The organism is Methylobacter tundripaludum SV96, assembly GCF_000190755.2.
In the GTDB taxonomy this organism is placed as follows: Bacteria; Pseudomonadota; Gammaproteobacteria; order Methylococcales; family Methylomonadaceae; genus Methylobacter_A; species Methylobacter_A tundripaludum.
In genome coordinates this window covers 575,665-806,350 of record NZ_JH109152.1, presented here as the reverse complement: position 1 = coordinate 806,350, position 230,686 = coordinate 575,665, and the positions used below count along the sequence as shown (strand labels likewise).

Here is a 230,686-nt window from a genome sequence, read left to right as displayed (position 1 = left end):
CCATCGTTTACAAAGGCATGTTGCTGGCAGATCAGGTCGGTGCGTTTTATGCCGACTTAAGCGATGAACGCATGGTCAGCGCTTTAGCGTTAGTGCATCAACGTTTTTCCACCAACACTTTCCCGACCTGGGATCTGGCACATCCTTTCCGCCTGATCGCCCATAACGGCGAAATCAACACCTTGCGCGGCAATGTTAACGGCATGGCGGCGCGTCGCCATTCCATAGCGTCCAGCGTATTGGGCGACGACATGCACAAATTGTGGCCGCTAATCAACGAAGAACAATCGGATTCGGCCTGTTTCGACAATGCACTGGAACTATTGGTTGCAGGCGGCTATTCACTGGCCCACGCCATGATGTTACTGATTCCCGAAGCATGGGCCGGCAATGTCTTAATGGATGAAAAACTGCGCGCGTTTTATGAATACAACGCAGCCCTGATGGAACCTTGGGATGGCCCCGCAGCCATTGCTTTCACCGATGGCCGTCAAATCGGCGCAACCCTGGATCGCAACGGCTTACGTCCTGCGCGTTACTTGGTCACCGATGACGATTTCGTCATCATGGCGTCGGAAATGGGCGTACTGGAAATTCCCCAGCACAAGATCATCAAAAAATGGCGCTTGCAACCGGGCAAAATGCTGCTGATCGACACCGAACAAGGCCGCATTATTGATGATGCGGAATTGAAAGCCAATTTGTCGGCGTGCCACCCTTATTCCGAATGGCTGAGCAAAACTCAAATCCTGCTGTCCGAACTGCCTGCCGAAATTTCCGCAATGGCACCGGATGCGCACACCCTTCTGGATAGACAGCAAGCATTCGGTTATACCCGAGAAGATATTGAATTCATCCTGAAACCGATTGCGCAAACCGGACAGGAACCGATCAGCTCAATGGGCATCGATACAGCGTTGGCAGTGTTATCGCAACGTTCGCGTATGCTGTACGATTACTTCAAGCAAGGCTTTGCCCAAGTCACCAATCCGGCTATCGACCCTATTCGCGAAGAACTGGTCATGTCGCTGGTTTCCCTGATCGGTCCGCGCCCCAATTTATTGGGCCTGGACGAAGGCGGAACCCACATGCGCCTGGAAGTGGAACAGCCCATTTTGACCAATCAGGATTTGGAAAAAATTCGTCGCATCGAAACGCGCACCGGTGGTGTATTCAAGACCAAAACTCTGACGCTTTGCTATCCATCCGATTTGGGAGCATGCGGCATGGAAGCGGCGCTCGATAAACTGTGCCTTGCAGCAAAACAGGCTGTTGAAGAAGGCAACAATATCCTGGCGCTATCCGACCGCGACCTGGATATTGCGCATATTGCGATACCCGCCTTGCTGGCGACTTCCGCAGTGCATCACTACCTGACCCGCGAAGGCCTGCGTACCAAAGTAGGCCTAGTTGTCGAAACCGGCGAAGCGCGCGAAGTCCATCATTTTGCGCTGTTGGCCGCCTACGGTGCGGAAGCGGTTAACCCTTACCTGGCTTTCGACACGCTTTCCGGGTTATGCCAAGACATCGCTGACCTCAGCGAATATGAAGCGCACAAACGTTATATCAAAGCGATCTCCAAAGGCCTGCTTAAAGTCATGTCCAAAATGGGCATTTCGACTTATCAGTCTTATTGCGGCGCGCAAATTTTTAATGCCATCGGTTTGGCTGAACCGTTCCTGGATCGCTATTTCACCGGCACAACCAGCACTGTAGAAGGCGTCGGTTTAGCGGAAATCAGCGAAGAAACCAGTCGTCGTCACCGAATTGCTTTCGGCAATGCGCCGTTATACCGCGACGCTCTGGATATCGGCGGGGAATATGCGTATCGTCTGCGCGGCGAAGCGCATACCTGGACGCCCGCCACCATCAGCACCTTGCAACACGCGACGCGCAGCAACAGCTATGAAAAATACGCTGAATTTTGCCGCTTGATCGATGAGCAAAACGAAGCCTTGCTGACCTTGCGCGGCTTGATGTCGTTCAAGGAAGATGCGACGCCTGTGCCGTTGGACGAAGTGGAGTCCGCAGCAGACATCGTCAAGCGTTTTGCCACGGGAGCGATGTCGTTCGGCTCGATTTCCTACGAAGCGCATACCAATCTGGCTATTGCGATGAACCGCATCGGCGGCAAATCCAACACCGGCGAAGGCGGAGAACTTCCGGAACGCTTCAAGACCTTGCCCAACGGCGATTCGATGCGTTCGGCGATTAAACAAGTCGCTTCAGGCCGTTTTGGCGTGACCACCGAATATCTGGTCAATGCCGACGACATTCAGATAAAAGTCAGCCAGGGCGCGAAACCCGGCGAAGGCGGACAGCTGCCCGGACATAAAGTCGATGCGGTTATTGCCCGAGTGCGTCATTCAACTCGAGGCGTTGGCTTAATATCGCCGCCGCCGCACCATGACATTTATTCGATTGAAGATTTGGCGCAGTTGATCCATGACTTGAAAAACGTCAATCCCGAAGCGCGGATCAGCGTCAAGCTGGTGTCGGAACACGGTGTCGGTACTGTTGCAGCGGGCGTTTCCAAAGCCCACGCCGATCATGTGACCATTTCCGGCTATGACGGCGGCACCGGCGCAAGCCCGATGACTTCGATCAAACACGCCGGTTTGCCGTGGGAAATCGGCCTTGCAGAAACTCATCAAACATTGGTATTGAACAAACTGCGCGGTCGTATTGCCGTGCAAGTCGATGGCGGTCTGCGTACCGGTCGCGACGTGATCATCGGCGCATTATTAGGCGCGGATGAATTCGGCTTTGCCACTGCGCCATTGATCGTTTCGGGTTGTTTGATGATGCGCAAGTGCCATCTGAATACCTGCCCGGTCGGCGTAGCAACGCAAGACCCTGAACTGCGCAAACGTTTTACCGGGCAGCCTGAACATGTGGTCAATTATTTCTTCATGGTCGCGGAAGATGTGCGCCAGTGGATGGCGAAACTGGGCTTCCGAAGCTTCAACGAAATGATCGGACGCTCGGACAAACTGGACATGCAGCGCTCACTGAACCATTGGAAAACCGAAGGCTTGGATTTCAGCCGGGTTTTCTATAAACCCGAAATTGACAGTACGACCGCTGTTTATAACACCGAACGCCAAGATCACGGCTTGGATCAGGCATTGGATCATACCTTGATTGCAGCCGCTCAACCTGCACTGCAAAACGGACAACCGGTGATCATTAATACGCCGATCCGCAATATTAACCGTACTTTCGGTGCGATGCTGTCCGGCGAAGTCGCCAAGCGTTATGGTCATAAAGGTTTGCCTGAAGACACCATCGCTATTAATGTCAAAGGTACCGCCGGTCAAAGTTTCGGCGCGTTTTTAGCGCAAGGCATCAGCATCGAGCTTGAAGGCGAAGGCAATGATTATGTAGGCAAAGGCATGAGCGGCGGCCGTATCGCCATTTACCAGCCTAAAGACTGCCCTATTACGCCTGCGGAAAATATTATCGTCGGCAACACCGTGCTGTACGGCGCTGTCAGCGGCGAATGTTATTTCAGCGGCGTTGCGGGCGAACGTTTTGCGGTGCGCAATTCGGGCGCTGTCGCGGTTGTCGAAGGCGTGGGCGACCATGGCTGCGAATACATGACCGGCGGCGTTGTGATCGTACTCGGACAAACCGGTCGCAATTTTGCGGCGGGTATGTCCGGCGGTGTGGCTTATGTGCTCGATGAAGACCGCAGCTTTGAAAAGCGTTGCAATTTGGCGATGGTGGAACTCGAACCGATCCCCGAGGAAGACGACACGTTGGAAGCCATTGCACACCAAGGCGGCGACATGGAAACACACGGACGCGTCCACATCATGTCCGATATGACCCGTTATGATGCGCAACGCTTAAAGCATTTCATTGAAAATCATAAGCGTTATACCAACAGCGCCAGAGCGCAGCATATTTTAGATAACTGGCAGGATTATTTGCCGCGTTTTGTTAAAGTCATGCCGGTCGATTACCGCGAAGCGCTCAAACAAATTCAGGCTGAACAAGCTACCGCGTCCTGCTAACGCCCCTCGCCTACGTCCTGTAGGCGAAGCATCTGCGACCGCATAATCGTTGCGACACTATTTAAGTAGAAGGTATTAAAAATGGGTAAACCAACCGGGTTTATGGAACTACCACGCACTGAGCGGCATTACGCATCGCCGAGTGATCGTATCCAGCATTATCGCGAATTCACGCTAGCCCCCAGCGAAGCCGAAGTGGCTGAGCAGGGTTCGAGATGCATGGATTGCGGCATCCCTTTTTGCCATAACGGCTGTCCTGTCAATAACATTATCCCCGACTGGAATGACGGGGTTTATCGAGGCGATTGGCAACAGGCACTGGAGATTTTACACAGCACCAACAATTTCCCCGAATTTACCGGACGCATCTGCCCTGCGCCCTGCGAAGCGGCTTGCACACTCAATCTGCAAGATCAGCCCGTGACCATTAAGTCGATAGAATGCGCAATTATCGATAAAGGCTGGGCAATGGGCTGGGTAAAACCGCAAATCCCAACGCAACGCACCGGCAAGCGCGTGGCCGTAATAGGCTCAGGACCTTCAGGACTGGCCTGTGCTCAACAGCTGGCTCGTGCAGGACATGAAGTCACCGTCTATGAAAAAAATGACCGTATCGGCGGCTTATTGCGCTACGGTATTCCCGATTTCAAGATGGAAAAGCATTTAATCGACCGACGCATTGCGCAAATGCAGGCGGAAGGCGTCAGATTCAGGCCCAACAGCCATATCGGTACAGACATTTCCGCGCAAAAAATACTCGCCGAGTACGATGCCGTAGTTTTAGCGGTAGGCTCCGAAAAACCGCGTGACCTGGAAGTCGAAGGACGCAATGAATATCAAGGCGTTTATTATGCGATGGACTTTTTGCGCCAGCAAAACAAGCGCAACGCAGGCGATACCATCGCCGAAGATGTCGCCATTACCGCGACAGACAAGCATGTTATCGTGATCGGCGGCGGCGATACCGGCTCCGATTGCATCGGCACATCGATCCGTCAGGGCGCAGCCTCCGTGGTGCAGCTCGAAATCTTGCCGCAACCGCCTGAAAAAGAAAATAAATTGCTGACTTGGCCGCTGTGGCCCAACAAGCTGCGCACCACTTCTTCGCATGATGAAGGCATCAAAAAGCGTTACTTTAGCGTCAACACCCAAAGCGTTACCGGCAAGGACGGCAAAATAACCCATCTGAACGCAGTCGAAGTGGAGTGGAAGCAAGAAGGCGGACAGTGGAAAATGAGCGAGAAACAGGGCAGCGCTTTCACGCTGGAAGCGGACATCGTGTTTTTAGCGATGGGTTTCGTTCACCCGGTACACGAAGGCTTGTTAAAAGAGCTGGGCGTTGAGCTGGAGCGCAACAACATCAAAGCCACTGACAAACAGTATCAAACGTCGGTCGATAAAGTGTTTGCCGCAGGCGACGGACGGCGCGGACAATCGCTGGTGGTGTGGGCGATACGTGAAGGCAGGCAAGCTGCCAGAGCGGTTGACGAATACCTGATGGGATCATCGGACCTGCCGCGTTAATAATCTAGCTATATAAAAAAAGCGCTTTAGCGACAATCGCCGCTAAAGCGCTTTTGATTTTGTTTTCGAACACCGTTTACATTGATAAACGGTGATCAACTTCCCTTGTTTCACATCAAACTGCTTTTCGTTTAAAATTTCCCATTTATGAAAACCGCTACGGCATAGGGTATTGCCTTTATGCAGTTGCGATGGTTTGGGGCGTTTAAATTGAACTACCTCACCCATGTTTTCCCTCCAGACCTAAATAAAATCCGTAGCATTTAATCACCCCAATGCGCATTGGTTTAAAGCATAAAGCCAAGGCAAAAACTTCGTGTCTATGAAGATAAGCAACTGCCAAGCCGCATCACTTTTTGACGATTGTATTCCACGCCGTAAGCCAGGTCTGTGATTGATAGGAGTCGGCTTTCCTGTCAAGAAACCCGGTCAATGCCAATCGCAAAGTGTTATCAATAACACCAAAGAAATGGGCATAACCTAGCTGCGGGGTCGTATTGCGGATCTCGCCTGCTTTAATACCGGCTTCAATGATCCTGATGATTTTTATGATCGCCGCAGTTTCATGCAGCGGCTTTGCTTCCGGAAAAAACTCCTTGACGTTCAAAATCAACAGAAACCGCATTACATCGGGTGCGTCATCTGTTAACTTGAATAACAAGTCGACTATGGCTCGTAATTGCTCGGATGGCTTTTCATTCTTGCGCCTTATGTCATCAATGGAGATGCTTAAGCTGTCGAGAATATTTGCGTGCAACTGCACTGCAATCATCTGTTTGGTTTTGAAGTGCTGATAGATTGTACCGGCATTTTTTAGCCCGACCGCTTCTTTAATGTCGATTAACGATGTATTGAAATAACCTTTTTCGACAAACAGCTTTAAGGCCGCCAGCAATATCTCATCCTGCACTTCAGATTTTATCTGAATATTTTCTATTTCCTGATCCATGTTCTTCTTTCACAGCTGATTCAATGCGCTGTATTATTGGTATGTGAGTGAAAATTAAAAGGGTCTACACGTTGTAGACTCACAAGTATAAAAATTTATTTTGCGGTCAACACCGCCAGTGCCGCGCTTAAGTAATGGACCATCGACCATAAGGTCAATATGGCCGCAATGTACAACAAACCGTAACCGCAATAATTTATCGGTAGGCCCAGTAAATCTTCGCGATATAACAACATGCCGATCGCCAGCATTTGCGCCGTGGTTTTCCATTTACCCAATTGAGACACTTTAACCTGCGCCCGCTGGCCGATCTCCGCCATCCATTCTCGCAGTGAGGCAATGGTTATTTCCCTGCCGATAATGACGGCCGCGGGAATAGCCAAATACGGACTGCCCTGCTGCTGCACGATCAACACCAAAACCATGGCCACCATCAGTTTATCCGCCACGGGATCTAAAAAAGCCCCGAAAGGCGTTTCCAAACTCATTTTCCTGGCAAGGTAGCCGTCCAGCCAGTCGGTAATCCCCGCCGCTAAAAAAATCAGCATGCAGGCAACATTGGAATAGGCCCAAGGCAGGTAAAAAACCACGGTTAATAACGGAATTAACGCGATCCTTAACAGCGTGAGATTTGTCGGTAAATTAAATTCAATTATCATCTTGATGATGAAATAGTTCGTAAATCCGTTGTGCCAAATGACGGCTTATGCCATCCACACTGCAAAGTGCATCCACACCAGCCTGTGAAATACCTTGCAGCCCCCCAAATTGTTTCAATAAAATCTGTCGCCGTTTAGGCCCCAATCCCGGAATAGCTTCCATTGCCGATTGTTTTTTAGCCTTGCCCCGGCGTTGCCTGTGTCCTGTTATCGCAAACCGGTGCGCTTCATCGCGAATATGCTGAATCAACAGCAAACCGCTGGCTCCGGGCTTTATATCTATCGGCTGCTCCTGATCCACCAGTATCAGCTTTTCCATGCCGGGCTTTCTATCCGGCCCCTTGGAAACGCCGACTATCATAACATTGTTTATGTCTAATTCCGCCAATGCCTTTTGCGCTTCATGCACCTGGCCTTTACCGCCGTCGATCAGCAATATATCCGGCGCGGTATGTTCGCCCTGTTTCAGTCGCTTGAAACGCCTGAACACCGCCTGGTGTATGGCCGCATAATCATCGCCGCCGGTTATGCCTTCGATATTAAAGCGACGATAAGCCGATTTTACCGGCCCTTCCCGGTCAAATACAACACAGGACGCAACGGTCTGATCGCCCTGGGTATGGCTAATATCAAAGCATTCCAGGCGTTTCGGCAGCTCCGTGCAACCCAACTCTTCCTGCAAACTGAGGAACCGGGCATAAATCCCCTGTTTATCCGATAACTTGCTCAGCAGCGAATTTTCGGCGTTGGTGCAGGCCATTTGCAGCCATTTTAAACGCTCGCCCCTGACATTGTGAGAAATAGCCACCGCATGTTTTGCCTGGACCGCCAACACTTCCATCAACAACTCGGCTTCTTCCGGCTGATGGCTGACAATCAATTCATGAGGCACTTGTTTATCCAGATAATATTGCGGAATAAACGCCTGAACGATAGCCGCAGGATCATGTTCATCGGTGATCTTGGGGAAGAACACCTTGTTACCCAGATGCTGCCCGTTGCGGATGAAAAACACCTGCACACAGGCGACACCGGCCTTGGTCGCACAGGCAATAATATCGACATCGCCCCGTTCGCCGTGAACAAAATGTTTTTCCAACACCGAGCGCAATTTTAAGATTTGGTCCCTGAAACCGGCGGCCCGCTCATATTCAAGCTTGGCCGCCGCCTGCTCCATCTTGACTATCAACTGATCGATCAGCAGACCGCCCTTGCCTTCCAAAAACAGCACCGTGCTGTCGACATCCTGTGCATAGGCGGCTTTATCGATTAAACCGACGCACGGCGCAGTGCAGCGTTCTATCTGATGCTGCAAACAGGGCCTGGAACGGTTGTTGTAGATGGAATCATCGCACTGCCGGATCGGGAAAATCCGTTGCAGTAACTTAAGGCTTTCCTTGATTGCGCCGATGCCCGGATAAGGGCCGAAATATTTGCCCTTACGCTTTTTTGCGCCGCGATGCAGGGTGATCTGGGGAAAATCATGCTCGCTGGACAGGAAGATATACGGATAGGATCTATCATCCCTTAAGCAGATATTGTAGCGGGGCTTATGGCGTTTGATCTGCTGACATTCCAGCAATAAGGCCTCGCCCTCGGTATGCGTGACCGTGACTTCAATGTTGGCAATCCTGGCGACCATCGCCTGTTGCTTGGTCGAAGCAGTTTGCTTTTTAAAATAACTGGAAACGCGGTTTTTAAGATTCTTGGCCTTACCGATATAAATAATCTCGCCCTGATCATTAAACATCTTGTAAATGCCGGGGCGCGTGGTCAGGTTTTTTAAAAACGCTTTAACGTCAAAACTGTTTTCTGGTAACTCGGAGCTCACTCTTTATCCTGATAGCATACGGCGTAATTCAATAAATCCGTTGTGCAAATATTTTAACAGCAACAAGGAGCGCTATCTGCATAATATACTTTATCGGACGACCCTTAACGACGCGACGTCCAGCACCAGATTTTCGGCGTAGAATAAATGCAGGACTGCATTAACAACATCCGTGTGGATTATGCAGGAGCAATTGCCGAGGCACGAAGTTTAGATTTGTCTTCGTGTTCTCGGCAACTGCTCCTGCGTTGCTCTACCTCCTGCATCCATGCAGTCGTTCGTGCCTTCACGGTGCATTTATACAAGCTAATTAACGCATTGCATCAAGCTATATCCGCCAGATTTCCCTTGGTTTCCAGCCAGACTTTCCTATCTTGCGAGCGTTTTTTAGCCAGCAATAAATCCAGCTGACCGTTGGTGTCATCGTCTTCGAGCACCGTTAACTGTACCAATCTGCGAGTATCCGGATTCATCGTGGTTTCCCGAAGCTGGCTGGGATTCATTTCGCCCAGACCTTTAAAGCGCTGCACATTGATTTGGCCTTTAAGTTTTTCGGCGGTAATACGATCAAGCACACCCTGACGTTCGGCCTCATCCAGCGCGTAAAACACCCGTTTGCCGACATCGATACGATATAAAGGCGGCATCGCGACAAAAACATGACCGGCCACCACCAGTGCATTGAAATGTTGATAAAACAAGGCGCAGATCAGAGTGGCAATATGGTTACCGTCAGAATCGGCATCGGCCAGGATGCACACCTTGCCGTAACGCAAGTTCTGCAAATCGCTGGAACCCGGCTCTATGCCCAGAGCAACGGCAATATCATGAACTTCCTGCGAAGCCATCACCTGATTGGACTCAACTTCCCAAGTATTCAAAATCTTGCCGCGCAACGGCATAATCGCCTGAAAATCCCGCTCCCGCGCCTGTTTGGCCGAACCGCCGGCCGAATCCCCTTCGACCAGGAACAATTCAGTCCGGGCTATATCCTGCGCCGAACAGTCGGCCAGTTTGCCCGGTAATGCGGGGCCCGAGGTGATTTTTTTGCGGATGATTTTTTTATTGGAACGCAATCGCTTTTGCGCGCTGGAAATAATAATTTCGGCGATTTTCTCGCCTTCGGCAGGATTCTGGTTTAACCACAAACTAAAGCTGTCTTTAGCCACGCCGGACACAAAAGCCACGCATTCGCGGGAACTGAGCCGCTCCTTGGTTTGCCCTGAAAACTGCGGATCTTCCAATTTTACCGACAATACGAAATGGCAGTTTTCCCAGACATCTTCCGGGGCGACTTTAACGCCGCGCGGCAGGATATTCCTGATGTCGCAAAACTCGCGCATCGCTTCGGTCAGGCCTGCCCGCAAGCCATTGACATGGGTTCCGCCTTGCGCCGTCGGCACCAGATTCACGTAGCTTTCGGCCAGCACTTCCGCCGGATTTTCAATCGCCCAGACGATGCCCCATTCAACGGCTTCATGATTGGCGGCCATGTTGCCCATAAACGGCTGTTCAGGACAATAGTCAATATCGCCGATGCGATCGAGCAAATATTCCTTGAGGCCGTCCTGATAACACCAAAAATATTCTTCGTCGGTTTGATCGACTTTCAGGGATATTTTCAAGCCCGGACATAAAACCGCCTTAGCGCGCAACACGTGCTTCAGCTTTAAAACCGATATTTTATTGGAATCGAAATATTTTTCATTCGGCCAGAATCGGATAGACGTGCCGGTATTATTCTTGCCGACCGTGCCGGTCTCCACCAGTTCAGTTTGTTTTTCGCCATCGGCATAGTCCATTCGGTAAATCTTGCCATTCCTTTTGACTTCCACTTCCAGCTTTGCCGACAAGGCGTTAACGACCGAGACGCCGACGCCATGCAAACCGCCGGAAAACTGGTAATTCTTATTGGAAAATTTTCCGCCCGCATGCAGCTGGGTCAAAATCACCTCAACACCGGGAATGCCTTGCTCGGGATGTATATCGACCGGCATGCCCCGGCCATTATCGCTGACCAGCACCGAGCCGTCCTTATACAAGACCACGTCAATTGCCGTGGCATGGCCCGCCATCGCCTCATCGACGCTGTTATCAACGACTTCCTGTACCAGATGGTTGGGCCTTGTGGTGTCCGTGTACATGCCGGGACGCTTTCGTACCGGCTCCAATCCGCTTAAAACTTCAATTGCCGCCGCGTTATATTCGTTACTCATACTTCCTAATCACTCACAATTCAATTTCATATATAATGCAGAACGAAAGGCAAAAGGCGAAAGGCACAAATTTTTCGCCTTTTGCCTTTTGCCCTTCGCCTTAATAATACATCGTACCATTAAATTTTTTTTTACCTCATGCCGAAAAAGAAAACCGCGACTTTATTCGAAGACTCTCTCGCCGAACTTGAGCAGCTGGTTAGCCAGCTTGAACAAGGCGATATTTCGCTCGAAGAATCATTAAAGTCATTTGAGCGCGGGGTCAACCTGACTCGCACCTGTCAAAAAGCCCTGCAAGAGGCCGAACAGAAAGTTCAAATCCTAATTGAAAAAAACGGCACTCAAACCCTGGAGCCATTTACCGATGAGTAATGCGTTAAAAGACTATCTTGATTTTTGTCAAAACCGCGTAGAAAGAGCTTTAGACGCTCGCCTTCCCAGCGAAAGCATATTGCCGCAAAAGCTGCATCGGGCGATGCGCTACAGCACATTGGACGGCGGCAAGCGCATGCGTCCGATGCTGACCTATTGCACCGGGAAAACGCTGGGCATAGCCCCCGAAGCATTGGACGGCCCGGCTTGCGCTGTCGAGTTCATCCACGTTTATTCATTGATACATGACGATCTACCGGCGATGGACGATGACGATCTTCGCCGCGGCAAAGCCACCTGCCATGTCGCTTTCGATGAAGCGACCGCTATTTTAACCGGCGACGCGCTGCAGGCTTTGGCTTTTGAAATACTGGCCAATGATCCCAGCATTACAGCAACCGCTGAAGGCCGCCTGAAAATGATTATCGCTTTAACCAAAGCCAGCGGTTCCCAAGGCATGGTGGGCGGTCAGGCTATCGACCTGGAATCGGTAGGCACAAAATTGACCTTGCCTGAACTTGAAAACATGCATATCCATAAAACCGGCGCGTTGATTCGTGCCAGCGTCAATATGGCGACGCTGGCGAAAGCGGATATAGACCCGGATGTGGCCAAAAAACTGGATAATTACGCCAAGTGCATCGGCTTATCGTTCCAGGTTAAGGATGACATTCTCGACGAAGAAAGCGATACCGCAACATTGGGAAAAACTCAAGGCAAAGACCAGGATAACGACAAACCCACCTACCCTGCCCTGTTAGGACTGGCCGGAGCCAAACAAAAAGCGCAGGAACTGCATGAGCAAGCGCTGGACAACCTGAATATTTTCGGCAGCGAAGCCGATTTATTGCGCGATTTATCGCTTTATATTATTCAACGGGATCATTAAGTTTTTACCCTGTATCGTTCCCGTATTCCAACGCGGGAACGATACCATCCCTTCAAAAAAATCTACCCTGCTGACAAGAAACCAGGGAAAGTTATTGCCGGTTTATTGTCATACTGCCCAAAAAACAATGTACAGCAATCCCTAACACAATGTCATATAAAGCTATTTTTAATTCGGCACTCTTTATGCTAGATACCTGATGAATTTAATTTAGTCTTTTTAGAGGTACGGTCATGACAACGCAAAACACAGCTACAGCAGATTCATCCTGGACAATATTTATTGAAATATTAAGCGACGAATTCACCTCGAAAACAGGATTCGGGGTATATGCCCATATCACGCCAACCGATGTCAATCAGGCTTACCAACAATATCAGCTACGCAATGCGCCAATGCGACTATTCGTTCGCGAATATGTCAGGCACTATGTCTAAAGCTATTTATGCTCAACAAATTTCATCCAGCGCAAACGGTTGGCATTGGTAACCACGGTCACTGAAGACATGGCCATAGCCGCACCGGCAATCATCGGGTTTAACAAAATGCCGAATAGAGGATACAACAGACCCGCCGCAACCGGAATGCTGATCGTGTTATAGAAAAACGCACCGAGCAGATTTTGTTTGATATTGATGACCGTCGCTTTGGATAATTCAATGGCTTCAGGCACTTTGAGCAAGGAACCTTGCAAAATAACCACATCGGCGCTTTCAATAGCGACATCGGTTCCTGTACCGATCGCAAAACCGACATCAGCCTGAGCCAATGCAGGTGCGTCGTTGATACCGTCGCCGACCATGCCGACGATTTCACCCGCTTGCTGCAACTCTTTAACTACCGTCGCTTTATCCTGTGGCAACACCTGCGCCCGCACTTCTGAAATACCTGCCTGTTCGGCAATGGCATGAGCGGTTATTTGATTGTCCCCGGTCACCATGATGATGCGCACGCCCTGATTTTTCAACAATTGCACGGCATGTGCCGAATCCTTTTTAATCGGATCGGAAACGGCAATAATGCCGGTTATTTTGTTATCTACGGCAAGCAGCATCGGCGTTTGGCCCAAAGCCGACAGTTGTTCCAGCCGGTCGTTAAAGCGTGTAAAGCTAACGCCTTGCTCATCCATCAGCGCCTTGTTGCCGAACAACACGCGCCGCTCGTTAATTGTCGCCATTACCCCGTGACCCGCGACGGCGGCAAACTGTTTAACTTTTTCCAATTTGATTTGTTTATCTTCCGCTGCCGACAAAATAGCCGCCGCCAACGGGTGTTCCGAGCCTGATTCGATACTCGCCGCCCAGTGCAGCACCTGCTCTTCGCTAATGTCGCCAATGGCTTCAACAGTAGAAACTGTCGGTTTGCCTTCGGTTACCGTGCCGGTTTTATCGAGTATTAAGCAAGTCAGTTTTCCCGCCGTTTGCAAGGCTTCGCCCTTCCGAATCAAAATCCCCGATTGGGCGGCGCGGCCCACCGCGACCATCACCGAAATAGGCGTCGCCAAGCCCAAAGCACAAGGGCAAGCGATCACCAGAACGGTCATTGAAGTAACAAAGGCGTAACCCAATGAAGGTTCAGGCCCGAAAGCGTACCAAATCAAAAAAGTCAGCACGGAAATCACGACCACAGCCGGTACGAAAACGCTGGAAATTTTATCCGCCAGACGGGCGATTTCGGGCTTGCTGCTTTGCGCTTGCCGTACGCTTTTAATAATCTGCGCCAGCGCTGTATCGCGGCCGATCCGGGTTGCAGTAAACAAAAAACTGCCGGTCTGGTTCATGGTTCCGGCAACCACTTCCGCACCTGCGGTTTTTTCTACCGGCAGAGACTCGCCGGTCAGCATCGACTCGTCAACCGTGGAATGCCCTTCCAGCAACACGCCGTCAACGGCGATTTTCTCGCCGGGCCTGACTCTTAACGTTTCGCCCAAACCGACTTGCTCGATAGCAACATCCATTTCTTCGCCGTTTCTGATCACGCGCGCGGTACGCGGCTGCAAACCGATCAGTTGCCGAATGGCGCTGGAGGTCTTGCCTCTGGCCAGAGTCTCCAAACCGGAGCCCAGATTTATGAAGGCCAGAATCATTACGGCAGCTTCAAAATAGGCATGTTTCGCCAGGGACGGCAAGGTATCGTAATAATCGATAACAATGCAGGAATACAGCCACGCCGAACCTGTACCCAAGGCAATCAGGGTGTCCATGTTCGCCTGCCCCAGCGTTAATGACTTGTACGCACCACTGTAAAAATGCCAGCCTGAATAGATCAGCACGCTTACGGTGATCAGGGCGATTTCCGGCCACACCCATAGACCTGTCGATGAACCGATTTCCGGCAACCAGCCAAAATGTTCGGCTACCATCAGCGATAGTCCGAAAGCTCCTGCCACCGCCGCTTTTTTCATCAGCTGACGGTAGCGTTGCAACTCTTGTGCTTCCTGTTCGGCAGGATCCTCAAACCCCTCCATCACCGCAGCATCATAACCGGCCGCTTTAACGGCCTGCTTTAATAATTCAGGATCGGCCTGGCCTTTAACCACGGCGGAATGATCGGCAAAGTTGACGCTAACTGAAGTTACTCCCTCTACCGCCGCCAAGGCGCCCTCAACGGCGCTGACGCAGCCAGCGCAACGCATGCCTAAAACGGATAGCCGCAATTCGTCGGAAGTCTTTGTATTCATAAAATCACCTTTCCCATTACGATGTTTCTACGGTAAAACCCGCATCGACAATAGCGTTAGCAATAACATCCAAGCTGGTTTTTTCAGCATCGAATTCAACGTTGACCTCGTTGTTTTTGCTTGATGCATTAACAGACAACACACCATCGATAGCTTCCAATTTACTCGTCACATTGGCTTCACAACCGCCGCATTTCATGCCGGTAACGGTTAACGATACAGATTCAGTCATTTCAGTCTCCTTAATGTGGGTAGAGAAGCTGTATTGCAACGTCTCTACAGTAATAGCTTTATATCATACTCGACTGATAGCCGGTAATCATGGTATAAATCCGGGCATATATGAGGTTGCGCGACAAATTTTTGTACCCTTTGGGTAAGCCCGATCTACAAGTATTTAAATTTAACACCTTAAGTAATTCAAATGGCAGACATTATAATTGGGCGGCAACAGATTTTTGACCAAAAGCTGAATATTTACGCCTATGAACTCCTTTTCAGAGGCAATGATTTTGACCTGAATCATAGCGACGGCGCTACCCAAGCAACCAACCAGGTCATTACCGATACCATTTTGGAACTTGGACTCAACGCCATAGTAGGCCCTCACAAAGCCTTCATTAACTTTACGACGCAAAACATTCTGGATAAAACACCTTTACACCTTCCTAAAGATAGGATCGTTATCGAAGTGCTCGAAAATGTTGAAATTGACTCAAGAGTCGTCGCCAACTTAAAAGAACTGTCAACGCTAGGCTACATCATTGCCCTGGATGATTTTGTCTTTTCCGAGGAATGGACGCCGCTGGTGGAATTTGCCGACATTATCAAGCTGGACATTCTGGAAATGGGCGAGTCTAAAACTCGGGCACTCATTAATCAACTCAAGCCCTACAATGTACAACTGCTCGCAGAAAAAGTAGAAACATATTCTGAGTATCAATATCTTGTCGAATTAGGCTGTGATTATTTCCAGGGTTTCTTTTTTAACAAACCCAATATCGTTTCCGGCAAACGCGTCAGCGTCAATCAAACAGCCGCCATTCAACTGTTAAACACCGTTAACAACCCGGATGTTGAATTTGAAGACCTGACCAAGATAATATCCCTGGATGTCGGACTCAGCTATAAACTGCTGCATTATATAAATTCCGCATTTTTCTCCTTACCCAATAAAGTTTCGTCCATTAATCATGCCATTTCCTATCTGGGGCTAAAGGAAATAAAACGCTGGATAAACATATTGACGCTGGCGTCCTTATCCAACAAGCCGGAAGCGGTCATGCAAAACGCATTGATCCGCGGCAAAATGTGTGAGGAACTGGCTGCCCTGAGCGACAATAAATCAGACAATTTTTTCCTGATCGGCATCTTATCCAACCTGGACAGCTTACTGGATATGCCCTTGGATGAAGCGCTCAGCCAATTGCCTTTGGCCGACGATATTGTTGCCGCCATATTGCATAAAAAAGGATTGGGCGGCGAAGCGCTTAAGTGTGTCATCAGTTATGAACATTGGGATATTTCATCAATAGCCTTTAAGGATATCGATCAATCCATTATTGGCGACGCTTATATTCGCAGTATAAACTGGGCAAAAGACGTTATGGGCAATATAAACTAATGCCGCTAAATACAATTACCAACCAAACTATCGCGCTTGCCGGCATCGCCCAGGCAGCAGCACTGGTTCAGCAACTGGCAACAACCGGCAGCGCCGATTCGTCCGCCCTTGAGGCCAGCATTGCCAGTCTTTTTGTTAATGATGAACAGGGCGTGGAAAACGTATACGGCGGATTATCAGGCCTTAAGCTGGGACTTGAACAGCTTAACGATCAAATGACCGGCCTCAAAATAGCCAATCCCGAACAGGCTCGCTATGCCGCCTCGCTGGTTTTCCTGGAGAACCAACTATCCAGGCAACCGGCCATGCTTAAAACCATTTTTACCGGAATTGAGCGCGCCCAGACACAATCGGAACATTTCGGCCAACTACATGAGAATGTACTGGCGAATCTCGGCGATATTTATCACACCACCATCAGCACCCTGCAACCGAGAATCATGGTCAATGGTGATCAGGAATATTTATCCAGACCAGACATCGTCAATAAAATACGCGCCTGTCTGCTGGCCGGGATACGTTCGGCTATTCTTTGGAAACAATGCGGCGGCACCCGCTGGAAGTTCCTTTTTTACCGTAAAAAAATCCAGGCTGAATTGCAAAAACTGCTGCAACAGCGTTAGCCCCGGCATGACTACCCTTATCGAAGCCGAGCACCTGACCCGTTATTACGGCAAACATTGCGCTGTTAACGATGTCAGTTTTACCTTAGCCAAAGGCGAAGTACTCGGTTTTTTAGGCGCCAACGGCGCAGGCAAAACCACCACCATGCAGATGCTGTGCGGCAATCTCGCACCCAGCGCCGGACAAATCAAAATCAACGGTTTCGATCTGCTGGATCAGCCCAAAGCCGCCAAACTGAACCTGGGTTACTTGCCCGATACACCGCCGCTCTACAAAGAATTAACCGTTCAGGAATTCCTGCTTTATTGCGCTCGGCTGCACGGCATCGACAAAAACGCCATCACTCATGCCATTGAACGAGCCAAAGAGCGATGTGGCTTAACCGATGTCGCCGACCGCCTGATCGCCAATCTGTCCAAAGGCTTTCAACAGCGGGTCGGCATTGCCCAGGCAATCTTGCACAATCCCGAAGTAATCGTGCTTGATGAGCCGACGGTCGGCCTTGATCCCATTCAAATCAGGGAAATACGCGCATTAATCAGGGAGTTGGGGCAGGATCACGGCGTCATTTTGTCCACCCACATACTCACCGAAGTGCAGGAATCCTGCACACACGTACAAATCATTGATCAAGGGCAGCTGATCCTGAATGAAACTATCGCCGGACTCAACCGGCAAATGGATACCGGCACCCTGCAAGTCAGCACCCGGCTAACGCCCGACATTAACAGCTTATTGACCATCCCCGGCATCAGTTCTATCGAAAGCATTACTGAAAACAGGATCATCATTCACCACAGCGTAACCGCCAACCCGGCCGAACAAATTGCCGCGCTTGTCATTGCCGCCGGATGGGGACTACAGGAATTGACCCCGGTAAAAAGGTCGATGGAAGATATTTTTATCAGCTTAACCAAAGAACATCGCGAGTTATGAGTATGTATTCAGAGCCATCAAATATAATGGAACGCAGATGACGCAGATGATTATGATAAACACAGATAAATCCTATTCAATCATAATCATCTGCGTTCCATTTCTCTAACTGGGTAATTGCCATGATTTTAACGATTGCTTCCCGCGAATTCAGATCCCTGTTTTTATCGCCGATGGCCTGGACGATATTAGCCATCCTGCAATTCATCCTGGCGTTCTTGTTTTTAACCCAGGTTGAAGCCTTCACCACGCTCCAGCCCAAACTGGCTTCCATTGAAGGCGCGCCCGGCTTGACCGACATTATCGTGCCGCCATTATTCGGCAACGCCGGCATTATTCTTTTGTTGGTCACGCCGTTATTAACCATGCGCCTGATCTGCGAAGAACGCCGCAATAAAACCTTGTCTTTGCTGCTTTCCGCACCTGTTTCCAATATCGACATTATCCTCGGCAAGTACCTAGGCATACTCGGGCTGATGCTGCTGATCATTGCGCTGATCACCCTGATGCCGCTATCTTTGCTGTTCGGAGCCGAGCTGGATTTGGGCAAACTGTTTGCCAATATCTTAGGCTTACTGCTGCTGGTCAACGCGTTTGCCGCGATCGGCCTGTTTATGTCCTGCATCGCCGGACACCCCACCGTTGCCGCGATGGGTACTTTCGGTATGTTGCTGCTGCTGTGGATTTTGGACTGGTCGGTCGGCATGAACGACCAACGTAGCGAACTGTTTGAATACTTGTCGATCCTCAGGCACTTCCAGAATATCCAAAGCGGCCTGATCAGCACAGTCGATGTCAGCTATTTTTTGCTGTTTACCGCCACCTTCATCGCGCTGAGCATCCGCAGCCTCGATAATGACCGGTTGCAGAAATGAAAATATCGCCGCATAAACACCAGCAAATCCGCTTAAAAAACGGGCTCATCACCCTGGTTTTGTTGTGCCTGCTCGGCACTTTAGCCTGGTTAAGCACCCGCTACAGCGCAGAAACCGACATAACCGGAAACAGCAGCAACAGCCTGTCCCAAGCCTCGCAAAAACTGCTGGGATCGCTGCCCGACAAGATACAACTCACCGCCTATATAAAAAAAGACCCGTCGCTAAGAAGCCAGATAGCCCAATTGATAGCCCGCTATAAACGCCATAAAGCCGATCTGGCGCTGACCTTTATAGATCCCGACTCCCAGCCGGAAAAAACCCGCGAACTGAATATAGATGCGGCAGGCGTTATTATTGTCGAATATCAGGGCCGTAGCGAAAAACTGAACTTTATCGACGAATCATCGCTGACCAATGCCCTGCTGCAACTGGCGAATGCCGATGAGCGCTGGGTCACCTTCCTGACCGGCCACGGCGAACGCGCTCCTGACGGCATCGCCAATTTCGATTTAGGCCAATTCGGCAAGGAACTGGATCGACGTAAAATCAAAGCTCAAACCATCAACCTTGCAACCCTGCCCGCCATTCCCGATAACTCCGCGTTGTTGGTGATTACCGCTCCCGCCGTGCCGTTGTTGGTAGGCGAAATTGAACTGATCAAACGTTATATCCGGCAAGGCGGTAATCTGCTGTTGCTGACCGATCCAGGTAACCGGCACCTAGACGCATTGCAACAGTCGCTGGGCTTACGCCAGCTGCCGGGAACCATCGTAGATAACAGTTCCAAACTATACGGCATTAACGACCCCAGTTTCGTGCTCGCCAGCGATTATCCGCCTCATCCGATCACTCAGGGCTTTCAGACCATAACCGTTTATCCCGTTACCGCCGCGCTGGAAATCAGCGAAGAAACGGATTTCAAAACCGTCGCCTTACTCAAAAGCGCAATGCAGTCATGGACGGAAACCGGCCCGATAGCAGGAAAAATTGTTTTTGATGCAGATGGCGACGAAAAACAAGGTCCGCTCACCTTCGCTTATGCCCTGACCCGAGATCTTGATAAAAACCCTTCGACAGGCTCAGGACAGGCTCAAGGCGGGACCTTCGAGCAGCGCATCGTCGTTGTCGGTGACGGCGATTTTCTATCCAACTCCTATATCGGCAATGTCGGCAATCTGGACATGGGCTTAAGAATGATCAACTGGCTGATTCACGATGACCGGTTTATCGACATCCCCGCCAAAATAGCAACCGATAAAAGCCTGCAACTAAGCCAGATCAGCGTCGCCGTTATCGGCTTTGGTTTTTTGGTGGTCATACCGCTGCTGTTGATGGGTACGGGCTTTTACATCTGGCGCAAACGCAAGCAACGTTAAGATTTCACTGCGTTATTGCCATTAAGTGTGTGAGCTGGAGGCCTATCGCCAAATCGACTTCATAGGCATGGGCTTTCCCAGTACGGCCTGATCAAGCCGTTTTACCGACATCAACAGCGTCTCCTATCCTGTCATCGGTTTTTGACGCTTTCTTAGCGGCATACATTTGCTCATCGGCTTTCCGGATCAAGGTATCGGGCTCCCCGTATTTATCCGGCCCGGTTTGCACGATGCCGACGCTCAGCGTTACATTTTTAAAGCACTGGCTAATTTCAGCGCTGAGGCGATTGACGTATCTCTCCCGAGCCTGCTCTTCTTGGCAGTTGGGCAGTATTAAACAAAATTCGTCGCCGCCGTAACGAAAACAGCAATCTTCTTCACGGGAAATTTTCTTGATCGCAGCACCCACCGCACGCAAGATATGGTCGCCATGCGGATGGCCGTGGTTGTCATTGATGGTCTTGAATTCGTTAATGTCCATATAAACAATAGACACCGGCTCATGGCGCCGTTGAGCGATCCGCAGTGTTCGGGTCAGGGTTTCGTTCAAGTAGCGCACGCTTAGCAAGCCTGTCAGCGAATCGACGCGGGTTAACTCTTCGAGCTGTTGAGTACGCTCCCTGACCTTTTCTTCCAGTGCGCAGGCATAACGCTCGGACTTTTCCTTGGAAATTTCGATTTCCGAAACCAGACTGCGGATATAGGTTTCAAACACCAGCGTTATGTCGAACAACAGCAATTTGTCGAGCGCTGTAAGCATGCCCTGACGTTCCGACTTATCGGTGAGCGTTTCGAAAATAATTTCAAGCAGCAGGCTTTTGAGCGTGTTGATGGCAGAAAGATACAACTTCGGCTCGACGCCCATAGTGGACGAGATTGATTTTAGTGCGGAAAACCGGATGTTTGAGATGTTACATTAGGCTTTAGGGTATGCTCAGCGTACCCTACCGTGCTGTTGATCTGAGTCACATTATTCTCTAACTATCTTCCTCCCCGATTTTATGGTGTATTTCTTGAACTGCTGAAATTTCCTTTTCCGTCAGGTCTTCCACATTGATTAGTCGATTATCGGCATGCTTCGTGACTGCTATCAGTTCATTGAGTTTGACCTGCAATATGGAAAGCTCCTTATTTTGGCCGCGCTGTATTAGAAATACCATTAGAAAAGTAATGACGCCAATATAGATCGTTAATCCACGTTCCCAGCCCTGAGAAAATCCATAGACTAATCCCACTACAAACCAGACAAAAATAGACAGCAGGGCTGCGACAAACCCGCTTGCGCTACCTGTCCATTTTGCGAAACGGTGTGTAAAAATTTCAAGTCGGTCAGATATCATTTCCTTTTGGTCAGAATCATCTGAGAGCAGTTCGGCGACAAACCCACTTGCGCTATCCGCCCATTTTGAGAAACGACTTATTAAAATTTCAAGTTGTTCTGATTTCATCATTATTGTTATTTCCTTTTGGTCAAAAACTAGCTGAGTTTAATGGAAAATTAAAGGGCCGCATGGGGCAATAGATATTGGTTTAACTTTGCCTGGAATCCCCACAGCAAGACATCATTCAAGTCATCAAAAGGGCGCTTACCCGCTAAGAGTTGTGCCCTCTTGAAGTTCGTCACTTCGGGCTGTCATCGCCCCCCCTTTACCGTCAGGCTAGATTAACATAGCAAGCAAGAGGAAAAAGGGGGAAATGCGCAGCACAAAGCCAGCGCCACAGCCCCTCGACTTGTCTGAATCCCTTGAACAGCCGGGTAGGCTTAACCGTTCTCTCTGCCCCTTCGACTACGCTCAGGATAAAGACCTTGTCGAAGCCTGTCATGAGCTTGTCGAATGGGGGGGGACGGTTAAGCTGATCATGGTTCGACAAGCTAACCACGAACGGCTTAACCTTGCCTTAAACGCGGAAAGCCTTCGTTGCCACCGGGCAACATAGCGCGCCGAAAATGAGACACAAGCGGAACACCGAAATGTAACAAAAATGTAGGGTACGCTACGCGTACCGCATAGTGAACAAGATTGATTTTAGCCCAGCAAACCGGATACTTGAGGTCATGATATGATACGTTAGACTTTAAGGTATGCGTAGCGTACCCTACCGGGCTTAATCTGGATATTTTCCCGATTGAGACATATATTGGTCATTCGAAGCATTGAGGGGGAGTGATTTTGAGTTTGAAAACTTTTGCACCATCCAAATTATTGGCACCGTACGTTACGGCCATTTGGGATTACGAAGACTTAACAGGTAGCGATAATTTAATGCTTTCGATTTTGCCTGATACCGCAACATATTTATGTTTTTTGTATGCCGATTTACTTCAAACCACACATAAGGGGGGTGTATATACCACTCGCAGTGGGCTCGCCGGCTTCCAAAGTTTTCGTAGTGACCTGGGAGGTTTAGGGAAGGTATCAGGCGTTTCTGCTCGTATTACGCCTTGGGGATTAAATGTATTTCGTAGCGGTATAGTGAAGGATTGCGCTGAAAAGCGAGTGGATTGTAGAGATATTTTTCCTCGTTACTCAATAGAAAAAATCGAAGATAAATTATCTAATATGAGAACAGCAAAAGAGCGTGTTCAGTGCGTAGAGGATTTTTTACTTGCGATATTGAACCGGGACAATGAAGATCTGTTGATTCAAAAAGCTTGCAGGGATTTAAGTGCCTCTAACGGAAATTACCCTATTCGGATGCTCGCTCACAATCTCGGTTTGACAGAGCGTACCTTCGAGCGGCGTTTCCTAAATCATGTTGGTGCTACGCCTAAAAAATATGCCCGTGTAGTACGTTTGCGAAATGCTATTTTTCAACGCAAAACACTGTCAACTTGGGCGGATGTAGCGTGTGCAGTGGGTTACTATGATCAAAGCCACATGATTCACGACTTTCAAGAACTTTATGGAATTTCGCCGGAATCTCTTTACCCTCAAATTGATGTTTCCCAAACAATACAATTTTCTGGGTTATTAAATCTAAATCAAACAGCGTAAAACAATAGGACGTCTATCATTCGAATAAGAATGCTTCCTTATTTCACTTTACATCGTGTCGCTACCAATCTTATTTCTGGTTAGTCCGAAATCATCTGCAACAATCTCTGAAGCACACCCAATGTAAATTGTCGTTTTTTTCCAATACGGCGGAAGACCACATTGTTAAAGTTCACCTAACAGTTCATTTGGAAACCTGTTAATGATTAAAGTCATTCGTTAAATATTAAATTAAATCAATTCAATTTTGTTAATAAAGCCTCTATAAGAGCTTAAATTTTATGAGTTAGGAGATACTGATGTTTACTAAACAAGCTATTACAAAAAAATTAAATGTACCCTCAGAGAAGGTATGGGAAGCGATCAGCAAAATAGGAAGGCTCGATGTATGGTTTCCGTTCATTGAGACTTGTAAGGTGGAGGGTGATGGACCAGGAGCATTGCGATATATGACCATAGCAGATGGCGGTGGTGATATAAAAGACACCATTGAAGAAATTGATCCAAAAAAAATGAAATTAATATATCTTCGACCAATATCTCCATTTCCTGTGACTTATTACAAAGGAACAGTCGAAGTTTTCACGTCTTATGATGGGTTGGGTATTGTAGTCTGGACAATTGATTTCGAGTCAAAGTCAGAAGATAGTGCTTCAGTAGCAGAAATAATACAAAGCGCTATAAGTGCAGGTATTGATGGTATGGAAAAAGATTTAATGAAATAAGTTAGCTCATGTAAGGCCATATATGAGCTGAACTATTACAGCGAACAAAGTGAAGCGCATCAATCGCGAACGATGCGCCTTCAACATCCTCTAGCGCAAGATATTCGGATTCATTCCCAAAATCGCCGCCGTACCCTTGACGCCGGAAATCTGCCAGCCGGTTGCTTCGAGGGTGCGCGTTATGTGTTCGCGCTCCACAGCTTCCAAGAGGTCCGTAACTTGCCGGTAGCGGCTTCGGAATGGGCGCGAGCGGGCTGCAACGGAGCGATGTCCAACAGCGAGCCTTGAGACAGAATCACCGCCCGCCCGCTCGATAACGTTCTGCAATTCGCGGACGTTGCCGGGCTACACATATTGTGCTGGGTTCCCAAGCTCCGGCTTGGGAACCCAGTACGCGAAGCTCTAGCTTCCAGAACCGAATTTCCAAGCTGGAACTTGGGAACTAGCACAAAACCTGACATATTCCTTTTCTTGAATTCGGCACTTATGCCATGAAATTCCGAGAGACCAATCCCGCATTGCCAATATGGGCGACTGGGCAAAGCATAATGCCGGAATTGAGGTGTCAAACTTTACCAAATTAACCTAAAATTGCACCGTTAATAATGCTGGAGGTTTTATGGCTACTATTTTTGTAATCGATGTATCTGTTTGTGAGGGTGTTTGGACTGCTGAGTGCGATGAACTGGGTTTAGTGACCGAGGCCGCCAGCTATGACGAGCTGACTAAACGCGCCGGAGCAATCGCCCCTGAACTTGCCGAACTTAATCATGTAGACCTGGATTCAGACAGCATTAGATTGCGTTTTTCTCATGAGCAGTCGTTCAATCGATTAGCGGGATGATGACATCCACGCTTTACCCTGAGTTAGTTATCATTCTGCGCGCCCGGCTGTGTTTTTATTCGCCAGGGGAAAGGCAGTACAGATCTTTCCTTCCCTCGCGCTGTGCTCATCGTTATACATAAGTATTTTAAAGCACGTCATCCCGGCAGGGATTGCCGGGATCCAGAAGCCATGGATGGCAATACCGAAGCTGACAGCAAGTATCACATAAGGGATTGCTCAGTTAAATCAAGCGTTCACATCCCTGTGCACTGGATTCCGGCAATCCCTGCCGGAATGACGACTCAGACTCAACTGCGGTTTTTAGGATCATCGGTATCATTCGACACGACTTCAGCCTGTCCTGGAAATCCCCAACTTCAACATTCTGGATCGCAAGGTATTAGGATTCATACCCAGTATCGCCGCCGCGCCCTTAACGCCGGAAATCTGCCAGTTGGTAGCTTCGAGGGTGCGCGTTATGTGTTCGCGCTCCACGGCTTCCAGGGTCCGCAACTTGCCGGTAGCGGCTTCGGGATGCGCACGAGCGGGCTGCAACGGCGCGATGTCCAGCAGCGAGCCTTGGGACAGAATCACCGCCCGCTCGATGACGTTCTGCAATTCGCGGACGTTGCCGGGCCACAGATATTGACGCAAGTAGTCCAGTCCGGCAGGATCAATATCGTCAAAGCGTTTGCCGAATTTTTTGGCGTATTTGTCCAGAAAGAACCGCGCCAGCAACGGAATATCGGCCACCCGCTGCCGTAATGCCGGCACCTCGATCGGAAACACATTCAGCCGGTAATACAGGTCGGAACGGAAGCGCCCCAAACTGACCTCCTCGGCCAGATTGCGGTTGGTTGCCGCAATCACCCGCACATCGACCCGAATGGTTTCGCTGCCTCCTACCCGTTCGAATTCCTGTTCCTGCAACACCCGGAGCAACTTGGCCTGCGCCGACAGGGACAGTTCGCCGAGTTCGTCCAGAAACAGGCTGCCGCCGTCGGCCAGCTCGAAGCGGCCTTTGCGCTGCTGGGTCGCGCCGGTGAATGCGCCTTTTTCATGGCCGAACAATTCGCTCTCGATCAACTCGGCGGGCAGCGCCGCGCAATTGACCTTGACCAGGATCGCCGCGCTGCGGTCGCTGAACTCGTGAATGGCGCGGGCCAACAATTCCTTGCCGGTACCTGTTTCTCCGAGCAGCAGCACCGGCGTATCGGTGCGCGCCACCATCCGCACTTGTTCCATGACAGTTCGCATCAGCTTGGAGCCGCTGACAAAATCGCCGGGATTGAATCAATGGGGTCAGTGTCGTTGATTTTAATTAGCTGATCCCTAGTCAATTTAATCTGACCCCATTGATTTAAAAAAAACGCGAACGCGGTATTTGGCAGCGGCGCTATTGGGAACATCAAATCAGGAATGAGTGCGATGTTAGCGCAGCAACCGGCCGCGTCACCGCCGGTCCGATAGGCAACAGTAGCGCCGAGGACATTGTAAATCGAATTATCTTGTTTGAGACCAATCGCCCTCAACGTAATTTATGCATCGTCGCTCCTGCGGCGAAGTAATCATCTAGGGCCGTTTCCGCTTATCGAATCCATCAATCAAACCAGCGTCAGCTGGTCGACTTTGCATGCGCCGAAGCCAGGGTTTTGCGCAGTTCGGTTTCGCATTGCTCAAGTTGCGCGACCGCTTCGCTGCGCATCTTCTTACCCTGGTCGGCGATCTGCAGGCTTTCCTGTATCGTCGCAATCAGCGCTTCATTGGCTTTTTTGACTGTTTCGATGTCGAACACGCCGCGCTCCAGCTGTTTGCGGGTTTCGGCATTGGCCTGTTTCAAGTTTTCGGCGTTCGCGGCCAGCAGTTCATTGGTCAGATCGGTCGCAGCCTTGACCATTTCCGCGGCCTGCGAGGAGCGGTAAATGGTCACCGCCGTCGCCAGTTGCTGACGCCACAGCGGCACGGTGTTGACGATCGTCGAATTGATCTTGTTGACCAGACCTTTATCGTTCTCCTGCACCAGGCGGATGCCGGGCAGGCTTTGCATCGACACCTGCCGGGTCAGGCGCAGGTCATGCACGCGCCGCTCCAGGTCATCGCGGGCGGCGCGCAAATCACGCAGGTTTTGCGCGGCGATCACTTCAGTGTTGGTTTCGACCTGCCTGGCCTGTTCTGGAATAACCACTTCATCGAGTTCGCGCAGTTTCTCTTCGCCAGCGGCGATATAATCCTCAAGCGTATGAAAGTAGTCCAGGTTGGCTTGGTAAAGACGGTCCAGCGAGGTGATGTCGGTCAGCAGATTGGTCTTGTGCCGTTCCAGCTTGTCGGTGATGGTATCGATCTGCTTGCGCACTTCTTCATATTGCTGCAAAAACTTGACGACCGGTTTGGCCTTGCCCAGTAAACGGTCGAACAAGCCCTGTTTCTTGTTCGGGTCCAGATCGTCGACCTCGAAACCGCGTATCGTCGAGACCATTTCGTTCAGATCATCGCCGGCCGGGCCGATCTCCTTGTTCTTGACGCCGTCCAGCATACGGTCGGAAATCGTGGTCAACTGTTCCTGCGCCTTGCTGCCGAAAAAAATGATCGATTGGGTATTGCTGATATCGATTTCGTTCAGCAATTGCTGAACGAGCTGTTTCCTCTCCGCAGGCGCCTCGGCAAGCGGGACCATTTCGGCTTGGACACCTGGGACGATCTCCTTGGATTCGGAACTATCGGCCGTGCCGGCCGTTGTTTGAGCTTGCTGTTCACTCATGTTTAAATCCTCTGTAGCGTAATGACATCAAAGAATGCCTTCCCGTTTGAGCTGGTTGGTTAAAACTTCAATTTTCACATCCAGATCGAAAACATCTTCTTCCAGTAATTTTTGATGCTGTTCCTGAAATACCGATTCGATCGTTTCCAGCACATTGCGGAAATTCTGTTCCAACTCCCCGGATTGGGTTTGCTGGTGGGTTTTAGCGTAACCTTCGGTCACCTGCCGGGCGCCGTCCAGATAGACATTAAGAAACTTGCGCGCCCGCCGGAAATCGCGCGGGTCGGCCTCGATTTCAGCCAGAATGTTGTCGGCAACTTCGCAAATGCGCTCGATGCGCCGGTTTAACTCGGCATTTCGAATCCGGCCGTTAGCCTGCTCGATACGGCGGATGATGCGCGACGAATCCTCAAGGGCTTGCTGGATTTCATCTCCCGAATAGCCATGTGCAGCGGTTATTTTCTTTTCATCGCGAGGGTCGAAGCCGTAACTCAAATACATGCCCAGAAACGCCCCGCCGGCAAACATCAGCGCCACGGGCAACGAATGCCCCGCGCCCAGCCAGGCGATCATGCCGGTCGTCAGCGCCGTGATCACGGCGGCGGCCGTTTTTAACGGTTGTTTGGGTGGGCGGACAATCCGGCTTTTAGCGTAAACATATTCGGCTTGCAGTCCCTTGCGCAGGCACCAGGCGGCCAGCATGTACGACGCAAAACCGGCGGCGTTAACCAAAACAGTCAGAAAATGGCCTTTACCCAATGCGATAAACGTCGCAGGAATCAGCGCCATCGGCAGGAAATAAAGCAACAGCCCTCGCGGAGAATAAGGGTGCAAAGCATCCGAGACGGATTGTTTAAGTTTCTCGAACTGATTCATTATTCCGCCTGCGAACGGCCGGAGGATGAAAAGGCTTCGGCAGGATAGGCTGAACTTGATGGTTCCGTCTGCACCATCGATTGACAGGTTGCAAGACCGATCGTTGCAACCAATACGATAAAACCGAGCAAGCTGCGTAATAGTGCGGGCATCGTCTTTTAACTCCCATCAGCATTAATTGAGTCTTCATTATCCACCACGGCCTGACATCTGTAAAACAATGTTAAGAGCCTCCAAATTAAAATGCATGGCAGTTTATTGCGGAGAACTTATCAATGGATTTTCGCCGGTTTGAACTGGCTTATACGGTGACTCTTTGCCTATCCGAAACAATAATGCGTAGCTGATGTTTTATTTCAGGAAAAGTTGGGCTTACTTTTATGTTCGCGTGTGCGCAGGTGTTTTTTAATTCGCTTAACCGTTCAAATAACGTTAAATCGTTAGTTCTGTCACTGCATAACGAGAGCAAGTCGTCCAACAGATGTCCGTAAGCGCGCATTTCAAAGCGTTGTATCGCCGCTATGTGTTCGTCAGGTAACGATAAAAAGCTAGAAGCAGCGCCAAAATCGCCTAACAGGACAGCAGCGTCAGGATTGACCAGGATATTGTGTGCATATAAATCACCGTGACATAGCCCCTTATCATGTAAATGAACGAGGGTGTCGGCTACGCTAACCGCTATACTGGTAATATCGGCCAAGGTCAATTGAAAGCCGCCCGCAAAGGTATCGCGAGTGCATGTTGCCAAAGATGGCGGCAGGCCCAAGTTATAGAACGTACTGGGGATCAGGCCCAATACCAATCCTGACTGATCGTTTTCAGATATATGTGCCGTCATCCGGACTAAATTGGGGTGGTTACCGGCAGTCAAGCAGGCCCGCAATTCATCAAGGGGGTAACCATCGCTGGTGACATGGCCTTTAAACAATTTCACCGCTATCTGTTCTTCCGAGCCTTGCAGGCTAGCCGGTTGATTGATCCATTCTGCGCGATAAATAACGCCGGAAGCCCCTTGCCCGAGTTGTTCATGCAGCTGAATATCGGACAGGCTCACTTTATGCGTGCCTGCATTCTCCATGTCGGAATAGCCGCTAAACGGGTTACCCGCAAAGGCTAACCAAGCCAGCTTAGGCATTTGGAGCAGCCAATCCGGCAAACAAGGCAGCTGGTTGGCTGAAATGCGCATTAATTGTAAGTTAGCGCAGTTCGCTAAAGTGGAAGGCAGTTCAGTTAGCCGATTACCCGCCAGCATTAATTTTTGCAGGCGCGGCAGCTCACCCATAGAGTCGGGCAATTTTTCTATTTGGTTGTCGGTTAGAATCAGCCAACGAGTGTTTCGTGGAAAAACAGATTCGGGAACGCTTGAAATACGGTTGGATTTAAAACTGATAGTGTCTAAATTAGCGCAGTCGGCGATAACGTTGGGTACTTGTCTAAATTGATTATTGGTTAAAAACAATATTTTTAGTTGGTGCAAACGGCCGAAGTCTTCCGGCAAACAATCGAGCTGATTGTTAGATAAATCCAAGATTTCCAATGTGTCGGCTAAGTCAAATATTTCATCCGGAAATTCAGTCAAATTTTCGGTTATTCGCAAGCGTTTAGCCTGGCTGAGTTCACCTGATTTTAATTGCGCTAAGGTATGCAAAGTAAGTTATTCCGTTTAATCGTTTTAATGAGGGCTTATGATACACAAACTGATGCAAACCTTTTAAAAATGGAAGCCTACGTGACTAAAAACAACCATTGAGCATTCAAAAATCCCGTTCGCCCTGAGCCTTGTCGAAGGGCGGACGGTTAATCATGGTTCGACAAGGTTCTCCTGAGCGTAGCCGAAGCCTGTCATGAGCTTTGTCGAATGGGGCTCAAATATCTTCCTCCCCGATTTTATGATGTATTTCTTGAACAGCTGAAATTTCCTTTTCCGTTAAGTCTTCGACATTGATTAGCCGATTATCGGCATGCTTCGTAACTGCTATCAATTCGTTGAGCTTTACCTGCAATATGGAAAGCTCCTTATTCTGGCCGCGCTGTATTAGAAATACCATTAGAAACGTAATGACACCAATATAGATCGATAATCCACGTTCCCAGTCTTGAGAAAACCCAAAGATTAATCCCGCTACAAACAAGACAAGAATTGAGAGCAGGGCTACGACAAATCCACTTGCGCTACCTGTCCATTTTGCGAAACGGTGTGTAAAAATCTCAAGTCGGTCAGATATCATTTCCTTTTTGTCGGAATCACCTGAGAACAGTGCGGCGACAAACCCACTTGCGCTATCCGCCCATTTTGAGAAACGACTTATTAAAATTTCAAGTTGGTCTGATTTCATCATGTTCTTATTTCCTTTTGGTCAAAACTATCTGAGTTTAATGGAAAATTAAAGGGCCGCACGGGGCAATAGATATTGATTTATCGTTGCCTGAAATCCCCACAGCAAGACATCATTCAAGTCATCAAAAGGGCGCCTTCCCGCTAAGAGTTGTGCCCTCTTGAAGTTCATCACTTCGGGCGATCATCGGGTTCGCCCCCTTTATCGTCCGGCTAGATTAACATAGCAAGCAAGCAAGAGGAAAAAGGGGGAAATGCGCAGCACAAAGCCAGCGTCACAGCCCCTCGAATTGCCTGAATCTCTTGTGAACAGCCGGGAGGCTTAACCGTTCGCCTTGAGCCCTTCGGCTACGCTCAGAATAGTCTTATCGGAATCAATGGGGTCAGGGAATCAATGGGGTCAGTGTCGTTGATTTTAATTAGCTGATCCCCAATCAATTTAATCTGACCCCATTGATTCGTCCCGCTTGGGCATTGGGCAAGCAATCTTGCTCTTGAATATATTACCTGCGGCGAGCGGTGAATTGTTGGGCTTCATTACATTCAGCCTAACCTACGGCCGCATCACTATGTGCGCTCTCGTACAGACACCGCCGTCTGATCGGCCTAACCTCTTCAACTTGATTGACATAACATTGTGTTTTGTAGCTTTTGATAATTCCTAAACGAGGATGAATTATATGACAGATCAAACAGCAAAAAAGACGCTTTTTGAATACGTGAAGGATCAAGAGACATGGTTTTATTGGTATCACAATCCAAAAAGGATCAATTCACTAAATAAAGATAAAGAAAATTGGAAAGATGTACCTTTTCTTACGGTAAAAAAGGACGGTGTAATCCACAAGCATTTGAATGATTTTTTTGAGGCAACATTGGATGAAGTACGCTTAAAGAAGGCAAATGCCTTTTCAAGATACGCATTATGGATATCAGGCAATCATACGCTTGCATACTTTAGAGAGGCTGCATCCAAAAGAGAAGTTGCGGCAGATATTGATTATGACATGCAACGGGATCACGCAGTCCATACGCTTTATAACTACATACTGGGATGGTATATTTTTGATACATCTGAAAAATTTCAAGACAAATTTAAGCAGTATTTAATTAATCAGCAGAAAACTATTTATGGTAATGAGTATGTAACTACGCATGACTTTTTTACATTAACGGAAAAGGAGCATGAATTCTACGAGAATGAAGCTCCTGATGAATTCGGCAAAATAGGCGAAAAAGATGAATCTATTGCTCTGGCGAATGAATTTGGAGATGTTTGGTCTATTACGAGTTTGCTTCATGATGTAGGTTATATTTTCGAGGGTACTATTTCTTCAGCCAGCCCTGAAGTGGAAAACGTTCGAGTCATTAGGGGGGCAAAAGTAGTCCACGATTATTTTAATCATTATTTTTGGGAACATTTTAGGGTTGATTATAGGGCCGCGCAGAATATTGCTAATCTCCTCGATGTTTCGGTTCCTGATTTTAAAAACTCACAGTCCTTAGCCTCCCTTGGCGACCGTCTTTGCGACATTGGAGGTTGTGAGAATATTAGAAAAAAACTCATGGAACGCGACGGGTTCAAAGCGCTTAATAACGAGGCAATAAAGAATCAGTATGGTTTAAATCGCGAGGCTTTCTCTATCTGGAACATGTACTATGAAACCTATAAAAAAAATTCCACAACCACAATGCAAACCATACTGAAGATTGTGAAGGAGGAATACTACGATGCAATGAGCAAAGGCTCCAACCAGGGCTTTAAAAACCTTAATCATGGTGTCTGCAGTGGACTAATTGTGTTACAAGCTTTGACGTTTTATCACGAATTTGTGTGGGGATTTGATCTACTCAACTGGGAAAAGTTTGAATACAAACAAAATAAAGAAAAGAATCATATCAATTGCGTATCGAAACAAATCTATGATGACACCCAACGCCAAATTATCGAGCAATACGTTCCAATAGAGATGAGTATAAGAGACGGCCTCAGCCCGGAACGCTGGTTTAATAAAGTGCTCTGGGCAACAGCATCAATCGCAATTCATGATGTAATTCAACAAAAATATTATGAAAAAAGTTGCAAGAAATACAGCAAAAATGGATATCCGAAAATCAGTCTTGACGACGATCCACTCGCTTTTTTGGGGGTTTTGGTGGATGTATTACAGGAATGGGACAGATATACGATATCGGGAGAATTGGCCTTTTCAGAGAAGACGGAACTATTGCAAAGCACTGATGTTGATATTGATATTGTTGATTCTAAATCGGATAAGATCAATTTTTATTATCCGCTGAAAAAGGGTGACGATGAGAAAGATTTCTCGAAGGATATTAAAGAAGTTCTGAATCGTTGTTTAGCTGAATGGGATAGCCTTATTGGAATTGGTGTGATACTTCTTTGCCCTTACTGCGGCGAACCCTTCTTGGACAAAAGTAGGCACAAATTATTGGAAACTAGCGCCCAATACGAGGGCAAAGCAAAGTGTGAATGTGAATACAAAATCAAAATCGAGAGCGGCAAGGTTACAGTTACAAGGTAATTGCAATAAAAAGTCTACAGCCTGAGTGCAATACTCATATCTATTAATATCTTGGGAACGACCAGAAGGATCGACTCAGACGATTTACATGGATAGTTTTTTGGACTGGCTACACACGGCTGCCGCGACCCAAAACGGCCATTAGCGGTGTCACTCGACATGCCTTCACCCCGCCCTGGAAATCCCCAACTTCAAAATCCTGGAGCGCAAGGTATTGGGATTCATACCCAGTATCGCCGCCGCGCCCTTAACGCCGGAAATCTGCCAGCCAGTTGCTTCGAGGGTGCGCGTTATGTATTCGCGCTCCACGGACTCCAAGGTTCGCAACTTGCCGGTAGCGGCTTCGGGATGGACGCGAACCGGCTGCAACGGCGCGATGTCCAACAGCGAGCCTTGGGACAGAATCACCGCCCGTTCGATGACGTTCTGCAATTCGCGGACGTTGCCGGGCCACGGATATTGGCGCAAATAGTCCAGCCCGGCCGGATCAATGTCGTCAAAGCGCTTGCCGAACTTTTTGGCATATTTAGTCAGGAAAAACCGCGCCAGCAATGGAATATCGGCCACCCGCTGCCGTAACGCAGGCACCTCAACAGGAAACACGTTCAGCCGGTAATACAAGTCGGAACGGAACCGCCCCAAACTGACCTCCTCGGCCAAATTGCGGTTGGTTGCCGCAATCACCCGCACATCGACCCGGATGGTTTCGCTGCCCCCTACCCGCTCGAATTCCTGTTCCTGCAACACCCGGAGCAGCTTGGCCTGTGCCGACAAGGACAGTTCGCCGAGCTCGTCCAGAAACAGACTGCCGCCGTCGGCCAGCTCGAAGCGGCCTTTGCGCTGCTGGGTCGCCCCGGTGAACGCGCCTTTTTCATGGCCGAACAGTTCGCTCTCGATCAGCTCGGCGGGCAGCGCCGCGCAATTGACCTTGACCATAATCGCCGCGCTGCGGTCGCTGAACTCGTGGATGGCGCGGGCCAGCAATTCCTTGCCGGTGCCGGTTTCGCCGAGCAGCAAGACCGGCGTATCGGTGCGGGCCACCATCCGCACCTGTTCCATGACGGTCCGCATCAGCTTGGAGCCGCTGACGAAATCGCCGGGATTGTGATCGTCGTTGAGCACTTCCTGCAGGTAGCCTTTTTCCTGTTGCAGCCGATCCAGTTTCTGTTCGGCGAGGCGGCGGTCGTTCACATCCCGCAGGATGATGGTATAAAGTTTTTGATCGTGGGCTTCCAGCGGCGAAAAGGTGGCTTCTATCGGGAATTCCTCGCCGTCGGCGCGCCGTGCGCTGAGGCCTTCCGGCGCCCAGGCCTGGGTTTTGGCGGCGGGGTTGTCGAAATCGATGAACTGCTTGAACAGTTTGCTGCAATGCGGCGCGATAAAACGCTCGACCGGCTGGCCGATCGCGAAATCGGCCACGCAACGGAAGATCCGGGCCGCCGCCGCGTTAAACAGCGTGATGCGGTGTTGCTGGTCGACGGTGACGATGGCGTCCATCGCCGAACCGAGGATAGAGGAAATCCGTTGCTCGCTTTCGGTCAGCGCCTGCATCGTCAGTCTTTGCTCGGTGCGGTCGCGCTGGGTTTCGACGATCGCCACCACTTCGCCTTGCTCATTGCTGATGGTGCCTGCATCGATGACCAGATACAGCCTGCGCCCGTCCGGCATCAGGCACCAGTTTTCGGTATGGCAAATGTCGCTGAGAGAAGTGAAGTCGCTGGCATGCTCGTAAAGGCTGGACACTTCACCCAAGGTGCTGTCCAGCAGCAAGTCCGCCAGACACGGGCGTTTTTCGGTATAAAAGCCGCGCCAATGCTGATCGGTGCCGACCATCTCCCCGGCTTTCAGGCCGGTCAATTGCTCGCAGGCCTTGTTCCAGATCACCACCTGATGCCTGGCATTCAACACGAACGTCGACACCGGCATGTGCTGCAATAAATGCTCGGCGGATAGGTTTTGGGTCAGCGGGTTTACTTTCATATCGGATTCACAGGTGTACTAAGGCTTTCATTTTAGAGCGGGTTACAGCATGAAGTACAGCGCAGTGCACCGGAAACGCCGGTTTTTGCTTGCGCTCAAACAGACTTATGGGCGACAAGACTGGAAAGCCGCACTGAACGGGTTTACTATTCAGTTCGAAGACAGGATGCCGGGTCGTTAATTTAAATCCCGTTTACACAAAATACAGGACACCCGCCAATGAACAACAGGATTATGTGCCGTAACGCCAGACAATACACAGCCTGTGGAAAGCAATGGTAACCCATAAAAAACACAGGCTGAGACTTCCGGCATTTTCCACCGAAGGAAAAGTTGTTTTTATTATTTCCCTGTTCGTACTGATTTCAGTATTGCTGGGTGGGATGATTTTTGGGTATGGCAATATTTTCGACGGCGTGCGCTCCTATGTTAGGGGCGAAGGTTTGTGGGCCAAGGCGCAAAAGGATGCCGTATTCTATCTGGGCAGTTATTCGTACAGTCATTCAGAAACCGACTACATCGCTTATCAGGAAGCTCTAAAGGTCACCAGCGGCGATAAAAATGCCCGGTTGGCATTATTGGCATTCCCACCGAACTACGAGGAAGCGAGAAACGGCTTTTTGCAGGGACAAAACCACCCTGACGATATCGATTCAATGATCGGGTTCTTTTTAACATTCCAGCGCATTTCCTATATGCGCGATGCAATCTCTACATGGCAATCTGCCGATCAAACCATCGACGAATTGAAGCAACTAAGTGAGCAAATTCGCATCGAAATCAACGCATCAAAGCAAAACACCGAAAAAATAGCCGAATTGAGAAATCGCTTGCAGCATCTCAATGATGAACTTCATCAACTGGAAAATCGCTTTTCACTAATCCTGAGTGAAGGGGCAAGATGGGTTAAACAAACGGTATGGCTAATTACGGTGCTGGTACTGGTTATCTTTATCGGTATCGGGCTATGGGTCAGCCGTCAGATAATCAAAGGGATCACCCAAGCGGAACAGCAACTGATTACTAGCGAATCACGGTTTCGCCGGCTCAAGGAGTCGAATACGATCGGCATTATTTCCTGGCGGATGGATGGTATGATCGAGGAGGCGAACGATCTCTTTTTAACCATGATCGGCTATGACCGGTCGGATATTTCGACCGGCGTCATCAACTGGCGGGATATTACGCCGGTTGAATTTCAGCACCGGGATCAACAAGTCATCAATGAGCTTTTAACACATGGCCGGTGCGAGCCTTTCGAGAAAGCCTTGATCCATAAACAGGGGCACTGGGTGCCGATCTATATTGGCGCGGCGATGCTCGGCGGCAATCAGGAACAAGGCATTGCCTATGTGATGGACCTGAGCGAACGCAAAAAAGCGGAGCAACAGTTAAAGTTGGCGGCAACGGTTTTTGCCGGCAGCAGCGATGGGATTTTGATTACGGATTCATCGGCGCGTATCGTTTCGGTCAATCAAGCATTTTGCGCGATGACCGGATATGATGAGAGCGAATTATTAGGCCAGCCTCCGTCAATCTTGCAATCAGGTTATACCACCGGCGAAGAATATAACCGAATGTGGGAGTCGCTCAATGCAAGCGGCCAATGGCAGGGCGATATTATTGATCGGATGAAAAACGGCACCTTAATACCGATGAGAGCCAGCATTAACCAGGTAAAAAACACCGACAACCAACTCACGCATTATGTCGCCATCATGTCGGATATTTCCGAACGCAAGGCGGAAGAAGAGCATCTGCGTCATATCGCTTACCATGACCCTTTGACCGGCTTGGCTAATCGGGTGCTGTTTAATGACCGGCTTGAACAGGCCATTAAAGTGGCCATGCGCAACAATACCCAATTTGCTATCTTATTTCTGGATTTAGACAAATTCAAACCGGTTAACGATCTTTTCGGGCATAAGATCGGAGATCGGCTATTGCAGAAAGTTGCTGATAGACTCACTCGTAGCGTCCGCGAAACCGACACTGTCACCCGATTGGGCGGAGATGAATTCGTCATATTGCTGGAGAATGTTACCAGCCGGAAGATGGTAGAGAAACTACTTAGCCAGATTACCGATGCAATAGATAAGGCTTACCGTATTGACGATTACGATATCGAAATTGGCGTAAGCGCCGGAATAAGCATGTATCCCGACCATGGAACCGACGCTAAAACGCTGTTGCATTATTCCGATATCGCAATGTACGAAACAAAGGAATCAAAAAGGGGCCATGCTCTATGAGCCCCCCTACCCATTATGAAAAGTCGGCATTACATAGCAATTTAGTAATCACTTCAAAATCGAATTGATTGACCCGTTCCTTCAGCACTTCGGCAAAAGGTGCGTCAATCGCTCTAATTTGTTCAATCACCGCTAGACTTTGCTCTATATCCAAACTCATGGCCGCTTGCTGCAATTCGGACAATAGCGACTCGGGTAGCTGTTTCAAGCACTGCTCATTAAGCGATTGCTCAGTCGCCCTTTTCTCATTAACCAGCTCGTCGTAAATAAACTGCACACCTAAATGTTTTGCCATGCAGTCGAAAATCTCGGCATCACGATAGGGCTTGCCGACAATATCATCGATACCTGAATTTAAAAACTCTTGCCGTTGTTCTGCAAAAATCGATGCGGTGACGGCAACAATTTTCACTTTATCGCCACCGGGCAAAGCGCGAATTTTTTGCGTGGCGACGATGCCATCCATAATGGGCATGCGTCTGTCCATCCAAATAAAATGCGGCTGCCAATGCATAAATTGTTCTACGCCTTGCTGACCATTTACCGCTTCACGCACCTGAAAACCGACGAATTCCATCAACCTTTTCAGCAACAGCCGATTTTCCAGTTGATCCTCAACAATCAAGACACGATACTCAGGCTGTCCCGCCGCTAATCCCAGCACCTGCTTACCATCGAGAACGGTTTTGTTGATAATCTCTGACTGGTCGACCTTGGCAGCAGGTAACGTTAAGATAAACGATGATCCTTTATTCAATTCACTGGTAACGGTAACTTGCCCGCCCATTAATTCAGCATATTGTTTGGTAATCCGCAGCCCTAAACCGCTGCCTTGTTGATCGGATTCCCTGCCGACTTGTACAAACGTATCGAAAATAAACGGCAAATCCTGCTTGGCAATGCCGATACCGGTATCTTTTATCTCGCAGATTAAGAGGCATTGCTGAGTATCGGGCAAATTTTCAGCCGTTAAGAGCACAATAACGCGACCTTTTTGCGTGTATTTAATGGCATTGCCAACCAAGTTAAGCAAAATCTGCCGGAATTTTGCTTCATCGCTATTAACAAATCGCGGAAAACTGGACGATTGATCCAGGAACAATTCTAATCCTTTGGCTTCGGCGCGTTGGTGCATCATGTCAATGGTGTCGCGAATAAGCGCGCCTAAATCGAAATTACCGTTTTCAACGATTACACGCCCCGCTTCAATTTTCGCCATATCCAACACATCATTAATCAACTCCAGTAAATGTTTACCGCTGTTGTTGATAATGTTCAGGGTTTCACGTTGTTCAGGGCTAAGATCGCTGTCTTTTTGCATTAACTGCGAAAATCCCAACACGGCATTCATCGGGGTGCGTAATTCATGACTCATGTTAGCCAAGAAGATACTTTTGGCGCGATTCGCCGCTTCCGCTTCATTTTTTGCCGCTAATAATTTTTGCTCTGTTTGCTTACGAATAATAATTTCTTGCTGCAATAAGTTATTGACGTTTTGTAAACGGGTATATCCGAGAATTTCATTCTTTAATACCAGCGCGGCGTAATTAAAGAACAGCGGCAATTGGGCATACAAATCGCGCATGGCGATATGCAGGCTTTCCATTTTGAACACGCCGATCACCGTCGAACCGACTTTGAGCGGATAAATCCATGTGTACGCATGAGTGAAAGCAGGTGTCAGCATCTGGGTATCACTAAAATCATGCTCATATTCGCTGGCATCGCCTGTGGCGAAAGCGCTGATAACGCACTCATCATCCAGTTGTTGCAGGTGTTTTTTCACGCCATACACATCGGCATAGAAAATATCCGCATCGATTTTGTAATACAGGATCAGGTTAGCCCCACCGATGACATCGACAATCGAACGCAGCATATTATCGATGACATTTTCCAATCCTGAGGCTTCACTCATTTTACTCATCAACTGCATGACCAGTTGTTGATTGGATTTATCCAAGGCGAGTTTGGTGGCGCGCTGTTTGAGTTTGTTCCACTCGGCAACGGGGATGGTCATTAGTTCATTGGGCATGCAAGCTATCCAATTTATGCCTGATGGCGGTGTGTACAACGCTTTCGAGATGATCCAAGGTCACATCTCGCCATTGCACCGGCAAATCCAGCATGGCGCCGATGTGCGCGGCTTCCCGGCTGAAATCACCGGATTGCGGTGTGCGCAGGCACAACAGATAGCGGTGCTGGTCATGGAAAATATCGCGAATAACGGCGATATTCGAACCGAATGTCTTGGCAATAACGGCATCCCAATTGCGCACCCAATCATCCAATAAAAAGAACGCACCTTGAGTCAGTTCCCGATTAAATTCTTCCGCGCCTAGCAGCATTTCAATACAGTTTTGTCCCGATGTTCGCAGAGTACGGCCATCATTCAGCATCTTATCCATTCCCGGATGGCAGGCCCCGTAAAAGACGATGGTTTGTTCATCCGCATGCCTGGCTAAACCTGCCTGTAAAGCGCAGGCCAAGCGTTTAAAGTCAATGTGCAACGAAGCGGGCAAAAAATCCGTGGCCAATGGCCAGTTATTTTTTGCAATTAAATAGCCCACTTCTTTTTGCAAAATGCCGCAGCCGACCAGGTTTAGTGTTGATGGTGACATTTACAATTCAGCCGCAGATCGACAGATAAGGCGAAAGGCACAGGGCTAAAGGCGAAAAAATCCGAGCGTCAACACGCCCGCACTTAGCCTTTCGTCTTTCGCCTTTTGCCTCACTCTTGATAATGTCCATCTGCATAATCCGTGGCTGAACAATTAAAATTGCCCGAATTCATAAACGGCATCCAACATCGCCCGAATATTGCGTTCAGGGATTTTATACGGCATTAAAATCGTGCCGAAAAGAAATTTATTCCCCGCCATACCCGCCGCCAACATGCGTTTTACTTCTTGCCTGATTTGCTCTTCCGACCAATCAATGAGTTTAATATCATTGATAACGCCACAGGTCAGGCCGCGGCCGTTGATGATTTGCTTGCCTGTCGCAATATCATCCAGGGGACTTAAATAATAAGTTTCTATGCCGATTTGCGAAATAACAGATTCAATGACCTGATTAAACCGCGCTCCGCCACAGTAATAGACGATGCCTTGTGTGCCTGCGCTTAAATCTTGTTTCATCCACGGCATGCCGGTTTTGATGATATATGGCAGCGGCACGAAATCGGTAGAACCGAACGGATTGGCATAGACGATTACATCGACGCCTAATTCCCTCAAGGCGGCGATATGGCGCTGACAAAATAACGAACATTTGGCTAATAACTCATCACGCACGTCCGGCGGTCCCATGAATAATAATTCAAACCATTTATCCATGCCCATTAACAAGGCGGGCAATGCCATACTAGCTGTCACATAGCCGCAAATCGGATAACGCCCGCCGACTTCCCGCTTCAGGATTTGCAGGCATTTCAATTCTTCGGCAAAAACGGGGTGATGGATAATATCGTCCGGAATTTCCAGGTTGTGAATATCGTCATAAGACTGGATAACAAAATGCTCAACATTAGGCGGGCCGTCAGGCGAAAACAATATCTTTCGGCAACCCAATAATTCCGCTTCTTTGCCGACATAAAACAGGCTCCACACATTATCGTAGCCGTATTTCTCGCGCATTTTCAGCTGCCCTTCGGCAACATACTCGCCCAGTTGATAATAATCATGCAGAGAAGCCAAGCCCAACTCTTTAACGCCTTGATCCAATAAATTGCAAAACACGGGAATCCGGTCCGCCTTTTCGCCCTTTATTGCCGCGACCAATCTATCCATTCCAGTAATCATTTGTGCATCTCCATGATCAAATCCTTAATGACTTTGCCTGCTGAAATACCGTCACTTGCCCACGCATCAGCTTGTACGACTTTGTAAAGCTCCCTATCCCATGTATAAGGTGCGCCGCCGACAATGATTTTAATGCGGTCTTCCAACCGGCGTTGTTTAAGCAATTCCCGCACGGCAAGACAACTGTATTCACTACGGGCGGTATGCACCATCATCGAGGAAATGGCGATAATGCCGGCATCCTGTTCCAGCGCGGTATCGACAAAGCGCTCGGCACTGACATTGACGCCTAAATCAATCACATCAATCATCAACGAACGCAAGCAACCGCTGACGATGCGTTTGCCCAACGTATGCATATCGCCGTGTGATGTGCCGATGACTACGCGGCCAATAGTTTCCGGGCTTGTTTGAAACTGCGCGACCATTTCATCGGTGACTTGGGAAGCGATTTGCGAAGCCATGAAATGTTGGGCAAGATTGGCATCGAAATCTTCACTGATGGCTTTAATCATCTGCTCCATCGAAGGAATTACCACCTTAAAAACAATGTCCTCAGGGGTAACGCCCTGGGCGATTGCTTCGTGAATGACTTCGAATGCTTTATCGCGATCCGTGTCAAAAACGGCTTCGCTGTAAGCTGCGATAACTTTTTCCAGTATCATAAAATTCTCAGTTAAGCTAACGGCATCGGCTGTAAATAAAGATTATCGACAAAGACTTCTTCATAAGTGCTGACTTGCGACAAATTAACCATTTCAACATAGCGCTTCAATTCATTTAATTGTTCATCGCGATTCGGGCTGGAAAGCAATTGTTCACAACCCATTAACGCGGCATTACCGCACAATTCGACTCTTTCAGGCGCACAACCCGGTAATAAACCTATGGCTTGAGCATGTTGAATATTTAAGAACTGCCCAAAAGAGCCCGCAATACATAGCCGTGTTAAATCTGCCGATGACGCCCCTGCGATGCTAAGCAGTTTACTAATACCGGCACCTGTAGCCGCTTTGGCACGTTGAAAAATATCAATATCCTGTTTTTTAACAGTAACACGATAATGCAAATTGACTAACTCGATTTCCAATTCGGAAACCGCTTTGGCAAAACGACCGTTTTTTTTCAACTGTCCCGATTCCAGCAAACAGGCCATCACATCGCACAAACCCGAACCGCATAATCCTTTAATCTCGCTTGTATCGATCAATGTGCCGATCAATGCACCGTGAAACTCTCCTGTCGCGGCATCATAGTTAACATGGCTAATCGCCCCCTGTTCGGCGGCAACACCGCAGCTAATGCCGCAGCCTTCAAACGCAGGGCCGCCGGGGACGGAAGTGATCCATAATCTGTTCTGATGCCACAAGGCTATTTCGGTATTGGTGCCGAAATCAATAAACAACGCACTGCCCGGACTGTGCATTAAACCTACGGCCAGTATGCCAACCAATAGATCGGAGCCGACAAAACCGGCTACCGGCTGAACAGACGCAATAGGGATTTGCGTTTGCCGCAATGTTGAAAAGTTTAAAGTACAATCGACGGCTTGCGTCCAATACGCGGGTTGCAATAATTGTTCAGCATGCTTGTTGGCTAGCAATGCCAACATAGCGGTATTGCCGACCAGCAAAATTTCCGTAACAGCCAACTTTTTAGTGTCTATCCACTCCGTCACCACCCGCTCTACCGTGTCCTGTATCAACTCGCTCATCGCCGGACCAGCGCTTTTATCCGTCGTAGCGGCGGTCAATCGATTCAGTATATCCGTGCCGTAGTAGGTTTGCGGATTAAATCCGCAATACCCCGCGATACGCCGCTGATGCACGCTATCCCAAAGACTGATGCGTACTTGCGTTGAACCCAAATCAACGGCCACAGCATAGCGGGCATTCGCCGTTACTAACGGCGAATGAATGCTTAAAGTATCCAGCGCTTCGATAGTCAGCGGATTAATGAGGCTAACACTTGCGTGATCAATCAACGTCATCTGACAGGCGAGACGAATGCCTTGGGCGATTTGCCCGGCGCTAAGATGTTTCTGTTCATACTGCGTCAACCCACTGGCCGCGCCTTGGTCGATACGCACCTGACACAGACCGCATGTACCTTTACCCTGACACGCTGAACGCACCCGCGTATGCTCGTACGTTGCCAACAAGTTGAATAAGTTGCAAGGCGATGTGAAGGTAATATCGGCGAGGTGCCGATGGTTTAAGTTAACCGAAAGTATGAACATTGTTGTTTGCTATTCATATTGAGTGTATTTATTTCGAATAGCAATAAAGTCATCCAAATGATCAAAAAACAGCGTAACCATATCCGGATCAAAATGCTTGCCTTTTTCTTGTTGAAAAATCTCTAAAATTTTGTCCAGACTCTTCGCAGGCTTATAACATCGTATGGCCCCCAGTGCATCAAACACATCGGCAACAGCGGTAATACGTCCTGCCACACTGATTTCTTCGCCTTTAAGACCGGAGGGATAGCCGGTACCGTCCCATTTTTCATGATGTTCCAAAGTAATAGTCGCCGCCAATTTAAATAACGGGCGTTGTGACACACTGAGCATCTGAAAACCCAAATGACTGTGAGTTTTCATAATCTTCCATTCTTCAGCGGTTAATTCTCCTGGTTTATTCAAAATACTATCTGGAATAGCCACTTTGCCGATGTCGTGCATGGAAGCGGCTTGTTTTATCAGCTCCAGATCTTCATAACCATATAATTTTGCCAATAAATACGAATATTCTGCGACACGTTTTACATGCAATCCCGTTTCATGAGAACGGGTTTCACAAATCTGCCCCATGGTAAAAATAAGTTCTTGCTGAGTATCAATGATTTCCTGATTCAAAACCTCAATTTCATGGATGCTAAAAGCTATTCTTGCTTCCATATCATCTTCATAGGCTTTTAATTGCAAATGGGTAGCAACACGAGCCTTTACTTCTTCAAATTGAAAAGGCTTATTAATATAATCAAGAGCGCCCACATTAAAAGCTTGGATTTTATCGGTAACATCATTTAATGCACTGATAAATAACACAGGAATATTTTTTGTTTCAGGGTTATCTTTTAACGCCGTACAGACTTCATAACCACTCATTTCAGGCATTTTAATATCCAGCAGAATCAAGTCCGGCTTTTTTGTAGCAACCGCTTGTAATGCCATAGCGCCATTGTTAGCAGGCCGTACTTTATAGCCCTCTTCCTTTAACAGGGTCGATAATAGCTGCAAGTTAGCCAATGTATCATCGACAATTAAAATATCCGCTGTATATTCCAAAGGTAATCCTTTAAGCATGATTTTGATAAACCTAAAATTTTTTACTAAAAATAACATGTACTGAAGAAACAATAAGACTCAACTTGATGGGTCAATATTTTTCCGAACACAAAAAACCTTCGTTTTCGTGAACAGTTGGCTCACTCGCGTCAGATTATAAACAGAATAGTACGTTAAAGTACCTATTCGTCAATAACTGCCGGTAATAAATCAATGATCTGAAGTGATTACGATAACGGGATGACTAAACCGGCATTAAATCTGTAAAATAGAGGTTTTTTATTGTCCAGCTCCTTAAATCATAATGCGTACTACTCAATTCCCGCTCAATACCGTTAAAGAAACTCCGGCCGATGCTGAAATAGCCAGCCATCAATTGATGATCCGCGCCGGGCTGATCCGCAAACTGGCCGCAGGTCTTTACACGTGGTTGCCCTTGGGGCTGCGGGTCATGCGCAAGGTCGAAAAAATCACCCGCGAAGAAATGGAAAAAACCGGGGCGCTGGAAGTGTTGATGCCCGGTCTGCAACCGGCCGAACTGTGGCAGGAAACCGGACGCTGGGAACAATACGGCCCGGAACTGGCGCGGTTAAAAGACCGTCATGACCGCGATTTTTGCCTTGGCCCCACGCACGAAGAAATCATTACCGATCTGGCGCGCAACGAGATCAAAAGCTACAAGCAACTGCCTATCACTTATTACCAGATTCAATCCAAGTTCCGCGATGAAATCCGTCCCCGTTTCGGTGTGATGCGTTCGCGCGAATTCATCATGAAAGACGCTTATTCGTTTCATTTGGATCATGAATCGTTGCAGGTCACCTACGAGGCGATGCATCAGGCTTATACCAATATTTTTAATCATTTGGGATTAAATTTTCGCGCGGTAATCGCCGACTCGGGTTCTATAGGCGGCGCGGTATCGCATGAATTCCATGTGTTGGCCGATTCCGGCGAAGATGCGATTGCGTTCTCAACCGACAGCGAATATGCCGCCAATGTCGAAAAAGCCGAATCGGTGATGCCGATCGGTACTCGCGGTTCGGCTACCGAAGCGTTAACGCTGATCGATACGCCCAACCAGCACAGCATCGAAGAAGTCTGCGGTTTTTTAAACATCCCCGCCACGCAATGCCTCAAGACTTTGATCGTTAAAGGCGAAGAAGACACGCTGGTTGCGCTGCTGTTAAGAGGCGACCATAACCTTAATGATATTAAAGCGATAAAAATCGACGGCATCGCCTCCCCGCTTGAATTCGCCAGCGATGAGCAGGTGGGCAACGCCTGCAACTGCAAACCCGGCTCTATCGGCCCGATAGGCTTGAACATCAAGATCATTGCCGACCGAAGCGTGACTTTAATGTCTAACTTCGTGTGCGGCGCGAACCAGGACGACAAGCATTATAAAGGCGTCAACTGGGAACGCGATTTACCTGTTCCTGATCACATTGCCGATCTGCGCATGGTGGTTGAAGGCGACCCCAGCCCGGACGGCAAAGGTCAAATCACGCTGGCTCGCGGCATTGAAGTCGGCCATATCTTCCAGCTGGGCACCAAGTACAGCGAAGCGATGAAAGCCGGCGTCATCAACGAAGGCGGCAAAAACCAGATCATGACCATGGGTTGTTACGGTATCGGCATCTCCCGCGTCGTCGCCGCCGCGATCGAACAGAACCATGACGATAAAGGCATCATCTGGCCGACTAATCTTGCGCCTTTCCAGGTCGCGCTGTGCCCGATGAACATGCACAAATCGGAGCGTCTGAAAGAGGCCTCGGAGAAGTTGTATCAGGACTTGCTGGCGGCCGGAATCGATGTGTTATTCGATGACAGGAAAGTCCGCGCCGGGTTTATGTTTTCCGACATGGAATTGATCGGCATCCCGCATTGTATCGTTGTTGGCGACCGCGGTCTGGATTCCGGCACGGTTGAATACAAGGCCAGAACGGCTGAAGCAAACGAGGAAATCCCGTTTGCGGATATTATTGATTTTTTGAAGGCGAAGTTGGGTTAAAAGGCACTGGTATTTTCAGCCATGGATGGCAACGCCCAACTCTCAAACATTTATAGCTATTTGAAACCAGTTTTTTGATGTATTTTTCACAGCCCTGTGCTCTGGATCCCGTCATCCCTGCCGGGATGACGGCGTTATGGCTTACGTAGATACTTATGCGTAAATACTCATCGACTATCTACACTCAGTAGAATCTCTATTCCCGCCCAATCAAATTCAACGTTCTTTCCGGCAGATTATCCGTAGTCGCCCCTTCCAAATGCAAGCGCGCATCTTCATGCACGGTGGTCATAAACAGGATTAACTGCATCTCGTGCTGCATTTTCTGTTCAAAATCTTCAGCTTCCCACATCTTATTCAACAAATATTTCGCATGATGATGAATGGTGAAGGCGACCGCCTCGGGCAGATGGGTATAACTGGCCTGAATTGAAGATTTAAGTTGATCCAACGCCGCCAGATACTGTTTATAGTCTTTAACATCCTGCTTGCACTTGGTTTTAAACATCGACAGTTCGGCGTCATGTTTAGTCTTCAACAAACTGATGTCATGCTCCAGTTGTACGCTTTTCTTTTTTAATTCGGCTTCCAGGGCTTTCTCGGCCAGGACGCGAGCGTGTTTGAGCTTGGTCTGGTCGCCCTGATTAGCCAGCTGCCATTTCAGGTTTTCATCTTTAACCGAATGAAACAGCTTAATAATTTTATTTAAAATAGTCATGCACTAAACAAGGGTGGAGATTTTTTGCTGCAATGTTAACAACGCCTCAACATCCTGTCGGCTTCGATAGCGGGCATGGTCTTGTTGCAGTTGCTGGTAAGTGGTTCCCGGCAGTTTTGCCTTGATCGACAGCAGGTCTTTATCGATGGCTTTGGACAATGACCGAATGTGCTTGCGATTATTAAGCTTCAACAGGCGTTTTCTGCTGAGCTCATTAAAATACTTTATTTGCCTGGCTTTAAAATGAAACAAGCGCTTGACCTGATCCTGCCTGGCCTGAACAAACCACAACCGCCGCTGTACCCGTTGTTTAGATGAAAAATAATCCAAAGCAGAGCGGATAATTATTTTAAAAATGCCCAATAATCCGGCGATTATCAGCACAGCAAACGCGCTTAACAGCATTGCCGTTCCCAACAGGGTCAACGCACCGGGCAAACCGGGTACGGCTAACCGCAATAACAGCTCCACCAATAAAAATACCGGTAATGAAGCCAAAATCAACAACAGGGAAATTCTAATAATCAAAATAAAAACCGTGAAGTCCAAGAAGCCGCCCTGGCAGGCGCGCCGGGTATTGTACTCAACTTTCTGCCAAAGGTTTAATCGGGCGCCTACAATTGACTGGCAACGGAGGACAATTGTTCATCATAAAGTGCGGCGATTAGATTAGCCTGATAAACCATGCCCACTAGGCGATTTTCGCTGTTCACTATCGGAATCTGCCGGTAGCCTTGGGTCGACATCAAGGAGATAAGATCGGCGATATGGGCGCTTTCAGGCAATACGGTAACCGAAGTGGTCATCATGTGGCCGACTGATTCCGGTTTATCGGTTGATACATCCGGCGTACGACGTATAAACGCCCGAAACCTGTCCTGGAAACTTTCATAGGCACTCAGATTAATAAATTTAAAAAAATCATTCCAGGTAATGATGCCAATCACCCGTCTGGCCCTGTCAATAACCGGCATGGCTTTGAGTTTTTGCTTATGCATGATTTTCCAGGCTTCTTCAACTTCCGTCCCGTATTCAACAACCGGCACATCCCTGACCATAATATCCGCGCAGATGATATTGCCTTTAAAGCGTTTAAAGCTCCGCGCCTCTGCATCGGTAAGCAATTTACGCAGATCTCCTGCCGAAACATCCATAAACATATCCATGTTTTCCAGCGCCAGCTTCAAATCCTGATCCGAAATACCGGTTTGCTGAGCAGGTTTAACTACGATGTTTTTATTACCGGAAACGGTTGGATAGTCATGTCGTAACAACCAGCGGTTAATGAATATCGCCATAACCAACATAATCAACACATTTATACCCACCGGCATCAGCACAAAACCATATCCCAGAGAACTAATAGGGTCGCCGGACAGAATGGGTGCCATCGCGGTCGCAGCGCCGGGAGGATGCAGGCAACGCAGCAACAGCATGGCAAAAATACTGCCTCCAACCGCACATGCCGATGCCAAAGCAATATCGGTAAACCACTGGGCACAAGCAACACCGATAATAGCGGATACCAATTGTCCGCCAAAAAATGACCAGGGCTGCGCTAATGGGCTGTTAGGGATAATAAATAAAATAACCGCAGAAGCGCCCATGGAAGCAACGATAATCGGATAAGCCGTGCCGATACTTAATTGCTGCGTAACCAACGCCATAATTAAAATGCTGCTGAAACTGGAAATAACAGATAGGAGCTTGCCCTTAAGGCTTAAGTTTACCGGATCAACGGTGATAAAACGGACAAGCTGACTGATATTTATCATTAAATTAAACTTCCCTCTTACGTTAATGAGGCGGCCAAACCTCGAAGCTGGGTCAAGTATAAAGTAATCAAACCGATATTTCAGAACCCTGAGGCTGGACGGGGTATTTAAAAATTATCGGCTTTACCAGACATTTATAAATTAATACTAAAACAGCGTCCCAATTATTCCGCTATGTTTTTAATGTTAAAATAAACAAATAATACCGTTTTACTTAACCTGAAATTCCTACCTATCAAAATAATACAAAATAATACAAAATAATGAATAGATTAAGAGATAAAATCCGCGACATCCCTGACTTTCCCAAACCCGGCATTATCTTCAAGGATATTACGCCGTTGGTAAAAGATCCCGCCACGTTGAGACTTGCGGTCCATCAATTACTGCAACCTTTTTTAGGCAGAAATATTACCGTGGTTGCCGGTATGGAGGCGCGCGGCTTTATCTTCGGCTCTTTGGTCGCCTGGGAATTAGGGCTTCCATTTGTACCATTAAGAAAACCGGGGAAACTGCCTTATGACGTACAAAGTGTATCGTATGACCTTGAATATGGCTCAGCCACACTGGAAGCCCATATTGACGCCTTTGATGCGAACGATCATGTTTTATTGATTGATGATCTGCTGGCTACCGGCGGAACGGCAAAAGCAAGTTGTGAATTAGTTGAACAACTGGGCGCAAAGGTAGAGGCGTGCGCATTTGTGGTGGAGCTGGACTTTCTGGAAGGAAGGGAAAAGCTGGGGAATTACGAAGTCCATTCTTTATTGCATTATTAAATAAGGCAAAGGGCGAAGGGCAAAAGACGAAAAAACCAGATTCACGACTGCTTTTTGCCTTTAGCCTTGCGCCCTTCGCCTTCCTTACCTCAGTCTTTTTGATTTTTTAAATGCATCGACTTTAGTACCGGCATCTTCAAACGATTTGGCGGTGTTATCAAATGATTGAGCGACACTGCTAAATGAATGCGAGACTTGTCTGATCTCTTTAGTGTTTGCATCCAGACTCAGGGCAAGACCTGCCTTGTTGCTTACATTGACATCACCAGACGAACCTTGTCCTGAAGCCGCGCCTTTATCGCCGTCAAGCGCTTCGTCGTCAAGACCGTCAACATCAGACGCCTCTGCCTTTCCATCCGTAGCCAGATTATTACGCCATTGCAAAAAAGATTCACGCGTAAATACATAAGGATCCAACGCGGCTTCATCAATAAATTTCAATGCGCCTTCCGCGCTGGCTCGCGCATTCAGCATGGACACCAGCTGTACAGGCATGCCTACATAACTGGCGGGATTTGCTGCCGTATCAAATACCGCTCCCGGGATGCCGCGCGCAGTTGACGGACCAAGAAGAGGCAACACCAGATAAGAACCCTGGGGTACACCCCATACCGCGAGGGTCTGGTCAAAATCTTCCTCATTTTGTTCCAGCCCTACATGCTTGGCTACATCAAACAGACCCCCTAAACCTACAGTTGAATTAATGGCAAGCCGTCCGGTATCTTCAGCGCTTTGTGAAAATTTAGCCTGTAAAACATCGTTGATAACTACATTGACGTTTTTCAGGTTATTAAAGAAGTTAAAAACACCCGTTTGCATGAACTGGGGGGTTATCCATTTATAGGCATTTGAAATAGGTTCAGCGACATAATTATCAACGTGATCGTTAAAACCAAACATTTTCCTGTTAAAGTTCTCATAAGGATCGGTCTTGTTGGCTACGGTTGGCTGCTCGACAACGCCCGTTGTTGCACAGCCGCTCAGAGCGATGGCGGCTCCGATCAATATACCTGAGAATGTTTGTTGCATTTTAACGCTACGCTTGCCGTTGTGTGGTCTGTTCATTGGCATAAAACCTATTGTTTTGAATAGTTGTCAATTTTTTCATTGATCTTGGTCATTAAAGCATCAAAGCCTTCGCGCTGGAGAATAGTGGTGTATTCCGACCTTTTCAAGGCCAAATCGCTTACACCATTGGCAATGATATTAATAATACGCCAGCTGTTGCCCTTCTCTTTTAGCATGTAATCGAACTTAACGGGCTTGTCATCAGGAACAACAAAATGAGAATGTACAACAACACCGCCTCTTGTTGTTTCTTCTTCTGAATCAAATACAAATGATTCCCCCGAGTAATCTTTAAAGTTGTGCGCATAAGAAGCAATACTCAACCGACTGAACACATCAACCAGCTTTTGTTGTTGCTCTTCGGATAACTTCTCCCACTCTTTACCGACAACAATGCGGGCGATTTTTGTCAGCTCGTGGCTGTTGGAAACAGGATCCTTGAGTTTTTCATATCTTCCTGCATAGCCTAATTTCTTGCCATCCTTCATGACGGCAATAAGGTCGGCTTGAAATTTCTCAACTACCTGTCTTGCTGTTGCCCCGCCTTCCTCCACTGCAAAAGCGTTAGCCGTTGCAAATAATAAGAACATGAAAACGACAGCCGACTTCACATTTTTCAAAACCATAATTAAAAAACCTCGTAAAACCAATTTAAATCAGGCAAAAGACCCAGGGCGAAGGGCGAAAAAAACCTCTCCTCCTTAGTCTTTAGCCTTTCGTCTTTCGCCCAAATAAATTTTAATCAACAATCTCTACTCTTACCGGAATCCCGGCAATGGTAGATGACAGTTTTTCTTTTGCATACTCAGGCGTAGCCTCAGGCACCATTTCACCCTCGGTTTTTGGACCTCTAATTGATGTCCACAACGCCTTCAACGGGTGACTTAACATATCTTCAACCGCCGTTGCTTCATAACCGCAATGCGCCATGCAGCTTGCACATTTAGGATTATTAACAGTACCGTATTTTTCCCAAGGCGTGGTATCCAGAAGCTCCTGAAAGCTTGAAACATATCCCTCATCAGCCAGCAAGTAACACGGTTTTTGCCAGCCGAATACGTTACGGGTCGGATTGCCCCATGGCGTACAATCGTAGTTTTGGTTACCCGCCAGAAAATCAAGATATAGCGACGAATGATTTAATTTCCAGTTGCGTTTTTTACCGATTTTAAAAATGCCACGGAACAAATCCTTAACATCACTGCCTTTAATAAACACATCCTGCTGAGGCGCATGTTCGTAACTGAAGCCGGGAGCAATGGTTACGCCTTCAACGCCAAGTTCCATGGCATAATCCAGAAAATCAGCTACTTCCTGGGCGTTTTCGCCTTGAAACAGGGTACAGTTTACCGTAACCCTAAAGCCTTTTTCCAATGCCAATTTTATGGCCTCAACAGCCCGTTCAAAAACACCTTCCTGGCAAACGGACGTATCATGCCTTTCCTGCATGCCATCTAAATGAATTGAAAATGTCAGATAAGGGGATGGCTTATAATCGTCAATTCTCTTTTTCAACAAGAGTGCATTGGTACACAGATAAACAAATTTCTTCCGCGCAATGATACCTTCAACAATTTGCGGCATTTCTTTATGGATAAGCGGCTCTCCCCCTGGAATTGACACCATGGGCGCATCGCATTCATCTACAGCCTGCATACATTCTTCAAATGAAAGACGCTTGTCGAGAATATCATCGGAGTAATCGATTTTACCACAGCCTGCACAGGCCAAATTGCAACGAAACAAAGGCTCAAGCATTAGCACCAAAGGATACTTCTTAACCCCTTTCAACTTTTGCTTAATCAAATAACTACCTACAGTCAACTGCTGACGTAAAGGAACTCCCACAAGCAAACCCTCCAAAAAAAAACTTTAATAAACTTAGACGCCCATACAAAATGACCGCCATGGAAACCACATATACTACGGAACGACAAAACCCTGTATCAATAAAACAACAAACAAATAATATTCACTAACATACAATCGTCTACCACTTTATCAACGACCGGAATCAATTAATATCGACAAGCCTGTTATATAATACAAGCGCTTATCTATTGTTGACTAGAATACTATCTTTTAACTGACGACTCCAGTTTTATAGTGTGCCTGCGTAAATAGCCTATACGGATCGCAACTTCACGCCTCCTCCGGAAATACGACACAAACGCCACTAACTTATTATTTTAACAAGTAATAATGCACTTTTAAAAGCCACCGAATTCGCATATTTGCAACAAAACAACATTGCTTTGCAAAATACCAACAAACAGTCTATTATTGCCACTTACCAACTTAAATTAACCCTGCCGGTCGACATCAAAAATATCATGAGTGAAACTCAAATATCCCTGGATAACCCAAAATCACTCAGCAAATTATCTGACGATCAATTTCAGGCTTTATTACTTGAAGGCGTCTCCAGAACATTTGCGCTGACCATTCCTCAGTTGCCGGAAAAGTTATACGGCGCAGTAGCCAACGCCTATCTGTTATGCCGTATTGTCGACACCATAGAAGATGAAGTGTCCCTATCTCCCGAACAAAAAAAATATTTTTGCTCAGAGTTTATACATATCGTAAAAACCGGAACCAATTCAGAGCCGTTTGCCGTAGAACTTGCGCCGCTGCTTTCCGAACAAACCATTCCTGCTGAGCACACGTTAATTCATGTATTGCCCAGGGTTATTCAAATCACTCATAAGTTTGACCCCGACCAAATCGAGGCACTGGCTTCCTGCGTGGAAACCATGGCTGAAGGCATGCCGATCTTTCAAGCCCAAGACCTGCATGGCGGCCTCGCAACGCTCGCCGACATGGACAGATACTGCTATTACGTTGCCGGCTGCGTCGGAGAAATGCTGGCCAAGCTTTTTTGCCATTACTCACCGGAAATCGCACAACACAAAGACGAACTGCTTAGCCTGTCAGTGTCTTTTGGTCAGGGACTGCAAATGACCAATATATTAAAAGATATTTGGGATGACGCCGAACGCGGCGTGTGCTGGCTGCCGCAGGATATTTTTACCGAGACAGGGTTCGATCTTAAAAACCTGACCCCGGAAACCCATTCAGAAAACTTCAGCCTAGGCCTGGAACACTTGATCAGCATCGCTCACGGCCATTTGCATAACGCCCTGAAATACACGCTGCTACTCCCTACTCATGAAACCGGCATCCGCAACTTCTGTCTTTGGGCATTAGGCATGGCCGTTTTGACCTTAAAAAAGATCAAGCAAAACCTGGATTTCAACCATTCCGATCAAGTCAAAATCACTCGCAACAGCGTTAAAGCGACTATTCTGGCGACCCGATTGACTGGACGCAGCAACACCCTGCTGACCTTACTTTTTAACTTAACAAGTCGCGAACTCAAAACGCCCGACTGGTCATACTCAACACAATCCTCAGAAGCCAAAGTAAAACTTTAAGGACGGAACTTATGTTTAACGAAGCCAATTCAGAGATAAATATCAGCACTGTTTCGAGCTCATCGAATACCGTTAATAGCTATACCGACAACCTCAATCGAGCCATTAGCAAAGCGCAGGATAAATTATTAAGCCTGCAGGACAAAGACGGCTATTGGGTATTCGAACTGGAAGCGGACTGTACGATTCCATCGGAGTACATCATGATGATGCACTACCTGGGTGAGATTGATGAGTCGCTACAGGCCAAAATCGCCAACTATTTAAGACCCCGTCAATCCGAAGACGGTAGTTACCCGCTGTATACCGGCGGCCCCGGCGACATCAGTTGCAGTGTTAAAGTCTATTACGCGCTAAAAATGGTGGGAGATTCTATCGACGCACCCCACATGGTTCGATTAAGAAATTACATCCTCAGCCAAGGCGGCGCCGCAAAAGCCAATGTGTTTACGCGCATTGCATTGGCAACCTTTGAGCAATTGCCTTGGCGCGGCGTACCGTATATTCCTGTCGAAATCATGCTGTTCCCCAGCTGGTTTCCGTTCCACCTGGACAAAGTATCCTACTGGTCCAGAACCGTTATGGTGCCGCTGTTTATTCTTTGCACCCTGAAAGCAACCGCAAAAAATCCAAACAACATCAACGTACTGGAACTTTTCATCACCCACCCGGATGAAGAAAAACACTATTTCCCTGAAAGAACCCTGTTAAATAAAATCTTTCTGGGCCTGGATAAACTGGGCAGATTGACACGTCCGTTAATTCCGAAAAAAGCACATGAATTGGCGATTGAAAAAGCCAAAAACTGGTTTATTGAACGCCTGAACGGCGAAGACGGCCTGGGCGGAATTTTCCCTGCCATGGTCGGCTCTTACGAAGCCATGCTGCTGCTGGGCATGCCGAAAGATCATCATCATGTCGTCACCGCACGCAAAGCCATAGACAAGTTACTGGTCATCAATGAACATGACGCTTACTGCCAGCCCTGTTTGTCCCCGGTTTGGGATACAGCGCTGGCCGCACTGGCTTTACAAGAAGCCGACAAGGCAGGCAACAGCCAAAGTCTGACTCGCGCTTACGACTGGCTTAAAAGCAAACAGCTGTCGGACGAACCAGGCGATTGGCGAATTTCCAAGCCTGATTTAGCAGGCGGCGGCTGGGCATTTCAATTTGAAAACCCGCATTATCCTGATGTCGACGACACAGCGATTGTGGCCTTCGCGATGGCGGAATCGAACATACCCAACCTGGACGAATCAATCCACCGCGCAACCCGCTGGATAGTCGGCATGCAATCCAGAAACGGCGGTTACGGTGCGTTTGACGTCGATAACACTCACTATTACTTGAATGAAATCCCCTTTGCCGACCACGGGGCGTTATTAGACCCGCCTACTTCCGATGTCAGCGCGCGTTGCGCCATGCTGATGGCCAGAGTAGCTCAGGATCATGATGAATACCAACCTGCATTAGAGCGTACTATCGACTACATCCGTAGCGAACAGGAACAGGACGGCTCATGGTTTGGCCGCTGGGGAACCAACTACATTTACGGCACTTGGTCGGCATTGCTTGGCCTTGAGCAAACCGGCCTGCCTAAAACCGACCCGATGTACACCAAAGCCGCAACATGGCTGAAAAGCGTACAACGCGGCGATGGCGGCTGGGGCGAAGACAACTACAGCTATCACGATTTAAGCCATAGCGGAAAATATCATTTCAGCACCGCATTCCAAACAGCTTGGGCTGTTTTGGCGCTGATGGCGGCGGGGGAAGCTCACAGTCCCGAAGTGAAAGCAGGCATCGATTTCATCTTGCGCAACCAGCAAGCTGACGGCGTATGGAATGACGAATGCTTCACCGCGCCCGGCTTTCCTAAAGTGTTCTATCTTAAATACCACGGTTACGACAAGTTCTTCCCGCTTTGGGCCTTGGCTCGCTACCGTAACGAGTTCCTCAAAAAGTGATCACCGGCATTGTTGTTGCCTTACCGGAAGAACTCAGCACCCTGACCTCAAAAAAAATTGATAAAGGGTGCTGTGTTTTTATTACCGACACGATCATTCTCGCCTATTCCGGCGCAGGCGCCGACAATGCACGAGCAGCATCCGAGCTATTGGTTGCGCAAGGTGCAATCCGACTGGTCAGTTGGGGTTGCGCCGCCGCCCTCAGTGCATCATTAAAATCAGGAGACCTGGTTCTGGCCGACACCCTGATAGATGCGGAAGGCACTCAAATCGCCACTCACCCTGTCTGGCATGGCTACGCCAAAAACCTGCTTTCAAACACGCTAAAAGTCCACACCGGCGGCTTGGTGGAAAGTAAAACCATCGTAGCTAACGGCAAGGACAAAAAACACCTGCACACGCAAACCGGCGCAGTCGCATTGGACATGGAAAGTATCGCCATAGCCAAAGTTGCACTACAAAACAACCTGCCTTTTTTAGCTGTTCGTGCCATTGCCGATCCGGTCAACATGGACCTACCCAAAGCCATCAATCACTCGCTTAATAATGAAGGCGACATTGTTTTGAGTAAGTTGTTATTATTTATCGCCTTACACCCTGCTGAATTGCCGGGACTCATAAAGCTGGGCCTGCATTTCAATGCCGCAAAAAACACGTTAAAATTGGTCGCCAAACAGCTCGATCATCTGACCGCACTCCCAAGCCAAGACCAATAAGCAGCATGTCATCTTTTTTCAATACCCTGCTCGGCTGGTGCGAGCGACAAATTATGCGCTGCCCGTGGACGCTGCTATTACTATCGCTATTGCTTTGCGGCGCCACTCTGTATTACACCATTAAAAACCTGGAAATTAACACCAACACCGCTGAAATGCTGTCGCCCGACCTGCCTTTTCAGCAAAACCAGGCTCATTTTAATCAGGCCTTTCCCGAGGACGCCACCACCATTATTTTTGTGGTTCAGGCCGATACACCCGAAGAATCGTCTCAGGCTGCCGGCAAGCTTGCCGAACAGTTAAACAAAGCAAACGACCGCTTTGATTCTGCCTACATACCCACAGACAACGCTTTTTTCAGACAACAGGCACTGCTCTATCTGGATCAAAATGATTTGGATAATTTCGCCAAAAAACTCACCGATGCCCAGCCCTTTATAGGTCACATGGCGCAGAATTATCACCTTGAAGGACTATTAGGCAGTATCGGCCAAGCGCTTAACCAGCGTAACAATGCCTTGCCTATGGACTTAAACCCTATACTTCTCGCCATTGATGATGCACTAAAAAATCAGTTAAACGGTCAATCGCACTATTTGTCCTGGCAGAACATACTGTCCACTGACAACTACAAGAGCACAGCAGCAGAAACCCAATTTAACCGCACTATCGTCATAGCCAAACCTAAAATGCATTTTAATGAAATGCTGCCCGCCGATGTCGCACTGTCGGCAGCGCGCGAAATCAGTCGCGCAATCATGGCGGAAAATCCGTCGCTCAGCATTCGCATAACCGGCGAGACCGCGCTGGAGCACGAAGAACTTGAGAGCGTTACCAAAGGCGCCACTTTCTCCGGTCTGTTGTCGCTGGTTTTAGTATTCGCAATTCAATGGATAGGCCTGCGTTCAATAAGATTGCTGATTACAACCTATATCGTCCTGGTGATGGGCTTGATACTGACTGCCGGATTCGCCGCTATCACCGTGGGGCATTTGAATGTCATTTCTATTGCTTTTGCCAGCTTATATATCGGGCTGGGCGTCGATTACGCGATCCATATCTGCCTGCATTATCGCGAAGGCAAAGCCGACGGCCTATCAAATAGCGAAGCTATCCTGATCAGTATCCGCGACGTCGGCTCTTCATTATTTTTATGCGCCCTGGCGACAGCAATTGGTTTTTTTGCCTTTATACCCACGGATTATGCGGGCGTATCCGAATTAGGCATTATTTCAGGCGGCGGTATCTTTATCGGCCTGGTTATTTCGCTGACCGTGCTACCGGCCTTATTCTGCGTTTTTCCGGTCAATGATGTAAAGCCGATACGCTCACCGTTAACCCCGGCCTTCGTAATTACCTTCCCGTTTCGCTATTCAACCGGTATCAAAATCGTCTCTATCTTGCTGGGCATAGGCGCCTGTTTCGTATTGACCCATCTTACCTTCGATTACAACCCGATCAACCTTAGAGACCCCAATAGCGAATCGGTCTTAACCATTAAAGAACTGTTACAGTCCAAAACCGAATCCCCGTTTGCCCTGACCGCGTTGGCAAACAACCTGGAAGCAGCCGACAAAATCACCACCCAACTCGAGCCGCAACCATCCGTACACGAAACCATCACTTTGGCGAGTTTTGTCGCTAAAAATCAGGACGAAAAACTGGCTACTATTGAAGATTTAAATCTGATGCTGGGCGGGCAACTTAAAAACTTTGACAACACACTCGATACAGCGAACCAGCAGACGGCATTGATTAAGTTCAATGAAGCGTTGAAAAAAGCCATTGTTGAAAAATCCCCGAATGTGCCGCAACAAACCTTGCAGCAACTACAACAGCGCATCGAGGCATTCATTAAACAGGTAGACGCCACCCAAACTCCGGCAGCAAGTTACGTACAGTTGGAAAAAAATATTCTAGGCCTGCTGCCGTTTACTATAGAGCGCCTACGAACCAGCCTGACAGCAATACCTTTTGAACTGGACGATTTACCGTCAGACATAAGATCGCATTGGATCAGCGCCACCGGTCTCTATAGAGTCCTGATCACGCCTGAAAAAGACCAAAATAGACCTGAGAACCTAAAAGAATTCGTTACTCAGGTGCAAGCCATTGATAACACGGTTTCCGGCCTGCCGATTATCAATCAGGCCGGGGGCGATGCCATAGTCAAGGCATTTATTAACGCCTTTAGCGGTGCTTTTATTGCCATTGTGGTGTTATTATTGCTGATGTACAGAAGCGTCAGAAAGACCTTACTGGTTATCATGCCATTATTGCTAGCTGCTTTGCTAACCGGTGCAACCAACGTATTACTGGATAATCCTTTCAATTTTGCCAATATCATCGCCCTGCCCTTATTGCTGGGCATGGGTATCGACAGTAGCATCCTGATCATGCACAGGCACCATTCCAGTTCGGGTGAAGATGAAAATTTGCTGCAAAGCAGCACCACCCGAGGCATTATTTTCAGCTCCGTAACGACCTTGTGCAGTTTTTCCAGCTTGGCCTTCACCGCTCATCAGGGTATGGCAAGCATGGGTTTAGTATTGGCCATAGGCCTTACTTTCACAGTGATGTGTTCTTTAATAGTCCTGCCTGCTTTCAGCGGCAAAAGAATTTAATTTTTTGAGGTATCTAATGTCATTCAGCATCGCCGAACTTTTTTCTCAACACAGTACTGATAAATTTGATCTGCACGAACAACATTTAAACAATCAAATGGTCAGAGTGTTAAAGACCATAGGCTACGACCGCCACTATAAAAGGGCTATCGGACAATATCTCTACGATCAGGAAGGCACGGAATATCTGGACTTGCTCAGCGGTTTCGGCGTATTTGCAATCGGCCGCAACCACCCGACCGTCATCAGCGCATTGACTGAGACCTTAACACTGGAATTGCCCAATCTGGTGCAAATGGATGTGTCCGTGCTCAGCGGATTACTGGCGCAGGAAATCCTGAAAACCACACCGGACAACCTGAACAAAATGTTCTTTTGCAATTCCGGCACCGAATCCGTGGAAGCGGCGATCAAATTCGCCCGCTATACCACCAAGCGCGAAAAAATCGTCTTCTGCGAACATGGCTATCATGGCCTGACCATGGGTTCTTTGTCATTAAACGGTGAAGACATTTTCCGCGAGGGTTTCGGCCCGTTGCTGCCCGGCTGCATCGCCGTTCCTTTCAATGATCTTGCCGCATTGGAAAAAGCCTTAAGCAACAAAGATGTTGCCGCTTTCGTCGTCGAACCTATTCAAGGTAAAGGCGTTAACGTACCGGACGATAATTATTTACCGGAAGTCGAACGCTTATGTAAAAAATACGGCACCTTGTTTGTCGCCGATGAAGTTCAGACAGGCTTGGGGCGTACCGGAAAATTCTGGGCAATCGACCATTGGAACGTCAAACCGGACATGATTTGCATGGCCAAAGCCCTGTCAGGCGGCTTTGTACCGGTCGGCGCTGTCGCGATGACCCAAAAAATCATGGATACCGTTTATAACCGCATGGATCGAGCCATCGTACATGGATCAACCTTCTCCAAAAACAACATGGCAATGGCTGCCGGCCTTGCCACGCTACACGTTATGGAAGACGAAAAACTGGTAGAAAACAGCATGAAAGTGGGCACCGACATCATCGACAGCCTGAACGCCATGGCCGGGAAATATGAATTCCTGAAAGAAGCGCGCGGTAAAGGCATGATGATCGCGATTGAATTCCAATCACCCAAAAGCCTGAAACTCAAAGCCGCCTGGGCGATGCTGGAAGCAGCCAATAAAGGCTTATTCTGTCAAATGATCACTATTCCATTATTTAAAGAACACCACATATTAACGCAGGTTGCAGGGCACGGCATGAACGTGGTCAAATTATTGCCCCCCTTAAATTTAACGCAAAAAGACCGCGACAATATAGTCAATTCATTCGATAAAGCCATAGCCGATACCCATCAAATTCCCGGTTCCATCTGGGATTTAGGCAAGAATCTGGCCGGTCATGCCCTGAAAGGCAAAAAATAATTAAGCAAGGGGACGCAATGAAGAAAAACATTTTAATGTGTTTATTATTTTTAACTTTGTGCCAGTCACATTGGGTCGCCGCTCATGCGGTAATAACCGATTATTCACTAAAAATAACGCCCATTCATGTCAACGACCCGGCCAAAGTCGAACTAAGGTTTAATTCCCAGATTGAACTTGGCCTGTCGCAAATTTTCCTGGTCAGTAAAGGCGATAAACATCAGTTATTACAAGCCGTCAGTGGCGACAAACAAGGCCAGATCATTGTCCATATTCCGCCATTGGAAGCCGGTGATTATGCCCTCAGATTTAAAGTCTTCGCTGCTGACGGTCATTTAACAGAAGATGTTATTCACTTTTCCGTTTCCAAATAGGGGTTAGCAATGGCCGGTATAGCTGATTTTCTCGATTCCCTTATTGGCGGGTTTGACCTGATTTGTTATTCATTAGCAATCGGCAGCCTGTTCTGGGGACTTTTTGTCTTACGTCCGTGGCATTATCAAGACGGGTACTCGGCGGCATTACTGCAAAAAACCATTACCCTTCTTTATAAAGGCGGTTTTTGGCTGGCTGCCGCTCAACTTTTCAAAATCATTCTCAAGGTATGGTTAATGACCGCCGTACTTGAGCGATGGCCGTTTCCCGAATTCGCCGAAACTACGCAATTCATAGGCGGCATAGTACGCACGATACTGACTGTGGTTTTGGCGGGTTACTGTTATCACTATCTCAGCAAAAATCCTTTTTCAAAGCGGCACTGGATAACCGCCGGCATTGTAGCCTTGCCGATGATTATTTCAGGCGCCTGGCTGGTACATGGCGCGGGGCGTTTTGAAAATCAGTTTGTATTAATGTCGCTGACGGTCATCCATCAGCTCGCCGCAGCGGCCTGGATCGGCGGTGTTTTTCAGCTGGCCAATATTTGGCTGTTACGCAGCAACAACGAGATTAGTGCCGGATTATGGCCTTTATTGCTTAAGCGCTTCTCTACCTTCGGCATAGCCTCGGTTGCGATGATCCTGATCTCGGGCCTGCCTATTGCACTGCAATATATTGATACCTGGAACGGCCTGATCGGTACCGGCTACGGCAATTTATTGATGGTAAAAATCACCTTAATGAGCATCGCGCTGGGCTTTGCCTGGTTAAATAAATCCGCAGTAGTGGTATTCCGGTTTTCCGGCAATAACCACGCATTAAATAACCGCGTGCCTTATTACATTGAAGCGGAAACCTTCGTTTTGGTCACCTTGCTGTTTACCGCCGCCAGTCTGGCTTCCCAGCCCCCGGCTATTGATATTTCAAACCTGACGGCAAGTTGGCAGGAAGTCCTGAACACCTTTAACCCGCAAATCCCCCAAACAAGCTCCCCAACGCATACGGATTTGATTGCGGGCGAGCCGGGACGTGTTGCCATTGTCGGCCAAGTGCCCTCCCTGGCGGCAACCGAATGGTCGAACTACAACCACAACATTGCCGGTATTTTCCTGACGCTGATGAGCTTCTTTGCGATGCTGTCTTATGTAAAAAAGCCCGGCTTTGAATACTGCAAATACTGGCCGTTGGGTTTCGTCGGACTGGGCATCTTCCTGTTTTTCCGTAGCGATGCAGAAACATGGCCCTTGGGACCGATAGGCTTCTGGGAAAGTACTTTTAATAACGGCGAGGTGTTACAGCACCGGATTGCAACCTTACTGGTATTTGTACTCGGCATTATGGAACTCAGTGCCCGGATAACCAAAAATCCACACAGCAAACTCCCTTTTGTTTTTCCGTTGCTGGCCGCTTTTGGCGGTTTAATGCTGCTCACCCACTCACATGTCGGCTTTCAAGCCAAAAGTGCTTTCCTTATCCAGGTCGGCCACACCACAATGGGGATTTTCTCTCTCATTCTGGCATGCGGTCGCTGGCTGGAATTGAAATTAGACAGACCGGGCAAGGATATTGCCGGTTTTATTTCTGTTGCCGCCCTGTTTCAGATTGGCATCATCCTGATGTTCTATCGAGAACCCCTTTACTAATATGCATACAATACATAACTACCCCCTGCTCAAAGATATCAACACACCGGCCGATGTACGCAAACTGTCCAAAAGCCAGCTTAAACCTTTGGCAAAAGAACTACGCGATTTCTTAACCCATACCGTGAGTATTTCCGGCGGTCACTTTTCCGCAGGTTTAGGTACGGTTGAGTTAACGATAGCCTTGCATTACGTGTTCGACACGCCATCCGACCAGCTGGTTTGGGATGTCGGCCATCAAGCTTACCCGCACAAGATTCTGACCGGACGCAAAGACCGGATGACCACCATTCGCACCAAGGACGGCGTATCGGCGTTTCCCAGTCGGGCGGAGAGCGAATACGATGCGTTCGGCGTCGGCCATTCCAGCACCTCGATCAGCGCGGCCTTAGGCATGGCGATTGCCTCGGAGTTAAAAGGCGAAGACAAGAAAATGGTCGCGATTATCGGCGACGGCAGCATCACCGGCGGCATGGCGTTTGAAGCAATGAATCATGCGGGCGCTCTGGATGCCAACCTGCTGGTAATTTTGAACGATAATGACATGTCGATCTCGCCGCCGGTCGGCGCGATGAACAATTACCTGACCAAGATTTTGTCCAGCAAATTTTATTCGTCGATGCGTGAAGGCAGTAAAAAGGCCTTAAGCAGCATGCCCAGCGTCTGGGAACTGGCACGCCGCACCGAAGAGCACATGAAGGGCATGGTAGTGCCGGGCACCTTGTTTGAGGAGCTGGGCTTTAATTATATCGGCCCGATTGACGGGCATGACATAGACATGCTGGTTTCGACGCTGGAAAACCTGAAGCATATTACCGGACCGCGCTTTTTGCATATCGTTACCCAAAAAGGCAAAGGTTACCCGCCTGCCGAGAAAGATCCGTTAGCCTATCACGGCGTACCGGCTTTCGACCCCAGCAAAGATTGCCTGCCAAAATCCGCGCCCTCCCCGCACCCGACTTACACCGAAGTGTTCGGCGAGTGGCTCTGCGATATGGCGGCAAAAGACGAGCGCTTATTGGGCATTACTCCCGCTATGCGTGAAGGTTCAGGACTGGTCAAATTTTCGCAGTGTTATCCAAGACGTTATTTCGATGTTGCCATTGCCGAACAACACGCGGTGACGCTGGCAGCAGGACAGGCTTGCCAAGGCGCAAAACCGGTAGTGGCGATTTATTCGACGTTCTTGCAACGGGCTTACGACCAGATGATTCATGACGTCGCCATCCAGAACCTGGATGTGTTGTTTGCACTGGATCGCGCCGGTTTAGTCGGCCCTGACGGCCCGACCCATGCCGGTAGTTTTGATTACAGCTATATGCGTTGTATTCCCAACATGCTGGTAATGGCGCCTGCCGATGAAAACGAATGCCGGCAAATGCTCTACACCGGCTTTATGCATGAAGGTCCGGCGTCCGTACGTTACCCGCGCGGCAAAGGCCCCGGCGTTGCGGTCGACAAGACCATGACCGCATTGCCGTTGGGCAAGGCCGAAGTTCGTCACCAAGGCAGCCGCATTGCCATCCTGGCCTGGGGCAGCATGGTAACTCCAGCTATGGAAGCCGGTAAACAGCTGGGCGCAACCGTAGTCAACATGCGTTTTGTCAAACCTATCGATACCGAGCTGGTGCTTGAGTTAGCCAAGAGCCATGAAGTGCTGATCACCGTCGAAGAAAACGTACTCGCCGGCGGTGCAGGCAGCGCCGTCAACGACTTCCTGCAAGCGCAACAGATCCTGATGCCGGTGCTGAATATAGGCCTGCCGGACAGTTTTGTCGAGCAAGGTACAAGAGAAGAATTGCTGGCGTTGTGCGGCCTGGATATACAAGGGATTCTTGCTAAGGTTGAAAAGTTTTGCGCGTAAGAATACCGAGGTAACAGCCAAATAAAAAGGGCGACCAATGGTCGCCCTTTTTTTATACCTACCGTAAGGTACGCGATACTTATCTTACTTAATTTTAGACCTTTGAAACCTAAAAGACTGTTTCAGTAGGATGTACTAAACGCAGTGATGCGCATCGTTCGCGATTGATACGCTTCGTACCTTAACGTATCCTACGGACTGATTCTTCTTTAAATTTAACGTTATATACTTGATATCATATACCTAATAATCTGTTTCAGATGCTGTACAATTGCGGTTAAAATCAAATAACCCGTTGTTTTATTGAATTTAATTGTAAATAAAAAAGACATTCCACACAAACGAGCAAGATACTTTGCCTTAAATTATTCATTTGTTGGGCGAGGTTTAGAACTCCATCCGACAGGCGATTTTGTGTTAGGGTATCTCATCTTCATATCTGAAAATGAACCCTTTAATTTAGACGCTTATGAGGACTTAAAAGTATGTTAACCATCCTGACACTCCCCGTCTTAAACGATAACTACATTTATCTGGTTCACGACCCTGTATCGGGTGAAACCGCTGTTGTAGACCCCGCTGTTGCCCAGCCGGTTCTGAATGTTCTGGACCAAAAAGGCTGGCAGCTAACTACCATTTTGAATACCCATCACCATTCGGATCATGTGGGCGGCAATCTGGAGCTGAAGCAAAAAACCGGCTGCACGGTTATTGCCCCCCTTTCTGACCAGCATAGAATCCCCGGTATAGATCGCGGGGTTGTTGACGGCAATGAGATAACGCTCGGCAAGCATACCGCCAGAGTTATCTCGACTCCCGGACACACCAGCGGCCATGTTGTTTATCATTTTGCCGACGACAACACGCTATTTTGCGGGGACACGTTGTTTGTAATGGGCTGCGGCCGACTGTTTGAAGGCACTGCTGAACAGATGTGGCATTCATTACAGAAATTAAAGGCGTTGCCCACATCAACCCGAATCTATTGCGCCCATGAATACACACAAGCCAATGGCCGGTTTGCTTTAACGGTAGAACCTGATAACCGGCAGTTACAGCAAAGAATGGATGTCATCAATCAGCTGAGGGCAAACCGCTTGCCGACGGTGCCGTCGACGATAGAGCAGGAACTGGCGACCAATCCTTTTTTCAGGGAAGATAGTTTGGCCTTACAGGAAACTATTAAGATGGCGAACAAAAAGCCGGCGGAGGTTTTTGCAGAAGTCAGGCGATTGAAGGACAATTTTTAACTGAAATCATAAAGATGCACCGCGAACGACTGCATGGATGCAGGAGGTAGAGCACCAACAGTAGGCGCTTTAGGCGACGCAGGAGCGGTTGCCGAGGCACGAAGAACACGAAGAACACGAAGTTTATATTTTTTCTTCGTGCCTTCGTGGTGAATTAATCAGTTCATTAACCCTTAGGTCTCATATGCGGAAACAACAGCACATCCCGTATTGACGGCGCATCGGCAAATAACATGACCAGACGATCTATGCCTATGCCCTCGCCTGCCGTTGGCGGCATGCCGTGTTCCAGTGCGACGATATAATCGGCATCAAAGTGCATCGCTTCATCATCACCGGCTTCTTTTTCTTCGACCTGTTTTTGGAAACGCGCCGCCTGATCTTCGGCATCGTTCAATTCGGTAAAGCCGTTGGCGATTTCCCGACCGCCGACAAAAAATTCGAAGCGATCCGTGACATGCGGATTATCGTCATTGCGCCTTGCCAACGGCGATACTTCAACCGGATAAGCGGTAATAAACGTCGGATTCATCAACCGGCTTTCCACGGTTTTTTCAAATATCTCGATCTGGATTTTGCCCAAACCGTAGCCGTCCTTGACCGGAATATGCAGATTTTTAGCCACTTCAACGGCGGCTTCACGGGTGGCGATATTTTCCGCCGTTAAATCCGGATTAAAGTGCAGAATCGAATCGAACACAGTCATGCGGTCAAACGGCTTGCCGAAATCGTATTGCTCGCCTTGATAAGTAATCTCCGTTTGCCCTAACACTTCAACCGCGACACCGCGCAACATGGCTTCGGTTAAATCCATTAAATCATGATATTCCGCGTAAGCCTGATAAAACTCCAGCATGGTGAACTCGGGATTATGACGCGTCGATAATCCTTCATTGCGGAAGTTGCGGTTAATTTCAAACACCCGTTCAAAACCGCCGACCACCAGACGCTTTAAATACAATTCCGGTGCGATACGCAGATACAGCTCCATGTCCAACGCATTATGAAAGGTGGTAAAAGGACGCGCCGTTGCCCCGCCGGGGATCATCTGCATCATCGGCGTTTCAACTTCCAGGAAATCGCGCTCGATCAGGAATTGGCGAATATAAGCAACCACCTTGGAACGGATCAAAAAGGTATTACGCGATTGCTCGCTCATAATCAAATCGAGATAACGTTGGCGATATTTGATTTCCTGATCGGCAATGCCGTGGAATTTTTCAGGCAACGGGCGCAAGGCTTTGGTCAGCAGGCGAATATCATCGATCTTGACACTGAGTTCGCCGGTCTGGGTTTTAAACAATACGCCTTCCGCGCCGACGATGTCGCCAATATCCCACTTTTTGAACTGCTCATTGTAAAAGCTTTCGGGCAGTGCATCGCGGGTCACATAAAGCTGTATTTGGCCGGACATATCCTGAATATGGCAGAAGCTGGCTTTACCCATCACCCGACGGGTCATCATGCGCCCGGCCAGCTTTACCCGCAACGGTTCCGCTTCAAGCTCTTCCTTGGATTTTTCGCCGTATTCGGCCAACAGTTCACCTGCAACCACATTGCGGCGAAAATCGGTAGGGAAAGCAATGCCGCCGTTTTCGCGCAACTCATTCAATTTGCTGCGGCGTTGCCTGATTTGTTCCTGTTCGTCGTGCTCGATTTCTGACATTTTATTTGTTAACTCTTTAGTTTTAATAATTTTTACAAGCCGCTCTTCAAGCTGGCTTCAATAAACTGATCCAGGTCGCCATCCAGAACCGCTTGGGTGTTACCTGTTTCTACATTGGTGCGCAAATCCTTGATCCGCGACTGATCCAGCACATAGGAACGAATCTGGCTGCCCCAGCCTATATCCGACTTGGTATCTTCCAAGGCCTGAGCCGTTTCGCTGCGTTTCCGCATTTCCAGCTCGTACAACTTGGCTTTCAGTTGCTTCATCGCGGTATCGCGGTTTTTATGCTGTGAGCGGTCGCTCTGGCATTGCACGACAATTCCGGTCGGGTTGTGGGTCATTCGCACGGCCGATTCGGTTTTGTTGATATGCTGACCGCCCGCGCCGCTGGCTCGGTAGACATCGACACGTATATCGGCGGGATTGATGTCGATGTCTATATCGTCATCAATTTCCGGCGACACGAACACTGAGGCGAACGAGGTGTGGCGGCGATTGCCCGAATCGAACGGCGATTTCCTGACCAAGCGATGCACGCCGGTTTCAGTGCGCAGCCAGCCGAACGCATATTCGCCTTCAAATTTGATCGTGGCGCTTTTAATCCCGGCCACATCACCTTGCGATTCTTCAATCAATTCGGTTTTAAAACCTTTCTGTTCGCCCCAGCGCAAGTACATACGCTCGATGATTGACGCCCAATCCTGGGCCTCGGTACCGCCGGAGCCGGACTGTATGTCCAAAAAGGCATTATTGGCGTCCATTTGCCCGGAGAACATGCGGCGGAACTCCAAGTCTGCGACTCTTTTTTCAAAGTGCTCCAGATCATCGACGACGGTTTCAACCGTTTCTTCATCGTCTTCTTCAACCGCCATCAGCAGCAGTTCTTCAGCGTCGCTAAGGCCGCGTTCCAGGTCATTAATGGTGTTAACGATGACTTCCAGCTGGCCGCGCTCTTTGCCCAAAGCTTGCGCTTCTTCCGGGTTATCCCAGATTTTCGGGTTTTCCAGCTCTCTTAAAACTTCGACTAAACGCTCGCTCTTGACGTCAAAGTCAAAGATACCTCCTAAGGGCATCGCCACGGCTTTTTAAGTCGGCTATTTTGTTTTTGATCGGATTTATTTCTTGCATGGGGTGTATTTAACCAATGACAGTCAAGACCAAACGCACGTATGTACGCCGGTCGATAAAAACTTTAAACAGAGGGTGATTATAAACTATAAGCGAGGGCTGTTCATCCCAAGTTGCCGGCTTAAGGCCATTGGGACAACGACTTTAGCTATCAATCGACTAAAAACCGATTTCCATTCCCAATTTCAAGCCCAGTTGCTGTTCTGCACGGCCTTTATTGACCGCAATTTCGACCAGACCGCTGGAGTTCTTATACCAGAAAGCCTGTTGTTCTTCGACAGCGCCGAAAGTATCGGCCTGTTTGATCGTAATATCGTAAATATTTAAAATCTTGCCTGCTAATCCTTCGTGATACCGCAAGCCGGTCATCGCATTGCCGTAATAATCGAAATAAACCACTTCCGCCAAATCTTGAGGCCAATCGCTTAAATCATTTCGGTCAAATGGCTGTAATAAATCGTCTGCCGCATTGATGGCCAACTTTGCGGCAACAGGGGCGAACAGATCCCTGCCGTGAAAGCTCATTGAGCAATGTTCCGGTTTCCAGATAATTTCCGACCATTGCGCATTTTGAGCCTGAACGGCGACGGTATTCAGCAAACCGTTATCCGGCCCGACAAACGTTTGTCCATCAGCCTGTAAAACAACGGCTCTGCGTGTGCCACCGACACCTGGATCAACCACGGCCAGAAAAATACTGTTTACAGGAAAACCGTGGCGCAATGCGGCCAATAAATAGGAACTTAATCGAGGATCGGCTGTCGGTGCATTGCTCAACAAATTGATAACAGGCACATTCGGCGCGGCTTGCAATAACACCGATTCCATTTGCCCGATATAAGGACCTGACGGCCCAAAATCGGTAAAAAGGACGATGCTGTTATTGCGCCAGCACATCCAAACCGGCATTAAATGTCATAACCTGCTCTTCAGCTTGCCGGCTCCGCGTTAACCCGGCAAAATCGAATAACTGCGTATCGGCCAACTGCGAAGGCGCGACATTTTTCAGGCTGGTAAAAATGGTTTCCAAGCGTCCCGGAAACTGTTTGTCCCAAGTTTTTAACATGACTTTCATGGCCTGGCGTTGCAGGTTTTCTTGGGAACCGCACAAGTTGCAGGGAATAATCGGGTAGTTTTTAAATGCGGCCAGCCGTTCAATGTCTTTTTCACGGGTGTACGCCAAGGGCCGGATGATAATATTTTTCTTATCGTCGCTTAACAACTTGGGCGGCATCGCTTTTAATTTACCGCCGTAAAAAATATTCAGGAAAAAAGTTTCAAGAATGTCGTCGCGATGATGGCCCAAGGCTATTTTGGTGACATTATTGGCTTCGGCATAACCGTATAAGGTGCCACGCCGCAAGCGTGAACACAGGCCGCAGGTGGTGGTGCCCTCGGGGATAACCCGTTTGACCACGCTGTAGGTGTCCTTTTCGATAATATGATACGGCACGTCCAGCGATGCCAGATATTCCGGCAGGACGTGTTCGGGAAAACCGGGCTGCTTCTGGTCCAGGTTGACCGCGATCAGTTCAAACTCAACCGGTGCGGTTTTTTGCAAGTGCATCAGGATGTCCAGCAAGGTGAATGAATCCTTGCCACCGGATAAGCACACCATGACCTTGTCGCCATTTTCGATCATATTGTAATCGGCAATCGCATCGCCAACCGTGTGTCGCAAATGTTTTTGTAGTTTATTAAACTGGATTCTGGATTTTTGGTTTGGATCTGACATGGTCAGAGATATGAAGTATTTGAGAGAAAAGAAATGCGGGGCTCGAATATTCGAACCCCGATAAACAACGCGTTAGCCGTTGTAACGCTGAAAGATCAGTGTAGCGTTGGTGCCGCCGAAGCCGAAGCTGTTCGACATAATGGTATTTAACGTAATGTTGTCTTTACGTTCACGCACGATCGGAATGCCTTCCGCACCCGGATCAAGCTGGGTGATATTGGCCGATGCGCTGAGGAAGTTTTCTTCCATCATTAACAACGAATAAATCGCCTCATTAACACCCGCCGCACCCAATGCGTGACCTGTCAGCGATTTTGTGGAACTGACTAATGGCACGTCATCCTGACCGAATACGTTGCGCAAGGCTTCAAGTTCTTTGGTATCGCCAACCGGCGTACTGGTGCCGTGGGCATTGATATAATCAATCTTGCAGTCCTTGATCGTCGCCATCGCCTGCTGCATGCAGCGTACAGCGCCTTCGCCTGAGGGTTGAACCATGTCGTAACCGTCGGACGTTGCGCCGTAACCGGTCAATTCCGCATAAATCTTCGCGCCGCGCGCTTTGGCATGTTCCAATTCTTCGATCACCAACACACCGCCGCCGCCGGAGATAACAAAACCGTCGCGGGTTTCATCATAAGGCCTTGAAGCTGTTGTCGGAGTGTCATTATATTTGGAAGACAAAGCGCCCATCGCGTCAAATAACATCGACATGGTCCAATGCACTTCTTCACCGCCACCGGCAAACACCACATCCTGCTTGCCCATCTGGATTAATTCCATCGCATGACCGATACAGTGAGCGCTGGTCGCGCACGCCGAACTGATTGTGTAATTGACGCCTTTAATTTTATAAGGTGTCGCAAGGCATGCAGTATTGGTGCTGGACATGCTTCTGGGCACCATATACGGCCCCACTTTTTTGATGCCTTTTTCGCGCAGAATATCAGCCGCTTCAACAATGTTCGAAGTTGAAGGACCACCGGAACCCATCACCAATCCGGTTCTGAAATTTGAAACTTCTGATTCACCCAAGCCGGAATCATCAATCGCTTGCTGCATGGCAATATAGTTAAACGCAGCGCCATCGCCCATAAAGCGTTTTATTTTACGGTCGATAAATGCGTCTAAATCTATATTGATAGGCCCATGCACATGACTGCGGAAACCCATTTCCTGATAAACGTCTGCAAAAGCAATTCCTGAACGGCCTTCCTTTAGGGAATCGACAACCTCTGTTCGATTATTCCCTATGCTGGAAACAATGCCTAAACCGGTTACTACGACTCTTTTCATTGTTAACGCCTCTAAAAATCTTCGGTGGAAGTAAATAAACCAACCCGCAAATCGGTAGCCTCATAAATCACTTTGCCATCGACTTCCATGGTGGCGTCAGCGATACCCATAACCAACTTCCGCATAATTACTCTTTTTAAATTGACCCGATAAGTCACTTTCTTGGCCGTAGGCAACACTTGTCCGGTAAATTTAACTTCACCCACACCCAAGGCGCGTCCTTTACCGGGACCGCCCATCCAGCACAAAAAGAAGCCGACCAACTGCCACATCGCATCCAGCCCCAAACAACCGGGCATCACAGGATCGCCTTGAAAATGACAGTCAAAAAACCATAAATCAGGCGTTATATCCAGCTCAGCAATGATTTCGCCCTTTCCGTATGCACCACCTTCATCGGTAATAAGGGTAATACGATCCATCATTAACATATTCGGTAGAGGCAATTGCGCATTTTTCGGCCCGTACAGTTCTCCCCTGCCGGACTTCAACAATTCTTCGCGCGTAAAACTGTGCTGTTTCCCCATACTCTTTATATACCTTAACGTAATTATTATTATTCTAAACTGTGCATTATCTAACAGCCATCAAAAAAAATCAGCTCAAATTTTAGCCGGGCAATACATCAAGCATCAATTCCTTCATCTTCAAGCCCTTTTTTTCGACTGCAGGGATGCAAGAGGTAGAGTCATGCATGGTGCAATTACCGAGTATGAGTTGCTGATAAATAATGGCGTAAGAAAGCACAGAAGTGACATATTTCCTGGTTTCTTTAAACGGGATAGTTTCTATCCAAATATCTGCCGGCATGGACGCAACACTCGGCAACCATTTTGACACCCGCCCGGAGCCCGCATTATAAGCGGCAATTGCCAATGCAAAGTGCCCATGAAACTGTTTTAGCAGCTGCTTATAATAAAAAGCGCCGTACCTGACATTAACATCAGGATTAAACAGACTGTTGTCCGACTGCCATTTTTCCTTTAAATCACGGGCTATCTGCATCCCCGTCCTGGGCATGACCTGCATTAAGCCGCGCGCGCCAACGGCTGACTCGGCATCCTTATTGAAGATGCTTTCCTGCCGAATCAGGCCGAAAACAATGGCCGGATCGAGATTATGCAAGTAGGCGTTATTATGAACCTGACTCGAATAATAAACGGGAAATCGCAACGCCAGATCGTCCCAATAATCGGCTTTAACCAACGTAGCAATCGCGATTTGATCCTTGTGCCATTGCTGAGCCAATTTGGCAGCGATCATGCGCCGCTCCTTGCTCAGTTTTTTTACCGCATACCACCATTGCCGTTCGGCCTCCGCGTCTCTGTTCAGTAAATTAAGCTCCCGAACCACTTTAAAATCAGTTTCATTGGCCAGCTTTTCGAGTTCATTTTCCGCCAGAAAAACCGGTTTGTTGGAAAATTGATAAGGCTTATGAACATTGTCGGCGGCCAGGAACCCGTAAAAACTCCGGTCTTCAGCGAGCTTGGTGTAGACATCCTGCGATTGCAAAGAGTTTCCGGCTTGATCCAGCGACCTGGCCAGCCAGTATTGCCATTTAGGATCCTGCCGTTCCTGAGCCGTCAAACCCGCCAGCGCCTCGGCAACATGCTGCCAGTTTTGTTCCAGCAAAGCCGCCCTGACTTTCCATTCATTGACTTCCACATCGACAACAGGCAATTGACTAAGGCGATAATAAGCGTCCGGTTTTCGGCTGCGTGCCAAGCCGATCGCGAGACTGCGATCCAGCTGCCGGACGGTTTGGTCATCTATCTGGAAAGCGTGTTTTCTGTCGTCCCAAAGCTTAACAGCCAGACTCAAATCGGACTTTGCCAACCGATCAACGCCATGGGCGAAAAGCCGCCCCATTTGCGGACTCAAAAAGCCGCTATTTTCGATTAACGCAGGGTTTTGGTGAACTCGTAACCATACATCGGCAACATTCTGATCTGCACTACTCAACGAACGGCGCACGTATTCGGCCACCGAGACATTATCTTTATTCAAGGCCAACTCAAATCGCTGCCAAATCAGTTCCGGCGTAAAGCCGGGCGACATCATCAATACCGACAACAGCGGATCGCATTCTTCCGGCAGCGAATCCCCGGTAACCCACAAGCGTTTGGCTGCATTTAATGCCTGCTGTTGATTGCCCGTGTTATAGATTGCCAGATTGTACTGACATTCAAGCGCAGTATTTTCAGTTGCTTCATAATGCCGGATAAAATCGTTCCAACGCTCATTTTTAGCCAGATAATCCAGCCACTTAGACCTCAATAATCCGGCATAACGGGTCTCTTTATGGGCTGCTAAAAAAGCCAGAACCCGGTCGGCTTGCTGTAAATTATCTTTCAGCCACTGGTATTGCAGATAGGGATATAGGGGGTAATCGATCAAGGCGGCGGCGCTGATGTCCAAGATCGCAGCATTATTGCCCTGCGCAAGCAGTTTTTCCGCCTGCAAAAAGTCATTTCTTTGCTGGCTCAGAGTATTGCCAAGTACTGCACCGGAAAAAAGCACCAGACACAACAACAGTTTTCCACGCAGGTGTTTCATATTTCACTCACAGTAAATATATTCCTAAAGATGTTTCAGACAGATATAATCAAGCGCTCGTACAAACATCCCTATCTAATCCCGTGCAATCAAAACAGGCTACCCAACCTTACAGTTGGAACACTATCTACCAAATTGCTTTAGAACACAAAAAAGAACTGATTGCCTCTCATTTTATCGCCATTCTGGCAACCATTGCCAGCGTTCCGGTGCCGTTGCTGATGCCGCTGTTGGTCGATGAAGTGCTGTTGCATAAACCCGGCATTATCATTAAAACCGTCAACCTGCTGTTCCCGGTAAGCTGGCAAATTCCCATTCTTTACATCAGCGTTATTTTGCTGATCAGCGTCGTCCTGCGCATTATTGCGATCATTTTCAACATCATTCAGTCCCGGCAATTTTCCTGCATTGCCAAGGATATTGTGTTCCGCATCCGCACTAACCTGATCGGGCATTTGCAAAACATTTCGATGTCCGAATATGAAAGCCTGGGCACCGGCACGGTGGTAACCCATCTGGTCAAAGACCTTGATACGATTGACACCTTTATCGGCACTACCGTCAGCAAGCTGCTGGTATCCGGCCTGACCATTATCGGCACAGCGGTTATTTTATTATGGATGCACTGGCAGCTGGGTTTATTTATCCTGCTGCTAAATCCCGTGGTTATTTATTTCACCCGAGTGATCGGCTCTCGCGTCAAAGACCTTAAATCCAGAGAAAACTCAGCGTATGAAGTTTTCCAGCAATCCTTGACTGAAACGCTGGAAGCCATCCATCAAATACGCGCCAGCAATCGCGAGAAACATTATTGCCAGCAGCTGATCGAATCGGCCCGGTCGGTTAGGGATTTTTCGACCGCTTTCGCCTGGAAAAGCGATGCGGCAACGCGTTTGAGTTTTCTGGTATTCCTGTTCGGCTTTGACGTATTTCGCGCCTGCGCGATGCTGATGGTGTTTTATTCCGATCTCAGCATCGGGCAAATGCTGGCGGTGTTCGGTTATCTGTGGTTCATGATGGCTCCGGTGCAGGAAATCCTGAGTATCCAATACGCCTTTTATGCCGCCAAAGCCGCGTTGACCCGCATCAACCGCCTTAATGCGCTGAAACAAGAACCGCATTACCCTCACCTTGAAAACCCGTTTTTAAATAAAAAAACCGTCTCTTTACGCGTAGAAAATCTGCATTTTAGCTACAGCGATGACCAATTCGCCGGGAGCGAATTGGCATTTACCCGCAGGGTGCCGGGCAGGACAGACCGGCATGAAAAAATACTCGACGGCATCCAGTTAAAAATCAAGGCTGGCGAAAAGGTTGCCCTGGTTGGCGCCAGCGGCGGCGGCAAATCGACCTTGATACAAACCCTGATCGGCCTCTACCCGCCCGACCAAGGCCAGATTTATTTCGACGAGGTCCCCATTGACCGCATCGGCCTCGAAGTGGTCAGGGAAAACGTCGTCACCGTGCTACAACATCCCGTCCTGTTTAACGACACTATCCGCGCCAACCTGACCCTGGGTAAACCGGCTACCGATGCCGTATTATGGAATGCACTGGCTATCGCGCAATTAAACGATGTCGTGAAGGATCTGGACAAAGGACTGGACACCATCGTCGGCCGGCAGGGCATGAGGCTTTCAGGCGGTCAGCGGCAACGCATGGCCATTGCCAGAATGATCGTCGCCGATCCCAAAGTGGTTATACTGGATGAGGCCACCTCAGCGCTGGACAGCGAAACAGAGCACAAACTGCATCAAGCGATGGCGGAATTTTTAAAAGGCCGCACCACCATCATTATCGCCCATCGCCTGAGCGCCGTTAAACAAGCCGATCACGTTTATGTTTTTGAACAAGGTCAAATCTGCGAACACGGACAACATGAAACCCTACTCAGCCAAAACGGCCTTTATGCAAAACTTTACGGCGAGTATCAGTGAGACAGGTGAAAGGTGTAAGGACAAATCAACTCCCTTAAGCCGCCTTTAACCTTGCCCCCTTAACCTAGAAAACCTATGACTGAAAACTACGACCTACACTGCCACTCCACCGCTTCCGACGGCGCATTATCGCCCACGGCAGTCGTGCAGCGCGCCCATGGATGCGGCGTCACCTCGCTGGCTTTAACCGATCACGATACCGTCTCGGGACTCAACGAAGCCCAAGCCGCGGCAGACGCTGCAGGCATCAAATTAATACCCGGCATAGAGCTGTCAACCAGCTGGCAGAATAAATGCTTTCACATTGTCGGGTTGGGTATTGATCCTGCCTATCCGCCGCTTGCCGAGGCCACCCGCAACCTGCAAACCATGCGTACCGAACGCGCCGAAAAAATCGCCGATAAGCTGGAAAAAAAACGTATTCCCGGCGCGCTGGAAGCCGTCAAAAAAGCCGCCGGAGAAGGTATGATCACCCGCACCCATTTCGCCGACTTCCTGCTTTCGCAATTCCATGTCTCCACCCAGCAGGAAGCGTTCGACCGCTATCTTGGCGCCGGAAAAGCCGCTTTTGTTCCTACGACCTGGTCTGACATGGAGCTGGCAATAAACTGGATTACGGGGTCCGGCGGCGTTGCGGTATTGGCGCACCCTTTGCGCTACAAACTGACCGCCAGTTGGATGAAACGGCTGTTAGCCGCATTCAAGGAAGCCGGAGGCCAAGGCATAGAAGTCGTAACGGGTCGGTATAATAGCGACGAAATAAAACTGGTTGCCGGTTACGCAACGCGCTTTGAACTGGCCGGTTCAGTTGGTTCCGACTTTCACAACCCGGCCAATCCATGGGTGGAATTAGGCCGACTTGCACCTTTACCCGAGAAAATAAAACCGGTATGGGATCTGCTTAATTAATGTCCAACCGTAACCCCAGCCTGTTAATGAGAGCTATCCTATGAACTTTTGGGAAACCAAGAAACTATCTGAAATGACCACCGAAGAATGGGAGTCATTATGCGATAACTGCGGCAAATGCTGCCTGCACAAACTGGAAGACGAAGACACCGGCGACATCTACTTTACCAGCGTCGTCTGCAACCTGATCGATCTGGATACTTGTCGCTGCACCCGTTATACCGAACGCACCCAATTAGTCCCCGAATGCCTGGACTTAAAACAGCACGACTTTGCCGAATACAACTGGCTGCCAGCAACCTGCGCTTACCGGTTATTGAGCGATGGCGAAGATCTGCCATCCTGGCATCCCCTGCTATCAAAAAGCGCCGAAAGTGTTCAGGATGCCGGTGTTTCAATCAGCAGCTATGCGATGAAAGAATCTGAAATCGATGACCTGGAAGACCACATTATCGAATGGTTGGAGTAATGTTTCACAAATCGTCGTCATTCCGGCAGGGATTGCCGGACCCGTTAGAGCGCGAAGCGAATCCAGAACACAGGGATGAGAAAAACAGTTATGTAGATACCGATCGCGCAATTAAGCGAAGTTATTTCATCTTGGAAGGCAAGTGGATCGTCTCACCGGCAACCATGAACGCGCCTTCCCCCAGATGATGAATCGTCTGCGGATGTTCCTTCCGTGGGTCAATCCAGGCTGTAACAACCTCAAGGATAAAGAGATTGTATTTGGCGACCATCTTCTCATCGACGACCCTGCATTCAAGATTGGCATAGCATTCGTCGATAAGCGGCGCATCGACGCACGAAGCGGCCACTGGCGTGAGGCCAAACTCCTTGAACTTGTCGACCGTTCGACCTGAGCAGTTCCCGCAGTCTACGACCTGTTTTGACAGTTCCACCGTTGGAATGTTGATCACGCATTCCTTGCTTGCTGTCAAACTATCGAAGGTGAAGTCCCCATTGCTGATTACGCAACCTACCAGCGGCGGCTCAAACTCCATCATGGTGTGCCATGACATAGTCATGATGTTCGCACGGCCCTCCCTGGAGGTTGAAACCAGTACAACCGGCCCCGGCTCAAGCAGACCGTAGACCTTGTACAGTGGAAAGGTTTCTTTCGACATAAGGCACCTCTTGTTTCTTGGTAAACACGTTATAAGCTGCGTTTGATTTCAATTACAAGACTTCTGTAGCTGCTTGTTAACCTTCCTCTAACTCTACATCCAAACTTTCTTGATATTGAAGGAGGGGTATTTCCCTTACGTCAATATTTCCATTTGCAAACTTTTTGAGTTTTTTGTCATGACTATAAATGACTGCTGCGTTTTTTGCGATAGCAGTTGCAACAATCATACAATCTGCTTTTAATTCCTGTCTAGTTGCTTGCAATTCATCTTTGATAATATCAACTAGCCCTGATTCTTTTTTCTCTCTCCATAGTTTGGCAAAAAGAGCCGAAGCTTGAGTATCATAAGGTAGAATTTGAAAACTATTTTTAAGTAAATTAATAATCAAAGGATGGTGTTTAGGTTCGATTGCAGTGAGTAATTCACCTACAACAATAGATGGAACCATAATTATTATTTTGTTTTTGCGACAATCATCAAAGAAAGCTTTAGTTCTATGAATCATTGTCTCTTGTCCATCAGCAGCGTATTCTCGAATTCCCCAAATAAGCGGATGATTGTCAACACATACAAGCTTCATTACACATCTCCTTCATATCGGAGATGTGAAACATATTCTTCAACATCTCTAACGTTAGTAAACTGCTCACCCAATATATTAGCCAACTCCTTAAACATTAACTTAGGATCCATGTTTTTAAATTCCTCTACAGAAGTTATTTGAAACTCCTCTAATTCAAGAGTCTTTGAATCCCATTTGGCTTGACCGTAAAATCTAGCTAATGAATAAAGCTGATGTCCAAGTTCTTTTGCAATGTTCTCCGGCACTTCACAATACATCGTTGCTCCATCAGTAAGTTCAATCATTGCCTTAGGTGTTTTTCCTCCAACACGTATAACCTTTCCAACTATTTCTGACCAACCTTCAATAAAGGTTGGAAATGGTATTTGAGTATTCGGTGTAATAGTCGCTATTTCGATTTTCTCACCAGTCCCAAAGATTGCATTACAAGTATGTTTTTTTGAAAAATTAGAAATAACTTGCAATGATTTAACTGTTTGCGGTGTAAGTAAATCGAAATCCCCATTTCCTATAGCCTCAGCTGTAGCTAAAAAGGCAGGAATTACAACTGACGCCATTGTTGTTTTAAATTTTAAACCAATACTTTTATCCTCAATGGCATATATTCCAACAATTATATGCTCCTTAGATAAAGTAGGGTCAGCTTTCAAAGCTTCTGCCACAACCATATCTTCTACAGATTCAAGAATCTCTGCGATTTCTTTAGAGCGAATTAGGCCTGGGCTTATTCCTTCGCCTTTTAATCTTATTTTTATCTCTTCATCCATCTATATGCACCGTACGCGGAACTCGCTAACAAGGCTAACGAGATATATACAACATTGATTATCTTATAAAAACCTAACTTGTATATTCTTCATAAATTCATCTACTTAATTATTTTTATTGAACCTAGCCCGTAGGCGTGTTTTTAGCCACCCATTTTATATGATAGTAACAGCGACAAAATAATCTGGATAGCTAATATTTAAGAGTTATCGATCTATATGCGGATCAAGATGGACGATATGCCCATGATCGTCAAAATAAACGGTAATCATTGGCACATTCCGGCACTGTTGCAGTTCATCGGCTTTCACTTGATAAAACGCGCACAGCTCTGCGTCGTTAACGATTTTATGAGCTGCCGGAAGCATCGCCCTGCTCCGGAATTTGCGATAACTTATCCAGCATAACCATAGCGCAACCATTACCAACAAAGTTACAACGTAAATCTGCATCAGTTCCAGCAGGCTTTTATAACCGCCAAACCAGCGCATTTCGTTGATCATCTTTCTATCGCCCAGTACCCAGCTGCTTAAGGTAACCAAGGGAATCAACAAATAAACCCACATCACCCAACAGACGGCCCAAACAAATAAAGCCCCTGCCCGTTTTTGCAGGCTTTGCAGCTGCGGGGCGTTAATAATGTATTCTTTCATTTCTCGCGCAAGCCTCTGTCCACGGTGACCCATATCGCACGTTGTCCGCGTTTCTTTTTTATCGCCCGAACCGAACCGACAATGGTGGTGCCGACGTTTATCAGCCAGTACACCAGGGGATACCATACCATCCAGTAATAATACCGCGCGACGCCGCCGGTACGGGATTCGTAATGCGAATCTATGAACAGGCTGACGCCGAATTGTATAAGACAGGTCAGGCTCAGCAACATGCTGGTCCAGTTGGGGCTGAGATCGTGCAACGATTCGCTGGTCGATTCGTTAAACAATGCCACGGGGGCGTAAAGCACGTGCAGCAATATCAAAAACGCCCAGAAGATGCTGATCAGGCATTCGCCGTATAACAGCCACATGCCCCGCGACGACCAGCGAAACAGATCGCGAAAATAGCGTAGCAACACTTCGGTTCCTCCCTGCGCCCAGCGTGATCGTTGCTTCCACAAGCCATGCAGGGTTTCCGGCATCAACACCCAGCACAAGGCGTTCGGTTCGAAGTAGATCGACCAACCGGCCAGCTGTAACTTCCAGCTGATGTCGATGTCTTCGGTGACCATGTCGTTGCTCCAATAACCGACATCGTGCAATGCGGATTTTCTAAATGCCGCAATAACGCCGGAGACGGTGAAGACCTGTCCGTAAGACCGTTGCGCCCGTTTGATCATGCCGACGATGGCTGAAAATTCGCCGACCTGAATCCGGCCTAACAGTGTGGAGCGGTTGCGTATGCGCGGATTGCCGGTGACCGCGCCGACATTCGGGTTATCCTGAAAATGCCGCACCATCCAGGCGACGGCTTCGGGAGCCAGCAACGCATCGCCGTCGATGCAAATCAGGATTTCATTGTTGGCCAGTAACGCGGCGGTACGCAAGCCCATCGCCTTACCCTGATTGGTGTGCAAATTGACCACGCGTAGTTGCTGATGCTGTTCGGCCAGCTCCTGCAATATTTCCAGCGTGTTGTCCTTGCTACCGTCATTAATGGCGATAATTTCGAAAGCCGGGTATTTCTGGCGCAACAAAATTTCTACGGTTTCACGAATATTGTCCCCTTCGTTATAACAGGGAATCAAAATCGAAACCGGCGGCTGCTCGGTTAATTCGGGCAGATGTTCGGCATTACCTTGCTGACGCCATTCATGACGAAAATAAAAAATCATCGCGCCGAACATCCAGATATAGGCCATAAACAAAGGATAGTAATAAATGAATCCTTCGATGGTGCCATCCAGCGGTTCCCATGCAGTCACAAAATCATGCCATTGGCTCTGTAGTATTGCGATCACGTTTTGCAATGAAATATTCATGGTTTTTCAGGGCAAACGGCATCGCCCGCCCTATTCAGGTCGATTAAAACAAAATTCATGATTAAGGCTGGATAGGAAGTGAGAAATGTTGTTGTAAATCAGCCAGGCGCGGCTGATCCTCAAAAACATTGTCAGGATAATAGCCAATGTGGCCGGCGCCCAATTTTTTCAGCAGCTCCAGTTGCCCGATAAAGACCGGCATCGGAATTTTCTGCCCAGTTTTCCAATTGATCGATTGCAGCTCGAACACGGTTTTTTTAAGGCCGTCGGGCTGTTTAGCCGCTGTTTTTACCAATTGCGTGAGCCACTGCTTGGGGTTTTCCGCCTCTTCCATAAAAGGCATGGCTTCGATGGCGACATAATCGTAATGCGCTAAAAAGGATTTAAACGACTGCGCGTACCATTCTTCGCTGTAAGGCTTTAACAACGGCAGCGCATAAAAATTACGCGCGGTCTTTATGCCGGGTCGATAAATACGCACCCGACTCGCCAGCTCGTCGGTAAATTGGTTGATCAATTCGGTTTTATGCTGCGCCCACGCCATGCGCATTTTGCTGGTCGCATGCAACTGTTCGAATTGGTCGGGCAGGCCCCACGCCTCTTTCGTATAAGCCAACGCTACCGGCGATACATCTTCATAATCCGATAAAATGCCGTCGTCATGAAATAAAATACCGTCAAAACTACAATGCTTGGCCAAGTCTTCGTAAATTTCGGCCACATACTGGCGCGCTTCGGGATTGAACGGCGATAACCGGGTATAAACATGGCTGGCGTTTTGCGCCTTGCCGTCCCGCCATTCCTGAACATACCAGGATTCCGGCGCTTTGCCCTGATAGGCCATAATCGGCATCCAGGCATAAACTTTCACTCGGGCTACGGTTTTTAATTGCCAGGCAACCCGGCTGAACAAGTCCTGTTTTACCGGCAAATGGCGATTGGGAAAATATAACGCATCGGCGTTGCCGTCGCCGTCAGGATCGGCATAGGCTTGCAAATAAACCGTGTTGATATGCATGTCTTTGATGCGCTGAATCGCGGCATCCAGATTATGCTCGGTTTGCTCGGGGTCTTCATCGTAAAGATAATCCAGGTCCAGATGTGCTACCCGCAAAGACCTGCCGGTACGCATCCCGGTGACAAGCTCCGCAAATTGGCTGAGATCGGGATTATCGACCATAATCAAGCGACGCAACGCGCTAATATCCGCCACCGTATTAAAGCCGTCCACCAACCCCATCGTCATCGGCATTCCGGCTTCACGCGACGCCTGCACGGCGATTTGGTTATATTCTCCATACGGCCAAACCATGGCCCTGGGTCTGACGCCCGCATGTTGAAAAATGAACTCGGCGCTTTTCAACAGAGCCGCATTGATACGTTCGCGATACTGCTCGTCGGTTTCGTAAACCAGCATCGGGTCGTCATACAGCCGGGTAACCGCCGCTGCCTGAGAATTGGCTTGCGGATTGGCATTCACGCCTTTGTGCAGGTCGTAACTGTGCGAGGCGACCTCTACCAAACCGGACTGCACCATTTCTCTTACCTGCTCCCAGTTGAGCAATGGCTTGCCCGGCTCGTCCGCAGTGACGTTGCCGTCCATCCAGGTTCCCACCAGCGCAACCGTAGCCGGATAATGATGCTTCTTTAATAGCGGGAAGACGCGGGTATAAAAGCTCAGATAGCCGTCATCAAAGGTCAACAGCGCGGCTTTATCGGGTAACGTATCTTTCCCCGCTGCTGCATCGAGAATATTTTGCACGCTGACAATCTTGTAGCCGTTTTGTTTCAACCAGCCTAGATGCTCTTCAAGATGATCGACACTGACATCCATCGAATTAAAAGGCGGCTTGGCGCCTTCCGCCCCGACGATGTCGTGATAATTGAGAACCAAAAAGTGATGCTCTTTGGCAGATGCGTAACCAAAAAAACCGATAAGAAAAAACAACAAAAACGCTTTATTTAAGTAATTGACTGCTGTAACAGGTGTAAAAATGGTCATGACATCCGGATTGAAAAAAGAAAAACTCGCCAACGGGTGACAATATTAACCGAAAAATGTGCAAACCGGATTGAATAATCGGTTGAACATGATTGCATGATCAGTTCCCGACCACAAAATCCGTTCAACAAGCTGTTACTTAACAAAAAAGTCTATTATTTCCACGCGCCAAATAAACGCCGCCCAGCCCTCTTGATATGACTGAATTAAAAATCAAGATCCTCGTCATAAAAATCACCGAGCTGTTCCTGCAAACGTTTTTTCTCCCAATACAGTTCAATTTTTCTGCGCGCAGCCATCTTTTTTGCCGCGCGCTCGCTTTCGTTAGGAAGCGTTATATATTCACCGCTCAAACCCAAATCGAAGCCTTCAATATCAAGATCAACTTCATCTTTGCTTTTGTCGGCACCGACTTCAGGCGCGGATTTATCGGGTACGGATTTAGATACTTTCATAGTCGTAATTAATCTGGCTTTAAAAATTCACTTTTTAATTACTTATGACAAGCTTGTAAAGCGAAATTTTAATTCCGCCATAATAAAAGCCTGTGATGAACGAGAGGTCGGATATTCATTTTTAAAAAATATCAATTGCTTGGGAGAGCTATACACAACCAGCACTTTCATTTTTTATCTGTCACAGCGTATTTCTCGGCTCATCAACCATATTTTTTTACCTTACGACTTTTTTAAAGATTACAATGCCCGACATACTGGACCACCTTACTTAACGACACACCGTAATCTATGAAAGCAAGCGTACAAATTTTAATCGGTATGGCATTTATTGCACTGACAGCCTGTTCGACTCAAGAGGTCAAACAGGACGCAAAAGCCGTATCGGCTCCCGATAAAGTACCCGCAATACCTGAGGGTTCATCACAATCAGGTCCAAATCCACCGCTGACCTGGGTTAAAGGCAACAAAACATTAAACCTGGTCAGGATCATGGATGGCGGAGCCTGTAAAAATGATTTTCAAGGCGCTAAAGGCGCATTTCTTGTCTACGCCGATCCGGCCGATATAGAGCGAATTAAACGCGACAAAGGGCCGCAAGTCTTCAGCGACTTCGAAAACAAAATTCAATCCTTTGCGACAGAAGCGTTGCAGGAAGCCATCAATACAACCAATCTCGCGGAAGATCCTTTTGCCTTGGGTGCAGACGAAGCCCAAGAGAAACTGACTAAACAATTGTCCAATAACTTTCGTAATAGCGTGGCTGATGCCGTTAAACTATTCCAAAAAGAAACAACCTTGACGATTGATGTTGTTCCATTTACCCCGTCATTTATTTTTTATCAACAAGGCTGCGAAGCCACGCATTCGGAGCCTGAGAACTAGGATTACAAGGTCATCCGGGCTTTGCATCAGCGAACAAACAAGAGGTGAGCCATTATGGGTTGGAGAGAACGTACACATGAAGACACTTATTCCGATGCAGATGTCGAACAGCGTCTAAAGGAAGAGTTGCCGCACTGGTATCTTGAAAACGGCTGGATTCGGCGCAAATACAAAACCAGCGGCTGGAAAGCGACACTGATGGTTGTTAATACGGTAGGACACTTGGCTGAGGCGGCATTCCATCACCCTGACCTTACCGTTTCTTATGCCTTTGTGATCGTTAAACTAATGAATCATGCGGCTAAAGGCATTACCAACAAGGATTTTGAATTAGCCCGTAAAATCGAAGAGGTGGTGATGTGGCAGCCCGGCAAAGAGGGCGGCGCATTAGAAGGCACGCCCGATGACCCGCGGTTTAAATACATCAAATATGATTAGGCCGGAGAGTGTAAAAATTTCCGTGTAAACCGCCGTTAAAAAATCTCTGGAAATCGATCGCCATATAAAATCATAAACTGATTCAGGGCTGGCTTCCAGTCACGGATTGGCATCGACCATTTTTTGGCGGCCTGTTCGATAGCTAAATACACCACTTTCATCGCCGATTGATCGGTAGGAAACAGCTTGCGACGCTCGGTGGCTTTACGAATCACGCTATTCAACGACTCAATGGCATTGGTGGTGTAAATAACCTTTCTAATCTCATCGGGATAGTCAAAGAAGGCAATCAAATTCAGCCAATGCCTGCGCCAGGATGCACTGATACTGGGATACTGCTTATCCCATTGCTGGGCAAAGGCCTCCAGTTCCTGCTCGGCTTCGGTGACGGTAATGGACTGATAAATGGCCTTAAGCCCTGCGGCTACCGCTTTCCGATCTTTCCAGCTAACGAACGCCAATGAATTGCGCATCATGTGGACGATACACAGCTGCACCTGGGTTTTCGGAAATACTGTAGCACTGGCCTCTGGGAACAGTTAAACCATCAACGCAGGCGACAAACACGTCTTTAACGCCGCGATTTTTCAACTCGGTTAACACCGACAACCAAAATTTTGCGCCTTCGTTTTCGGACATCCACAATCCCAGCAGCTCTTTATGGCCTTGGATATTAACACCCAGCGCCACATAGATCGCTTTATTGATGACACGCTTATCCTGGCGAATTTTGACCACAATACAGTCCAGATACAGTATCGGGTACACGGCGCCCAGTGGCCGCGTCTGCCATTCAACCACTTTTTCAAGCACTGCATTGGTCACCTGGGAAACCAGAGTCGGCGAAATGTCGGCACCGTAGAGTTCGGCAAACGTTTCGACGATGTCCCGTGTCGTCATACCCTTGGCATAGAGCAGCAAGATCTGATCATCGAACTTAGTCAGCCGCGTTTGATTTTTCGCCACAAACACGGGCTCGAAGCTGCCGTTGCGATCACGCGGCGTTTCGATCTCAATTGCACTATGGTCTCCCTTCAGCGTTTTGCGGTTGTAGCCATTGCGGCTGCTGCCGGTGTTATAGCCGTCTGGCGAATGCTTCTCATAGCCTATGTGGTGATCCATTTCGGCATTCAGCGAAGCTTCTACGGTAATCTTTAAGAGTTCTCGGCTCAGTTTGGTTAGATCACTTGGGGATTTCAAGCCGCGCCCTAATTCTTGCATGGCTAAAATCAATTTTGGGTCTTTAATCAGGTTGCTCATCTTCTCTCCTTATGGAGCCGTATTGTACGACTCTGAAAATAAGCGGTTACACGAATTTATTTACACCCTCCACGCCCAACTACTCAATTATCTTTAGTTTTAATAAGTGTACTCGGCGACTATCCACTCTGATCACTTCAAATTTCATGGCGCCCACGATAAGACTCTCGCCTTTTTTTGGCATGTGTTCAAGCTGACTGACAATAAAACCGCCGATGGTATCGTATTCATCAGTTGCCAGATGCGTGGAAAAGTATTCGTCAAACTCATCCATAGGCGTCAGCGCTTTAATCATATATTCATTTGAACTACGCTGAAAAATATAGCCTTCGTCTTCATGATCGTCGTGTTCGTCTTCAATCTCGCCGACGATTTGTTCTAACACATCTTCAATGGTGACCAAACCTGCCGACTGGCCGTACTCATCGACAACAATGGCCATGTGATTACCGTTGGTACGCAATTCTTTAAGCAACACATTCAAGCGCTTGCTTTCCGGCACAACACAGGAAAGCCGCATTATTTCATGTACTTTCAGGGTTTTATTTTCCAAGATGCGGGCCAGCAAATCCTTGGCTAACAGGACGCCAACCACCTTGCTCCGGTCTCCGTCAATGACCGGGTAGCGCGAATGCCCAAACTCGGTAACCAACGGCATGATGGTCTCCAGCTCGGCATCTTTAGGTACGACAACCATTTGAACGCGGGGAATCATGATATCCCTGACCCGCATTTGAGACACCTGCAAAACGCCTTCAATCATGGATAACGCATCCGTATCCAACAAACGTTTTTCCCGTGCTTCTCTTAATATTTCAAGTAGATCTTCAAGGTCTTGCGGCTCCCCAGTCAGTAAATGGCTGATTTTATCAACCCAGCTTTTCTGCGGGGAGTTTCTACTTGGGGGTTGTTCATCACTCATTTATCGTTTACCTCTGTATAGGGATTATTTATATGTAATTTGTTTAAAATGGCTATTTCTTTGTTTTCCATAAGCTCGGCCTCATCATCGTCGATGTGATCGTAACCTAATAAATGCAACACACCATGCACAATGATATGCGCCCAATGGTGCGCTAATAGCTTGTCTTGTTCCAGCGCTTCTTTTTCCACTACCGGGGCACATATAACCAAGTCGCCCAGTAAATCCAGTTCAATACCTTCAGGCACGTCAACCGGAAAACTGAGGATATTGGTCGGACCTGATTTATGGCGATACTGTTCATTGAGTTCTGCGCTTTCCTGTTCGTCGACAATGCGCACCACAATCTCGGTGTCCTGCCCATAATCGTCCAACGCCGTATCGACCCAAAGCTGGATTTGTTGCTGATCCGGCTGGCCTGCCGATTCAAAAACAGCCTGAATTTCTATGTTGTTCACGACTCGGCCTTGTGTGCCTTCTCATAGGCCTCATAAGCACACACAATGCGCTGCACCAAGGGATGTCTGACCACATCGCGCGCCTCAAAAAAGGTAAAACTGATGCCTTCCACATTTTTTAATACTTCAAGCACATGCCGCAAACCGGACATTTTTTCCGAGGGTAAATCGATCTGGGTCACATCGCCGGTCACCACCGCCGTCGATCCAAAGCCCACGCGGGTCAGGAACATCTTGATCTGCTCGACGGTGGTATTTTGCGCCTCATCCAGGATAATAAAACTATCATTAAGCGTTCTGCCGCGCATAAAAGCCAACGGCGCAACCTCGATAATGCCTTTATCGATCATCTTCTCAACTCGCTCAAAACCGAGCATGTCGTATAGCGCGTCATACAAAGGCCGCAAATAAGGGTCGACTTTTTGCGCCATATCGCCCGGCAGAAAGCCCAGCTTTTCACCGGCTTCTACGGCAGGACGCACCAGAATGATTTTCCTGACCTTTTCGCTTTGCAATGCCTCAATGGCGCAAGCGACGGCCAGATAGGTTTTGCCGGTTCCGGCCGGTCCCACGCCAAAGTTAATATCATGAGTCACAATTTTCCTCAGATATTCTTGCTGGTTAAGCCCTCTCCCCCTGATCATCCCGCATTTGGTCTTGATACTTACGTTTTGTTGGGACGACGTTGCCGGAGCATCCAATAATTCATCGATAGATGAATCCTGCATGGCTAAATGAACCGATTCGGCAGTCAGGTGTTCTTTTTCGGTGCTGGCAAATAATTTCTGCATAAGAGCACAGGCCGCCTTGACCGAACTGTCCAAGCCCGTCACCTTGAACTGATTGCCGCGATTGGCGATCTCGACCTGAAGACGCGACTCAATCTGCCGTAAATGCTCATCAAACTGACCGCAAAAATTAGATAACCGGCTATTATCGGCTGGAGCCAGGGAAATTTCCTGTGAAATCATAAATCAATTGTTACCAACAATTTTATCAACGGAAGCATCGACCATACGGCCTCGTAAAGAATTGGGTAAAGCCTCGGCAATCAGCACATCGACAAACTGTCCGGCCAACCGGGGATGCCCGATAAAGTTAACGACCCGATTATTCTCTGTTCTGCCCTGCATTTGCAACGGATTCTTTTTAGACTGCCCTTCAACCAAAACGGTTTGCACGGTGCCGATCATGCTTTCGGAAATGGCCGCCGTCATTTCGTTAATGCGATTTTGAAAACGTTCCAAGCGCTGTTTTTTAACGTCCGCAGGCACATCATCCGGCAAATCGGCCGCCGGTGTTCCAGGGCGCTGGCTATAGACAAAACTGAAGGATAGATCGAAGCCGATTTCTTCGATGAAAGACATGGTTTCTTCAAACTCGGCATCGGTTTCGCCGGGGAAGCCGATAATAAAATCCGATGACAGGTAAATGTTGGGTCGCACCGCACGCAACTTGCGGATGATTTCAATGTAGTCGGCTCGCGCATGGCCGCGCTTCATCATTTTCAAGATATGATCGCTGCCGCTTTGTACCGGCAAATGCAGATGGTCGACCAATTGCGGAATTTCGGCAAAGGCTTCAATCAACTCATCAGTAAATTCCATCGGGTGCGAGGTGGTAAAACGAATGCGATCTATGCCCTCCACCGCCGCCACATAATGCAGCAATAAGGCAAAGTCGGCGATGTCGCCATCGTCCATTTCGCCGCGATAGGCATTAACGTTTTGGCCTAACAGATTGATTTCCCGTACGCCTTGTTTGGCCAATGAGGTAATTTCGGCGATCACGTCGTCCAACGGACGGCTGATTTCTTCGCCTCGCGTATAAGGCACCACGCAGAACGTACAATACTTGCTGCAACCTTCCATCACCGAAACAAAGGCTTTCGGGCCTTCCGCTCTGGGTTCAGGCAGCGCATCGAATTTTTCTATTTCAGGGAAGGAAACATCGACCACCGGCTTTTGCTGACTACGCGCCTGATCGAGCAACTGAGGCAAACGATGCAGGGTTTGCGGCCCGAATACTATATCCACAAAAGGAGCCCGCTTTTGAATCGCTGCACCTTCCTGACTGGCGACACAACCGCCAACGCCGATAATCACGTCGGGACGCTTGTCTTTAATCTTGCGCCATTTACCCAAAGCCGAAAATACTTTTTCCTGCGCTTTTTCGCGTATCGAACAGGTATTCAACAACAAAACATCGGCTTGTTTAGGGTCGTCAATTAATTCAAATCCATGTGAAGCGTTGAGTACATCCCGCATTTTATCGGAATCGTACTCGTTCATCTGGCATCCGTTGGTTTGAATATATAGTTTTTGTGTCATATTTTTAATAGTAAATCATCCAAAAATCACTGAGGCCACACCCCCGATTCTAAAGTCCGCTTCTTGATTTTATTGAGACGGAACGGCGGTGCTAAGCCACCTTATAGTAATGAAAAAAGCCCGGGACAATCGGCCAGGGCTTAGTAAGTAACGGCTATTATAACCTGAACACTGTTTAAACAGAAAGCATGCACGGGACTGGTGTTTCCGCTCGCACTCAAACAGGCTAATCCCTGCCTACAGAGCTAGCAACTATCAATCCAGTTAAAACTCTTCCCATTCATCGCTGCCGGCTGGCTGTAACGGTTTTGCCTTGACCGGCATTGGACTTTTATTGACCGCCGGCGTTATCCGGGCAGGAGGTTGTAAACTATTCGATCTACTGTCAACAGTAAAGCGTCCAACTGTAACCGACAAACTCTGCGCCTGTTCTTCCAGAGATTCGGCTGCAGCAGCAGCCTGTTCGACCAAGGCTGCATTTTGCTGAGTCACTTCATCCATTTGACCGATAGCCTGATTAACCTGTTCGATGCCGGAAGTTTGTTCAACAGAGGCATTTCTAATCTCGGACATGATGACAGTAACGCCGCGAATCGCACCCACAATTTCTTCCATGGTTTTCCCGGCTTGGGCAACCAGTTTGGTGCCGTCCTCAACCTTTTCTACCGAATCGCTAATCAAGTTCTTGATTTCTCCTGCGGCAGCGGCGGCACGCTGGGCAAGATTGCGCACTTCTCCAGCCACCACGGCAAAACCCCGCCCTTGCTCACCGGCGCGAGCCGCTTCTACTGCGGCGTTAAGGGCAAGAATATTGGTTTGGAAAGCAATGCCGTCAATCACCGTGATGATGTCCACAATCTTGCGTGAAGATTCATTAATACCTTCCATCGTCGTTACCACCTGATCAACTACGGCAACGCCCTTGCCCGCAATATCGGTCGCGCCGACAGCAAGCTGGTTGGCATATTGGGCATTTTTTGCATTCAACTGTACCGTGGAAGTCAGCTCTTCCATGCTGGCGGCAGTTTCTTCCAAACTGGCTGCCTGCTCTTCGGTGCGGTGCGACAAATCATTGTTGCCCGCGGCGATTTCTTTGGCGGCAGTATTGATATTGTTGGTGGAATCCTTGATTTCTTCTACCAGGCTCCTGAGGTTTTCCACGGTGCCATTCATGCCGACAATCACTGCGCCGAAGGTGCCGGGATAGTCCTTGCTGATCGTTTTAGTCAGGTCGCCTTCAGACAATGCACTCGCAATAATCGATATATCATCCAAACTGCCCAGAGCATCAAGCGAGAGGTTAATATCGTCTTTTAACTTACCGAGGTCGCCACGCCCTTCGGCCCGAACGCGCTGACTGATGTCGCCTTGCGCAACACCGCCCATAACGTTGCCGACATCGCCCAGCATAGATTGCATAGCCTGCATGGCTTGCATGGCACGGTCTACAGCAAGCCGGTATTCGCCTTCGACATTAACATCAACCCTTTTATTAAAGTCGCCCTCAGCAATGGCGTTCATCAATTCAGTGATGGCGCTTGTGGTGGCAGACAACGTTTTTGCGACAGCATTAAGCTGCTTCAGCGCCGTCGCAAACCCGCCATGCAAGCCTTCAGGGTAGCTCTTCCGAGAAAAATCGCCATAGATTACATAGGCCAGAGAATAATACATGTCTGTCTGTGCGGTTTCCACCTGATCCATTAAATCGTTCAGCAACCAGGCGAGCTGTTGAAGCGGCCGCTCTTTTCCGCCGATATAGGTAACTCTGACATCGACAGATCCCTGCCTCCATTCATGGCTTGCACTCAGCAACTTCTTTAACAACAGCTGGTCGCCTGCTCTTGATGCGCGCCACCAAACGACCGACAAAACCGATGCCACCGTCAACAAAGACGGCACGATCACACTGCCCCCGTCCAAAACAGGTAGCCACCCGTAAACCAGAGAACCGGTCCAGCAAAAAGCAACTACCGCTAACGCGGCAGCTTCATTATTCTTAAAGCGACTGTAAAACATTGATAAGCTCCTCGTAAGTAACGCCTTTATCTTTTAATACATTACCCAATACCGCGCCTGAAGCAGCCATAGCGTCTTTCGGCCCCGCGTTACGTTCGGCATCCAGCATGGCTCGATACACATCTGTCACAATCGGAATGGCTTTGGGGTTAGGCATGCGGCGCACAGAGCTGTAGCCTATCTTTTGTTTGTTTTTATCTTTCATCGGCGCGACATGGGTAAACACCCAGTAAAACCCGCCATCTTTCGACATGTTTTTGACGTAGGCAAAGATCTCCTTGTCTTCCGCCAGATAATCCCACAGCAACTTAAACACCACCCTCGGCATATCAGGGTGGCGAATGATATTGTGCTGGCTACCCAGAAGCTCGTGCTCCTCGTACCCCGAAAACTCGATAAAAATATCGTTCCCGTAAGTAATCCGCCCAGTCAGGTCAGTTTTGGAAACGATGAAATCCTGCTCCCGCATCAACCGCTCCTTACTTGTAGGGATTATATCTTTTCTCTTCATTACTCTTCCTCGGTAATTGCTCTATGCCTACGCAATCGTCAGTTAATTATTCGACTAACAAAGCATTTGCCGTTCTTTAGCAAACTTGTCAGTCAGTTTATTTTTACCAAACGTCAGATAAATAATCATATCCGTATTCTAAAAACCTGATCGCTCCCAATCCAGTCAATATTTTTCCACAACTTATCTGTGCCCACTTCTTAAAATCACATCGCTATAACCCTGGCAAAACAGCTGACGGTTAACTAACAAACGCCCGAGCATCGAAAATTCTTATCGGACCTCTATCCTGACTTTCCCTTAATAACATAAAAAAACCCGACACTCCAATTTTTCAACTCCTGCGCTTGGGCGTAGTTTTATAAAGGGCTTATTTTTACGACCACCCCGAATTTTGGATGATCCAGGTAATAAAGCTCATTCAGTTTAATAAATCGCTTTTCATTTAACCGGTAAATCACCGCCTTCCCGGAACCACCGTCAAAATCAGAGCCCAGTTCCAAATCAACCGTCATCTGCAAGCCTTGATCGTGCTGCAGCCGGAGATAGCCATCCAACTTGCCGTCGGCACCCTGAATGTGAACAGGCGCGATTACCCCTCCGCCTTCAATCGACTGAACCCAGGCAACATGCAGGATAGGCCGGTAAGCCGAATCTTTAGCTAATGCCGCATAACTGTCATCCAGCGTTGTAGCATCCGGTTTTTTATAGGCCGTCAATTCAGTCAACGCGGATGGCCACTTAATCTGACTGGCGGTCTGCTCAAACACCTCGGTATTGGACATCGCTTGCGAAAATATGATCAGCTCTATTTGATAAGCGCCGCCTTCAGCTAAAAGCTGACTGCTGAAAAGCCCCAGCATTGCCGCCAAACCATAAGCCATTATTCTAGTCATCGTCATTTTTTAGCGACCGGTTTAAGGGTTAATTTATCCAGCAACTCGATGATAAACCCAAGCTTCTGCTCGGTCGTTTCAAACGGATTGATAAACCTTAACTTATCCGCGCCGTCGAATTTATAAACCTGCGCCTGGGTTTGTATCAGGTAAATCAACTGATCGGTATTAATATTGGGCGTCGCAGAAAAAATAAGGCGCCCGCCGCCGGCATTGGCCTCTATTTTCTTGATGCCCATTTTTTCGGCCTGCTGCTTTAATTCGGCCACGCTGAACAACGTTTTTACCGGCTCCGGGAATAAACCGAAACGGTCGATCATTTCCACCTGCAACTCGCGCAAATCGTCTTTGGTTTCGGTGTTGGAGATGCGCTTGTACAGCACCAGACGGCCATGAATATCCGGCAGATAATCTTCCGGAATCAGCGCCGAAGTTTGCAGATCGACTTCCGGCCCCCTGTCCATCGGCGCATCAAGTTCCGGCTGGTTGCCAGATTTTAGCGCATTGACCGCGCGCTCCAGCAGCTCGGTATACAGGGTAAAGCCGATTTCCTGAATTTGCCCGCTTTGGTCATCGCCGAGCAATTCACCAGCGCCGCGAATTTCCATGTCATGCGATGACAGCATAAAGCCTGCGCCCAAATCGCCGGACGCCTCGACCGCTTCCAACCGTTTAATCGCATCCTTGCTCAATAAGGTAAGCGGCGGCACGACAAAATAGGCATAAGCCCGGTGATGCGAACGCCCCACCCGGCCGCGCAGCTGATGCAGCTGCGCCAGCCCCAATTTATCGGCGCGGTTAATAATAATGGTATTGGCGCTGGGTATGTCGATGCCGCTTTCAATAATGGTGGAACATAACAGCAGGTTAAAGCGCTGATGGTAAAAATCCAGCATGATACGCTCCAGCTCGCGCTCCGGCATTTGTCCGTGCGCAATTTCAATCCGCGCTTCAGGCACCAACGCTTCCAGCTCCCTGGCCATTTTCTCCATCGATTTAACATCGTTATGCAGGAAGAACACCTGTCCGCCGCGCTTGATTTCACGCAAACAGGCTTCCCTGATCTGGGCATCTATCCATTGGCTGATAAAGGTCTTGATCGCATGACGATTAGGCGGCGGGCTGGCGATAATGGAAATATCCCTCAAACCCGACATCGCCATATTCAAGGTGCGCGGAATCGGCGTTGCGGTCAGGGTCAGCATGTCCAATTCATTGCGCAGCTTCTTGAAATGTTCTTTTTGGGTCACGCCGAAACGGTGCTCCTCATCGATCACCACCAATCCCAGCGCTTTATACTTGATCTCTTTGGACAATAACTTGTGCGTACCGATCACTATATCGACCTTGCCCTGCTCCAGATCATCGGTAATCTCTTTTTGCTGCTTGGGACTGACAAAGCGAGACAGCACCTCGACGCGCACCGGCCAGTCGGCAAAGCGGTCGCGAAAATTCTGGTAATGCTGCTGGGCCAGCAACGTGGTCGGCACCAATACCGCCACCTGCTTGCCGTTTTGCACCGCAATAAACGCCGCCCGCATCGACACCTCGGTTTTGCCGAAACCGACATCGCCGCAAATCACCCGGTCCATCGGATGCGGGCTGGCCATGTCTTCGAGTATCGCTTCGATAGCAGTCTGTTGATCCGGCGTTTCTTCAAACGGGAACGCATCGGCAAACGCCGCATATTCGACATTTTCAACCGAGAACGCATGGCCTTGCTTAACCGCTCTTTTGGCATGAATCTCCAGCAATTCCGCGGCGACATCCCGAATGCGCTTAATGGCTTTTTGCTTGACTTTGCCCCACTGGTCGCCGCCCAGTTTATGCAACGGCGCATTTTCCGCGCTCATGCCGGTATAACGGCCGATCACATGCAACGATGAAACCGGCACATAAAGCTTGTCGTGATTGGCGTATTCCAGCGTCAAAAATTCCGACGCGATGCCGCCAATCTCCAAAGTCTGCAAACCTAAATAGCGCCCCACGCCATGCTCCTGATGCACGACCGGCGAACCGATGGTCAGTTCATTCAGGTTATTGACGATATTTTCCAGCTCATGCGCCGCGGATTTACGCCGTCTGCGCCGTTGCTGCACTTTTTCGCCGGATAGCAGCGTTTCGGTGATGATGGCGATGGCAGGATTTTCCAGCCACAAGCCATGATCCATCGGCGCAACAAGCAGGCACGGCGATACTTCGGACTGAAGGAACTTGTCCCAGCTTTCAACCTGCTTCACGGTAATCTTGTACTGCCTTAATTTCTCCATTAAGGCTTCCCTGCGCCCCGCCGATTCCGAGACAAACAAAATCTTACCGGCAAAACCGTTCACAAACTGCTGCAACGCCTGAGCCGGCTGATCCAGTTTGGCATCGATGGTGACATTGGGCAGCGAACGGCAGTTGAACGCAATACTGCCGGCGTCTTCGGCAGTATTGCCGCCGAGTGAAATACAGGCGAAGGCCCCGGTTCTTTGCGCCAGCTCATCGGTCGATAAGAACAGCAGTTCCGGCTTCAACAGCGGCCTGTCCACATCGTATTTCCGTTGCTGAAACCGGTCCTCGGCTTCGGCATAAAAAGCCTGCGCGGTCGCGTCAAATGTATCCGCCGTCACCAAAACCGCCGATTTCGGCAGGTAATCGAACAATGACGCCATTTGATCTACAAACAGCGGCAAATAATATTCAATGCCGCCGGGCGTGATGCCTTTGCTGACATCCATATAAAAATGGTTTTTAGGCGATGTTTCCGGAAAAGCATCCCTGAAAGCCTGACGAAAATGCTTGATCGCCTCATCGGTAAACGGAAACTCGCGGGCCGGAAACAGCTGGATCCGGTCGATCTTTTCCAATGACCGCTGCGTTTCAGGATCGAAGGTGCGGATCGATTCGATTTCTTCATCGAACAATTCAATGCGATACGGCGCTTTACTGCCCATCGGGAACAAATCGACAATCGAACCCCTGACCGCAAACTCGCCATGCTGGTAAACCTGCGAAACGCAATGATAGCCAACGCTTTCCAGCTTGATCCGGTTCAGCTCCAGATTAAAATCATCGCCGACCTTAACCGCAAAACTATTAGCCAGCACATGCTCCCGGGGCGCCAACCGATGCATCAGCGTAGTCACCGAAACCACCAGCGCGCCGCGTTTCACTTGCGGCAACAAGGCCAGCGTTTTCAGCCGTTCCGAGATAATTTCCGGCAGCGGCGAGAACACATCGTAAGGCAAGGTTTCCCAATCGGGAAAATTCAAAATGGGGTGTTCGCCCTGCAAGAAGAACGACAACTCATGCTCAAGCCGCAATGCGGTCTGATTATCCCGCGTGATCATAACAAACAGGCGATCTTCATTTTTAATGGCCGAAGCCAACGCCAGCGAATCGCCGCAGCCGGTCAAACCCGTCCAGATCAGTGATTGGTCTTGTTTTTGCGGAATTTTCGGAGAGAAAATTAAATTGTTAGCCATTAAAAAATCTTATATCTCGTTGCCACATGCCACGTGGAATCTGTAGTTAAGGCGCACTGCGCCACGAATCGCAACCAGCCCGTACAGACCGGAATCATTTCAGCATTATAGCCGCATAAGCGGGCTAATGTACGAGCGATAAACAAGATACCAACTCATTGCTTGTATACGGGTAATTCATCGCCTCGCCTTTTAGTAACGGCTTGCAATAAGGTACAATAATTTCCAGTTGTGCCAAGTACATCCCAAGACGACATGAACAGCAACAAACCATCACCTGCTACCATGTTGCTCGAATTTTAATCAAACAAGAGGTAACATCATGAAAAAAAGTTTGTTTCTGACTATTGCGCTGCTGGTTTCCGGCAACGCATTCGCCGCAACCGATCATTATGTATTGCGCGATGGCGATTATGTTCGTCACTTAAAAGTCACCAAAATCAGCGACGATTATGCTGTCGATGCTGATGTGGACTTTGAGTCTGCCGCCGACGGCGCACACTGCTCAGAGGCCATTTCCGGCAAAGCCAAAAGCACCGGCGAAAACGAATTGCTGATGAAAAAACATTCTGAAAGCGCGGCCAGTTTCTGTGAGCTGAAAATCAAGCTCAGCCCGAACGGCGCGAAAATTGAAGAATCCAAAGATTGCAGCACCTTTACCGTAGGCAAGTGTCATTTTTCCAGCGGCGACAAGGAACTGGTTAAAGTTAAGTAGTTCGGTAGGTTGGATTGCGAAAAGTTGCAATCCAACCTACAACCTAAAATGCCGGATAATATTACGCACGGCTTCATCCTGGCGGTAACTGTTACCACCGCCGCATACAGCCGATACCCCGCTATACCATCAATATCGGCGCTTGTTGCCGTGCAATAGGATAGACTGACAAAGGAGGAAACCATCACCTCAAATACATTATCGCATCGTTCAGCATAAGGCCCGTTAATGATCACTGAACTTGCTGTTACCACTATTGCCCATGCCATTCAGCTTGCAGTGGCCCCCGTGTTTTTGCTGACCGGCGTTGCCGCTATCCTATCGGTACTGACCAACCGTTTAGGTCGTATTATCGATAGATCGCGATTTTTGCAGGGTGGATCGTTATCGGCTGTTGAAATAAACCAAGCTATTCAGGCTGAGCTAAAATCATTAAGGCGGCGCGCTCATCTTATTCATTGGGCGATTGGTCTATGCACAACCTGTTTGCTGCTGATTTGTTCGGTCGTTGCGGTATTGTTTCTAGGTTCATTCTTCGCCCTGAACATGGCGGTAGTTATAGCCTCGTTATTTATTGCGGCCATGCTCTGCTTGATTATGGCGTTGCTCAATTTCATTTGTGAGATTTATCTGGCGACAGCGCATGTCCGTGGCGGCCTGTAATTCGCAATACCTGTCACGCAAACAAGAAGAATGGGAGCGCCCTATCTTGCAATCTTGTGCAATATTGACGTATTTTTATATTCAAAGCGTCCGCTTAAAAGTAATTATCCTTAATTCAAAAGCATGAGGTCAGCCGATGGAACTCAACATAGCCGGTTTTGTTAGAGAAGACATATGGCTGTTACACGAACAAAGACTTCCGCCATTTAAAGCAATAATCATCAAGTCGCTGAAAATAGCCATATTGTCTGTCCAGGGTTTCAGCCAAGATCTGTGTCCGCTACGGGCATCCGCATTAACACTTTACAGCCTATTGTCGATAGTGCCGGTCATCGCCATGCTGTTTGGTATCGCCAAGGGTTTCGGTTTTGAAAAAATGCTTGAGCAGCGTTTGATCGAGCAAGCGCCGGAGCGGGATACGCTGGTATTACAGCTAATCAGTTTTGCGCAAAACCTGCTGGACAGCACTAAAAGCGGGGTTATTGCCGGGATTGGGATTGTTATCCTGTTTTGGACCATTATCAGCGTAATTGGCAATATTGAAGAGTCATTCAACCACATCTGGAAAATAGGCAAAGGACGAGCAATAAGCCGCAAATTTAGCGATTATTTATCTCTAATGCTGTTGGCGCCCGTTATCTTAATAGCGTCCGGCAGTATTGCGGTCCTCCTGAACATAAAGATAACCTGGCTGATAACGATTATTGAGTTACCGGAATTCGGCACCTGGCTGGTCATTAAAGCGCTGGGTTTGCTGCCTTTGGCGCTTATGATCGGATTATTCGCCTTTACCTTTATTTTTATGCCCAACCATAAAATCAATTGCAGGGCGGGCATCATTGCCGGTGTAGCTACCGGTATTATGTATCATCTGGTGCAGTGGGCTTACCTAAGCCTGCAGATTGGCGTATCGAATTATAATGCCATTTACGGCAGTTTTGCGGCGTTACCCTTATTTGTCGTCTGGTTGCAAACGGGCTGGATGATTGTCCTATTGGGTTGCGAGGTGGCTTTTTTTCTACAGAATTATGAGATTTACCGGAACAATAACCGGTTTTCCGATTTAAGTTTCTCCCTGCAAAAAGTCATTGCTCTACAAACAACTCATCTGATTATCAAGAATTTCATTCAATTGAATAATCCGTTAAGCGCAGCCGAAATAGCGACCCGACTGGTTATACCGATAGCCTTTATTCAGCCCGTTTTATCAAAATTAATCGCAAGTCATATTGTTGTCGAGTTTAAAAATCGGGACGAAGATGACGAGGTTTACCAGCCTGCCGTCGATATCAATAGACTCACTATTGCTTATGTTATTAACGCATTGGAACGGTGCGGACAAAATCAGCTGCCGGACATCAATCAGGAGCCATTGTTTATGAATGCAGTCAACAATTTCAGGGAGCTGATGGAAGCCTCTGCACAAAATCGTTTGTTAAAAGATATTTAGTGACAACTACGGATTGCACCTTACCGCGTTTTTGCAACCCACTCTATGCGCTATCAATTACATTTTTAATCGTTGATTAGTAACTGTACAATAATATTTTTATTGATATAAACAAGCAGAAGAGCCATGAAAACACTTAACATCATACTGACATCAACAATCATTGCGTTACTGGCAGGATGCTCAAGCGCCCCAACACTAGGCGACCAGATGGTTAATCGCGGAAAAGATCTGATCAAAGAAGGCAATACAGAATTGGAACAAGGTTCAATAATGGTCGAGCAAGGCAAAGCCAAAGTTGAGCGAGGAAACCGGATGATCGAAGATGGCAAACAGGTTGACGCTAAATAATCTCTCTTTGCTGCAACCAAACCTGTGCGGCTAACCCAAAAACATTGCATCGTCATAGCCGAAAAAAGCCGGTAACTGCGGCAAGGCACAATCCGTAGGACGTGAGCGTAGCGTATTGCGTCGAATGGCGAGATTCTCATTCGGTTCAATACGCGATACCAACAGTAGGCGCTTTAGGCGAAGCGGCTAGTGCGCCCTATGTGCTGAATATTCCTTGTGCATCAATACTCGATAAATCTTCCACCCAGACCGGCTAAAGATGCCGCTACCGACGTACAAGGCCACAAAAGGTTTTCACACCTTCGGCTTTAGACAGCTTACTCAATAGCTATTTATCGATTTTTTTATCTATAAGATTGCCAACAGCCGATAAAAAACGGCATCAAGTCAAAACAACTCTATCCGGCTTTCCTGAAGGCATATTTTTTAATTTAAAAATGGCTGTATAAGGAATCGATTAATCGTATATGATAGCGTCTGGGGAGTAATTGTCTTCCCAATTATTAATTTTCAGACAGCGTCTGGGAATCACACCAAAAACACTTCATAGGTATATGATGAATTTAATCAAAAAAGCAGTACTTACTTTTATTATGGCTATCTCTTTTGGTGCAAGTAACGTTGCTTTCGCTGAAGATGCAAAAGCCACTGAAGTTATTGCACATATTGAAGCTGCTATAGCTGAAATCGGCAAACACGATTTCAATGCCGCTTATTTACACGAGAAAGCAGCACGCACCGCTTCTGAACAAATCACAGGCAACGAAGCTGTTGTAAAACAAGGACTCGACAGTATTATTAAAGCGCAAATAATCGGTAAAAGTGCAGACGAAGAAAAAGCTATTGCTGAATTAAACAAAGCATTAGGCTTTTACAAGTCAATCTAATCAAAATTAGATCCGACTTTTAACGGGGACAGGGTTAACTTAAGTTGATCCTGTCTTCCATTAAAAACAACCGCTCAACCCATCTACCCTTTTTACACGGCTTAGCCGAGTAAAGCCCTCCCTGTTCGCATGTATCAACCTCACCAGCCAATATCCTGTTATGTGTGTCCGCTTTGCGCGACCTCTCTACAGTTAATTCAAAAAAGCTACGTTTGCGAGAATAACCATCACTTTGATCTTGCAAAGGAAGGTTATTTGAATCTTTTGCCGGTGCAGCATAAACGCTCCGTGGAGCCGGGTGATAACAAGCAAATGATGCAGGCCAGACGCGAGTTTTTGGAAGCCGGTTATTATGAACCGATGGCCAAAGCGGTGGCGATGATGGTCAATATAAATCAACCCAAACATCTGCTGGATCTGGGCTGTGGCGAAGGCTACTACAGCCGGATGATTGAAGCCTATTGCCCAAACACGATGATGTTGCACGGCGTCGACATTGCCAAATTTGCGATAGCCGCGGCCGCAAAAAAACAACCCAATGCGAGATTTATAGTCGCCAGCTCGAACCGACTGCCTTATACCGATCAGTATTTTGATTTTGTGCTGAGAGTATTTGCCCCGTCAAATGAGCATGAACTGGGGCGGATACTAAAACCGTCAGGATTTTTGCTAACGGTGACCCCAGGTCCCAGACATCTATGGCAATTAAAAGAATTCATCTATACCGATGCCAAAGAGCATGCTTTAGAGAATGGGGTAGCGCAAGGATTTGACCGTATCGATACACAGCACATCAGTTATAAAATCGCCCCGAATCCCCAGCAAAGAATCGCCCTGTTACAGATGACGCCTTTTGCATGGCGAGCCAATGAAAGCGTTCAGCAAGCCATTAAAGACGTTGCAGAACTCGAAATAGAAACCGATTTTATTTTGACGCTCGCGATAAAAACAGCAGACTAAAGCCTTCACTTTGGCACTGCGCAAACTACGTATTTTTTACCGCCCTGCCCTTCCGGCATTGCGTCCAATGCCATGAAGTAATAACATCGGAGCATCGATTGCGTAGGAGGTTGTAAACATGGCCAATAATACAGCGCTGAATTCAAGTCTTACCCTCATCAAGGCGTTATCTGAAGCGAATGCCTGCAACATCGTTGAAACCCATATTTCCTGGGTGCTGCTGACCGACCAATACGTCTACAAAATCAAAAAACCGGTTAACTTCGGTTTTCTGGATTTTTCCACATTGGAAAAACGCCGCTTTTGCTGCACTGAAGAATTAAGACTCAACAAGCGCTTGGCCGCCGACCTGTATCTGGAGGTCGTACCGATAACCGGAACGCCGCAGCATCCCAAAATAGGCGGCACCGGTGCCGCTATTGAATACGCCGTCAAAATGATTCGCTTTCCTTCCGGACAGTTGCTAAGCGAACACGCCGGGCGCGGTCAGCTGGGTACCGATGAAATCGATCAACTTGCCGATATTGTTGCCGATTTTCATGAAACCAGTGAACAGACCGATGAAAACTCTCCCTATGGCGATAGCGCAAACATCAACCATTGGTTTGTCGAGAATTTCGACCATATCAGACCTTTATTGGTTGATGACGATCAAAAACAGCAGCTACAGCGCATTCAGCAATGGGGCGACAGCGAATGGCGCAAGCAAGCCGGATTGATGCAGCTGCGGAGGCAGCAAGGCTATGTACGCGAATGCCACGGCGACCTGCATCTGGGCAACATGACGCTCATCAACGATAAGGTCACCCTGTTCGATTGCATCGAATTTAATCCAATGCTGCGCTGGGTTGATGTGATCAGCGAAGTGGCTTTTTTGTTTATCGACCTGCTGCACTTTGGTTATGACCGTCATGCTTACCGCTTTCTTAATCGCTATTTGCAACACACCGGCGATTATCAAGGACTAGCTTTATTGCGTTATTACTTGGTTTACCGTGCCTTGGTACGGGCTAAAGTGTCCTTATTGCGCATGGCCCAGCAACCCGACGACGATGCCGTTGCTAAACAGGCGCGTTGCGAATATGCGGTTTTTGCCGATCTGGCCGAGCGATTTATCAAGCGTCGCCCAATCGTCCTAATCATTACCCACGGCTATTCAGGTTCCGGTAAGTCGACTATGGCCGCCCAACTCGCCGAAAAAATCGGCGCGTTCCAGATACGTTCCGATATAGAACGCAAACGTCTGTTCGGCTACCGGGCATTGGTGCAAACCGGCAGCGGCATTGACGACGGACTTTATACCCAAGAGGTGAGCCTAAAAACCTATCAGCATCTTAAGGAACTCGCCAAAGCCGTGCTTGACGCCGGTTTCCCGGCCATTATCGACGCGGCTTTTCTTAAAACCCGGCAACGAGACCCGTTTCGGCAGCTTGCGACGGACTGCGGCGTACCGTTTCATATCATCACTTTCCAAGCGTCCGATCAGGAACTCTGCAGGCGTATCAAGCAACGGCAGGAAGATGCATCGGAAGCGACTGTGGCCGTGCTGCACCATCAGCAGCAATCGGCACAGCCGCTGTCGGAACAAGAACAATCCAGTGCAATACCCATTAATACCGAAAGCGACAATGCCGGGGAAACCCTGTTGAATACTTTTGACCGTTATTTGCAATAACCGGATGCGGGTCTTTTAACGCGGATTAACAAACGAATTCATTTATTCCTAACGTATCGGGTTCTGTTAACGATTAATAAAAACGCTTGTTTTATCGGTAATTTACGAATTCACTTTATCTTTATAAGTATTTGCTTTTGAATACTTATTATTGAAATACCAACAAAACCTAGCGTTATTTTTTAAGCTCCCTATAATTCAAGTCGATAGCGCTTACATGCTAAGCTAAAAAATATTGCCATACCCACTACGGACCACTCATGCCAGAGATAACGCTCCAAACGATATTGATTGTTGACGACTCTCCCGAAAATCTCACCGTTTTAAGCGAATTGCTGCAACCGATCTACCGGGTTCGTGTCGCTACTTCCGGCCGGAAAGCATTGCGCATCGCCGGTACCGCGCCATGCCCGGACCTGATTATGTTGGATGTGATGATGCCGGGCATGGACGGTTATCAAGTCTTCGAGCATCTGCGTGCAGATCCCTCCACTCAAGACATCCCGGTGATATTCGTGACCGCCATGGACAGCACCGAAGCTGAGCTGCATGGGTTGGACGTAGGTGCCGTGGACTACATCACCAAACCCATCGTGCCACCCGTTGTATTGGCCCGCGTCCATACCCAACTGGAATTGAAGCAGGCCCGTGACTGGCTGCGTGACGAAAACTGCTATCTGGAAGCCGAGATCGCAAAACGCATGGCCGAAAACGAGTTGATCCAGGAGGTCAGCATCCGGGCATTGGCCCACCTGGCGGAAACTCGCGACCCTGAAACCGGCAACCACATCCTGCGCACCCAGGGCTATGTCCAACAGCTCGCCCAGAAACTACAAACACATCCGCTCTTTTCGGCAACTCTGAATGACCGTTACATCCAGTTGCTGGCACGCTCCGCGCCGTTGCACGACATCGGTAAGGTCGGCATCCCCGACGCCATCCTGCAAAAACCCGGCAAGTTGACGCCGGAAGAATGGGAGATCATGAAAACCCATGCCCGTCTTGGCGCCGTGGCTATCGAAGAGGCCGAGCGGGATGTAGAAAGGCCGGTAGTGTTTCTGACTTTAGCCAAGGAAATCGCCCACCGACACCATGAAAAATGGGATGGCAGCGGTTATCCAGACGGACTCGCCGGTGAAGCCATTCCGGTTTCGGCGCGCATCATGGCCCTGGCGGATGTATTCGACGCCTTGATTTCCCGCCGCGTGTATAAAGAACCCATGTCTTACGACGAAGTTCGCAGCATCATTGCGGCCGGACGAGGTCGGCATTTCGACCCGGACATGGTTGACGCCTTTCTCACCCATTTCAGCGTCTTCTGCGACATCGCCGATCGCCATCGCGATCCCATTCCGGATTAAATGCCATGAATCAAGCCATTCGAGTCCTGCTGACCGAGGATGAAGAGTCCGCTACCTTCATCACTATCGCCATGACCATGCCGCACAACTTCACCGAATCCAATCCGGATCACTAATATAACGAGCTGCCCAGCCAATGCCACCCGATACCGCCCCCTTGTCGCTGCGACCGGAACCCGCCAACCGTGACGGAATTCTAGCCATCGTTCTGGCCTATGCCGTGTTCGCCGCCTGCTGGATACTGCTGTCCGACAAATGGGTACAGATACTCTTCAACGATCCGAACCAGATCATCCTGGCCGGCATGCTCAAGGGCTGGTTATTCGTCGGCGTAACTTCATTGCTACTCTATGGCCTGATGCTGCGTTGGATCGGCGGCGATACGAGGTCTACAGCACTCCCGGCGGGCTCACACGGACTGGGGTTACCTTTCCTGTCGCTGGCCGCGATCATCGTCATGTTCACAGGCGCCGGTATATTCCATACCTTCACACAGCAAAAAGAAGAAGCAATTGTCCGGTTGCAGGCCGATGTCGACATCAAGGCCCGTCAAATTACCGACTGGTTCAGAGAGAGGCAGGCTGACGCGGACTTCATCCGGACCAGCGATTTTTTCACCGAACAATACCGCCGTTGGCAAGAATCGGGGGATCAGCAGAGTGGCGAACGACTGCAAATGCAGTTGGAACAATTAAGCCGGAATCGCGGATTTGGTGCAGTCGTACTGCTCGACCCAAGGGGCAAAAAGCTGTGGGGGAACGACAGGACGCCGCTTACCGTTGCCCAGCCCTTGCAAGCCGCAGCCTCAGCAGAGCGTATAGTGCGGCGAATCGGCCCTTACCGCGATGCCGCCGGCAACCTGTGCCTGGATTTCATTACACCCTTGACGGCCATCTCCGGCCCCCCGCCCTTGGTCATCCTGCACGTCGATTTGACGGATCGGCTTGCCCCCATTCTGCAAACCCGGCCGGTACCCGGTGCCGGAGGCGAGACGGTATTGTTCCAGCGCAATGGCGACCGAGTGCTGTTCCTCAACAAGCTAAAACACCAAGAAGAGACAGAAGCCAGGTTACCCGTGCCCATGGCAACGGAAAAACTACTTGTCGAGCTGCGTAATAGCGAAGTATATCCTGGCAACCCGATTGAGGGCCTGGATTACCGCGGCATTCCCGTCATCGGTGTGGTGGGTGCTATCGCCGATACAGACTGGTTCCTGATGACCAAACTGGATCTGTCTGAACTTTATGCCGAAGCCGTCGGAGATGTTACGTGGACCGGTTTTGTAGGCTTGCTGGCCCTGTTCATGGCCGGCGCCGGTTTTTATCTGTTGCGACAGGCTCAACAACTCACCCTGGCCCAGGCCTTACAGCAATCCCAGACAGAGCGCCTTCGCGCACTGCACCTGCTTGCCGCCATTGCCGACAGCTCTGAGGATCCTATTTTCGCCAAAGATTTGGAAGGCCGCTACATCCTGTTTAACCGAGCCGCCAGCCGTTTCGTCGGCAAGCCGTTGGAAGACGTGCTGGGCGGCGACGATCGAACCCTCTTTCCTTCCGAACAGGCCGATCTCGTGATGTCCATCGATCGCCAGGTGAACGCCGAAAACCGTACGATTACTCAGGAAGAAAGACTTAACACATCGCAAGGCGAGAGGGTATTTCTCACCACTAAAGGCCCCCTGCGCGACAGCGAAGACAACATGATCGGTATCTTCGGTATTTCCCGGGATATTACCGAGCGTAAGCAGGCCGAGGCGGCATTGCACGCGAGCGAACTGAATTACCGATCATTGTTCGAGAACATGATGAACAGTGTCGTCCATGCCCGCGTCATCTTTCAGGGCGAGACGCCGGTAGATATGGAATACATCTCGACAAACCCGGCATTCGCCACTGTCACAGGTATTACCGAATCAGTGATCGGACGCAAAATCAGCGAAGTCATCCCGAGTTATTGCGAGAACAACCAGGAAGCACTTGAGCTCTTCGGGCGAGTCGCGGCAACCGGTGTATCGACAAGCTGGGAACATTATCTGCGCGAACTCAATCGCTGGTTCTCATTCATGATCTACTCGCCCAACCACGGCGAAATCATTATCGTGACCGAAAATATCACCGAACGTAAGCAGGCCGAACTGGCCCTACGTGACAGCGAAGGCTGTTTTCGCGCCTTGGTGGAACAATCTCTGGCCGGTATTTACATTATTCAGGATGACCGCTTCCGCTACGTCAATCCCGGCTTTTTGACCCTCTTCGGTTACGACTCGCCGGAAGCTCTGATCGACAACGTATCTGTCGCCGATCTGGTTAGCCCGGAAAATCGTGAACGAGTGGGGGAAATCATGCGACGGCGTATTGATGGCGAGGTTGCGGACCTGCATTACATTTTTGTCGGTCTGCACCGCGACGGCAGTCGCATCGACGTTGAGCTACATGGACGCACCTTCGACTATCAAGGTCGTCCGGCAATTATTGGCTTTATCCTCAATATTACCGAACGCAAGACTGCCGAAGCGCAACTTCGCATCAGCGAAGAGCGCCTTAAGTTGGCCCTCAATGCTACCAGCGACGGTCTTTGGGACTGGGATTTACGTAGCGGATTGGCCTATCTGACGCCACATTACTACGAAATGACCGGCTACCTGCCTGACCAAGTCACGCCGGATGTCGAGTTTTTCAAACAAACGGTGCATCCGGATGATCTGCCCCATGTGCTGGAAACGATGGAAGCTCACATGCAAGGCAAGACGCCGTCCAGCGATTTCGACTACCGTTTGGTCACCTCTTCCGGGGAGATCAAGTGGATACGGGGCAGAGGCCGGGTGGCCGAACGTGATGCCGAGGGCGCGCCACTCAGGATCATCGGCACCATCGCAGACATCAGTGCGCGCAAAGCCGTCGAAGAGGCACTGCGCAGACAGACCCAGGAACTGGCTCAGCGCAATGCGGAACTGGAACGTTTCAACCGCGCCACGGTGGGCCGCGAGTTGGACATGATTGTATTGAAACAGCAGGTCAACGAACTCTCTCGCCAACTCGGACAAGAACCACCCTACCCGCTGGCCTTTCTCGATGCCCTTCCGATACCACCGAAAGGAACTGCGGCATCATGAACATACGTTTGGTGCCGGCCATCTTACTGCCCTTCCTGGCGCTGGCGCTGCAATGGGTACTGTGGCCCTGGATCGCTCCTTTCGTCTGGTTTCTATTCTTCCCCACCGTGTTTTTCAGCGCACGTCTGGGCGGCCTCGGGGCCGGACTGGTCAGCACCGTTCTCAGCATCGCCATCGTCTGGTTCTTCTTTATCCCGCCCCAATTGAGTTGGACGATGAATACCCCGTCCAACCTCTATTCGGTAGGCCTGTTTCTGGTCATGGGCTACCTGTTTAGCGAAACCCAGAATCGTCTGCGCCTGCTCAAGGAAGGCGTGCAGGACTACCTCAACAAGCCCGTCTCGGTCGAGGAACTGCTGACGCGCCGCTACGCGCCATGAGCGGATTCAGTCAGGCGCTGGTTGAGGATTACGGCAGCCAGTTACTGGGCGAAGCCAAGGTTTACCTGGATCAGATCGACCTCGCCAGCCGCAAGATGAGCGAATTGATCGACGGCCTGCTGACGCTTTCGCGCAGCACGCGGGGCGAGTTGCGGCACGATGCCGTAGACCTCTCCGTCCTGTCCGAGCGACTGCTGACCGAACTGATGCAAAGCTCACCTGAACGGCAAGTGGCGATACAGGTAGAGGCCGGGCTTCAGGCCTATGGCGATGCGCGCATGCTCGAAGCAGTCATGCGCAACCTGCTGGACAATGCCTGGAAATACAGCGCACACGCGGCAGCGCCGGGTATTCGCGTGTACGCCGAAGAACGGGACGGCATTCGCCGCTTCTGCGTCGCCGACAACGGCGCCGGTTTCGATATGGCCCACGCCAACCGGCTGTTCCAGCCGTTCCAACGTCTGCACCGCCAGGAGGAATTTCCCGGCATCGGCATCGGCCTGGCCACCGTGCAGCGTATCGTACACCGCCACAACGGGAACATCGAGGCACGAGGGGAACCGGGCAAAGGCGCGGTATTCTGTTTTTCTTTATCAAATATGCCCGCGGATTCAACACGCGGCGAAAAGGAGGTTTAATGTGATCAATAGCAAAACCATCTTGCTGGTAGAAGACAACCTACAGGACGAAATACTGACCTTGCGCGCCTTACGCCGCGCCAACCTGATCAACCGGATAGACGTAGTTCGCGACGGTCAACAAGCTCTGGATTATCTGTTCCGGCAGGGCGAATTCGCCGACCGGGAAGGCCCCGACCTGCCCACCGTAGTACTGCTTGACATCGGCCTGCCGCGCCTGTCCGGCCTGGAAGTGCTGGAACGACTGCGCGCCGACACCCGCACTGCGCTACTGCCGGTCGTCATTCTCACCTCGTCGGATGAGAATCGTGATTGCCTGAAAAGCTATGAAGTCGGCGCCAACAGCTTCGTGCGCAAGCCGGTGGATTTTTCCGAATTCGCCGAGACTGTAGCGCGTCTGGGTGTGTACTGGCTGGCGACCAACGAATCCCCCCCCGCAGCGATGAAACAGCCATGAACAGCCCGTTAAAACTCCTCGTCATCGAAGATGTCCCAGCCGACTTCCTGCTGCTGGAGAGGCATTTACGCCAACATAGCCTGGATGCCGAGTGTTTCCGTGTCGGTAGCGACGTAGAGCTGGATGCCGCGTTGCAGAACGAATGGGATGTGGTGCTCTCGGATTACAACGTGCCGGGCATGGACTTTATCACGACCCTGCAACGTATCCGGACGTATCGTCCCAACCTGCCGATCATCCTGGTGTCCGGCAGCGTCGGCGAGGAAACCGCTGTGGAATTGCTGCATCTGGGCATGAGTGATTTTGTCCTTAAAGGCAGCTTAATTCGCCTATTGCCGGCCATCTTGCGCGCCTTGAATGAGGCCGACGAACGTCGCGCCCGCCAGTCCGCCGAAACTGCGTTGCGCGAAAACCAGACAGCCATCCTCGAAGAGCAGCGCCAAGCCAGATTAGCTGCACTGAACCTGATGGAGGACGCCCTCGCCGCCCGGACCCGTGCTGAAACGGCTCATGCAGCGTTGCGGGACTCGGAGGCCAAATACCGACTGCTGGCCGACAATGCTGCCGATTGCATTTTCTGGGTTGACATCGACGGGCGTTATAAATACATCTCTCCGGCTTGCGAACAAATTTCCGGTCATACGCCTGAGGAGTTCCTGGCCGATCCCGAGTTAATGGTCAACATCATCCACCTTGACGACCGCATGGCGTACCGGCAACATTTTGAGGACAGCACGAATACCGATAGAGGCGAACTTGAAGTGCGCATTATGCACAAGGACGGGGGCGTACGTTGGATCGGCCATCATTGCAAACCCATCCACGATGAGAACGGCGAATACTTGGGCCAGCACGGCGCGAATCGGGACATTACCGCGCGTAAACGGGTCGAGCAGGAACTGCACGACAGCAGTGAGCGCTTCCGGGTGGCCTCCGAAAGCATCCGCGACGCCTTTATCCTCATTGATGGCAAAGAGGGCAAAATCGTGCTGTGGAACCCCGCAGCCGCCGTCATGTTCGGCTATACCAAGAACGAGGCGATAGGACTGCCGCTGCACCAACTCATCGGGCCGCCCCGCTTTCACGAAGCGGCAGCGGTCGGTTTGGCGCATTTCGCGCACACCGGCGAGGGCGCGGCGGTGGGCCGTACCCTGGAACTGCCTGCCCTGCGCCGGAACGGCGAGGAATTTTCGGTCGAGCTTTCCCTCTCGGCGATACAGCTCGGCGGCCAATGGCATGCCGCCGGAATCGTCCGCGACATCACCGAGCGCAAGCAGGCCGAAGAACAACTGCGCAAGCTCGCCCAGGCCGTGGAGCAAAGCCCGGAGAGCATCATCATCACCGATCTCGACGGCAACATCGAATACGTTAACGAGGCTTTCGCGAAGAACAGCGGCTACTGTCACGAGGAGATAATCGGACAGAATCCGCGACTCCTGAACTCCGGCAAGACGCCGAAAGAATCCTATACAGCGCTCTGGGATGCCATATCCAACGGGCAAACCTGGAAGGGTGAATTCATCAATAAACGCAAGGATGGCAGCGAGTATGTGGATTTCGCCATCATTACCCCCATCCGTCAGCCGAATGGGGGCATCACCCATTACGTGGCGGTGCAGGAGGACATTACCGAAAAGAGGCATCAGGGCGAGGAACTGGATCAGCACCGCCATCACTTGGAGGAGCTGGTAGCCAGTCGAACAGCAGAACTGGAGTCGGCCCGGACTTCGGCGGATGCAGCCAATCAGTCCAAGAGCGCTTTCCTGGCCAATATGAGCCACGAAATTCGCACCCCCATGAATGCCATCATCGGATTAACCTATCTCTTACGCCAAAACACGCCTACGTCCGAACAAAGCGTGCGACTGGACAAGATCGATGCCGCCGCCCTGCATCTGCTGTCCATTATCAACGATATTCTGGATCTGTCGAAGATTGAGGCAGGCCGCCTGGAACTGGAACAAACCGATTTCTCCCTGGCGGCGGTACTGGATCACATCAGCTCATTGATTACCGATCAGTCCCGCGCCAAAGGACTGACCATCGAAATGGATAATGGCGACGTACCCCTGTGGTTGCGCGGCGACCCTACCCGGTTGCGTCAGGCCATGCTCAACTATGCAGGCAACGCCGTCAAGTTCACCGAACGGGGCACCATCTGGTTGCGCGCCAGGTTATTGAAAGAAACCGATGCAGGGTTGCTGGTGCGATTCGAGGTGCAGGACACCGGCATCGGTATCGCGGCGGAGAATTTGCCGACGCTGTTCGAAGTGTTCGCCCAAGCCGATATTTCGACTACCCGCAAATACGGCGGCACCGGCCTGGGGCTGGCCATTACCCGACGCCTGGCGAACATCATGGGCGGCGAGGTCGGCGTGGAAAGCGCGCTGGGCCAAGGCAGTACCTTCTGGTTTACCGTCCGGCTCCAGCGGGGCCACGGCGTGATACCCACCGAAGCGCGGATAAAATCGGCGGATGCTGAGAACATGTTGCGTCTAAACCATGCCGGTGCCCGCCTGCTGCTGGCAGAGGATAACCCCATCAACCGGGAGGTGGCGCTGGAATTGCTGCACGGGGTCGGTCTGTCGGTGGACACCGCGGATAACGGTCGGGTCGCCTTGGATAAGCTCGGTACGAATAGCTACGATCTGGTGCTGATGGATGTGCAGATGCCCGATATGGATGGCTTGGCCGCAACCAAAGCGATTCGCGCCCAGCCCGGCTACGCATCCTTGCCGATCCTGGCCATGACCGCCAACGCTTTTGATGAAGACCGGCGTATCTGCCTCAATGCCGGCATGAACGACTTTGTTGCCAAACCCGTGATTCCGCAGGTTCTCTACGCTACGCTGCTGCGTTGGCTGTCGCCGCCTGACCGAAACTATCGCCCCGCAGATTTGGAAAACCGACCCGTAGAACTCACGGAGGACTTCATGCCGACCCCTCTCCCGGCCAGCTACATTCCGAGCCGACTGGCAATCGTTCCGGGACTGGAAGCGGCACGGGGCCTGGCTGTCGTCAGGGGCGACACCCTGAAATATCAGCAACTTTTGCAGATGTTTGCCAACTTCCATAGTAGAGACATGATTCGTGTACAAGAACTGCTGAGTAAGGGGGACATCCAAGAGGCACAACACCTGACTCATGGCCTGAAAGGCGCCGCCGCCACTCTGGGCGCTCGCCGCGTTTCCGATCTGGCAACCCTACTGGATAAGGCCTTGCGCCAGAATTCCACTTCAACCGAGTGCGCAGAATTGGCCAGGCTGTGCGATCGCGAATTGGCTCAATTGATTCAGTACATCCTGAGTCTGCCGGAAGAAGTTGCTCTTATCGAAAACACTGCCTGCAATATCGATCCCGAATGCTTAAAACAAGTACTCTCGGAATTGGAAAACCTGCTTGTCGAAGACAACGCTCGCGCCAACGGCTTGGCCCGCGAATCCGCTGACCTGCTGCGAGTGAAGCTGGGCAGTCGCTATGCTGACTTTACTCGACAAATTGAGGTATTCGACTACGAAAGCGCGCTGGCAACGCTACGAGACATCCCCAAGGACGCTTAAGCGGTTCCCGCATCAACCCGAAAACCGCAGATGAGCACTCAAAAATCCCGTTAGCCCTGAGCTTATCGAAGGGTAAGCGGTTTTTTGAATGCTCACCAAGTCGCTTTCACTCACTCCTACTGCGTTTTAAGATTAACATTGCCCCCCCGATTGGGGCGTAGGCTACTAATTTTAATAACCTGTTTTCGCCGCTTCCTGATAATTTTTGACCGGCAACACCTCCCTTTTTTGTAGGCGAAAAAATAATTATTTTTTGGCAGTGTACGTAACATCAGGACATGATACAGTTCATGAGAAGTTTTTATGATTACAAAATGACAGTTCTTTCATCACAAAACAAGTTCCATTGCTCATGCTTGTGGAATCTACTTTGCCTTTAGGAGGTCAAAATGAATGAAGACACATTAAATTTAGAAATCAGAAAATATCTCAAACATGTCGGCATCACATCACAACGCGAGATCGAACATGCCGTGCTCAAAGCCGTTGAATCCGGCAAACTGAACGGTTCCGAGACCATAGACATTAAAATGACCCTGGATGCTCCCGCTCTTGGCGTCAACCATTGCATTGAGGGAAAAATAGCGCTTGAATAAATCGCTTTGAAAAAACTTTAGTTAGGCCTGGTTATTACATTAATTCGACGTAAGTCGACGAGGATAAAAACCATGAATAAGCACTTAAAGTTAGTTAGAGAATTCCACGACACATTTTCACTTCCGCAAGCCGAACATGGGGCAAATGAGCGGTTATCCGATATGGATATTGTTATGCGTCAAGCATTACTCATGGATGAAGGCAGCGCGGTATTAAAAGCGATTAAAGCGGGCGATATGGTTGAAATATTGGCCGGACTGGTTAATCTTGCCTATTGTGCATTGGGCGCTATTGCGATACGGGGAAATGATGTTACAGACCATCCGGTAACATGGCGACATGATGGCTTTATTCTTTCTATCATCCGTATCCTGTCCGACAGAATCAATAATTGCACCTCAGGCAACACCGATGATTACTCAGCCGTTTATTGTTTGTGTGCTCATTTATCGAGCAGTTTTATCAACGCGGATTTCAATAAAGCCTTTCAAGCGATCCATGACGGCAAGATGTCAAAACCGGCGACAACGCCCGATTTGAGTGAATGTCTTTTTGAATAACATCAAATGACCATTCATGAATGGATGAGGAATTATGATGGGGACTGCCTGAATTTAGCCCAAAAAAATACATCGTTCCAACGCTCTGCGTGGGAACGATGTAATCCTGAAAATGATCTTAGGCTCAGGTTCGCCAGGGGTGCTCGGGTAAATCGGAAACCCCGATTGCTTCCGCCCCGGCTTTGGCAACTCGATGATCGTTTTCCACCGCACTGCCGCTGACGCCGACAGCGCCGATTAGAACGCCATCCTTGTCAACGATAGGAACACCTCCGGGAAAGGTTATCAGCCCGTCGTTAGAATGTTCAATCCCGTAAAGCGGCCCACCCGGTTGCGATAGCTGACCGATTTGCCCCGTGTTCATGGCGAAGAAACAAGCAGTTTTGGCTTTCTTGATGGCAATATCCACGCTGCCTACCCAGGCATTGTCCATTCTCACGAACGCCTTTAAGTCAGCGCCGGAATCCACTACGGCGATACACATCTGCGTACCGATTTTTTTTGACTCGGCAATGGCCGCAGCCATTGCCTGTTCGGCCAGTTCGTATGTTACATGCATGATCTATCTCCTCTATTCGTTATCAAAAGTACCTAACCGCTTAATGGTATTCTCTTTCGTTCTTTATTGGGGAAAAATCATGTTTTCCGGACAAACAAGCTTGTCGAATTCCTCTTCGGTCACAAATCCGCCGGAAACCGCCTCTTCACGCAGCGTACTGCGGTTTTTAAAAGCCAGTTTCGCAATTTTGGCCGCATTGTCGTAGCCGATGCGCGGCGCCAGGGCGGTTACCAGCATCAGCGACCGTTCCATAAGCTCGGCAATACGGTCGATATTCGGCTCAATGCCGACAACGCAATGATCGGTGAAACTGACCGCCGCGTCGCCGATCAGGCGGATCGACTGGAGCACGTTATAAATAATGACCGGCTTGAACACATTGAGTTCCAAATGCCCTTGCGCCCCGGCAAAAGTAACGGTGGTGTGATTACCCATGACCTGTGCGCAAACCATCGTCATGGCTTCGCATTGGGTCGGATTCACCTTGCCCGGCATGATCGAAGAACCGGGTTCGTTTTCAGGCAGCGATAGTTCACCAATGCCGGAGCGCGGTCCCGAACTCAACAGGCGAATATCATTGGCTATTTTAGTAAGACTGACCGCGATGGTGTTTAACACTCCGGAGATTTCCACCATCGCGTCGTGCGCAGCCAATGCCTCGAATTTATTGGCCGCAGAGACGAAAGGAAGCCCGGTAAACTTCGCAACTTCTTCGGCAAACTGTTCGCCGAAACCCGGTTTCGAATTCAGGCCGGTGCCCACCGCCGTACCGCCTTGCGCCAACGGATACAGCCGTTTGAGACTGTCGTTAATCCGGTCGATACCGAATTGCACCTGGGCAGCGTAACCGGAAAACTCCTGCCCCAATGTCAGCGGGGTTGCGTCCTGCAAATGCGTTCGCCCAATCTTGATTATTTCATTCCATGACTGGGATTTGTCGGACAGCGCGCGGTGCAAATGCTGGAGCGAAGGAATCAGTAAATGGTGCAACTGCTCGACCGTCGCAATATGCATGGCCGTTGGAAAGGCATCATTCGACGACTGACTGCGGTTGCAATGATCGTTCGGATGCACCGGCGTTTTAGTGCCCATAGCACCGCCAAGCCGCTCGATAGCCAGATTAGCAATCACCTCGTTGGCATTCATATTGGACTGGGTGCCGGAACCGGTCTGCCAGACCACAAGAGGAAAGTTGTCGTCCAGATTGCCGTCGATCACCTCCCGAGCCGCATCGACTATCGCGTAGCCGATTTTGTCATCAATATTGTTCAGCGCGATATTCGATAATGCTGCGCAATATTTGACGATGCCCAGCGCGCGGATCAAAGGCCGAGGCAGGCGTTCATTACCGATTTTGAAGTTAAGAAGGGATCGCTGGGTTTGCGCGCCCCAGTATTTGTCGGCGGGTACTTGGATGGGGCCGAAGGAGTCGGTTTCTGTGCGGGTATTGGCGGTCTTATTTTTCATGACTTGCCTGCCTGTAGTTGCAGAATTTTATTCGGCACTGCTACGGCATTATTATCGATTCCGGTGTCAGCCATGATAGCCTCCTGAGTCAGAATGAACAGAGTTTGACTATAACGGTTTTCCCCCGGTTTGAATAGAAAACTTCTTGCCCGGTATCCGATTGAAATCACCATTTCATCAGATGAACTTTTAAACCAAAATTTAGCTCTCGATTACCTCAAGATAAAATCAAAATCCTTGACGCAACTACTGATACGGGTAAAAGCTATTTAAGTTAATAACATTTGTCGAGCCCATCAGGGAGGTTTCTATCATGATTAACCACGATCCATTTGGTGCGCATCAACAACTGAAAACCGACAGCATCGGCTCGATTTCGTATTATTCCCTGTCCCGGCTTGAATCTACCGGCGCGGCCAATATCTCACGACTGCCGTACACGATAAAAATCCTGCTTGAGTCTTTATTGCGCAACTGCGACAACGATGTGATTACCCAAGATCATGTCTTGAGCGTCGCCAACTGGCAGCCGCAAGGCACCCGATATGAAATCCCGTTCAAACCAGCCCGGGTGATATTGCAGGATTTTACCGGCGTACCGGCACTCGTTGATCTGGCCGCGATGCGGGATGCGATGAAGCGGCTGGGCGGCGATCCGAAAAAAATCAATCCGTTGATTCCCTGCGATCTGGTGATCGATCACTCGGTGCAGGTCGATTATTTCGGCAAGGCCAATGCGCTGCTATTAAACGAAACCATCGAATTTGAAAGAAATGCCGAACGCTATGAGTTCCTTAAATGGGGGCAATCGGCGTTCCAAAATCTCCGTGTGGTTCCTCCTTCTACCGGCATCGTTCATCAGGTCAATCTCGAATACCTTGCGCCGGTTGTCTTCCATAACAAGGACAAAAACGTCTGTTATCCCGACAGCTGCGTCGGCACCGATTCGCATACGCCGATGATTAACGGCCTGGGCGTGCTGGGTTGGGGTGTCGGCGGTATTGAGGCCGAAGCGGTGATGCTGGATCAGCCCGTCTACATGCTGGTTCCCGATGTGGTCGGCATTAAATTGACCGGCGAACTGCCTCCGGGCGTGACCGCAACGGATCTGGTGCTGCGCATTACGGAACTTTGCCGGAACTTTGGCGTGGTCGGGAAATTCATCGAGTTTTACGGTTCCGGGCTGACTAACTTGAGTATTCCGGACCGGGCTACCCTCAGTAATATGGCGCCTGAGCAAGGTTCGACGGTGAGTTTTTTTCCGATCGACGACGAGACGCTCAGTTACATGCGTTTCACCGGGCGTCATGCGGAGCTGATCGATCTGACCGAACGTTATGCCAAAGAACAGGGGCTGTTTCGCACCGACACTGCGCCGGACCCGGAATTTACCCAGGTCATGGAAGTCGATCTCGGCACCGTTGAACCTTCGCTGGCAGGCCCCAAGCGCCCGCAAGACCGCATCACCCTCAGTGAAGTCGGGCCGACCTACCGGCAAATGCTGATCGAACCGACAGGCATCAAGGGCATGGGGCTATTCGAGCAGGATCTGGAACGTAGCGGCATCGTATCGAGGAATAATGCCGATGAGAAAATAACCCATGGCGCAGTCGTCATCGCTGCGATTACTTCCTGTACCAACACCAGCAACCCGTCGGTCATGCTCGCAGCTGGCCTGGTCGCCAAAAAGGCGGTGGAGCGGGGATTGAAAGTTAAAAATTATGTCAAAACCTCGCTGGCTCCCGGTTCATTGGTGGTAACGGAGTATCTAAAACAGTCCGGGCTGCTTGGCTTTCTGGAACAGCTGGGCTTCTATCTGGTCGGCTACGGCTGCACCACCTGCATCGGCAACTCCGGCCCGCTGGACGAATCCGTTGAAAAAGCGATACTGGAAAACGATCTGGTCGTGTCGGCGGTGCTGTCCGGCAACAGGAATTTTGAAGGCCGCGTGCATCCGCTGACCAAGACCAATTATCTCGCCTCGCCGCCGCTGGTCGTTGCCTATGCGCTGGCAGGTTCAACAGCGTTGGATATTACTCGCGAACCGCTGGGTGTAGCCAAGGACGGCAAGCCGGTTTACCTGAAAGACATCTGGCCTACGCCTTGGGAAGTGGCCGAAGTAATGAGGCAGTTTGTTACACCGGAGATGTTCCGGGAGCGTTATGCGGATGTTTTTACCGGCACTAAAACATGGCAGAAGGTGGAAGTCAGCGGCACCGAACTGTACGAATGGAACGAGAACTCGACCTACATTAGGAATCCGCCATTCTTCGAAGGAATGACCACCGACCGGCAAGAAATACACCCGCTTACCGGCATGCAGGTGCTGGCCCTGTTCGGCGACTCCGTGACCACCGATCACATTTCACCGGCCGGTCAAATTGCCCCCGGCTCCCCTGCGGCGTTGTATCTTCTGGAGAAAGGCATAGAACAAAAAGACTGGAACAGTTACGGTTCGCGCCGGGGCAACGATCAGGTGATGAGCCGGGGCACCTTCGCCAATATTCGCATTCATAACCTGCTGGTGCCGGGTATTGAAGGCAATGTTACGCGCTATCATCCCACCGGCGAACGGATGACGTTTTTTGATGCCGCGATGAAGTATAAAGATGCGGGCATACCGCTGTGCATCCTTGCCGGTAAAGAATACGGCTCCGGCTCGTCCCGCGACTGGGCGGCGAAAGGCCCGTTTATGCAGGGCGTGAAAGCGGTCATCGCCGAGAGTTACGAAAGGATTCACCGCAGTAACCTGATCGGCATGGGTATTTTGCCGTTGCAATTTATCGACGGCGAATCGGCTAAAAACCTGAAATTAACCGGGACGGAAACCTTTGCAATCGATATTTCCGATGCCTCGGTGCCGCAACAGGAAGTTAAGGTTTCGGCAACCGCGCCCGATGGAACCGTCACGGCCTTTAAGACCGTAAGCCGCATCGATACGCCGATTGAAATCCAATATTACCGGGATGGCGGCATTCTGCGCACGGTTTTGAAAAAATTGGTGGATTAACCTAGAAAAATCAGTTGAGCATTCCAAATCCCGTTCGCCCTGAGCTTGTCGAAGGATGAGCGGGGTTTGGAATGCTCACCGAATGGGTGGTGGCGTGTCATCCGTTCATGCTTCGACAAGCTCAGCACGAACGGATGACACGCGCTCCAACTGATTTTTTTAGGATTAATCATAGCCGTCCGCTACGGTGCAGGCGTCGATTAACCTGCCAATGGTAGATTCCGGCGAGCAACGGCCGAATCAGCGGCAACCCGATCAGCCAGGCCAGCGGTTTCAATACAGGCACTTTGCTCATCAGCAGGATATACGCATCCATCTCGGAATGAATCCGCTGATTTTCATCCTGAACATGCAGTTCGGTCAGCGCCTTGTGAGGGTCGATGCCGATTTTACGCAGCTGCTCTTCCCGGCCGGTGATGTCGATCCAGCAGACGTCTTCGCCCGCTTTGCCGGCGAGTTTTTCATAGGTCGACCTGTCTTTGACGCATTTGGGACAGGCTCCGTCGTAATAAACATTAATTTTGACTTTATCCTGATTCATATTGATTGCCTCCGATTAGCGAGGGTGATGTGGCTATTTTACAAACTTTAGGCATTGCATCATGTTTAGGCGGGCCGTTGCGTACATGCGGCTATGCGGCGGAAATGCTGCGCGATGCGTTTGCCCTTCAAAAACCTGAACAGCAAGGCCTGCAACTCCAGTGGCATATGCTTTATCCTGAAAATAACGGGTCAAAGGACGAAAAATTATCCAGGCTGAATCAATCGATAAGCCGGTTCAGCCAATACTGGACAGAACAAAACCAGGTTTTCCTGGTCATCGGCGGCGACCATTCCTGTGCGTTGGGAACCTGGGGCGGCGTGCTGAATGGATTGCAGCGGCCCGGTAAATTCGGTCTGATCTGGCTGGATGCACACATGGATGCGCATACATTTGCTACATCGCCATCCGGTAATATTCATGGCATGCCGCTGGCCGCTTTGCTTGGAAAAGCGGATAAAAAACTGGCGGCGATGTATCCTGGTTCCGATTTTATCAAACCGGAAAACCTCATTCTGATCGGCGTCCGGAGTTACGAAAATGAAGAATACGACCTATTAAAGCAAGCGAAGGTAGAAATTATTTTTGCCGAACAGATTGATGGACTTGCCCAAGTGTTAACTAAAGCCATCGATAAACTCAGCCTGTCGTGTCAGGTTATCGGCATCAGCATCGATTTGGATTTTATCGATCCTGACGATGCTCCCGGCGTTGAAACGCCTGCTCAAGGCGGCATTAAAGCGGAGGAACTGCTAAAAGCGCTTGCATTGATTAATCGGCATCCGAAAATATGCGGCCTGGAAATCAGCGAATTTAATCCGGAAAAAGACCCTGAAAATAAAACCTTACACTTGATGAAAAAGATTATTGAGACGTTCTACGGAGAGACCTTATAGCAAAGCGTCTGTCTTGGCGGCCATAACAAAATCATTAACGTGTAAGCCTTTTATCTTGTGAGACCACCAGGTCACGGTTACCCTGCCCCATTCCGTTAAAATGGCCGGGTGATGGCCTTCTTGCTCGCAAAGTGCGCCGATTTTATTGGTAAACGACAGGGCGTTTGCAAAATTATTGAACTTGAAGGTTTTTTGTAAGCGCTTGATGCCGTCTATTTCGACAAGCTCCCAGCCCTGTAGTTGCGGCATAAATTCGTCGATTTCCGCCTGAGTGGCCAACGGTGCGCCAATTCTGCACACTTCACATGTCTTACGGATCAGGTCAGTCATAGATATTTTCCAAATGCTGCTTTTTGAATAGCCACAGATTAGAGAAATCAATGCCTTGAATCAATAGGTAGTATCACCAAGCGGATGGAGTTTATTGCCGTAGGCGAATATCCTTAGCTCTCGGGAACACTCTATTTCAAAGATTCAGTAAGCCAAATAAATTTTTAGGATCGTTGAGTTCGGGTATTAAATCCGACTCTGTGCCCAGTTGATATTCTTTTGCCAGTTCATAAACAACCCGAAGTATCGAGTAATCCTCCAACGCAAACCCGACTGAATCGAACAGCGTAATCTCCCGATTATTCCGCCTTCCGGGCTTATTCTTGCAGACCAGTTCCCATAATTCGGCATAGATAAGATCGGCTTCGCATTGTTGCACCTCCCCTTCTACCAGACTTTGCGGTTTATATTCGACCACCAGCCTGACCTGTTTCAGGAATTCGGCAGATAGCTCGGTTTTCCCCGGGCTGTCGCCGCCCATCGCAAGTATATAGGCACCCGGTGCAATATCCTCAATTTCAAACAAGGACTGCCGTTTTTTGGCGGCGGTCGCCGTTATCACAATGTCGGCATCGCGCACGGCTTCGACGATACTGTCGCAAGGAATTAACCTGAACTTTTGTTCGGCCAGGTTCCGTGAGAATTTGACCATAGCCTGCGGATCGCTATCAAAAAAACGGATTTCTTCCAGTGGAAAAAAACCGGCGAATGCCAGTACCTGAAACTCCGCCTGCGCCCCGGTACCTATAATGGCTAAAGTTTTTGCATCTTCACGGGCTAGGTATTTTGCTGCCAGAACGCCCGTTGCCGCTGTCCTGAATGCGGTCAATAAGGTCATTTCGCTAATCATTAGCGGATAGCCGCTATCGGCATCGCTTAAGACTCCGATGGCTACAACGTTGAGTTTGCCTTTAAGCGGATTGCCGGGATAGCCGTTAACATATTTGAATGCATAGTGCTGCCGGTCTGCACAGGGCATCAACTCAATGACGCCATCAGGATAATAGGTTCCGTGACGCGGCGATAAAATAAACTCGCTCCAACGACCGAAATCTTCTTCTAAAGCGGTAATAACCCGCTTGAAGAAATTTTCCAGGCCAATAACCTGTATCAGCTCTTGAATGTCAGCGACGGTAAGAATCTTCATTATCCGCGAGCGGAGGCTTTAACGGCGCGTTCAAAATCCGGCAACCAGTCTTTGAAGCCGCAGACATAGTTATAGCCGCAGACGGTTTTTAATGAATAGCTGTTGATAATGGTCAATATCCGTTCAGCTCTTTGTAAGGTTTCGGTTTTCGGACCGAAGGGGTTTAAACGCATTTTGGGGCCGGGCGGAAATGCGTAATCACAGATAAACAACACGTCCTGATAAATATAAAGCGTATAGCCCGGCGTATGTCCGCCTATGTGGTACGCTGCCACCCCGTCAATCGTAAAGTCATTGTTGAAACGTTCATCGACCGGGAATGATTTGATTAAGGGATTCCCTGCGTCCAAAGCATGCAGGTAGACTTTTGCATTCCAAAGCTCACGGTATTGATTGGATGCCCCCATAAAGTGCGGGTGAGTAAAGAATATTTTCCGCACCGGTTCCAGTGTGCGGTTAAATGCGGAAGGACAATCGATCCATACAGCCTCATTTTCCGTTTCAATCCGGTAGGCCGCATGTTCCAGTCCCAGTTTGGGCACGGAAACCAGTTGGATAACGCTCTCATTGATTTGAGTGGCGGTGACGCGATAGGTTTTTTCGGCGTCTTCCCAGCTGAGAAATTTATCATGATGGGCTCCGCAAAAGGGGCAGACATCAGGGGGATCGCCGATCATGTTATAGCCGCAGGTTGTACAGACCCATTGTTTCATGTGCTCCCCCTTAAAAAATCGAATTTAAGTGTCAGTGCTAGTGGATCGCTCCAGACCGAATTGCATGAAAAACTGGCCGGATCCGGGCGGCGCGTCCTGTTCATAGTACATTGCTTCAAGTATCAGGTTGCCTTCCGCTCCAAGCGTAGTCCCGGTCAGTAAGGTACGGAAGTCTTTGCCGCCTATTAGCTGATGGGTAATGGTCAGGTATAACCTTGATAACTGCTTTTCCCGGATGACAGTGTCCAGCATTTGCGGTCCGGCAACAAGGTAAATAGTTCTGTAACTCAGGCTGCTTAGTGCATCAATCAGAGGCCCGCCGTGAACCATTTGGTCTTCACCGGTAAAAAGTATCGGATACCCTAAGTCTTGCCAGTAACGGATACGATCCGGATCGGCATTGCTTCCGGTGGCTATATAAACGGCTTGCCCATGTTCCTTGAGACTGTTGTCGAGCGGAAAATTCAGGCTGGCGCTGGCGATGATCACTGCAGGCTGTGGTTTTAAGCCATTGTTCCGCCGCCATTCGACAAGCTCTTTATCCCTGACCTGCAATATGTTACCCAGCCGTCCTTCGCTCAAGGTCCGCATATAGCCGCCGTGGGTAATGATACAGTCTGCCTGCGCATGCAATTCCATGAACAGGCCAAAGTCGGAAGCTGTTGTTATATGTTTGGGGATGTAGGTGCCTTGGACGGTATCTTCCAAGGCAATGCGCCCGTCCAGGCTCGACAGGAAATTGGCATAAACAAAGGGCGATTCGGCCGTACCCAATTTATGTAATTGATGGGCAAGATAGAGGCCTTTAATGGAGACTTTTTCGCAGGGAGCGGGATAAAACCGTAACAGTTTTTTTTGTATAGACATATCAATCACCCCCGGAATAATGTTCAGGAAATTCTTGCTATTAACCGCTGATCGATACGGATGGATAAGCGATTAACCACTTAAAGAAAGGGGCGGAATAGCCGCCCCTTTCCTCCAAAGCGCTATTGATATTATTTAGTTTCGGCTTTATTAATGTGCTCTATTGCCGCCTCGGCATGCTTGGTCGCCACGTCGGCATGATCCAAGTTACCGTGATCAATGGCTTCTTGCAGTTCCTTGGCAGCCTCATCCAAATGGTTTTTTGGTATGCCCTTGGCTACTATGGACGCTGCCAGTGTTTGCTCCAATGCCAGCTTTGCGTGTTCGACCAATTTCTCGGATTTACCTGCTTTACCCTGAACTACCGCCGCATTGGCGTGTTCCAGTGCCTCAGAGGCATGTTTTTCAGCGAAAACAGAAGTACTCAAAAGAAATAATAAAGCTGCACATATAGATGCTAATTTTTTCATAATTCTCTCCTCATATTAATGTTTATAGTTGATTGTCGATACCGGGTTTCCAAAAAACTTCTACTTTTCTCTTTTGAAAAAAGGGCGAAAACTATTATGAATCGACAGTTATATTCATATCATCATGTAATTTATTTTGCAATACCCATAAACTTAGTGATGACAAATGCATTAAAAACAATTGAATTTTCAACAAATCATTTTTTTGAGCATGATTGTTAAGGACTTTCCTTGGTTTCAACGTTACGTTGTGCCAATAGAATACCGACAAAAAAGGCGAGTAAATTGCCTTCAGGAAAAGTTTTAAAATGAGAATTAAATAAGCTGGTGGCGCACACGGCGACTAGAAAACTCGCTGCGATTACGCCATAGGGTTGACTGTTCAGTCCCTGGCGAATAGCCGTATAGATATAGGCAAAAAACAGTAACAACCCTATCAGTCCATTTTCCAGCCAAACAAACAGATATTGATTGTGCGGATCTGACGTAGAGGTTCCACGCCAACCTGAATATTGCGCAGCGGCATAACGGCTGTAGGTCGATTTAAATGATGAAGTGCCGTAACCTAACACGGGGTGTTCTTTAATTAACGAAAGCGTGTTTTTTGCAAAAATAACCCTGACGCCTATAGAGGTCAGTTCTCCGCTGGTTTGATACGCCGCTTTTTCCGTCAATCCCGTTTGTGTTCGTTGCTGTAAAGTTGATGAGCAAAGTATTGCGACAAGCATTACGCTACCGGTAACGGCGATTATTGGCAGCAGTTTTTTATATCCATAAACGCAACCAGCTGCGAATATCACTGCAAATGGAAATGCTACATAACCGCTACGCGCTGGGCTGATAAAGAAAATATTCACTATAAACAAGGCAATAACACCATAAAGCAAGTACTTATGCTTTAGGGAGAGTTGTTGTCTTAATAAAAAAATACAGCAGACGACTGCTGCAATAAAAGCCATGCTCTGCGAGGCATAATTGGTCATAAAAATACCGGGCTCTCGTCCCGACCTTATCGACAAATCAGCCAACCATAGCGGCACTGCGACCAGTCCGGCAATAACCATGACGGCTAAATAACTACCGACAAACAAGCGCTTCCAATGCGTTTGATAAAACAAGCCTAGTAACACGAAGGTGAAAGCTAATTTTTTCCAGCTTAACAAGGTGTCAACTTTTTCCGTCCAGGGGGTCTCTGCGTAGAGAGTGCCTATTAATAACCACGCAAAAAACAGCAACAACATTTTACCTGCGGGCTGTTCAGCGGATATTTTTAAACTGCGGACAGGTTCCCCTGAAATTAGCCAGGTCAATAACATGGCGATGCTGGTAACGCTGGTTACAGCAGTCGACATAGGCGCGGCTATGGCTGTGATAATGGCCAACCAACGACAAAAAGTCAGCGATTTTTCGCCAATAATTGAATAAGACAACATAGCTAAACTCTACCGCCACAGTTAATAAATAGTTTTACGCTTGAGATTTTTGCTGTTTTCATCACCCTCTCCATGAGGTAATTTTTGATTTTCCATGCATAACCATGAACAGGCGTTTCAAGATGCGACATAGAGAGGATTCCAACAGGACCCTAAATTTCTTTGGCCAGTTTTTCAGCGTAACCGGTGTAACTGCGCGGCGTCAGCTCCAGCAAGATTGCCTTGGCTTCAGCCGGAATTTCCAGCTTTTCAATAAACGCCTGCATTTGTTCCGGGGTAATGCGCTGACCGCGGGTGAGCTCTTTTAATTTTTCATAGGGCTTTTCAATACCGTAGCGACGCATCACAGTTTGTATGGGTTCGGCCAACACTTCCCAGTTGGCATTGAGGTCGGCTTCAATCGCATCGACATTGATCTGCAATTTGGAGATGCCTTTTAAGCTGGCCTGAATGGCGATGCTGGTGTGGGCGATGCCGACACCGATATTTCTCAATACGGTTGAATCGGTTAAATCCCGCTGCCAGCGCGATACCGGCAATTTTTCGGCTAAAAAGCCGAATATGGCATTGGCTAAGCCTAAATTACCTTCCGAGTTTTCAAAATCAATCGGGTTGACTTTGTGCGGCATGGTGGAAGAGCCGATTTCACCGGCGATGGTTTTTTGTTTGAAGTAACCCAAAGAGATATAGCCCCAAATGTCGCGGTCAAAATCCAGCAAAATGGTATTAAAGCGCGACAGGGCGTGGAAATACTCGGCAATATAATCGTGCGGTTCAATCTGGATGGTGTAGGGATTAAATTGCAGTCCCAGAGATTCGACAAAGTTTCGGCCAAATTCCGCCCAATCCACATCAGGATAGGCCACGCAATGCGCATTATAGTTACCTACTGCGCCGTTTATTTTGCCTAACAGGGCTACGGCTTGCAGTTGGTCTTTTTGACGCAACATGCGCGCGGCGACGTTGGCAAATTCCTTGCCGGTGGTGGTGGGCGTGGCGGATTGTCCGTGGGTCCGCGACAGCATCGGCTGGTCTGCGGTTTCCACGGCAATAGTCTTGAGCGCCGCGATGCAGTCCCCGATTTGCGCCAGGATGACTTCCCGGCCTTCTTTGAGCATTAACGCGTAAGACAGGTTATTGATGTCTTCCGAGGTGCAGGAAAAATGAATGAATTCACTGACCTTTTCCAACTCGGCGCAACCGGCGATTTTTTCTTTCAGCAAATATTCAACGGCTTTGACATCGTGATTCGTGGTTTTTTCGATGTCTTTGACGCGTTGCGCATCGGCTTCTGAAAAATCGCTGACGATGTTGTTTAACAGCTGTGTCGCCGCGTCGCTGAACGGACTGACTTCGATAATCAGCGGATGGTTAGCCAAGGCTTGCAGCCAGCGCACTTCAACGAGTACGCGAAAGCGGATCAGGCCGTATTCGCTGAAAATTGGACGCAATGCGGCCACTTTGTCAGCATAGCGGCCGTCGATAGGGGAAATAGCGGTGAGGGCGAAATTAGTCATGGGGTTATCCGAGTATTTTAGTGTATGTTGTTATTCGTTGGCTTTTGATTCAATAATCCCGCCGCCCAGACATATTTCACCGTCGTAAAAAACGACGGATTGTCCGGGTGTAATAGCCCTTTGCGGTTGATCGAAAACAGCTTTGCATCGGTCGTTACCTATCGGTTCCAAAGAACAGAGCTGATCTGCCTGACGATAGCGGGTTTTAGCGGTGCAGCGTATCGTTTTTGTCAACGGCCTGTTGCTGCACCAATCGAGTTGGCTCGCTTCCAATGTGTTATGCAGCATCAACGGGTGATCGTGACCTTGACCGACGATCAGGATATTATTTTCCAAATCTTTTTCCAGTACATACCACGGCTCATCCGGCGCATTCTTAACACCGCCTATGCCCAAGCCTTGGCGTTGACCTAAGGTGTAGTACATCAAGCCGTGATGCTTGCCGATATGTTGTCCTTGGGGGGTCCGCATCTCGCCCGGTTGCGTCGGCAGATAGCGTTGCAAAAATTCGGTGAATTTGCGCTCGCCGATGAAACAGATGCCGGTGCTGTCTTTCTTCCGGCTGTTGGCAAAACCGGCTTTATCGGCCATGGCCCGGATTTCCGGTTTATGCAAATGGCCTATTGGGAACAGCGTGCGCGACAGCTGTTTTTGTCCCAGCGTGTAAAGAAAATAGCTTTGCTCTTTGTTCGGGTCCAGGCCTTTTAACAAAAAGTATTCACAGTCTTGCTCGGATACCCGAGCATAGTGACCTGTGGCGATATATTCCGCTCCCAAATCTTCGATGGCATAATTCAGGAAGGCTTTGAATTTAACGTGTTTGTTGCACAAAATATCGGGATTGGGCGTACGGCCTGCTTTAAACTCAGACAGGAATACTTCAAATACCTCGTCCCAGTATTCGGCGGCAAAATTTACGGTTTTTAACTCGATGCCCAGTTTATCGCAAACCTGTTGGGCGTCAGCGAGATCCTCCATTGCCGTGCATTGCTCCGTGCCATCGTCCTCTTCCCAGTTTTTCATAAACAAACCGGTGACTTGATGACCTTGCTCTAAAAGCAGCAAAGCGGTTACGGAAGAATCGACACCGCCTGACATGCCGACGATTACTTTTTTACTCATGGTCAAGATCGATAAATGATTTAAGCAAGGATAAGGGGTAGCGTTGCCCGCTGAGATATTCGTCTATACTAATAAGTACTAATGGACTACGCAAACGATGTCGTTCTGCTTCAATTTCATCGCGCGTTAACCAGTGAGCGGCGACGATGCCGTCATCCAAGGGTTGCGTCGGGTTGTGCGAATGGCAGCGACCGGAAAAACAGACTCTGACAAAGCTGGGAAAGTCAGGATTTTTTCGCCAAAGTTGGATGGAAACAATGTGCTCAGGTTCAAACTCCCAGGCGGTTTCTTCCAGCACTTCACGCTTGACCGCCGCAATCAGATCCTCGCCTTCTTCAAGATGTCCGGCAGGCTGATTGAATTGAAGTCCATACGAGGTTTCTTCTTCTACGAGTAAAAATCGCTGGTCTTGTTCAATAACGGCGGCAACTGTAACGTGTGGTTTCCAAACCATTACTGAATTCCAACTGTAAAAGCTAATATTTTACTAGATTTGGAGATATTATGCTGGTAAAAAAGACGCAGGAAAGAAGATACAAGGTGCCTGCTAAACTTTCGTATAAATCTTGTTTATTTTGTTGTAAACATAAGAGTTGAAATTCACCAAGATTGGCACTATGTTAGAAGCTCAAATATTTTATTATTACAATTATGTCCGATTTTGACCCATTCAAAGATAAAGATGGCGGTTTGGCTGTTCAAGAAGCCAAACCTAAACTAAAGAGACCGCCTTTATACAAGGTTATCTTGTTAAATGATGATTTTACGCCCATGGATTTTGTAATTGAGATTTTGATGGACTTTTTTGCTATGTCTGAAGAAAAGGCGACTCAGGTGATGCTGCAAGTACATACGCAAGGGGTTGGTGTATGCGGAATGTATTCTAAAGATGTTGCTGAAACCAAAGTATATATAGTTAATGACTATTCACGAGAACATCATCATCCGTTGATGTGCTCGATGGAAGAAGTGTAGGTTGGAGAGTGTATGTTAAGCAAAGAACTTGAAATTACGTTAAACAATGCCTTTAAAAATGCGCATGATAAACGGCATGAATTTATCACGGTTGAGCATTTGCTGCTGGCATTGCTCGAAAATGCGTCTGCGCAGCCGATTTTGATAGCATGCGGTTGTGACATTAAGGTACTACGCGGCCAGTTGACGCAATTTATTGACGAAACCACATCGCTAATTCCAGTGGGTATCCAGCGGGAAACCCAGCCTACTTTGGGATTTCAGCGGGTGCTTCAACGCGCTGTTTTTCATGTACAGGCATCCGACAAGAAGGAGGTTTCCGGTGCCAATTTATTTGTAGCCTTATTCAGTGAGCAGGATTCCCATGCGGTTTACCTGTTAAATAAACAGGATATTTCAAGACTGGATGTGGTCAATTATCTGGCTCACGGCATTTCAAAAATTGATCCTGAAAATGATTCGGCAAGTAGCCGGTCACCGGAATCAGGCAATCCTGATGCCGAAGCCTCAGGCAGCCCACTGGATAAGTACACCACCAATCTCAATGAAGAAGCCTTGAAGGGTCGAATCGACCCGTTAATCGGCAGAGACCTTGAGGTTGAGCGCACCATTCAGACGCTTTGCCGTCGCCGTAAAAACAACCCCCTACTGGTCGGTGAAGCGGGTGTTGGCAAAACGGCTATCGCAGAGGGTTTGGCGAAACGCATTGTTGAAGAGCAAGTGCCGGACGTTCTGATGAACAGCGTGATTTATTCGCTGGATTTGGGCGCACTGGTTGCCGGCACCAAATACCGGGGTGACTTTGAAAAGCGGCTGAAAGCGTTGCTAACTCAACTCAACAAGGAACCAGACTCAATCCTGTTTATTGATGAAATCCACACTATTATTGGGGCAGGTTCGGCTTCCGGCGGGGTGATGGATGCGTCCAATTTGATTAAGCCGGCGCTGGCTTCCGGTCAATTACGCTGCATAGGGTCTACTACTTATCAGGAGTATCGCGGTGTTTTTGAAAAAGATCATGCTTTGGCGCGGAGATTTCAGAAAATTGATGTACTTGAGCCTTCCGTTGAAGACACCATCCTGATTCTAAAAGGGCTTAAATCCCGCTTTGAAGAACATCATGACGTTAAATATTCGTCCGAGGCATTACGCGTGGCGGCGGAATTATCGGATCGCTATATTACCGACCGGCATTTACCCGATAAAGCGATTGATGTTATCGATGAAGCAGGTGCAAAACAACGCATGACCGCTGAAGCCGATCGCAAACAGCTCATTGACGTTGCCGAGATAGAAGACATAGTCTCCAAAATAGCCAGAGTGCCCGCAAAATCGGTATCTTCCAATGACATCGACAAGCTGGGTAATTTGGAAAAGAACCTGAAAATGCTGGTCTTTGGACAAGATGAGGCGATTTCGGCACTGGCATCAGCCATAAAATTATCTCGGGCAGGACTTAGAGATACGCAGAAAACTATCGGTTCCTTTCTTTTTGCGGGGCCTACAGGCGTAGGTAAAACCGAAGTGACACGACAACTGGCCAAGGTGCTGGGCGTGGAGTTGATTCGCTTTGACATGTCCGAGTATATGGAGCGACACACCGTTTCCAGACTGATAGGCGCGCCTCCAGGCTATGTGGGCTTTGATCAGGGCGGTTTATTAACCGAACAGGTAACCAAGCATCCTCATGCCGTATTGCTGCTGGACGAATTGGAAAAAGCCCATCCAGATGTATTCAACCTGTTATTGCAGGTCATGGACCACGGCTCATTGACCGATAATAACGGCCGCAAGGCAGACTTCCGTAACATCATTCTGGTGATGACCACCAATGCAGGAGCGGAAGAAGGCAGCCGCGCCTCTATTGGCTTTACCCATCAGGATCATGCCACCGACAGCTTGAAGGTTATTGAAAAAGGCTTCTCACCCGAATTTCGCAATCGTCTGGACGCCATCATTCAATTTAAACCATTGGATATTTCAATTGTCGGACATGTGGTTGATAAATTCATCTTTGAATTGGAAGCCTTGCTGGCAGACAAACACGTAACGCTGGCATTGGATCCCGATGCCCGGTTATGGTTAGCTGAAAACGGCTGCGACCCCAAAATGGGAGCCAGACCGATGGCGCGACTCATTCAAGAGAAAATCAAAAAGCCTCTGGCTAATGACTTACTGTTTGGCGAATTGGCGCACGGTGGACATGTGCGAATTTACGTGAAGGATAATGAGCTGAACTTCGCTATAGACAGCGCTGAGTTGATTGTTCCTGAAGCCAATTTTTAATTCGGCGGAGTGCAATAACTGGCTTTTAATACGGCGACCGAGCCGCACTAGCTATTCAAGGAACTTGCGTTAATCCTGTTGATACAGGATTAACGCATACGGAATGTGATACGACCTTTGGTTAAATCGTAAGGAGTCATTTCAACTTTAACACTGTCTCCGGTAAGAATACGGATGTAATGCTTGCGCATTTTTCCCGAGATATGTGCAGTCACAATATGACCATTTTCCAGTTCGACGCGAAACATAGTGTTAGGAAGCGTGTCAATCACCTTCCCTTCCATTTCAATTTGATCTTCTTTTGCCATTTATAATAATCCAGGTAGTTAAAACCGCCAATAATACCATAAGCGCGTTTTTAACAACAGAAGTGTATAAGGGTGATAGTACATTTGTTTTTTATAGATCATCGTTGCCTACATGAATGCAGGAGGTATAACGCCAAAAGCGGGTACTTTAGGTAACGCAGGAACATGCGTCACACAGGCATGCCGTCAACCAATTTAACATACTCACTTTCCGCGAAAATATCCGCGTTATTCTCAACCCTGTCCAGATACGTCTTACCTTCCAGATGATCAACTTCATGCTGGAAGATTCTCGCCACAAATCCGCTCAGCTTAGACTCCACCAAACCGCCCTGCTGATCTGTATAGTGAATCATTATTTCCTGATACCTCGGCACTAAAGCGCGTATCCCTGGAACACTCAAGCAACCTTCCCAGCCCTTTTCTTGAGCTTCCGACAAGACCTCAAAACAAGGATTAATCATCACCGTCGGCTCCATCAGCGGCGCCGATGGGTAACGGGGCGTAGGCCGCGACGCAATAATGATAATCTGTTTTAATTTGCTGATCTGGGGCGCAGCAATACCTACGCCCGAAGTCGTTGCCAGAGTGCTTTGCATGGCTTCGATTATCTGCCGAATCTCAACATCATGTACATCAGCAACGGCCTCCGCTTTTTGTCTGAGTACCTTGGCCCCTAGCTGGGCAATTTCGCGCACCCTAGTCATTGCAATTCATGCATAAGCACAGTCTGGGCTTGAATCGGTTCTTCAGCGTCGATTTTTTGCAAGCGTTGATAACTGCCATCCGACTGCAAGAGCCAAGCCTGAGTGTTATCTTTTAAATACAAATTCAGATCCTGCAAAATCCGGTTTTGCAATTTCTTGTTTTCAATGGGAAAACAGATTTCGACACGCCGGAACATATTGCGATTCATTAAATCTGCGCTGGACGCGTAAACTTCTCTATCGCCGCCATTTTCAAACGCATAAACCCGCGCATGCTCCAAGAATCGCCCGATAATGGATCGCACTTCTATATTTTCAGACACGCCCAAAACGCCGGGTTTTAAGCAACATACGCCCCGGACAATTAATTTAACCTCGACCCCGGCCTGTGACGCACGGTAGAGAGCCCGAATAGACTGCTCTTCAACAACAGCATTCACTTGAATAATTATTTTTGCCGGTTTTCCATTTCTGGCATGAAGTATTTCCCGCTCAATCTTATCCATCAACCCGCTATGCAAGGTGAACGGCGATTGCAATAATTTATTCAACTTGGTCACTTTCCCCAAACTGGTCAGCTGGGCAAATACGCGCCGGACATCCTCGCCTAATTCTTTATCGCAGGAAAACAAGCCATAATCCGTGTAAATTTGCGCTGTTTTGGGATGATAGTTCCCGGTACCCAAATGTACATAGTTACGTAATTGCTTGCCTTCCCTTCTTAATACCAGACACATTTTGGCATGAGTTTTATAACCCACCACGCCGTAAACCACATGCACGGCCGCTTCTTGTAATTTGGAAGCCAAATCGATATTGGCTTTTTCATCGAATCGCGCCCTTAATTCGATAACCACCGTCACCACCTTGCCTGTTTTCGCCGCCTTGATTAAGGCGCTGACGATAGGCGAATCGGCACCGGTTCGATAGAGCGTTTGCTTAATGGCCAGCACCTCAGGGGAAACCGCCGCCTGGCGAATAAATTCAACGACCGGCGAAAAGGACTCAAACGGGTGATGCAGCAAAATATCGTGCTTTCTAATTGCAGCAAAAATGTCTTTGCTGCGTTCCAGTTGTTGCGGCACAGCGGGTTTAAACGGCGGAAATTTAAGGTCAGGCCGACCGACCAGATCATTAATTTCCTGAATTCTGTTGAGATTGACCGGCCCGTCAACCAAAAACAAACGATCACGGCTCATTTCAAAACGATCCAGTAAAAACGTGACTGTTTCATCCGGGCATTTGGCGTCAATTTCCAGACGAACTTCATCGCCGTAATTCCGCATAGCCAGCTCACCTTCCACCGCGAGCAATAAATCGTCAATGGCATCGTCATCGACAAAAAAGTCGCTGTTCCGGGTGACCCTGAATTGATAGCAGCCTTTAACACTCATGCCATTGAATAACTGATCAACAAAAGCATGAATAATTGATGATAAAAATACAAAATCCGCCGTTCCGCTGCCCGTTTCCTCGGCAGGCAATTGAATGATGCGAGGCAACGCTCGGGGCGCTTGTAAAATGGCCCGGCCGCTATTTCTGCCGAAAGCATCTTTTCCGGTCAATGAAATAATAAAATTTAAACTCTTGTTGAGGATGCGCGGAAAAGGGTGCGCAGAATCCAGTCCAACCGGCGTTAAAATCGGCAGCAACTCATCGTTAAAATAAGCTTCCAGCCATTTGAGCTGCGCTTCGGTCCATTCCTTACGGCGAATAAAACGAATATTTTCCTCAGCCAGTTTTGGAATCAGAACCTCGTTAAGGACTTTATATTGCTCATCCACCAGTTGATGAGCATGGACGGCAATCAGCTCCAGCTGCTCATTAGGCGTTAATCCATCCGGACCGACGGCTTTGGGATCAATGGACGCCATCTGGATAACACTGGCCACACGAACCTCGAAAAACTCGTCAAGATTGGAACAGGAAATACACAAATAATTAAGCCGCTCAAGCAGCGGCACTTTCTCATCTTTCGCCTGCGCCAGAACTCGCTTGTTGAATTCCAGCAGGCTCTGTTCACGATTAATATAAAGTTCCGGCTTTTGAAGATCGATGATCTCTTTTGTTTCGTTTATGTCCATGTTCTGCTCAGATTCAAAATCAGTGGGTATTATGTTTGTGTGGGCTCATCAACTAAAACCTCTTTTTCCCTGCAACCCTCCGGTATGTACTGCAATAATACTCTCACCGGGCTTGAAGTAGTGTTTTTTGATTAAATCGTAGATGGCGTACATCATTTTGCCGGTATAGACCGGTTCAAGAGGAATTGTGGTTTTTAATTCAAAGTCTTCAATAAATGCGTTTAATTCGGTATTAGTTTTGGCGAAACCGCCAAAATGGTAATCCAAGTTTATCTGCCAGTTATTACGGGATTGTGACAACATGGCTTCAACCTCCGCCGTTAAGAAACCTGCATTTTTTAATGCCGCAAACCCCAGCACTGACGCTTGCCCCGGAACTGCTTCAATAATACCCGCCAAAGTCGTCCCTGTTCCACAGGGTACGCAAAGCGTATCGTATGGAATTCCTATTTCGGCAACCAGTTCAGCTACGCCTTTCAACGCCAATGTCTGCGCGCCGCCTTCAGGGAGCCAGTATTGCCGAGGCTTTAAGCCGGGCAAATATCGCCAGGGATGGCGTGTATGCCGCAAATCAGTCGGGAGCTGATGCGGCGCATGCCAACATTTATAGTGCCTAAGCCGGCGGTATTCAGCTCGGGACACAAATTCCAGCTCCATCCCCCACTTTTTCATGTCTTGCAAAGTCGGAGTCAATGTTTCCGGCTGCTCGCCACGAACAAGCCCGATGGTTTTCAATCCTAACACCTTACCTGCGTAAGCCAAAGCATGCAAATGATTGGAATAAGCGCCCCCCATACTGATGAGGGTATCCGTGCCTAACGACAACGCATGATCGAGTATATATTTAAGCTTTCGCCATTTATTACCGGAAATCACCGGATGCAGCGAATCGTCCCGTTTCATCCACAGTTCGATTTGGTATTGCACAAGCAATGGATCATCAATCTTTGTTAGAATCGACGGATTGAAGATTTTTTCCAGTTTTATGAGTTCGGGGTGCATGTATGTGTGGACGTTATAACTTGATCGCAACCGGGCAACAGATTATGGATCATTTCAGATTGCTGAGTTTACCTGTACACAATCCTGACTACAACATTCCGCCAGGACAAAAAATTCTCGCCATAGTACAACTGGAAGACGGCAGTAACAGGGCCGTTAATCTGCACTGGGGATTAATTCCATCGTGGTCGAAGGACCGTACAATTTCCAGTCACTTGATCAATGCCAGGGCGGAAACGCTGACTGAAAAACCGTCGTTTAAAAAAGCTTACCAACATCGACGCTGCCTGATTCCCGCCACCGGTTTCTTCGAATGGCAATCCATCGACGTCGGCAAACAGCCCTACCATATACACAAACCGGATAATGCTTTGTTCGCTTTTGGAGGTTTATGGGAACACTGGGAACAGGATCAGGAAACGGTTTATTCATGCACTATCATTACTACCGTCGCCAACGACAAAATAGCGCCAATTCATAACAGAATGCCGATTATTATTGCACCCGATGATTACAATCGTTGGCTGGACAAGAAAACCGCAATTATCGCGATCGCTGATTTTTTAGCCGCCGACGCCTACCGCAACATGCAGGTTATCCCGATCAGCACACGGGTCAACAATCCCCTGCATAATGATGAAAGTTGTTTAACGTAGGATGTTTTTATCGACGCTCGGAATCAAAAACCAATTGTCCACGAAGAAACGCTAAGTAATGAATATATCCAACAGGGATAAATAAGTATTGAAGCTGACAATGGGATGTCCCACCGATATGTAGCTAGCGTAGACCGCGTTCAAAACGCGCCAAGGTGGGGATTTCCGACAAGCCGGATGGCAAGTATTGTGCCGGAAACACCTGTTCTCGCTAGTGCAAGAACAGGCTTGCTCCTACCTACTTTTTCTTCTTTGACTTAGAGTTAGCCGCTGTTTCTTCGACAACCAACTCGGGATTGTAGGACTTATAGTCCGGTGCAATACTGATCAATAATGTCAACAAAGCCGCCACATAAGGGACTGCTTGTACCGAAAGAATCGCTATCCATAATTTGCCGCTAAAATTGTCAAAATGCTCCAAGGAAGCCATCATACCAATAGCCGTACTCAACAATATCAACAATAGCAATTCCTGCCGTATGGTGACCAAGCCGACGAATAAAGCGCTGTGTTGTTCAAACTTCGGAGTGCGCATAAACGGCTTGCCCGACGTAAACAAACCCTGCACGGTACCCTTGGCAACCGTATGAGTTAAAGCCAATCCTGACAGTGATGCACCCAATGATTGCCAAATGGAACATGGTACACGGGCCTGATATAGCCACAAGCCCCGGATGATCTTAAAACTGAATATCCCAACGGTCGGCAACAAAAAGGCATTGGCCGGAAGTTCGCTGTGTATCGGATCGTAAAGAATCACGGCAGTCAGGATCAAACTGGTAATGGTAAATAACAGCGCCAGCGCATCCGAAAACCACGGTAGCCATCCGGCAATAAAATAATACTTCTGGGCCGGTGTCAGTACAGGATTTTTAGAGGGTAAAAAGCTGCGCCAATGCGCCTTAATGATTTGCATAGCGCCATAAACCCAGCGATAGCGTTGGGTCATGTAGCCGGACATGGTATCGGGCATAACGCCTTTGCCAAATGAATCCTTAACGTAAACCGAATCATAGCCCGCTTCATACAGACGCAGACCTAACTCACTGTCTTCACAAATACACCATTCCGACCATTTGCCTACTTCCAGCAACGCAGACTTTCTGATCATGGTCATGGTGCCATGCTGAATAATAGCGTTGTATTCGTTTCTTTGCACCATGCCGATATTGAAAAACCCGGCATATTCCCAGTAACAAAAAGACTTAAAAGCGCTCTGGTCGCGGTCGCGATAATCCTGGGGCGATTGGATAAAACCGACATTTTCATTGTCGAAATAAGGCACCATAGCGTTAAGCCAGTCAGGCGACAGGATATAATCGCTGTCGATCACAGCGATAATCTCCGCATCGGGAGCCGTTTGCTCAAGGGCATGATTGATCGCACCGGCCTTAAAGCCCGGCCAGTTATCCAAATGGAAGAACCTGAACTTCGGCCCCAACCGTTCGCAATCAACTTTCACCGGTTCCCAAACCGCCGGATCCTTGGTGTTGTTGTCCATCACCAGCACTTCCAGATTGGGATAATCCACCCTGTCCAAAGCCTCCAGCGTCATGCGCACCATATCGGGCGGCTCGTTATGGATCGGCAAATGCAAAGAGACCTTGGGATATTTAAACTCAGGAGATGGCTTAAGCGGCTGAAAAGTTCTGGCCGTTTTTCGGTGCCAGATGACTTCCGCTATTTCCAGGGTTTCTATCAATAGGATGACTGCCGCCATGACCTGCATCAATATCAGGATGCCCCAAAAGACCATGGAAAGATTGGTTTGGTATTGCTGGGCGCCAATCGACACCGACCAGAATATCGTCGATGCAGCAAGATTGGCAATCAAGCCGAAAAACAACAAACCTGGCAGTTTCATACTGCTGCGGGTAAATAAAAACAGCCCCATCAACACGACGCTGAAAACAGCCGCGCCGGTTGCCCAATGTTCCCAGTTAGGCATAGCAATAACATCGCTGTCCATAGGATATTTAGGCTGCCGGTCCGCATTAAAAATACCCCAATAAGCGCCCGCAGAGCCTTCCAAAGACATTTTCCAGGGTTGATCAAACGCCTCTACAATGTAATAAGTGACTTTTTCGGCATCAGCCCGGTTAAGGAATTCGCGCAGAAACTTTGCCTGATTGGATACCGATGCAGTCGCATGCTTGAAAGGTTGTCCGTCTGAAGGCCAGCCGACCTCGGTAATGACGATAGGTTTATTCGGATACGCTTTTTGCACGTCATGGTAACGGTCAAAAACATAATCAACCGCATCTTCGGCGGCAATACCTTCCCAATAAGGCAGAATATGCACCGCTATAAAATCGACTTCCGCAACAAGCTCAGGATGTTTAATCCATATATCCCATGTTTCGGAGGTACTCACCGGCCGCCATGTGTTTCGCTTTACTTCGCGGATATATTCGATCAGCTGTTCTGCGGTCATGTCGCCACGAAGTAAAACCTCGTTGCCCACCATAACGCGAACGATATTAGGATTATTCTGCCGACTGACATTGATTAAGGTTTCTATTTCTTGTCGGTTCTTTTCAAGATTGCTATCAATCCAGGCGCCCACCGTGGTATTCAAATTATGCTTGGCGGCCAACTCAGGAATCTTATCCAGCCCTTTAAGCACACTGTAGGTACGAACGGCGTGAACTTTATTCTCAAGCAAGCCCAAGTCATGGTCAATATCGGCTTCGCTGGGAAAGGTATCGCTTTTTTGTGTATCCTGCTTTCTCATGGGGTCGAAAGTGACGCCCATAGTGGTTTTGGTCCAAGGTTGCAATTGCAAAGGATTGTTAACATAACTCCAAATACTGAAGTTAATAAAGACGATTAGAGCGAGTGCAATGACAGTGACTATCTTGGTTTTCATTTAGGTGCTCGGTATTCCGCTGAACTAAGAAAAATAATGTTTGATTGGGGATTAAAAATTTGTACGGCTCATAATATAAACTTCTGCTCATGTCCCTTTATACTCAGTCATGTAAGCAAGGCGTTTTTACCCAAAAAATATCGCACTTTTAACTTCGGTAGCAAAGAAAGGCAATATTTTTTTAGAATTAAGCAACAAGATGCAGGCTTGGAGAATATTTTACACGGGTTCTAAAGCCGATAAGGATTTATTTACTTCTCAAGGCCGCTGAAAATCCTGCCTTATATCGACCTTTAAATCTGATTGTTTGTTAAAGACAACATTCAATATTAAAGAGTCTGCACGCCTTACCTGCTTCCATGTAGACAAGGCGTGCAATTAATCCTTTTAAACCTTATTTTTTAATATAAAGATCGGTAATCGAACCGGTGATCATTTCCGCGGCGAAAGCGAAAGTCTCCGATAACATTGGATGTGGGTGGACAGTCAGACCGATATCCTCGGCATCGGCGCCCATTTCCAAAGCCAATACCGCTTCGGAAATTAACTCGCCCGCATTGGGACCGACCATGCCTGCACCGAGTATTCTGCCGGTTTCCTTTTCACAGAGTATTTTTGTCAAACCTTCCTTGCGCCCCAGACTTAATGAGCGTCCGCTGGCCGCCCAAGGGAAAACCGCTTTGTCATAGTCTATGCCCTGTTGCTTGGCCTGATTTTCAGTCAAACCCATCCAGGTTACTTCAGGATCGGTATAGGCAACAGCTGGAATGGTTAAGGCATCAAAGCCCGCTTTCAAGCCGGACGCAACTTCGGCGGCAACTTTGCCTTCGTGAGAAGCCTTATGAGCCAACATCGGGTTTCCGGCTATATCGCCAATGGCAAAGATATGCGGAACGTTGGTGCGCTGCTGCTTATCGGCAGCAATAAAACCAAGCTCATCGACATTAACGCCTGCCAGCTCAGCACCGATCAACTTACCGTTAGGTTTACGTCCTACGGCGACCAAAACCGCATCGAATAGGGCCGACTCCGGCGCACTTTTACCTTCGAAGGAAACTTTCAAGCCGTCTTCATGCTTTTCAATGGAGGTAACCCGCGTTTCCAGCCAGATATTTTTATACTGCTTTTTAATACGCCGGTACAAAGGGGTAACCAAGTCGTTATCGCAACCCGGAATGATCTGATCCATCAGTTCGACCACGCTGATTTCCGAGCCAAACGCATGGTAAACCGTGGCCATTTCCAGGCCGATAATACCGCCGCCGACGATCAACAGCTTCTTGGGAATTTCTTTTAATTGCAGCGCGTCGGTCGAATCCCATAAACGCGGGTCGTCATTCGGAAAAACCGGGATTTTGGTAGGATGCGATCCGGCAGCAATAATCGCCTGATCAAAGCTGACGTTCTGTATGCCTGTTTCGGTTTTCACCTCGACCATGCGCTCCGAAGTAAATTGTCCGGTACCTTGGATCAAGGTTATTTTGCGTTGCTTTACTAAACGGGCAAGCCCATCAACCAGTGAATTGCTGACGCTTTCTTTCCAAGCTCGAACTTTATCTATATCAAGAGTGGGTTTGCCGTAATTGAGGCCGTGTTGTTCGAATTCATCGACTTCGTGAATAATCTGTGCGACATGCAGCAGAGCCTTGGACGGAATACAGCCGACATTAAGACACACCCCGCCAAGAGCCGGATAGCGTTCGACCAATACCACTTGCTTGCCTAAATCGGCAGCGCGGAATGCCGCCGTATAACCGCCGGGGCCGCCGCCCAATACCAGAACTTCGGCATGTATCGTAGACTCGTTAATCGCTGGATTAGCGTCCATATTATTCTTCCTGATTAAAGTAAAGTTAAGTAACTACTCTGTACGATCAAATATAACGGAACGCAAATGACACAGATGGATATGATGAACACAGAGTGATCAAGAAAAACCTTATCAAATCATAATTATCAGCGTCATCAGCGTTCTCGGCAACTGCTCCTGCGTCGCCTAAAGCGCCTACTGTTGGTGCTCTATCTCCTGCATCCATGCAGTTGTACTTTTTTAAAGTAACAACCTGCGAATATCGCCCAAATACTGTTTGATGGCAGCCATGAAACGCGCACCTTCTACACCGTCAATCACCCGATGATCATAGGTCAGATCGAGCGGTAACATCAGGCGCGGCATAAACTCCTTGCCGTTCCAGACCGGCTGCATTTTAGCTCGGGTAACGCCGAATATGGCCACTTCGGGAGCATTGACGATCGGAGTGAACGCCGTGCCGCCGATACCGCCGAGACTGGAAATAGTGATGCAACCGCCTTGCATATCGGCAGGCATCAACTTGCCCAGACGGGCTTTGTTGCTTTTTTCAGCCAGTTCGGCGGTTAATTCGTTGATGCCCTTACGGTTCACATCGCGCAGCACCGGCACCACTAATCCATTGGGCGTATCGACCGCGATACCGATATTGAAATATTTCTTCAATATCAGTTTTTCGCCATCGGCAGACAGCGACGCGTTGAATTGCGGGAACTGTTCCATCGCAGAAACCAGCGCCTTGATGATAAACACCAGGCCGGTTATTTTGACGTCATCCTTGGATTTTTCGGCATTCAATGCAACGCGAAACGCTTCCATTTCGGTGATGTCCGCTTCGTCATGGTAAGTGACCATCGGCAGGTTCAGCCACACGCGGCTCAGGTTTTGTCCGGTCAGTCGCTTAATTTTGCTGAGCTTCTGCTCTTCTATATCGCCGAATTGGGAGAAATCGACGCTCGGCATGGACGGGATTCCGGTACCGCTTTGGGCTGTGCCTTCAGCCATTACCTTCTTGACGAAGTTTTTCACATCGTCTTTTAAGATGCGTCCCTTGCGACCGCCGCCGGTTGTTATTTTGTGTATATCAACGCCCAGCTCGCGGGCGAAAAGCCGGACAGCCGGTGTGGCGTGGGCTGCTGCGCTAGAAACACTGCCGCCAGTCACGGTTTCCGGCAATGGTTCAGGCTTAATAACGACCGGCTCACTGACGGGAGCCACCGGTGCAGGTGCAGGTGCAACTGCTTCCTGTAGCGGCTGTTCCGGTTTTGCAACACTGTTCTCTTCGGCACTTGCCAATACCGTCGCAATCAACGTCCCTTCAGAGACTTTATCGCCGGGCTTGATAAACACTTCCTGCACCGTACCCGCCGCGCTGGAGGGTAAATCCATGCTGGCTTTGTCAGTTTCAAGCACAGCCAGTGTTTGTTCCAGTTTTATCTGATCGCCCGGTTTAACCAATACGTCGACCACATCAATATCCGCGACATTGCCGACATCAGGAACCTTAATTTCAATTAGAGCAGCCATTCTTCAATTCCTTCCGTTAAATTAGCCAGGGAGCGGTTACATCAGGGTTTATACCGTATTTGGCAATAGCCACATCCACTTTGGCGGCATCGAATTGCCCCAAGTCTGCCAAGCTCTTTAGCGCTGCAATCGTGACATGATAGCGGTCTACCTCAAAAAACCGGCGCAGATTTTCGCGCGTATCGGAACGGCCGAAACCGTCGGTACCCAGTACCGTATAAGGGGCGGCAATAAGACCGCGAATCTGTTCGGCAAAAGCGCGGGTGTAATCGCTGGCGGCGATCACCGGGCCTTGCGCATCGGCAAGACAATGCGTGACATGCGGCTTCTTGGGCGTTTCGGTAGGATGCAGACGATTCCAGCGCTCGCAGAATTGACCGTTTCTGGCCAATTCGGTAAAGCTGGTGCAGCTCCATAGATCGGCTTCAACGCCCCAGTCGTTGCGCAGCAATTCGGCAGCCGCTTCGACTTCACGGAAAATCGTTCCTGAGCCCAATAACTGCACGCGCGGCACTTTCTTTTTAGCGCCTTTCTTGAAGCTGTACATGCCTTTGAGTATGTCCAGCTCTGCGCCTTTAGGCATCGCAGGATGGGCATAATTTTCGTTCATCACGGTGATGTAATAGAACACATCTTCCTGCTCGACATACATGCGTCGCAAACCGTCTTGAATGATCACCGCCAGTTCATAGGCATAAGTCGGATCGTAGGACACGCAGTTAGGTACGGTGGCCGACATCAAATGGCTGTGTCCGTCTTCATGTTGCAGACCTTCGCCATTCAGCGTGGTTCTGCCCGCCGTGCCGCCCATTAAAAAGCCGCGGGTGCGTTGATCGGCAGCCGCCCAGATTAAATCGCCAACCCGTTGGAAACCGAACATCGAGTAGTAAATAAAAAACGGGATCATCGGCACGTTATGGGTTGAATACGAGGTACCCGCCGCAATCCAGTCGCACAATCCGCCCGCTTCATTGATGCCTTCCTGCATGACTTGACCGTGTTTATCTTCCTTGTAGAACATCAGCTGATCGGCATCTTGCGGGGTATACAACTGCCCAACCTGCGACCAGATGCCCAGTTGCCGGAACATGCCTTCCATACCGAAAGTTCTCGATTCGTCGGGAACGATCGGCACGATGCGTTTGCCGATATTACTGTCTTTAGTCAGAATGTTAAGCAGGCGCACAAAAGCCATGGTGGTGGAAATTTCCCGACCTTCGCCGCTGGCTTCCAGCAATGGTTTGAAATCGCTCAATACCGGCACATCCAACGCATAAGATTTGGCCCTTCTGGAGGGCAAATGGCCGCCCAGTTCGCTACGGCGCTTCTTCATGTAGGCCAGTTCTTTCGAACCTTCGGGAAAGCTGAGATAAGGCAGGTTGTTCAGTTCTTCATCAGTCACCGGCAACGCATAACGACTGCGAAAGTTGCTCAATGAACTGGGACTCATTTTTTTCTGTTGATGAGAGATATTCTGGGCTTCTCCCGATTCGCCCATGCCGTAACCTTTAATGGTTTTAGCCAGAATAACGGTGGGTTGCCCCTGATGATGCACCGCTGCATGGAAAGCGGCAAAAACCTTAACCGAATCATGTCCGCCGCGATTAAGTTCATAGATGTCGCGATCCGACCAATCGGAAACCATCGCTTTCAATTCAGGGGTATTAAAGAAATGTTCGCGCACATAAGCGCCGTCTTTAGCTTTAAACGTTTGATAATCGCCGTCGACACAGGACATCATACGAGCCGCCAACAGCCCGTCTTTATCGCGAGCCAGCAACGCATCCCAGCGCTGCCCCCAAACCAGCTTGATCACATTCCAACCGGCGCCGCGGAACTCGCTTTCCAGTTCCTGAATAATCTTGCCGTTGCCGCGCACCGGTCCGTCGAGGCGTTGCAGATTGCAGTTGATCACAAAAATAAGATTGTCGAGTTTTTCCCGTCCGGCCATGCCGATCGCGCCCAAGGATTCGGGCTCGTCAGTTTCGCCGTCACCGAGAAAACTCCAAACCTTACGTTCTGAAGTATCGGCAAATCCCCGATCCTGTAAATAGCGCATAAAACGCGCTTGGTAAATGGCCATAATCGGCCCAAGACCCATGGAAACGGTCGGGAACTGCCAGAAATCCGGCATCAGCCAGGGATGGGGATAAGACGGCAAGCCATTGCCGTTCACTTCCTGGCGAAAGTTATCCATCTGTTCCAGCGTCAATCGTCCCAGCAAAAACGCGCGGGCATAATCACCCGGCGTTAAGTGGCCTTGAGTATAAATCAGATCGCCGTCATGCTGATCGGAAGCCGCATGCCAGAAATGGTTATAACCCACGTCATATAAAGTAGCCGCCGAAGCAAAACTGGCAATGTGTCCGCCGACATTAGTGTGCTTATTCGCCCTTAACACCATCATCATCGCATTCCAGCGCACATAAGCGCGAATACGGTGCTCTATATCGATGTCACCGGGAAACTGCGCCTGTTGATCAACGGGAATAGTATTGATATAGGCGGTATTGGCGCTGAAAGGGATATCGAATCCGGCATGCCGGGTGACCTCAACCAACCGTTCGATCAGGAAGTGTACTCGCTCACTGCCGTCGTGTTCCAACACGGCTTGCAGCGCTTCCATCCACTCCCTGGTTTCTGCTGGATCGATGTCATTCTGTCCGGTGATTTTTGAGATTAAACTATTGGTCATTGATTGATCCTGTTACGGCGGATATGCATGGATTAAAAATGTAGGTTGAGTTTTACCCATAGGGCACAAGAGCGTAGCATCGGCAATAGCTTCCTGCATTGCTCTATCTCCTGCATTCCCCACATGAACTTGGGGAATGCAGATATTGCAGGAGCAAATAGCTGTCCATGCAGTCGTAACCCGATATTTTACTGAAATAGTGAAAGCAAGGCCAGAAATGCTCTAATTATTGCGCATATTATAAACAATGCGAGGGGGGCAATGCATCCGTTTTAGTCATCTTGATGCTGAAAGCAGATGACGAATGCAAATTTTACTGATCGGATGTTTGTTTTTTTGCGATACGGCGGTTTATTATAGGTAACACTGCATCAAACCAGAGCAGACCGACTTTCCCCCCAAACCACTCACCTTACCTAATAAACCATGGATCTTATATTAACGATTAAAACCATCATTCTGGGCATTGTTGAGGGCCTGACCGAATTTTTGCCGGTTTCCAGTACCGGACACTTAATTCTGGTTGGCGACTTGCTGAACTTTAATGATGACAAGGGTAAATTATTTGAAATTGTTATTCAGGTCGGCGCTATCCTGGCGGTGTGCTGGGAATATCGCTCAAAAATCACTGCCGTTATCATAGGACTGCCCAGTCAGAAGTCGGCGCAAAAATTCGCCTTTAACCTGATGATTGCCTTCATACCGTTGGCGAGCCTCGGTTTACTGTTCGGCAAATACATCAAAGCCGTGTTATTCAAGCCCATTCCCGTGGCCCTGGCGTTTATCGTCGGTGCTTTCGTCATTATTTGGGCGGAAAAGCGGGAACATAATATCCGTATCCACGAAGTCGAGGATTTGAGCCCATTGGATGCGTTAAAACTCGGTATCGCACAGGCTTTCGCGTTGATTCCGGGAACTTCGCGCTCCGGCGCAACCATCATCGGCGGTTTGTTATTCGGACTGTCGCGCAAAGCCGCAACCGAATTCTCGTTTTTTCTGGCGATTCCCACGCTGATCGTCGCCAGTATTTACGATTTGTATAAGCATCGCGATTTATTGGACCTGGCAACCGACGCCCCCTATTTTGCCGCAGGCCTGGTCGCCGCATTCCTCAGCGCGCTATTAGCCATCAAGGCATTATTGCGTTACATCAGCCACCATGACTTCATCATTTTCGCCTGGTACCGCATCGTCTTCGGCTTGCTTGTTATTGCCACGTCATACAGCGGCCTGGTGCAATGGACCGTCGATTAATATCGGTTATTCAAATAAAGGTAGCCTTCCGGCCAAATTTACGGCCAACGCAATCGATTCATTAATGTGACAGAACGCCATTACTTGATTCATTCAACAACGCCATGATCAATCCAGCGCCTCTGAAATTCATCTGCGGGCAACGGAGGCGAGAGATAATATCCTTGAATCTCATCGCAGCCGTAAGACTGTAACAGCGCCAGCTGGGATTCGGTTTCTACGCCTTCGGCGACAACCGTCATATTCAAAACTTGCCCAAAGGATACGATGGTCTTGATAAATGCCGCCTCGCTCGAGGCGGGGTCATTGGTATAAGCCATGATGAACGATCGGTCGATTTTAAGCGTATGGATAGGCAATTTTTGCAAATAGGATAAAGACGAATAGCCGGTGCCGAAGTCGTCCATCGCAACATGGATACCGCGTTCCCGGATTTGATGCAATCGTTCGGTCGCTTTTACGATGTCGAGCATAATCAGACCTTCGGTCACTTCCAATTCAATCCATTCGGGCTTGGTGTCGGTTTCGGCCAGAATGCGATCAAGGACGACAATAAAATCATCGGCCAGAAGTTGCAGGGGCGATAAATTGATAGCGAGCCGGAAACCTGGCAGTTGATTAACCCATACCTTGGCTTGCAAACAGGCCGTCTTCAGTATCCATTTCCCCAGCGGAATAATTAAAGCCGTTTCCTCGGCGATAGCGATGAAGCGGTCCGGCGGTATAATGCCGAAGCCGGGACGTCTCCAGCGAATCAGCGCTTCGGCGCCGGTTATTCGGCTTAAATTGCTATCGGCCTTGGGCTGGTAATAAAGCTGGAACTCTTCCCGCTCTATGGCCAAGCGCAATGCGTTTTCCAGCAATAGTCGCTGATGTGCCGCCTCGTTCATACCCTCTTCATAATACTGAAACAGGCCTCGGCCTTTCGCTTTGGCCGCGTACATAGCGGTATCCGCGTGCTTGGTCAGAGTGTAGAAGTCATTGCCGTCATCGGGAAAAATGGCGATGCCGATACTGACGCCGACGAAAACCGTGTGATCTTTAATTTGCACCGGTTTGGTCATGGCATCAATCAGTTTTCGGGCAAGCTCGGTGGCATCGGTAATGCCGGTTAAACCGGGCAGGATGATGGTAAACTCGTCTCCGCCCATACGGGCAACCGTGTCTGTTTTGCGTAAGCAGCTTTGAATACGTGTTGAGGTGATCTGCAATAAACAGTCGCCGGCCCAATGACCGAGCGTATCGTTGACGTTCTTGAAATGATCCAGATCAAGAAAAAACAAGGCGAGACGGGTATTATTACGTTCCGCCAAACAGATTTCGTGCTCAAATCGATTCTTGAACAGAGACCGGTTGGGAAGGCTGGTGAGTACATCGTAGTACGCCAACTGTTTGAGTTCCCGTTCCGTTTGTTTCTGCTGGCTGATGTCCGTGGAGATCGCCACATAATGCGTTAACTGGCCCAGCTTGTCAGCGACGGCGTTAATGCTGAGCAGCATCGGGCAGAATTCGCCGTTTTTTCGGCGATCCCAGATTTCTCCTTTCCATCCCCCCTCATCCAATAGCGATCGCCATAGACGTTTATAAAACGGCTTATCGTGCAGTTTTGATTTCAATATCCGGGGGTTTCGACCCAGCACTTCGGAACGCTCATAGCCGGTGATTGAACAGAATGCTGCATTGACCTCCATGATGGTGCCCTGCGGATCGGTGATAAAAATCGCCTCGCTGCTATTTTCGAAGACTTTGGCGCTCAATTGCAGTTGGGTCTCCCGGTTTTTCAATTCGGTGATGTTCAAGGCGGTTACAACGGCGCCTTCCAGCTTTCCCTGCTCCGAATGCAGCAAACTGCTCTTCAGCCAGTAGATGGATTTTGCGTTGTCCCTGTTTTTGCCCAGAAGCTCATGTTCACCGGCGTAGTATCCGTTAAGCCGGATGGTTTCCAACAGCACGGATCGAATCGGCCAGGGCAAACCCGGCAATTGCCCTGCAAGGTGCTGTTGTTCGAGGGGAGTCAGCAATTCGTCGATGCCGGTTCCCAGTAATTCAGCTTCGGTAAGCCCGAGTTCGCGCTCCACCGCCGTATTCAGCCGGAGAATCCGGCCTTCCGTATCAATGACGACCAGGAGATCGTCAATAGTATCCATGACGCGGTCAACAAAGCGACTTAAGGCCTGCTGCTGATGCACCTTTTCTTTGAGTTTTAGCTTTTGCTGTTCCGACTCGCAGAGCATGGCATCCATGCTTTGGGTGATAACGCGAATTTGCTTTTCCTGTTTCAGAGTGGCCAGCCGTAACTTGTCGATTTCCTCCCGCAGTTGCAGCACTGTTTCTAAACCCTCGCTGCCGGAGGTAATTTCGGTCCGGTTTTCAGCCGTTTCAAACAGACTGGTTGTATTCAGGGACACCAAAAATTGACCGTCGAGTTCTTTGACGCGAAGTTCGGAAATCTTCAAATCGATGCGTCGGCTATGCGCCGGACAAACAAGGATGTTTTCATTGAACAGCGGACAATGCGTCAGATCGCAACCTTCATGAGGGCAAAGGGCTGGGACGGCCTGAAATTCGCCCTGAAGATTGAAAATCAGAATATCGATAGGACGATGCTCGCCGGGTAACTGTACGCGGCCTTTCCAACGCGGCGGAGCAGTCGAGTCGAGGAACGTTACCGATTCGACAACGGCATCGCGAAAATTTGGATTTTGACGGCTCATTCCGACAAGAGACCTCGTATCAATTGGACGGTTTTGGGTATGGCGTGCTCGGTTTCATCGGACAAACCGGGAGAAAAGGGGTTGACGGCGGCTATTTCGACACCCACGATCAAAATATCCGGCTGCGGTTCCCTGATGACTTTAAGAGCCTCCAGCAAATACGGAATTCCCAGACCATGACCGGTGAGCTGCTCGGGTCTGTCGGCCAAGTCTTCCGGCCTTAACAGGAAAACCTCCCCGACATTCCCGAAGTTGGCCAGGGCATCGACCAGAATCGCCTGACTGCAATCCTCAAGAAACCGGAGCGCATTGAGTCCGGCAATGCCTGCATTGAACACCTCGACATCTTTCGTCCACGTCGACCGGCAGAGCTGTGCGTAAACGCGGATGCCGAAGCCGTCATCCCCGTGCAGTTCGTTACCGAAACAAACAATGTGGAGCGTACCCATAGCTTAGGGCCATACAGTGATGCGTTTGCCCGTGTCGAGTAGATGCACGGTACAGACCAGACAAGGATCATGGGAGCGGATAATATGGCCGATTTCCACCGGGTCGTCGGGATCGTCGACAGTCAAACCGATCAAACTGCTTTCCCAATGGCCGTGTCGGCCTTCGCTGTCTTTGGGCGATGCATTCCATGCGGTTGGCGTAACGACTTGATAGCGGCTAATAACGCCGTCGGTGATTTGCACCCAATGCCCCAGTGCGCCGCGCGCCGCCGTTACCAACCCAAAGCCTTCTCCGTCGGGGATTTCTTTCTCGTCGGGGGAGATCATGTGCGGGGCGTTAGGCTGTGCGGCCAGCTCGCGTAGCGTTTCGCGCATTTTATGCAACAGCCGGGCGGTACGGTGTAAGCGCGCGAACTGGCGCAGCCAGGCATTGCCCCCCTCCGCCTGATATAACGAGCGAATCAGCGGCTCGCCGTCGATTAGCGCATCTGCCAGCGGGCCGGTTTGCACGACTTTATTTTGATAGCGAGGCGCTTTGCACCAGGTATAGCGGTCGGAATGGGGTTGGTAATCAGGGATGGTTTGCCCCTGAAACGGATGGCGACCGCCTTGGTATGGCTGAAACCAGGAATAGCGTACATGTTCGGTAATTTCGGCTTGCTCGAAAGGCTCGATGTCGCCGGTATCGCCATTGAGGAAACCGGCTCTGAACAAGTGCTTGCGATGCGGGGGAAAAGTCCCGGCATCATCCGGATCGTCATAAGCGCCATAGCTGATCATATGCGGAGTGCCGAACCCCGTGTTGTGCAGGCCTATGTCGCGGCTCATCAGCGTAAACAGTCCGATGGCGCTGTCGGCATGGGCATCCTTCGCCGTCAGCCAGGTAAAGAATTCGTCGGCGGATTGTATTGCCAGCCAAGCATCCAGGTCTGTCCCGATGATGGCCTGTTCAAACCATCGGGTCAACTTGTTGAGAATGGACAGGCTGTCGATAATATGGCGAGAGCTCGCAGGCGTAGTCACACCGCCCGGCAACATATAAGACGAGTGCGGCCACTGGCCGCCAAACAGGGCGATAATTTCGACGATATGACGCGAATGTTCGAGAGCGCCGCGGTGAACCGAGCCCTTAAACGGCAGGAAAGCGGCCCGCGCTTTTTCATAAAACGGCCGATCGACGTATTTGGAATGGCAAAAATCGGCAGTAAAAAACATAAAAGATTGCCGCAGATCGCTTTGTACCGTCTCGGCCATCAAGCACAGATTGCGAATGCGAATGGCCGTGGGCGGCACAGGAATTCGCCCGATATGTTCCAGCGCAAGCACTGCGGCATTTAATTGCGCGGTGCCGCAGATGCCGCAGATGCGGGGCGTAATCACCAAAGAATCCTTGGGCTTACGGCTCATGAGGATTTGTTCGAACCCCCTATAGAGGGAGCCGATACAACGGGCATCGACGACTTTGTTGTCCTCCAGTTCCAGCTGAAAATCGAGATCGCCTTCGACCCGGTTAAGGTCGATTTGGATGGTTCGTCTGGCCATGGTTAAGTATCCATCTTCTTGTTCAGCAGCCGGTCGGGAGCCGCATCGTGGGCCAGACTTTTGTAGGCCATGTAATTGGCCCGTTCTACGCCCAACGGCAGATGTACCGGAATAGTGCCTATTTTTTCGGTGAGGAACAGGTCCTGATCCAGCGGAAAGTCGGGGGAAGTACAACCGAAACACGGCACCCCTGCCCTAGTCTTGCTGCTGCGGCCATTCCAGAGTTCGGTATTGCAAATGGCCATCGTGACCGGCCCCTGACAACCCAGATTAAAGAACATGCACCCCTTATCGCCGAACTCGGTGTCCTCTACGTCGTACTCATGATATTCGTTGCGGGTGCAGCCCTGATGCACGGTGCTATTGAAAAAGGCCTTGGGGCGGTTAAGATGATCGAGTTCCAGTGGAAGTCCGGAAGCCAGCATGGCCAAGGTTTTGGTCATCGCATTGGGGTGAGCGGGGCAACCCGAGATATTGATGACCGGCAGACCTTTGCGAGATCGCCATTCGATCGGCAATAACCCGCCCGGAGATTGCTTGTCGAACTGCAAGCCGAGACAGTCGGTCGGGTTGGGCGGCGCGGCATGGACACCGCCGTATGACGCACACGTACCCAAAGCGACTACGTATTCAGCCTTTTCGGCCAGTTCACTGACCAGGCTCATTTTGGAACGCCCACGATACGGATCGTACATGCCTGAGCCATTGGGTCCGGTGATGATGCTGCCTTCAATGCATAAAATGTCGAGGGCTTGTTGATCCGCGATAATCGCCTCGATCAACGTATCCAGTCTGCTCGTCGGTTCTATGGAAAGGGAGGGCTGCCAGAGCATCTCGATGCTGTATTCATCAATGAGTTCTTCCAGTGATGGGCTGTCCGCGCATAGAATCGACATGGTGTCGCCGCCGCAGGAACCGGTTTGTAGCCAAAGTAGTGTCGTCATAAAAATCTCAGTGATGTATCGTAGTTCATGATGGCGTTGTTGAATAAATGCGTATTCTCCAGTGAAAACCACCACCTGAATCGGTGCATGTCGCTACCGGAGGAAGCGCATTAAAATAATAAATAATTCAAAAACATACATATAAAACCATCAATCCATCGGAATCAATTTGCAAGTAAAGCACAACTGATTGATTCTCCGATAAATCAAAAAGTCCAAGGCGATCACCCTGATGTTACTACCCCGTTCAGGCGTAAAAGCAGGCTGTTATGTTACGCTCTATCTCTTTGATTGTCGTCAAATTCGCTTGTTGGGCCAAAGTGATTCATACCACGAAGTAATAATGACAAGCTCAGCCATGCGGTCTTAAACCCCATCGGCATTGAACTCCTGAAAAAACAGCCTGAAGTGTCCGTGAAGGTCGCAAGCAATCCGCTGAACCCTCTTCAAAAAGCCTTCAACCGGATCCTGAAAAAAGCAGGCCTGAACTAATGGATGGGTGCTCGCTTAGGATATGGTCAGTAATAACTTCCCGATATGGATTGAGTGAAATTTTTCCGTTCGCCCTGAGCTTGTCGAAGGGTGAGCGGGAAAATTTCGGCCTACCGCGTCAAGCCGATCATGCTTCGACAAGCTCAGCACGAACGGCTCGACGATCGAAAATAGTGGTTTCGGGAAGTTATTTTCAACCAAATCCTTAGGTAAATTTTGCTAATGCTAAAACGCCTGATCCAGAAACTTGCCGGTCTCAGCCAGTGCAGGAAGCAGATGCCGGTCCGCATAGGCCGAACCGGTAGATTCAGCCGGTCACGACCCAACCGACGGTGCTGACACATGAATGTGACTTATGTCCGTTTCACATAGGCCTCACCACAACCCTCTTCTTGGTGCCCTTCCCTCAGCCGAATACGAAGGTCTTTTTCTCCATCTTGAATCGGTCTCGACGTCCCTCCGCGCAGCTCCCGATATTACGCAATCGTGCGTATCCTGGGGAAGATGGCGCTACGCCGGAATTTCAGCCACCTCCACCATTACGCTCATTAGTGGCGATTGGTGGGTGGCGGCTATAAACGAGCCGGATACCGGCGGCACCAATTCGGGATGACGACTCACGGCTACGGCGATATGGTCGTTGCCGACAACTTGGCCGGACGTGGAGTCGAATCCTTTCCAACCGGCGCCGGGCAGGTAAACTTCCGACCAAGCATGGGTTGAGCCCTGGCCCGGCAGAAGGGTGGGCGAATACTGGTAGCCGGTGACAAAACGCGCCGCCAAGCCCAAAAAACGACAGGCATCAATGAACAAGGTTGCAAAATCACGACAGGAGCCTGCGCGTCGGGTCAATGTCGTCGCAGGCGTTTGAACGCCCGGTTCCTCCCGTTGTTGATAGGTGAATCCGCTCGCAATCGCTTTATTAATCCATTCCAGCAGAAGATAAGTTTCTACTACTTGGCCGGAGCGCCAGAATTGCCGCAACCAGGCGCTCAATGGCGGTATATCTTGATCGAAGGTCACTGACAGGTAAGGCCCCAAATCCATGCATTCTGCGGCATCGTACTGAAAGGGAAATAACACTGCATAATCGGCCACCAGAAAATTTAATGGCCGGCTATCATAGTGCTGAAGGATGAGAAGACTGTCGATCGAGAGTCGATTGTCCTGCTTAGTAAAAGTCGCCTGAGCCACGGCATTGTCGTACACGTCGCGCTGCCATTGCAGTTGGTGGGCAGGAGAGATAATCAATTCAGCCGATTCGATACGGATTTCGTGACCTTCACGGGGACGCAATAGCAATTTGTGCGGCAATAGCGTTACGCGTTCAGCGTATTGGTAAGTAGTTACATGCTTTATTTGCAGGCGGCGCATCGTTAACACTCCTGGACTAGGCGAGGTCCACATTCTAGCAATATCCTGACGCGACTAATATGTTTCAATTCGGCATTAAAAACCCGACTTTTCTATGCCTGCATTTTCGTGCGCCGGATTAGTGTCTGTCGTTTACAGGCCGACACTAATCCCCAACTCTTCGATTAGAAGTGGTAATGCGCACCCAAACCAATATATTCCACTTTATCTTTATAAAACTGACCGCTAGGAGTGAAGCCGTTATAGTATTCCACAAGAATTTGAAGCTTCCGGCCTAATACTTGTAAGTTTTCAAACTCAACGCCCGCCCTGGCTGATACATCAGTACTCCAGTTATTTTCATCATAATGTTTGATGTCAGCCGCAACGATAGGCCGCATTGATGCAAAATCCATGCGCCAAGGACTTCGAAACTCAATGCCGTATTGCGCCGACCACACTTTAAGCGCCGAAGGTTCTTTATGGAACAGACCGCCCCCGCCACCATATAAACGTACGCCATAAGGAAGTTCATAAGAGAGTTTCAGATCCACGCCTTCATAACTAAGGTTCACCCGCTCAAGTTTAGTGCGCTGTAGAAATTCATCGCCAAGATGTGAACTCTGATGATAAAGGCGGCCAAAAGCTGAAAATTGACCGGCACGCATACTTGAATAGGCTGACGCAATAAAATCGGTGTTGATAAGATCAGAGGATGAGGCATTCAAATTGAAGTCACTAAAGACCCCGGCTTGAAGTCCTGCTTCCCATTGTGCAGTGGATTGCCCGAAGTTACTGCGATAAAACGGTATAGTTTCACCGAAGCTGACAGAGGCAATATCTATCCCATCAAAATTTTTGCTTTGGTAATTGCGGTAAGCGGCCGAGAAATGAGCCCAACGCGTATCTGCCAATAATGGCTTGAATAATTGGTCCTTAGGTAGAAATCCTGTTGGCAATAGGGTCGATTCAGTTGCAGGCACTGCCTCATTACCGGAAACCTGGGCGGCGTTTGCGCCGGAACTCACACGCTGTTGGCTTGTAGATTCCGATGTCTTTACAGCATTCACTCCAGGGATTTCCCATAACAACTGTACCGCTTTGGCTCGGTCGGCAGCTTCCAGGCTACCTACCGGCAAAGTAATTACACCATCCCGTACAATTAATGGCGGCATATCAAGCTTTAAACTATGCTTCAACACACCAGCGGCATAACCGGCAATGTAAATGTCATCCTGAGCTGTAGCATAAGCAAAAGACACAGGCATCAGCATAAATGCCCAAACAGTTATAAATCGACAATAAATCATTATTATTTACTCGGTAGACTCGCATTTACAGTCAGGTCAGTTTGCACTGATTTCACATTCTTTTGGCTACCGGCCACTTCCATCGCTCTGCCGATGCTGGGTTCGGAATCAACCGTGCCGCTCAATTTCACTACGCCTTTGTCTGTAGTCACCTCGATATGGGATGTATTAAGCAAGGGATCATTTAAAATTGCCGCCTTAACCTTTGCGGTAATAACCGAGTCATCGATGTATTCTCCCGCTGTTCCGGTTTTTTCGGTTACCGACTCCTTTGTACCCTCAATTTCCTTTTTTGCTTTTTCTGTCGTTTGATCAATCTTTTGCTCAGCCTTTTCAGCCGCACTATCGATTTTTTTCCCTGCCTTTTCTGCTGAGCCTTCTTGTTGGCAACCCGCCAGTCCGAGAACAGCGGATAAACAGGCAATCACAATAACTCTATCCGCTAAAATATTTTGCCTGTATTCATTTGTCGTTTTCATGGGTTATTCCTTAAAGTATTGTGTTTTTAAAAGTGCCCCAGTGACCTAGCGACACTCCCGCTAAAGAAAAATCGCCAGAGAAAAACTTCTCTTTGGGTCAAGCGCGGTGAGCTGAAAACTCGCATCGGATTCTAACGACAAGATCAGGCGAGGTCTGTACGGTATCGTACATAAGGTCTTGAGTGGTTGCTGATTGGGACCGGTTTCAACATTCAAATCCGGCTGGTTGACATAAAAAACCCGCCTTGAACGCGGGTTTCAACAAGCCTGGGAGCCGGATGGCGGAGCACTTTGGACCGTGGTCAACGAGCGCGATGAACTCGGCAGCGATCTGGTTCCGGACGACCATTCATCTGAGGCATTGCACCCCTCCAATTGCCCATATCGTGTGATCGCGATTGACGGTGGCTTCCAGACAGGGCCTGCCCGGCGTCTGACGGAGTAATTTATTCATCGTTATGTACGATGCCGTACAGATACGTGGCGGAAATTCGCGCGATACTGTTTCAAACTTAACTTTATGGAGACTCATCATGACCTTTCCTACTGATCCAGCCGCTGACGAACTCGGGTGTGAACGACCCTTGTCAGGTATCTATCCCGAATCCATGCAGGCCAATGCAAGCGCTGTGTCGTGGAGCGCCATAGTGGCGGGTGCCGCGGCAACAGCAGCCCTGGCATTGATCCTTTTAATGTTGGGAACAGGTTTAGGTCTGTCCTCGGTGTCACCCTGGGCCTACAGCGGCGTAAGTGCAACCACCTTCGGCGTATCGTCCATACTGTGGCTGACCTTTACTCAACTCGTTGCTTCCGGAATGGGTGGCTACCTCGCCGGCAGACTGAGATCAAGGTGGGTTTCGGTGCATACGGACGAGGTCTACTTCCGCGACACCGCTCACGGTTTCCTGTCCTGGGCGGTCGCAGCACTTGCGACCGCCGCGCTACTCACTTCGGTGATTGGATCGATCGTCAGCGGTGGAATTCAGGCTGGGGGCGTCGCGGCTACTGCGGCGGTGGTCACGACGGGCAATACGGCGACGGTCGGGTCCGATATGACAAAGTACCACAATGGTGAACCGATGGGGTACTTCGTGGATTTGCTGTTCCGAAAGGACATCAACGCGGCCGCAACTGCCTCGGCTCCTGATGAAAGCGGCGCTATGCCAAGATATAATCTGGAAAATCTGGAACCGATCACTGCCGCATCCAGGTCCGAAGTTACCCGCATCTTCATGAACAGCATACGCACGGACCCTCTGCCCGCTGACGACACTAGGTATGTCGGTCGGATTGTCGCGCAGCGCACAGGCCTGACAGAGCTGGACGCAGAGAAGCGAGTGCTTGATACCTATGCCCGCATACAGACCAAACTACGTGAAGCGGAAACCGCGGCCAAGGAAGCTGCCGACTCCGCACGCAAAGCTTTTATCTATGCGTCGCTGTGGCTTTTCATCTCGTTGCTCATCGGTGCATTCGTCGCCAGCTTTGCGGCTACTTATGGCGGTCGGCAGCGTGACATGTAATTACTCATACAACTACCTTACTTAAGGAGACAAACAATGCGCTCAATACTTTTATACTTACTCGGTATCCCCATCCCCATCATTATTCTGATTGCGTTGTTCGTGCGCTAAACGCGCTCAGCATGCTGAGCGGTGCGACTCAGAACGGGTCGCACCGTACTTAGAATCTTATCTACGTTAAAGTCGGTGCGTTATAAGACGATAGCCTGATTTTTCCAACCCAACAGCCTTGATCGATTTGGCATAGCGGCGCTAATCATGAATAGGGGGCTGAAGGAATAGATCATTATTACAAGCCCATAGCCCCTGCCTTTATGTGCTCTACCGTACCGACTAAAGTTAGTTTTGCGGCTAAAGCGTTTTCCGGTCATGAAGGAGAAAACATGAGCCAACCAACCCGTGTCAGCCACCCGATTTACAGCCTTTTGCCTACTGAAGTTGAGGGATTCGATTCCCTGGCGGAGCTGGCACTGGATATGCGCTGGTCGTGGAGTCATGCCACCGACCAGGTATGGAAACAACTTGATCCGGAACTGTGGAAACTCACGCAGAATCCCTGGGTGGTTCTACAGACGGTATCTCGCGACCGGATAGAACGCGTGCTGGCCGATCCCGTTTTCCGAAAAATCGTTGACGACCTGGTGCAGACCAGACGGCAAACGATGGAAGCGCCGGCGTGGTTTCAGCAACATCATCCGCAGGCTCCGTTGACCTGCGTCGCCTATTTCAGCATGGAATTCATGTTGAGCGAAGCGCTGCCCATTTACTCAGGCGGACTCGGCAATGTGGCCGGCGATCAGCTCAAAGCCGCCAGCGATCTTGGCGTACCGGTGGTCGGCGTGGGACTGCTCTACCAACAAGGCTATTTTCGCCAAGTGATTGACAAGAACGGAGCGCAACAAGCCCTGTTTCCGTATAACGACCCCGGACAGTTGCCGATAACGCCGTTGCGCCAAGCCAACGGCGAATGGCTGCGCCTGGAAATCGCCTTGCCCGGTTACTCGGTCTGGCTACGCGTCTGGCAGGTCCTGGTCGGCAGAGTAAAACTTTACCTGCTGGACAGCAATGACGCGGCAAACTTCCCCGCTCATCGGGGGATTACCAGCGAACTGTATGGCGGCGGACCGGAGCTGCGCATCAAGCAGGAACTGCTGCTCGGGATTGGCGGTTGGCGGCTGTTGGAGGCGCTGGATATTCATCCTGAAGTCTGTCACCTGAACGAAGGCCATGCCGCCTTCGCGGTGTTGGAACGCGCCCGCAGTTTCATGAAAGAGACCGCGCTGTCCTTTCATGACGCTCTGGCCGTCACCCGGGCCGGAAACCTGTTCACCACCCACACGGCAGTGGCCGCCGGATTCGACCGATTCGCCCCGGCCCTGATCGAGCAATACCTTGGCCGTTATGCCAAAAATATCGGTCTGACAGTCCATGAGTTGCTGGCTCTAGGCCGCCGGAACCCGAACGACCCGTCGGAAAGTTTCAATATGGCCTATCTGGCAATCCGCGGCAGCGGGGCGGTAAACGGCGTAAGTCGTTTGCATGGCGAAGTCAGCCGACATCTCTTTGAACCGCTTTTTCCTGGCTGGCCGGTGAACGAAGTGCCTGTTGGACACGTAACCAACGGCGTGCACATGCCGACCTGGGACTCGGCTCCGGCCGATGATCTGTGGACGGAAGCCTGTGGCAAAGAGCGCTGGCTGAGGCCGACGGAAACCTTGGATCAAGACATCCGCCGTATTTCAGACGTCAGGCTCTGGCAATTTCGTGCCGATGCCGGCAAGTCCCTGGTTGAATATGCCCGCGAGCGATTATCCCGGCAACTGGCTGTCTCCGACGCGCCTCCCGAAGAGGTGGAGGAAGCGAAACATTTATTTAATCCCACCGCATTGACCCTGGGTTTTGCGCGCCGCTTTGCGGCCTACAAGAGGCCTAACCTGCTGCTGCACGACCCGGATCGACTGCTTCGTCTTTTATCCAATGCCGAGCGACCGGTTCAACTCATCCTTGCCGGCAAGGCTCATCCGGCAGACTTGGAGGGGCAGGCCCTGATCCAGCAATGGACTCATTTCATCCGACGTCCCGAGGCGCGCCCTCATGTGATCTTCCTCAGTGACTACGACATGCATTTGACCGAGCAGTTGGTGCAAGGCGTGGATGTCTGGATCAACACGCCAAGGCGGCCCTGGGAAGCGTGCGGAACCAGCGGCATGAAGGTGCTGGTCAATGGCGGACTCAATCTGTCGGAATTGGACGGCTGGTGGGCGGAAGCCTACTCGCCGGAAGTGGGCTGGGCGTTGGGGGACGGCCAGGAACACGACCACGATCCAGTCTGGGACGCGGTCGAAGCCGAGGCTCTCTACGACCTGCTTGAACACGAGGTAATCCCCGAGTTTTATACCGTCGATGAACGGGGCATTCCCACGGGCTGGGTGGCGCGAATGAGAGAAAGCATGGCGCAATTGACCCCGCATTTCTCCGGCAACCGCACCGTGCGTGAATACACCGAGCAACATTACCTCCCGGCTGCGACCGCTTATCAATTGCGCATTGCCAATAAAGGCGCAATCGGCATGCAAATAGTCGAATGGCAGCGGAGTTTGGAACTGAAATGGGCCGCGCTACGCTTCGGAGAAGTTAAGGTAGAGACTAACGATGAGCAACATGTATTTGAAGTTCAAGTATATCTCGATGATCTTAATCCAGAGGCAGTGCGAGTCGAACTTTATGCTAACGGCATTGATGATAACGCAGCCGATCGAGTGGATATGAAGCGCGTGCGGCAGTCGGCCGGTGCGTCGAACGGCTCCGTTTACAGCGCGGCAGTGTCAGTAACCCGTCCCGCAAACGATTATACGGCGCGAATAATACCGCACTGCGACGGTGTTGCGATCCCATTGGAAGCTGCCCACATCCTGTGGCAACGATGATCCATTCGTCGGAAGGGCGGGACAATAACCGGCATCCTGATGATCGTGCTGCTGGTCGTCGTTATCATCAGGCTGTCCAAAAAATCATTCAGTGCACCGCGCTGTTACCAAGTGAACTATTAACCGAGAGGTCATCTTATGTTACTGATGTTACGCAGCCTGCAGAATCTGAAGTTCTGCATAGGCTTGACGGGTTGCTTTAATAAAGAGCTTAGCTCGCAACGCAAAATGGTTCGTTTTGTGTTTTAACTTCAGGCATTCCAGCTTGAATACCGCGTAAATCGCCATAAACACATGATTGTTTTGCGTGGTAACCCTGCGGGTCGGCGACTTTGCCAATGCGGCATTGGATTTCAAGGATTTATGAAACACTTCAACTTTCCATCGTTTTTGATAGATTGTCGCGATCATGTCGCCGTTGCACGTCAAATCGCTGCAGACCAGATTCAACAACCCCGTGCTGCCGTCTTTGTTTGTAAAGACTTGCCGAACTAAAAGGACCTCATCTGCATACCCTTTTAGCCAGCCGCGCACGACCTGTTTATCCGATAATTCCAGAGTATCGATCCGTACAAAGCGACCTTGCTTCTTATCGGCTGCACTTAAAGCGACCAGACGGTTGTCTTTGAGCGCAGCGATAAAATGCTTTTTCTTTTTCACAATAAACTCAAAGTTTTCCACGGAAGCGAACCAGCTATCCATCAACACATAACGAAATTTCAAGGCGTTATTCACGCAGGTGGCTATCATGCACCGCATCAATTCGTTTTTGGTGACTTCACTGGCCCGCTTCACCTGTCGCGTTTTCACATCGCAAAATTGCAGCGGCTTTCGCACCAGCTCAAACGCAACCGGAATCGATACCTCACCGCTGTAATACAGGGCATTCAGCAAGTTGATTCCCCGTACCGAACGCCCGCTGCAATGATCGAAATGCCAGCACATCACCTCATTTTCGTCCGTCCAGGCCTTCTCCTGGATCGTGTCGTCGAAAATCAACACGCCATCTTCCCGCTCTATCTGGCGAACTGTCGATTTTACCTGGCGCCATAAGTCTCGAGACGTGTATTCGCGTTCTGACAGAAAACGCGTCACTCGGTCATGGCTCACATCTCCATCCACCATCGACGATAATCCCGTGGCTGTCGCCGCTCCAAACGTGCTTATCAAATAATCTGTGTATAACTCTAATTCTGCTTTTTTCATTCGCACAGAATAACCAAATTTAGGGATGACTGCGTAACATCAGTTATGTTATTTAAATTATCTACCGACAAAACCGTGAGTGCGGCTGCCGCTGCCTTGCAAGTCGCCGTCCAGGCCAATCACTTTGGCGTTATGCAGGTACATAACCTCAAAGAAACCATGACCAAAAAAGGCGTGGAATTCATCCCCGAATGCCTTATTCCGGGGAGTCGCTATTTTTGCGAAAGCTTTTATGGGCATCCTTGCCCAACAAGCGGCAAAAGCTACGCGACCGCTAATGCCTTCGGCTGCCCCAGCCATCCTGCTTCATTCGTTGGATACCCAGCAAGGGGTATCCAACATCATTCTCGCAATGACTCGACGCGATGTCGGAAAGCCTGCATTTTCACTACGCAAAAAGCACTTCGTGAAAACACATGCGCTATCGCTTCTGGGGACTACTCGACTCCTGTCTCGCAGCGTTTGAAGTGTGTCAGCCGCAACAGGCCAAGAAAGTTCTTGAGCAAGACATGAGCATCTCCACGGCCCTACCCTGCCGTATCAGCATTTACGAGGAGGAAGGTAAAACCGTTCTGGCGACATTGAAACCAACCACTCTTCTGGCAATGTTCAACGTGCCGCAGCTGGAAGTGGTGGCGCGAGATGTGGAAAACACCATTGTTAAAATCATGAAGGAGGCGGCATCAAGCTGATATAACGATTGAGCAGATCGGCGACTTGATCAATGTCGATTTTTCCACCTTGCTGGACATCCCCAAAGCCGACTGCATATAACCGGCAGCGAAGTCGCTGTGCATTGCTGCTTATGAGCAATTGAAGACAGAGGGAATCAATACGCGCGTGATCAGCATGCCGTCGAGGGAACTGTTCGAGAGCCAGGAATACCGCGACAGCGTGCTGCCGCCGGAGATAACCGCACGCGTCGCCTCGAAGCGGCATCCAGACAAAGCGTCTCGTTTGGCACCTCGGGTCATCGTGGTTCCGCATTTGAAAACAGTTTCAACGAATGTCATGCTCGAGGATAAGGAATTTTAGGCCCCCGTAACTCTATGCTCATTAGGATCTTTGAAACGTAGTGGGTCGGAAAACGGAGTTGCGTACGTCAGCGTACAGACAACATTCTGTGTGTAAAGGACAATTTCTTCTCAATCTGTAAGAGCGCTACGCGAGTCCGACCAGCAACTCTGGAAAGAGTAAGTACAAGACAGGAGACACCAACCATGACGAACTACCCGTATTTGATCATCGGCGGCGGAATGACCGCAGCCGCCGCGGTGGATGGCATCCGCGAAGTCGATTCAACCGGCGGCATCGGGCTGATCAGCGCGGAGCTCGACGCTCCGTATGACCGCCCTCCTCTGTCAAAGGCGCTTTGGAAGGGCAAGCCCATGGACGTCATCTGGCGCAAGACGGAGAACAAAGGCGTTAAGATTCACCTTGGCCGTGTTGCCAAAGAAATTTTTCCCCAGCAGAAACGTGTTGTGGACGACAAGGGAGACGTTTTCACCTATCAAAAACTCTTGTTGGCTACGGGCGGCAAGCCGCGACGCCTGCCGTTCGGCGACGACCATATCATCTACTTCCGCACCTTGCCGGACTACCGGCGTCTTCGCGCGCTCACCGAAACAGGGCGGCGGTTTGCCGTCATCGGCGGCGGGTTTATCGGTTCCGAGATCGCGGCGGCGCTGGCTATGAACGGGAAAGAAGTGGTGATGATTTTCCCCGGCAAAGCTATTGGCGATCGCGTCTTCCCGAGTCCTCTCGCTCAGTTTGTATCCAGCTTCTACCGGCAAAAAGGCGTTGAGATATTGGCAGGCGAAGAGATTGTCGGTTTGGAAACTCGCGGCAACCAACATGTTTTGAAAACGCGCACTAACCGGGAAATCGTGGTGGACGGCGTGGTGGCGGGAGTCGGCATCACGCCGAACGTTGAACTTGCCCAAACAATCGGGCTTGAGGTGGAAAACGGAATCGTCGTGGACGAGCTCCTGCATTCCAGCCTTCCCGACATCTATGCGGCAGGAGACGTTGCCGCATTCTACAACCCTGCGTTGGGAAAGCGCATCCGGGTCGAACACGAGGACAATGCCAATTGCATGGGACGATTGGCGGGGCGGAACATGGCCGGCAAGTCCGAGCCTTATCATCACCTGCCCTTCTTTTACTCCGATATGTTCGATTTGGGATACGAAGCCGTGGGTGAACTGGACTCGCGCTTGGAGACTTTTGCCGACTGGAAGCGCCCCAACGAGGAAGGCGTCATCTACTACTTACAGAACGATCGCGTGCGGGGCGTACTGCTGTGGAATGTGTGGGAACAAGTGGAAGCCGCTCGCCAATTGATTGCCGAGCCGGGTCCGTTCACTGCCCAGGACCTGAAAGGGCGGTTGCCGGCTAAGACCCCAATCCCGAAACCGGATGCATGAGACGGGATACGTTTGTGCTGGAACGCATATGACCTTTCCTCCTGGACCTCACGGTATGGATGTTGCGCCTCCGTCCAGACAACATCGCGGATCTCTTGGATGGGCAAACCTATCGCCGGGTGCTACCTGTTCCGAACGGCTTAACGGAGGAATAAAACATGCCAAAGGAAAACCCTTCACCGTTGGTAATGACGATAGGTCATTCCACGCACACGCTCGAGGAATTCATACGCCTGCTTCAGGCACACGGGGCAACGTGCGTAGTCGATGTTCGCACCCTGCCGTGTTCCCGGCACAATCCGCAGTTCAACAAAGCAACCTTGCAACGTTCGTTAAAGAAAGCCGGCTTAGAATATGTTCACATGCCTGGACTCGGCGGCCTGCGTCATGCAAAGAGCGATTCACTAAACGTGGGCTGGCACAACGCCTCTTTTCGAGGATTTGCTGATTACATGCAAACTCCCGAGTTTGCGCAGAACCTAGAAGAATTGATCAGCCGGGCAAACCAAGATCAAATCGTATTGATGTGCGCTGAAGCGGTGCCGTGGCGCTGTCATCGCTCACTCATCGCAGATGCCTTGTTGGTTCGTGGAATTCGCACCGAGGACATCATGAGCGCAACTCACCGTCAGGTTCATACTCTCACTGCGTTTGCCAACGTCCGGGACTCCTCGATCACATATCCATCCGAGGATTTTGGGAACACGCAAATGCAGCCTGCGACCAAACACGCCCGGCCGAAGTCCGTCACGAAAATCATGCCTAAAGAAGATTAAACCGTGAAAACAGATTCACTCACGCCGGATCTCGCATACGAACTGTCTTTCCGAGGCTTCGCCGCATGAGCAGCGAGTCTTTGATCAACGAGCAGAGGCTCGACCAGCTCCAGCGTGCCGCGTTCGGTTACTTCCTGCAAACCGTAAATCCGGCCAATGGATTGATCGCCGACAACTCGCGCGAGAATTCTCCGGCCAGCATTGCCGTCGTCGGGTTCGCCCTGTCGGCCTATCCGGTGGCGGTGGAACGCGGCTGGATGGCGCGGGCCGACGCCGTCGAACGCAGTCTTTCCGTGTTGCGTTTCTTTCGTGACAGCGATCAAAGCGGCAGCCCGGAAGCGACCGGCTTCAAGGGTTTCTACTATCACTTTCTCGACATGCGCACCGGCGCCCGCGTTTGGCGCTCGGAACTGTCGACGATCGACACCGCGCTACTGATTGCCGGCGCACTGACCGCAAGCATGTACTTCACCGCGAATACGCCAGAGGAAAACGAGCTGCGCGAACTCGTCGAGATGCTATACCTTCGCGTCGACTGGCGATGGTCGCAGGGCGGAGCGGCAACGATCAGACAAGGCTGGAAGCCGGAATGCGGATTCCTGCACTACGGGTGGGAGGGTTACAACGAGTCTATTGTCCTCTACGTCCTCGCGATGGGCTCGCCGACGCATCCGCTCAAGGACAACAGTTACGAGGCTTGGACGGCAACCTATCAATGGGAACATCTGTACGGCTACGATTACCTGTATGCGGGGCCGCTGTTCATGCACCAGTTCTCTCACGCCTGGATCGATTTTCGCGGCATTCGGGATCGCTTCATGCGCGAGAAGCGCTGCGACTATTTCGAGAACAGCCGACGGGCAATCGAGGTTCAGCGCGAGTACGCGCGACGCAACCCGAACAGGTTCGCCGGTTATGACGAAAACTGCTGGGGCCTGACGGCCTGCGATGGCCCGAGCAACCTGCTGCCCGAACTGGCCAACGAACGGCGGCGCTTGTTCGGCTATGCCGCGCGTGGCGTGCCGTACGGGCCCGATGACGGAACGCTCAGCGGATGGGCGGCGCTGGCATCGCTGCCGTTCGCGTCCGAGATCTCCTTATGCGCCATACGCAACATGCTGCAACGCTATCCAGAAATGCTGACCGCTCAGCAGTACAGCAGCAGTTTCAATCCGACTCTCGCCAATGCCGACAGTAGCGCCTGGGTTTCGGACGGCCACTTCGGGCTAGACCAGGGCATCGTGGTGATGATGGTCGAAAACTATCGCAGCCAACTGATCTGGCGGCTGATGCGGGACTGTCCCTATGTCCACGCCGGTTTACGGCGTGCCGGATTCCGCGGCGGCTGGCTTTAGCCGCTTCCTTTTTTCAAGGATCACAACCATGCAGCAGCGCAACGCCTTTTACTCGACAGCCCCACCGGACGCGCATGATCGCGAGCGACTGGAAAACGTGCATCCAACCGGATGGCGCAATCCGCAACCGGCAGGCCGGTACAACCTGGTGGTCGTCGGTGCAGGCACGGCGGGGCTGGTCGCGGCGCACGCCGCAGCGGCACTGGGCGCTAAGGTCGCACTGATCGAGCGCAACCTGCTCGGAGGCGACTGCCTGAATGTTGGCTGCGTGCCATCGAAAGCGATCATCCGCACGGCGCGGCTGTATGCCGAGATGCGTAATGCCGAGCAGTATGGTGCGCAAATCCCGGGCGATATCCGCATTGACTTTGCTGCCGTGATGGAGCGCATGCGCGGTATTCGCGCCCGTATCAGCCGCTCCGATTCGGTGCACCGACTGATTGCGGCCGGCGTGGATGTCTTCTTCGGCCAGGCGTATTTCACCGGAACCGATACGCTGGCCGTGGATGGCACGAAACTGCGCTTCAAAAAGGCACTTATCGCTACGGGCGCGCGGCCGAACACAACCTGTATTCCCGGCCTCGTCGAGATCGACTATCTGACTAACGAGAACATCTTCGACCTGACCGAGCTGCCGCGCCGCCTGCTGGTCATCGGCGGCGGCCCGCTCGGCTGCGAACTGGCCCAGGCGTTCTGCCGCTTCGGAGCACAGACTATTATTGCGCAGGAAAAGCCGTTGTTCCTGCCCAAGGAAGAGCGCGACGCCGCACAGCTCCTCTCGGATGCATTTGCCCGCGACGGCATCGAGGTGCGCCTGAACACCAAAGCCGTCAACATACGCGTGGAAGGCGGGCAAAAACTCGTTGATCTGGTCAGCGACGACTACAGCATCACGGTAGCGGTCGATGCCATTCTGGTCGGCACAGGCCGGGTACCGAATGTCGACAGCCTGAATCTTGAGGCCGCAGGCGTTGATTTCGACACTATCACAGGCATCCGGGTCGATGATTTCCTGTGCAGCAGCAACCGGCGCATCTATGCCGCCGGCGATGCCTGCCTGGAACACAAGTTCACCCATACCGCCGACGCGTCGGCGCGCATCGTGGTCCAGAATGCGCTGTTCCTCGGCCGTCAGCGTCTGAGCGCACTGACGATTCCGTGGTGCACCTACACCGATCCGGCAATCGCTCATGTCGGGCTTTATGTGCGGCAGGCGCGCGAGCGGGACATCCCGGTGAAGACTTTCACCATCCCGATGCACGACGTGGACCGCGCTATCGCCGACGACGAGGAGGTAGGCTTCGTGAAAATCCACGTCAAGGAGCGAACGGACCGGATACTCGGCGCGACAATCGTCGCCCGCCATGCGGGCGATATGATCAACGAGATCACGCTGGCGATGGTCGCGGGGATCGGGTTGCGCACCCTCGCCCACGTCATCCACGCCTATCCGACCCAGGCTGAAGCGATCAAGAAAGCGGCGGACGCCTACAACCGCACGCGCCTGACGCCGAGAATCCAATGGCTGCTGCGGCGCTGGCTGACATGGTGACCAACACAGCAGCCATGAGAGGTGTCGACACTGACGAACTAAAGTGGAGAGGTTTTCATGAAAATTACAGTTTAGGAATATGCGCAAAATAACTTGGGCATCTTATCGCCTCCCCCAACCCTCTTCCGAAGGGAGAGGGAGCAAGCTGTTGAAGTTATTTACTGATGTTTCGCAGTTATTCGAATTTCGACCGCTTTAACATTAAGGAGTCGCTAGCGCGACACTTGATTGAATCGGGTTGTCGCACCCGAAGGCGAGTTACTTTCTTTTGCTTCGCCTCGGCAACTGCTCCTGCGTTGCTCTACCTCCTGCATCCATGCAGTCGAAAAGAAAGTAACCAAAGAAAAGGCGACCCGGTTGCCGCTTATTTCCTGTGCTCCTCGCTTTTATCGAGGGTCAGCAGAAGGGGCTCCTGCCCCTCTGCTGACGCGCGGCATCCCTGCCGCGCCCCTAACGGGCTGTTCTCGATAAAGCTCCGGTGCTCGGCGCGGCAAACGGGAGAAATACCATCCGTGCGTAACATCAGTTATTTAGTACGCGTTCCTTAAAGTGCCCACACTTGCCGGTATGTGCTCTACCGTACCGACTACAGCAAACTTTGCAGCTAAAGTGTCTTTAAGGTTTCTGTCGAGTATTCGACGCGAGACCTGTAATCGGTTGCTAAAACAGCACCTGATCGTAAGTCGAATCATAGTCGGCTTGTTTTTTGTATTTTAAAGCTATCTCGGTAGACCGCCTGTCCTAAACCTGTCGAAGCTATCAAAGCGCTTCTTCAGCCTACTGAAATAGACACCAACTGGAGATTTAATCATGAAATACCTAATTAGAGTTTTTTCCGCATTTTTTTTGACCTTGACATTACTGTCTGCCGCGGGTTGCGCATCGACGGAAAAGCACGAGGGAACTGGCGAGTATGTTGATGACAGTGTTATCACCACCAAGGTTAAAACAGCCATATTGAATGAGCCTGGCTTAAGCTCCGCCGAGATCAATGTTGAAACCTTCAAGGGCGTAGTTCAATTGAGCGGCTTCGTGACTTCGCGTGCCGATATTAACAAAGCGATCGAAATTGCCCGTAACGTTAAAGGTGTGAATTCGGTCAAGAATGACATGCGTCTCAAATAAACCAGGAAACTATCATGGAAACTATAGACAAAGCAGCTGATCTGGCCAATGAGGCTTACGATAAGATCGCCAGTACGACCCATCAGGCCGTTGAAACACTGGGCGAAAAAGGCGAACAACTGATAAATGCCGAACAGCACTTAATGAAGAATTGTCGCGGTTATGTCCGCGATAATCCCATAACGTCTGTACTTATCACGGCGGCGGTCAGCTTTGTTCTGGGCCGTCTATCGAGCCGATGCTAGGCCAACCGTTAAACGTTATAAATCTTGACTCCGTAACTGGCATGCGGCTCAAACTAGAGAGGTAACCATCGTGGAAACAATAGACAACGCTTCACATTCTGCACATGAGGCTGTCGATAAGATCGCCAATGCAGCCAATCAGGCCGCCGAAGCGATTGGCGAAAAAGAAGCGCAACTAAAAAATGTCGAACAGCAATTGATGGAAAATTGTCGCGGCTATGTCCGCGACAACCCCGTTACATCACTAGGCATTGCCATAGCAGGCGGCTTTCTGCTGAGCCGCCTGTTAAGCGGCTGTCCGTCCGACCGTAAATGACCATAAACCCGAATGACAAACGGCTCAAAACAGAGAGGAAACCATCATGGAAACTATAGACAAAGCATCCCATTCCGCACATGAAGTTGTCGATAAGATAGCCAGTGCAACCAGTCAAGCCGCTGAAGCAATGGGTGAAAAAGGCGATCAACTGAAAAGTGCCGAGCAACGAATGATGAACCAGTGCCGCGGTTATGTTCACGACAATCCAATAACGTCGCTGGGTATCGCAGTAGCGGCAGGCTTTCTGCTGAGCCGACTGCTAAGCGGCCGTTAGAACGGGCAAGCATCATGGCTCCGAACGCCGCAAATGATGAAGCTCCCGGACAATCTGCAACGCGCGGCGACTCGGTAAAAGGTTCGGGTGTGCTCGAAGATGCCCAGTCGTTATGGCAGGAGCTGCGTGAGCTAAGCCATGATCGCTTCCGGCTCGCCGCGCTGGAAACGCAGCGGGCGGGCGATAGTTTGGTGTCCATGATCATGGCGGGAGTGATGGTTGCCGTTTTGCTAATCGGCGCGTGGTTGGGACTTCTGGCCGCAGCCGTGCTGTGGCTGGTCGAGCATGGCGTCGTGGCGAGTAGCGCCATACTGCTTGCCGTCGTTTTCAATTTGTTACTCTCGTTGATTCTCTGTGCTGTGATACGCCGCAAAAGTCGTTACCTGCAATTTCCGGCCACCCTCCGCACTCTTCGGCCCAGGCCTCCAGAGCGCCGCGACCAGGAGAAATCATGATGCCCAAGTCCCTGACAGCTCAAATCAATGCTGCCGAACGGCAGGTGTTGAATCGTCAACAGGAGGTCGGCATCCGCACAACGACATTGGTTCGGAAGATACACCAACAGATGATCGCTCCGGCAACTTTGCTGCTGGCCGGCGGCATCGGATTTATTATCGGCGAACTCACCAAGCGTCAAACCTCCAAAAAACGCCCAGGCACTGTCGACAAGCCGCAGGCTACCGAAAGCTCACCGTTGAGGATCGCGCTGAATCTCATAACCTCGGCTCGAACTTTATACACGGCCTTGCCTCTAGTCTGGATGATGAAGTCCTACCGTCAACCGGACGCCTCGGGTCAAACTCCGGCACCTTATTCCCAGCCAATGGCGACTCCCAGTGCAGTACATAGCCGCCGAAGGTCACGGTATAGCTGATTGTGATTATCATGATAGTTTATTCTTGGCTGATGCCATTTTGGAACGCAAAAAAAACGGCGGGCACAAAAGCCAGCCGCGACCTTTTTTGTTCGCGCTCAGGACGAGTCGATGATTGGCGTCGGCATTCATCCCAACGATATTCTGGTCGTCGATCGCTCCATTGAACCGCTGCCGGGAAAAATCCTCATTTGCGCCTTAAACGGCGAACTGACCGTAAAACGTTTGGATCGTTACAACGACCAGTGGCAACTCAAAGCGGAAAACCCGAACTACGCTGAGTTGTGCTGCCGATCCCCTGAATCGGTCAGCGGAAGTTTATTCGGCCAGTTATCTACATGTCATCAAGATAGATAAAAAGTTTTTAACAGTTTGAATTTAAACCACTTGAAAAAAATCATTGCCATCCCCAGATGGGCACCTGGAAAAATTAGTTTTTCCTAAACACGAAACTGTATTAGATAATTTGATTATTGATGGTGAATAAAATGAAAAAAATAACACTGATTTGCTCAAGTTTATTGTTGGCAACAAGCTCTGCCGTTTTTGCAGTTGAAAATCATGGAAAGGCCGCACTTGAACGTGCGAATGCGGCGGCTAAAACAAGTGATGCAAAAGAAATTGTGAAGCAGGCAAGTGCGGCATTAGAACATAGCCTGGCATCAGCTATAGTACTTAAAGGCGCTCCACTAAAACACATGGAATCTGCTTCCAACCATCTGGAAGAAGCTATTAATGCGGGTAATTTGGGTCAAGCAGATCAAGCTAAAACACATCTTAACGCGGCAATAACCGAAATCCAGGGAGCTAATTCATAAAGTAAATTTAATAGAGGTATATTGAATTTAACGGAAGCCGGTTTTATACCGGCTTCTTTGTATTTAACAGAATGCTATCTCGAGCGTGTTGTTTTTGCAGCGGCGGGTTGACTGAAATCGTCAGTGCGTAGATTGGGCTGACGCAAGGAAGCCCAACTGATCGGAGCCGAATAGTGTTGGGCTTCGTACCTCAGCCCAACGATCTCAATACGCTAACTGCTCCAGCGTAATACCCAAGGCATCGGCGGCTTTTTGCAGTGTGGCTTTGCGTGGACGCTTGGCGGCCTCAATCTGCGCGTAACCTGCTTGGCTAATACCCATGCGTCCGCCATGTCGGTTTGAGTCAGCATCATATATTCACGCCAAGCTTGCAGCATACTGACCTCATCCATAATGCGCTTACCAACGACAGCGTTCGGAATCACACCGGGAGGCGCAGCGCCGGGCAGTTTAACAAAATCGGACTGTTTAACCATCACGCTGCCGTTAATTCAACCCGTCGACCGGCACGGGTGGCCAACGTGACCAGCATGTCCAGGCTAAACTTATCCCATTTGCCGCGTACCAAATCAGAAACGCGCGATTGCCCGATGCCTAAATGCTCGGCTGCCTGAATTTGCGTCCAGCCGCGTTCAGCAATCGTTTCGCGCAAACGAGCCATCAACTCGGCGCGCATTGTCAACAGTGTGGCCTCTTCCGGCGTAAAGCCCAGATCGGCAAACACATTGCCGGATGATTCAATCACAGGTTCTTTATCCATCAGCGTTCCCCCAGTTGTTTATAACGACGCGCGGCCAGCTCAATATCTTCATGCCGCGTTTTTTGTGTTTTCTTATGAAAAGCGTGCAACACGTAAACCGCGTCATCGAACTTGGCGACATAAACGACCCGCCACTCGCCCAGCGCATGAATGCGAATCTCATACACGCCGGAGCCGACCGCCGGCAACGGCTTAAAGTCGGACGGCATGCCCCCGCGCTGTACGGCATCCAGTTCAAACCCCGCTTCGCGCCGGGCTTCAATAGGGAAATTTTTAAGGTCGTCCAGGCTGGAGCCGATAAAACGCAGTCTTTTCATAAGGAAAATAATATCAAAATAGTTAGATAATTATCAAGTTATTTTGATAATGCACCGCCAATCCAGTCATGTCGGGTACGTAGTGCGCACCCTACCAACACTTGATTTATTGGTGTTATGGCACATCTGTGAGTTTTACAGACGCTTAATCTCTTCACGGATAAATTTCCCGGTGCTAATCTTTGGGTCGACATCTTGCACACAAGAAATATAGGGCCGTAGGATGTGCTGACGACTGCATGGACGCAGGAGGTAGAGCAACGCAGGAGCGGTTGCCGAGGCACGAAGCGCATCAATCGCGAACGGATGCCGCCACCCAAGGCAGCCGCGCTATCATCGCCACCGCCAATCGCTTGCTAAAGGAAATATTCAAAGCGGGCTACGGCTACCATAAATGCGGCGTGCAATTCAGCCACATTCAGCCGGAATCATCGCCCGGCCAGCTGGAATTGTTCGATTTTGCCGATACAGGCTTGCCTATCGAGAACCGCCAATTAATGAAAGCTATCGACCCAATCAACCGGCGCTTTCCGAAGGCGATTTCAGTCGCGGCAACCGGTTTTGATAAGACTTGGAAGTCGAGAACGGAACGGATGTCGCAGAGTTATACGACAAGCTGGAATGAGTTGGTGTGGGTTAAATAAATGCGGCGGTAGGCTGATTGTTTGTAAGGCGGTTTCGCGTAGCAAACCGCCACATACGTACAACGCCGATGACAGCCTGCCGTCATGTTGGTGGATTGCTTGCGCGAAACCGGCTTACAGCTTTGTAATGGCCGACGCTAACCGTTAAAATTAGGCTTAATTGGCCTGGGCGAATGCCTTCTTATTCGTTTAGGTTTTTGTTTATTAAATTTAAAGAGCTCTTAAATGAGAATATTCGCTGTTTTGTTGTTGCTTGTAATTGCAAGCGTATCTAATGCTGGACCTGTTGATACAAACCCCACCGTTCCCTCCTCAGACCTGGTTCATAAGGAAAAGGCTGATAAAGAAGCAAAATTAAAAGATACGGGGCGGATTGTTAAGGAACTAGCATATTCATCAACACTCGATAAAAAACAAGTTAGTACGTGGTGCCAGAGGCGTATACCTGAAGTTATCGATTCTTTTTCCTCAGGCCCCAACAAGTTGATCAGCATCGGGGAATGTACATGCAAAACACTCGGTACCGTATCGATGGAGCAACAGTATGAGTGTGAATTCCCATACTCGTACAGTGATGGTTCGCAATTAACTGAAAACACCCAGAAACCGGCTCAACCACAAAAAAAGCGAGAGAAAAATGCATCCGTAGTTTCACAAGATCTTGTGCCGACAAGTAAAAAGAAGATTGGGATTATTGGCGACGAGCAGAAAAAATTAGACGCCGAAAAAAAGACGCAACTTGCTGCTGAAAAAGCTCAAAAAGAAAAAGAAATAGCTGAAGGCGAGGAAAGGCAAAAACTCGAAGAAAAGAGACAAGCTGGCTTTAATGATTCTCAGAAGAGGCATAGTTGTAAGCACATCGTAACAGCTACTGGAAATGCGGACACAGAAGCTGATGCTAGGGCTCAAATACAGTTGGAATCTTCTGGAAAAACGGGCGTAACTGGGGTCGGTGACCCTTATACGGTGGTCAGTAGTACCATAATCTGTAAAAAACAGGCTACGAAAATCAACCCGGAATACAAGTGTATCGGCAAGCAAGTAAATAATGTCAGAAGCATCGGTGAATGTGGATTAAGCGCCGATTCGCAAGGGTCTTCCAAATCGGCGAAATAGCCTTATTTGTGGGTGGTTTCGAGTAGCAAACCGCCTTACAGCTTTTAGTGGCTAAGTTTTGTAAGCCTGTCAGGGGATTGCCTAACCCGTAGGGCGGTTTCGCGTAGCAAACCGCCACATGCGCACAACGCTGATGACAGCCTGTCGTAGTTTGGTGGATTGCCTAACGGCGAATCCACCTTACAGCTTTAAATGAAAGCGGCAGAATCTTCTATTGTCAGGCAACGAAACGCAGTTGCCCGACCACACGACTGACCCCATCCATAATGTGCTTACCAACGACGGCATTGGGGATCATGCCGGAACTACGCAGCATGTTCTTTAAGCCATTCTTCCAATGCCTCGTTCATGCGTGTTTGCCAGCCCTTACCCGTGGAACGGAAAGCCTCTAACACACTATTATCAACACACAATGCAATCTTGGTTTTATCTGAACCAGCCGGACGCCCACGGCTTCGCGCTAACGCAATACCTGCACGTAATTCTTCCTCAGTCGCTGGGCGATCATCTTCATCAACACCGTCCCAAACGTAATACCCGCCGGGTGGTGGCGTTTTCATCGCTTCAAGAATTTGCTCACGACTCATTGACGTTGTTTTCGAGCCACTCATAATACATCTCCGATTCTAGTTGGCTTGCAGGCCGAAAGCTGACGACCCGACCCGCACCGTATTGTTGCGATCCAAATGAACCAAGGATAAAACCGCCAGCCGATTCATCACATACGAAAAAGACTGTAGGCGCTGCTCGCCATTTCTCTCGACCATTAAATCCAAACGATAACGCGATTTGAACACTTCCCCGGCACTTCGGCAAAGTCCAATCCATGCTTTTGCAGGTTGGCTTGCCGTTTGGTTTCGTCCCAGATGAGTTCCTTTTTCATGCTAATAACTGTATATACGTTTATTTAGTGCGTCAAATCTTCTCTCCGCCCAAACTGCTCATAAAATGCGCCTCAGATCGGGGCCGAATAGTGCTGGGTTTCGTACCTCAGCCCAACGCAATCAAGACGCCAACTGCTCCAGCGTAATGCCCAAGGCATCGGCGGCTTTTTGCAGTGTGGCTTTGCGTGGACGCGTGGCGGCCTCAATCTGCGCGTAACCTGCTTGGCTAATCCCCATGCGTTCTGCCATGTCGGTTTGAGTCAGCATCAAGTATTCACGCCAAGCTTGCAGCATACTGACCCCATCCATGACGCGCTTACCAACGACAGCGTTCGGAATCATGCCGGGGCGGACAACGCCGGGCAGTTTTACGAAATCGGCATAGGGCAGCACTACAAACGCCGGTTTGCCGTCGTCGCCTAGAATGGTTTGGTAGTTAGTCAATGCGCTCATCGCGTTTTTTCACCTCTTCAATGTCAATAATACGCACGTCGCCGTCGAACTCGAAAACACCCGGAAATCACCTACCCGCAGGCGGTAACTGTAGGCATGGTTAGTCAGCTTTTTAACGCCCTGTCAATTAGGGAAATCAGCCAATACCTGCGCTTCGGTATAAAAATCCGCTGGCGCATGGCGATTTCCTTGATCGTTTAAAGCTGCTTAAGGGTTTTGGGGTTTCCAGCTGATCGTGTTTATAAGTCAAATTATAAGTATTTTATAAGACTTGACAAAGATAAGAGGGGAAGGATTAAAGTTGTAGTCCCGTAGGGAGGTTTCGCGTAGCAAACTGCCACATACGCACAACGTCGATGACAGCCTGTCGTAGTGTGGTGGATTGCCTAACGGCGAATCCACCTTACAGCTTTGAATGTAATGAAACCCAGCGGATTTCGCATCAAATCTGGGTTTCGCGATGCTCTACCCAGCCTACCGCGCTGACATCGAAATTGTCGAGCAACAAAACGCAGTTGCCCGACCTACCAGGCTAATTTGCTACATGGCTAGTGGCGAATCCACCTTATAGCTTTCCATTTTTGTGCCGTATGTGTCTAAATAGGCTTTTTCTAGCCCGCTATCAAGCATATCTAACACCGTCTCGAATCTAACGATCCACTCATAATTTTCTTGAATATCAGCTTTAGCAATTAAATGGTGTCTTAATTGCTCCTTATTTTTGTCAGTTTTCATGAGAAAAGGCTGTAGCTTACCTTCCACATCAATTGAATATTCACTAAACCAATTAGGATGCTCTTCATGTGCATCTATTATCCACTCATGCGGGAACAAACCTTCCAGAGAAAACCCGGTATGCAAACTAATAAAATTTATATTGGCCTGAAAAGGAACTTCCTTATTACCAAAGTATTGCTGAAGTGCTCGTCTCGTTTTGTCTCCAGCAGTGTCGCCATCAAGAACAGTTATGACTGGGCGCTCTTTATATATGAACTCATAGGTAGCTTTCATAAATCCTTCTATCCCAGAAACACCAGAAAAATCAAGAAACTCAGCCGCCCTAACATGAACCCAGGAATATTTTCCATCTTCCTGTGACTTAACTTTACCTAAAAACCATTGAAATATTTCTCTGTCCGACTTTCCCTCTACAAAAACATTTAATAACCCTAAGTTATAGTAATCACTAAACCTCACACCAAGGGCACTACGTATAGAAGATGTAGCTCCAACATAAGTATCATATTTAATTACTTTCGTCGTATTATTATCGAGCATAGTACCAATTATTTTTTTGGGGTCTTGACTGACGAACCCAAGCGAATGAGTTGTTGTAACTAATAAAGCCTCCATACTAATTTCATTAAGCATTTTATGGCATGATTCGGCTAACTGAGGATGCAAATATGATTCTGGCTCTTCTATTAGCCAAATAGGACTTTTATCATGACGCTTTTCCTCTTTAGTGATCCACAGGAAGGATGCAAGTATCGCGGACGCTTGGATACCCATTCCTTTCCTATTTATAGTGGTTTTATTTGGGTCTGAAAGTTGAAATTCAAATTGATGCAATAGTTCTTCTAAAGAACCGTTAGGTAAATAAAAGTGAGATTTAATATTCGGAAGCCCAGCAACTGCAAGCTGTTTATCCAAATGTGATGAAATCAAACGTAGACTTTCATTTATTGCTTGAAGTTTATCTTCTAATACACGGGATACTGCACGCTTAATAAATGGCAATAACAGAGAATTATACAAATCATTAATACTTTTTGAAGAAGGCACATAGTGACAAACGAAAGTATCTAGCAAGGTGTTGACTGCAATCATTTGTTTCCTTGAGAACTGGGCTTGAAAATCCTTTTTCATTTTTTCATTAGAAAAAAATCGGTATATTGGTTTTCCAGATTTCGCAAATGACAAATATAACGCAAAAGTATTCGTAGGTTCTTTTTCTGCCTCTAGCATCTCTACTAATTCATCATAAAGAACAAAGAATTCATTATCTTTACTACTCCTATCTCCTGAGAAAGTAGCTATCAGACTTGTTTGTCCATTACCAACACCAAAAGTTAAATCATCCTTAATGTCATAATCAAGTTTGTTTTCGTAGCCAGTAAACACCATTTCGATTGCTTTAAGAATATTAGTTTTGCCACTACTGTTGGGGCCAACAATGGTGATACCGTGACCAAGTTCTATTTCCTGTTCGCCCTCAATAGTTCTAAAATTCTTTATTCTAATCGCTTCAAATTTCATTCTTAATTCTCGATCCTGTGTAAACTAACAAATTGTTTATCAAGTACTTATAGTTCATGGAATAAGCCGCTTAGATTAGTTTAGCTACTAGCCGTAACCCAACCAAGCAAACACCTCAATTGACAAACTAAAAAATTACAACTAACCCAATCACGCTCTCGCAAAAACGGGAGTCGGGTTTCGCATCCCGTATGGTCAAGGCGTAGCAGCTATGCGCCGAAAGGTTCATGGCTTTTTTTATGCCCTTACAGTTATGGTGGGTGGTGTATTGAGGAGCCGAGAGGCTCGCCGGATCCTTGCCCCGGTATCTCAACCCGATACATCATCCGCCGCCCTGAGTTTGAGATCTCCGGTCGGTGGTTATACAACCACAGTCAAGTAGTCACCCATGAACAATATTAACCTGACTAGTCGCCAATGCGCCGCTACGCTACCAAATCTCTGCCCGTCTGTTTCAAATCCGCTACCAACGCGCTAAGCGTGTATTGCCTGCCCAGCTGTTGCCACCAGCTATAACTCGGGAGGTGTAATATGGATTTAAAAACCTTAGCCAATCCGTTCCAGTTCGCCTAGCTGGATATCCGCACCGCCACCGACGAACACAGCGAAGTCTGGTTCTGCGCTAAAAACGTTTGCGAGGCGCTTGATATTGTCTGGTCAGGCGCATCAGCAACCCTCGAAAACATGCCGGAAAACTGGTTTATGGTGATAAATCTCATCACCATAAAAGGCGAACAAGATGCCTATTTCATCAACGAAGCCGGTCTTTATCACCTGATCTTTCGCTCTAATAAACCCAAAGCCAAAGACTTCGCCAACTGGGTTTGTGAAACCGTCCTGCCCGAGATCCGCAAAACCGGATTCTTCGGCACCATCGGCATCAAAAATCGAAGCAGTATATCAAGGCAAATTGACAGCATATCCTTACAAATCGTAAATAATAAGAATGCATTCAGAAGAAAATTGCTACAAGACCCGTTGCGCCGACTCTGCAACATCGTCAACCAGCCGATTCCGCCGGACGATTGGATAGCAAAGGACTGCAACCAGGTAGACCTGTTCGATGATTCGCAAGCCAAGCTTACGCAATAAGGAGAGGACGATGACAGAAGAACAAGAACAACTCACCGAAGCATTAAACGGTGCAGCCCAAGGCATCAGCGCCGCTGTAGATCAACAGACCATCACGGCCACACAAATCTACTGCCTACTCAACACTCTGATCAAAGATCTGGCCGCACCCCTCCACTAACCCACCAACAGCCGGGCTCTAGCCCCCCCCACCGCCACGCAGCAAATCCCAGACAAGCCCGCCCCCGCCAAAAATCACTCCTCCTCACCCGCGCGGTTTTTGCAGAAAAAATTTTAAGTGAAATACATTTTGAAACAGAAGTTGGTGCTGAAGTAGCGAAACTGTTAAGCGTGGGTGCTTAAAATCTGAAATTAAAAATGGCGAGTATTGGATTGATCCGGCGATTAATGCCGCCAACTGACAGACAATCAATGATTTATAATTTTTATTTCATTTATAAATCGTTGCTTTATGTGGAATTAACGGCGGGTAAATAACCCGCCGTTCTTTGTGATACCGAAAAAACGATGGTCGTTTATTGCGCGGCTTTCAGATGTGTTAGAGCTTCTTCGGCGGCCTTCTTTGCTGCTTCGGGATGCTTCATCTTGCCGTGATCGATAGCATCATTCAAGCTCTTGATGCCGGCATCCAAGTGTTCATCGGCAGTTTTCGCATGGGTCTTCGCTGCTTCCGCATGTTCGGCAATAGTCTTTCCATCATCAGCTTTGGCCGCAGCCTCTGCGTGCTTAAGCGCTTGCTCCATGTGACTTTCTACTGCATAAGCGCCAAACGAACAGAAGGTCAAAAGGATAGCCGCCAATAAGCCGGTGTGTTTCATGTTAGTCAGTTTCATATTCAATTTCCTATAAAAGTTTAAGAGTATCCCGATGCTACCGGGCAGCAGGCCAGTGCCTGCGCAGCTCAATAATTCCGGTGTTATTTATTGTCCTTAATGTCCTTTTTTAGATCGCCATAGCCCGCCTGGGCCTTGCCGAGATTCTTTTGGACATTGCCTTCTATCTCCATACCTTTGTCGTCCAGTACCTTGCCGGTGATTTCCTTGACTTTGCCTTTGCCTTCTTCGACGCGGCCTTTTACCTGATCTTCGTTCACGTTGGTCTTAATTTTGCTTTCTTCGGCATAAGCGCCAAACGAACAGAAGGTCAAAAAGACAGCTGTCAATAAGCCGGTGCTTTTCATGTTAGTCAGTTTCATATTCATTTCCTGTAAAAAAGCGGTTCGTGAGCGTCCCGCTAAGACTGTACAGTTGAACCGGCTTGTCCGGACTCAACTGCACAGCTCTCAGTAGCGCTTGTTTTAGTCGTCCTCAAGTTCATCCTTGACGTCTTCCTTGAGATTGCCAAGGCCTGCGCGGGCCTTGCCAACGTTCTTTTGGACTTTTCCTTCTATCTCCATACCTTTGTCGTCCAGTACCTTACCGGCGACTTCCTTGACTTTACCTTTGACTTCTTCGACTTTGCCTTTTACTTGATCTTTGTTCATGAGTGTCTCCTGATAATTAAGTTAACCATGACCACATTGCCATGCCCAAAGCGGGGAATGATGTTTTCCCATCGCTTGTAGAAAACAATACACGTAAACCAGAATGTGTTCGGTGCGGCAGCGAACATAGCGCTTTTGTTCGGCAACGCTCAATGGCTATTAAAATTTCATGGCGCTGCTTTATTGTTCGCATAACGCCAACCGCAGCTTCTATCTATCGGTTGTGCTGAATTCAGCACAACCGGGGCTAGAACTCTTATGTTCGATACCGTACCGACGATGTTTTATGCATTAGATAGACTGGGTACGGGTTTGTGAAATGTCACAAAGAACCTGAGTCAGTCTCGAAACTTATCGAGAAACCGGTCATTTTTAAAAGTTGGAGTACGCAATATGAAATCATTTATCCCCATCGTAGCCGTGTCGTTTCTGAGTGCGACGCTCGTGAGTACTACCTATGCGGCTGACGTCCCTGAGAAACAAAAGGAGTTAGTCGAAAGACAACAGGAGGTTAAAGAAGCACAGAAAGAACTTAAACAGGAGACCCGCAAGGAATCGCTCGAGACTACCCATGAAGTCAATAAAGAGATGCTACAGGTGAGCCGGGCCAGCAAAATTAACGGTACCAATGTAAAAAACACGAAAGGAGAAAACCTGGGCGGCATCAAGGATCTGGTGATTGATCCCGAGAGCGGTCACGTAGTCTATGCAGTGGTTTCCTTCGGCGGCATTTTGGGCCTGGGGAACAAGCTTTTTGCCATTCCATGGTCAGTGCTGCATTGGACTCGCGATAAAGAATATTACGTCCTTGATCTGGATAAGGAGACATTAAAAAACGCGCCAGGGTTTGATAAGAAACATTGGCCGGACAGTTCAAATAAATGGGATCTACAGCGCGAAGAGATCAATCAGTTTTATCACATCAACCCATAACAGGATACAAAAGGGGCAGACTCTGAGGTCAGAGTTGCGGCTTTAAAAGCTGCCCCCCTTCCTGTCTAAAAGCAAATATTAAGATTAGAGATTAAACAAGCTGTTCGCTTAATTCATATTTTGACGGGCACGTTTACAAGAGGAAGCATTCCCTGTACCCGATATAATAATACTGACTTAGTACTATTTGGTTTTCCGATGCCAATGGTAAAAAACTCTCTTGGCCACCTCGACCATCACCAGATAGATCACCACCATGGCTGCCAGAATGGCATAAAACTCGACAGGCGGCGGAACGAAGCCAAAATACGTCCCCAAAGGGATAAATGGGATTGTAGCGCCGATCGCTACAATCGCGAGCGAAGTTGCGACCAGAATCGGATGGGCACGGCTTTTAAATGGATTGCCGCGGGTACGGATGATGAATATTACCAAAACTTGAGTGGATAGGGACTCGACAAACCAGCCAGTTTGGAACAGCGTTTCATTAGCCTTCAGCACTGTCAGCATGACATAGAAAGTCAGGAAGTCGAAAGCCGAACTGATCGGACCGATCACCAGCATGAAATTGCGGATAAAGTTCATGTCCAATATCCGAGGATTACGGAGTTCCTCGGGATCCACTTTATCCAGCGGGATCGGCACTTCGGAAAGGTCGTACAGAATATTATTGAGTAATATTTGGGTTGGCAGCATCGGCAGGAAAGGCAAGAATAGCGCCGCACCAGCCATGCTGAACATGTTGCCGAAGTTGGAGCTGGTGCCCATCATGATGTACTTCATGATATTACCGAAAGTTCGCCGACCTTCCAGTACGCCGTCAAGCAGGACGTTCAGGTCTTGATCCAGAAGGATCATGTCGGCCGCTTCCTTGGCGACATCGACCGCCGACTCCACCGACAGGCCTACATCCGCCGACTGCAGCGACGGCGCATCGTTAATGCCGTCGCCCAGATAGCCGACCACGTGGCCGCGAGCCCTGAGCGCGAGTATCACCCTGTCTTTCTGTGAGGGATTAACCCGGCAAAACAAGTTCGCTGTTTCCGCTCTGATCCGCAAGGCCGAGTCATCCATCTGTGCGATCTCTTTGCCGGTCAATACCCCCGTTACCGGAATGTTCAACTGGGCGCAGACATGCTGGGTCACCAGTTCGCTATCTCCGGTCACAATCTTGACCGTCACGCCCCACTCCTTGAGCGCGGCGAGTGCGGCACCGGCACTCTCCTTAGGCGGATCGAGGAACCCCGCAAAACCCGCGAACACCAGCTCCGCTTCGTCGCCGATAACCGCATCTGAGTGATCAAGCGGAACTTCGCGCCAAGCGATGCCCAATACGCGGAAGCCCTCTTTTTCAAGGGCGATATGCTCCTCGTGTATCCTTACTCGAGCGGCTTGATCGAGCGGAATCTGGGTTTCATTACCCTGTTCTTCATAACGGGTGCAAAGGGCGATAATCTCCTCGGCTGCACCCTTGACCACCAGCACCCGGCCATTGCCTTTGTCCAGCAGGACGGATACGCGCCGTCGTTCAAAGTCGAACGGGACTTCGTCGATCTTGTTCCAGGCGCTCACGTCGATATTTTCGTGGGCCAGTATTGCGTCGTCGAGTGGACTCTTGAGGCCGGTCTCGAAGAAGCTGTTGAGATAGGCGAGTTCCAGCACCCGTTCGCTGGGTTTTCCTTGCGGGTCGACATGCTGTTCCAGCCTGATCTTCGCCTCGGTCAGCGTGCCGGTCTTGTCTGTGCACAGAACATCCATTGATCCCAGATCCGTGATGGAGGTCAAGCGTTTGACGATCACCCGTTTCTTCGCCATCAGCAACGCGCCCCGCGACAACGTGACTGACACCACCATCGGTAGCAGTTCCGGCGTCAAGCCCACCGCGAGCGCCACGGCAAACAGGAAGGACTCCAGCCAGGGTTTATGCATGAATGCATTCACCAGCAGCACAAACAACACCAGCAAGATGGTCAGGCGCATGATAAGCAGACCGAAACGGTGCGTGCCGATTTCGAAGGCCGTCGGCGGCGGCTGGCGGCTAAGGCTGTCGGCAATAGCACCGATGGCGGTGCCGGTACCTGTTTTAACCACCCGTATTCTGGCGCTGCCGCTGATAACGGTGGTGCCCATGAACACGGCGTTAGCGGCGTCCTGGAGTTCGGTGGCATCAGCGGCAGCAGCTCCCGGTCGTTTTTCCACTGGGTAGGATTCACCGGTCAGCAAGGCTTGTTTGACGAACAAATCGCCCGCTTCCAGTACCAAACCGTCCGCTGGCACCATATCACCCGCGGAGAGCACGACGAGGTCACCGGGAACCACCTCGGTTACCGGCACCTCCATTGAATTGCCGTCTCGAATAACTCTGGCTCGCACCGAAACCGTCTTGCGCAAGCTTTCTGCCGCTTTGCCGGCGCGGTGCTCCTGGATGAAATCCAGCGTTACGCTAAACAGCACCATCACCGTGATGATGACAAAGTTGGTCAATTCGCCGGTAAAGGCGGAAATCGCACTGGCCACCAAAAGGAGGATGATCAGCGGGTTCTTGAAGCGGGAGATAAATTGCAACCATAAAGGCCGTTCCTTATGATCGCGGAACAGGTTGGGTCCAAATTTCGCTAGTCGGGAACGGGCCTCGGCATTGGATAAACCGGCTGCATCTGTAGCCAAGTCAGCCCGAGGTTCTGCAAGGGGTTTCAGCCACCAAGCCGGGTCTTCAGACGTGGCTTTGGCTTTTACTCTCGGTTTGTTCATGCGGTCATCCTGAATATCGAGTCTGATGTAATGATTGGTTTTACCTGTGCATCGTTTTGAGTGCGTTGAAGAGCACGCCGACATCATGCTGACCTTTGAATACCGGTGGAATGTCCCTTTTGATGTCAAAAAGTTTATAGGCCGCCATTTGCGCTGACCTTACCGAATATTCAACGGTAAACACCACATCATCCGGGATTTCGCAGAACTGCCCGATAAACGCAAAATTCTTCGCCCCAAGCGGCACTACGTCTGGACGATCTCCCTTGATTCTGGGCATGAATTGGCTGGTGATGAACGGCATCATGCACGGAATACAGATTGCCGCATCAATGATGGGCTGAGTCTTGTCGCCCAGTTTGAGGTGCTGGAAAAGCTCAATCAAAATCTCCTCACCCGTACACTCGGACATGGCTTTGTTGACGAAGTTGCCGAGCCTGTCCGGGAATAAGCCGTAACCCCAGAATACGAAGATGTTCTCGGGTTGATTGATAAAGTGCGGCTGATGCGCCAGCACGATACTCATAAACCAGTTCGAATCCACCAAGGTGAATAGCCCGCCCGTCCCGGCCTCATTGCCGGTAAATTCTTCTATGAACGTGAAGAACGCCGGATCACTTAGGGTCACGGTGAATGACTGCCATTTGGTCTGTTCAATATTCTCGGCGAATACTGCGGGATGTCCGAACCCTGGGCGGCCATTGGCAATATCTTCCCACAAGTCCCATGAACCGCCTGATTTTTCCGAGTTCAGAATGGCTGGGGATGTCATAGAACCCAAACTGGAGCCCTCCGTCATGCAGCCCAGCGTGACGAACACCCGATCATCCATGCCAACGGCAATAGTGTTAGGCTCGCCATCACAGGTATAGCGAATGCCCTGAACCGATCGCCAACCGCCGCCCAAGTCAAAATCAAGCCCGGTGACCTCGGTATTCAGCGAGAAATGCACGCCTTGTTCCTGGAGCCAGACAGTAAGAGGCCGTATCATCGAATCATACTGGTTATAGGGTGTGCGCCAAACGCCACCCATCTTGCTGAAGTCGGGAAACAATTGAATGAATCGCAACAGATAGCGCTTGAGTTCGACCGCGCTATGCCAAGGCTGGAACGCGAACATCGTCGCCCACATCAGCCAGAAATTATGCTCAAAAAACGAGGGCGAAAACCAGTCTTCAATGCTCTTATCGCCAATCGAGTCTTCAGAATGGATAAGCAGGGCGAATAAATCCAGGCGATCATTTTCACTCAGCTCAAACGATGAAACATCGACTTTTTTGCCGTCCCTGACCAATCGACATCTGGAGGAGCTGACGTATTTGCGGCTAAACTCGACAATTTCATCTTTGACGCTTTTGGCTGAATCAGTCAGCGAAGGAATGCTTGCAAACAGATCGTAGGTGCAGACGTAGTGTTCTTCCATCATTCGGCCGCCACGAATGACATAACCTTCGTCCGCTGAACCGGCTCCATCCAGACTGCCGCCGGTGATTTCAAGTTCTTCGAAAATATGAATATTATCGCCTGGGATAAGACCGTCCCGAATAAGAAAAGCCGCACCCGCGAGAGAAGCGATACCGCTTCCGACAAAATACACCTTATTCTTATTATGCGGCGTAGTTCTAGGCATCGACTGATGCGTCCGCAGTGTTAATTTGATGGATGTTCTGCATGGTAAACCTGTTTAGTTTAAAGGCCGTAAGTCAGCAGGGCGCTCTAATTGCCGACCTCCATATTCATTTAACAAAGCGCCTTTCCCGGACCCGCAACTATTGCGAATAGTCTTAGGTTGATACAGCTCTAGCTCTTCCTGCTGGCAAAAAGCAGAAGTCCGCCGCCTGCCACTATCGCCCCTACACCGGCCCAGACCGGAATATTGACTGTCTCGGTATCTTTAACCGACAGTTCCAACGGACCTAGCTTGGCTTGCTGGGTTTCCTTGGTATAGCTGAATTGACCATACACCAGCCCCAACAGGCCGCCTATGATCAGTACAATGGCCATCATCTTGACTGCGCTCATCTTGATTCTCCTTTAAATGATACTCTGGGTACTCGGCCTAAGTAGGCGGTACTTACTATAAAATTGACGTCATTTACTAACTGAGGTTACGCACGGATGGTATTTCTCCCGTTTGCCGCGCCGAGCACCGGAGCTTTTATCGAGAACAGCCCGTTAGGGGCGCGGCAGGGATGCCGCGCGTCAGCAGAGGGGCAGGAGCCCCTTCGCTGACCCTCGATAAAAGCGAGGAGCGCAGGAAGCAAGCGGCAACCGGGTCGCCTTTTCTTTGGTTACTTTCTTTTGGCGAAGCAAAAGAAAGTAACTCGCCTTCGGGGGCGACAACCCGATTCAATCAAGTGTCGCGCTAGCGACTCCTTAATATTAAAGCGGTCGAATTCGACTAACTGTGTAACATCAGTTACTAACATACATATGACAGCGCCAATATCCATCGGTTACTTACAATTGCTGGTTCCCAAGCTCCGGCTTGGGAACCGGAAAACCATTATTGCGAAGTCTGAATACGGGTTTCCAAGCTGCCTGATCCGAATTGCCCCGGCCGATAACGCTTTGCATAGGCTCAGACACGTCGTCCTTGAATGACCCGTAGCACGATAACGATAATCGCGATAACCAACAGAATGTGAATAAACCCACCCATTGTGTATGAGGAGACCAAACCAAATATCCAGAGGATGACTAGGAGGATTGCGAGAGTTTCTAACATGTGTGCTTCTCCGTAAGAGGCCGTCAATTGACGGCAATATAAACCACAGATAAACCTATGAAGGTTGGCCGAAGGTCAAAACGATGCTAACCCATCAACGGCGAGTTCCAGTTCATCGAGAGTGTAAAAAGATAGTTAAGAGCATCCCGTTGCGGTTGTGCAGCAGTCCAACTTGGAAGGACTGCTGCGCAACTCAACAGCGCTCGTGTTAGTCGTCAAGTTTATCCTTGAGATCTTCCTTGAGATCGCCAAAGGTCTTCTGAACCTTGCCGACATTCTTTTGGATATTTCCTTTTACTTCCATACCTTCGTCGTCCAGCAACACACCGGCGGCTTCCTTAACTTTACCTTTGGTTTCTTCGACCCGGCCTTTCATTTGATCTTTGTTCATGAGTTTCTCCTGATAATTAATTTTTCTATGACCTAAGCATGGGAGGTTTCCCCTTGCTCACTCACAATATAAGTAAAATTGAATCCAGTCGGTGCGGCACCGCACATAGATAATCAGTTTGCGCTGGTTCCCAAGCTCCTGCTCTCATCGTTATACACAAGTATCTGCGAGGATACCCTCGTTCCCACGCGCCGCGTGGGAATGCAGTGCCGGACGCGCTGCCGTCCCGTATACGGCGTAGCGCGCCTTGACCCCATTCCCACGCAGTGCGCTCGTCGTTATACACAAGTACGTCATACCCGCCGGGAAGCGGGTATCCAGTGCCATGGATGGCCAGCTGTGTACGTCCGTGTAGCCTGGATCCCGGCACAAATCCGTCTGGAACGGATTTGCATTATCCCAAAGGGTGTCAGGCAGGATAGCCTGACATGAATCCCTGCCGGGATGACGTGCTTTTCAATACTTATGTATAACGACGAGAGCTCCAGCTCGGGAATCCTGTTAACAAAGCTCTCGGCAACCGCTCCTGCGTCGCCTAAAGCGCCTACTGTTGGTGCCCTACCTCCTGCATAACCCACATGAATGTGGGGAATGCCGATATTGCAGGAGCAAGTATCTGTCCATGCAAGTCGTAGCTTTGCGAGACGGGAAGCTAGAGCTTCCAGAACCGAATTCCCAAGCTGGAGCTTGGGAACTAGCGAAAACGCGTATCGGCTTTGAATCTAAAGATGCAATCATAACGGAACTACTTCCCAGCTAGATTCTGCCCAATAGCACCAGAACTAGTAAAATGATCAGCAACAGACTGAGTCCACCAGTGGGTCCATAACCCCATCCCCGGCTGTGTGGCCAGGTTGGAAGGACGCCAACAAGCATCAGAACAAGAATTATGAGTAAGATTGTGCCAATTGACATGATAGTGCTCCTGTTTGAGAAAAAACGTTAACTAAAAACCGTTCCTAAACGGCACGGCTTAACCCGTAGGGATAAACACTCACGTGAGGGTATGGTGCGTAAGCCCCAAAATACCCACAACGATCAAATACACAGCCACGAAATAATTTAAAAACCTTGGAACCAGCAAAATTAATATGCCTATCACCAGTGCCAGTAAGGGTTCGATTGCAATATTCATCAGAGTTATCCTTTAAGTTAAGTCAAATTAAAGTTTATAGGCAAGATTGAACTGAGTCTGTACGGTATCGAACATAAAAACATCGCCCGATCCAGATCCTGCCTAGCGTGGAACTATGTTACCGTTTGCGTCGGAGAGGATTATTTCCACGCGACGATTCAATTGACGACCAGCCGTCGTGTCGTTGCCAGCAACCGGATACGCGTCTGCATAACCGCGCGTCCTGATACGATCGCTACTGATACCCATATCGTTTAAAGCCGTCCATACAGCATAGGCGCGTCGATCAGACAGCCCCTGATGGGTGCTGTTACTGCCGACATTATCGGTGTGACCTTCAATCAACACTTTATCCGGTTGCCGCTTATTTCTTGCGCTCGGCGCGGCAAACGGGAGAAATACCATCCGTGCGTAACATCGGTTAATTCAGTATTGTTTTGCTGTATGTGCCTTAACGAACAGAGTGCCGCCAGGTTACCGGATATAGTGATTTCCGAAGGCGCACCCTGTAATTTGTATGTGCGCCAAAATTTAAATAAACCTGGATAACACCTATGAAACTAAGCGGCAATCAATTCACTTATGCAAGCGCTCGCCTTATTGCGGCAGCGACTCTAGCCGTCACTATGGTTCTCGCGCCGGGAGTAGCGCTCGCCACCGATAAAAATGCTCGCGAGGATCGCGTCGAATTACGCATCAAAGACATGCACGCCAAGCTCAAGATCACGCCGGCGCAGGAAGAGCAGTGGGGCAAGGTCGCCCAGGCAATGCTCGACGATGCCAAAACCATGGACACGCTTACTCAGGCAAGGATTGATCATGCCAAGGACATGACGGCTGTCGACGATCTCAAATCCTATGGTGAAATCACCGATGCCCATGCGGCCGGAATCAAAAAACTGACGCCGTTGTTTACCGACCTCTATGCCGGCATGTCGGACGCACAAAAAAAGGAAGCGGATGCCTTGTTCCGCCATGGTGAGCACAAGCATAGCCACAAGAAATCGGGTGGCAAATAATTACGAGTACGGTTATGCCTGGATCAGGCAGTTCCAACACGTAGTTCGTACTCGTATCAAGCATTCCAGAAAAGGCAGGTCAATATGAAATCTTTAATACAGCGACTTAGGTGCTTCAGCTCAACCGGCAACAAGGTCGTGATGACACTCATTTTTGCTTCGGCGATCAGCATTTGTTCTATATCGTCGGCGCTCGCAGATCATGACCACGGCCATGGACGGGGCAACCGACACGACGGTTACGGCCCTAGGGAGTGGCATGGGGATCGCGATAACCATGGATATCGGCCTGGTTATGGGTACCGGCCTATCTATCGGCAACCCTATATCTATGCGCAACCGGTCTTCGTCCCGCCGCCGGTATACTATCCGCCACAGCAATCACCCGGTATCAGTTTGTTTTTTCCGCTTAATATTCGTCATCGGTAGATGTTGGGTGACCGTAAGGATTCCCGTGTAAATGAGTAACCTAAACTGGCCAAAACCAGATGGTTAACTAATGCTGCACAAATTCTGAATTAGCCCACTGCTTATTAGCAGTGGCCAGGCATGAAATGTCATTGTTGATGTATTGGTGTTAGACTCAGTCTATTTCAATGGAACTGAAAATGATTCATTCTCCTACCTAAACGAATTCCTTCTCACTTGAAGTCAAACCTAACATGACTGCCAACAAAACTTCCCAGCCGACATCGACCCGCAAGGTGCGTGTCAAGGCAGATACTACGCCGCTTATTATCGGCATTGGCGCATCAGCGGGTGGATTGGAAGCCTTGGAACAACTTCTCAGCCATGTCCCCGTCGGCAATAATGCGGCCTTTGTCGTCATTCAACACCTTGATCCAACCAAGCAGGGGCTGCTGCCGGAATTGTTGCAGCGCATCACGCCGATGTCGGTCGTTCAGGCTGGTGATGGTATGAAAGTCAAACCTAATTACGTGTATGTGATTCCGCCCAATAAGGAACTAGCTATCCTTCACGGCAAACTCCATCTACTTGATCCGGTCGAACCACGGGGGTTACGCCTGCCGATTGATTTTTTCTTCAAGTCATTGGCTGACGACCGGCATGAACAGGCCGTTGCTGTAATTCTATCGGGAATGGGCTCTGACGGCACTTTAGGCCTGCGTGCCATCAAAGAGAACGCGGGGTTGACCTTGGTACAAACGCCCGAGTCCGCCAAATTCGATGCCATGCCGCTCAGTGCGATTAATGCAGGATTGGCTGACATCATTGCAACACCGCAAGAACTCTGGAACCGGATATTTTCCTATCTGAACCATAAGCCACGAGGCGTTCATATTGATCCTGAGCCGGTTCGGGAACTTAACCCGCAAAGTGCTCTGAACCAAATTGTGATTCTGTTGCGGGAGCGAACCGGCAACGACTTCTCTCTTTACAAAAAGAGCACCATCTACCGCCGCATCGAACGACGCATGATGGCACACCAAATCGACACGATAGCCGACTACGCGAACTACCTGCGCAAGAATACCCAGGAACTCGATCTGCTGTTCAAGGAGCTGCTAATAGGCGTCACCACTTTCTTCCGCGATCCGGCGGTATGGGAATTACTTAAGACCAGCACCATCCCTGCATTGTTAACTAAATATCCAGCGGGCAAGACATTACGGGCCTGGGTGACGGCTTGCTCGACAGGCGAAGAGGCTTATTCACTGGCGATCATCTTCAAGGAAGTCGTGGCGCAAAATCAACTCCAACATCTGTTTAAGTTACAAATTTTCGCCACTGATCTCGATAAGGATGCGATTGAGCGAGCGCGACAAGGGTTCTATCCGGAGAAAATTGTTGCCGATGTATCAACTGAGCGGCTCAGCCGGTTTTTTGTTGCCGAAAACGATGGTTACCGGATCAAGAAGGAAATCCGCGAAATGGTGATCTTTGCGCAGCAAAATATCTTTATAGATCCGCCATTCACCAAGCTTGATCTACTCAGTTGTCGCAACCTGCTGATTTATTTCGATTCAAAATTACAAAAAAAACTGATCCCGCTGTTTCATTATGCGCTGACTACGAACGGCATCCTGCTGCTCGGAAATTCTGAGACGATCGGCGACTTTACCTCGCTGTTTACCACCATCGACAACCCATTGCGCCTCTATCAGCGCAGCGATCGGGGGATATCACCGGCAGGAATCGACTTTCCAACTAAATATCTGCCCGCGGCGCCAATGACTCAGCAAGAAACCGCGATGACCACCCCCGCTCTTAACCTGCAAAAATCGATAGACCAGCTCTTGTTGCAAAATTACACGCCGGCAGCCGTAGTGGTTAACGCCAACGGCGATATTCTTTATATCAATGGCCGCACCGGTAAATATCTGGAGCCGCCTGCCGGGAAAATTAATTGGAATATTCACGCGATGGCTCGTGATGGATTGCGCCATGAGATCGCCGGCGCCTTAAAGAAAGCACAACATCAATCCGAAGCGATTTACCTACCCGGCTTGACGATAGCTACGGACAGCGGAACTCAAACTATTAACCTGACGGTACAGGCACTCACTAAACCCGAAGCATTAGTCGACATGCTGATCGTCATATTTACCGATGTGGCAACTCCGCCAACAAGAAAACGCTCCCGCAAATCACCGAGCGCTGAACAACAATTATTACTCGCTGAGCTACAACAAGCTCATGAAGAATTGCAAACTTTCCATGAAGAAAGGCAATCTTCACAAGAAGAACTCACGTCTTCAACTGAAGAACTGCAATCGACCAACGAGGAATTGCAATCCACCAACGAAGAACTGACCACTTCGAAGGAAGAAATGCAGTCCATGAACGAGGAATTGCATACCATAAATGCCGAGCTGCAATCCAAGGTGACTGATCTATCGTGGGTCAACAACGACATGAATAACTTGATCAACAGCATGGAAATCGCCACGGTGTTTCTTGATAATGCGCTGAAAATCCGCCGCTTTACCAGTCATGCCGTTGATTTGTTCAAGCTGATTCCGAGTGATGTGGGTCGGCCTCTATCCGATATTGCCGCGAACCTGGATTATCCGGGATTGCACCAAGATGTGGCGGGGGTGCTAAAGACATTAGTGTTTTCGGAGAAGCAGGTCAAACGGCACGACGGCAGCTGGTTTAAAGTACGCATTATGCCTTATCGTACTCAAGATAACGTAATTGACGGCGTGGTCATCACCTTTATTGACATCTCCGCAACCAAAAAACTGGAAATCCAGTTGCGGAGTACTCAAGCATGAAAAAAAAGCACGATCGAGCCAAGGAGACCAAAAACCTTCGCCAGTTCGCAGAGCAAGTGATCTCAGACAACCTTGTGCCAGTAACCGACACGCTAACCGACGAAAAAAAGCTAGTGCATGAATTGCTGGTGCATCAGGTTGAGTTGGTCATGCAGAACGAAGCCTTGCAAGAGGCCCGTGCTACGACTGAAATTGCGCTGGAACGCTATACCGAATTGTTTGATTTTGCCCCGACCGCCTACTTTACCTTAGCGGCTGATGGCGGCATTCATCAGGCCAACTTTCGCGGTGAACTGTTGCTGGGCATCGAACGAGGCAAAATAGTCAGAAAACAATTTATCAATCACGTATCCGGAGAATATCGTCAGGTTTTCAAACGCTTTCTGGAAACGGTGTTTACCGGCGAAGGGGCCCAACAATGCGAAATTACTTTACAGGTTGGCGGCATCCCCATCTGGGTAAGCATCGAGGCGACTGTTGATGCCTCCCGCAAAACCTGTTTAGCATCAATGATTGATATCAGTGAACAGAAACGTAACGTGCAGGAACTGCAACTTGCGGCCACCATCTATTTGGCACTTGACGAAGCCATTATGGTGGCGGATGCCAATAACCAAATTATCTCCGTTAATGAGGCTTTTACCCGATTAACCGGATACACCGCTGCCGAGGCGATAAACCAATCAACCTCTTTACTTAAATCGGGCCGTCAAAACGAGGCCTTTTATCAGGAAATGTGGCATTTACTGAACACCACCGGCCATTGGCAGGGTGAGATATGGAACCTGCGTAAAAATGGCGGTGAGTTCATTGGGTGGCTGTCAATTAGCACAATCTATAGTGATACCGGCGAGGTAGTGCACCGGGTTGCCATGTTTTCCGACATTACAGATAAAAAACAGACTGAAGACATTATTCGTAAACAGGCAGATTTTGATCTGCTTACCGGACTTCCTAATAGAAGACTATTCTATGACCGGCTGCAGCAGGCTATCAAAAAAGCCAAGCGAGAGGGTCAAAAATTAGCCGTACTGTTCCTCGACCTTGACCAATTTAAAGATATCAACGATACCCTCGGCCATGAAATAGGTGACCGACTGCTCAATGAAGTAGCTCAACGCCTGGACGCTTGTATCCGTGACAGCGATACCTTGGCACGTCCGGGAGGGGATGAATTCATCATCATTCTGGATAATCTGGATGAATTCAACAGCATTGAGCGTGTTGCGAATTGTATTCTGGGTAGTATGGCGCTTCCGTTCCAATTGGAACATGAGAGCTGCTATGTTTCGCTCAGCATTGGCATTACCCTGTTTCCTGATGATGCCGTTGTTGTGGATGAACTGGTTAAAAAAGCCGATCAGGCTATGTATGCCGCCAAGCGTCAGGGAGGCAAGCGCTTTTGTTATTTTGCGCCCTCAATGCAGGCGGCAGCAGACAGTCGATTGCGGATAACCAATGACTTACGCAATGCATTGGCCAACCAACAATTTTGGGTGGCTTACCAACCCATTGTAGACTTGGCGACCGGCGACATCCACAAAGCCGAGGCGTTGATTCGCTGGCAGCACCCGACTCAAGGACTGATCAGCCCAGCCGAATTTATCCCTATCGCCGAGGACACCGGCATGATTGTCGAAATCGGCGAATGGGTATTCCATCAGGCGGCGAAGCAGGTGCTAAAGTGGCGCAGCAAGCACCATCCGCACTTTCAAATTAGCGTCAATAAATCTCCTGTCCAGTTCGAAAGCCAACACGACAACATTAACGGCTGGTTCGAGCATTTGCAGCACCTGGAGCTGCCTGGGGCCAGTATCACAGTGGAAATCACGGAAGGGTTGTTGATGGATGCCTCATCCATCGTTTCGGAAAAATTGCTCATCTATAGGGATACGGGAATGCAGGTATCGCTCGACGATTTCGGCACCGGCTATTCATCCATGTCCTACCTGAAAAAATTCGACATCGATTATTTAAAGATCGATCAGTCATTTGTTCGTAATGTAACCACCGATTCCACTGACAGGACTTTATGCGAGACTATGATCATGATGGCGCACAAACTGGGTATGAAAGTTATCGCCGAGGGCATAGAAACAGCGGAACAGCGAGACTTTCTTATGCAAGCCGGCTGTGATTATGGGCAAGGCTATTTGTTTTCCAGACCGGTTCCGGCCGAAGAGTTTGAACTGTTATTCCACCCCCGAAACGATACTGGGCTTTGAAGTTCTTTTATATCTATTCAGACAACTCACCAAAAGTAGGCGCCTCTAGGCGACACCGATTAAACAGATTGCTTTTACCTCGTTCCCACGCGCTATGTCACGGCCATTAAGTTAAACCGTTCGTGGTGAGCTTGTCGAACCATGAATGGGAATGATTTGTTCAGCGCTTCTTTAGGATACTGGCCGTTTCTTTACGCCGAGACCCAGAGCTCGTTGCGATAGCGGCCCAGCGCCCAGAGCGGGAAAAATTTATCGTAACCGTGGTATTTCAGGTAAAAAACCTTGGGGAAGCCGGGAGCATTGAAGCTTTCGTCTTTCCAGAAGCCGTCAGCCTGCTGGCTTTTCAGCAGATAATTCACCCCGGCCTCGACTTCAGGGCAGCCGAGTTCACCGGCCGACAGCAATGCCAGCAGCGCAAGCGCGGTCTGGAATGCCGTGCTGACATCGAATTCGCCGCGGATCTTGTCATTATGATAGCTGTAATTGCCCTCACCCCACCCACCGTCGCCGCGTTGCTTGGATTTCAGCCAGACTACGGCTTTACGAATACTGGGGTCCTGCTTGGCAACGCCGGCGCTTTCAAAACCGATCAGCACCGACCAGGTGCCGTAAATGTAATTGGTGCCCCAGCGACCGAACCAGCAGCCATCCGTTTCCTGCTCATTACGCAAGTAATCGATGCAGTTGTCGATGACCGCCCTGTATTCAGGGTGCTGATTAACAAGCTTGCCCAGGAACATGATGCAGCGTCCGCTGACATCGACAGTTGGAGGATCTAACAAGGCGCCGTGGTCGGCAAATGGAATGTGGTTGAGATAGTAATGGGTATTGTCGGCGTCAAAAGCGCCATAACCGCCATTACTGGATTGCATACCCGCGATCCAGATGCCTGCCCGATCGATATTCTCTGCAAACGCCTGATCATCGGCCTGGATCAAGGCTAGAGCCACCACCGCCGTATCGTCAACGTCGGGGTAATAGCTGTTGCCGAACTGGAAGGCCCAACCGCCGCCCGGCAAATTGGGGCGCCGGATCCGCCAGTCGCCCGGTTCGTCCTTTAATTGTTTGCCGGCCAGCCAGCTCAAGGCTGATTTAAGGGCTTGCCGGGTGTGCGGATCGCGTTCGTGGCGGTCGACTTCCTGCAAGACCAGCGCAACCAGGCCGGTATCCCAGATGGGAGAGACGCAGGGCTGGCAGTAGGCCATATCCTCATTGATGACCAACAAACGATCGATAGCTGCTCTGGCAATTCGCCGCTGTTCATTGTCGGGAGGAATACCCAGGTAATCCATGGCTTCATAGGCGTTGACCATGGCCGTGAAAATCGCCCCCAGACCATCGTAACCATTCAATCTTTCCATGAACCAGTCGCGCGCCTTGGCGGTAGCCTTACGGCGGACGAACCCCGGAATCAGCGGTTCCATCAGGCGACCCATGCGCTCGACGACCAATATGGCCTTCCCTAGCGGCGTTTTGACGTGGGAAAAATAATTTCTTTCCTTATCCGGCGGGGTAACGAACAGTTCTGCGACACCGATCTTGAGGGGATTGCGCGCCTTGACCTTGTAGGTGCAGAGGATGAACAGCGGAACCATGACAGTACGCGACCAGTAGGATACCTTGTCCAGATGAAACGGGAACCACTTCGGTAACAGCATGATTTCCACGGGCATGAACGGTACGCCGCGCCAGGGAATCTGCTCGAACATGGCCAGCATGATGCGAGTGAAGACATTGGCCCTGGCGCCACCACCCTGTGCCAGTATCCAGTCGCGAGCCTTGACCATATGCACCGCCTGGATAGAATCGCCGGCCATTTTCATGGCGTAATAGACCTTGATGGTACAGCTGATGTCACCCGCGCCGCCTTTATAAAGCGGATAACTGCCGTCCGTACTCTGTTGTGTACGGAGAAAATTGGCAATCTTGGCCTGAAGTGCTCCGTCGATTTCGTCCATGTAGTGCATCATCAGGATGTACTCGGAGGGAATGGTGCAATCCGCTTCGAGTTCGAATACCCAATAACCTTCCTGGCTTTGCCGCCTTATAAGCTGCGCTTTAGCTCGGTCAATCGCGCTGTCCAGGGTTGACGGAGAATAGGAGGAGCCGGTATAGGCAGAATCCAAACTGGTAAGTGAAGATATCTCTGTTCGCATTGTATGGTTTTCCTTAATTCACTTTACTGTTAGGGCTTTTGGTCGGCGCATTGGGATTGATAGCTGTAACTTGTCCGTCGATGGCAGGCAAACCCAGGCTTGCCGGATAATAAACGAGCCGCACAAGGAAATTACTGCCGCAAGCGAAGCGCGCGGTCATGATGACTGCCTTGACGCTTCGGCGGCTGACTTAACCTGGGACGAATCGCAAAACGTTCTGGTTCCGGTTGAATTTACGCAGGGGCGGCATGGCCATACCCCAGCCCGCCAGCGCATTTACGCAAGCCAATCTCATGGACAGAAACCGCTGGAACCGGTTCCGCGGCAAGACATGCGCTCGTCGTTTCAGTCATGGGAAAACAGCTTAACCGCAACATTTGCTGCCGTCGGTGCGGTAACGCACATAATTCATTTTATAGGTCATAACACTTATTGATTGAAAAAGCTGAACAATCTATCCTGTAACCGCTCGCACAACACCAACTGATTTTTTAAGTTAATAGAGCTATTCGATATTAACTCACCAATTAAGGATGTAGCTTATGACTGATCCACATAACCCTTGGCAAAACCATCTTCTCGGCTCCCTGCCTACAGCCGAGTATGAGCACCTTTCCCCTCATCTGGAACTGGTCGTAATGCCGCTGGGTGGGGTTCTTTACGAGGCCGGGGACGAAGTGCGTTACGCTTATTTCCCGACGACCTGTATCGTGTCGCTGCTTTACGTAATGGAGAGTGGCGCGCCGGCCGAAATCGCCATGATCGGCAACGATGGCATGATTGGCGTTTCCCTCTTCATGGGCGGCGGGACTACGCCTAATCGGGCTGTCGTGCGCAGCGCAGGCTACGCCTATCGGCTGCGGGCGCATCTACTTGTACAGGAATTCAGCCGCTTTGGGGGATACCGCAACGGAGCGTTGCACAATTTGTTGCTGCGTTATACTCAGGCAATGCTTACCCAAATAGCTCAGACGGCGGTCTGCAATAGGCATCATTTAGTGGACCAGCAACTCTGTCGCTGGCTGCTGCTAAGCCTTGACCGACTCCCTTCTAACGAGTTGATCCTGACCCAGGAATTGATCGCCAATATGCTCGGTGTGCGCCGCGAAGGCATCACGGAGGCCGCCGGGAAATTACAGCAAGCGGGATTAATTAATTGCCGCCGTGGCCACATCACGGTGCTGGATCGGTCTGGATTGGAGGCCCGAGCCTGCGAATGCTACCATGTCGTTAAAACAGAATCCGATCGACTGCTCCCCTTGCATGCTCAATTGACATCGCGCATTTTCTTACAAAAGAGCGCGCCGGTTAAAAGTGAATCATTAAGCAGCCGTCACATGAGTAGATGAGCTTCAAGGATGTTTGATTGATTCCCACAGGTTCCTGCAGCCCCTGACCGCCTTTCTGCCGGTCATCGTTCCAGCTGACTATCATCCTGAAGCTCCAAAGCATTACGCCGCCGTACGTATCGGTAATAAGCTTGATCGGTTAATCTATAAATTCTATCCTCGCGCTTTATTGAAAAGTCCGGTATGCGCTCAACGTCTAAAATTTTCAGATAAAGAATCCACGCCTCCTCTGTTAATTTCCTAATCATCATTTTATCCCTAAATCTATACGATAAGCTTCTTAGGATTTGGTTGAAAATAACTTCCCGAAACCACTATTTTCGATCGTCGAGCCGTTCGTGCTGAGCTTGTCGAAGCATGATCGGCTTGACGCGGTAGGCCGAAATTTTCCCGCTCACCCTTCGACAAGCTCAGGGCGAACGGAAAAATTTCACTCAATCCATATCGGGAAGTTATTACTGACCATATCCTTAGATACTTTGAAGCGGTCTTGCTGAAAACGTCTTCAACGGTCGACGTACCGGAGTGGACAAGATACCGATCTAGTCCCCCTGCTCCCGGGGCCAAGTAAACGATAGCGAAGTTCTCTGCGGACCACCGACTTTTACCGTTTTACGGATCGCCTGACCGTCTCGGTCAACAGTAACGATATAACGGCCGGGCTTGAGCTTGGCGAATAACATAGGGCCATCGGACACTGATTCCAGCAGGGCGTTACCGCTTGAATCCGCGATACGAACCGTTACGTCACTGACATATTCTCCTGTACCCTTTATCGAAAATAGAAGGTGTAAATTGAAATCGGCCCGTATGGCTTGCATCGCATTTTGTTCATCCACCCCCACCCCACCGCTGACGAACGTAACCTCGCCTTGGCTTTGTGGTTTGATCAAAGACTGATCCGCAAATGCAGGGAAGCAGAACAGAATATTGGAAAGAATAAGCACTAATCGTAATCGTTTCATAAAAATGTTCCTTGGCCGTAAAAAATTACAACCTCAAATATAACTGACAGAATCTGTCGCTCTTATCTATATGCTAGCGCACCTACTGTGATTAGATTGATTTCAGGGGTTCAGAAGGCCTCACTACTCCCTGGAAAGCCTTCCGTTTCTCAGTCCATCGATTTTGCAGTTGCGCTTCTGATAGCCTTTATACAATGCTTTCTTGCCCCGGTTGCTTTTCATTGTCATCGTTCAAGAAACCAAGCGGAACTTTCGGCGACGGAAGGAACCACGACCTGAGATTTAAGGCTGTACATCAGCTTCCCAGGAAACACTTGCCGGACACCATTGCCAGATTCCCAATGTTAGGACACGTGTCAGCGCGGCAGGTATACATGCTCCGTGCCCAACATCCACCTCCCGGTTGACCAACTTGGCGCTGTCTCCACACCGCTTGAGATAGTCATCGGCCTTGATGTCATTAAGATCGGTGTGCGGCATAAAAAACGCCACCACAGGAATCGGCAGCACCGCCAGAGTAGAGTCATCCACCCACTCGGACCCGGAGCAATGGGAAGTGCCTGCGCTGGAATTGCGAGTGTCATCCTTGACCAGAGTTTGGGCACAACCCGGCAGAACCAGGATAGCCGATAGGATGAGTAAACTTGATTTGGAGCGTAGCGTGATATGTTTCATAAAACCTCCAGGAGTTGAACCGCAATCAGGAACAAAAGACTCGTACGACGATTGTTTCAATATCATCCCGGCAAAAAACCTGCTTTGCAGCAAGCCATTTGCTCGTCTTTTCAGTCACTGGAATACAGCTTAACCCTAACATTCGGCATCGTCAGTACGGTAACGCACATAAAACCGCTACCGGAATTCATGGCATTTGCGCGCCGGTTAGTTGTCAACTACCTCCAGATGATTGTTATCCGGGTATGGAATAACCCCAGTTCCATATCCGGACCCTCTCACCTTTTTGGCCGGCGTCTATCAGCATTTTGACTCATCAAGCAATCACAAGATTTATTGTTGATTTACTCACATTCACCCTACTCTCAGACTCGGCCCCCTACCGCATAATGTGCGTATGCCTTCGCGGATTTGGCTTCATCCACCCTGATTGAGACACACAAAGCCTATCACCGGCAGCGGCTTTATGTGTGTCACCGTACAGACAACGTTTGACGCTTACAATAAGGTATTGATTCATTTTAGGTGAATATCGTGATCGAACCCGTACTGGCGTTTACTGATTTTGAATCTTACGTTTGCGGGTATCCAGGGTTTCAACTTATTTCGTCGCCGTGTATTTGATCGTCCTGGATACCATAAAGCTAATACGCCATAGCCTTATGTGAGGAGGTGATCCCAAGCGTTAAATCCGCCAAAATAAACAATGAGGGTAGCACATGTCCACGACAACGAATCTTCCCGTGGAAGCAGTATTTCACGCCAGCCAGCTTACGGATCTCGATATTTATTTGTTTAAGCAAGGCAGTGATTTTCGCCTGTATGAAAAACTCGGCTCACACGGCATTACCGTTGATGGCGTAAAAGGTACTCACTTCGCAGTCTGGGCGCCCAATGCTTCCGCCGTTTCGGTGATCGGCGACTTCAATCATTGGGATGCAGCATTGAATGCGCTACATCTACGTGATGACGAGTCGGGGATTTGGGAAGGCTTTATTGCTGAGGTCACGGTCGGGGCAATCTATAAATATCGCATTGTTTCCCGCGACGGAAAAATAGCCGACAAGGGCGATCCGTTTGCATTCTGCTCGGAAATGCCGCCGTTAACCGCTTCCCGTGTCTGGGAACTGGATTATGCCTGGAACGACGCTGACTGGATGGCGCAGCGCGGAGAGAAAAACCGTCTGAACGCGCCTTGTTCCATTTACGAAGTACACTTGGGTTCCTGGCGTCGTGTTCAGGAAGACGGCAACCGTTCCCTCACCTACCGCGAGCTGGCGGAATGGCTGCCGAGATACATCGCAGACTTGAATTTCACCCACGTCGAGTTCATGCCGCTGACAGAACATCCTTTTTACGGCTCATGGGGCTACCAGACCGTCGGCTATTTCGCACCGACGGCACGATACGGTACGCCGCAGGATTTCATGTTCCTGGTGGATACCTTGCATCAGCACGGCATCGGCGTGATCATGGACTGGGTGCCATCGCATTTCCCCTCCGACGCCCATGGCCTCGGCTATTTCGATGGAACCCATCTTTTCGAACACGCCGACCCGCGCCAGGGCTTTCAACCGGAATGGCATAGTTCGATTTTCAATTATGGCCGCCATGAAGTACGCGCATTTTTGACCAGCAGCGCGTTATTCTGGCTTGATAAATATCATATTGATGGACTGCGCCTGGACGCGGTGGCGTCGATGCTTTATCTGGATTATGGCCGCAAAGAAGGCGAATGGATTTCCAACCGTAATGGCAGCCGGGAGAACCTGGATGCGATTACTTTCCTGCGCAACCTGAACGAGGCTATCTATCGCGATTATCCCGACACGCAGACTTTCGCCGAAGAATCGACTGCCTGGCCGATGGTCTCCCGTCCCGGCAATGTAGGCGGTCTGGGGTTTGGCCTGAAGTGGAATATGGGTTGGATGCATGACACGCTGGGATATTTTTCAGAAGATCCGCTTAACCGGAAATATCACCACGCACAGATTATTTTCAGCATCTGGTATGCCTTTTCGGAGAACTTCGTGCTGCCTTTGTCGCACGACGAAGTGGTCTACGGCAAGGGCTCACTGATCGGAAAAATGCCCGGCGACGAATGGCAGCAGTTCGCCAATCTGCGCTTACTGTATGGCTATATGTGGGGGCATCCGGGCAAGAAGCTGTTGTTCATGGGTTGCGAATTCGGACAGAAACGCGAGTGGCAGCACGACGAGGACCTGGAATGGGAGGTACTGCAATATCCTATGCACTCAGGGCTTCGGCGCTGGGTCGAGGATCTCAACCGTTTTTACCGCAGTGAAGCGGCGCTCTATCAGCAAGACTTCAACCGCGACGGCTTTCAATGGATGGATTGTAACTACGCGGAAAAAAGTGTGGTGAGCTTTGTACGCCGTGGCTACAACCCGGACGATACGCTGTTGGTGGTCTGCAATTTTACGCCCGTCGTCCGCGAGAATTACCTGGTCGGGGTGCCGAGCGGCGGTTACTGGCAAGAAGTGCTCAACAGCGATACCGAACTCTATGGCGGCAGCGGCGTGGGCAATTTTGGCGGCGTTGAAGCGGGCCCCGTATCTGCCGGTGAAATGTTTCATTCACTGATGCTGCGTCTTCCGCCATTAGGTGTCCTGTTCTTCAAACAAGGGAGCGGGTCATGAAAGGCACACAAAAGCTCGACGGCAGACGGCGCGTGGTTATCGAAAATGTGCAACCTGAAATCGATTCGGGGCGTTTTCCGATCAAACGTGTCATAGGTCAGAGCGTGGAGGTGGAGGCAGACGCGTTCACCGACAGCCACGATGCATTGGCCTGCCTGTTGCGCTACCGGCATGCGTCGGAAACCGGCTGGCATGAAGTCGCCATGACGCCGCTAATCAATGATCGTTGGCGCGCGTCGTTCCCGATCACCGAACTGGGCCAATATGTCTACACGATTACAGCCTGGATCGATCATTTTTTTTCGTGGCGATATGAGTTTTCGCGTCGCAACGATGCCCGGGATATCGCAGTAGCACTTCAGGCCGGTGCGATGCTGGTGGAAGAGGCGGCGACACGTGCCGACGGCAAAAATCAGATGCAGTTACATCGGATTGCCGAGCAATTACGCACTGTCAAGCCGGATGCCGGAAGTGCATTGGCGCTTTCCGAAACCCTGGCTAGCTTAATGCGGCAACATCCAGACCGCAGTTTGGCTACGGATTATCCCCGACTGCTAAGCGTGTGGTCTGAACCGATCAAAGCTCAGTACAGCACATGGTATGAATTTTTTCCGCGCTCCTGCATGGGCGATGACATGGATCACGGCAGCTTCGCCGAATGCGAAAAGCGCTTGCCATCTGTGGCGGCAATGGGCTTCGACGTGGTGTATTTGCCGCCGATTCATCCGATCGGTCTGACCCAACGCAAGGGCGCTAATAACGCGCTGGTAGCGACCGAGTCCGACGTAGGCAGCCCGTGGGCGATCGGCGCGGCGGAGGGTGGCCATAAAGCGATTCATCCGCAACTGGGTACGCTGGACGACTTCCGCCGCCTGGTGACGAAAGCGCGTGAACTGGGCATTGATGTAGCGCTGGACATCGCCTTTCAATGTTCTCCCGATCATCCTTATATGCACGAGCATCCAGAATGGTTCCGCCACCGCGCGGACGGCAGTATCCAGTATGCCGAAAATCCGCCCAAGAAATATGAAGACATTGTCCCGTTCAATTTTGAATGCGACGCATGGAATGAGCTATGGCAGGAACTGCTGGATATATTCCTGTTCTGGGTCAAGCAAGGAGTTTACATATTCCGGGTCGACAACCCGCACACCAAACCGTTCCCTTTTTGGGAGTGGTTGATTGCCGAAGTGAAGCGCACACACCCCGAGACGATTTTTCTGGCTGAAGCCTTTACCCGTCCGAAAATCACTTACCGTCTCGCCAAGCTTGGCTTCAGCCAGTCCTATACTTATTTCTCGTGGCGCAATGCGAAAAGCGAACTTGAAAGCTATTTCACCGAACTCAGCCGTACTGAAGTGCGCGAATATTTCCGGCCCAATCTGTGGCCGAATACGCCCGACATCCTTCCCGAATATTTGCAATTCGGCGGTCGCCCGGCGTTTATGCTGCGCCTGGTACTGGCGGCCACGCTGGGAGCCAATTACGGCATCTACGGCCCGGCTTACGAGCTGATGGAGGCGGCTCCCCGCGAGGCGGGCGGAGAAGAATATCTCAATTCAGAGAAATACCAGGTGCGCCGCTGGAAGCTCGACCGTGCCGACAGCTTGCAGGATTTTATCGCACGGGTGAACCGCATACGCAGGGAAAGCCCCGCACTGCAACAGGATCAAAGCCTGCATTTTTTTGATGTGAACAATGACAGTCTGCTTTGTTACGCGAAAACCACAGCGGATAACGCTGAAATCATTCTGGTAGTCGCCAATCTGGATCCGCATCATACCCAATCCGGCTGGGTCACACTGCCGCTGGAGTTGCTTGGGCTGGATACGGATCGAACTTACCAGGTACAGGATCTGCTGACGTCCGCGCGTTTTTTGTGGAATGGCGCGCGCAACTACGTTGAAATCAATCCCCTGGTTGCGCCCGCGCATATTTTCAAATTGCGTCGGCGCGTGCGTACCGAACACGACTTCGATTATTTTCTGTAAAAGAGCCATGAACGGAACCAACGCTAACAATCATGACGGTATTGATTCATCAGCACAAATGATGAAAGCAAGCCCTTGTAGGGGCGAATTTATTCGCCCAATCGCAAAAAGCAGATTAAACAGGGCTAATGAATTCGCCCCTACAGGAAAGAGAACACCATGAACACAATAAAACCCGGCGAGATAAAAAACCCGCTCGCGGACAACGCACAATGGATGGAAGATCCGCTCTGGTTTAAAGACGCCGTTATTTATGAACTGCACATCAAGGCTTTTTTTGACAGCGACAATAACGGCACCGGGGATTTTACCGGGTTAATCCAGAAGCTCGATTATCTTCAGGATTTAGGGGTGAACACGCTGTGGCTGTTACCCTTCTACCCCTCGCCGATGCGCGACGACGGTTATGACATCTCCGACTATCGCAACATCCATCCCGAGTACGGCACCATGGCCAATTTCAAGCAGTTCGTGAAGGAAGCCCACCGCCGCGGTCTCAAGGTTATCACCGAGATGGTTATTAATCACACCTCCGACCAGCATCCCTGGTTTCAGGCGGCGCGCCGCGCACCGGAGGGTTCCAGCAAGCGGAATTATTACGTATGGAGCGACACCGACCGGAAATTTCCCGAGACGCGCATTATCTTTCAGGATGCCGAAAAATCCAACTGGGCCTGGGATGAGGAAGCTAAAGCCTATTACTGGCATCGTTTCTTCGCCCATCAACCGGACCTCAATTTTAATAACCCGCAAGTGGTCAAAGCGGTTATCAAACTGATGCGCTATTGGCTGGACCTGGGTGTGGACGGCGTGCGTCTGGACGCGATCCCCTATCTGTGTGTGCGTGAGGGCACCCAAAACGAAAACCTGCCCGAAACCCATGCCGTGATCAAACAAATGCGGGCGGTGCTTGATGCGCATTACCCGCACTGCGTGTTTCTTGCCGAAGTCAATCAGTGGCCGGAAGATGTGCGCGACTATTTCAGTGACGGCAATGAATGTCAGATGGCTTACCATTTCCCCCTGATGCCGCGGATGTACATGGCTATCGCTCAGGAAGACCGTCATCCGATCGTAGACATCATGCGGCAGACCCCGGATATTCCGGAAACCTGCCAATGGGCCATTTTTCTGCGCAATCACGACGAGCTTACCTTGGAGATGGTCACTAGCGAAGAACGCGACTATATGTACCAGATGTACGTCAGTGATCCTCGCGCACGCGTGAACGTCGGCATTCGCCGCCGACTGGCGCCGCTGATGGATAATGAGATAGATAAAATCAAGCTGATGAACAGTTTGCTGCTATCCATGCCGGGTTCGCCGATCATCTATTACGGCGACGAGATAGGCATGGGGGACAATTTCTTCCTGGGCGATCGCAATGGCGTGCGGACGCCCATGCAGTGGAGTCCTGACCGTAATGCGGGTTTTTCCCGCGCCGATCCTCAGCGCCTGTATCTGCCGCCTATCATGGATCCGGTGTATGGCTACGAATCAGTCAATGTGGAAGCGCAGCTGCGCGAACGTGCTTCGCTGTTGAACTGGATGCAGCGTGTGCTGGCGCTGCGCAAAAATCATCAGGCATTCGGACGCGGGAAACTGGTTTTTTTGCACCCCGGAAACCGCAAGATACTCGCCTATTTCAGACTCTACGAAGACGACATTATTTTGTGCGTTACTAACCTGTCGCGTGCCGCGCAAGCGGTCGAGCTTGATCTTTCAGCTTATAAAGGACGTGTGCCGGTAGAATTGATGGGGCGTTCGGCTTTTCCGCCTATTGGCGAATTGCCCTACCTGCTCACCCTGCCCGGACATAACTACTATTGGTTCCGGCTGGCCGGCGGCGAAGAGGTTCCGGCGTGGCATGAGGAACACTTGCTACCCGAGGAATTGCCGACGCTGGTGCTGTTCGATGGATGGCACAGCTTCTTCCGAGATCGGGTTGTGTCCTGGCGCATGGTCATGGCGGATAAGGTGCGCACCCAGTTCGAAGAAGACGCATTACCGCGCTTTGTAGCAGTACAACGTTGGTATGGAGCCAAGGGCGAGATGATAAAACGTGTGGTCATTACCGATTACGCAGAGTGGGTCAATGCGGATAATAAATGGCTGGTAGCCCTGTTCGATATCGAAGGCCGGACCGGAGAACCGCTTAGCTGTTTTTTGCCTCTTGCACTGGCATGGGAAAACGGCAACGAGGAGCGCCTGCACGCCATTTCGCCGACCACCGTTGCCAAAGTGCGCCAACAGGCGCAAGTCGGAATTCTGGGAGATGCATTTGCCGACGGGGCATTTTGTCGGGCGGTGGTACAGGCCATCGGCGCAGGTCAAACGCTGCCTTGCGAACAAGGCACTATTCGCTTCTCGCCCACCGAGGCTTTCCCTGCACTCGCAGGGGCTGAATTCGCCGGCCTGTCAGTACGACCGCCCGGTACACAAGGCAGCAATACCGCTGTCGTGCTGGGTGAACAATTATTCCTGAAAGGCTATCGGCATCTGCAAATCGGGACTCACCCGGAATTTGAGGTCGGACGCTTCCTAACCGAAGTGGCTCACTTCCCCAATACGGCCCCCCTGTTCGGCGTAGTCGAGTATCAAGGCAGCGACGGCAACAACATGACGCTTGCGTTGCTACAGGGCTATATCGAAAACCAGGGCGACGGCTGGAGCTACACGCTGAATTACCTGGGACGTTTTCTTGAAGAATGCCGAACAGCAGCCTTACCGCTCGCCGCCCCGGATCAAGTACATGCCGCCTACCTGGTTCTGATACATACGCTCGGCCAGCGTACCGGCGAACTGCACAATGCGCTGGGTAAAACGACGGGAGATATAGCCTTCGATCCCGAACCAGTTACCGACACCGATCTTGCGGACTGGAAACTTCATGTGCAAGCGGAAGCGACAGCTACGCTGGATCTGCTTGAACGCCGGAAGGATGGGTTTGCCGAAACTGCCCGCGAGACAGCACAAATATTGCTCGCGCAACGCAACGCACTTAAGGACCGTATCCAAGCCTGCATTTCCGGGCAGATTAAAGCAGTCAAGACACGCTACCATGGCGATTATCATCTGGGCCAAGTGCTGCTCACGCAGAATGATTTCGTGTTCACCGATTTTGAGGGTGAACCGGCGCGTCCGTTTGCCGAGCGTCGCCACAAACACTCGCCCTTGCGCGATGTGGCCGGCATGCTGCGCTCATTCAACTATGCCGCCCACACCGCACTTGCGCACGCCACCGCAGAACGACCCGCAGACTTGGCAAAGTTTGAGCCTTTGGTGCGCGACTGGGAAACCGAGGCTGGACGCGTTTTCCTCGCCGCCTATGATGAAGCAGCACCCGGTTCCGGACTGTCCGCTCCGGATGCATCGCTACGCGGCTTACTCGACCTGTTCCTGCTGGAAAAGGCGCTTTACGAGGTACGCTACGAACTTGACGCCCGTCCGGATTGGGTAGCCATTCCGCTTCACGGCATCCTGTCGCTATTGCTACCAGCACCATCAAATGCAATGGAACGCAGATGACGCTGATGAATACGATAAACACAGATAATCTATTGAATCATAATGATCAGCGTCATCTGCGTTCTATTTTTGGCTGCTTAGTAGAGTGTGGTGGTTTATTTCTTGCCAGTTACCTTACAGTTTAACGCGAATATTTCAAGCGAGAGGACTCAATATGATTAAACCTATAACGGCCATATGGCCGGGTCGCCCCTATCCCCGAGGCGCACACTGGGATGGCGAAGGCGTGAATTTTGCTATTTTTTCCGAGCATGCCGAAAAAGTCGAGCTGTGCCTGTTCGATGCCAAAGGGAAGAGCGAAGTCCAGCGTGTCGAACTAAAAGAGCGTACCGATTTTGTCTGGCACTGTTATCTGCCTGAGCTTCGTCCCGGAATGCTTTATGGTTTCAGGGTGCACGGACCTTACCGTCCGCAGGATGGGCATCGCTTCAATCCGAACAAGCTGCTGATAGAACCCTATGCGAAAGATATAGTAGGAACGCCGCGTTGGAGCAACGCCCATTTCGGCTACAGCATCGGCAGCAAACACGCCGATATTTCTTTTAGTCGTCGCGACAATGCCAGTGTCATGCCGAAGTGCCGGGTTATCGATCAGACCTTCATCTGGGGAAATGATCAGCCCCCCGACATTCACTGGCAGGATATGGTGATTTATGAGCTGCACGTCAAAGGCTTTACCATGCAGCATCCGGATATCCCGCCCCAGTTTCGCGGCACTTACGCCGGATTGGCGATGGCTCCGGCCATCGAACACCTCAAGCGTCTGGGCGTGACGACGGTTGAACTGATGCCGGTGCATGCTTTCCTCGACGATCGCCACCTAGTCGAACGAGGGATGCGCAATTACTGGGGATATAACACGATTGGCTTCATGGCGCCCGACTCCCGTTATTCGGCGAGCGGCCAGATAAGCGAATTTAAAACCATGGTAAAGGCACTCCATAAGGCGGGCATTGAGGTCATTCTGGATGTCGTCTACAACCACACTGCCGAAGGCAATCAGCTGGGGCCGACGCTGTCCTTCCGAGGCATCGACAATGCTTCCTACTACCGCCTAGTGGGTGATGATCCACGCTATTACATAGACTACACCGGCTGTGGCAACACCCTCGACATGCGCCAGTCGTGCGTACTCCAGTTGATGATGGATAGCCTGCGTTATTGGGTGCTGGAAATGCATGTGGACGGCTTCCGTTTCGATCTGGCTTCCACACTGGCAAGAGAGTTGCACGAAGTAAACCAGCTTGGCACCTTCTTCAATACCATCCGTCAGGATCCTGTGCTGAGCACCATCAAGCTGATTGCCGAACCCTGGGATCTGGGCGAAGGCGGCTATCAAGTGGGGAATTTCCCGCTGGGCTGGTCGGAATGGAACGATAAGTATCGCGATAGCATTCGCGCCTATTGGAAAGGCGATGGCGGGCTACTCGGGGAGATGGCGCAACGGTTAACAGGATCCAGCGACCTCTATGAACGCAGTGGGCGATCTCATGCCAGTATCAATTTCATCAGTGCGCACGACGGATTTACCTTGCATGACCTGGTGACCTACGACACCAAACACAACGAGGCCAATCAAGAAGATACCCCCAATGGTAACGACAACAACAATTCCTGGAATTGCGGCGTTGAGGGGGAAACCGAAGATCCTGAAATTAATGCCCTGCGTGCCCGTCAGAAACGTAATCTTCTCGCCACTCTGCTGTTTTCACAGGGGGTTCCCATGCTGCTTGCAGGCGACGAGATGGGCCGTACCCAGCAGGGTAATAACAACGCCTATTGTCAGGACAACGCAATTAGCTGGCTCTCGTGGGAACTGAAGCAACAGGATCGTGATTTGCTTGCATTCACCCAGCGTATTATCAGTTTGCGCAACGAGCATCCTTTGTTCCGGCGTCATTATTTCTTTAAGGGACTGCCCATTCGGGGAGGCGAGGTAAAAGATATCATCTGGCTCAATCCGGATGGATCTGAAATGAGTGAAGTAGACTGGAATCAGGAGTTTTCGCGTTGCCTAGGTGTGCATTTTGTCGGAGATTCCTTATTTGAAACCGACGGGCGCGGACAGCGTTTAATAGACGATAACTTACTGTTACTAATCAATGCACATCATGAGGACATTGCCTTTACGCTGCCGGAATTCGACGAGCATTTCTATTGGGATGTATTGCTCGATACTTTTGATGCCATCGGTAAACCCGAATCTTCCCGCTACAAAGCTGGACAAGGCTATCCCGTGCATGGCCGTTCATTAGTGCTGTTGAAACAAGACAAAACACAATGAGAAGAAAGCACGACATGCCTTTCGGAACGTCTATATTGCCTAATGGCAGTATACATTTCCGCCTGTGGGCACCGGCAGCACAGCACGTCGAACTGCGACTGGAAAATGTTACAGACAATGAAATAATCTTACAAATGCACCCGCTTGCTGATGGCTGGTTCCAGATTAAAACCTCGCCTTTACAAGCGGCGCCTGGAACGCTATATCATTACCGACTTGACGGCGGAATTGACGTGCCCGATCCGGCGTCGCGCGCCAATCCGCAAGACGTGCATGGCCCTAGTCAAGTCGTCGATCCCTTAGCTTTTAACTGGCAGGACGATGCCTGGCAGGGCCGTCCCTGGCATGAAGCGGTCATCTATGAGCTGCATCTGGGTACATTCACAATGGAGGGTACCTTCAGGGCAGCCATCCAGCGTCTCGACAACTTGGTGGAATTAGGTATTACCGCCATTGAGCTGATGCCGGTGGCGGATTTTCCAGGCACGCGCAACTGGGGCTACGACGGTGTGCTGCTGTTTGCGCCCGACCACAGTTACGGCACTCCGGACGAATTGAAGACGCTGGTGCAGGCGGCGCATGCGCGTGGCTTGATGGTGTTGCTCGACGTGGTGTACAACCACTTCGGGCCGGACGGCAATTATCTTCATGCCTATGCGCCGCAGTTCTTTAGCGAGCGCCATCACACGCCGTGGGGCGCGGCTATTAATTTTGACGGCGACGACAGCCGCACAGTGCGCGATTTTTTTATTCATAACGCGTTGTACTGGCTTGAGGAATACCATTTCGACGGGCTGCGGCTCGACGCGGTGCATGCCATTATTGACGACAGTCGGCCGGACATTGTCGAAGAACTGGCTGCGGCGCTTCAGGCCGGGCCTGGACAAACCCGCAAGGTCCACCTGATACTGGAGAACGACGCCAATACGGCTCGATATCTAAAGCTGGGAACCATTGCCGCCCAGTGGAACGACGATATTCACCATGCCCTGCACCTCCTGCTGACCGGCGAACGTGACGGCTACTACGCCGATTATGCCGATCGGCCGACACGGCATCTGGCGCGCTGTCTGGCGGAGGGCTTTGCCTTCCAGGGCGAGCCTTCAGCGTTTCGCGAGGGTCGACCGCGCGGCGAACCCAGCGGAGACTTGCCGCCCGGCGCTTTCATCAATTTCATCCAAACGCACGACCAAATAGGCAACCGCGCTTACGGCGAGCGCATTGCGATGCTTGCTCAACAAAAGCCGCTGCAAGTTGCGCTGGCTGTGTTGCTGCTGGCGCCGTCGCCGCCCCTGCTGTTCATGGGCGAGGAATTTGCTGCGGCAACGCCATTCAAGTTTTTCTGCGATTTCCACGGTGAACTGGCCGACGCCGTCACCGAAGGGCGACGGCGCGAATTCGCCGGTTTCCGTAAATTCGCCGATCCCGCCGCACGTGCAGGTATTCCCGATCCTAACGATCCGGCTACCTTCGTAAGGTGCAAGCTCAATTGGGACTGCCTGGATGAGCCGCAACACAAGGCCTGGCTCAAGTATTACCGCAGTTTGTTGACGCTACGACGCACGTATGTAATGCCACGCTTGTCGGGCATGGACGGTGACGCCGAGTTCGAATTGGTCGGGGCGTCGGGCCTAGTCGTGCGCTGGCGTCTGGGTGACGGTGCTCGGCTGACGCTGTTGGCTAATCAGGGCGATGATCCGGTCGAAGGTGTCCTGGATTTTGCCGGTACGGCTTTCTATCTCAGCCAACCCGACCTGCCGGAATTTTTTGCCGAAGGGCGCATGCCGCCCTGGTGTGCGGCCTGGTTCATCGAGGAAGCTCAACTATGAAACCTCCTAAGACGCCTGTAGCTCTTGCCGCTGACCCTGACAGTGCGGCAAAGAGCGCATCTGCTGCGCCGGTCACGCTTCCATCCGCCCCTCCCGATAATGCCTCTCGTTGGCTATTGACGCGGGAAGACAGCGGGCGTGAAGAAGCGTTATTTCAGCCGCCCGCGCCGCGCATTCCATTGTCCACCTATCGCCTGCAATTCAACCGCGATTTCACGTTTAACCAGGCCCGCGGGATTGTCCCTTACCTGAGCGCGCTGGGCATCTCGCACCTGTATGCTTCGCCCTATCTGAAGGCGCGACCAGGTAGTCGGCACGGCTACGACATCATTGATCACAACGCACTGAATCCCGAAATCGGCACTTACGAGGAGTTTGTGCAGCTTTGTGCAACCCTCGCCGAACACGGTATGGGACAGGTGCTCGATGTGGTGCCCAATCACATGGGCGTACAAGGCGGGGACAATGCCTGGTGGCTGGACGTATTGGAAAACGGTCAGGCATCCGCATATGCCGGGTTCTTCGATATTGACTGGATGCCGATAAAGGCCAAGCTGCGCGGCAAGGTTTTGTTGCCGGTGCTGGGCAACTCTTACGGTGCGGTGCTGGACAATGCCGAATTGCAACTGCGCTTTGATGCGGAACACGGTGAATTCGTCATTTATTACTACGAACACCACTTTCCGGTGGACCCGGCGCAATACCCGCATATCCTGGCGCATCGCATGGATGCCTTAAGCGCCCGGTTAGGGCAGGACAATCCGTTACTGATGGAATACCAGAGTCTGGTCACTGCGTTCCGTAATCTTCCGCCCCGCGATGAGGACTCGCCCGAACGTCAGGTTGAGCGAAGACGCGACAAGGAAGTGTATAAACGCCATCTTGCCGGTCTCGTTGAACAATCTTCCGACATCGCGGGGTTTCTGGAAGAAAATCTGCAACTCTTCAACGGCACGGCAGGGGAATCATCCAGTTTCGATCTGCTCCACGATTTGATTAAGGCGCAAGCCTACCGGTTGGCGTTCTGGCGGGTAGCTTCGGACGAAATTAATTACCGGCGTTTTTTCGATATCAACGATCTTGCCGGACTACGCATGGAGAACGACGAAGTTTTCGATGCGACCCATCAGTTAGTGCTGCGGCTGGTTCGGGAAGGCAAGCTGGACGGTCTGCGCCTGGATCATCCGGATGGTCTGTACGATCCGGAGGCGTATTTTCACAAGCTGGTCGATCAATGCGGCCGCACGGGGCACGCGCCTTATCTGGTGGTAGAAAAAATCCTGGCGGTACGCGAGGATTTGCGTAGCAGCTGGCCGGTGCAGGGTACTACGGGCTACGAATTCACTAACCTGCTCAATGGGCTGTTTGTGGCGACCAGTGCCGCCGAGCGTATGACGCGCCTGTATCACAGCTTCATCGGAGAGCATGTCAATTTCGACGACCTGCTCTACCGTTCCAAGCAGCTGATCATGAAGACTGCGCTGGCGGGGGAGCTGAATGTGTTGGCTAACCAACTCTCGAAAATCGCCGAAGCCGATCGTCATACCTGCGATTACACGCTGAACGGATTGCGTGCGGCATTGGCTGAGATAGTCGCCTGCTTTCCGGTTTATCGCGGTTACATCAGCGCCCGCGAAGTTGCGCCGGAAGACCGCCGTAACATCGAACAGGCAATAGCAGCGGCTAAACGCAGAAGTACAACGGCAGATACCAGCATCTTCGATTTTCTGCTTGAGGTACTTACACTGGCCGCAGCAGACGGGAAATCACCCGCATACTACGAGCAGGTGCTTGCATTTGCGATGAAATTCCAGCAATTCACCAGCCCGGTCATGGCGAAAGGACTGGAGGACACCAGCGCCTATATCTATCACCGTTTGCTGTCGCTCAACGAAGTCGGCGGCGACCCGCGCCAATTCGGCGTGACTCGCACCGCCTTCCATCGTGCCAATCAGGCGCGCGCAGAGCATTGGCCGCATACCATGTTGACCACTTCCACTCACGATACCAAGCGCAGCGAGGATGTGCGCGCGCGCCTCAATGTGCTGTCTGAAATACCGGCTGCCTGGCGGCTGGCGCTACGGCACTGGAGCCGCGCCAACCGAAGCCTCAAGCGCATCGTGGACGGGATGCCGGTGCCCACGCCCAACGATGAATATTTCATCTATCAGACATTGCTGGGCATCTGGCCGCAAGGCGAACCGGATAAAAACGAAATGGCGCGACTGGGTGTTCGGATTGTGGAATACCTGGTCAAGGCGGTGCGTGAAGCCAAGGTACATACCAGCTGGATAAACCCCAATACAGCCTATGAAGACGCAATCCTGGCCTTCGCCGATGCGCTGATAAATGCACCGGCGGAAAGTGCATTCCTGACCGATTTCCTGCCTTTTCAGCGGCGGATTGCGCGGCTCGGGTTATTCAACAGCCTGTCTCAGACATTGATCAAGCTCACTGTTCCGGGTGTGCCGGATATTTATCAAGGTTGCGAATGTTGGGATTTCAGCCTGGTGGACCCCGATAACCGGCGGCCGGTCGATTTCGGTCACCGCCGAACCCTGCTTGATTCATTGCTGACACTTACCACGTTGGAATCGCAACAACGCAGCGCCGGGGTACGCGCGTTATGTGACACGCTGGAAGACGGCCGAACCAAATTGCTGATCGTCAGAACGGCGCTGGCATTACGGGAACGCTGGCCGGACGTGTTCCAGCAAGGAAGCTATTTGCCGCTGGCAGTCAAGGGGGAACATGCCGCGCATCTGTGCGCTTATGCCCGTATTGCCGGTGAGCGTACCGTCATTACGGTAGCTCCGCGTTTCTTCGCACAGCTGCTGGGTGAAGCCGATAGCCTTCCTTTGGGAGAAAAGATTTGGGGAAATACAACAGTGGACTTGCCTTTTCATCGGCGCGATAACCAATACTCCTGCGCCTTCACGGGAAACGAGCTGAAACCCCGCCAGCGACGGTCCGGATGGTGTCTGCCCGTATCGCAAGTGCTGGCAGAATTCCCGGTAGGACTGATCGTCGGCGAGAGGGTTTCTAAGTCTAATAGTATCGGATAAGCCGTTTATCCTGTGATGAGGTCGACTGACCACCGTGTTGGGTAAATTCCGATTGTACATACGGCGATATTTCATTCAGGGGATGAATATTGGGCGGCCATTTTTGTTTTTATAAAGTGCAGCATTACACTTTATGAACATTTGTGGCAAAACCTATTAACTGATGTTACGCAGTTAGTTGAATTCCGACCGTTTTAACATTAAGGAGTCGCTAGCGCGACACTTGATTAAATCGGGTTGTCGCACCCGAAGGCGAGTTACTTTCTTTTGCTTCGCCAAAAGAAAGTAACCAAAGAAAAGGCGACCCGGTTGCCGCTTGCTTCCTACGCTCCTCGCTTTTATCGAGGGTCAGCAGAAGGGGCTCCTGCCCCTCTGCTGACGCGCGGCATCCCTGCCGCGCCCCTAACGGGCTGTTCTCGATAAAAGCTCCGGTGCTCGGCGCGGCAAACGGGAGAAATACCATCCGTGCGTAACATCCACCTATTAATAATAGAGGCTATCTGTCATCGTGGCTTTTTCGTGTTATTCGAGTTCAATCGCCTAAACCTTACCGACTCTCCTTGGAAGAGTGTGTTATAAAGGAATACACAATGTAGCTTTTAACGTCTTAACCTTTGTTGTGCCGCTGTATTTTTATTTTCGCCCTATTGGTCACTCTATCCAGAGGCAAGAAAATGGTCGCCCTTATGTCCGCTCGGCATACCCCCAATCAGAACCATCTTCTCGCCGCCCTGCCTACGGAAATATTCGAGCATATCGCCCCTCATCTGGAACTGATCTCGATGCCGCTCGGTGAAGTTCTCTACGAATCCGGCGGCCAATTGCAACACGTTTATTTCCCAACGACCGCTATCGTGTCCCTGCACTATGTCATGGAGAATGGCGCATCGTCCGAAGTCGCGGGAGTGGGCAATGAGGGGATACTCGGAATTTCACTTTTCATGGGCGGCAATACCACGCCCAGTCGTGCCACCGTACAGACTGGGGGCTACGGTTACCGACTGAAAGCGCGGTTGATGATTGAGGAATTCAATTGCGCGGGGCCGATGATGCGGTTGATGCTGCGTTACACCCAGGCATTAATTACACAGATGTCCCAAACTGCGGCCTGCAATCGGCATCATTCGGTAGAGCAGCAATTGTGTCGCTGGCTATTGTTAACTCTCGATCGATTGCCCTCGAATGAATTGACTATGACACAGGAATTGATTGCCGGCATGCTCGGCGTACGCCGCGAAGGCATTACGGAAGCCGCCGGGAATTTACAGCGCGCCGACTTGATCAGTTACCGCCGAGGTCACATCACGGTACTTGACCGGTTGGGACTAGAGTCCCGCACTTGCGAATGTTACAACGTAGTCAAGAAAGAATTCCATCGCTTGCTCTGCGATATAGAGAGCGTTAAGAGCCTTCCAATGAATCATGGCGTTGAGTCGTCCCGAGAGCACTATGACAAAGGTATGTTTGTTTGTGACAAGACTCGCGTTTAAGTCATATAGGTAAGGTTACGACTGCATTAATGCAGGAAGGTAGAGCACAATGCAGGGGCGCGTTTTTTTGCGCCGTAAGCCAACAAAAGCCTACCCTCGCGTGGTCCGTCTCCAGACCAATTCCACAATTTGCATAAAGGTAAACCATGTCCGAAAAAAATCTCGATTCCTCCATTATCAAGCCCGCTCCAGGCTCAGTTGAAGGCATCACCGAGGTCCGACGCCAGAAGGCACTGCTTAAAACAGGAGCCTTGCAGAACGCGATCCTCAATAGCGCCAATTTCTCAAGTATCGCCACCGACGAAAATGGCGTCATTCAAATATTCAATGTCGGTGCCGAGCGTATGCTGGGCTACATGTCCGTCGATGTCCTGAACAAGATCACCCCGGCCGATATTTCCGATCCGCAGGAAGTGATTGCGCGCGCTGAAGCATTAAGCGTCGAACTCGGAACCCCGATTACGCCGGGCTTCGAGGCATTGGTATTCAAAGCCTCACGCGGCATTGAGGATATTTACGAGTTGACCTACATCCGCAAGGACGGCAGTCGCTTCCCGGCTATCGTATCGGTCACGGCGCTACGCGATGCTCAAGGTGGAATCATCGGCTATCTATTGATCGGCACCGACAACACCGCGCGCAAGCTGGTCGAAGCAGAACGACAGCGTTTGCTTGAGATTCAGGAGGAAACGAATAAACAACAACAACAACAGACCAACGCCTTGCAGGCCAGTGAGGAAAGGCTTGCAGTTACGCTCAACTCCATCGGCGATGCAGTGATAGCCACCGATGCCGAAGCGCGTATAACACTCATGAATCCCCTTGCCGAACAGCTCACCGGTTGGACGCAGGTATCAGCCGCCGGTCGCCCGGTGGACGAGATTTTTCACATCGTCAACAAAGCTACCCGTCAACCCGCCGCTATCCCGGTCATGGAAACCTTGGCGCATGGCACGATACAGGGCCTGGCCAATCACACCGTACTGATTGCACGCGATGGCAGCGAGTGCGATATCGCCGACAGTTGCGCACCGATTCGCGACCGCGATGCTCAGATGATCGGCGCTGTGCTGGTGTTCCGCGATGTCTCCGGGGAATATGCAGTGCAGCATACCTTGCAAGTGCAGCAGGTCGAGTTGGAGCTGCAGAACGAGGAGCTACGCGATTCGCAGATGGCGCTGAGCATCTTGAGGACGCGCTATTTCGATCTCTATAATCTGGCTCCGATGGGCTATTGCACCTTAAGCGAGCAGGGTCAGATTCTGGAGGCCAATATCACTGCCGCCACCTTGCTGGGCTTGACTAAGGGACTGGTCAAGCCGCCAATATTCCGTTTTATCTTCAAGGAAGATGCGGACATCTACTACCGGCTGCACGAACGGCTCACTAAGACCGACGAACTCCAGACAGGCGAGCTGCGGATGGTGAAAGCCGACGGAACGCCAGCCTGGGTGCAGCTGTCTATCAGTGCAGCGCAGGACAATGATACACCCGTAATCCGCATCGTGATGATGGATATCAGCGAACGCAAGCGGACGGAAGAAGCTCTGTTCAAGGCGAGTGCATTGCAGAATGCAATTTTTAACAGCGCCAATTTCTCAAGCATCGCCACCGACGCGAAGGGCGTCATTCAGATCTTCAACGTCGGCGCGGAACACATGCTGGGCTATACCGCCGCCGACGTGATGAACAAGATCACCCCGGCTGAAATTTCCGACCCGCAGGAAGTGATCGCGCGTGCCAAGGCGTTGAGCGTCGAGCTCGGCACCCCGATTGAGCCGGGCTTCGAGGCGCTGGTGTTCAAGGCCTCGCGCGGCATCGAGGATATCTACGAGCTGACCTATATCCGCAAGGACGGCAGCCGCTTTCCGGCGGTGGTATCGGTCACGGCGTTGCGCGATGCGCAGGACACCATCATCGGCTACCTGCTCATTGGCACCGAGATCAAGGCGGGCGCCCTACAGAGCGCAATTTTCAACAGCGCCAACTTCTCGAGTATCGCCACCGACGCGAAGGGCGTGATTCAGATCTTCAACGTCGGCGCTGAGCGGATGCTGGGCTACACCGCCGCCGAAGTGATGAACAAGATTACCCCGGCTGAAATTTCCGATCCTCAGGAAGTGGTCGCGCGTGCCAAGGCGTTGAGCGTCGAGCTCGGCACCCCGATTGAGCCGGGCTTCGAGGCGCTGGTGTTCAAGGCCTCGCGCGGCATCGAGGATATTTACGAGCTGACCTATATCCGCAAAGACGGCAGTCGCTTTCCGGCGGTCGTGTCGGTCACGGCGCTACGCGATGCTCAAAATGCCATCATCGGCTATCTGTTGATCGGCACCGACAATTCCGCGCGGAAACAGGTTGAAGAGCAACTGCGGTGGACTGAGGAGAGTTTCCGGTTGATGGTGGAAAGCGTGACCGATTACGCCATTGTCATGCTGGATCCGGAGGGCCGCGTAGTGAGCTGGAACAGCGGCGCGCAACGGATCAAGGGCTACAGTGCCGAGGAAATCGTCGGTCAGCATTTCTCCAGATTTTATCCGCTTGAAGACATCGAACGCGGCACACCGCAGCGGGACCTGGACATCGTAACCGCCAGGGGACGGTTCGAGGACGAAGGTTGGCGGGTGCGCAAGAACGGCTCGACCTTCTGGGCCAATGTGGTCTATACGGCGATACGCGATCAGAGCGGCAATCTGCGCGGCTACGCCAAGCTGACACGGGATCTGACCGAACGCAAACGCCTGGATCAGGAGCTGGAGAGGGCCAAATCTGTGGCGGAAAAAGCCAACCTTGCCAAATCGGATTTCCTTTCCAGCATGAGCCATGAGCTGCGCACCCCGCTCAATGCTATCCTCGGCTTCGCCCAGTTGTTGGAGGCCGGGTCGCCGCCGCCAACAGATGCCCAAAAGATAAGGCTGCACCAGATTATCAAAGCAGGATGGTATCTGCTGGAACTCATTAACGAAATCCTCGATCTTGCGTTGATCGAGTCCGGCAAGCTATCGCTGTCCCGAGAACCTGTGGCGCTGATCGATGTCATCATCGAATGCCAGGCCATGATCGAACCGCAGGCGCAACAGCGTGATATCAAACTGACCTTTATCCCCTTCGACGAAACCTGGTTTGCCAGTGCCGATCGAACCCGGGTAAAGCAGGTTCTGATCAACCTGCTTTCCAATGCGATCAAATACAACCGCGAGCATGGAACGGTCGAGGTAAAGTGCATCGAGAGCACGCCGGAACGCTTACGCATCAGCGTCAAAGACACCGGTGAGGGATTGGCTCCGGAAAAACTGGCACAGCTCTTTCAGCCGTTCAATCGTCTCGGGCAAGAGTCTAGCGGCAAGGAAGGTACGGGCATCGGCCTGGTGGTCACCAAGCAACTGGTTGAATTGATGGGAGGCGCCATCGGCGTAGAAAGTACCGTCGGAGTGGGCAGCGAATTCTGGATCGACCTGCTCAGGGATGTTACACCGCAACTTGCCGCTGGAAATGCAATGTCCTCTGAACCCGCGCTGCAAACCCAGGAAAACGCGACGCCGCGCATCCTGCTCTATGTGGAAGACAATCCGGCCAACCTGATGCTGGTCGAGCAAATAATTGAGAGCCACCCACAGGTACGCATGCTGAGCGCGCGTGATGGCAATCTTGGCATAGCGCTGGCGCGCGCCCATCTCCCTGATGTGATCCTGATGGACATCAATTTGCCGGGTATCAGCGGCATCCAAGCCCTGAAAATTCTACGCAAAGATCCGGCAACAATGCATATCCCCGTCGTTGCCATCAGTGCCAATGCCATGCCGCGCGATATCGAGAAGGGACTGGAGGCGGGATTCTTCCGGTATCTCACCAAACCCATTCAGGTCAATGAATTTATGAACGCCTTGGACGATGCTCTGAAACTTTCTGAAATAGGCTTGGTCAATACCAATAAAACGGACAAATACGATGATTAGCGAACAAGAAATTCTTAACGCCGGCATTCTGATCGTTGACGATCAGCAATCCAATGTGCTTTTGCTTGAGGAAATGCTACGCGATGTCGGTTATGCTTGCATTGCGTCGACGATAGATCCCTATGCGGTCTGCGAGCTGCATCGCAAAAACCGCTACGACCTGATCCTGCTCGATCTGCAGATGCCTGACATGGATGGCTTCCAGGTAATGGAAGGCCTTAAGGAAATTGAAACGGATGGCTACCTTCCAGTACTCGTGATTACTGCCCAACCGGGCCACAAGCTGCGGGCGCTCGCTGCCGGCGCGAAAGACTTTGTCAGCAAACCGTTTGATCTGGTCGAAGTGCGGACGCGCATCCACAACCTGCTGGAAGTGCGGCTATTGTACAAAAAGCTAAGTAATTACAACAAGGAGCTGGAACAAACCGTGCTGGAACGGACCGCCGAACTATGTGAAAGCGAAGCGCGTTTTCGCCGTCTGACTGAGCTGTCGTCCGACTGGTATTGGGAACAGGACGAGAACGGACATTTCACCAAGGTTTACGGCCCGGTGCTTGAAATGCTCGGAATCCGGGTCGATGACGCGTTGGGCGAAACGAGGCAAGATCAGGGAATCCTCTGGAACGAAGCAGAACAAGAAATACTTGAAGCGAACCTGGCAGCCAGACGCCCCTTCCTTGACTTCGTCTACAGCCGGACCAACCCCGACGGCTCGCGGCAGTATTTAATGGTGAGCGGGGAACCGATGTTTGACCATTGCGGCCGCTTTACCGGCTACCGAGGGATCGGCAAGGACGTGACCGACACGATGCGCCCCAACGATAAATCGACCGATAATTTGTAGATCGTTACAACAATAAAATAATTGCACATTAAGCTTCATCAAGGTTTCGATTTCCAGTTTGAACTGAACTTCCAGTTGATTGATTTATTTCCGATTCAAGGTTTGAGGCGGTGTGTACTGTTGAAAAAATCAGTCAACCGTATTTGATACCCGTATTCCATTATTTACCATTGGAAAATTCAATTGCCTATAAAGCATATTTTGATTCAATGGCACGTTGAAGCATCGGGGACGTGGTTGCTCGCTTAGGCTTGGGTGGGATTATGAACAAATCAATCAAAGGATTTTTTCTTTCAGTCATGCTGATTGGAACAACAGTTTGGGGAGTGTTGGCTGTATATTATGGCGATTCCCGGACAGGATTGGCTCAAGCATATGTGGCTACGGCATTTGGCTTGTTTGGTTTTGCGGTATTAATGGGTGTTTTATGGTTTCGTTGGCGCATTCAATGGGTTCTGGGACATTTAATACTGTTTGTCGGCATCCTGGTTTGGTGGTTAGGAATTGCGCCTTCGAATGATCGAGCTTGGCAACCGGATACCATCCAACTTCCCTATGCTACTTTTGATGGGAGCACCGTCACGGTACACAATATCCGCAACTTCAATTATCGGAGTGAATTTGACTACCAACCGGCCTATTACGATAAATCCTATGATGTAACCAAGCTCGATGGCGTGGATCTCTTCGCCTTTTATTGGATGGGACCTGCCATAGCGCATACGATCATAAGTTTTAATTTCGGTGAACAGGATTTCCTGGCGGTCTCGATTGAGACTCGCAAAGAGTTGAATGAGGAATATTCGACAATTAAAGGATTTTTCCGCCAATACGAGCTTATTTACATCGTGGCCGACGAGCGCGATGTCATTCGATTGCGTAGCAACTATCGCAAAAATCCTCCCGAAGAGGGTTATCTATACCAACTAAAGGGCTCCAGGGAGAACGGACAACGCTTGTTTCTGGATTACCTGAAAAAGATCAATGAATTACACGAAAAACCGCAGTTTTATAATACCTTGCTGGACAATTGCACTACGGCTATTTGGGTCCGTTCATGGGGTAATACTGAACATTTGCCGTTTTCCTGGAAAATTCTGCTGAGCGGTTACCTGCCGGAATACCTCTATGAGTCGAAGCTGCTTGAACAGCAGCTGTCTTTATCAGAATTGCGACGACAGGCTTATATCAATACATTGGCTCAAGCCGCCGATCAGGCACCTGATTTTTCCAAGCGAATACGACCGGCTAATACGCCGAACCATTAATAATGGTTGCGTATTTAATGCGGGTGATGGGGTATTTTCCGCAGATTTAACCCATTACCGTCTATTCGATGGTGTACCGCTTTTTTCTCCCCGTTTTGTTTTTCTGGACTGGACGGTGCTGGCCTTCTTCTTGGTGGACTTAGTCTCGATTTTGACCTGAGTGGTGCCCCCCTCTTTCATTTCAAGCTTATTAGCCGCTGCGCTGGAAAGATCGATAACGCGATTCTCGGCATAAGGTCCACGGTCATTGATCCTGACCTCCACCTTCTTGCCATTCTCAAGGTTAGTCACTTTGGCTTCAGTCCCCATCGGTAAACTTGGATGGGCGGCCGTCATCTTTTTCTGGTCAAAAGTCTCGCCATTGGAGGTCTCCTGACCTTGGAATCCCGGCCCATACCATGATGCCTCGCCGACCTCCTTGTGAACAGGTTTGGCGGCAGCACTTTCTTTCCCTTGCGGCGTTTGTTTGTCTTGCTCGCTTGAGTATTCAGAGCTACAGCCGGAAAGAGCCAAGGCGCTGATCAAAGTTATTCGCGAGACGCTTAAAAGCCATTTGCGCAAGGACACGATAGCGCTGAGCGCTATCATCACCTTCCAAGACAAGCGCTTTGAACTGAAAATCAATCGGGGTTTCTCGTCGTCGAGCGAAGCGTCGTAATGTTGAACTATTTGATATGACATTGTTCTCTCCTGTCGAGGGAAATTACGGACAAATAATCTGTATAGCATTTGGCACCGCGCAGGGTATTCATGCCTGGGGGCCAAAGACACCCTATCCCTGTCGACGACCTGATGACATCGGTGGACGGTGACGCTGATGGTGTTGCGCGCGGTTCAGTATTTCAATTGTTTATAACGCGGCACAGTTGGTGAGAGGTCAGCTTTCCAAAAAAAGTTCGTCAAACACCACTACCCGATTCCCAAAAAAATGGTGTAAGTCAGAGCGACATGAACAGGAGCTGTGCATCCGTTTATCACATCTCGGTTAACCAACTAAGGACTCACAGCTGGATAAATTCTCTGCCGCAATGTTTTTGTCGATGCTTATTCACCATTATGATTTTACGATACGCCAAACTCCCAGTAGGGTCTGTACGCTAACGCACCAGAACATGGCAAAAAGCGTTAAAATTTTGCCAGTTTCATCCGAAAAGAGCGTCAAACCCTTCCACTAGTTATCACTATCTTATTGTTTAAATTACATCCACCATCCCAATTGACCGGTAAATATAGATGATGAATGTGCAAAAAATTCAACGCCGTTTTACATTCTAAGGACTCTGATCAGATCGGGGCCTTTTTTATTGGTACTCTCTGGTCCTTCTGTCTTCTTTGGATTACATCTTGTCTATCATTGATAATAACTCTAGCATCAAGTTTCTTATTCATGCAGCAGGTTATACAGGAGTAAATTGGCTTTCCAAGTCCCATTGCTTTTCAACAGGCAGTGTAACGGTTAGATGAATTTGTCCGGCAAATACTTGCTCAATAATTTGTCCATTAACTTTTTTCAATGCGTAATCAAAAGACTGAAATTTTTCATAATCAAGCGTGAAATGAAGTGTTGTCATTTCTATATAAGGTTGTAATGTCGATGCATCAATCACCTGTTTCGCCATATGTCCATAAGCTCTGGTAAGTCCTCCGGCCCCCAGCTTCACGCCACCAAAATAGCGGATCACTACAACGAGTGCATTAATGATATTTTTACCTTCAATGTATTGAAAAATCGGTTTTCCTGCTGTACCTGTAGGCTCACCTGCATCATGAAACCGATAAATAATGCCTTCATTTGTTTTTATACGGTAGGCAAAGGCAATATGATTGGCGTGTGGATGTTCGGCTTGTAACGTTTTTAATTGAGGCAAAACAACTTGATCGCTGGTGCAGGGAAAAATAACACTGATAAATCGTGATTTTTTTATAATATCTTCGAATGTATAGGATTCCGTAACATAAAACATTTTTGATTCTTTCAATTAAGTTTTGAGCATCTGCTATTCGATAATAACTGTTTCTCATCATATCAGCCGCATGCAGCTTTTCAATTACACTAATCTATAAGCAATAGAATTGTTTGAATTTAATTAGGAGGATATGATGCAGCTCCCTACAGATTCTCTGCGGAACTGGTTAATGAAACCGGACATGAGCACTTACTGACGTAGAATTATTCCTTGCACCCATATTAGTAAATAACAATATGTTTTTAAAAGATTTTTATAGTATTCATGATGGCAGTGTCAGTATTGTCGCCGAACAAGCCAGTATGTTTGCCAAAGAAGTGGCACATGATTTCAACCCTTTACACGATGTTGACGCCAAACGTTTTTGCGTGCCAGGCGATTTGTTGTTTTCAATGGCATTGGAGAAATATGGTCTTAGTCAAAATATGCACTTTATCTTTTCCGGCATGGTCGGACATGACGTATTATTGAACTTTCCCGACACCGATGCCGAGCTGATTGATGTGAACGACAATCAGGGGAAAACCTATTTGCAGATCGAACGTTCAGGAAGCATTAGTCGGGATTCAGTATTGATTGAAAGCTTTATTCGCGATTATGTGGCTTTTTCAGGGCAAAATTTTCCCTATGTGCTGGTGCCGTTATTAGCCCAAGAAAATGTTATGTTTAACATCAACCGGCCACTAGTCATTTACGAAAGCATGACCCTGTCATTTGATCATCTTGATTTTCAGCAAGCGTCCGTGGAAATGCTGGAACCGAAGATAGAAGTCAACGGCAAACGCGCTTCGGCTTTTTTACACTTTCAGATCAAGGCGGGCGGAGATGTGGTCGGCACAGGCTTTAAAAAACTAGCGATCAGTGTGCCGAGTGATTATGAAGCTGAGCCGATGCAGGCATTTGTCGATGAATATCTAGCCAGGAAAAACGACTATCTAGATAACTTGATGCTGGTAGCCAGCTAATTACGCATGTCGACCGGCAAAGCCACCAGTGATGCATGATCGTAAACTATTACTGACTTCCGCGGCTGGTCGCAGTCGGCCATGAACTGAAGTTTAAAGTTGCCAGTCAATTTACTTGATGGCACGACGCCTGATCATTATCTTTGGAGGTTATATGATTGATACACCACAGCTCATTCAAACAGAAGAACAATTAACAGCAGTCATTCATCTCACCGTTCCCCGTGCTGAAATCAGCAATGTCATGGGACCTGCCATTGCTGAAATAATGTCCACCATTGCTGCTCAAGGCGTCACTATTAACGGACCGTGCTTTTCTTACCACCAGAAAAGACCAACCGACATTTTTGATTTCGAGGTGGGTTTCCCCGTTAATCAGCCAATCACTCCTGCCGGTCGCATTAAGATGAGCAAATTGCCCGCCGTAAAAGTCGTCCGGACTATTTATCAAGGTAGTTATGAAGGGCTTGGTGCAGCCTGGGGTGAGTTTTGCAAATGGATTGAAACCGAGGGGCTTAATGTGCAAGAAAGCCTATGGGAATGCTATCTAACAGACCCTGGGTCCAATCCAGATCCGGATACATGGCGCACTGAACTTAATCGTCCGTTGAGTGAATAAAGGCTCCGGCAGGTGCTCAACTGGAATGAAATAAATCAAAGAACTTAACAAGATGAGATTAAAAGAAAAAGAGGTTGAAGCAGGCTATTTATATTTGACCACTGTCAATCAATATCGTGCTGTACTCGCGATGAAAGGTGAATTTTTGATTTATGCTCCCAGTTTGGAAGGGACTGCACCATTGAATCTGGATTCTACAAAAATGCCGTTTGAAAATATGCCATTCAAGAAGTGCCAAATCGTTACTTTTGCCAAAAAGGATTATCAAGTGTTTAACTTCAATGGCACTGAAGCTATCAAACATAAATTGAATGAATTACAACTAGCAGAAGCAATAGTGCAGTGTAATGCCAAGCCTGCTATTGCTACACTGTTAGCAGAATAAAGCAGTTACAACAGAAAAATTTATAGGCTAAATTTAACCTGACAGACACTTCTAAAAATCAGTAACTGTCAGATTAGGTTTGAACCACTACATTTTAGAGGTGGTTTTTTGAGAACTTACAACCCGATGGAATTAATCATTTTTTCATCTGGAAATCATACTCTCCACGCAAGTCACAATGACTCCATCACCACAAAGAATATGGATGTGTCACGTTCAGCCCTGCTATATTTCATCAATTCGCGTGAATTACACTGACATTCGCGGTTTTTATGACTGATAGCGCAGATATAAATTCCCAGGAATTTTAGAGCCTTTGGTTGATTAGCACCCCATTTATGTGGCGTTTTTTGCAGCTATGTGCATAACTACGCCTACTGGAAAATATTCATTATCGTTTGACATGTCGACCCCTCAACGTCCGTAATCGGCCTGTAGTGCCAGTTGGTTCGCTAAAATCGACGGACCGCTTTTCGTGGTTATTCGGCAGGCAAACTGCGTTGATTAATCAAATTCGTGGATTACTTAAGTGAACAAGAAATTCAGTTCTTTCTGGTTTCGTTATTCCACGCATGAAATAATGAAATAGTGATTTTTAAATACTTGATTTTTAATGGTTATAATTTAAGCGCGTTTGCCCTGACCATTACACACCTACTTTTACCCCGCAGAAGACTCTTCTCTTACGGCTTACGCAGAACCTACTCTGCCTATGTGTTCTACCGAACCGACTGCGGCTAGTTTTACGGCTAAAGTCCTTTCATGTTTTGACGCGCCCTAGTGCTTCGAAGCTTGGTCCTGGGTCGAGAGGACTTGTCCATCTTCGACCGCGTTTGCTCTTTAACGTAGGAGAATTTCATGAAACAGCCAACTCATACTGAACACGCCATGCAAGCCTGTATAGAGGCTTGTAGTCATTGTCATCAAGTCTGCCTGCAATCCGCAATGAACCACTGTCTTAAGACCGGCGGAAAGCATGTCGAGGCGGAACACTTCCGTCTCATGATCAGCTGCGCCGAGATCTGCCAGACATCGGCTAATTTGCAGCTCAGTAGCTCCAAATTTTCGCATCGTCTTTGCGAGGTCTGTGCCGAAGTCTGTGAGGCATGTGCGGCGGATTGCAAGAAGATCGGCGATATGGATGAATGCGTCGAGGCCTGTGAGAAATGTGCTAAAAGTTGCCGGGAAATGGCGAGCGCTCAGCACTAAGGATTTGGTTGAAAATAACTTCCCGAAACCACTATTTTGGATCATCGAGCCGTTCGTGCTGAGCTTGTCGAAGCATGATCGGCTTGACGCGGTAGGCCGAAATTTTCCCGCTCACCCTTCGACAAGCTCAGGGCGAACGGAAAAATTTCACTTAATCCATATCGGGAAGTTATTACTGACCATATCCTAAGCGTAAATAGGACTCTGTGGCTATGTCTCCAAAACGTTCAGTGTTATCCACGTTGATAGCGGCAGCTCTAACGGCATGTGGCGAGGTGGCGCAGTTGCCGATCTCCGCGGGCGTCGGCCCTCATCCACAACTGCCGCCGCCCAACCCGACGTTGATTCCCACGGTAAACATCGCTCCAGCCAAGGGCTGGCCGGAGAATGAAAAACCGGTCGCGGCGCCAGGAATGGCCGTAAACGCCTTTGCCGCCGGACTCGATCACCCGCGCTGGCTTTATGTGCTGCCCAACGGTGACGTATTGGTCGCCGAGACCAATGCACCGCCAAAACCGGAGGATGGCAAGGGCATCAAAGGTTGGTTAATGAAGCGGGTCATGAACCAAGCGGGTGCGGGCGTAGCCAGCGCCAATCGCATCACCCTGCTGCGCGATGCCGATGGCGACGGCGTAGCCGAAACTCGATCGGTGTTCATTGACGGACTAAACTCGCCGTTCGGCATGGCGCTGATTGGCAATGATTTCTACGTAGCCAACTCGGATGCGGTGGTGAGGTTTCCCTATATCGAAGGCGAAATTCGGATCACTCAACCGGGAACCAAGGTACTGGATCTACCGGCGGGTCCAATCAATCACCACTGGACCAAAAACCTCATAGCCAGTCGGGACGGGGCACGGCTCTATGTGACGGTGGGATCGAACAGTAATGCCGCTGAAAACGGCATTGAGCAAGAGGTCGGTCGCGCTGCCATCTGGGAGGTAGATCCAAAACGCGGAAACTATCGCATTTACGCGTCAGGTCTGCGCAATCCCAACGGACTAGCCTGGGAGCCGGATGGCGGGACACTTTGGACCGTGGTCAATGAACGCGATGAACTTGGCAGCGATCTGGTTCCGGATTACCTAACTTCGGTACCCGACGGTAGTTTCTTCGGCTGGCCTTACAGCTACTATGGCCGGCATCTGGACGAACGAGTGCAGCCTCAGCGACCCGACCTGGTCGCCAAGGCCAGAATGCCGGATTATGCACTCGGGCCACACACCGCTTCACTTGGTTTGGCTTTTTCCAAGAGTGCCGCATGGCCGACACCACTCGACAATGGGGCTTTCATCGGTCAACACGGTTCATGGAATCGCAAACCACGTAGTGGCTACCGGGTAATCTTTGTACCTTTTAGAGGTGGCAAACCCTTCGGAGAGCCGATCGATGTGCTGACGGGCTTTGTTAGCGCCAATGGCGATGCATTCGGGCGGCCCGTGGGCGTCGCGCTCGACAAGCATTCGGCGTTGCTGGTCGCCGATGATGTCGGCAACATAATCTGGCGCGTGACGGCGTCGCCCATGGCCCCTGGTTCAATACGCGTAACATCAATGGAACGCTAAATCTTAGTACATGCCCTATAAAAATTTAAATGATTTGCCCGAACCGGTGCGGGCCTTACCAACGCATACACTACATTAATTGGAAATTTAACATGAAACCGATCAGCAAAACTTTTATCAAAGGGTTAATCGCTATTATCCCAATTACACTCACCCTCTATTTGCTCTTCTGGCTTGCCGGCACTGCGGAATTGGTGCTGGGAAATATCTTCAAGTTTTTCTTCCCAGACAGTTGGTACATAAAAGGCT

196 protein-coding genes and 3 pseudogenes (2 of these 199 running past the window's edge) are annotated in these 230,686 nt (G+C 49.8%); 97 read left to right on the top strand and 102 right to left on the bottom strand.

What is annotated here, in order from left to right:
• Both gltB and METTU_RS03615 read left to right on the top strand, forming a co-directional pair.
• Window positions 1-4,019 carry the 3' portion of a glutamate synthase large subunit gene (gene gltB, locus METTU_RS03620; protein WP_006889939.1) on the top strand. 601 nt of this gene lie to the left of the window's left edge, so the window shows 4,019 of its 4,620 coding nt (coding positions 602-4,620); its start codon lies off the left edge, out of view; it ends in the stop codon at window positions 4,017-4,019.
• 81 nt (window positions 4,020-4,100) lie between these two features.
• Window positions 4,101-5,543 carry a glutamate synthase subunit beta gene (locus METTU_RS03615; protein WP_006889938.1) on the top strand — a complete coding sequence of 481 codons (1,443 nt, stop codon included), beginning with the start codon at window positions 4,101-4,103 and terminating at the stop codon, window positions 5,541-5,543.
• A gap of 349 nt (window positions 5,544-5,892) precedes the next feature.
• On the opposite strand, the gene METTU_RS03605 is transcribed toward METTU_RS03615, so the two are convergent.
• The 4 genes from METTU_RS03605 to parE form a co-directional block, all read right to left on the bottom strand.
• On the bottom strand, window positions 5,893-6,492 hold the full coding sequence (locus tag METTU_RS03605) for a TetR/AcrR family transcriptional regulator (RefSeq protein WP_006889936.1): 600 nt from the start codon (window positions 6,490-6,492) through the stop codon (window positions 5,893-5,895).
• 95 nt (window positions 6,493-6,587) lie between these two features.
• A complete protein-coding gene (gene pgsA, locus METTU_RS03600) occupies window positions 6,588-7,151 on the bottom strand; it encodes a CDP-diacylglycerol--glycerol-3-phosphate 3-phosphatidyltransferase (protein WP_006889935.1) in 564 nt (187 codons plus the stop codon).
• Entirely contained in the window at window positions 7,141-8,982 is a 1,842-nt protein-coding gene (gene uvrC, locus METTU_RS03595; protein WP_006889934.1) for an excinuclease ABC subunit UvrC, read from the bottom strand. The genes pgsA and uvrC overlap by 11 nt, the downstream gene beginning before the upstream one ends.
• Window positions 8,983-9,305: 323 nt before the next feature.
• Window positions 9,306-11,198 carry a DNA topoisomerase IV subunit B gene (gene parE, locus METTU_RS03590; protein ID WP_006889933.1) on the bottom strand — a complete coding sequence of 631 codons (1,893 nt, stop codon included), beginning with the start codon at window positions 11,196-11,198 and terminating at the stop codon, window positions 9,306-9,308.
• Between the two features lie 138 nt (window positions 11,199-11,336).
• On the opposite strand from parE, the gene METTU_RS03585 reads away from it, so the two are divergent.
• The 3 genes from METTU_RS03585 to METTU_RS22985 all read left to right on the top strand — a co-directional run bounded on the left by METTU_RS03585 (window position 11,337) and on the right by METTU_RS22985 (window position 12,896).
• Window positions 11,337-11,570: an exodeoxyribonuclease VII small subunit gene (locus METTU_RS03585; RefSeq protein WP_006889932.1), complete on the top strand. Its 234-nt coding sequence runs from the start codon at window positions 11,337-11,339 to the stop codon at window positions 11,568-11,570.
• On the top strand, window positions 11,563-12,459 hold the full coding sequence (ispA, locus tag METTU_RS03580) for a (2E,6E)-farnesyl diphosphate synthase (protein WP_006889931.1): 897 nt from the start codon (window positions 11,563-11,565) through the stop codon (window positions 12,457-12,459). Before METTU_RS03585 ends, ispA begins: the two co-directional genes overlap by 8 nt.
• Window positions 12,460-12,692: 233 nt before the next feature.
• Window positions 12,693-12,896, top strand: a complete 204-nt coding sequence (locus tag METTU_RS22985) for a hypothetical protein (protein WP_006889930.1) — start codon at window positions 12,693-12,695, stop codon at window positions 12,894-12,896.
• Between the two features lie 2 nt (window positions 12,897-12,898).
• Here the strand turns inward: METTU_RS22985 and METTU_RS03575 are convergent, their stop codons facing one another.
• Both METTU_RS03575 and METTU_RS03570 read right to left on the bottom strand, forming a co-directional pair.
• Window positions 12,899-15,139, bottom strand: a complete 2,241-nt coding sequence (locus METTU_RS03575; protein WP_006889929.1) for a heavy metal translocating P-type ATPase — start codon at window positions 15,137-15,139, stop codon at window positions 12,899-12,901.
• 16 nt (window positions 15,140-15,155) lie between these two features.
• Window positions 15,156-15,371, bottom strand: coding sequence for a heavy-metal-associated domain-containing protein (locus tag METTU_RS03570; RefSeq protein WP_006889928.1), 216 nt, complete (start codon window positions 15,369-15,371; stop codon window positions 15,156-15,158).
• A gap of 192 nt (window positions 15,372-15,563) precedes the next feature.
• Here METTU_RS03570 and METTU_RS03565 point away from each other — a divergent pair, with 192 nt between their 5' ends.
• The 5 genes from METTU_RS03565 (at window position 15,564) to METTU_RS03545 (ending at window position 20,577) form a co-directional block, all read left to right on the top strand.
• Complete coding sequence (locus tag METTU_RS03565) at window positions 15,564-16,763, top strand: EAL and HDOD domain-containing protein (protein WP_006889927.1); 1,200 nt, start codon at window positions 15,564-15,566, stop codon at window positions 16,761-16,763.
• Window positions 16,763-17,386: a high frequency lysogenization protein HflD gene (gene hflD, locus METTU_RS03560; protein WP_006889926.1), complete on the top strand. Its 624-nt coding sequence runs from the start codon at window positions 16,763-16,765 to the stop codon at window positions 17,384-17,386. Before METTU_RS03565 ends, hflD begins: the two co-directional genes overlap by 1 nt.
• 7 nt (window positions 17,387-17,393) lie before the next feature.
• On the top strand, window positions 17,394-18,323 hold the full coding sequence (locus METTU_RS03555; protein ID WP_006889925.1) for an ABC transporter ATP-binding protein: 930 nt from the start codon (window positions 17,394-17,396) through the stop codon (window positions 18,321-18,323).
• A gap of 122 nt (window positions 18,324-18,445) precedes the next feature.
• Window positions 18,446-19,198, top strand: a complete 753-nt coding sequence (locus METTU_RS03550; RefSeq protein WP_006889924.1) for an ABC transporter permease — start codon at window positions 18,446-18,448, stop codon at window positions 19,196-19,198.
• The gene (locus METTU_RS03545; RefSeq protein ID WP_006889923.1) at window positions 19,195-20,577 is read left to right on the top strand and encodes a GldG family protein; all 1,383 of its coding nucleotides are present in this window, start codon (window positions 19,195-19,197) and stop codon (window positions 20,575-20,577) included. Before METTU_RS03550 ends, METTU_RS03545 begins: the two co-directional genes overlap by 4 nt.
• A 91-nt stretch (window positions 20,578-20,668) precedes the next feature.
• On the opposite strand, the gene METTU_RS03540 is transcribed toward METTU_RS03545, so the two are convergent.
• Window positions 20,669-21,442 carry a GGDEF domain-containing protein gene (locus METTU_RS03540; protein WP_006889922.1) on the bottom strand — a complete coding sequence of 258 codons (774 nt, stop codon included), beginning with the start codon at window positions 21,440-21,442 and terminating at the stop codon, window positions 20,669-20,671.
• 112 nt (window positions 21,443-21,554) lie between these two features.
• Window positions 21,555-22,028 carry a low affinity iron permease family protein gene (locus METTU_RS03535; RefSeq protein WP_006889921.1) on the bottom strand — a complete coding sequence of 158 codons (474 nt, stop codon included), beginning with the start codon at window positions 22,026-22,028 and terminating at the stop codon, window positions 21,555-21,557.
• Window positions 22,029-22,742: 714 nt separating this feature from the next.
• Here METTU_RS03535 and METTU_RS03525 point away from each other — a divergent pair.
• Both METTU_RS03525 and METTU_RS03520 read left to right on the top strand, forming a co-directional pair.
• Entirely contained in the window at window positions 22,743-23,573 is an 831-nt protein-coding gene (locus METTU_RS03525; protein WP_006889919.1) for a helix-turn-helix transcriptional regulator, read from the top strand.
• A gap of 299 nt (window positions 23,574-23,872) precedes the next feature.
• Complete coding sequence (locus tag METTU_RS03520; RefSeq protein ID WP_006889918.1) at window positions 23,873-24,298, top strand: SRPBCC family protein; 426 nt, start codon at window positions 23,873-23,875, stop codon at window positions 24,296-24,298.
• Window positions 24,299-24,388: 90 nt separating this feature from the next.
• On the opposite strand, the gene METTU_RS24265 is transcribed toward METTU_RS03520, so the two are convergent.
• Entirely contained in the window at window positions 24,389-24,496 is a 108-nt protein-coding gene (locus METTU_RS24265; protein WP_254257813.1) for a helix-turn-helix domain-containing protein, read from the bottom strand.
• A gap of 421 nt (window positions 24,497-24,917) precedes the next feature.
• Between METTU_RS24265 and METTU_RS03515 the strand changes: the two genes are divergently transcribed.
• Window positions 24,918-25,142, top strand: a complete 225-nt coding sequence (locus tag METTU_RS03515) for a DUF1902 domain-containing protein (RefSeq protein WP_006889917.1) — start codon at window positions 24,918-24,920, stop codon at window positions 25,140-25,142.
• Window positions 25,143-25,475: 333 nt separating this feature from the next.
• On the opposite strand, the pseudogene METTU_RS03510 reads toward METTU_RS03515, so the two are convergent.
• From METTU_RS03510 to METTU_RS03485, 6 genes and pseudogenes are all read right to left on the bottom strand, one after another.
• Window positions 25,476-26,414 (bottom strand): annotated as a pseudogene (locus METTU_RS03510) (sigma-54 interaction domain-containing protein); the annotation flags it as partial.
• A 325-nt stretch (window positions 26,415-26,739) separates the two neighbouring features.
• A complete protein-coding gene (locus METTU_RS03500) occupies window positions 26,740-27,882 on the bottom strand; it encodes a toxic anion resistance protein (protein WP_006889915.1) in 1,143 nt (380 codons plus the stop codon).
• 27 nt (window positions 27,883-27,909) lie between these two features.
• On the bottom strand, window positions 27,910-28,758 hold the full coding sequence (locus METTU_RS03495) for a 5-bromo-4-chloroindolyl phosphate hydrolysis family protein (protein WP_006889914.1): 849 nt from the start codon (window positions 28,756-28,758) through the stop codon (window positions 27,910-27,912).
• The gene (locus METTU_RS23510) at window positions 28,758-28,910 is read right to left on the bottom strand and encodes a hypothetical protein (RefSeq protein ID WP_006889913.1); all 153 of its coding nucleotides are present in this window, start codon (window positions 28,908-28,910) and stop codon (window positions 28,758-28,760) included. The genes METTU_RS03495 and METTU_RS23510 overlap by 1 nt, the downstream gene beginning before the upstream one ends.
• Before the next feature lie 149 nt (window positions 28,911-29,059).
• Window positions 29,060-30,337, bottom strand: a complete 1,278-nt coding sequence (locus METTU_RS03490) for a leucine-rich repeat-containing protein kinase family protein (protein ID WP_217182775.1) — start codon at window positions 30,335-30,337, stop codon at window positions 29,060-29,062.
• A 286-nt stretch (window positions 30,338-30,623) separates the two neighbouring features.
• Window positions 30,624-31,097: a low affinity iron permease family protein gene (locus METTU_RS03485; RefSeq protein ID WP_006889911.1), complete on the bottom strand. Its 474-nt coding sequence runs from the start codon at window positions 31,095-31,097 to the stop codon at window positions 30,624-30,626.
• A 676-nt stretch (window positions 31,098-31,773) separates the two neighbouring features.
• Between METTU_RS03485 and METTU_RS03480 the strand changes: the two genes are divergently transcribed.
• Entirely contained in the window at window positions 31,774-33,639 is a 1,866-nt protein-coding gene (locus METTU_RS03480; RefSeq protein WP_006889910.1) for a hypothetical protein, read from the top strand.
• Between the two features lie 165 nt (window positions 33,640-33,804).
• On the opposite strand, the gene METTU_RS21545 is transcribed toward METTU_RS03480, so the two are convergent.
• A complete protein-coding gene (locus METTU_RS21545; protein ID WP_006889909.1) occupies window positions 33,805-35,619 on the bottom strand; it encodes a sigma-54-dependent Fis family transcriptional regulator in 1,815 nt (604 codons plus the stop codon).
• A 275-nt stretch (window positions 35,620-35,894) separates the two neighbouring features.
• Here METTU_RS21545 and METTU_RS03470 point away from each other — a divergent pair, with 275 nt between their 5' ends.
• Window positions 35,895-37,871, top strand: coding sequence for a sensor domain-containing protein (locus METTU_RS03470; protein WP_006889908.1), 1,977 nt, complete (start codon window positions 35,895-35,897; stop codon window positions 37,869-37,871).
• 13 nt (window positions 37,872-37,884) lie between these two features.
• Here the strand turns inward: METTU_RS03470 and METTU_RS03465 are convergent, their stop codons facing one another.
• The 6 genes from METTU_RS03465 to METTU_RS03440 all read right to left on the bottom strand — a co-directional run bounded on the left by METTU_RS03465 (window position 37,885) and on the right by METTU_RS03440 (window position 44,981).
• Window positions 37,885-39,906: an ATP-binding protein gene (locus tag METTU_RS03465; RefSeq protein WP_006889907.1), complete on the bottom strand. Its 2,022-nt coding sequence runs from the start codon at window positions 39,904-39,906 to the stop codon at window positions 37,885-37,887.
• Window positions 39,896-40,492, bottom strand: coding sequence for a DUF1638 domain-containing protein (locus tag METTU_RS03460; protein WP_006889906.1), 597 nt, complete (start codon window positions 40,490-40,492; stop codon window positions 39,896-39,898). Before METTU_RS03460 ends, METTU_RS03465 begins: the two co-directional genes overlap by 11 nt.
• 153 nt (window positions 40,493-40,645) lie before the next feature.
• Entirely contained in the window at window positions 40,646-41,674 is a 1,029-nt protein-coding gene (locus tag METTU_RS03455; protein WP_006889905.1) for a uroporphyrinogen decarboxylase family protein, read from the bottom strand.
• A complete protein-coding gene (locus tag METTU_RS03450; RefSeq protein WP_006889904.1) occupies window positions 41,671-42,339 on the bottom strand; it encodes a cobalamin B12-binding domain-containing protein in 669 nt (222 codons plus the stop codon). Before METTU_RS03450 ends, METTU_RS03455 begins: the two co-directional genes overlap by 4 nt.
• A gap of 11 nt (window positions 42,340-42,350) precedes the next feature.
• Entirely contained in the window at window positions 42,351-43,913 is a 1,563-nt protein-coding gene (locus METTU_RS03445) for an ASKHA domain-containing protein (protein WP_006889903.1), read from the bottom strand.
• Between the two features lie 9 nt (window positions 43,914-43,922).
• Window positions 43,923-44,981 (bottom strand): response regulator, encoded by a 1,059-nt coding sequence (locus METTU_RS03440; RefSeq protein ID WP_006889902.1) that lies wholly within the window; start codon window positions 44,979-44,981, stop codon window positions 43,923-43,925.
• Between the two features lie 286 nt (window positions 44,982-45,267).
• Between METTU_RS03440 and METTU_RS03435 the strand changes: the two genes are divergently transcribed.
• Complete coding sequence (locus METTU_RS03435) at window positions 45,268-46,977, top strand: proline--tRNA ligase (RefSeq protein ID WP_006889901.1); 1,710 nt, start codon at window positions 45,268-45,270, stop codon at window positions 46,975-46,977.
• 196 nt (window positions 46,978-47,173) lie between these two features.
• Here the strand turns inward: METTU_RS03435 and METTU_RS03430 are convergent, their stop codons facing one another.
• The 3 genes from METTU_RS03430 to METTU_RS03420 all read right to left on the bottom strand — a co-directional run bounded on the left by METTU_RS03430 (window position 47,174) and on the right by METTU_RS03420 (window position 49,470).
• Complete coding sequence (locus METTU_RS03430; RefSeq protein WP_006889900.1) at window positions 47,174-47,695, bottom strand: hypothetical protein; 522 nt, start codon at window positions 47,693-47,695, stop codon at window positions 47,174-47,176.
• A 3-nt stretch (window positions 47,696-47,698) separates the two neighbouring features.
• A complete protein-coding gene (locus METTU_RS03425) occupies window positions 47,699-48,223 on the bottom strand; it encodes a hypothetical protein (RefSeq protein WP_150107727.1) in 525 nt (174 codons plus the stop codon).
• 86 nt (window positions 48,224-48,309) lie between these two features.
• Window positions 48,310-49,470, bottom strand: a complete 1,161-nt coding sequence (locus tag METTU_RS03420) for an HPP family protein (RefSeq protein WP_006889898.1) — start codon at window positions 49,468-49,470, stop codon at window positions 48,310-48,312.
• Window positions 49,471-49,733: 263 nt separating this feature from the next.
• On the opposite strand from METTU_RS03420, the gene METTU_RS03415 reads away from it, so the two are divergent.
• The gene (locus tag METTU_RS03415) at window positions 49,734-50,249 is read left to right on the top strand and encodes an adenine phosphoribosyltransferase (RefSeq protein ID WP_006889897.1); all 516 of its coding nucleotides are present in this window, start codon (window positions 49,734-49,736) and stop codon (window positions 50,247-50,249) included.
• A gap of 84 nt (window positions 50,250-50,333) precedes the next feature.
• On the opposite strand, the gene METTU_RS03410 is transcribed toward METTU_RS03415, so the two are convergent.
• The 3 genes from METTU_RS03410 to hpnH all read right to left on the bottom strand — a co-directional run bounded on the left by METTU_RS03410 (window position 50,334) and on the right by hpnH (window position 53,165).
• Window positions 50,334-51,278 carry an MlaA family lipoprotein gene (locus METTU_RS03410; RefSeq protein ID WP_254257812.1) on the bottom strand — a complete coding sequence of 315 codons (945 nt, stop codon included), beginning with the start codon at window positions 51,276-51,278 and terminating at the stop codon, window positions 50,334-50,336.
• Between the two features lie 47 nt (window positions 51,279-51,325).
• Window positions 51,326-51,943 carry an ABC transporter substrate-binding protein gene (locus METTU_RS03405; protein ID WP_006889895.1) on the bottom strand — a complete coding sequence of 206 codons (618 nt, stop codon included), beginning with the start codon at window positions 51,941-51,943 and terminating at the stop codon, window positions 51,326-51,328.
• A 112-nt stretch (window positions 51,944-52,055) separates the two neighbouring features.
• Window positions 52,056-53,165, bottom strand: a complete 1,110-nt coding sequence (hpnH, locus tag METTU_RS03400; protein WP_006889894.1) for an adenosyl-hopene transferase HpnH — start codon at window positions 53,163-53,165, stop codon at window positions 52,056-52,058.
• 485 nt (window positions 53,166-53,650) lie between these two features.
• Here hpnH and METTU_RS03395 point away from each other — a divergent pair, with 485 nt between their 5' ends.
• The 10 genes from METTU_RS03395 to gloB all read left to right on the top strand — a co-directional run bounded on the left by METTU_RS03395 (window position 53,651) and on the right by gloB (window position 66,595).
• A complete protein-coding gene (locus METTU_RS03395) occupies window positions 53,651-54,751 on the top strand; it encodes a phytoene/squalene synthase family protein (protein ID WP_040579964.1) in 1,101 nt (366 codons plus the stop codon).
• A gap of 11 nt (window positions 54,752-54,762) precedes the next feature.
• Entirely contained in the window at window positions 54,763-56,718 is a 1,956-nt protein-coding gene (shc, locus tag METTU_RS03390) for a squalene--hopene cyclase (protein WP_006889892.1), read from the top strand.
• Window positions 56,715-57,434 (top strand): phosphorylase family protein, encoded by a 720-nt coding sequence (locus tag METTU_RS03385; RefSeq protein ID WP_006889891.1) that lies wholly within the window; start codon window positions 56,715-56,717, stop codon window positions 57,432-57,434. The genes shc (METTU_RS03390) and METTU_RS03385 overlap by 4 nt, the downstream gene beginning before the upstream one ends.
• Before the next feature lie 5 nt (window positions 57,435-57,439).
• A complete protein-coding gene (locus METTU_RS03380; RefSeq protein WP_040579582.1) occupies window positions 57,440-60,058 on the top strand; it encodes an MMPL family transporter in 2,619 nt (872 codons plus the stop codon).
• A 16-nt stretch (window positions 60,059-60,074) separates the two neighbouring features.
• Entirely contained in the window at window positions 60,075-61,460 is a 1,386-nt protein-coding gene (locus METTU_RS03375; RefSeq protein WP_006889889.1) for an aspartate aminotransferase family protein, read from the top strand.
• A 17-nt stretch (window positions 61,461-61,477) separates the two neighbouring features.
• Window positions 61,478-61,834, top strand: a complete 357-nt coding sequence (locus METTU_RS03370; protein WP_006889888.1) for a copper resistance CopC family protein — start codon at window positions 61,478-61,480, stop codon at window positions 61,832-61,834.
• A 9-nt stretch (window positions 61,835-61,843) separates the two neighbouring features.
• Complete coding sequence (locus METTU_RS03365; RefSeq protein WP_006889887.1) at window positions 61,844-63,481, top strand: CopD family protein; 1,638 nt, start codon at window positions 61,844-61,846, stop codon at window positions 63,479-63,481.
• A 1-nt stretch (window position 63,482) separates the two neighbouring features.
• Entirely contained in the window at window positions 63,483-65,345 is a 1,863-nt protein-coding gene (dxs, locus tag METTU_RS03360; RefSeq protein WP_006889886.1) for a 1-deoxy-D-xylulose-5-phosphate synthase, read from the top strand.
• 303 nt (window positions 65,346-65,648) lie between these two features.
• Window positions 65,649-65,837, top strand: coding sequence for a hypothetical protein (locus METTU_RS23955; protein WP_217182773.1), 189 nt, complete (start codon window positions 65,649-65,651; stop codon window positions 65,835-65,837).
• Complete coding sequence (gloB, locus tag METTU_RS03355; RefSeq protein WP_006889885.1) at window positions 65,831-66,595, top strand: hydroxyacylglutathione hydrolase; 765 nt, start codon at window positions 65,831-65,833, stop codon at window positions 66,593-66,595. Before METTU_RS23955 ends, gloB begins: the two co-directional genes overlap by 7 nt.
• Before the next feature lie 166 nt (window positions 66,596-66,761).
• Here the strand turns inward: gloB and lysS are convergent, their stop codons facing one another.
• The 7 genes from lysS to METTU_RS03320 form a co-directional block, all read right to left on the bottom strand.
• The gene (gene lysS / locus METTU_RS03350; RefSeq protein WP_006889884.1) at window positions 66,762-68,261 is read right to left on the bottom strand and encodes a lysine--tRNA ligase; all 1,500 of its coding nucleotides are present in this window, start codon (window positions 68,259-68,261) and stop codon (window positions 66,762-66,764) included.
• Window positions 68,262-68,293: 32 nt separating this feature from the next.
• Window positions 68,294-69,392, bottom strand: a protein-coding gene (gene prfB, locus METTU_RS03345) for a peptide chain release factor 2 (protein WP_006889883.1) whose coding sequence is annotated in 2 segments (ribosomal slippage) — window positions 68,294-69,316 and window positions 69,318-69,392 — 1,098 coding nt in all. Because the reading frame shifts where the segments join, the coding sequence is not laid out codon by codon here.
• A gap of 159 nt (window positions 69,393-69,551) precedes the next feature.
• Window positions 69,552-70,301 (bottom strand): SAM hydrolase/SAM-dependent halogenase family protein, encoded by a 750-nt coding sequence (locus tag METTU_RS03340; protein ID WP_006889882.1) that lies wholly within the window; start codon window positions 70,299-70,301, stop codon window positions 69,552-69,554.
• Window positions 70,273-71,127 (bottom strand): tRNA 2-thiocytidine(32) synthetase TtcA, encoded by an 855-nt coding sequence (gene ttcA / locus METTU_RS03335; protein ID WP_006889881.1) that lies wholly within the window; start codon window positions 71,125-71,127, stop codon window positions 70,273-70,275. Before ttcA ends, METTU_RS03340 begins: the two co-directional genes overlap by 29 nt.
• A 72-nt stretch (window positions 71,128-71,199) precedes the next feature.
• Window positions 71,200-72,423: a beta-ketoacyl-ACP synthase I gene (fabB, locus tag METTU_RS03330; protein ID WP_006889880.1), complete on the bottom strand. Its 1,224-nt coding sequence runs from the start codon at window positions 72,421-72,423 to the stop codon at window positions 71,200-71,202.
• Between the two features lie 11 nt (window positions 72,424-72,434).
• Complete coding sequence (gene fabA, locus METTU_RS03325) at window positions 72,435-72,950, bottom strand: 3-hydroxyacyl-[acyl-carrier-protein] dehydratase FabA (RefSeq protein WP_006889879.1); 516 nt, start codon at window positions 72,948-72,950, stop codon at window positions 72,435-72,437.
• 82 nt (window positions 72,951-73,032) lie between these two features.
• Entirely contained in the window at window positions 73,033-74,979 is a 1,947-nt protein-coding gene (locus METTU_RS03320; RefSeq protein WP_006889878.1) for a transglycosylase SLT domain-containing protein, read from the bottom strand.
• Between the two features lie 83 nt (window positions 74,980-75,062).
• On the opposite strand from METTU_RS03320, the gene METTU_RS03315 reads away from it, so the two are divergent.
• The 3 genes from METTU_RS03315 (at window position 75,063) to METTU_RS03305 (ending at window position 78,294) form a co-directional block, all read left to right on the top strand.
• Entirely contained in the window at window positions 75,063-76,916 is a 1,854-nt protein-coding gene (locus METTU_RS03315; RefSeq protein WP_006889877.1) for an ABC transporter ATP-binding protein, read from the top strand.
• 75 nt (window positions 76,917-76,991) lie between these two features.
• Entirely contained in the window at window positions 76,992-77,825 is an 834-nt protein-coding gene (locus tag METTU_RS03310; protein WP_006889876.1) for a PHP domain-containing protein, read from the top strand.
• A 40-nt stretch (window positions 77,826-77,865) separates the two neighbouring features.
• Window positions 77,866-78,294, top strand: a complete 429-nt coding sequence (locus METTU_RS03305; RefSeq protein ID WP_006889875.1) for a YcgN family cysteine cluster protein — start codon at window positions 77,866-77,868, stop codon at window positions 78,292-78,294.
• A gap of 121 nt (window positions 78,295-78,415) precedes the next feature.
• Here METTU_RS03305 and METTU_RS03300 read toward each other — a convergent pair whose 3' ends face one another.
• The 7 genes from METTU_RS03300 to METTU_RS03270 all read right to left on the bottom strand — a co-directional run bounded on the left by METTU_RS03300 (window position 78,416) and on the right by METTU_RS03270 (window position 84,741).
• The gene (locus tag METTU_RS03300) at window positions 78,416-78,952 is read right to left on the bottom strand and encodes a flavin reductase family protein (protein ID WP_006889873.1); all 537 of its coding nucleotides are present in this window, start codon (window positions 78,950-78,952) and stop codon (window positions 78,416-78,418) included.
• 76 nt (window positions 78,953-79,028) lie between these two features.
• The gene (locus METTU_RS03295; RefSeq protein WP_006889872.1) at window positions 79,029-79,535 is read right to left on the bottom strand and encodes a type II toxin-antitoxin system VapC family toxin; all 507 of its coding nucleotides are present in this window, start codon (window positions 79,533-79,535) and stop codon (window positions 79,029-79,031) included.
• Window positions 79,535-80,305 carry a hypothetical protein gene (locus METTU_RS03290; protein ID WP_006889871.1) on the bottom strand — a complete coding sequence of 257 codons (771 nt, stop codon included), beginning with the start codon at window positions 80,303-80,305 and terminating at the stop codon, window positions 79,535-79,537. Before METTU_RS03290 ends, METTU_RS03295 begins: the two co-directional genes overlap by 1 nt.
• 207 nt (window positions 80,306-80,512) lie before the next feature.
• Complete coding sequence (gene pgaD / locus METTU_RS03285) at window positions 80,513-80,959, bottom strand: poly-beta-1,6-N-acetyl-D-glucosamine biosynthesis protein PgaD (protein WP_006889870.1); 447 nt, start codon at window positions 80,957-80,959, stop codon at window positions 80,513-80,515.
• The gene (pgaC, locus tag METTU_RS03280; RefSeq protein ID WP_006889869.1) at window positions 80,956-82,284 is read right to left on the bottom strand and encodes a poly-beta-1,6-N-acetyl-D-glucosamine synthase; all 1,329 of its coding nucleotides are present in this window, start codon (window positions 82,282-82,284) and stop codon (window positions 80,956-80,958) included. Before pgaC ends, pgaD begins: the two co-directional genes overlap by 4 nt.
• Window positions 82,285-82,345: 61 nt before the next feature.
• Window positions 82,346-84,286, bottom strand: a complete 1,941-nt coding sequence (gene pgaB, locus METTU_RS03275; protein ID WP_006889868.1) for a poly-beta-1,6-N-acetyl-D-glucosamine N-deacetylase PgaB — start codon at window positions 84,284-84,286, stop codon at window positions 82,346-82,348.
• 206 nt (window positions 84,287-84,492) lie between these two features.
• The gene (locus METTU_RS03270; protein WP_006889867.1) at window positions 84,493-84,741 is read right to left on the bottom strand and encodes a PA3496 family putative envelope integrity protein; all 249 of its coding nucleotides are present in this window, start codon (window positions 84,739-84,741) and stop codon (window positions 84,493-84,495) included.
• A 291-nt stretch (window positions 84,742-85,032) separates the two neighbouring features.
• Between METTU_RS03270 and METTU_RS03265 the strand changes: the two genes are divergently transcribed.
• Window positions 85,033-85,626, top strand: coding sequence for a hypothetical protein (locus tag METTU_RS03265; protein ID WP_006889866.1), 594 nt, complete (start codon window positions 85,033-85,035; stop codon window positions 85,624-85,626).
• Between the two features lie 54 nt (window positions 85,627-85,680).
• Window positions 85,681-86,064 (top strand): 4a-hydroxytetrahydrobiopterin dehydratase, encoded by a 384-nt coding sequence (locus METTU_RS03260; protein WP_006889865.1) that lies wholly within the window; start codon window positions 85,681-85,683, stop codon window positions 86,062-86,064.
• 35 nt (window positions 86,065-86,099) lie between these two features.
• Here the strand turns inward: METTU_RS03260 and METTU_RS03255 are convergent.
• From METTU_RS03255 to mfd, 9 genes and pseudogenes are all read right to left on the bottom strand, one after another.
• Window positions 86,100-87,285, bottom strand: a pseudogene (locus tag METTU_RS03255) (IS256 family transposase).
• 118 nt (window positions 87,286-87,403) lie between these two features.
• Complete coding sequence (locus METTU_RS03250) at window positions 87,404-88,246, bottom strand: CorC family transporter (protein WP_006889864.1); 843 nt, start codon at window positions 88,244-88,246, stop codon at window positions 87,404-87,406.
• On the bottom strand, window positions 88,243-88,704 hold the full coding sequence (gene ybeY, locus METTU_RS03245) for an rRNA maturation RNase YbeY (protein WP_006889863.1): 462 nt from the start codon (window positions 88,702-88,704) through the stop codon (window positions 88,243-88,245). The genes METTU_RS03250 and ybeY overlap by 4 nt, the downstream gene beginning before the upstream one ends.
• On the bottom strand, window positions 88,701-89,675 hold the full coding sequence (locus METTU_RS03240) for a PhoH family protein (RefSeq protein ID WP_006889862.1): 975 nt from the start codon (window positions 89,673-89,675) through the stop codon (window positions 88,701-88,703). The genes ybeY and METTU_RS03240 overlap by 4 nt, the downstream gene beginning before the upstream one ends.
• 3 nt (window positions 89,676-89,678) lie before the next feature.
• Window positions 89,679-91,034, bottom strand: coding sequence for a tRNA (N6-isopentenyl adenosine(37)-C2)-methylthiotransferase MiaB (miaB, locus tag METTU_RS03235; RefSeq protein WP_006889861.1), 1,356 nt, complete (start codon window positions 91,032-91,034; stop codon window positions 89,679-89,681).
• Between the two features lie 264 nt (window positions 91,035-91,298).
• On the bottom strand, window positions 91,299-93,050 hold the full coding sequence (locus METTU_RS24910; protein WP_006889860.1) for a methyl-accepting chemotaxis protein: 1,752 nt from the start codon (window positions 93,048-93,050) through the stop codon (window positions 91,299-91,301).
• A complete protein-coding gene (locus METTU_RS03225; RefSeq protein ID WP_006889859.1) occupies window positions 93,031-93,561 on the bottom strand; it encodes a PAS domain-containing protein in 531 nt (176 codons plus the stop codon). Before METTU_RS03225 ends, METTU_RS24910 begins: the two co-directional genes overlap by 20 nt.
• A gap of 359 nt (window positions 93,562-93,920) precedes the next feature.
• On the bottom strand, window positions 93,921-94,457 hold the full coding sequence (locus METTU_RS03220) for a CsiV family protein (protein WP_254257811.1): 537 nt from the start codon (window positions 94,455-94,457) through the stop codon (window positions 93,921-93,923).
• Window positions 94,458-94,459: 2 nt separating this feature from the next.
• On the bottom strand, window positions 94,460-97,927 hold the full coding sequence (mfd, locus tag METTU_RS03215) for a transcription-repair coupling factor (protein WP_006889857.1): 3,468 nt from the start codon (window positions 97,925-97,927) through the stop codon (window positions 94,460-94,462).
• A 322-nt stretch (window positions 97,928-98,249) separates the two neighbouring features.
• On the opposite strand from mfd, the gene METTU_RS03210 reads away from it, so the two are divergent.
• The 15 genes from METTU_RS03210 to METTU_RS03145 all read left to right on the top strand — a co-directional run bounded on the left by METTU_RS03210 (window position 98,250) and on the right by METTU_RS03145 (window position 115,293).
• Entirely contained in the window at window positions 98,250-98,642 is a 393-nt protein-coding gene (locus tag METTU_RS03210) for a hypothetical protein (RefSeq protein WP_006889856.1), read from the top strand.
• A gap of 228 nt (window positions 98,643-98,870) precedes the next feature.
• Window positions 98,871-99,305, top strand: a complete 435-nt coding sequence (locus METTU_RS03205) for a DUF2721 domain-containing protein (RefSeq protein WP_006889855.1) — start codon at window positions 98,871-98,873, stop codon at window positions 99,303-99,305.
• A 136-nt stretch (window positions 99,306-99,441) separates the two neighbouring features.
• Window positions 99,442-100,755, top strand: coding sequence for a YihY/virulence factor BrkB family protein (locus tag METTU_RS03200; RefSeq protein ID WP_006889854.1), 1,314 nt, complete (start codon window positions 99,442-99,444; stop codon window positions 100,753-100,755).
• 126 nt (window positions 100,756-100,881) lie between these two features.
• Window positions 100,882-101,106 carry a hypothetical protein gene (locus METTU_RS22980; protein WP_006889853.1) on the top strand — a complete coding sequence of 75 codons (225 nt, stop codon included), beginning with the start codon at window positions 100,882-100,884 and terminating at the stop codon, window positions 101,104-101,106.
• Window positions 101,107-101,660: 554 nt separating this feature from the next.
• Window positions 101,661-101,993, top strand: a complete 333-nt coding sequence (locus METTU_RS03195; protein ID WP_235202282.1) for a hypothetical protein — start codon at window positions 101,661-101,663, stop codon at window positions 101,991-101,993.
• Between the two features lie 129 nt (window positions 101,994-102,122).
• Window positions 102,123-102,953: a 23S rRNA (guanine(745)-N(1))-methyltransferase gene (gene rlmA / locus METTU_RS03190; RefSeq protein ID WP_006889851.1), complete on the top strand. Its 831-nt coding sequence runs from the start codon at window positions 102,123-102,125 to the stop codon at window positions 102,951-102,953.
• A 118-nt stretch (window positions 102,954-103,071) separates the two neighbouring features.
• Entirely contained in the window at window positions 103,072-104,628 is a 1,557-nt protein-coding gene (locus METTU_RS03185) for a bifunctional aminoglycoside phosphotransferase/ATP-binding protein (protein ID WP_006889850.1), read from the top strand.
• 260 nt (window positions 104,629-104,888) lie between these two features.
• The gene (locus METTU_RS03180; RefSeq protein ID WP_006889849.1) at window positions 104,889-105,989 is read left to right on the top strand and encodes a response regulator; all 1,101 of its coding nucleotides are present in this window, start codon (window positions 104,889-104,891) and stop codon (window positions 105,987-105,989) included.
• 457 nt (window positions 105,990-106,446) lie between these two features.
• The gene (locus tag METTU_RS21540) at window positions 106,447-109,101 is read left to right on the top strand and encodes a PAS domain S-box protein (RefSeq protein WP_217182770.1); all 2,655 of its coding nucleotides are present in this window, start codon (window positions 106,447-106,449) and stop codon (window positions 109,099-109,101) included.
• The gene (locus METTU_RS03170; protein WP_006889846.1) at window positions 109,098-109,481 is read left to right on the top strand and encodes a DUF4118 domain-containing protein; all 384 of its coding nucleotides are present in this window, start codon (window positions 109,098-109,100) and stop codon (window positions 109,479-109,481) included. Before METTU_RS21540 ends, METTU_RS03170 begins: the two co-directional genes overlap by 4 nt.
• Complete coding sequence (locus METTU_RS03165) at window positions 109,478-110,119, top strand: sensor histidine kinase (RefSeq protein ID WP_006889845.1); 642 nt, start codon at window positions 109,478-109,480, stop codon at window positions 110,117-110,119. The genes METTU_RS03170 and METTU_RS03165 overlap by 4 nt, the downstream gene beginning before the upstream one ends.
• Before the next feature lies 1 nt (window position 110,120).
• Window positions 110,121-110,576, top strand: coding sequence for a response regulator (locus tag METTU_RS03160; protein WP_006889844.1), 456 nt, complete (start codon window positions 110,121-110,123; stop codon window positions 110,574-110,576).
• On the top strand, window positions 110,573-114,136 hold the full coding sequence (locus METTU_RS03155) for a PAS domain S-box protein (protein ID WP_006889843.1): 3,564 nt from the start codon (window positions 110,573-110,575) through the stop codon (window positions 114,134-114,136). The genes METTU_RS03160 and METTU_RS03155 overlap by 4 nt, the downstream gene beginning before the upstream one ends.
• Before the next feature lie 389 nt (window positions 114,137-114,525).
• Entirely contained in the window at window positions 114,526-114,732 is a 207-nt protein-coding gene (locus METTU_RS03150; protein WP_006889842.1) for a DUF6494 family protein, read from the top strand.
• A gap of 72 nt (window positions 114,733-114,804) precedes the next feature.
• On the top strand, window positions 114,805-115,293 hold the full coding sequence (locus METTU_RS03145; RefSeq protein ID WP_006889841.1) for a nucleoside triphosphate pyrophosphohydrolase family protein: 489 nt from the start codon (window positions 114,805-114,807) through the stop codon (window positions 115,291-115,293).
• A 124-nt stretch (window positions 115,294-115,417) separates the two neighbouring features.
• Here the strand turns inward: METTU_RS03145 and METTU_RS03140 are convergent, their stop codons facing one another.
• Both METTU_RS03140 and fumC read right to left on the bottom strand, forming a co-directional pair.
• Window positions 115,418-115,852: a GlcG/HbpS family heme-binding protein gene (locus tag METTU_RS03140; RefSeq protein ID WP_006889840.1), complete on the bottom strand. Its 435-nt coding sequence runs from the start codon at window positions 115,850-115,852 to the stop codon at window positions 115,418-115,420.
• A gap of 63 nt (window positions 115,853-115,915) precedes the next feature.
• Window positions 115,916-117,319, bottom strand: coding sequence for a class II fumarate hydratase (gene fumC / locus METTU_RS03135; RefSeq protein ID WP_006889839.1), 1,404 nt, complete (start codon window positions 117,317-117,319; stop codon window positions 115,916-115,918).
• A 313-nt stretch (window positions 117,320-117,632) separates the two neighbouring features.
• Between fumC and acnA the strand changes: the two genes are divergently transcribed.
• Window positions 117,633-120,329: an aconitate hydratase AcnA gene (gene acnA, locus METTU_RS03130; protein WP_006889837.1), complete on the top strand. Its 2,697-nt coding sequence runs from the start codon at window positions 117,633-117,635 to the stop codon at window positions 120,327-120,329.
• A 169-nt stretch (window positions 120,330-120,498) separates the two neighbouring features.
• Here the strand turns inward: acnA and METTU_RS03125 are convergent, their stop codons facing one another.
• Window positions 120,499-120,870: a thiol-disulfide oxidoreductase DCC family protein gene (locus METTU_RS03125; protein ID WP_006889835.1), complete on the bottom strand. Its 372-nt coding sequence runs from the start codon at window positions 120,868-120,870 to the stop codon at window positions 120,499-120,501.
• Between the two features lie 29 nt (window positions 120,871-120,899).
• Between METTU_RS03125 and METTU_RS03120 the strand changes: the two genes are divergently transcribed.
• Window positions 120,900-121,766, top strand: coding sequence for an arginase (locus METTU_RS03120; RefSeq protein ID WP_006889834.1), 867 nt, complete (start codon window positions 120,900-120,902; stop codon window positions 121,764-121,766).
• Here the strand turns inward: METTU_RS03120 and METTU_RS03115 are convergent.
• From METTU_RS03115 to METTU_RS03090, 6 genes are all read right to left on the bottom strand, one after another.
• The gene (locus tag METTU_RS03115; protein WP_006889833.1) at window positions 121,761-122,096 is read right to left on the bottom strand and encodes a 4a-hydroxytetrahydrobiopterin dehydratase; all 336 of its coding nucleotides are present in this window, start codon (window positions 122,094-122,096) and stop codon (window positions 121,761-121,763) included. The genes METTU_RS03120 and METTU_RS03115 overlap by 6 nt on opposite strands.
• A gap of 136 nt (window positions 122,097-122,232) precedes the next feature.
• Window positions 122,233-123,243 carry an ornithine cyclodeaminase gene (gene ocd, locus METTU_RS03110; RefSeq protein WP_006889832.1) on the bottom strand — a complete coding sequence of 337 codons (1,011 nt, stop codon included), beginning with the start codon at window positions 123,241-123,243 and terminating at the stop codon, window positions 122,233-122,235.
• A complete protein-coding gene (locus METTU_RS03105) occupies window positions 123,243-123,956 on the bottom strand; it encodes a rubredoxin-like domain-containing protein (protein WP_006889831.1) in 714 nt (237 codons plus the stop codon). Before METTU_RS03105 ends, ocd begins: the two co-directional genes overlap by 1 nt.
• Window positions 123,957-123,980: 24 nt before the next feature.
• Window positions 123,981-124,823, bottom strand: coding sequence for a RibD family protein (locus METTU_RS03100; RefSeq protein ID WP_006889830.1), 843 nt, complete (start codon window positions 124,821-124,823; stop codon window positions 123,981-123,983).
• A gap of 131 nt (window positions 124,824-124,954) precedes the next feature.
• Window positions 124,955-125,293: a small metal-binding protein SmbP gene (gene smbP, locus METTU_RS03095; RefSeq protein ID WP_006889829.1), complete on the bottom strand. Its 339-nt coding sequence runs from the start codon at window positions 125,291-125,293 to the stop codon at window positions 124,955-124,957.
• A gap of 218 nt (window positions 125,294-125,511) precedes the next feature.
• Window positions 125,512-126,456: an O-antigen ligase family protein gene (locus METTU_RS03090; RefSeq protein ID WP_254257810.1), complete on the bottom strand. Its 945-nt coding sequence runs from the start codon at window positions 126,454-126,456 to the stop codon at window positions 125,512-125,514.
• 40 nt (window positions 126,457-126,496) lie between these two features.
• Here METTU_RS03090 and METTU_RS24255 point away from each other — a divergent pair, with 40 nt between their 5' ends.
• On the top strand, window positions 126,497-126,718 hold the full coding sequence (locus tag METTU_RS24255; protein ID WP_254257809.1) for a hypothetical protein: 222 nt from the start codon (window positions 126,497-126,499) through the stop codon (window positions 126,716-126,718).
• A gap of 160 nt (window positions 126,719-126,878) precedes the next feature.
• Here the strand turns inward: METTU_RS24255 and purB are convergent, their stop codons facing one another.
• From purB to METTU_RS03075, 3 genes are read right to left on the bottom strand one after another with little or no spacing between them, the layout of a single operon-like run.
• On the bottom strand, window positions 126,879-128,243 hold the full coding sequence (gene purB / locus METTU_RS03085; RefSeq protein WP_006889827.1) for an adenylosuccinate lyase: 1,365 nt from the start codon (window positions 128,241-128,243) through the stop codon (window positions 126,879-126,881).
• A 30-nt stretch (window positions 128,244-128,273) separates the two neighbouring features.
• Entirely contained in the window at window positions 128,274-129,365 is a 1,092-nt protein-coding gene (gene mnmA / locus METTU_RS03080) for a tRNA 2-thiouridine(34) synthase MnmA (RefSeq protein ID WP_006889826.1), read from the bottom strand.
• Window positions 129,358-129,819 (bottom strand): NUDIX hydrolase, encoded by a 462-nt coding sequence (locus METTU_RS03075; protein WP_006889825.1) that lies wholly within the window; start codon window positions 129,817-129,819, stop codon window positions 129,358-129,360. The genes mnmA and METTU_RS03075 overlap by 8 nt, the downstream gene beginning before the upstream one ends.
• Before the next feature lie 197 nt (window positions 129,820-130,016).
• Between METTU_RS03075 and clpS the strand changes: the two genes are divergently transcribed.
• Both clpS and clpA read left to right on the top strand, forming a co-directional pair.
• Window positions 130,017-130,340 carry an ATP-dependent Clp protease adapter ClpS gene (gene clpS / locus METTU_RS03070; protein ID WP_006889824.1) on the top strand — a complete coding sequence of 108 codons (324 nt, stop codon included), beginning with the start codon at window positions 130,017-130,019 and terminating at the stop codon, window positions 130,338-130,340.
• 12 nt (window positions 130,341-130,352) lie between these two features.
• Complete coding sequence (gene clpA, locus METTU_RS03065) at window positions 130,353-132,626, top strand: ATP-dependent Clp protease ATP-binding subunit ClpA (protein ID WP_006889823.1); 2,274 nt, start codon at window positions 130,353-130,355, stop codon at window positions 132,624-132,626.
• An 89-nt stretch (window positions 132,627-132,715) separates the two neighbouring features.
• Here clpA and infA read toward each other — a convergent pair whose 3' ends face one another.
• The 4 genes from infA to METTU_RS03045 all read right to left on the bottom strand — a co-directional run bounded on the left by infA (window position 132,716) and on the right by METTU_RS03045 (window position 136,727).
• Window positions 132,716-132,934, bottom strand: a complete 219-nt coding sequence (infA, locus tag METTU_RS03060) for a translation initiation factor IF-1 (protein WP_006889822.1) — start codon at window positions 132,932-132,934, stop codon at window positions 132,716-132,718.
• Between the two features lie 170 nt (window positions 132,935-133,104).
• Window positions 133,105-133,641: a peptide deformylase gene (gene def / locus METTU_RS03055; protein WP_006889821.1), complete on the bottom strand. Its 537-nt coding sequence runs from the start codon at window positions 133,639-133,641 to the stop codon at window positions 133,105-133,107.
• The gene (gene ppk1, locus METTU_RS03050; protein ID WP_006889820.1) at window positions 133,638-135,725 is read right to left on the bottom strand and encodes a polyphosphate kinase 1; all 2,088 of its coding nucleotides are present in this window, start codon (window positions 135,723-135,725) and stop codon (window positions 133,638-133,640) included. Before ppk1 ends, def begins: the two co-directional genes overlap by 4 nt.
• Window positions 135,726-135,773: 48 nt before the next feature.
• Complete coding sequence (locus tag METTU_RS03045; protein ID WP_006889819.1) at window positions 135,774-136,727, bottom strand: 1-aminocyclopropane-1-carboxylate deaminase/D-cysteine desulfhydrase; 954 nt, start codon at window positions 136,725-136,727, stop codon at window positions 135,774-135,776.
• Window positions 136,728-136,729: 2 nt separating this feature from the next.
• On the opposite strand from METTU_RS03045, the gene METTU_RS03040 reads away from it, so the two are divergent.
• Window positions 136,730-137,383 (top strand): SOS response-associated peptidase, encoded by a 654-nt coding sequence (locus METTU_RS03040; RefSeq protein WP_006889818.1) that lies wholly within the window; start codon window positions 136,730-136,732, stop codon window positions 137,381-137,383.
• A 238-nt stretch (window positions 137,384-137,621) separates the two neighbouring features.
• Here METTU_RS03040 and METTU_RS03035 read toward each other — a convergent pair whose 3' ends face one another.
• The 4 genes from METTU_RS03035 to aceE form a co-directional block, all read right to left on the bottom strand.
• Window positions 137,622-140,252 carry a glycosyltransferase family 2 protein gene (locus METTU_RS03035; RefSeq protein WP_006889817.1) on the bottom strand — a complete coding sequence of 877 codons (2,631 nt, stop codon included), beginning with the start codon at window positions 140,250-140,252 and terminating at the stop codon, window positions 137,622-137,624.
• A 394-nt stretch (window positions 140,253-140,646) separates the two neighbouring features.
• Entirely contained in the window at window positions 140,647-142,080 is a 1,434-nt protein-coding gene (gene lpdA / locus METTU_RS03030) for a dihydrolipoyl dehydrogenase (protein ID WP_006889816.1), read from the bottom strand.
• Window positions 142,081-142,302: 222 nt separating this feature from the next.
• Window positions 142,303-143,589 carry a 2-oxo acid dehydrogenase subunit E2 gene (locus METTU_RS03025; protein ID WP_006889815.1) on the bottom strand — a complete coding sequence of 429 codons (1,287 nt, stop codon included), beginning with the start codon at window positions 143,587-143,589 and terminating at the stop codon, window positions 142,303-142,305.
• Window positions 143,590-143,605: 16 nt separating this feature from the next.
• Window positions 143,606-146,284, bottom strand: coding sequence for a pyruvate dehydrogenase (acetyl-transferring), homodimeric type (aceE, locus tag METTU_RS03020; RefSeq protein WP_006889814.1), 2,679 nt, complete (start codon window positions 146,282-146,284; stop codon window positions 143,606-143,608).
• Between the two features lie 426 nt (window positions 146,285-146,710).
• On the opposite strand from aceE, the gene METTU_RS03015 reads away from it, so the two are divergent.
• The gene (locus METTU_RS03015) at window positions 146,711-147,538 is read left to right on the top strand and encodes an undecaprenyl-diphosphate phosphatase (protein ID WP_006889813.1); all 828 of its coding nucleotides are present in this window, start codon (window positions 146,711-146,713) and stop codon (window positions 147,536-147,538) included.
• Window positions 147,539-147,627: 89 nt separating this feature from the next.
• Here METTU_RS03015 and METTU_RS03010 read toward each other — a convergent pair whose 3' ends face one another.
• From METTU_RS03010 to METTU_RS02980, 7 genes are all read right to left on the bottom strand, one after another.
• The gene (locus METTU_RS03010) at window positions 147,628-150,252 is read right to left on the bottom strand and encodes an EAL domain-containing protein (RefSeq protein WP_006889812.1); all 2,625 of its coding nucleotides are present in this window, start codon (window positions 150,250-150,252) and stop codon (window positions 147,628-147,630) included.
• Window positions 150,249-150,701: a hydrogenase maturation protease gene (locus METTU_RS03005; RefSeq protein ID WP_006889811.1), complete on the bottom strand. Its 453-nt coding sequence runs from the start codon at window positions 150,699-150,701 to the stop codon at window positions 150,249-150,251. Before METTU_RS03005 ends, METTU_RS03010 begins: the two co-directional genes overlap by 4 nt.
• Before the next feature lie 3 nt (window positions 150,702-150,704).
• Complete coding sequence (locus METTU_RS03000) at window positions 150,705-152,243, bottom strand: nickel-dependent hydrogenase large subunit (RefSeq protein ID WP_006889810.1); 1,539 nt, start codon at window positions 152,241-152,243, stop codon at window positions 150,705-150,707.
• Window positions 152,244-152,245: 2 nt separating this feature from the next.
• Window positions 152,246-153,187 (bottom strand): NADH-quinone oxidoreductase subunit B family protein, encoded by a 942-nt coding sequence (locus tag METTU_RS02995; protein ID WP_006889809.1) that lies wholly within the window; start codon window positions 153,185-153,187, stop codon window positions 152,246-152,248.
• Window positions 153,188-154,189: 1,002 nt separating this feature from the next.
• On the bottom strand, window positions 154,190-155,053 hold the full coding sequence (locus tag METTU_RS02990) for a transglutaminase family protein (RefSeq protein ID WP_006889808.1): 864 nt from the start codon (window positions 155,051-155,053) through the stop codon (window positions 154,190-154,192).
• 164 nt (window positions 155,054-155,217) lie between these two features.
• Window positions 155,218-156,342, bottom strand: coding sequence for a DUF1207 domain-containing protein (locus tag METTU_RS02985; protein WP_040579575.1), 1,125 nt, complete (start codon window positions 156,340-156,342; stop codon window positions 155,218-155,220).
• Between the two features lie 2 nt (window positions 156,343-156,344).
• Window positions 156,345-156,821 carry a BON domain-containing protein gene (locus tag METTU_RS02980; protein ID WP_006889806.1) on the bottom strand — a complete coding sequence of 159 codons (477 nt, stop codon included), beginning with the start codon at window positions 156,819-156,821 and terminating at the stop codon, window positions 156,345-156,347.
• Between the two features lie 533 nt (window positions 156,822-157,354).
• Here METTU_RS02980 and METTU_RS02975 point away from each other — a divergent pair.
• Together METTU_RS02975 and glgP are read left to right on the top strand one after the other, a co-directional pair.
• Complete coding sequence (locus METTU_RS02975) at window positions 157,355-158,344, top strand: hypothetical protein (RefSeq protein ID WP_006889805.1); 990 nt, start codon at window positions 157,355-157,357, stop codon at window positions 158,342-158,344.
• Window positions 158,345-158,727: 383 nt separating this feature from the next.
• Entirely contained in the window at window positions 158,728-161,271 is a 2,544-nt protein-coding gene (gene glgP, locus METTU_RS02970) for an alpha-glucan family phosphorylase (protein WP_006889804.1), read from the top strand.
• Between the two features lie 150 nt (window positions 161,272-161,421).
• On the opposite strand, the gene METTU_RS02965 is transcribed toward glgP, so the two are convergent.
• Window positions 161,422-162,477, bottom strand: a complete 1,056-nt coding sequence (locus METTU_RS02965) for an IS701 family transposase (RefSeq protein ID WP_006889803.1) — start codon at window positions 162,475-162,477, stop codon at window positions 161,422-161,424.
• A gap of 45 nt (window positions 162,478-162,522) precedes the next feature.
• Here METTU_RS02965 and METTU_RS25120 point away from each other — a divergent pair, with 45 nt between their 5' ends.
• From METTU_RS25120 to smbP (METTU_RS02890), 15 genes and pseudogenes are all read left to right on the top strand, one after another.
• Window positions 162,523-162,990 (top strand): DUF302 domain-containing protein, encoded by a 468-nt coding sequence (locus METTU_RS25120; protein WP_081466863.1) that lies wholly within the window; start codon window positions 162,523-162,525, stop codon window positions 162,988-162,990.
• On the top strand, window positions 162,894-163,169 hold the full coding sequence (locus METTU_RS02955; protein ID WP_254257808.1) for a DUF302 domain-containing protein: 276 nt from the start codon (window positions 162,894-162,896) through the stop codon (window positions 163,167-163,169). Before METTU_RS25120 ends, METTU_RS02955 begins: the two co-directional genes overlap by 97 nt.
• A gap of 121 nt (window positions 163,170-163,290) precedes the next feature.
• Window positions 163,291-163,512, top strand: coding sequence for a transketolase-like TK C-terminal-containing protein (locus METTU_RS23950; RefSeq protein WP_081466862.1), 222 nt, complete (start codon window positions 163,291-163,293; stop codon window positions 163,510-163,512).
• A 185-nt stretch (window positions 163,513-163,697) separates the two neighbouring features.
• Window positions 163,698-164,903 carry an NAD(P)/FAD-dependent oxidoreductase gene (locus METTU_RS02945; RefSeq protein WP_006889802.1) on the top strand — a complete coding sequence of 402 codons (1,206 nt, stop codon included), beginning with the start codon at window positions 163,698-163,700 and terminating at the stop codon, window positions 164,901-164,903.
• Between the two features lie 158 nt (window positions 164,904-165,061).
• Window positions 165,062-165,679 (top strand): DUF488 domain-containing protein, encoded by a 618-nt coding sequence (locus METTU_RS02940; protein ID WP_006889801.1) that lies wholly within the window; start codon window positions 165,062-165,064, stop codon window positions 165,677-165,679.
• A 65-nt stretch (window positions 165,680-165,744) separates the two neighbouring features.
• Window positions 165,745-167,034 carry a glucoamylase family protein gene (locus tag METTU_RS02935; RefSeq protein ID WP_006889800.1) on the top strand — a complete coding sequence of 430 codons (1,290 nt, stop codon included), beginning with the start codon at window positions 165,745-165,747 and terminating at the stop codon, window positions 167,032-167,034.
• Window positions 166,985-168,586, top strand: a complete 1,602-nt coding sequence (locus METTU_RS02930) for a mercuric reductase (RefSeq protein WP_217182768.1) — start codon at window positions 166,985-166,987, stop codon at window positions 168,584-168,586. The genes METTU_RS02935 and METTU_RS02930 overlap by 50 nt, the downstream gene beginning before the upstream one ends.
• A gap of 810 nt (window positions 168,587-169,396) precedes the next feature.
• On the top strand, window positions 169,397-169,711 hold the full coding sequence (locus METTU_RS02925; RefSeq protein WP_006889798.1) for a BON domain-containing protein: 315 nt from the start codon (window positions 169,397-169,399) through the stop codon (window positions 169,709-169,711).
• A gap of 14 nt (window positions 169,712-169,725) precedes the next feature.
• The gene (locus METTU_RS02920; protein WP_006889797.1) at window positions 169,726-169,956 is read left to right on the top strand and encodes an ElaB/YgaM/YqjD family protein; all 231 of its coding nucleotides are present in this window, start codon (window positions 169,726-169,728) and stop codon (window positions 169,954-169,956) included.
• Window positions 169,957-170,026: 70 nt separating this feature from the next.
• Window positions 170,027-170,272, top strand: a complete 246-nt coding sequence (locus METTU_RS02915) for a DUF883 C-terminal domain-containing protein (RefSeq protein WP_006889796.1) — start codon at window positions 170,027-170,029, stop codon at window positions 170,270-170,272.
• Window positions 170,273-170,318: 46 nt separating this feature from the next.
• Entirely contained in the window at window positions 170,319-170,549 is a 231-nt protein-coding gene (locus tag METTU_RS02910; RefSeq protein WP_006889795.1) for an ElaB/YgaM/YqjD family protein, read from the top strand.
• 14 nt (window positions 170,550-170,563) lie between these two features.
• The gene (locus METTU_RS02905) at window positions 170,564-171,004 is read left to right on the top strand and encodes a phage holin family protein (protein WP_006889794.1); all 441 of its coding nucleotides are present in this window, start codon (window positions 170,564-170,566) and stop codon (window positions 171,002-171,004) included.
• On the top strand, window positions 171,001-171,423 hold the full coding sequence (locus METTU_RS02900; protein ID WP_006889793.1) for a hypothetical protein: 423 nt from the start codon (window positions 171,001-171,003) through the stop codon (window positions 171,421-171,423). The genes METTU_RS02905 and METTU_RS02900 overlap by 4 nt, the downstream gene beginning before the upstream one ends.
• A gap of 78 nt (window positions 171,424-171,501) precedes the next feature.
• Window positions 171,502-171,780, top strand: a pseudogene (locus METTU_RS02895) (LexA family protein); the annotation flags it as partial.
• 131 nt (window positions 171,781-171,911) lie between these two features.
• Window positions 171,912-172,241 carry a small metal-binding protein SmbP gene (gene smbP / locus METTU_RS02890; RefSeq protein WP_040579939.1) on the top strand — a complete coding sequence of 110 codons (330 nt, stop codon included), beginning with the start codon at window positions 171,912-171,914 and terminating at the stop codon, window positions 172,239-172,241.
• Between the two features lie 204 nt (window positions 172,242-172,445).
• Here the strand turns inward: smbP (METTU_RS02890) and METTU_RS24250 are convergent, their stop codons facing one another.
• The 3 genes from METTU_RS24250 to METTU_RS02875 form a co-directional block, all read right to left on the bottom strand.
• On the bottom strand, window positions 172,446-172,562 hold the full coding sequence (locus tag METTU_RS24250; protein WP_254257807.1) for a helix-turn-helix domain-containing protein: 117 nt from the start codon (window positions 172,560-172,562) through the stop codon (window positions 172,446-172,448).
• A 154-nt stretch (window positions 172,563-172,716) separates the two neighbouring features.
• Complete coding sequence (locus METTU_RS02880) at window positions 172,717-173,001, bottom strand: helix-turn-helix domain-containing protein (RefSeq protein WP_006889790.1); 285 nt, start codon at window positions 172,999-173,001, stop codon at window positions 172,717-172,719.
• A complete protein-coding gene (locus METTU_RS02875) occupies window positions 173,001-173,318 on the bottom strand; it encodes a type II toxin-antitoxin system RelE/ParE family toxin (RefSeq protein WP_006889789.1) in 318 nt (105 codons plus the stop codon). Before METTU_RS02875 ends, METTU_RS02880 begins: the two co-directional genes overlap by 1 nt.
• Before the next feature lie 239 nt (window positions 173,319-173,557).
• Here METTU_RS02875 and METTU_RS02870 point away from each other — a divergent pair, with 239 nt between their 5' ends.
• Both METTU_RS02870 and METTU_RS02865 read left to right on the top strand, forming a co-directional pair.
• Window positions 173,558-173,962 (top strand): DUF4113 domain-containing protein, encoded by a 405-nt coding sequence (locus METTU_RS02870; protein ID WP_040579572.1) that lies wholly within the window; start codon window positions 173,558-173,560, stop codon window positions 173,960-173,962.
• A gap of 225 nt (window positions 173,963-174,187) precedes the next feature.
• Window positions 174,188-175,078, top strand: a complete 891-nt coding sequence (locus METTU_RS02865) for a hypothetical protein (protein WP_006889788.1) — start codon at window positions 174,188-174,190, stop codon at window positions 175,076-175,078.
• Window positions 175,079-175,383: 305 nt separating this feature from the next.
• Here METTU_RS02865 and METTU_RS02860 read toward each other — a convergent pair whose 3' ends face one another.
• From METTU_RS02860 to METTU_RS02845, 4 genes are all read right to left on the bottom strand, one after another.
• Window positions 175,384-175,689 carry a BrnA antitoxin family protein gene (locus tag METTU_RS02860; RefSeq protein WP_006889787.1) on the bottom strand — a complete coding sequence of 102 codons (306 nt, stop codon included), beginning with the start codon at window positions 175,687-175,689 and terminating at the stop codon, window positions 175,384-175,386.
• A 15-nt stretch (window positions 175,690-175,704) separates the two neighbouring features.
• Window positions 175,705-175,845: a hypothetical protein gene (locus tag METTU_RS23945; protein ID WP_217182766.1), complete on the bottom strand. Its 141-nt coding sequence runs from the start codon at window positions 175,843-175,845 to the stop codon at window positions 175,705-175,707.
• Window positions 175,846-176,082: 237 nt separating this feature from the next.
• Window positions 176,083-176,415 (bottom strand): helix-turn-helix domain-containing protein, encoded by a 333-nt coding sequence (locus METTU_RS02850; RefSeq protein ID WP_006889786.1) that lies wholly within the window; start codon window positions 176,413-176,415, stop codon window positions 176,083-176,085.
• Window positions 176,416-176,955: 540 nt separating this feature from the next.
• A complete protein-coding gene (locus METTU_RS02845; protein ID WP_006889785.1) occupies window positions 176,956-178,674 on the bottom strand; it encodes an ATP-dependent nuclease in 1,719 nt (572 codons plus the stop codon).
• 573 nt (window positions 178,675-179,247) lie between these two features.
• On the opposite strand from METTU_RS02845, the gene METTU_RS21535 reads away from it, so the two are divergent.
• Together METTU_RS21535 and METTU_RS23500 are read left to right on the top strand one after the other, a co-directional pair.
• A complete protein-coding gene (locus tag METTU_RS21535; RefSeq protein ID WP_081466860.1) occupies window positions 179,248-179,766 on the top strand; it encodes a BRO-N domain-containing protein in 519 nt (172 codons plus the stop codon).
• Window positions 179,767-179,776: 10 nt separating this feature from the next.
• Window positions 179,777-179,926: a hypothetical protein gene (locus tag METTU_RS23500; protein ID WP_006889784.1), complete on the top strand. Its 150-nt coding sequence runs from the start codon at window positions 179,777-179,779 to the stop codon at window positions 179,924-179,926.
• 355 nt (window positions 179,927-180,281) lie between these two features.
• On the opposite strand, the gene smbP (METTU_RS02835) is transcribed toward METTU_RS23500, so the two are convergent.
• The 3 genes from smbP (METTU_RS02835) to METTU_RS02825 form a co-directional block, all read right to left on the bottom strand.
• Window positions 180,282-180,599 carry a small metal-binding protein SmbP gene (gene smbP / locus METTU_RS02835; RefSeq protein ID WP_006889783.1) on the bottom strand — a complete coding sequence of 106 codons (318 nt, stop codon included), beginning with the start codon at window positions 180,597-180,599 and terminating at the stop codon, window positions 180,282-180,284.
• Window positions 180,600-180,682: 83 nt separating this feature from the next.
• Complete coding sequence (locus METTU_RS24245; RefSeq protein WP_006889782.1) at window positions 180,683-180,961, bottom strand: CsbD family protein; 279 nt, start codon at window positions 180,959-180,961, stop codon at window positions 180,683-180,685.
• Window positions 180,962-181,063: 102 nt separating this feature from the next.
• The gene (locus METTU_RS02825) at window positions 181,064-181,249 is read right to left on the bottom strand and encodes a CsbD family protein (protein ID WP_006889781.1); all 186 of its coding nucleotides are present in this window, start codon (window positions 181,247-181,249) and stop codon (window positions 181,064-181,066) included.
• Window positions 181,250-181,642: 393 nt separating this feature from the next.
• On the opposite strand from METTU_RS02825, the gene METTU_RS02820 reads away from it, so the two are divergent.
• On the top strand, window positions 181,643-182,182 hold the full coding sequence (locus tag METTU_RS02820; RefSeq protein WP_006889780.1) for a PRC-barrel domain-containing protein: 540 nt from the start codon (window positions 181,643-181,645) through the stop codon (window positions 182,180-182,182).
• A 183-nt stretch (window positions 182,183-182,365) separates the two neighbouring features.
• Here the strand turns inward: METTU_RS02820 and mgtA are convergent, their stop codons facing one another.
• The 8 genes from mgtA to METTU_RS02790 all read right to left on the bottom strand — a co-directional run bounded on the left by mgtA (window position 182,366) and on the right by METTU_RS02790 (window position 189,592).
• Window positions 182,366-185,020, bottom strand: a complete 2,655-nt coding sequence (gene mgtA, locus METTU_RS02815) for a magnesium-translocating P-type ATPase (protein WP_254257806.1) — start codon at window positions 185,018-185,020, stop codon at window positions 182,366-182,368.
• A complete protein-coding gene (locus METTU_RS02810; RefSeq protein ID WP_006889778.1) occupies window positions 184,974-186,563 on the bottom strand; it encodes an oleate hydratase in 1,590 nt (529 codons plus the stop codon). The genes mgtA and METTU_RS02810 overlap by 47 nt, the downstream gene beginning before the upstream one ends.
• A 170-nt stretch (window positions 186,564-186,733) precedes the next feature.
• On the bottom strand, window positions 186,734-186,955 hold the full coding sequence (locus METTU_RS02805) for a hypothetical protein (RefSeq protein ID WP_006889777.1): 222 nt from the start codon (window positions 186,953-186,955) through the stop codon (window positions 186,734-186,736).
• A gap of 559 nt (window positions 186,956-187,514) precedes the next feature.
• Entirely contained in the window at window positions 187,515-187,661 is a 147-nt protein-coding gene (locus tag METTU_RS22960; protein WP_006889776.1) for a lmo0937 family membrane protein, read from the bottom strand.
• A gap of 208 nt (window positions 187,662-187,869) precedes the next feature.
• Window positions 187,870-188,052 (bottom strand): CsbD family protein, encoded by a 183-nt coding sequence (locus METTU_RS02800; RefSeq protein ID WP_006889775.1) that lies wholly within the window; start codon window positions 188,050-188,052, stop codon window positions 187,870-187,872.
• Between the two features lie 756 nt (window positions 188,053-188,808).
• Window positions 188,809-188,967 (bottom strand): DUF3309 family protein, encoded by a 159-nt coding sequence (locus tag METTU_RS22130; RefSeq protein ID WP_006889774.1) that lies wholly within the window; start codon window positions 188,965-188,967, stop codon window positions 188,809-188,811.
• A 79-nt stretch (window positions 188,968-189,046) separates the two neighbouring features.
• Complete coding sequence (locus METTU_RS22125) at window positions 189,047-189,187, bottom strand: DUF3096 domain-containing protein (RefSeq protein ID WP_006889773.1); 141 nt, start codon at window positions 189,185-189,187, stop codon at window positions 189,047-189,049.
• A gap of 102 nt (window positions 189,188-189,289) precedes the next feature.
• Window positions 189,290-189,592 carry an OmpA family protein gene (locus tag METTU_RS02790; RefSeq protein WP_040579570.1) on the bottom strand — a complete coding sequence of 101 codons (303 nt, stop codon included), beginning with the start codon at window positions 189,590-189,592 and terminating at the stop codon, window positions 189,290-189,292.
• A 149-nt stretch (window positions 189,593-189,741) separates the two neighbouring features.
• Here METTU_RS02790 and METTU_RS02785 point away from each other — a divergent pair, with 149 nt between their 5' ends.
• From METTU_RS02785 to METTU_RS02775, 3 genes are all read left to right on the top strand, one after another.
• Window positions 189,742-190,206, top strand: a complete 465-nt coding sequence (locus METTU_RS02785) for a Spy/CpxP family protein refolding chaperone (protein ID WP_006889772.1) — start codon at window positions 189,742-189,744, stop codon at window positions 190,204-190,206.
• Window positions 190,207-190,868: 662 nt separating this feature from the next.
• The gene (locus tag METTU_RS02780) at window positions 190,869-193,445 is read left to right on the top strand and encodes a chemotaxis protein CheB (RefSeq protein WP_006889770.1); all 2,577 of its coding nucleotides are present in this window, start codon (window positions 190,869-190,871) and stop codon (window positions 193,443-193,445) included.
• Window positions 193,442-195,670 carry a sensor domain-containing protein gene (locus tag METTU_RS02775; RefSeq protein ID WP_006889769.1) on the top strand — a complete coding sequence of 743 codons (2,229 nt, stop codon included), beginning with the start codon at window positions 193,442-193,444 and terminating at the stop codon, window positions 195,668-195,670. Before METTU_RS02780 ends, METTU_RS02775 begins: the two co-directional genes overlap by 4 nt.
• Before the next feature lie 191 nt (window positions 195,671-195,861).
• On the opposite strand, the gene shc (METTU_RS02770) is transcribed toward METTU_RS02775, so the two are convergent.
• Window positions 195,862-197,826, bottom strand: coding sequence for a squalene--hopene cyclase (shc, locus tag METTU_RS02770; RefSeq protein ID WP_006889768.1), 1,965 nt, complete (start codon window positions 197,824-197,826; stop codon window positions 195,862-195,864).
• A gap of 70 nt (window positions 197,827-197,896) precedes the next feature.
• Here shc (METTU_RS02770) and METTU_RS02765 point away from each other — a divergent pair, with 70 nt between their 5' ends.
• Together METTU_RS02765 and METTU_RS02760 are read left to right on the top strand one after the other, a co-directional pair.
• Window positions 197,897-198,262 carry a hypothetical protein gene (locus METTU_RS02765; RefSeq protein ID WP_040579567.1) on the top strand — a complete coding sequence of 122 codons (366 nt, stop codon included), beginning with the start codon at window positions 197,897-197,899 and terminating at the stop codon, window positions 198,260-198,262.
• A 106-nt stretch (window positions 198,263-198,368) separates the two neighbouring features.
• On the top strand, window positions 198,369-199,175 hold the full coding sequence (locus METTU_RS02760) for a Crp/Fnr family transcriptional regulator (protein WP_006889767.1): 807 nt from the start codon (window positions 198,369-198,371) through the stop codon (window positions 199,173-199,175).
• 542 nt (window positions 199,176-199,717) lie between these two features.
• Here the strand turns inward: METTU_RS02760 and METTU_RS02750 are convergent.
• Together METTU_RS02750 and METTU_RS02745 are read right to left on the bottom strand one after the other, a co-directional pair.
• Entirely contained in the window at window positions 199,718-200,140 is a 423-nt protein-coding gene (locus METTU_RS02750) for a carboxypeptidase-like regulatory domain-containing protein (protein ID WP_006889765.1), read from the bottom strand.
• Window positions 200,141-200,422: 282 nt separating this feature from the next.
• Window positions 200,423-200,815 carry a hypothetical protein gene (locus METTU_RS02745; RefSeq protein WP_006889764.1) on the bottom strand — a complete coding sequence of 131 codons (393 nt, stop codon included), beginning with the start codon at window positions 200,813-200,815 and terminating at the stop codon, window positions 200,423-200,425.
• 719 nt (window positions 200,816-201,534) lie between these two features.
• On the opposite strand from METTU_RS02745, the gene glgB reads away from it, so the two are divergent.
• The 10 genes from glgB to METTU_RS02685 all read left to right on the top strand — a co-directional run bounded on the left by glgB (window position 201,535) and on the right by METTU_RS02685 (window position 223,727).
• Entirely contained in the window at window positions 201,535-203,475 is a 1,941-nt protein-coding gene (gene glgB, locus METTU_RS02740; protein WP_006889763.1) for a 1,4-alpha-glucan branching protein GlgB, read from the top strand.
• Window positions 203,472-205,466 carry an alpha-1,4-glucan--maltose-1-phosphate maltosyltransferase gene (locus tag METTU_RS02735; RefSeq protein WP_006889762.1) on the top strand — a complete coding sequence of 665 codons (1,995 nt, stop codon included), beginning with the start codon at window positions 203,472-203,474 and terminating at the stop codon, window positions 205,464-205,466. The genes glgB and METTU_RS02735 overlap by 4 nt, the downstream gene beginning before the upstream one ends.
• A gap of 159 nt (window positions 205,467-205,625) precedes the next feature.
• Window positions 205,626-208,994 carry a maltose alpha-D-glucosyltransferase gene (treS, locus tag METTU_RS02730; protein ID WP_006889761.1) on the top strand — a complete coding sequence of 1,123 codons (3,369 nt, stop codon included), beginning with the start codon at window positions 205,626-205,628 and terminating at the stop codon, window positions 208,992-208,994.
• A gap of 154 nt (window positions 208,995-209,148) precedes the next feature.
• Entirely contained in the window at window positions 209,149-211,278 is a 2,130-nt protein-coding gene (glgX, locus tag METTU_RS02725; RefSeq protein WP_006889760.1) for a glycogen debranching protein GlgX, read from the top strand.
• Window positions 211,275-213,107, top strand: a complete 1,833-nt coding sequence (treZ, locus tag METTU_RS02720) for a malto-oligosyltrehalose trehalohydrolase (RefSeq protein ID WP_040579565.1) — start codon at window positions 211,275-211,277, stop codon at window positions 213,105-213,107. Before glgX ends, treZ begins: the two co-directional genes overlap by 4 nt.
• Window positions 213,104-216,172 (top strand): malto-oligosyltrehalose synthase, encoded by a 3,069-nt coding sequence (gene treY, locus METTU_RS02715; protein ID WP_006889758.1) that lies wholly within the window; start codon window positions 213,104-213,106, stop codon window positions 216,170-216,172. Before treZ ends, treY begins: the two co-directional genes overlap by 4 nt.
• 674 nt (window positions 216,173-216,846) lie before the next feature.
• Window positions 216,847-217,662, top strand: coding sequence for a Crp/Fnr family transcriptional regulator (locus tag METTU_RS02705; RefSeq protein WP_006889756.1), 816 nt, complete (start codon window positions 216,847-216,849; stop codon window positions 217,660-217,662).
• A gap of 146 nt (window positions 217,663-217,808) precedes the next feature.
• Entirely contained in the window at window positions 217,809-221,615 is a 3,807-nt protein-coding gene (locus tag METTU_RS23935; protein ID WP_006889755.1) for a PAS domain S-box protein, read from the top strand.
• The gene (locus METTU_RS02690; RefSeq protein WP_006889754.1) at window positions 221,608-222,459 is read left to right on the top strand and encodes a response regulator; all 852 of its coding nucleotides are present in this window, start codon (window positions 221,608-221,610) and stop codon (window positions 222,457-222,459) included. Before METTU_RS23935 ends, METTU_RS02690 begins: the two co-directional genes overlap by 8 nt.
• 263 nt (window positions 222,460-222,722) lie before the next feature.
• On the top strand, window positions 222,723-223,727 hold the full coding sequence (locus METTU_RS02685) for an Lnb N-terminal periplasmic domain-containing protein (RefSeq protein WP_006889753.1): 1,005 nt from the start codon (window positions 222,723-222,725) through the stop codon (window positions 223,725-223,727).
• Window positions 223,728-223,781: 54 nt separating this feature from the next.
• Here METTU_RS02685 and METTU_RS02680 read toward each other — a convergent pair whose 3' ends face one another.
• Together METTU_RS02680 and METTU_RS02675 are read right to left on the bottom strand one after the other, a co-directional pair.
• Window positions 223,782-224,408 (bottom strand): septal ring lytic transglycosylase RlpA family protein, encoded by a 627-nt coding sequence (locus tag METTU_RS02680; protein ID WP_006889752.1) that lies wholly within the window; start codon window positions 224,406-224,408, stop codon window positions 223,782-223,784.
• A gap of 716 nt (window positions 224,409-225,124) precedes the next feature.
• Window positions 225,125-225,706 carry an IMPACT family protein gene (locus tag METTU_RS02675; protein ID WP_436969935.1) on the bottom strand — a complete coding sequence of 194 codons (582 nt, stop codon included), beginning with the start codon at window positions 225,704-225,706 and terminating at the stop codon, window positions 225,125-225,127.
• Window positions 225,707-225,930: 224 nt separating this feature from the next.
• Here METTU_RS02675 and METTU_RS02670 point away from each other — a divergent pair, with 224 nt between their 5' ends.
• The 6 genes from METTU_RS02670 to METTU_RS02645 form a co-directional block, all read left to right on the top strand.
• Window positions 225,931-226,659, top strand: coding sequence for a DUF3581 domain-containing protein (locus METTU_RS02670; protein ID WP_006889750.1), 729 nt, complete (start codon window positions 225,931-225,933; stop codon window positions 226,657-226,659).
• Between the two features lie 154 nt (window positions 226,660-226,813).
• Complete coding sequence (locus tag METTU_RS02665; RefSeq protein WP_006889749.1) at window positions 226,814-227,278, top strand: GyrI-like domain-containing protein; 465 nt, start codon at window positions 226,814-226,816, stop codon at window positions 227,276-227,278.
• Window positions 227,279-227,330: 52 nt separating this feature from the next.
• Window positions 227,331-227,663, top strand: a complete 333-nt coding sequence (locus METTU_RS02660) for a hypothetical protein (protein ID WP_006889748.1) — start codon at window positions 227,331-227,333, stop codon at window positions 227,661-227,663.
• Between the two features lie 858 nt (window positions 227,664-228,521).
• The gene (locus tag METTU_RS22115; RefSeq protein ID WP_006889747.1) at window positions 228,522-228,872 is read left to right on the top strand and encodes a four-helix bundle copper-binding protein; all 351 of its coding nucleotides are present in this window, start codon (window positions 228,522-228,524) and stop codon (window positions 228,870-228,872) included.
• Window positions 228,873-229,084: 212 nt separating this feature from the next.
• Window positions 229,085-230,437, top strand: a complete 1,353-nt coding sequence (locus tag METTU_RS02650) for a PQQ-dependent sugar dehydrogenase (protein ID WP_006889746.1) — start codon at window positions 229,085-229,087, stop codon at window positions 230,435-230,437.
• A 92-nt stretch (window positions 230,438-230,529) separates the two neighbouring features.
• A protein-coding gene (locus tag METTU_RS02645; protein WP_006889745.1) for a DUF502 domain-containing protein crosses the window boundary here: on the top strand, window positions 230,530-230,686 show its 5' portion. The gene runs 449 nt beyond the window's last position; 157 of the gene's 606 nt are visible here — the first part of the coding sequence; the start codon lies at window positions 230,530-230,532; the stop codon falls past the right edge of the window.

Excerpts from the sequence above, each read along its gene's own strand:
- METTU_RS02775 (WP_006889769.1), top strand. The coding sequence starts at position 193,442 with ATGAAAAAAAAGCACGATCGAGCCAAGGAGACCAAAAACCTTCGCCAG.
- METTU_RS02905 (WP_006889794.1), top strand. The coding sequence starts at position 170,564 with ATGGCTCCGAACGCCGCAAATGATGAAGCTCCCGGACAATCTGCAACG.
- treZ (WP_040579565.1), top strand. The coding sequence starts at position 211,275 with ATGAGAAGAAAGCACGACATGCCTTTCGGAACGTCTATATTGCCTAAT.
- smbP (WP_006889783.1), bottom strand. The coding sequence starts at position 180,599 with ATGAAACTGACTAACATGAAACACACCGGCTTATTGGCGGCTATCCTT.
- METTU_RS02800 (WP_006889775.1), bottom strand. The coding sequence starts at position 188,052 with ATGAACAAAGATCAAATGAAAGGCCGGGTCGAAGAAACCAAAGGTAAA.
- aceE (WP_006889814.1), bottom strand. The coding sequence starts at position 146,284 with ATGACCAATAGTTTAATCTCAAAAATCACCGGACAGAATGACATCGAT.
- glgP (WP_006889804.1), top strand. The coding sequence starts at position 158,728 with ATGAGCCAACCAACCCGTGTCAGCCACCCGATTTACAGCCTTTTGCCT.
- METTU_RS02865 (WP_006889788.1), top strand. The coding sequence starts at position 174,188 with ATGAGAATATTCGCTGTTTTGTTGTTGCTTGTAATTGCAAGCGTATCT.
- METTU_RS02680 (WP_006889752.1), bottom strand. The coding sequence starts at position 224,408 with ATGTCATATCAAATAGTTCAACATTACGACGCTTCGCTCGACGACGAG.
- METTU_RS03295 (WP_006889872.1), bottom strand. The coding sequence starts at position 79,535 with ATGAAGCTTGTATGTGTTGACAATCATCCGCTTATTTGGGGAATTCGA.
- METTU_RS03035 (WP_006889817.1), bottom strand. The coding sequence starts at position 140,252 with ATGAAAACCAAGATAGTCACTGTCATTGCACTCGCTCTAATCGTCTTT.
- METTU_RS23945 (WP_217182766.1), bottom strand. The coding sequence starts at position 175,845 with ATGGTCGAGAGAAATGGCGAGCAGCGCCTACAGTCTTTTTCGTATGTG.
- miaB (WP_006889861.1), bottom strand. The coding sequence starts at position 91,034 with ATGACACAAAAACTATATATTCAAACCAACGGATGCCAGATGAACGAG.
- METTU_RS02850 (WP_006889786.1), bottom strand. The coding sequence starts at position 176,415 with ATGAGCGCATTGACTAACTACCAAACCATTCTAGGCGACGACGGCAAA.
- METTU_RS03025 (WP_006889815.1), bottom strand. The coding sequence starts at position 143,589 with ATGGCTGCTCTAATTGAAATTAAGGTTCCTGATGTCGGCAATGTCGCG.
- METTU_RS03485 (WP_006889911.1), bottom strand. The coding sequence starts at position 31,097 with ATGATGAAATCAGACCAACTTGAAATTTTAATAAGTCGTTTCTCAAAA.
- METTU_RS21540 (WP_217182770.1), top strand. The coding sequence starts at position 106,447 with ATGTTCACAGGCGCCGGTATATTCCATACCTTCACACAGCAAAAAGAA.
- smbP (WP_006889829.1), bottom strand. The coding sequence starts at position 125,293 with ATGAAAAAATTAGCATCTATATGTGCAGCTTTATTATTTCTTTTGAGT.
- METTU_RS03270 (WP_006889867.1), bottom strand. The coding sequence starts at position 84,741 with ATGAAAGTATCTAAATCCGTACCCGATAAATCCGCGCCTGAAGTCGGT.
- glgX (WP_006889760.1), top strand. The coding sequence starts at position 209,149 with ATGATTAAACCTATAACGGCCATATGGCCGGGTCGCCCCTATCCCCGA.
- METTU_RS02880 (WP_006889790.1), bottom strand. The coding sequence starts at position 173,001 with ATGGATAAAGAACCTGTGATTGAATCATCCGGCAATGTGTTTGCCGAT.
- METTU_RS03165 (WP_006889845.1), top strand. The coding sequence starts at position 109,478 with ATGAGCGGATTCAGTCAGGCGCTGGTTGAGGATTACGGCAGCCAGTTA.
- ocd (WP_006889832.1), bottom strand. The coding sequence starts at position 123,243 with ATGAAGATTCTTACCGTCGCTGACATTCAAGAGCTGATACAGGTTATT.
- METTU_RS03605 (WP_006889936.1), bottom strand. The coding sequence starts at position 6,492 with ATGGATCAGGAAATAGAAAATATTCAGATAAAATCTGAAGTGCAGGAT.
- METTU_RS03010 (WP_006889812.1), bottom strand. The coding sequence starts at position 150,252 with ATGAGCCGTCAAAATCCAAATTTTCGCGATGCCGTTGTCGAATCGGTA.
- METTU_RS02940 (WP_006889801.1), top strand. The coding sequence starts at position 165,062 with ATGCCAAAGGAAAACCCTTCACCGTTGGTAATGACGATAGGTCATTCC.
- METTU_RS03555 (WP_006889925.1), top strand. The coding sequence starts at position 17,394 with ATGACTACCCTTATCGAAGCCGAGCACCTGACCCGTTATTACGGCAAA.
- METTU_RS02805 (WP_006889777.1), bottom strand. The coding sequence starts at position 186,955 with ATGAGCGCAGTCAAGATGATGGCCATTGTACTGATCATAGGCGGCCTG.
- METTU_RS02820 (WP_006889780.1), top strand. The coding sequence starts at position 181,643 with ATGAAATCATTTATCCCCATCGTAGCCGTGTCGTTTCTGAGTGCGACG.
- METTU_RS03480 (WP_006889910.1), top strand. The coding sequence starts at position 31,774 with ATGACAGATCAAACAGCAAAAAAGACGCTTTTTGAATACGTGAAGGAT.
- METTU_RS03375 (WP_006889889.1), top strand. The coding sequence starts at position 60,075 with ATGTCATTCAGCATCGCCGAACTTTTTTCTCAACACAGTACTGATAAA.
- METTU_RS03550 (WP_006889924.1), top strand. The coding sequence starts at position 18,446 with ATGATTTTAACGATTGCTTCCCGCGAATTCAGATCCCTGTTTTTATCG.
- METTU_RS02745 (WP_006889764.1), bottom strand. The coding sequence starts at position 200,815 with ATGAAACATATCACGCTACGCTCCAAATCAAGTTTACTCATCCTATCG.
- METTU_RS02780 (WP_006889770.1), top strand. The coding sequence starts at position 190,869 with ATGACTGCCAACAAAACTTCCCAGCCGACATCGACCCGCAAGGTGCGT.
- METTU_RS23500 (WP_006889784.1), top strand. The coding sequence starts at position 179,777 with ATGACAGAAGAACAAGAACAACTCACCGAAGCATTAAACGGTGCAGCC.
- pgsA (WP_006889935.1), bottom strand. The coding sequence starts at position 7,151 with ATGATAATTGAATTTAATTTACCGACAAATCTCACGCTGTTAAGGATC.
- METTU_RS22960 (WP_006889776.1), bottom strand. The coding sequence starts at position 187,661 with ATGTTAGAAACTCTCGCAATCCTCCTAGTCATCCTCTGGATATTTGGT.
- METTU_RS02955 (WP_254257808.1), top strand. The coding sequence starts at position 162,894 with ATGCGCTATCGCTTCTGGGGACTACTCGACTCCTGTCTCGCAGCGTTT.
- METTU_RS03395 (WP_040579964.1), top strand. The coding sequence starts at position 53,651 with ATGAGTGAAACTCAAATATCCCTGGATAACCCAAAATCACTCAGCAAA.
- METTU_RS03000 (WP_006889810.1), bottom strand. The coding sequence starts at position 152,243 with ATGGCCAGACGAACCATCCAAATCGACCTTAACCGGGTCGAAGGCGAT.
- METTU_RS03450 (WP_006889904.1), bottom strand. The coding sequence starts at position 42,339 with ATGATACTGGAAAAAGTTATCGCAGCTTACAGCGAAGCCGTTTTTGAC.
- METTU_RS03565 (WP_006889927.1), top strand. The coding sequence starts at position 15,564 with ATGGCAGACATTATAATTGGGCGGCAACAGATTTTTGACCAAAAGCTG.
- METTU_RS22115 (WP_006889747.1), top strand. The coding sequence starts at position 228,522 with ATGAAACAGCCAACTCATACTGAACACGCCATGCAAGCCTGTATAGAG.
- METTU_RS03015 (WP_006889813.1), top strand. The coding sequence starts at position 146,711 with ATGGATCTTATATTAACGATTAAAACCATCATTCTGGGCATTGTTGAG.
- METTU_RS03405 (WP_006889895.1), bottom strand. The coding sequence starts at position 51,943 with ATGGTTTTGAAAAATGTGAAGTCGGCTGTCGTTTTCATGTTCTTATTA.
- gloB (WP_006889885.1), top strand. The coding sequence starts at position 65,831 with ATGTTAACCATCCTGACACTCCCCGTCTTAAACGATAACTACATTTAT.
- METTU_RS02980 (WP_006889806.1), bottom strand. The coding sequence starts at position 156,821 with ATGAAAACGACAAATGAATACAGGCAAAATATTTTAGCGGATAGAGTT.
- clpA (WP_006889823.1), top strand. The coding sequence starts at position 130,353 with ATGTTAAGCAAAGAACTTGAAATTACGTTAAACAATGCCTTTAAAAAT.
- fumC (WP_006889839.1), bottom strand. The coding sequence starts at position 117,319 with ATGAAAAATAAGACCGCCAATACCCGCACAGAAACCGACTCCTTCGGC.
- clpS (WP_006889824.1), top strand. The coding sequence starts at position 130,017 with ATGTCCGATTTTGACCCATTCAAAGATAAAGATGGCGGTTTGGCTGTT.
- METTU_RS02685 (WP_006889753.1), top strand. The coding sequence starts at position 222,723 with ATGAACAAATCAATCAAAGGATTTTTTCTTTCAGTCATGCTGATTGGA.
- METTU_RS23510 (WP_006889913.1), bottom strand. The coding sequence starts at position 28,910 with ATGCCCGCACTATTACGCAGCTTGCTCGGTTTTATCGTATTGGTTGCA.
- METTU_RS03545 (WP_006889923.1), top strand. The coding sequence starts at position 19,195 with ATGAAAATATCGCCGCATAAACACCAGCAAATCCGCTTAAAAAACGGG.
- METTU_RS02930 (WP_217182768.1), top strand. The coding sequence starts at position 166,985 with ATGTCCACGCCGGTTTACGGCGTGCCGGATTCCGCGGCGGCTGGCTTT.
- METTU_RS03500 (WP_006889915.1), bottom strand. The coding sequence starts at position 27,882 with ATGAGTGAACAGCAAGCTCAAACAACGGCCGGCACGGCCGATAGTTCC.
- hflD (WP_006889926.1), top strand. The coding sequence starts at position 16,763 with ATGCCGCTAAATACAATTACCAACCAAACTATCGCGCTTGCCGGCATC.
- METTU_RS02790 (WP_040579570.1), bottom strand. The coding sequence starts at position 189,592 with ATGGTATTTCTCCCGTTTGCCGCGCCGAGCGCAAGAAATAAGCGGCAA.
- METTU_RS03100 (WP_006889830.1), bottom strand. The coding sequence starts at position 124,823 with ATGTCTATACAAAAAAAACTGTTACGGTTTTATCCCGCTCCCTGCGAA.
- pgaC (WP_006889869.1), bottom strand. The coding sequence starts at position 82,284 with ATGAATATTTCATTGCAAAACGTGATCGCAATACTACAGAGCCAATGG.
- METTU_RS02785 (WP_006889772.1), top strand. The coding sequence starts at position 189,742 with ATGAAACTAAGCGGCAATCAATTCACTTATGCAAGCGCTCGCCTTATT.
- METTU_RS03155 (WP_006889843.1), top strand. The coding sequence starts at position 110,573 with ATGAACAGCCCGTTAAAACTCCTCGTCATCGAAGATGTCCCAGCCGAC.
- METTU_RS02845 (WP_006889785.1), bottom strand. The coding sequence starts at position 178,674 with ATGAAATTTGAAGCGATTAGAATAAAGAATTTTAGAACTATTGAGGGC.
- METTU_RS03115 (WP_006889833.1), bottom strand. The coding sequence starts at position 122,096 with ATGACTGACCTGATCCGTAAGACATGTGAAGTGTGCAGAATTGGCGCA.
- METTU_RS03300 (WP_006889873.1), bottom strand. The coding sequence starts at position 78,952 with ATGTCGAAAGAAACCTTTCCACTGTACAAGGTCTACGGTCTGCTTGAG.
- METTU_RS03040 (WP_006889818.1), top strand. The coding sequence starts at position 136,730 with ATGTGTGGACGTTATAACTTGATCGCAACCGGGCAACAGATTATGGAT.
- dxs (WP_006889886.1), top strand. The coding sequence starts at position 63,483 with ATGCATACAATACATAACTACCCCCTGCTCAAAGATATCAACACACCG.
- glgB (WP_006889763.1), top strand. The coding sequence starts at position 201,535 with ATGTCCACGACAACGAATCTTCCCGTGGAAGCAGTATTTCACGCCAGC.
- METTU_RS03340 (WP_006889882.1), bottom strand. The coding sequence starts at position 70,301 with ATGCCGGTTTGGATGTGCTGGCGCAATAACAGCATCGTCCTTTTTACC.
- METTU_RS02965 (WP_006889803.1), bottom strand. The coding sequence starts at position 162,477 with ATGAAAAAAGCAGAATTAGAGTTATACACAGATTATTTGATAAGCACG.
- METTU_RS03210 (WP_006889856.1), top strand. The coding sequence starts at position 98,250 with ATGAAAAAAAGTTTGTTTCTGACTATTGCGCTGCTGGTTTCCGGCAAC.
- METTU_RS03460 (WP_006889906.1), bottom strand. The coding sequence starts at position 40,492 with ATGTCACCATCAACACTAAACCTGGTCGGCTGCGGCATTTTGCAAAAA.
- pgaD (WP_006889870.1), bottom strand. The coding sequence starts at position 80,959 with ATGAAAGAATACATTATTAACGCCCCGCAGCTGCAAAGCCTGCAAAAA.
- METTU_RS03310 (WP_006889876.1), top strand. The coding sequence starts at position 76,992 with ATGACTGAAAACTACGACCTACACTGCCACTCCACCGCTTCCGACGGC.
- treY (WP_006889758.1), top strand. The coding sequence starts at position 213,104 with ATGAAACCTCCTAAGACGCCTGTAGCTCTTGCCGCTGACCCTGACAGT.
- METTU_RS03585 (WP_006889932.1), top strand. The coding sequence starts at position 11,337 with ATGCCGAAAAAGAAAACCGCGACTTTATTCGAAGACTCTCTCGCCGAA.
- lpdA (WP_006889816.1), bottom strand. The coding sequence starts at position 142,080 with ATGGACGCTAATCCAGCGATTAACGAGTCTACGATACATGCCGAAGTT.
- METTU_RS25120 (WP_081466863.1), top strand. The coding sequence starts at position 162,523 with ATGTTATTTAAATTATCTACCGACAAAACCGTGAGTGCGGCTGCCGCT.
- mgtA (WP_254257806.1), bottom strand. The coding sequence starts at position 185,020 with ATGATGTCGGCGTGCTCTTCAACGCACTCAAAACGATGCACAGGTAAA.
- METTU_RS03515 (WP_006889917.1), top strand. The coding sequence starts at position 24,918 with ATGGCTACTATTTTTGTAATCGATGTATCTGTTTGTGAGGGTGTTTGG.
- METTU_RS03435 (WP_006889901.1), top strand. The coding sequence starts at position 45,268 with ATGCGTACTACTCAATTCCCGCTCAATACCGTTAAAGAAACTCCGGCC.
- METTU_RS03575 (WP_006889929.1), bottom strand. The coding sequence starts at position 15,139 with ATGAATACAAAGACTTCCGACGAATTGCGGCTATCCGTTTTAGGCATG.
- METTU_RS02985 (WP_040579575.1), bottom strand. The coding sequence starts at position 156,342 with ATGATTTATTGTCGATTTATAACTGTTTGGGCATTTATGCTGATGCCT.
- METTU_RS03125 (WP_006889835.1), bottom strand. The coding sequence starts at position 120,870 with ATGAATCAGGATAAAGTCAAAATTAATGTTTATTACGACGGAGCCTGT.
- METTU_RS22125 (WP_006889773.1), bottom strand. The coding sequence starts at position 189,187 with ATGAATATTGCAATCGAACCCTTACTGGCACTGGTGATAGGCATATTA.
- infA (WP_006889822.1), bottom strand. The coding sequence starts at position 132,934 with ATGGCAAAAGAAGATCAAATTGAAATGGAAGGGAAGGTGATTGACACG.
- METTU_RS02810 (WP_006889778.1), bottom strand. The coding sequence starts at position 186,563 with ATGCCTAGAACTACGCCGCATAATAAGAATAAGGTGTATTTTGTCGGA.
- mfd (WP_006889857.1), bottom strand. The coding sequence starts at position 97,927 with ATGGCTAACAATTTAATTTTCTCTCCGAAAATTCCGCAAAAACAAGAC.
- METTU_RS03370 (WP_006889888.1), top strand. The coding sequence starts at position 61,478 with ATGAAGAAAAACATTTTAATGTGTTTATTATTTTTAACTTTGTGCCAG.
- smbP (WP_040579939.1), top strand. The coding sequence starts at position 171,912 with ATGAAAAAAATAACACTGATTTGCTCAAGTTTATTGTTGGCAACAAGC.
- ispA (WP_006889931.1), top strand. The coding sequence starts at position 11,563 with ATGAGTAATGCGTTAAAAGACTATCTTGATTTTTGTCAAAACCGCGTA.
- ttcA (WP_006889881.1), bottom strand. The coding sequence starts at position 71,127 with ATGTCAGATCCAAACCAAAAATCCAGAATCCAGTTTAATAAACTACAA.
- purB (WP_006889827.1), bottom strand. The coding sequence starts at position 128,243 with ATGACTAATTTCGCCCTCACCGCTATTTCCCCTATCGACGGCCGCTAT.
- METTU_RS03470 (WP_006889908.1), top strand. The coding sequence starts at position 35,895 with ATGGTAACCCATAAAAAACACAGGCTGAGACTTCCGGCATTTTCCACC.
- METTU_RS02945 (WP_006889802.1), top strand. The coding sequence starts at position 163,698 with ATGACGAACTACCCGTATTTGATCATCGGCGGCGGAATGACCGCAGCC.
- METTU_RS03535 (WP_006889921.1), bottom strand. The coding sequence starts at position 22,028 with ATGATGAAATCAGAACAACTTGAAATTTTAATAAGTCGTTTCTCAAAA.
- METTU_RS03615 (WP_006889938.1), top strand. The coding sequence starts at position 4,101 with ATGGGTAAACCAACCGGGTTTATGGAACTACCACGCACTGAGCGGCAT.
- METTU_RS03005 (WP_006889811.1), bottom strand. The coding sequence starts at position 150,701 with ATGGGTACGCTCCACATTGTTTGTTTCGGTAACGAACTGCACGGGGAT.
- METTU_RS24910 (WP_006889860.1), bottom strand. The coding sequence starts at position 93,050 with ATGTTTTACAGTCGCTTTAAGAATAATGAAGCTGCCGCGTTAGCGGTA.
- fabA (WP_006889879.1), bottom strand. The coding sequence starts at position 72,950 with ATGGGGAAACAGCACAGTTTTACGCGCGAAGAATTGTTGAAGTCCGGC.
- METTU_RS02750 (WP_006889765.1), bottom strand. The coding sequence starts at position 200,140 with ATGAAACGATTACGATTAGTGCTTATTCTTTCCAATATTCTGTTCTGC.
- METTU_RS02995 (WP_006889809.1), bottom strand. The coding sequence starts at position 153,187 with ATGACGACACTACTTTGGCTACAAACCGGTTCCTGCGGCGGCGACACC.
- METTU_RS02735 (WP_006889762.1), top strand. The coding sequence starts at position 203,472 with ATGAAAGGCACACAAAAGCTCGACGGCAGACGGCGCGTGGTTATCGAA.
- METTU_RS03200 (WP_006889854.1), top strand. The coding sequence starts at position 99,442 with ATGGAACTCAACATAGCCGGTTTTGTTAGAGAAGACATATGGCTGTTA.
- METTU_RS03380 (WP_040579582.1), top strand. The coding sequence starts at position 57,440 with ATGTCATCTTTTTTCAATACCCTGCTCGGCTGGTGCGAGCGACAAATT.
- METTU_RS03105 (WP_006889831.1), bottom strand. The coding sequence starts at position 123,956 with ATGAAACAATGGGTCTGTACAACCTGCGGCTATAACATGATCGGCGAT.
- METTU_RS22985 (WP_006889930.1), top strand. The coding sequence starts at position 12,693 with ATGACAACGCAAAACACAGCTACAGCAGATTCATCCTGGACAATATTT.
- METTU_RS22980 (WP_006889853.1), top strand. The coding sequence starts at position 100,882 with ATGAAAACACTTAACATCATACTGACATCAACAATCATTGCGTTACTG.
- METTU_RS03150 (WP_006889842.1), top strand. The coding sequence starts at position 114,526 with ATGAATGAAGACACATTAAATTTAGAAATCAGAAAATATCTCAAACAT.
- lysS (WP_006889884.1), bottom strand. The coding sequence starts at position 68,261 with ATGTCAGAAATCGAGCACGACGAACAGGAACAAATCAGGCAACGCCGC.
- METTU_RS03045 (WP_006889819.1), bottom strand. The coding sequence starts at position 136,727 with ATGCACCCCGAACTCATAAAACTGGAAAAAATCTTCAATCCGTCGATT.
- METTU_RS03290 (WP_006889871.1), bottom strand. The coding sequence starts at position 80,305 with ATGGATGAAGAGATAAAAATAAGATTAAAAGGCGAAGGAATAAGCCCA.
- METTU_RS03195 (WP_235202282.1), top strand. The coding sequence starts at position 101,661 with ATGATGAATTTAATCAAAAAAGCAGTACTTACTTTTATTATGGCTATC.
- METTU_RS24250 (WP_254257807.1), bottom strand. The coding sequence starts at position 172,562 with ATGGGTATTAGCCAAGCAGGTTACGCGCAGATTGAGGCCGCCAAGCGT.
- METTU_RS02920 (WP_006889797.1), top strand. The coding sequence starts at position 169,726 with ATGGAAACTATAGACAAAGCAGCTGATCTGGCCAATGAGGCTTACGAT.
- acnA (WP_006889837.1), top strand. The coding sequence starts at position 117,633 with ATGATTAACCACGATCCATTTGGTGCGCATCAACAACTGAAAACCGAC.
- rlmA (WP_006889851.1), top strand. The coding sequence starts at position 102,123 with ATGTATCAACCTCACCAGCCAATATCCTGTTATGTGTGTCCGCTTTGC.
- METTU_RS03305 (WP_006889875.1), top strand. The coding sequence starts at position 77,866 with ATGAACTTTTGGGAAACCAAGAAACTATCTGAAATGACCACCGAAGAA.
- METTU_RS03250 (WP_006889864.1), bottom strand. The coding sequence starts at position 88,246 with ATGAGTGATGAACAACCCCCAAGTAGAAACTCCCCGCAGAAAAGCTGG.
- METTU_RS03410 (WP_254257812.1), bottom strand. The coding sequence starts at position 51,278 with ATGCAACAAACATTCTCAGGTATATTGATCGGAGCCGCCATCGCTCTG.
- METTU_RS24245 (WP_006889782.1), bottom strand. The coding sequence starts at position 180,961 with ATGAAACTGACTAACATGAAAAGCACCGGCTTATTGACAGCTGTCTTT.
- METTU_RS03440 (WP_006889902.1), bottom strand. The coding sequence starts at position 44,981 with ATGCTTAAAGGATTACCTTTGGAATATACAGCGGATATTTTAATTGTC.
- parE (WP_006889933.1), bottom strand. The coding sequence starts at position 11,198 with ATGAGTAACGAATATAACGCGGCGGCAATTGAAGTTTTAAGCGGATTG.
- METTU_RS03205 (WP_006889855.1), top strand. The coding sequence starts at position 98,871 with ATGATCACTGAACTTGCTGTTACCACTATTGCCCATGCCATTCAGCTT.
- METTU_RS02660 (WP_006889748.1), top strand. The coding sequence starts at position 227,331 with ATGAGATTAAAAGAAAAAGAGGTTGAAGCAGGCTATTTATATTTGACC.
- METTU_RS03140 (WP_006889840.1), bottom strand. The coding sequence starts at position 115,852 with ATGCATGTAACATACGAACTGGCCGAACAGGCAATGGCTGCGGCCATT.
- METTU_RS03170 (WP_006889846.1), top strand. The coding sequence starts at position 109,098 with ATGAACATACGTTTGGTGCCGGCCATCTTACTGCCCTTCCTGGCGCTG.
- METTU_RS03430 (WP_006889900.1), bottom strand. The coding sequence starts at position 47,695 with ATGACTATTTTAAATAAAATTATTAAGCTGTTTCATTCGGTTAAAGAT.
- METTU_RS02975 (WP_006889805.1), top strand. The coding sequence starts at position 157,355 with ATGACCTTTCCTACTGATCCAGCCGCTGACGAACTCGGGTGTGAACGA.
- shc (WP_006889892.1), top strand. The coding sequence starts at position 54,763 with ATGTTTAACGAAGCCAATTCAGAGATAAATATCAGCACTGTTTCGAGC.
- ppk1 (WP_006889820.1), bottom strand. The coding sequence starts at position 135,725 with ATGGACATAAACGAAACAAAAGAGATCATCGATCTTCAAAAGCCGGAA.
- METTU_RS02870 (WP_040579572.1), top strand. The coding sequence starts at position 173,558 with ATGGACGCAGGAGGTAGAGCAACGCAGGAGCGGTTGCCGAGGCACGAA.
- mnmA (WP_006889826.1), bottom strand. The coding sequence starts at position 129,365 with ATGAGTAAAAAAGTAATCGTCGGCATGTCAGGCGGTGTCGATTCTTCC.
- METTU_RS23935 (WP_006889755.1), top strand. The coding sequence starts at position 217,809 with ATGTCCGAAAAAAATCTCGATTCCTCCATTATCAAGCCCGCTCCAGGC.
- METTU_RS03240 (WP_006889862.1), bottom strand. The coding sequence starts at position 89,675 with ATGATTTCACAGGAAATTTCCCTGGCTCCAGCCGATAATAGCCGGTTA.
- METTU_RS03570 (WP_006889928.1), bottom strand. The coding sequence starts at position 15,371 with ATGACTGAATCTGTATCGTTAACCGTTACCGGCATGAAATGCGGCGGT.
- METTU_RS02900 (WP_006889793.1), top strand. The coding sequence starts at position 171,001 with ATGATGCCCAAGTCCCTGACAGCTCAAATCAATGCTGCCGAACGGCAG.
- METTU_RS03495 (WP_006889914.1), bottom strand. The coding sequence starts at position 28,758 with ATGAATCAGTTCGAGAAACTTAAACAATCCGTCTCGGATGCTTTGCAC.
- METTU_RS03520 (WP_006889918.1), top strand. The coding sequence starts at position 23,873 with ATGTTTACTAAACAAGCTATTACAAAAAAATTAAATGTACCCTCAGAG.
- METTU_RS22130 (WP_006889774.1), bottom strand. The coding sequence starts at position 188,967 with ATGTCAATTGGCACAATCTTACTCATAATTCTTGTTCTGATGCTTGTT.
- METTU_RS03145 (WP_006889841.1), top strand. The coding sequence starts at position 114,805 with ATGAATAAGCACTTAAAGTTAGTTAGAGAATTCCACGACACATTTTCA.
- fabB (WP_006889880.1), bottom strand. The coding sequence starts at position 72,423 with ATGAAAAGAGTCGTAGTAACCGGTTTAGGCATTGTTTCCAGCATAGGG.
- METTU_RS02705 (WP_006889756.1), top strand. The coding sequence starts at position 216,847 with ATGGTCGCCCTTATGTCCGCTCGGCATACCCCCAATCAGAACCATCTT.
- shc (WP_006889768.1), bottom strand. The coding sequence starts at position 197,826 with ATGCGAACAGAGATATCTTCACTTACCAGTTTGGATTCTGCCTATACC.
- METTU_RS02825 (WP_006889781.1), bottom strand. The coding sequence starts at position 181,249 with ATGAACAAAGATCAAGTAAAAGGCAAAGTCGAAGAAGTCAAAGGTAAA.
- METTU_RS03225 (WP_006889859.1), bottom strand. The coding sequence starts at position 93,561 with ATGAAGAGAAAAGATATAATCCCTACAAGTAAGGAGCGGTTGATGCGG.
- METTU_RS03260 (WP_006889865.1), top strand. The coding sequence starts at position 85,681 with ATGGGTTGGAGAGAACGTACACATGAAGACACTTATTCCGATGCAGAT.
- METTU_RS03075 (WP_006889825.1), bottom strand. The coding sequence starts at position 129,819 with ATGGTTTGGAAACCACACGTTACAGTTGCCGCCGTTATTGAACAAGAC.
- METTU_RS03415 (WP_006889897.1), top strand. The coding sequence starts at position 49,734 with ATGAATAGATTAAGAGATAAAATCCGCGACATCCCTGACTTTCCCAAA.
- METTU_RS03420 (WP_006889898.1), bottom strand. The coding sequence starts at position 49,470 with ATGATAAATATCAGTCAGCTTGTCCGTTTTATCACCGTTGATCCGGTA.
- METTU_RS21545 (WP_006889909.1), bottom strand. The coding sequence starts at position 35,619 with ATGAAAGTAAACCCGCTGACCCAAAACCTATCCGCCGAGCATTTATTG.
- def (WP_006889821.1), bottom strand. The coding sequence starts at position 133,641 with ATGACTAGGGTGCGCGAAATTGCCCAGCTAGGGGCCAAGGTACTCAGA.
- METTU_RS03220 (WP_254257811.1), bottom strand. The coding sequence starts at position 94,457 with ATGACTAGAATAATGGCTTATGGTTTGGCGGCAATGCTGGGGCTTTTC.
- METTU_RS02935 (WP_006889800.1), top strand. The coding sequence starts at position 165,745 with ATGAGCAGCGAGTCTTTGATCAACGAGCAGAGGCTCGACCAGCTCCAG.
- METTU_RS02650 (WP_006889746.1), top strand. The coding sequence starts at position 229,085 with ATGTCTCCAAAACGTTCAGTGTTATCCACGTTGATAGCGGCAGCTCTA.
- METTU_RS03445 (WP_006889903.1), bottom strand. The coding sequence starts at position 43,913 with ATGTTCATACTTTCGGTTAACTTAAACCATCGGCACCTCGCCGATATT.
- METTU_RS03365 (WP_006889887.1), top strand. The coding sequence starts at position 61,844 with ATGGCCGGTATAGCTGATTTTCTCGATTCCCTTATTGGCGGGTTTGAC.
- METTU_RS03180 (WP_006889849.1), top strand. The coding sequence starts at position 104,889 with ATGCCAGAGATAACGCTCCAAACGATATTGATTGTTGACGACTCTCCC.
- METTU_RS02910 (WP_006889795.1), top strand. The coding sequence starts at position 170,319 with ATGGAAACTATAGACAAAGCATCCCATTCCGCACATGAAGTTGTCGAT.
- METTU_RS03265 (WP_006889866.1), top strand. The coding sequence starts at position 85,033 with ATGAAAGCAAGCGTACAAATTTTAATCGGTATGGCATTTATTGCACTG.
- METTU_RS02670 (WP_006889750.1), top strand. The coding sequence starts at position 225,931 with ATGTTTTTAAAAGATTTTTATAGTATTCATGATGGCAGTGTCAGTATT.
- METTU_RS02875 (WP_006889789.1), bottom strand. The coding sequence starts at position 173,318 with ATGAAAAGACTGCGTTTTATCGGCTCCAGCCTGGACGACCTTAAAAAT.
- pgaB (WP_006889868.1), bottom strand. The coding sequence starts at position 84,286 with ATGACCATTTTTACACCTGTTACAGCAGTCAATTACTTAAATAAAGCG.
- METTU_RS02760 (WP_006889767.1), top strand. The coding sequence starts at position 198,369 with ATGACTGATCCACATAACCCTTGGCAAAACCATCTTCTCGGCTCCCTG.
- METTU_RS02925 (WP_006889798.1), top strand. The coding sequence starts at position 169,397 with ATGAAATACCTAATTAGAGTTTTTTCCGCATTTTTTTTGACCTTGACA.
- METTU_RS03320 (WP_006889878.1), bottom strand. The coding sequence starts at position 74,979 with ATGAAACACCTGCGTGGAAAACTGTTGTTGTGTCTGGTGCTTTTTTCC.
- METTU_RS02665 (WP_006889749.1), top strand. The coding sequence starts at position 226,814 with ATGATTGATACACCACAGCTCATTCAAACAGAAGAACAATTAACAGCA.
- METTU_RS03540 (WP_006889922.1), bottom strand. The coding sequence starts at position 21,442 with ATGGGCGTCGAGCCGAAGTTGTATCTTTCTGCCATCAACACGCTCAAA.
- METTU_RS02690 (WP_006889754.1), top strand. The coding sequence starts at position 221,608 with ATGATTAGCGAACAAGAAATTCTTAACGCCGGCATTCTGATCGTTGAC.
- METTU_RS02990 (WP_006889808.1), bottom strand. The coding sequence starts at position 155,053 with ATGCGCCGCCTGCAAATAAAGCATGTAACTACTTACCAATACGCTGAA.
- METTU_RS03455 (WP_006889905.1), bottom strand. The coding sequence starts at position 41,674 with ATGATTACTGGAATGGATAGATTGGTCGCGGCAATAAAGGGCGAAAAG.
- METTU_RS03465 (WP_006889907.1), bottom strand. The coding sequence starts at position 39,906 with ATGCCCAATGAACTAATGACCATCCCCGTTGCCGAGTGGAACAAACTC.
- treS (WP_006889761.1), top strand. The coding sequence starts at position 205,626 with ATGAACACAATAAAACCCGGCGAGATAAAAAACCCGCTCGCGGACAAC.
- METTU_RS02860 (WP_006889787.1), bottom strand. The coding sequence starts at position 175,689 with ATGAGTGGCTCGAAAACAACGTCAATGAGTCGTGAGCAAATTCTTGAA.
- METTU_RS03185 (WP_006889850.1), top strand. The coding sequence starts at position 103,072 with ATGGCCAATAATACAGCGCTGAATTCAAGTCTTACCCTCATCAAGGCG.